Below are 230686 nucleotides of genomic sequence, written 5' to 3' on the forward strand. Positions count from 1 at the left end.
ATGACTACTTGGAATAAATGTTTAAAAAAAATCAAAAAGAGTATATCTACCTTTGAGTATAAAACATGGATTAAACCAATTTTCGTAGATCAAAATGCTAATATATTCACAGTTTACTGTAATAATGAATATTTTAAAAAACATATAAAATCTAAATATGGAGCTCTTTTTTTAGTAACAATTCAGGAGTGTCATGGTGATGATTTAGTTATTGAATATTCAAGTAAAAAATATGTAAATAATGAAACTTCTGGAAAAATATCTACTTCTGTTGGTCCACAAACAAATTTTTTTAGTACTTCTAATGTTGAAATAAAAGATGATAGTGAAGAGCCTAAAGAAGAAGAGTTTAAAGAAAAAGAAGTTAGAAAAAATACTAAAAAAGAGAAAAATTCTTCACAAGAATTATTTGGTTTTGATGAAGCTATGCTTATCACTGCTAAAGAAGGTGAAGAATATTCATTTGGTTTACCTTTAAAAGATAAATATATTTTTGATAGTTTTGTTGTAGGAGATGCTAATAAAATAGCTAGAGCCGCAGCAATGCAAGTATCGATAAATCCAGGAAAATTGCATAATCCTTTATTTATATATGGTGGTAGTGGTTTAGGTAAAACGCATTTAATGCAAGCAATAGGTAATCATGCTCGAGAAGTAAACCCTAGTGCTAGAATCATTTATACAAACTCAGAGCAGTATGTAAAAGAGTATGTTACATCTCTTAGATTACAAGATCAGGATGAATTTCAAAGAGTATACAGGTCTGCTGATATTCTACTTATAGATGATATTCAATTTATAGCAGGTAAAGAGGGTACTTCACAGGAGTTTTTTAACACTTTTAATGCGTTATATGAAAGTGGTAAGCAGATTATTCTTACAAGTGATAAATACCCAAATGAAATAGAAGGTCTAGAAGAAAGGTTAGTTTCTCGATTTGGTTATGGTTTAACAGTTTCTGTTGATATGCCAGATTTAGAGACTCGTATAGCTATATTACTTAAAAAAGCCCATGATCTTGGTCAAAAACTACCAAATGATACAGCTACTTTTATAGCAGAAAATGTTAGAACAAATGTAAGAGAATTAGAAGGCGCTTTAAATAGAGTGCTTACAACATCACGCTTTAATCATAAAGATCCTACTGTAGAAGTGGCTCAGCAATGTTTACGTGATGTAATAAAAATTCAAGAAAAGAAAGTAAAAATAGATAATATTCAAAAAGTTGTAGCTGACTTTTTTAGGATTAGAGTGAAAGATCTTACATCTAGCCAAAGAAGTAGAAATATAGCTAGACCAAGACAAATAGCTATGAGTTTAGCAAGAGAGCTAACATCACATAGTTTACCAGAAATAGGTAATGCTTTTGGTGGCAGGGATCACACAACAGTTATGCATGCTGTGAAGTCTATTACTAAACTAAGACAAAGTAATACATCAATATCTGACGATTATGAGTTGCTTTTAGATAAGATTTCTCGTTAAATAGAATTAGGAAATATAATTAAAATATTATAAAAGGGGTTTTGAAAATGAATTTTGTACTAAATAGAGATGACTTGCTTAAGCCTTTGCAATCAATGTTATCTATAGCAAATAGCAAAAGTACTATGCCATTACTGTCATGTATTTTATTTGACATACAAGATAATAAGTTAAAAATAACAGCATCTGATTTAGACACTGAAATAACATGTAGTATAGCTATTAACTGTGATGCAAATATGAAGCTGGCTCTAAATGCTGACAAAATTTACAATATTGTTAGAAGCTTGAATGATAATTCAATGATTGATTTTAATATCAATGATAATAAGGTTACAATCTCTTCAAATAATAGTAAATTTAACTTGATGTCACTGAATGCTGACAATTTTCCTCTAGCAGATGGTAACATTCAAGAAGAGTCAGGTTTTGATCTATCTCAACAAGATTTTCATCATATTATTTCAAAAATTGATTTTTCAATGGCAAATGATGATACAAGATATTTCCTTAACGGAATGTTTTGGGAAGTGAATGGTAATCTTTTAAGAGCGGTATCTACAGATGGACATAGAATGTCTATTACAGAAGCTATCATTAACAGTAAAGTTATTGATACTACTTGTCAGTCAATAATCCCTAAAAAAGCAATTACAGAGCTTAAAAAAATTGTAGCAAAAACAGAAGACACAATAAAAATATGTCTTGGAAAAACTTATCTTAAAGCTGAATTTGGCGAGTTTATTTTTATATCAAAACTAATAGATGGTCGTTATCCCGATTATCAAAAAGTTATTCCAAAAAATAATACTAAATTATTAGCGGTAGATAAAAAAGTACTTAAAGATTCACTTTTAAGAACATCAATCTTAGCTAATGATAAGTACAAAGGTGTGCGTTTAAACATATCTCCAGGACAAATATTACTTTCAGCAAATAACCCTGAAAATGAAAAAGCCGAGGAAAGTGTTGAAGTTCAGTATAACGAAGATTCAATGGAAATCTGTTTCAACTACAGATATTTATTAGATATTATAAGTGTTTTAAATGAAGACACAATGAGTATATATCTTGATAATCCAAATATGAGTGCATTGGTAAAAGATGAAAAAGATAATAGTTTATTTATCATTATGCCAATGAAAATCTAAGTCTAAAATCAATATTACTTTAGTATCTCAAAATATCTTATCTTATACCTTTCAGTATTAAAAAATATAACTCTTTAAAATAAAGAAATATAGCAACCAATACTATACAATATTTAGACTTTAAATTTCTAAAAAATAAAAATGATTAAAAAATATTCTTTTCTACTCGCTATAGGCATGATTTGGGGCTCTCAATTTGTATTTCAAAAAGAAGCAATAGAACATTTTCCTGCTATATTAATAGCTATTTCTCGATCGTTTATTGGGTGTATTTTACTTTGTGGCGTCTGTTATTTTATGAAGATAAAATCTATTTCTAATCGAAGAAATATATTAATGTATTCGATAATAGCACTATTAGAAGCTACTATTCCATTTATGCTTATACCTTGGGGACAACAATTTACCAGTACATCGATCACAGCTGTTTTGACAGGTACAGTACCATTTTTTGTGGTAATATTTGGCCCTCTAATCATCAGATCAAGGATAACTATACCTAATATACTTAGTATAACTGTTGGCTTTATCGGGTTGCTGATACTTTTTTATCCAGATTTAGTAAACAATGAACAAACTGTAAATTTTTACGGCATAGCTGCTATATTATTAGCAACTATATGTTTTGCTTTGGCAATTTTGTTATTAAGTAAATCATGTTCACATGAAAATCCAATTATAGTTTCAAGAAACATCCTGATAGCATCTAGTATACAATTAAGTGTGGTAGCTTTAGTATTTGCACCTTATGATAATATAACGCCAACGGGGGCATCAATTGCTTCATTAATATACTTAGGGGTAGCTTGTGCAGGTATCGTTTATTATCTATACTCCTCATTAATCAAACTAGCAGGGCCCGTGTTTACATCTTTTACTAATTATTTAGTACCATTATTTGGGGTGATTTTAGGAATACTTATTAATAATGACCCATCAAGCATTACAGTATGGATATCTTTGATAATTATCTTATCAGCAATTAGTTTGAATTATATATCGAGACATTAAATAAACATCTACATTTAAATTGCTCTTAGAAAGAGCTACTATATTATATCAAAATATAATCAATAGTTATAAAAGAGGTTAACTAATGAAAACACTAGAACAAGGACAATTAGCTCCAGAATTTAAGCTAGAAAATCAAAATAATGAAGAAATATCGCTAAGTGACTTTAAAGGTAAGAAGAATGTTTTAATATACTTTTACCCAAAAGCGATGACTCCAGGCTGTACAACTCAATCTATCGGTTTAAGTAGTATTAGTAATAAACTAGCTGAGCTTGATACTGTAGTTCTTGGTATTAGTCCAGATGCACCAAAACGCCTCAAGAAGTTTGAAGAAAGAGATAATTTAACTATACAGCTTTTAAGTGATGAAGATCACAAAGTTGCTGAACTATTTGGTGTATGGGGTGAAAAGAAATTTATGGGTAAAGTATATGATGGTATCCATAGAATTAGCTTTTTTATAGACAAAGAAGGTAAGATTGATCATGTCTTTAATAAGTTTAAAACTAAAGATCATCACGAAGTTATATTAGAATATATTGAGAATCTGTAATAAAAAGAAATTATAAATATAGAGTTAGTTTTTATAGTAAATTACTACCAGCACTTCCTGTTTCGATTGTAGAAGCATTATTAAGGGTAGTTCTTGCAATACCATTAAGGGCTTCTTTCGTTAAAAAAGCTTGATGAGCTGTTACTAGCACATTCGGAAAAGTAAGTAGTCTTTCAAATATATCATCATCAATAATTTCAGCAGACATATCTTTAAAAAATATATCTTTTTCATATTCATAAACATCTATAGCAAGACCTGCAATGGCTTTATGTTTCAAAGCTTTGATAATATATTTAGAATCAATAAGAGCGCCCCTACTAGTATTTATGATAATAGCTGATGATTTGATTTTATCTAAAGCATTCTCATCGATTATATATTTAGTAGCATCGTTTAAAGGACAATGTAGACTAATAATATCTGCTTTTTCAAATAACTCATCTAGCTCCACAAATTTCACATTAGAGCTAGCATTTTTGTCTGCAAAAGGATCATGAACTAAAATTTCACCACCAAAACCAGACATGATTTGTGCAAAAGCTTTACCAATATTACCAAAACCAACAATTCCGATAGTCTTTTGATGAATATCAAATCCTTCTAAACCTTCGATATTAAAATTACTTTCACGAACTCTGTTGTAAGCTTTGTGTATTTTACGGTTTAAGCATAATAAAAGCGCCAATGTATGCTCCGCTACTGAAAAAGGCGAATATGCTGGTACTCTAGCAATTTTGATACCTAATTTCTTAGCATGCTCTACAGCTACATTATTAAAACCAGCACATCTAAGTAGAATGGCTTTGATACCAAAGCTATGGAGTTTATCTATAACATTAGCATCACAAATATCATTTACAAATATACAAACAGCGTCAAAATCTTTAGCAAAATCAGCTGTTTGCTCATTTAGACCATATTCACTAAACTCTAAAGTATGGTCATTATTCTGAGCAGTGAAATATTCTTTATCATATTTTTTTGTTGAGTAGAAAAGTATTTTCATTGTTACCTCATCTCTTTAAGGGGGAGTAAGTTTGTAGAAAATACTGTAGATTTATATTTTAATCTACAGAAATTCTTTTATATTTAATTTTAGTGATAGCATCGTATTTATCACCAAGTCTGCGTTTTTTATCTTCAATATAAGCATCATAATTACCCTCAAACCAGACTACTTCACTGTCACCTTCAAAGGCTAGCATATGAGTGGCTATACGGTTTAAGAACCATCTATCATGCGAGATAACCATTATACAGCCTGGGAATGCTAGAATTGCTTCCTCTAATGCTCTTAGAGTCTCTACATCCAAATCATTTGTAGGTTCATCTAGTAAGATTACATTACCGCCACTTCTAAGAAGTTTTGCTAAATGTACACGGTTTCTTTCACCACCTGAAAGTTGCGAGATATACTTTTGTTGGTCAGCACCTTTAAAGTTAAATCTACCAACATATTGGCGAGATGGGATGGTAAATTTACCAACAGTAATTACATCTAATCCATCAGCAATTTCTTCCCATACTGTTTTGTTATCATCTAATGCATCACGAGATTGATCTACATAAGCAAGGTTTACAGTTTCGCCGATAGAGATGCCACCTTTTTCAGGCTGTTCTGTACCAGTTAGCATTTTAAAGAATGTAGATTTACCAGCACCGTTTGCACCGATTATACCAACGATAGAGCCAGGATATACATCCATATCTAAGCCATCTATAAGTAATTTCTCATCAAATGACTTAACAAGATCTTTAACTTTGATGACATTGTTACCAAGTCTTTCACCAGGTGGGATATATAAGTCTTGAGTTTCATTTCGTTTTTGGAACTCTTGAGAGCTTAACTCATCAAACTTAGCTAATCTTGATTTAGATTTAGCTTGACGACCTTTTGCATTTTGACGAACCCATTCAAGCTCTTCTTTAAGTGCTTTTTGATGAGAAGATTCGCGTTTTTCTTCCATTTCTAAACGCTTTTGTTTTTGCTCAAGCCATTGCGAGTAGTTACCTTCAAATGGTATGCCTTCTCCACGATCTAACTCAAGTATCCATTCGGCTACATTATCTAAGAAATATCTATCATGGGTAATAGCAACTACTGTACCTTTGTACTCTGCTAAGAATTTCTCTAACCATGCTACAGATTCAGCATCTAAGTGGTTAGTAGGCTCATCTAGTAGTAGTATATCAGGAGCAGATAATAGCAATTTACATAATGCAACACGACGAGCTTCACCACCAGAGAGCTTAGTTACATCAGCATCCCAACGGGGTAAACGAAGTGCTTCTGCAGCAACCTCTAGCTTACGATCTATCTCCCAAGCACCAGCAGCATCAATAGCATTTTGCAGCTCACCTTGTTCTTCAAGAAGTTTAGCCATTTCATCATCAGACATTGGTTCACAAAATGCCATACTGATTGCATCAAACCTTGTAATCATTTCTTTTAAATGACCAAGAGCCTCTTCAACATTACCTCGGACATCTTTTGTAGGGTCAAGTTTTGGTTCTTGAGGAAGATAACCAATTTTTACACCATTTCTAGGAGCAGCTTCACCAACTATATCAGTGTCTATACCAGCCATTATTCTAAGAAGTGTAGATTTACCAGAACCATTAAGACCTAGTACACCAATCTTAGCACCATCAAAAAATGATAATGAAATATCCTTAAGTATGTATTTGTTAGGAGGTACGACTTTACCAACCCTATGCATTGAGTATATATATTTTTCAGCCATTGATATTTTATGAAAATTTTAAGTAGGGAAATTATAGCAGATTAGCTAAATAAAGATAAATGTAGCTATGCATTAATTAGTCAGCAATATTTAGTCTTAGATTTGTTTGCTCATAATAGCGCCATAAAAATTCTTGTTTTATCTACGTAATATATAGTTTAATAAACTGTACAGTTCTTAAATATTATTTAGTAAATTATGTCTATTTTTATAAAATCCATCATATTGTTATTTTCTTTATTATTAGTGAATATCTGCGTTGCTAGTGATATTGTCTTATCTAAATTTCTAGATCAATACGGTTATGAACCTCTTAAGCTTATTGATAGTAAGGAAACATCTAATGCTCCTTATATTGTTGCTAAGGTAAATGGAAAAAAAGCCTACATTTTACTAGATTCAGGCTCATCAGGAGTTAATATATTCAAAAACTCTTTAGCAGAACTAGATTTAAAAAGCTCTGATTCTTCGAGTTACTCTGCAAATATGACAGGAAAAGTTTTAAAAGATAAAACAGTGACTTTAAAGAGCATTGATGTAGGAAATATTTCACTAGAAAATATTAAGTCTGAGATAACTAATCAACCAAAAAAGTTATCGCTACCTACTCTTATTTTTGGAACAAAGTTTTTAGAAAAATATAACGCACTTTTTGATTTTTCAACATCAAAAGTATATTTTACAAAACAAAGCGTTTCACCTAAAAATCATTATATAATTGGTAAAAATCTTGAAGCTCAAGGGTATAAGGCTATTAAATTAAATAAACTTTTATCTGGTCATGAGATAATAACGGTTTCTTTTAATGGTAACAATGCAGTTAATTGTTTATTAGATACCGGAACATCAAATCTAACAATAGCAGAAGATTATGCAAAAAGCATAGGTCTTAAAGAAGGTGAAAAAGAAACTATTAAAGCAACTGATGGCACATTAGAGGTTTCTGATACATATATATCAAGTCTACTGTTGAATCCTCTAAATAGTTTTTTTGAACCTAGGATTGAGTTAAAAAAGTTTGATGCAACATTAGCAAATATCCAAGCGATGAAAAATTTTTTAGGGGTATTATGTGTTGTTGGCTATAAAGAGTTAAAAGAAGTAAATGCGGTTTATGATTTTTCTGCTGGAATTCTTTATATAAAGAAGTAGTAAAACTTTAACTATATAAATTATTTTTCATAACCAATATATGTAACTTCTCCAAAACAAACCTCAAACTTAAAAATCACAAGCTTAAACCTAAAGAGGTATACACCATCCGTAATATTTTCATCTTTTATATTTTTGATAATCTCTTGCTCTAAAGCTTCATCATTATAACGACAAAGATCAAAGAAGTTTTTAAAATCATTATACAAGTTTTCAAAGTTTATAGTTTTCATAGCTTACCTATCTGTTACTTAAGTTAATATTTTTTATTAAAAACTTATTGTGATTTTATTTATAGATAACTAATTATAGCACCGTTCATACGTACTTTCCGCAACCGATAACTTAATTGTTTTTATTGTGCTATAATTTGGTAAACAAGTGCTTTAGTAGTCTAAATAGTTAATATTATGCGAATTACTCTCAAACATTTAAGAGTTTTTGTAGAAGTTGCAAAGGTAGAGTCAATAAGTGAAGGAGCAAAAGCATGCTTTATATCCCAATCTGCAGCAAGTATTAGCTTAGGACAGTTAGAAAAGATTCTTGAAGTCAAACTCTTTGACCGTAATAAAAATGGCTTAAACTTAAATAATGATGGTAAAGTTTTATTTAAAAAAGCCATTGAAATCATCGAGAAATCAAATGAATTTGAGCTTTTCAAAACATCAACAGAGAACTTACAGGGTAGTATCTCAGTAGCAGCAAACTCTGTTATAGCGACTTATATTTTGCCAAAACTACTGTATAAGTTTCACAGAGAATATCCTAATATCAAGATAAATATTATTAGCAGCAATCTAGATAAAACTTTTGCAAATATTGAAAATGAAATATGTGAAATTGGTTTTGTCGAGGGAAGAGTTCCATTACATGAAATGAAGTCGGAAGAAATAGTCATCAAAAAATCAGAGTTAAAATTAATCTGTAGTAAAAACCACCCTCTTGCAAAATATGACTCAGTTAGTATTGATGATATTTTTGCATATAAATGGGCATACTATCACGACACTTTTACTACTCGGGATATTTTGCTACACAAAGTTGATAAAAATTCAAAAATTATGAAAAAATGGGCCGGTGACTTTTCTATTAAAGAAAATGTTTTTTTAGGTGATATAGTTTTCACTAAGGATGGTGATATGATAAAAGAAAGTATCAACTCGTTTGTTAATAATGATGATTTTTATTTACCAAATATTGAAGCTGTCAAAAGATATGTAGCAAGCAGTGATTTTCTAGCAACAGTACCAGAGATAAGTCTTTGTGATATAGATAATACTTCTCTCAAAACTCTTAATTTAAAAGATATTGTAATGACAAGAAATCACAGGATTATATTTAAAAAAGATAAACATCATACAAAAATAGTGATTTTTTTCAGAGAATGGTTACAAAAACAAAACTACTAATCACAAAAGGTGTCAGCTAAGCTAAATACCTTATCAAGAGCAATTACTGCAATATCTAACTCTTCTTTGTTAATAGTTAATGGTGGACCAACAAATACATGATTCCACCTAACAAATGAATGTAAACCTAGTTCTTTAAATTTACAAGTAATTTTAGTTGTTATACTTATATCTTTTGCATTATAAGCTACCAGAGGTTCTTTTGTTTTTTTATTTTTAACTAATTCAAAACAACCTAAAAGACCTTTTGCTCTATAGTCACCAATACATTTATGTTTTATTTTTAGTTCAGCTACTTTTGTAGCAAAATAGGCTGACATAGTGTTCACGTTATCTAGGATATTCTGTCTTTCATATTCGTTAATAGTAGCTAAGCCTGCTGCACAAGATACTGGGTGTCCACTATATGTAGCTCCAAGCACGAATGCTGTATCTTGGAATTTAGCCATGATTTTATCAGATAACATACAGCAACCTAGAGGTAAATATGATGATGTAATACCTTTTGCCATTGTTACGATATCAGGCACGATATCATAATTCATAAAACCAAACCATTTGCCAGTACGACAGAAACCACTCATAACCTCATCTATGATTAATAAAATATCATATTTATCACATAAGGCTTTTACGCCATCCATATATCCTTCTGGGTATAAATAACAACCAGATGTACCACTCACACCTTCAAGCATAATTGCCGCAATGTTTTCTGATGCTTCATAGTTTATTATTCTTTCTAACTGTTTCAGAGCTTCTTTTGTTTGTTTTACTGGGTTTTCACTATAAATACCGTCATAAGTTGAAGGTATTTCAAAATGTACAACACCGGGGATGCCATCAGTATCATGAGGTAATTTTCTGGGATCTCCGCCTAAAGTCATAGATGCATAGCTGCCACCATGAAACGATCTATATCTTGTTAAGATTTTATGTTTATTAGTGTATGCTCTAGCGGCTTTTATTGCAGCTTCATTCGCACTAGCTCCACATAATGTAAAATATGCTTTATTCAAATCACCTGGTAAAAGACTAGCTAACTTCTTAGCTAACTCGCCTTTGACTTTAGTAGCATGAACTGGTGCAGGGAATGCTATTTGCTTCATTTGTTCTGTTACAGCATTTATAACGGCTTCATTTCCGTGTCCCAAATTTACGCTGATAAGACCTGCTGTGAAATCTAAGATTTTTTTACCATCATAATCATAGATGAATGAGCCTTCACCTCTTTCTATACATGCAGGGTTCAGACCACCTTGCTTCACCCAAGTGAAAACATTATGGTCAATATTATTTTGTTTTATTTCTTCTCTAATTTGCATGGTTACTCCAAAATATTAAAAAACTAAATTGTGAATTTAAGCTTACTGAATGAAATTATTAGCTCATCCAATCTTTTTTATGCTTAGCATTCCATTTTGTTGTAATCTTCTTCGTTTGGGTCCAGAAGTCTATCGGTTGAGAGCCTGTAATGTCAGATACACCAAATCTAGAGTCTTTCCATCCACCAAAACCAAATGGTTCTCTAGGAACTGGCACACCAATATTAATACCACACATACCAGCTGTAAGTCTATCTGCAACATAAGTAGCTGCCTCGCCATCTTGAGTATAAACAGAAGCACCATTACCGTAGTTAGAGCTATTTTGGATTTTTATAGCTTCTTCTACTGTTTTTACTCTAATGATTGTAACTACAGGGCCAAATATCTCATCACAAGACCATGGCTGTCCAAACTCAGCACCATCAATAATAGTTGGGTTTACATAGTAACCTTTCTCACCACCTTTGACTACAGCATTTCTACCGTCAAGCAAAATTTTACAACCAGCATCTTCAGCTTTAGTTATATAGCTTTCAATTCTATCTTTTGACTCTTTTGTAATAATAGCACCCAAGTTTTGACCTGCTGTTATTTTTTTAGACTCTTCAACAACTTTATCTATAATACCTTGTGTATCACCCACTGCTATAAGTAGAGATGCTGCCATACATCTTTGACCTGCACACCCTGTAAATGAAGCAACAATATCAGCAGCAGCCATTTCTATATCAGCATCCGGTAATAGCAATAAGTTGTTTTTTGCTCCGCCAAGAGCTATACATCTTTTACCAGATTTAGCAGTTCTTTCATACACAACTTTTGCTATAGGAGTAGATCCTACAAAAGATACGGCTTTAATATCTTCGTGATCACAAATAGCTTCTACCACATCACTATCACCCTGAACGACATTAAACACACCGTCAGGTAAACCTGCTTTTTTTAAAAGCTCAGCAACTCTTATACAAGATAAAGGAACTCTTTCAGATGGCTTAACAATCATGGAATTACCAAGAACTAATGCCATAGGTATACTCCAATGAGGAACCATTATAGGGAAGTTTAAAGGTACAATACTTGCCACTACACCAAGAGGTGTTTTTTGCTCTTTACATTCAATACCGTTACTAATAACTTGCCTTCTATCATTTAATGTTTGAGGAATAGAAACCGCTAGCTCACATAGTTCTATTGCTTTTGCAATTTCAGCTGCCCCTTCGGCTAAAAGCTTACCATTCTCTTCAGAACAAAGTGCTGCTAGCTCATCAAAATTCTCTTGAAGTAACTGTCTATATTTAAAGAAAACTTGAGCTCGAGCTTTATATGTATTTGAACCCCAATTTTTTTGAGCTTCTTTAGCTATTTCTACAGCATGATTTACATCAGTTTTAGTAGAGCATGTCATTTTAGCTATAATCTCACCAGTTTGAGGATTATCTATATCTAGTCTCCTAGTCCCAGTAGGTTTGATTTGCTGACCGCTCATAAAATTATTAGCTTGATATTTCATTACACTTTCCTCTCTAATCTTAATTTTTACTCTTCAGCAAACAATATGTTTTTTTCCACTTTTAATTCATTAGTCTTATTTTCAACAAGACGAGTTAATCAAATTTATAACCACATATTCACTTATCGATTGGAGTAAAGCAAATTGATTTTTCTAATAGCTCATATTCAAAAAATTAATTATGTTTTGCACTATAAAATAAACCATAATGCAAAGAACCACAATTTTCACTTTGTAAAAAGTTTATGGTTCTTTTTATCTTTAAACGGTATAACTTTTATTGCCCTTTTTTAATAAACTATATCCAGAAAACTTTGGTCTTATAAGTATACTAACCAGCTTGGTGGTACTTTCATTAATTACATATATTTATGCAAAAAAATCAAACCTTTGCTTCGAAGTAATTAAAGGCAACTACTATTCTCTAAAAAAATGATTTGCTAGATTAACTTAGTAGTCTTTATAATCTTAGTTACAACCTTTTAACAAAAAGAGTAAACCTAAAAAATGAAAGATATTTATCATGTAATTGGTTATCCTGTAAAGCATAGCCTTTCGCCTAAAATCCAGATGCAACTAGCTAAAGAACATAATCAAAAAATGTTATTTACAGCAGTAGAAATCAGACCAGAAGATTTAGAGAACAAAATAGCAGAATTCAAAGCTGACCCACAAATTAAAGGTTTAAGTGTAACAGTACCACATAAAGAAAGAGTGTTTGAGTTAGCTGATAGTGCTGATGATATAGCTCAAGATGTAAAAGCAGCTAGTAATGTTATCTTCACAGAAGATAGACAAATGAAAGCACTTAACTATGATGGTTTAGGTATTGTTAATGATATAAAAAATAACCATAAAAAAGCATTTTTAAATAAAAAAGTGCTCATAGTAGGTGCAGGTGGAGCCGCAAAAGCTGTAGTTGCTGCAATTATTAAAGAAAATCCAAGTTTATTAAGTATAGCAAATAGAACTAAAGCAAAAGCTGATGCTATTAAAAAATTATTTCAAAGTAAATATGATATTACGATAGAGGATTATGAAAACATTAAAGGTTGTTACGACATAGTTATAAACTCAACGTCATCGAGTATATCTAACAAGATGTTGCCATTATCAACGAATAATTTTACTTCTCAAGCTTTTGGTTATGATCTTATGTATGCACAAGATGGTACAGTATTCACTAACTGGTGTGGTCAAAACAATATAACGTCATCTGATGGAAAAGGAATGTTAGAAGAGTTAAGTAAGGCTGTTTTCAAGTGCTGGAGAAATATAGCTTATTAATTTATTCTAGTTTTATTTAAAGTCTATTTCTTATAAGAATACTCTACACATACTTCCCTTAATTTTTAGACCTATATCTCAAGGTCATTACGATGCATCTTATCGTCAAAACATTTAAATAGAGATTATTTTGTCGAATTGTTTGAATTTATTACTAATGAATATTAATGATAGGAATAATTTGTTGACTTATTTTTAATTAACAATATACTTAAATGTAAATATTTGTGGAAAATGTTTAAGATAAAAAAACTTAAATTTATTAAAAAGGAAATATAAAATGAAAAAAACTCAACTTACAATAGCTTTATTAGGTTCATTAGTTGCAACAGCTTCTTTTGCTGGTACGACTGGTGCAGAAGTAAATACTGCGATTACTAATTACTCAAAAACTAGTATTGAGAATGCTAAAACTAGTGATGATTCAATTGTTTATAGAAGTTCTACTTTAGTAGATAACATTATGAATGACAAAAATGTTCAAGGACATTTAGTAAATAGCTTTATTGCAGATAAAACAGCTGGCTTAAAAACAAAAGCAGAAAAGTACAAAGAGTTTGCTATTGAAAAGAAAGAGCGTAAAAAAGACAAATATGCTGAGAAAAAGCAAGCAGCAAGAGATGCTAAAGGTTGGTCTAAAGTAAAAGCATTTAAAGAGGAAATAAGTGCTAAGGTTGAGCTTGAAAAGCAAAGAGGTAGAGTGAAAGCTGCTGAAAAATCTCTTAATGAATTAGATAAATATGATAATGATGGTTTTTATAAAACTCAATTAGAATTAGCTAATGGAATCAAAAATGATACAGTAAAAGGATCTAAAGAATATAATGAAACTTTGCTTAAACCATCTATTGCTGTATTAGGGGATGCTTGGAGCGCTGCTAAATCATTTAACTATGTAGGCTATACGACTAACATACATAAATTCTGGGATTCTAGAATTGCTGTATGGAATGGTACTGCAGATATATCTAAAGAAACAGGTGCATTTAATGAATTAACTAATTATGCAACTATTGAAGCTGTAGCTAAAGTTAATAATACAGATGTAACACAGGCTATTAAAGAATACTCAAATGCAAATGAATTAGCGTATACAGTAACCACTTTAGGTAATAGTGAAAATCAAATATTTAATCTAGTAAATGGAAGTACTAATCTTAATACTTACTGTGCTATAAACGCTACTAAGATAGCTAGCAATGAAGCTGTTCAAAAAGCTGTTGAAACTATAGCTAAGCTACAGGATAAAGAAGAAATAGCAGATGTGTTTGAAGATGTTTTCAATGTTATAGGCATAGATAATGAATATGTAATTGCAAACCTAAAAGATAGCATAGGTCAGATGGGAGCTACAGTTATAGCTACAATTGTTGGTGATACGGGTTCTTTCCGAGTAGATGATAAATTCAATTTTATAGTTGATATTACTGATGTTATAGCTGAACCAGTTGCTGATGCAATTGCTAATAATAGTATCTACAAAGAAGTGAATGAATCTAAAGACTTAATTGTTGGTAACCAAGTGTGTGATTATAATGCTGTAAGTACTAGTAAAACTAAGGTAGCACAAGCTATGATGACTGCGGTAAATTATTACTCTAATACAATTGCTAAAGAAAGTGGTAATCCTGTAGATGAAGCAACTAAGCAAAAAGTATTACTTGCTTTAGAAGGTACAATTTACCAAAATATTAATAATATTAAGTAATTAACTTCTAAATTTAAAATACTGCTTATTATTATAAGCAGGTTCTAAAACCTTTAAAAGCCTATTATTTCATAGGCTTTTTTTATATCTGTAGATAAATTACAAATTTTCACTACCTCAAACGAATATGGTAAAATATAAGTATTCTTAACCACTATGCTTAATTAGCTTTTAGGATTATATTGAACAAGCGGATATTATTTTTAGGTGTAGGAGGTATTGGAGTGTCTGCACTTGCAATAGCTGCTAAAAAGCTAGGAGCTATAGTTGCAGGATATGATAGTAAGCCAAATAAACTTACTGCTAGGCTTGAATCTTTAAATATAGATATTTTCTCTAGTCCTAGTGAAGTTGATGTAGCTAATTATAGTATGATAGTTTATTCAAGTGCGATACCTGATAGTCATCCACTCTTATCAACCGGGCGCCAGTTGCAAGTTCAATGTTTACAAAGAGCATCTTTTTTAGCTATTTTGATGCGAGATTTTAGTCAAAGTATTGCTGTTACAGGTACTCACGGTAAGACTACTACTTCAAGTGTATTAGCAACTTTACTTTCAAAGCTTGATCCATTAAGCAGCTTTGTTGTTGGGGGCTTAGTTAAGCATACTAATTCAAACATCGAGGTAAATGGTACAGGCAGATTAGTTATAGAAGCCGATGAAAGTGATGCGTCATTTTTACAATTAAATCCTTGTACTGCGATAGTTACAAATATAGACCTTGACCACATGGGTACATATAAAGATTGTTATGATAATCTTATTGAGAATTTTTATACTTTTCTAAGTAAGCCAAGTGTGAAAAAAGCTTATATTTGTCTTGATGACGAGGGTTGCCAAGATTTGCTAGCAAGAAATGATTTAAGTAACAAAATAGTGGTTACTTATGGCTTTGATATAGATGCAGATGTAAGGATTACTGATTATAACACAAATGAAAAGCAAACTGAATTTACGATAGTTTATAATGCTGAAGAACTTGCATTTACAACAAAACTACCTGGTAAATACAATGTGTTAAATATAACAGCATGTATAGTAAACTGCCTTGATTTAGGGTTTAACTATCAACCTATAAAGGGTGTGCTTCGTGATGTGGAAGGTGTAGCTAGAAGATTTGATATTTATACAAAAATGCTGCTAAACCATAGGGTGCAAGTGGTTGATGACTATGGACATCATCCTGTAGAGGTTGTTAACTGCCTAAGTGCTGTGAAGGATAAATACCCTAATAAGAAGATAATACATATATTTCAACCACATCGTTATAGTCGTAATAGGGACTTATTCCCTGATTGGGTGCAAGCTTTAGCTATAGCAGATAAACTTATTTTATTGCCGACATATTCAGCAGGAGAAGAGATTATCGAAGGTGCAACAAGTCAAGCCATAGCAAGAAATCTTACCAACTGTAATTTAGTAGAGAGTTTTGATGAGGCTATATATCAGCTAGAGCAAAATATAGATGAAGAGACTGTAGTGCTAATCCAAGGTGCTGGAGATGTAACAAATATAGTAGAGATGCTTAATGACTAAAATAGAAAAGTCTACATTATATGTAGTAGCTACACCAATTGGAAATCTAGAAGATATAACACTTAGAGCTTTAGAGATTCTCAAAGGTGTAGATGTAATATTAGCCGAAGATACTCGAGAAACAGGTAAGCTTTTAGCAAACCTAAATATTCGTACAACACAAAAACTTATATCGTGCCATGATTTTAATGAAAGTGAACGCATAGAGCAGGTTAAAGAGCTTTTGGATAGTGCTCAAAGTGTTGCACTTGTTAGTGATGCAGGTACTCCACTTATCTCAGATCCAGGTTACAAGATTGTAAATGCTTTGCGAAAAGAAGACTTTAATATAGTGCCAATACCTGGGGTAAGTGCAGTTATTACAGCTTTATCAGTAGCGGGACTTCCTTCTGATAATTTTACTTTTAGAGGTTTTTTGGCAGCTAAGAAGACCAAAAGACAAGAGCAAATTTTAGCTTTTAGTAAGCTAAATTCGACTGTGGTTGTGTATGAATCTGTGCATAGAGTTAGTTATTTGTTAGCAGATTTAGTTGAGCTTTTACCTGTGAATAACATAGTGGTAGCAAAAGAAATCACGAAGCAGTTTGAAAAGTTTGTAAGTGGTAAACCAAATGAGGTCTCACAGTTTTTTATAGATAATCCAGATACTGTGCGTGGTGAATTTGTAGTACTTATAGATTGTAATGGTAATAATGATGACAAAACATCAGTGGCTATTGATTTAAAAGATTTGCTAAAAGATTTGCTCGAAGACCTACCACTTAAGAAAGCAGTAAAGCTTGCTACAAAGCTTACTAAAGGCAAAAAGAACGAGATTTATAACTTAGCGTTAGAGATAAGGGATAATAAGTAAAATAATAAAATGGCTGAGCGGAGTCTCTGTTTTCTTAATATTTACGGAGAAATATAAAAATGTTCCAAAGAATTATATACACAACCAAACAAATGCTTAAACACAAAAAGCAAATATCAGCTATTGCAGGTGATCATTGCATGCAAAGTGTTACAGAGCTAAATGTAGAGTTTTTACAAAAAAATAATATCAAGATTGTAGCCTTAGACTTTGATGGTGTGCTAGCCGCTCATGGTAAGCCAGAGCTAGATGCAGGTGTAAAAATATGGTTAGATAATTTTGCAAAAGAGTTTGGTCAAGAGAATGTCTTTATACTTTCAAATAATCCTACACAAATAAGGTTAGAGTATTTCCAAAAGTATTATCCTCAGATTAAATTTATATCAGGAGTAGCTAAAAAGCCGTATCCAGATGGTTTACAAGCTGTTATTGCTGCTGTAGGTTGTAAACCTCAAGATGTTGTACTCGTTGATGATAGGCTACTTACAGGATGTTTAGCCTGCATCATAGCAGGGTGCTACCCTATACTAATTACAAAGCCATTTGTTGATTATGATAATTATACTACTAGTGAAAAGTTCTTTAGCTTTTTGCGTAAATGGGAGCAGAAGTTCTTTCTTTAAACTTCAGAAAAACTTATGTTATCACAGATAAATAAAAAATATGAAATAGTGCAAAATAACCTTTTAGCATCAAACAGCTCGGTAATCTCTTTTATCCATGTTAAATGTTCTGAAATAGTATTATTTTCAAAAGCAGATTTAGCCACCCCTAAGTAGAAGTTCAAAGCTAATTGTTGGGGTAACCGAGCAACTCGAGAATCTATAGAGTAGTTGATGTTTAAGTTTTTTAATATGGATGGGAGCTCTCTACCAACCAAACCATTCTTAATATTATTATCACAATCATGATTTATGATTTTTCTTACTAACTCTCTATTATTTACATTTGTTGTGTTTGTTTCCCAGTCTGGCTCAATAATACAAATATAGCTATTTTTCTTTGTTACGCGAAAAAGTTCTTTTATGGCTATTATAGGGTTGGGCGCATAAAGTAGCACTCTTTCAGCACGAGTGAAGTCAAAAGAATTATCATCAAAAGATAAGTTTTCAATATTCATATCTTTAAAAGTACAGTTTTTGATACCAAACTCTTTTGCTTGTTTTAAGGCTGTAGTTATAAAGTCTTTGCTAAGATCAATGCCTGTACATTCAGTATTTTTAAAGTTTTTAGCAATTGAGATTGTTTCTAAGCCAGGGCCACAACCAGCATCTAATACTTTTTAGAATCTTTAGAGATTTTATTTCTTGCTATTTGTTTTAAATCTTGAATTTCAGCTATATCATTAAACTGCTTTAGCGCTGCTATAAAGGTTTCGTATTGCCTTGATGAGTCGATATTTTAAGCTCTTTTAAATTAAGGTCTATATTACTGCTCATAAAATACCTCTACTTATTTATACAATTTGGTTAAATTCTCCTTTCTAGTATCATTTTTTCATTAAATACAGGAAGAAACAACCTTATTTAACTAGCTTTTTAAAGTGATATTGCTTACCATTAAGATAGTAATTTAACTCAATATTAGATATGAAAAAAATAATATTAATATTTGCTCTTATACTATCTGCTTTTAACATCTATGCAAACTACACACATGCCGAAAGCGTTTTTGATGATTATAATCAATCTACAGATAGTAACTTTGCTTACAAAAATAGCTCATTTCGTAAAGATGCTAAGGTAGAAATGTATGGAGATAAGTTCGATATAAGTAAGGGTAGTGATTATAACTGTGAATATACTGTAGCAGGACAAGTAAGATGTTGGAAATATAAAATTCGCCAAGCTGAAGAGACCAATAGTGGTATAAGTCAAAAAATACTCAAAAACTATAGTGGCTTAAAGCAGATGAAAGATGTGTCTAGTGGGGATGATTTTAACTGTGCTTTGGATAGTGAGAATGAAGCTTATTGTTGGGGTAGTAACAGACGCGGACAATTAGGTAGTGAAACTAAGTCGAAGAATATTAAAAAACCTCTTAAAGTTGCCTCAGATATTAAGTTTAGTAAAATTTATACGAAAGCGCATTATACTTGCGGAATTGATTTAGATGGACATGCTTATTGCTGGGGAGATGGTAGTAATGGCGAAGTCGGTAATGGTAAAAAAGGAAAGTTTGATACTCCTCAGAAAGTTAAAACAGATGTGTTGTTCTCAAGATTAAGTATGGCAAAAACTTATGTTTGTGGTGTATCTAAACCTGAGAGTGATATATATTGTTGGGGTAAAGGTACAAAAGGTAAAACTAGTACTACAAACTTAGACTCCAGTGTCCCAGTTAAAATCTAAAAATGAATCAAAACTATAACAAATTTCTCATTAATTCTAAGAACAAAAAGATAGTCACAGAGATAAATTCTCAACTTGATGGGTGTGATGAATTTATTATAAGTGTAGCGTTTATCACACTTAGTGGTGTAGTTTGTATATTGGAGGCATTGCACCAGCTTAATCTAAGAGGTATAAATGGACGAATCCTTACGGGTTGCTATTTAAATTTTACAGAGCCGAAAGCATTAGATAAACTTCTTGAGTTTGAAAATATCGAGCTAAAAGTTCTTGCAAGTGAAAATTTCCATGCAAAAGGATTCTTTTTCCGTAGAGCAGATAGTTGGCAAATGATGGTAGGTAGCTCAAATCTTACTCAGTCGGCACTTACTGTAAATAGCGAATGGAATATTTTGTTTCATACTAAAGCAGATGAGCTAGTACACCAAGAGATGATCACAGAGTTTAATAGACTTTTTGATGATGCTATTGATTGTAGAGATATTCTTGAGCAATATCGTCTAAACTACCTTAGTATAAGAAACACAACCAACCTTGAGCTGTATCAACAAGCTAAAACTATCACGCCAAACATTATACAACAGCAAGCATTAGATAGCCTTGAAACTTTGCGTAATGAGAGTAAAGATAAAGCTCTTATAATTAGTGCAACGGGCACAGGTAAGACTTTTTTGAGTGCATTTGATGTGGCAAAAGTTGCTCCAAAAAGATGTCTTTTTATTGTTCATAGGACAAATATCGCAATCAAAGCTAGTGAAACATTTGTAAAGGTTATTAAAGACAAATCAATCGGTCTTTATACAGGTAATGATAAATCTAATGCAGACTATCTATTTGCAACTATACAAACTCTTAAAAAACCAGATGTATTAGTAAAGTTTCAACAAGATGAATTTGATTATATAATTATAGATGAAGTTCACCATGCTGAAGCTGACAGCTATAAAAGAGTTTTAGAGTATTTTAAGCCCAAGTTTTTACTAGGTATGACAGCTACACCAGAACGAAGTGATAGTGCTGATATTTTTAAACTTTTTGATTATAATATTGCTTATGAAATTCGTCTACACCAAGCTTTAGAAGAAGATTTACTTTGTCCTTTTCATTATTTTGCGCTAGAGGATTTTTATTTTGAGAGTAAGCAACCTAATAAAGATAATACCAAATCCCTGAGCTTGTTTCAGGGTCTTACTCCACCACCAAGTTCAGAACATCCTATAAAAGGTTTTAGTAGACTAATTAGCGATGAAAGAGTCGATCATATCATAGAGAAAATGAAATTTTATGGTTTCAGTGGTGAAAAACGCTCAAGCCTAATGTTCGTGAGTAATGTAAATGAAGCAAAAGAGCTTGCTAACCTACTAAGTCAAAAAGGTATAAAAGCACAAGCTCTAACTAGCCAAGACCCAGAGCATATAAGGGGGATAGCTATCCAAGAGCTAGAAGCAAAACGCTTAGAAGTTATTGTTACGGTTGATATTTTTAATGAAGGAGTTGATATACCTTGTCTAAATCAAATTATACTTTTACGCCCAACTCAAAGTGCAATTGTTTATATCCAGCAACTTGGTCGAGGGCTTAGAAAATATCGTGATAAAAAGTTTGTCGTGATTTTAGACTTTATAGCCAACTATGAAAACAATTTCCTAATACCTGTAGCTCTAAGTGGTGATAATAGTTATGACAAAGATCAACTAAAGAAATTTGTAGTTACCCCTAATAACTATATTAGTGGTAAAAGCACAATTACATTTACAAATATCGCGAAAGAACTAATCTATAGAAATATTCAAAAGACAAACTTTTCTCAGTTAAAGAATATCAAAAAAGATTATATTCAGCTTAAAAAAGAGCTTGGTAAAGTTCCGCGATTAGTTGATTTTGAGAAATACAATTTTATAGCTCCAGAGGTTATACTCAAAGCAAAAGATACTTATGTGGATATTCTACAAGTATTTAAAGAGCCGATAGCTACATTAATAAATAATGAGTACCAAATATTAAAATTTATCTCTAAAGAATTTACCCCAGCAAAAAGGCTGTATGAGACTCTAATATTAGAAAAACTTCTTTTAAACTCATCTATACCTAGGAGTGATTTACAAAGTTATATTAAAAACGAGATTACAGACTATAAGCGAAAAAGTTTTGTAAATGCGTTGCACCATCTGTCATTGCGGACATTTACAGTTAATGCAGGTAGAGTGGAATATCAGCCATTAATCAAGTTTGATGACACTAGCGTAACACTTACAGTTGCTAAAGCCATCCATGCAAATGAGTTTTTATTAGCTCAAATAAAAGACTTGTTAGAGTACAACAAAATTATTTGTAAGAAGAAATATTCTCAAAACAAAGTAAAGAATATTGCACTATATCAAAAGTATTCAAAAAAGGATATTGCCCATCTTCTTAATCAAGACTATACAAATGGTGGAGTCAATTTAGCAGGTTATCGAACATTTGATAATAAAGTTTTACTTTATATGACATTTGATGAGAGTAAAAAATTCACACAGTTTGATAATAAGTTTATTTCTGCAGACACATTTACATTTTTTTCAAAGAAAAATAAGTCTTTAAATGATAGTATAGAATATGGTTTGAGTAAGGTTGATTTTGTAACCTTTGTGTTTGCAAGAGTTGATAAAAATGATAACTATATGTTCTTAGGTATAGTTGATAAGTGTATCAAGGTCAAAGAGATTAATTCTCCAATAAAAATGGTGGAATTCACTTTTAAGCTTAATAAGTCATTACCAATAGAAATATCTAAATATTTTGATATGGTTAGTCAAAATAAAAGTTAACTAAAAGTTCTTTAAATAACTGTTTTTTTCTTAGTGTTTATATATAATGAAAAGTGTAGGAAAACTAAAAAGGAGTCTTGAGATGGCGTATAAAAAAGTACTATTAGCTATAAATGTATATGAAAAAACTAATGTAGTAGTAAATTCAGCTGTTGCTTTCGCACTAAAAAATAATGCAAAGGTTTTAAAGGTAGTAACAGTAATTGATTGTGTTGCCCCATTTGCACCATCAATTGTAGACTTTCAGCATTCAATTGAGAAAGAAGCCAAAGATGCGCTTGATAAAGTTGTTGATAAGATCAAGGGTATTAAAGTAGAACATGAGGTCCTTGTTGGTAATCCTGCAGCAGAGGTTGTAGCGTATGCAGAAGAAAGCGCATGTGATGTAATTGTGCTAGGTTCTCATGCAACTCATGGTATAAATTTACTTCTAGGTTCAGTAGCAAATGCTGTACTTCATAGGGCAAAATGCGATGTACTTACTGTGCGAGTTAGTGATGATGAAAGTGCTGGTAGTCGAGCTCATAATTATCAGAAACTTTTAGCACCAACAGATCTTGAAAATGACTCTTGTTATGTTGTTTCAAAAGCTGTAGATATTGCAAAGCTTTATGATGCAACACTTGATACAGCATTTGTAATTCCTAATGACAGTATTTCTCTTATGACATACGAGACTGATAAGGTAGAAGAATCACTTAAAAAGTTTGCAGATGCGAATGGTATTAATGGTGATAAGTCCGTACTTATTGGTAGTATAGCAACAAGTGTTTTAGAAAAAGCTGAGGAAAATAAAAACGATTTAGTTGTTGTTGGTAGTCATAGAAGAAGTGCTTTAGGAAGGTTTTTCTTAGGCTCAACAGCAAATAGTTTACTTCATGAAGCAAGCATGGATGTTTTAGTCGTTAGACTAAAATAAGTTACACCACATACTAATAATATCTAAAAATACTCCTTAAACATTCAAAAAAACTATTATTTACACTGCTATATCTAGCACATAAGTACTTGTTAAAAGATGCGTAAAGCTTTAAAATAAAAGTGTATATGAGCTAATAATGTTTACCTAAGTGCGCAGGTTTTGCGATTAGTTAGAGGTTATTTACTTAAAAGGGTGTGCAAATGTCTTTGCATGTAGTTTACACATAGCATTTGAGTGGATAAGATATAATACGACTATGTGATTAATATCTACATTATATTTAAAAAAGCTATATTAATTTTACTTTCATGAATAGGGGTATAATGTATAAAATAATAGATTTTTACACTAAAGAAGAAGTCTTTACGGATAGTTTTGTTTTTGCTGGGGAAGATCGTCCTTGGGAAATTCAAATGAATATGGAAATGGTTCGAAACAAAATCAATAAGGATTACTTTACTCAAGCATCACCTTGTTTGTCTAAATACCTTCCTTTTATGCCAATCAAAAACCCTTCAGATTTCGTGTCTTTGAGAGAAACGGCGACTCCTCTTATTAAAAGTAAGACTTTAAGCAAAGAACTCGGTATTGATCTTTATTTCAAGGTTGAAGGCAAAAATCCAACAGGATCGTTTAAAGATAGAGGTTCTGCGATTGATATAACTATAGCTAGAGAGTTAGGGGCTAAAGGTATCGTCTTAGCCTCAACAGGTAATATGGCAGCTTCTTGTGCTTGTTATGCAGCTGCAGCTAAAATGCCTTGTTTTATAATCGTCCCTGAAGGTGTCTCGATGTCAAAACTAGCTCAAGTTATGTCATATGGAGGTAAGATAGTTCAAGTAAAAGGTACTTATAATGATGCTGCTCAATTAGCTTTTGATATAGCTAAATCTAAAAATTTCTTCCTTGCAGGTGACTATGCTTTTAGAGTTGAGGGTCAAAAAACAGCAGCTTTTGAAGTAATTGATCAACTATTGTTCCAAACACCTGATGAAGTTATAGTTCCGATAGGATGTGGTACAAATATGACAGCTTACTATAAAGGTTTTAGTGAGTATAAAGATTTAGGTTTTATTGATACTATACCTAAATTGACTGGAGTACAATCAACAGGTGCTGATACTTTAGCAAGAGCATATAAGAAAAATCAAAATAGAATAGAAGGGCTAAAATCTGCAAATACTATAGCTACAGCAATTGCTGTACCTTATCCTATAGATGGAGATAAGGCTATTGAAGCGATCTATAATACTGGTGGTGAAGCGAGTGCAATCAGTGATATTAAAATGCTTGAAGCACAATATATGCTATCTACAAAAGAAGGACTTTTTGTTGAGTTAGCTTCAGCATCTACAGTAGCTCATTTACTAAAAAAACATAGTGAAGGTAAGCTTCAGAAAGGGTCAAAAGTAGTATGTGTGCTTTCAGGAGAGGGCCTAAAAGATCCTAGTGTGGTTTTAAAGTCAGCGATTCAACCACCTATTATTTATCCTACAGAGAATGATTTTGATAAGTTATATGACAGTCGTTTCTTTGATAATAAAATGATGTTATTCATTGATCAAAACCAACTCGTTTTTGAAACCTATCCTACTATAGAAGAGGTTAGAAAAGCTTTAGAAACTATGTTTGGAGCAAACTATGATGAAACCTTTACTACTAAGGTAAAGAGTCTTATCGAAAAGTTTTTAGCTAAGGGTAAATCTATTTATGTGGCAGATATTCAAGATATTATCCAAGATGCTACGGAAATGACTGATGCTGTTAGCCAAGATATATTGGATGTCCAGTCTTTCAAGGTTAATGTTGAGCATAACCAGAAATCGAAGGCGGAAGTTACCGTTAATGTGAGAGATCAGTTGTATTTTGCGTCAAGTACTGGTGTAGGTCCTGTAGATGCTGTTTTAAAAGCATTATGTAAAGCTTGCCCTAGTGATATAGTTTATAGTTTAACGGACTATAAGGTGAAAATACGAGGTCAGGGTGCTGATGCTGTAGTTTATGTTGAAATGAGTCTTGAGAAAGGTGGCGTGAAAAGTATTGGTAAATCAGTATCCCCAGATATTATACAAGCATCGGTTGAGGCCTTTATAGATGCATACAATATCGCTTATGTATAAAGCTAAATTATAAGAGGAAATATGGAAGATAAAAGTTTAAACAAATACAGTAAAAGACTTACTAAAGAAAAATCTCAAGGTGCTTCTCAGGCAATGCTTTATGGTACCGGGATGACTGAACGAGATATGGATAAACCTCAAGTAGGTATCGCTAGTGTTTGGTATGAAGGAAACACATGTAACATGCACTTAAATCAAATTGCTCAGTTTGTAAAAAATAGCGTTGAGAAAGCGGACCTAAAAGGCATGAGATTTAATACTATCGGTGTTAGTGATGGTATTTCAATGGGTACTTCAGGCATGAGTTATTCGCTTCAATCTAGAGATCTAATAGCAGATTCAATTGAAACAGTGATGTCTGCCCACTGGTATGATGGTTTAGTTTCAATACCTGGTTGTGATAAAAATATGCCTGGCTGTATGATGGCTTTAGGACGATTAAATAGACCTGGATTTGTTATATATGGTGGTACAATTCAAGCTGGCATAATGCGTGGTAAACCAATAGATATCGTTACTGCTTTCCAAAGTTATGGAGCATGCTTATCTGGTAGTATCACAGAAGAAGAGCGTCAAGAAACTATTAAAAAAGCATGTCCAGGAGCAGGAGCTTGTGGTGGTATGTATACTGCAAACACTATGGCGTGTGCTATTGAAGCGTTAGGAATGAGTTTGCCATATAGTTCATCAACACCAGCTACATCAAAAGAAAAAGTTCAAGAGTGTGATAAAGCTGGTGAGGTTATTAAGAACCTCCTTGAGTTAGATCTTAGACCTAAAGATATCATGACACGTAAAGCGTTTGAAAATGCTATGGTTTTGATAACTGTAATGGGTGGATCAACTAATGCTGTACTACACCTTTTAGCCATAGCAAGTTCTCTAGATGTTGACTTAAAGATAGATGACTTCCAAGAGATTGCTGATAAAACTCCTGTACTAGCTGACTTCAAGCCAAGTGGTAAGTTTGTTATGGCAGATTTACATGCTATAGGCGGTACCCCTGCAGTTATGAAGATGCTTCTTGAAGAAGGTATGTTGCATGGTGAATGCCTAACAGTAACAGGAAAAACACTTGCTGAAAATTTAGCTGAGTTACCAGGATTACCGGAAAATAATGAGATTATACGAAGCTTTGAAAATCCAATTAAAAAAACTGGTCATTTACAGATTCTTAAAGGCAATGTAGCACCGGAAGGTTCTGTAGCTAAGATTACAGGTAAAGAGGGTGAAATATTTCAAGGCAAAGCAAATGTCTTTGATTCTGAAGAAGAGATGATAGCTGCGACTGAAGCTGGAAAAATAGCCAAAGGCGATGTTATTGTTATTCGCTATGAAGGTCCTAAGGGAGGACCTGGAATGCCAGAAATGCTTAAACCAACCTCTCTGATAATGGGAGCTGGACTTGGTCAAGATGTTGCTTTAATTACTGATGGTAGATTCTCTGGTGGTTCACATGGCTTTATCGTAGGTCATATAGCTCCGGAAGCACAGGTTGGTGGAATGATCGCTTTGCTGCAAAATGGTGATGACATAACTATTGATGCTACTAAAAATATTATAAATGTTGATTTGAGTGAAGAAGAAATCTCTAAAAGAAAATCTAAATGGGTTGCTCCAGCACAAAAAGCTTCGCGTGGAACATTAAAAAAGTATATTAAAACTGTTTCATCAGCGTCAACAGGTTGTGTTACAGATTTAGATTGAAGTGAAAAGGTACTATAAAAGTGATAGATAAGATTTGGAAAAATGGAAAAATAGTTTCATATGAAGATGCTAAAGTAGGTATTAATACCCATTCTTTGCATTATGGTTCTTCTGTGTTTGAGGGTATTAGAGCCTATAGTACTCCTAACGGAGTTGGAGTACTTAAATTAAAAGAACATATGCAAAGGTTTATGTATTCAATGAATGCTTTAGGCATGCCGGTAAAGTTTTCTCTCGAAGAGTTGTGCCAAGCTGTTTTAGACATAGTGAAAATAAGTGGTAATCAAGCCTGTTATATAAGACCACTAGCTTATTATGCTGAGGGTCCGGTATCTGTTTTACCAAAAGAAGATCATCCGGTTGATATTGCTATTTATTGTTTGCCTATGGGCAAATATATGGATGCTGATTCTGTAGATATTAAAGTAAGTAAGTATATTCGTATCCACCCAAGATCAACAGTTTGTGATGCTAAAATTGGCGGTCATTATGTAAATAGTATTTTAGCTTCACGAGAGACTATAGATACGCACTATCATGAATCATTATTACTTGATGTAGATGGCAATGTAGCTGAAGGTGCTGCTATGAATGTCTTTTTTGTGAAAAATAAAGAGATTACTACACCACCTTTAGGCACTATACTAAATGGTATAACTAGAAAACTTATAATAACTATAGCTAAAGATTTGGGTTATAAAGTAAATGAGAGTCTTTTCAAAGTTGAGGAATTGATTAATGCTGATGAAGTTTTCTTTTGTGGGACTGCTGCAGAAGTAACTCCTGTGGCTACAATTGATGATAACAGTATTAAAGCACAGAATAATCTTGGAATAACGCAGGAGATAAAGGAAGTGTTCGAAAAAATAAAGCAAGGTGAAGCTTATAAAGATGCTTTAACGTATACATAGTGTCTGATCACATATAAAAGCTTAAACTCTTTTGAGATAAGTGCGGTAATTTGTATTAGAGATAGGTATAACTATTATCGAAATTATTCTCAATAATCGCTTCAATTAGCTCTTTAAAAAAGTTTCATAAATCTGCTTTAAAAAATATAAGTTCAAGTTTTACTTTGATACACTCACTTATTATGATTTAATATAAGATTCGAGAAGTAAAGTGATTTAGTAGGGGGGACATACTATAAGCATGAAAATAACAGGCTCTCAAGCTATTGTAAAAGCTCTTAAAACTGAAGGTGTTGATTGCATTTTTGGTTATCCAGGTGGTGCGATTATGCCCACATACGACGCCTTACATGAAGAGCGTCATAATCTTCATCATATTTTAGTTAGACATGAACAAGCAGCTATTCATGGAGCTGTTGGCTATGCGCGTGCCACACAAAAGGTCGGTGTTGCAATAGCAACTTCTGGTCCTGGAGCGACAAACCTTTTAACAGGGATTGCAGATGCACAAATTGATTCTATCCCAGTTGTATGTATAACAGGACAAGTATTTTCATCTCTTTTAGGGACAGATGCTTTTCAAGAGGCTGATATAATTGGTATGTCTGTTGCTGCGACGAAGTGGAACTATCAAATAACAGATCCAAATGAAATACCTGAGGTTTTTAAAAAGGCCTTTGAAATAGCTAAGAGTGGAAGACCGGGTCCAGTTTTAATTGATATTACTAAAGATGCTCAAACAGCTCTTATGGAGTATAAGCAAGCTCAAGGAAATATTAATGGTAAGTGGCTACACAAACCTATGATTGATATGGATGAGATTCTTAGAGCTTCAGAGCTTATAAATAACGCAAAAAGACCAATTGTTCTTGCAGGGCATGGAGTTATGCTTTCTGGCGCTGAAGATTCATTACTGAAACTTGCTGAAAAAGCTAATCTTCCAGTTGTGTGTACTTTACTAGGCTTATCTTCTTTTCCTTATAAGCATGACTTATATAAAGGTATGTTGGGAATGCACGGAAATTATGCTGCTAATGTACTATGTAATGAAGCAGACGTAGTTTTAGCTGTTGGTATGAGATTTGATGACAGAGTTACTGGTAAGCTTGATGAGTACCTTAATAATGCTAAAATCATTCATATTGAAATAGATCCTTCTGAAATTGATAAAAATGTTAAAGCTGATGTGGGTATAAATTCCGATGCAAAAGAAGCAATAGATGCATTAATTCCATATATAGCTGAGCAAAACCACGAAACATGGCACAAAGAGTTTGCTGATGAACATAGCAAGGAAGTTGCAGCTGTAATTGATGATGAAACAAATCCTATATCTGGTGATATTAAGATGGCTGAAGTTATAAGTTTAGTTTCTGAAAAAACTAACGGCGAAGCTACTATTGTATCGGATGTTGGTCAACACCAAATGATAGCTGCACGTTATTATAAGTTTATGTCAAAGAATGCACATATTAGCTCAGGTGGACTTGGCACGATGGGTTTTGCTTTGCCTGCAGCAATCGGAGCTAAAGTTGGAGTTGGAAATAAGAAAGAAGTTATTGCTGTAATTGGTGATGGTGGCTTTCAAATGAATTTACAAGAATTAGCTGTTTTAAGACAAGAAAACTTGAATTTAAAGATCATCATACTAAATAATAGTTTCTTGGGTATGGTGCGTCAATGGCAACAACTTTTCTTCGAAAGCAGGTATTCTCACACAGAAATTTCATCGCCTGATTTTATAAAACTTGCCGAAGCTTATGATATTAATGCCCAGCAAGTTAGTAAAAGAGAAAATTTAGGCAAGGCAATTGATGAACTTCTTGCTGCGAAAAACTCATATTTACTTGAGGTAAAAGTTGAGCAGCAAGAGAATGTATTTCCGATGGTGCCGGCAGGTGAATCAATCAGTAATACTAAACTTGGAATAGAGGAGTAAAACTATGCAAGAAAATATATATTTCATAACTATTAATACCGAGAATACACTATGTGTTCTACAAAGAATTGCATCAGTTTTATCTCGTAATCGTATTAATATAGAACAATTAACTGTTTTTGAGACAGCTAATAAAGGTATTTCACACTTTAACCTTGTTGTGCATGGTACACAAGAAAAGATTGAGAAAATAGTTAAAAAATTAGCAAATGTGATAGAGGTTATTGATATCAATATCACTAGCACTATCCCAATGACAGGAACTGTAAACAGTAAAACTGCTCATGCGGTAAAAACTAGCTTAAAAAAAGCGGCATAAACGCGAGACAAGTAGAAACCGAATGGGAGAGATGAAATTTGGCAAGTAGATAAAGTCGCATGATCTCTTCGTCCAGATAGGCTTAATAGCTAATCTTAACCATATTAATTGAACAATTAAGTTCAAAATTTTCTAAAAAAATCCCCCTAAAATTAAAAAATAACTATATTTATTTATCACTTTATACTATAAATAGTATAAACAGTATTTGATAAATGAGTTCTTATGAAAAAATTTTTAGTTTTACTAGCAAGCTCAGCTGAGTGGTATGAGTTCACAGTTTACTCGTTTTGTGCGGTATATATTGGAGCTACATTCTTTCCTGAGTTGAGTAGCCCTTTTGCTAGCTTTTTAGCAGCGTTTGGTGCATTTGCAGCAGGATTTTTAGCACGTCCAATTGGTGGGATAATCTTTGGCTATATAGGAGATAAAAAAAGTAGAACAACTGCTCTAGCTTTAGCCGCATTCTTTATGGGGGTTCCTACCGTAGGTATGGCACTTTTACCATCTTATGCAACCATTGGTATATTTGCACCACTGATTTTAGTTGCTTTTAGAATACTGCAAGGTATCGCTATAGGTGGTCAGTATAGTGGTTCAGTTGTGATACTTGTTGAAGGTGAAAATACAATATTTGGTAAAGCTAGGGCTGGCGTAAGTGTTGTTACCAGTGCATTTGGTGGTATATTGCTTGCGATCGTTAGTTTTCAGCTTATAAGGTATTTTATACCTGATGAATCAATGGCTAGTGGTGGATGGAGAATACTTTTTGCAATAGCTATCATTCTTGTAATATTGTCTTTCTTTATCAAGCATGGTAAAGATGAAGAAGAAAAGCCAGTGACAAGTGATATAAAGCTTAGATCTATGGTTTTGAAAAACTATAAGAGCATTGTATATATGTTATTGTTATGTTTCCCTGGAGCAGTTGTAGCATATTTTCAAATTACAATTTTACCAAATATTATCAAGCAGGTTTTAGGTCATACAGATGTAAATGTGGCAATTTTGACAACTATAAGCATAATTGTATTTATCATAACTTGTAATCTAGCTGCTAGATTAACAAAATACTTCAGCATTAAAAGCATCACAGCATTTGGCTTGATGTTAATGTTAGTTCTATCATTACCGATGTATCAACTATATAAAATGAATAGTGAATTGTTGATATTGTTCTTCATAGTTATGGGAGCTATTTTTGGTATATTCTACGGTAATATCATGGTTCTTTTCACAGAATGCTTACCAAAAGAGATTCGCTATACAGCATTTGCTTTAGCTTATAATATTGGTTTCGGAATATTTGGTGGATTATTGCCGTTTGTGTGTTTCTATCTGGCAAATGAGTTTTCTGACTATTTTGCAGTAGGTGTAATATCTGTAAGTGCTTTAGTTGGATTATTCGCCTTATACTTCCTTGACCCTCAAAAAAATAAAACTTTATAATCTAGCATATACAGGTTATTATTTCTTTAAGTTTTTATAAGTGAGAGCTATAAAATGAAGACTTACTTTTTAAGTGAACGATGCTTTATTTACACTATTAGTGATAAGCTTGATTTTGAGGATAATTCCAAGATAATTAAAATATACAGACAATTTCTAGCTGATAAGAGTTTTTGTCGTCAATATAATATCTTAGATATTGTACCAACATATAATAGTATTGCATTTCATACAGACTTCTTAGACCTATCTATATTTGAAAAAGCTATAATTAATAAAATTTCACAAGTTGATTATAGTGCTGGAAGTGTATCTACAACACATGATATCTTGGTGGATTATGACGGTGAAGACTTGGAATCAGTAGCACAGACTTTAAATCTGAGTGTAAATGAGGTTATTGTACGCCATACAAAACCAGTATATACCATAGCAATGCTTGGGTTTAAACCATATTTACCGTACCTTCTTGGACTAGATGAAAGTATTGGTGTACAACGCTTAGCAACACCTCGTAATAGAATAGCAAAAGGTTCTGTAGGAATTGGTGGTTTACAGACTACAATTTTTCCAGAACAAACCCCTAGCGGTTGGAATATTTTAGGTAATACAGGTTTTGATGACTTTACTAGCTTTAATGCTGGAGATAAAATTAGATTTAGGAGAAAGTGATGCTTTTAGTAAATTGTGATCTTGGTGAAAGAGGGGTTGCACATCCTATAGATGATCAGCTTATAAAATATATAGATATCGCTAATATAGCTTGTGGCGGTCATGCTGGTGATCAACAAAGTGTAGATTATTATGTGGAGTTATGTAAGTTAAATAGTGTCAAAGTTACAGCACATATATCATATCCTGATAAAGAAAATTTTGGTAGAAAGGTTATTAGCATAGATGATGATAAACTTTTAAAATCATTTGATGAGCAGTTTGCTTTATTTACAGGTATAAAAGCAATTAAACCACATGGAGCCTTAAATAATGAACTTAATAAAAATTCTAAATTATCAGAACTTTTTGTTGCTTGGTGTGTGAAAAACAATGTAGAAGAACTCCTAGCTAGCCCCTTTGGTATTGTGGCTAAATATGCAAGGTCAAAAGGAATAAAAATAGTAAAAGAAAGTTTTGTTGAAAGAGGCTATATGCTTGATGAAAATTCTAATCCGGTATTAATTCCTCGTGGTATGGCAAATGATGAAATTGAGACTGTGTCAGAATCTGTTGAACAATACAATCAGTTAAAAAATGGATATATAAACATAGATGGGAAAAAAAAAGAATTTGACTCTGAAACCGTTTGCATACATTCAGATAGTGCGATTGCTTTAGAGTTAGCTCAAGCTTTAGATTCTTATAGAGGGTAATTATGTTAGAAAAATTGTTTTCAGTGTCAGGTGGGTTACATTTTGATGTTGCTGAGCGAGATTTTGGAAAGCAAGATAAGGGAATATCTCCAAATGGAGCACAAGATCAGTTAAGTTTTAATATTGCTTTTGATATTTTTGATAGCCCTGAGAGTTTTCAAGCTATTGAAATGATTTACCCAACTAAAATAGTCGCTAATAAACCAATGCTTTTTATAATATGTGGAGCAGGGTATCAACAAATACTTATAGATGAGAATAAACCTATATTAAAGGATAAAGTTTATAGTTTAAATGAAGGACAAACTATATCATTTGGTGGACAGAAAAGTGGTTTTAGAACAATTATATTTGCTGTGGAAAGTAATGCTACAACAAGTAAATATATTGCTAAAAAAAGATCTTCATTGATCACAAGTTTTATAACTGACTTATATTCAGAGAGAAAAATTAGAGTTGTTAAAGGTCCAGAGTATTATGTCTTCAATGATGAGAGTCTTTTTGATCAAAGTTGGAAAATATCTCAAAACTCAAGTCAGATGGGTTTAGTACTTGAAGGAGATAAGCTAGATGTTAAAAAGATTGAAATGATATCTCAGCCAGTAACTGATGGCACGGTACAGCTTTCTCCAAACGGACCTATAGTACTTATGAGACATCGCCAGACTATTGGCGGTTATCCAAGGGTTTTAAATGTAATAGAGACTGATATGAATAAGTTGGCTCAGCTTGCTATGGGTGAGAGTTTTAGGTTTAAGCTTATTGATTTTAATGAAGCTATAGAAATAAATAATAAATACCGAAAATTATTTAGTTCAATAGATTTTTTGGAGCAGTAATGATATACCTTTTTCTGATGAAAACAATACTTTTTTATAGATGATTTTTTTTGTCAAATTTAGGTTGTTTTTAATTATTTTACTTGTTATAAACTCTAGTGAAAAAGAAAACTTAATTTGGAGATATCCTAAATGTTGCGAAAGTTAGTCAAGTCTTTGATTCCTAGTAATGAAAAAATATTTTTTGAACTGATGATTGAAGCTACAGAAAGTGTAGAAGATTCAGCAAGAATATTGGATCAGTTATTAAAAGAAACAGATACATTAACCTCAGCAGAGCTTATAGAAGAGCTAAGGCTAACTAGAGCTGTTACTGTAGAGGCAGCTAATAAAATGGACCATGAGTTAGCTAGATATTTCGTAACTCCTATAGATAGAGTAGAGCTGCACAATATCATCACTCTTCTATTAAAACTTAATAAGAGAATAGTGAAAATTCACAGATATATACAGATTTTGCTAGAAGAAGAGCGTGGTGATGTAAATAAGTATTTATCAAACTGTGTTGAGACTCTTAGAAAAATGACTAAAGTTCTAGATGATATGATGAAAGCATTTTGTGCAGGTAAATATAAGGAACTTAAAACATTAAATATGAAGTTAACAGCTCTTGATGAGAATGTTCTAGAAGATTTAGGGCATGCTTTGAAGAAGTTTTCATACTTTGAAGATGGCGATGTAATGTTTATTATGAAAGTTAAGGATATTTATAAGGCTATAGAAAGTGCTATTTCAACTTGTACTTCAGTAGCTGAGTCAATAATAAGAATACATGTAAAAGAAGTTTAGTAAGGGTATTTACTTATTATGGTAACAACGGTTTTAATTGTAATAATCTGTGTAGCATTATTTTTCGAGTTCACAAATGGTTTTCATGATGCAGCAAATGTTGTTGCAACACCAATAGCGACAAAAGCTCTTACACCTTATCAAGCGATAGGTTTAGCAGCTTTTTTTAACTTTTTAGGAGCTTTTTTTGGCACAGCAGTTGCTGCAACTATTAGTAAAGGTCTTGTTGATACTCAGGTTGTAACGGATATTGTACTTATATCTGCTTTACTTGGGGCTATTAGTTGGAACTTCTTTACTTGGAGTTTTGGTATTCCCTCAAGTTCATCTCATGCGTTAATAGGCTCATTGGTAGGAGCTGTGATTATTGGATCTAGTTATCAAGATGTAAACTATGTAACAGTCGTTGATAAAGTGCTTATACCAATGGTGAGTTCGCCTGTTATGGCATTTTTCTTAGCTTTGGTTATTTGTATTATTCTTATAAATATATTTGTTAGAGTAAACAATATCCGGCCAACAAACAGATATATTAGAGAGTTTCAAATAGTTTCAACAAGCCTACTATCTTTCTCGCACGGCTCAAATGATGCTCAAAAAACCATGTCGATAATTACTTTGGCTCTTTTAAGTGCTGGATTAGTACAGACTACAGATGTTCCGGATTGGGTTATACTATTGTGTGGTACAGCAATGGGCCTTGGTACATTGTCAGGTGGTAAAAAAATAATTAAAACTTTAAGCTCTAAACTATCAAAGTTAGAGCCAGTAAATGCAGTATCTGCTGAGCTAAGTTCGGGTATATTAGTGATGGGTGCTTCTCATATTGGCCTACCTGTAAGTACAACACAGGTTGCTTCAGGATCGATTATGGGTGCAGGTTTTGCTGATTCAGGTGTGAATTGGAAGGTAGTGCGTAAAATGGCAACAGCATGGTTTTTGACAATACCAGCGTGTATGGCTGTTACATCTATTATTTATATAGCATTATATTCAGCATTTGGTGCTTTTTAACGAAAGTAGCTATAAAAAAGTTCATTTCTAATTTTATCAATATATAATAAACTTTTTTTATCCTAATAGGTTTCTATGAAAAGACTAATGATCTTAATTCACTGGCTTACAGCTATACTTATAGTCTGTGCTTTCATTTCTATTGAGTTTAGAAGCTCTTTTGGCAAGCATAATCTTTTTCATGATGTTATGAAATCATCACATTTATATATAGGTTTTATAGTATTGTTTTTAACTATCGTTAGGCTTTTTCTCCGTCAAATTTACGGAGGAATGAGTTATAGCCGACATAAAAAGAGTAAGATAAAAAAGCTCATCTCTCAATTAATACATCTATTTTTGTATGCTTGGCTTATTTTTATGCCGATATTAGGTTGGTGTATTATAAGTGCAAAAGGAACTTATATTATACCTTTTGGGTTACCAAGTATTTTAGATATAATGCCTCATGCAAATGTAGTTGCTATTAAAGATGTACATAACACTTTAGCGTATTTTGGACTATGGGTTATTGCGATCCATGCTTTTGCTGCTCTATTTGATTATTATGTATTAAGAAGAGATATTATTGAAAAACGCTAGCTTTTCAAGAGGAATACGAAAACATCATAGCTTATCTGACCCTTATTTCATAATTTACGATCATACCACATAGCAAATCTCTTATTAGATCACGGCTCTTTTTATAGTTAGTTCTTTGTTACAATATCAGTTATAAGGTTAAAAGCTGGAGATGATATGCGCATAGAAACAGATAGTATGGGCAAAATAAATGTTCCTGATGATAAGTACTGGGGAGCTCAAACACAAAGATCGCTAAAATATTTTGATATTGGTTCTGACATAATGCCTTTAGAGGTAGTAAAAGCTTTAGCTATAGTAAAAAAAGCATCAGCTTTAGCAAACAATGAATTAGGGTATTTGTCTAAATCAAAAAAAGATGTAATAGTTAAAGTAGCGGATGAAATAACTTCAGGTAAATTAGATGAACATTTCCCCCTACATGTGTGGATGACAGGAAGTGGAACACAAACCAATATGAATGTTAATGAAGTTATATCTAACAGAGCTATAGAAATTTTAGGTGGAAAAAAAGGGGGTAAAGACCCAATTCATCCAAACGACGATGTTAATATGTCGCAATCATCTAATGATACTTTTCCTACAGCTATGTATATTGCTACAGTGTGTGGTATCAAACAGAAACTTCTGCCTGCGCTTGAAAGTATGCATGAGGAGTTAGATAAAAAAGCTCAACAATGGAGCAATATCGTTAAAATTGGTAGAACTCACATGCAAGATGCAGTGCCTTTAACTTTAGGACAAGAGTTTTCAGGTTATGCAGCACTATTAAATAAAAATATTACTAGGTTAAAGGACTCGCTTGAAGAAGTTTACCAATTAGCATTAGGTGGAACAGCTGTTGGTACTGGTATTAATACACCTAAAAACTTTTGTGATAAGGCAGCGTCCCATATAGCAGAAATTACGGGTTTTCCTTTTATTTCAGCTGCCAATAAGTTTGAAGTACAAGGCTCACATGATGCTTTAGTTGCTGTTATGGCTAATCTAAAAACCTTAGCAAATTCATTATTCAAAATAGCAAACGATATTAGATTACTCAGCTGTGGGCCACGTGCAGGTTTCCATGAATTATTGTTACCAGAAAATGAGCCGGGTTCATCTATTATGCCAGGTAAAGTAAATCCAACTCAATGCGAAGCTTTAACCATGGTAGCAGTACAAGTCATCGGTTATGATGTAGCTGTTGCTATGGGAGGAGCTTCAGGTTATCTGGAAATGAATGTTTATAAGCCACTTATTATCTATAATATTATTCAAGCTATAAATATGCTGTCAGATGGTTGCGATAGTTTTACAAAATTTCTATTAAAAGGAATGGAGCCTAACAAAGAAAAAATAGATTCTTTTTTGAGAAATTCTTTAATGTTGGTAACAGCTTTAAGTCCAGAAATAGGTTATGACAAGGCTTCTAAATTAGCCCATTATGCTGATAAAAATAATATATCTTTAGCTGAAGCTAATAGGGATTTAAATTATCTATCTAAAGATGAATTTGAAAGGGTAGTTGACCCGTATAAGATGGTAAAATAATATAAGTCAAAACAAAAAAGAATACTCAGGATACATGATGAAATATACAAAATTAGGAAAAACAGATATAGATATAAGCCGTATTTGTTTAGGTACAATGACTTGGGGACAACAAAACACCCAAGATGAGGCTTTTAAGCAAATGGATTGTGCTTTAGAAAAAGGTGTAAATTTCTGGGATACAGCAGAGATGTATCCTGTGCCAAAAATAGCTGAAAAATATGGCAAGACAGAGGAAATAATTGGTAACTGGATTGCCTCAAGAGCTAAAAGAGAGGAAGTTGTGTTGGCAACAAAAATCTCTCCATTAACATGGGCCAGAGGTGAAGAGCAACCAAAGATAAATAAACAAACTATTTTAACAGCCGTAGATAATAGCTTAAAACGTCTCAACACAGACTATATAGACTTATATCAATTGCATTGGCCAACTAATAGGCCATACCATCATCATGCTAATGGTCGAGATTTTATTCCTGCTATTGGTAATCAGAAGAAAGAGCATATTTTATCTAATATACACGAAACGTTAGAGACTTTTGATAGTTTAGTAAAAGCTGGGAAAATAAAGCACATCGGATTATCAAATGATTCTTCTTGGGGTATTAGTCAGTTTTGTCATTTAGCTGAAAAATATAATCTACCACGAATTCAAAGTGTTCAAAATGAATATAATCTAACAAGAAGAAGAGATGAGCTAAATGTTTTAGAGTCATGTGCTTTAGAAGAGTTATCGTATTTAGGTTGGTCTCCTCTTAGTCAAGGTGTTCTTTCAGGACAGTATTTTGATGGTAAGATCCCATCAAAATCAAGATTGGCCATAGCTATTAGAGATGGCATAGAGTATGAACTTTCATGGAGAATAACCCCAACTTGTAATCAAGCAATCGAAGAGTATCATGCTGTTGCAAAAAAATATAACTTAGATTTCTATCAGATGGCAATAGCTTTCACGCTTAGAAGAGAGTATTTAAGTTGCTCAATAGTAGGTGCTTCATCTTTAAGTCAATTAAAAAGTAATATAGCAGCTGTTGATTTAGAGTTATCTGAAGAAGTTTTAAATGATATAGAAAAAATATACAGCAAATACCCGGATCCATTTTAAAGATAAAACCATATAAAGTTTATAGTGATAGTACATTTGTGTTATTATCCTTCTGAAACAGGGGTGCTTTAAAAAGCTGAGATGATTAAAATCGAACCCTTATAACCTGAACTAATTAGAATTAGCGTAGGGAGTTTGGTTTTCATGTATTTGTTATTCTAATAGCTCCCTAAAGTTTACTTTTTTGATACACGCATTTGGGAGTTTGTATGCACTTATTAGATTTTTTCACAATGATTATTAATTTACTTTGTACTTTCTTATTAGCTGGTTTTTTTGTTATAGGTTGGCCAGTAGGTATTTTAGGTTTAATAATGAGTTCTATACTATTTGGATTAGCTGGGCTCTATGCTGATATGGTGCTACAACTATTGTTATTATGTTTTTTTTGTTATGGGTGGTTAACATGGACATCAAGTAAATTAAACAATGAATTAAAACCAAAAATTTTCAACTCTTCACTCTCTTGGGTTTTAATTGTGTTAACTATTGTGAGTCTTTCATTTTTAGTAGCCCAAACTTTAATTGCTTTCACAGATTCAACTACTCCATACTTAGATAGTTTCACAAGTGTCGCATCTTTAGTCTGTGTAATACTAGCAACTAAAAAATATATCGAAAACTGGCTTATATGGATGGTTGTTGATTCTATGTATGTATTCTTATACATATATAAAGAAATCCCATTTGCTGCAATAACTACTTTCATCTATCTTATAATAGCTGTTTATGGTTATAAGCATTGGAAAAAATATTATAAGGAGCAAAAGCTATGCTCTTAGATGCTCATGTACATACAGATAAATATGATGAGAGTTTATACCATGATTTAGTAAATCAATGTCAAATGAACGATATTATGCTTTTATCTGTGTCTATGTGTATTCCTTCATATAAAAAGATACAAGCTCTTGCTAAAAAATATGATTTTATTATACCTTCTTTTGGGGTTCACCCGTGGAAAGCAGATAAGTATGTCAATGAGTTAGATAGTTTAGATGAGTATTTGAATGAAGCAAATTATATTGGTGAGATAGGCTTAGATAAGAAGTTTTTGAAATATGCAGCTCCTTATAAAGATCAGCAAGAAGTATTTGAATATATTGTTTCAAATGGACATGTTAAAGATAAGCTCTTAAACTTACATACAAGTGGGGCAGAAATAGAAGTATTAGGTGCTTTAGAAAAATACAATCACAGTAAGTTTGTTATTCATTGGTATGCTGGAAGCATAGAGCTTATGGAAAGGTATTTAGCTTTAGGAGGATATTTTTCTATAGGTGTGGAGATTATGTTCAGTAAACATATACAGGAAATAGCAAAAAAAGTACCTCTTGATAGAATTTTGGTGGAAACTGATAATCCATCATCATATTCGTGGCTTTTAGGAGAAGAGTCTAATAATGATATGCCAGAGCTATTATTTAAAGTTATAAATAAAATTTGTCAGATAAAGAAAATTACAACAAATGAATTATTTAGTCATTTAGATAAGAATCAGAAATATATTTTATTTTAGTTAAATCAAGCTTTGTGTTTTTCTATTAATCATCGTACTTCTAATCTTTATTTTAACGACGCTATCCTAAATAACTAACTTGTGTTAGAGTGTTTTAGGTGAGAAAGATTGGTTTAGTGCTTATAAGATGAAATAAGGTTATTGAAATTATTTTTACACTTGGGAAGAATATGGATAAATTAACGTGTATGAGAACATTTGTTAGTGTTTTTAAGTCTAAGAGTTTTACAAGAGCAGCTGAGAACCAAGATATATCCATTGGTTTAGTGAGTAAAAGGATTAAGTATCTTGAGAGTATGCTAAATGTTGAATTATTTAATAGAACTACAAGAAGTATTTCACCTACAGCAAATGGAGCAGAGTATTTTGAGCATTGTTGTGAAGTATTAGATAAGTTAGATAATTTTGAGCATATTTTTAGTATGCAAAATAATTCGTTAACAGGAGTTATTACCATTAGTGCTCCTTTAGCTTTTGGATTGGTCTACTTACGCACTTTTGTACCATATTTCCATAATAAATATCCAGAAATCAATCTCCAAATAGATCTAAACGATAACTTCATTGATTTTTCTAGAAATCAAAATGACATTATATTAAGAATTAGTGACGATTTACCAGATACTGGACTTATAGCTAAACAAATTTTTGAGATTAAAAGAGTTGCGGTAGCAAGTCCAAGCTTTTGTAAAGAAAATAAGCTGGCAACCCCTGATGATTTATCTAATATAAACTGTCTATTATATAAAAATAATAAAAGTTATAATTCTTGGACTTTTTTGAAGTCAGATAAAAAGCTAAATGTGACTGTAGAAGGAAATCTTCTTAGTAACAGTGGTGAAATTCTTAAAAGTTCTGCAATTAATAGTCAGGGGATAATGTTAGGTCCAAAATTTATCGTAAAAAAAGAACTTGATAGCCAGCTTTTGACAGAAGTATTGCCTGACTTTCAACTTGAGAGTAAATTTCTTTATGCTTTATACTCAGAAAGATTGAAGAAATCTAATGCGATAAAAACCTTTATTGATGAGTTAAAAGAGTTTTGTAATAAGTTTAACTACTAGTGGTTCTATAACATTCTCTCTAGGATAGGTTCTTTTTTTGCAATATGCTTAATTACACCTGTTATATGAAAACATATACTAATTATTAAAACCCAGACTGTAAATATATGAATGTTGTCAAAGATGGGAGCAATATTTTCCATTAAAGGTAGTGGTAAAGCTACATCAAATATCCAAAAAGGCACAGGTTTATGCAAGAGAGAACTTAGTAGCCAGCCAGAAACTATCATGGTAAATATACTAGCATACAACATAAAATGCACTAATTTGGCTAAAAGCTTTTCATGTATAGGAATATCAAATTTGTATGGAGGTTTTTTCATGCCTGTAAAAAACCATGTTACGCGAATGGACATCACGATCAGAAGAGTTATACCCAGTGACTTGTGATACCATATAATATTATAATAAAACTGGTTTATAGGATTTTCTGTTTTACCTAGATACCAAATAAACCCTAAAGTTAGCATTGATAAGATTAAAAAAACTGTAATCCAATGTAGCATTCTTGAAAATGAATCATACTTCATAAAAGTCTCTCCGAGTGACTAGTAGGTTGACTATTTATTAAGCTATAAAACGAGTTTTAAATAAAGATTCTTTTGTTAAAAAGATTTTTTCTATAGAAGAAAGAGTTATATAGTAAATACTTATTTGGAATGATAATCTTTTTGGTTTACTAATAATGGGTATAGCACTGCTGATACAACAATAAATATTATTATAAATAAATCATAAGATACAATATCTTCATATATAAACCCAAAAATTAACTCAGCGACTAAGTATGCAAAAATAGCCCATGATGATGCAAAGGCTTTTAAGATATTTGAAATACTTCCTTTATTGTCCATGTAAGCATATATCAAGAAAAATAACACATGAAGTATCAAAGCTACTGCTAAATTAAGCGCTCCAGCTATCATTAATAAATATGTCAATATCATATATACAATGAAAGCTACAATCCTAGGAAAAGGCACATAGTTTACAGGCAATGGATCATCTTTATTGCCTTTTATTTTTGCATAAGAAATAGGTAGAGCAATACAAGAAACTAAGATGAATGTAGTTGTCAAAGACGCTATCATCTGCCAGTTTCTAAAGAAGAATATTAGAACTATAGAGCATATAAATGTAAATATAAGAGAAGTTCTTGAAATATTAACCCCTTGCGTAACGCGGGCAAAATATTCAGGCATTTGTTTTGCTTTAGACATTTCATTAAGCATACGAGCACTACCACCTAGGTATACAATGCCTGTGCCTGATGGACTAATTAAAGCATCGGCATATAAAACTATAGCAAGAGCGTTTATGCCTAATATTCCTGCTAGTTGAGCTAAAGGAGAACTAAAATTCAAACCTTCCCAGCCATTTCCTAGCATTTTCTCAGGTACAGCACCTATAAAAGATATTTGTAGTAAGAGATATATGAATAAAACTATCAGTACACTACTAACTAAAGCAATCGGTATATTCTTTTTGGGGTTTTCTAATTCAGCTGAAAAACTAGCAGCCATCTGAAACCCAAAGAAAGAATAAAAAATACCGCAAGTAACAATAGCATTAAAAACACCACTTACACCTTTAGGCATAAAACTAACATTATCACCGCTAAAATTATTAGAATGAAATGCTGCAAACATTATTATTAAAGAGGTAACTATAGGAATTATGATTTTTAAAGAAGTTAATGAGTTATTGATTTTTGATAATGACTTTATTCCCCAGTAGTTTATTAATGTATATAACAACATAAATAAAACAACGACAACCACTCCTAAAAAAGTAAGTTCTCCTGCGCTAAACACGTATGGAGTCATTGGCTTGTATATAGAAGAAATGTATTGTGTCGTGGCCATAGCTTCCGATGGTACGATAATAAGCCCTAACATCCAATTTGATAATCCTGTTACAAAACCAAAGTGTTGATTATGTGATAGAGTTATTAATTGTGTAAATAATCCATTTGTTTGATATTTAACAGCAAGCTCTGCCAGTAAAAACGCCATCACAAGAACTATAAATGCTCCTATAATCCATGAAAGTATCGATGCAGCTCCAGCTGCTTGGGAGGCATAGTATGATGCATATAGCCAACCACTACCTACCATAGTACCTACACTTAACGCTATAGCTGTGAATAAACTAGGTTTTTTTGTATTTCCCATATTTTCTCTAAATATTTATTTGTAGGTATATTATTCTCATCTATAAACAAATAATCAATAGTTATATGTTAATACATTTGTATGTATGAAGCTTTTGAGTTTCATCAATTGTATTATTAAATATATTGTTTTAAACACCAGTGCCAAGGCTCGTATATCATTCCCTGAAGATTATCTCTTGGATAGCTCATATAAAAACCATAGTCATTAGCGTTTTTATGTAACCAAACAAAAGCTGAAGTTTGTTCAAAGGCCTCAGTAACTAAGCCATCCTCATCTGGAGTGGTAAAGTCTATAGCTAAGCCTGTATGATGCTCACTATAACCAGGGATCGCTACTTTTTTCACAATTTGCTCCAGGGTTTTACCTGTATCAAGGTGGCGGCTGATTAAAGCTTCTTGATATTCATAGGATCTATATATAGATAGCACTTCTAATATTACACCTTCAGACTTTGCATCAGCTATCATTTGCTTAAGAGGCTTAAAAGCATTTTTGTGGATGTATTGATCCCTACTAAGAACATCTTTGCCCCAATAAAATAAATCTTTATCAGAAGCTTGCTTAAAATGAGGTCGTTCATGTAGTTTTTTATCAAGAGAGTTGAAGTTTATCGATGGCATAATAAAAAGAGGTTGCTAGGTTATAGTGTTATTTTAACTTACTCTCTTAGACTAAGAATAATAAAATTAAGAAACATTGATAATTTACTCTAATTTTATAAAAGGTTTGGGAGATATTTGTTTCGAATATAAAGTCAATAAAGCTTATGTTAGGATTAAGATTTTGGGCAAAAAGCCTAAACTTTAAAAAACCTTCAAAAAGATGTAAAAAGTAGTTGCGTTTTGTAAATGTGATGTGTATTATATGTCTTCACCGGTTGGGAGTGATGCAACGGGAAGCGAGGCAGCGATTAGGTTTGCGGTCATCGAGATATTTAATAGATATATTATATACAAACACTTTGTTAATGAATTTGAGTGAACAGTAGTTAGAGTCAGAAATAGATTAAACTGAAGAGTTTGATCCTGGCTCAGATTGAACGCTGGTGGTATGCTTAACACATGCAAGTCGAACGGTAACAGAAAGAGCTTGCTCTTTGCTGACGAGTGGCGGACGGGTGAGTAACGCGTAGGAATCTACCTATCTGTGGGGGATACCGTTTGGAAACGAACGTTAATACCGCATAATATCTTCGGATTAAAAGTGGCGCTTGCGCTGCTGCGGATAGATGAGCCTGCGTTAGATTAGCTTGTTGGTGGGGTAAAGGCCTACCAAGGCTGCGATCTATAGCTGATTTGAGAGGATGATCAGCCACATTGGAACTGAGACACGGTCCAAACTCCTACGGGAGGCAGCAGTGGGGAATATTGGACAATGGGCGGAAGCCTGATCCAGCAATACCATGTGTGTGAAGAAGGCTCTAGGGTTGTAAAGCACTTTAGTCAGGGAGGAAGTTTATTTGGTTAATAGCTGAATAAATTGACGTTACCTGAAGAATAAGCACCGGCTAACTCCGTGCCAGCAGCCGCGGTAATACGGGGGGTGCAAGCGTTAATCGGAATTACTGGGCGTAAAGGGTCTGTAGGTGGTATAGTAAGTCAGATGTGAAAGCCCAGGGCTCAACCTTGGAACTGCATTTGATACTGCTAAACTAGAGTATAGTAGAGGAATGGGGAATTTCTGGTGTAGCGGTGAAATGCGTAGAGATCAGAAGGAACACCAATGGCGAAGGCAACATTCTGGACTAATACTGACACTGAGGGACGAAAGCGTGGGGATCAAACAGGATTAGATACCCTGGTAGTCCACGCTGTAAACGATGAGTACTAGCTGTTGGGTTCGGTGTAAAGGATCTAGTGGCGCAGCTAACGCGTTAAGTACTCCGCCTGGGGACTACGGCCGCAAGGCTAAAACTCAAAGGAATTGACGGGGACCCGCACAAGCGGTGGAGCATGTGGTTTAATTCGATGCAACGCGAAGAACCTTACCTGGTCTTGACATCCTGAGAACTTTCTAGAGATAGATTGGTGCCTTCGGGAACTCAGTGACAGGTGCTGCACGGCTGTCGTCAGCTCGTGTTGTGAAATGTTGGGTTAAGTCCCGCAACGAGCGCAACCCCTATTGATAGTTACCATCATTAAGTTGGGTACTCTATTGAGACTGCCGCTGACAAGGCGGAGGAAGGTGGGGACGACGTCAAGTCATCATGGCCCTTACGACCAGGGCTACACACGTGCTACAATGGATATTACAGAGGGCTGCGATACCGCGAGGTGGAGCGAAACTCAGAAAGGTATTCTTAGTCCGGATTGCAGTCTGCAACTCGACTGCATGAAGCAGGAATCGCTAGTAATCGCAGGTCAGAATACTGCGGTGAATACGTTCCCGGGTCTTGTACACACCGCCCGTCACACCATGGGAGTGGGTTGCTCCAGAAGTAGATAGCTTAACGAATGGGCGTTTACCACGGAGTGATTCATGACTGGGGTGAAGTCGTAACAAGGTAGCCGTAGGGGAACCTGCGGCTGGATCACCTCCTTAAAGGAAATACGAAAAATAGAAATAAACTTTAACTGTTGTTTCTCAAGTGATTTAACTTAGTGTTTGTAGATAATATATTTTAGTGTAAATAAATACGGGTCTGTAGCTCAGCTGGTTAGAGCGCACCCCTGATAAGGGTGAGGTCGGTAGTTCAAGTCTACTCAGACCCACCATTTTCTGAACATCGTAAGATGTTGGGAGTATAAAACATATTGGGGCCTTAGCTCAGCTGGGAGAGCACCTGCTTTGCACGCAGGGGGTCAGCGGTTCGATCCCGCTAGGCTCCACCAATATTTATTTGCATGAAGATAGAGATATTTAACAATTTAGTATAGAGATAGACTTAAGAAAATAAGTGCAAGTGGCGGATGCCTTGGCATTCAGAGGCGATGAAGGACGTGTTAATCTGCGATAAGCTTCGGTTAGGTGGTAAATGACCTATGATCCGGAGATTTCCGAATGGGGGAACCCAACCAGAGCAGTCTGGTTACCTACTCGACATAGAGTTAGGAGCGAACGAGGGGAACTGAAACATCTAAGTACCCTTAGGAAGAGAAATCAATTGAGATTCCCGTAGTAGTGGCGAGCGAAGTGGGAAGAGCCTGGTATGATATAGCTAGAATTATAGTAGAACAAGTTGGGAAGCTTGACGATAGAGGGTGATAGTCCCGTATACGAAATAATCTTAGTGGAACTAGACATACGAACAAGTAGGACGGGGCACGAGAAACCTTGTCTGAATATGGGGGGACCATCCTCCAAGGCTAAATACTACTGAATGACCGATAGTGAACTAGTACCGTGAGGGAAAGGTGAAAAGAACCCTTATAAAGGGAGTGAAATAGAATCTGAAACCACTTGCATACAAGCAGTAGGAGCATAATTTAGTTATGTGACTGCGTACCTTTTGTATAATGGGTCAGCGAGTTACTTTTAGTAGCAAGGATAACTGAATAAGGGATCCGTAGCGAAAGCGAGTCTTAATAGGGCGTATAGTTGCTAGGAGTAGACCCGAAACCGGCGCGATCTATCCATGACCAGGTTGAAGGTTAGGTAATACTAACTGGAGGACCGAACCCACTAATGTTGCAAAATTACGGGATGAGTTGTGGATCGGAGTGAAAGGCTAATCAAGCACGGAGATAGCTGGTTCTCCCCGAAAACTATTTAGGTAGTGCCTCGTGTATAACTGATTGGGGTAAAGCACTGTTTCGACTAGGGGGGTTTTACGACCTTACCGACTCGATGCAAACTCAGAATACGATCAAGTTCAATCACGGGAGACACACTGCGGGTGCTAAGGTCCGTAGTGGAGAGGGAAACAGCCCAGACCGCCAACTAAGGTCCCCAAGTCATAGCTAAGTGGGAAACGAAGTGGGAAGGCCCAGACAGCCAGGAGGTTGGCTTAGAAGCAGCCATCCTTTAAAGAAAGCGTAATAGCTCACTGGTCGAGTCGGCCCGCACGGAAGATTTAACGGGGCTAAGCTATGCACCGAAGTTGCGGATATAGATAATATATGGTAGGGGAGCGTTCTGTAAGCCGATGAAGGTGTGTTGAGAAGCATGCTGGAGGTATCAGAAGTGCGAATGCTGACATGAGTAACGTAAAATAAGTGAGATTCTTATTGGCCGAATACCCAAGGATTCCTACGCAATGTTAATCAACGTAGGGTAAGCCGGCACCTAAGGCGTAGCTGAAGAGTGAAGTCGATGGAAAACAGGTTAATATTCCTGTGCTGCTTATATGAATGATGGAGGGACGGAGAAGGCTAGGTAGGCCCGGCGAATGGTTGTCCGGGTGAAAGTAAGTAGGTAGATATGCTAGGTAAATCCGGTGTATTGTTGATCTGAGATACGAGACGAAGTCAAACTTGTTTGACGAAGCTATTGATGCCATGCTTCCAGGAAAATCTTCTAAGTATATTGTATAGGTAACCGTACTGTAAACCGACACTGGTGGGTAGGTAGAGAATACTAAGGCTATGAGACAACTCTGGTGAAGGAACTAGGCAAAATAACACCGTAACTTTGGAAGAAGGTGTGCCCATGTTATGTGAAGGGACTTGCTCCTGGAGCAGAGATGGGTTGCAATTATCAGGTGGCTGCGACTGTTTATCAAAAACACAGCACTCTGCGAAATCGTAAGATGAAGTATAGGGTGTGACGCCTGCCCGGTGCTGGAAGGTTAATTGAAGTGGTTAGCGCAAGCGAAGCTGTGGATCGAAGCCCCAGTAAACGGCGGCCGTAACTATAACGGTCCTAAGGTAGCGAAATTCCTTGTCGGGTAAGTTCCGACCTGCACGAATGGCGTAACGATGGCCACACTGTCTCCACCAGAGACTCAGTGAAATTGAAATCGCAGTGAAGATGCTGTGTACCCGCGGTTAGACGGAAAGACCCCGTGAACCTTTACTACAGCTTTGCACTGGACTTTGAATATTTATGTGTAGGATAGGTGGGAGACTATGAAGACAAGTCGCTAGATTTGTTGGAGTCGACCTTGAAATACCACCCTTGACTATTTGAAGTTCTAACTCAGGAGAAATTCGAGGACAGTGTATGGTGGGTAGTTTGACTGGGGCGGTCTCCTCCCAAAGAGTAACGGAGGAGTACGAAGGTGCACTCGGCATGGTCGGAAATCATGCCAAGAGTATAAAGGCAAAAGTGCGCTTGACTGCGAGAGTGACGGCTCGAGCAGGTACGAAAGTAGGTCTTAGTGATCCGGTGGTCCTGTATGGAAAGGCCATCGCTCAACGGATAAAAGGTACTCCGGGGATAACAGGCTGATTCCTCCCAAGAGTTCATATCGACGGAGGAGTTTGGCACCTCGATGTCGGCTCATCACATCCTGGGGCTGAAGCAGGTCCCAAGGGTATGGCTGTTCGCCATTTAAAGTGGTACGCGAGCTGGGTTCAGAACGTCGTGAGACAGTTCGGTCCCTATCTGCCGTGGGCGTTGGATATTTGAGAAGAGTTGCTCCTAGTACGAGAGGACCGGAGTGAACGAACCACTGGTGTTCCGGTTGTTTCGCCAGAAGCATTGCCGGGTAGCTACGTTCGGAAGGGATAACCGCTGAAAGCATCTAAGCGGGAAGCCTCCTTCAAGATTAGATATCCCAGGTCTTAGACCTGTAAGGAACGTTGGAGACTACGACGTTGATAGGCTGGGTGTGGAAGTACAGCAATGTATGAAGCTTACCAGTACTAATGATCCGAGAGACTTAAGTCTATTTCTATGCTGAATTGTTAAATATCTTTATTGATATGCAATTAAACAGTAAAATACAAAACCAAAACATTAGAGATTAAAGTTTTGGCGATGATAGCTTGTAGGTACCACCTGATCCCATTCCGAACTCAGAAGTGAAACTATAACACGCCGATGATAGTTTAGCATTCGCTAAGTGAAAGTAGGTAGTCGCCATTTTATTCTATAATAAAAGACTCAACAACAATGAGCACATATTAAAAGCCCCATTAGATAACCTCTAGTGGGGCTTTTTTTTGCCTTAAAATATACCGATTAAGATCGTTCGCTTAAATGATGAGCTGTCTTGGTTATTAATGCTTATTAATAAATATATTATCCAGCAATTTTCTATTATAATCTTTTGATGTTTATTATATATGTCTTGTAAGTTGTCTCTATTAAAAATATTTGATCAAAAAAGAATTCCTACTATGAGTTTATCTGTAGAGGAAAGAAAGAAAGTTTGGCTTAATAAATTTATTAAATCATATTTAGTGGTATTTATCGGTTATCTTAGCATGTATATGATTCGAAAGAATTTCAACATTGCTCAGAATGATATGATACATGATTATGGGCTTTCATTTACAGAGCTAGGGCTTATTGGACTTGGTTTTTCTATAACTTATGGTTTAGGTAAAACAGTTACAACATATTATTTTGATGGTAAAAACACTAAGCAAGTTTTACCGTTTATGCTGATTTTATCAGCAATATGTATGGTTAGTTTTGGTCTAAGTCTAGGTAGTGGGACATACAGTTTATTTTTAATGGTTGGGTTTTATGCTCTTAGTGGTTTTTTCCAAAGCTCTGGAGGCTCATGTAGCTATTCAACGATCACTAAATGGACTCCGAGAAAGAAAAGAGGCTTCTTCTTAGGTTTGTGGAATATGTCTCATAATATTGGTGGGGCTTTAGCTGCAGGTGTAGCAATCTTTGGTTCTCAAGTTGTCTTTAATGGCAACGTGGTTGGAATGTTTATTTTTCCATCTATACTTTGTTTGATTATTGGTTTTGTAGGATTAACTATAGGTAATGATTCACCAGAAGCTTATGGTTTAGGAACAGCAGAAGAGCTTTTTGAAGAGCCTGAAAGTGAAGAAGATGCTTTTGTCAAAAAAGAAAATATATCTAAATGGGAAATCTTCAAAAAATACATCATCTTTAATAAGGTGATTTGGATTTTATGTTTTGCGAATGTATTTTTGTATGTGGTGAGAATTGGTGTGGATCAGTGGTCACCTGTATATGCTCATGAAGTTCTAGGGTTTTCTACCGAAACATCAGCGTGGAGCTATGCCTTATTTGAGGCAGGAGCATTAACAGGTACTTTGATGTGGGGTTTGCTGTCGGATTTAGTTAATGGTAGAAGAGGTGCCACAGCTCTTGCATCTCTTGTAGCAACAATTATTCTTTTATATATGTACCAGTCAGCTACTAGTGAGCTTGTATATATGATAGTTCTATTTTTATTGGGATTTTGTGTATTTGGTCCACAATTACTAATAGGTGTGGCTGCTGTCGGGTTTGTTCCAAAGCAAGGGGTAGCAGTTGCAGATGGTGTAAAAGGGACATTTGCATATTTGCTAGGAGATAGTTTTGCTAAGCTTGGACTTGGTATGCTAGCAGATGAAAAGATTAGTATCTTTGGTGCTACTGGATGGAGTGGTACATTTACAGCTCTTTATGTGGCAGCTATTATTTGTTTTGTTTTGATGCTTTTTGTAGCTATTGCAGAGGAGAAAAAAATTAAAATAAATAAAGAATATTATTCTAAAAGTGATAATTAGAACATTTTATAATTATGTAACAAGTATTACAGATATTGAAGAGTAACTTTAGTTATTAGCTGAAGTGCTATTAAATATTAATTCAACAGTTTTATTTATAGTATACAATAACTATATAACTTATTTGTTTTATAAATATTATGTTTAAAGTTGGAAAAAGTTTAGTAATATTTTTATTTGTATTGTTTATTTGTAATATAGCTTTTGCTGTTACAAGCTCTCAAATAAATGAGGCGACCACTACTCTTCACGAAAGAGTAAAACAAATAAATAGTTTTATTGACTATGTGCATCTAGATAAAGCTAAAACTGAAGACTCTCTAAATTATGAGCGAGACAAACTTCTAGGCTATATAGATTATATCAACAATGAAATATACCGCCTAGAACTCGATCTTCATAAACTTGATAGGTTATTAGATTTTGTGGATGAACGCTATCAAGCTAATAAATATTCTAATTTTATTAACGATAGTGTTAAAGCAAATGAGAAGTTTAATACAAGATTAAAAGACTATACGAAGTCAAGAGTCCTTATATTAAATGACCTTATTTTAGCTAAAGATACAGATATTAATATTGAGTATGCTTTAGATGATATTTCAAGATATAGAAATAAGCTAAGAAATGATTTTAAGTTTAATCAAAGTACAGTTTTATGGCAACCTAATAGTTGGACTCATGCTATTAAGACCATTTCTAGTAACTTTGTAAACTTAGTTTTAGATATAATTGTTTTTACTTTTACAGTTTTATTTTTTCTGTTTTTTAGGAGAGTTCTTTCGATTAAGAGTGTTATCCTAAAAAATAAAGAGTTAAGACATAAAAAAAATCTTTATTGGGCAGCTTTTAAGTTTGAAAAACTATATGACCTAATCTTAGGGATAGCTATTTATCCCTTAGTTATTGTGCTTTTAGTAAGTATTTCTATATATTTCGGTCTAATTAATCGAGATGCTTTTTATAGTGTGATGACTTCTCTACAAATCATAGCTTTATATTGTTTTTTCATTTATATACTTTCAGTTTACGCTAGAGTCATCGTTAGTTTTAAAACAGAAACTTACTTGCTAATTTATTGTATGCTTTTTGGTGTTTCAATGCACTTCTTCCTTTCAAGTTTAGTGGATTTCTCTCCGGCCTCAGTAGAGTTAACACAGTTTATCGGTGATGCATTAATCCCTGGCTTTATAATGATGTTATTCATGCTTATTCCAGCTATTATGTTTTTTTATAGTCTTGGTAAAGAGCAGTATTTGGATAATTATGAACCTAAGAGATTCGTTACTTATATTGTTAGATATTTTGTTGTAGTATCTTTAGTTTTTTGTATTATTATGATGATATTAGGGGGGTATCCTAATCTAGGGATGTCTGTATCATTTGATTTATATCAGACTTTTTTCTGGGCAGCTCATATTTATGTGTTTTATAAAGTAGTGATAGTTTTATTGGATCTTGTTTTTTGTAAAAAAACAAAAATGGCTATTTTACGTAGAACAGCTGAAAATGTTATGGGTGATATTAAAAGAACAGGCTTTAGATATTGGGTTAAGAGTTTTGTAATCGTAGTAGCAACTATTTTATTTATAGTGTTTACTCTACTTTCTTTTAATGTTCTACCTCAAAAATTATATGATGTTTGGGAGATATTTTTCTATGAAGGTGAAACTTTGCTTGGTGTGGATATTCTTCCGTTACAATCATTTTTAGAATCATTATCAGTTTTAGTTGTTATGTTTATTTCTGCAAAAATAGTGATGTTATTCGCAGAAAAGAGAATATATCCGTATACAAACTGGGATTTGGGTACTAAAGAAGCCACAACATCTATAATTAAATATATTTTTATAATCACGGCAATTTTCCTATTTATTAAATCATTAGGTATAAGCAATACAACTATAGCGTTTATTGCCTCGGGTTTATCTGTCGGTCTTGGTTTTGCTATGCAAGATTTAGTTAAAAACTTCTTTGCAGGTCTTGTTATGTTGATTGAACGACCTGTTAAGATTGGTGATTGGGTCAATGTTGAAAATGAAATTGGTGTCGTCAAGAGAATTAGTATACGAGCTACAGAGGTTTTAACTTTTAATAATAACTCTTTAATTATTCCGAATAATGTAATGATTACAAATATTGTTTCAAATGAAACACTTGATCGAACTTCAAGGTTGGTTATTGATATAAAAGTAGCATATCGTCATGACCCTGAAGAGGTTATGGATATTTGTAGAAGAGTTGTGACAAGTGAAAAAAGAATATTTTTCACACCACCACCAGAGTTTATACTACTAGAGCTAGGCGATTCAGCAATGACGGTTTCAGTTCGAGCATACTGTTTGAGAATCCATAATTTTGATATATCAAGCGATTTGAGAATGATGTTCTTAAAAGCATTAAAAGAGAATAATATTGAAATTCAACCATCTAAGATGGATGTTAGAATTAAAAATCTTGAAAATGATAATAGTCGAGAAATACCAAAGAACTAGAGTTGCTAAACCTTTCTTTTAAGGTCATATAAATCTTTACGCCTATCACGTAGGTTTTTCACACTACCAAACTGGTTAAGTTCACGTAATAAATGAATATCTACATCAGCAATTAGAATCATTTCAGTATTTGGGGTTGTTTCAGCTTTTATTCCTGTAGCGGGGAAGGCAAAGTCACATGGTGTAAATACCATCGATTGAGCATATTGAATATCCATGTTATGAACATTAGGAAGGTTACCAACACTACCTGCAATGGCTACATAGCATTCATTCTCTATAGCTCTTGCTTGAGCACAATTCCTAACTCTTGAGAATCCATTTTGAGTATCTGTTAAAAATGGTACAAAAAGAATATCCATACCATCTTCAGCAAGTATTCTACTAAGTTCAGGAAATTCTGAATCATAACAAATTAGGATGCCAATCTTACCACAGTCAGTATCAAAGACCTCTAGTTTACTGCCTCCTTGAAGACCCCAGACCATAGCTTCATCAGGAGTTACGTGTAGCTTTTCATATTTTTCGGTTGTGCCATCTCTGCGACATAAGTAACCAACATTATAAAGGCGCTCATCTTTTATTTCTGGCATGCTTCCTGTTATGATGTTTATGTTGTAGGTAATAGCAAGCTCAGAGAATTTATCTGTAATTGTTTGAGTGTGTTTCGCTAGTTCTCTTATCGCATCAGGTTCAGATAGATGATTATTCTCTGCCATTAAGGGAGCGTTAAAAAATTCTGGGAATAATGCAAAATCAGACCTGTAGTTTGATACTGCTTTTACAAAATATTCAGCATGATGCATTAATTCATCTAAACTTTTATAGGGGCGCATTTGCCATTGAATTAAGCCTAAGCGGATGTCTTTCTTGATGATAGTTGGAATTTCAGTATGCTCTTCTTCATAGTAAATGTTTGTCCACTTCAGAAGTACTGCGTAATCATTAGATTCACTATCATCCTCTAAATAAGATTTAATTATCTTAATCGGCTGAAAGTCATTGCTTAGTTGAAAACGCAAAACGGGATCATGTATTTCCTGCCTTTTTAGTCTGCTTATGTATTCTTTTGGGCTCATTTCATCTGCATGATTATGATAGTTTGGTATTCGTCCACCAAATATGATGCTTTTAAGATTAAGCCTCTCACAGAGATCTTTTCTGTAATCGTACAATCTACGTCCTAAACGCATACCTCTAAATTCTGGTTTGATAAATAAGTCGATGCCATATAGGACGTCACCATCCTCTGTGTGAGTTTTAAAAGTGTTGTTACCAGTTATCTTTTTATAAGTATGTTTGTCACCAAACTTTTTATAATCTACTATGATTGAAAAAGCACAACCAGCAATTTGGTCATTAACCTTAATTACAGCTTGTCCTTCAGGAAATTTTTTAATTAATGAACTTATCTCACTTCTCTCCCAATAAGGGTCTTCGATGTTATAGACCTCAATCATTGCGGCTTTTAATTCTTGATAATCATCCATGCTTAAGTAATCTAAACTAATATTTTCTATGTTTTGCATACTTTATTTTAAATAGACATTTTCATTAATATAAATTATAGCACGAGAGAGTTTTTTATTACTAGAGTCTATATTTTGATAAGTAGATAGTGGAATCAAGACCTTACTCTTTACTCTATTTCCTGTTATAATATTGTGATTAAATTTTGTCTATTTACTTTATAAAATATTTAAAGGGTTATTTTAAATGAGAACATATTACAGTTCAGATATTAATGAAAAATTAGAAAATCAAAAAGTAACAGTTTGTGGTTGGGTGCATCGTCGCCGTGATCATGGTGGGGTTATCTTTTTAGATATAAGAGATAGAACTGGTTTGGTTCAGTTAGTTTTTAATCCAGATAATGCAAATTTTGCAATCGCAGATGGCGTAAGATCAGAGTTTGTAATTCAGGCAGAGGGATTAGTAAATTTACGCCCAGCAGGTCAAGAAAACAATAATCTTGCAAGTGGTAAAGTTGAGATAATTGGTGACACTATAAAGGTTATCAATAAATCAAAAACTATCCCATTCCAGTTGGATGATTTCCAAGCTACTGGTGAAGATGTGAAGCTTAAGTATCGTTACATAGACTTGCGTCGTCCTGATATGCAAAAAAAACTTATCACCCGTTCAAAAGCAATTAGATATGTACGTAATTTCCTAGATGATAATGGTTTCTTAGATATCGAGACTCCATTTCTTACAAAAGCTACGCCTGAAGGTGCTAGAGATTACTTAGTACCAAGCCGTAACTTCAATGGTAAGTTCTATGCGTTACCACAGTCGCCACAGCTTTTTAAACAGCTATTAATGGTTTCTGGCTTTGACAGATACTACCAAGTTGTAAAATGCTTCCGTGATGAAGATTTAAGAGCAGATAGACAGCCAGAATTTACACAAATAGATATCGAGGCTTCATTTATTGATGAAGAATACATTATGTCTACGATGGAAACTATGGTTGCTGGACTTTTCAAAGAGACTATAGGTGTTGAGTTTAATACACCTTTCCAAGTAATGAGTTTTGCTGATGCGATGGATAAGTATGGTTCAGATAAACCAGACCTTAGAATACCTCTTGAGTTTGTAAATATCAAAGAAGATATGAAGAATGAAGAGTTTAAAGTATTCTCAGGACCTGCAAATGATGATGATTCTCGTGTGATAGCAATGAGAATACCAAATGGTAATGAAAAGCTTAGCCGTAAAAAAATAGATGAGTATACTAAGTTTGTTGGTATTTATGGTGCTAGAGGGTTAGCTTATATCAAGATAAACTCATTATCTGAAGGTAAAGATGGTTTACAGTCTCCTATTGTGAAAAATATTTCAGAAGAAACTCTTTTCAAAGTGATTGAAAAAACTGGTGCTAAAGAGGGTGATTTACTATTCTTTGGTGCAGCTAAGACTAAGATTGTTAATGATTCGATGGGTGCTTTGCGTGCTAAGATTGGTGAAGACCTAGAAAATTTTGATAAAAAATGGGCACCTTTATGGGTTGTTGATTTCCCTATGTTTGAAAAAGCAGATGGCAGATTACATGCGATGCATCATCCATTTACAGCACCGAAAATAGAAACTGTTGCTGACCTTGATGCTAATCCAGAAAATCTTGGCTCAAGAGCTTATGATATGGTTATAAACGGTTATGAAGTTGGTGGTGGGTCTATTCGTATTCATCAGCAAGATGTTCAAGCTAAGGTATTTAGCCTTTTAGGTATATCTGATGAAGAAGCACAAGAGAAGTTTGGCTTTATGTTAGATGCTTTGTCTTATGGTACGCCAACTCATGGTGGTATAGCATTTGGTGTGGATAGACTTATTATGCTACTTACGGGTACTACAAATATCCGTGATGTAATAGCATTCCCTAAAACTCAAACAGCTAGCTGCCTAATGACAGAAGCACCTTCAAATGTTTCTTTAGAGCAGTTAAATGAGCTTGGTGTAGCTATTAAAAAAGCAGATAAAGAATAAATTCTATTTACTGGGTAACAAATCTAGTTACCCAACCTATATTTTATAAATAATTTCTCAAGAGGTATATTGTTATGATTACAACAAGATTTGCACCTAGCCCTACCGGCTTTTTACATGTTGGTGGTGTGCGTACAGCTTTATTTAGCTTTCTTTATGCAAAGAAGAATAATGGCAAATTTATTTTAAGAATTGAAGATACTGATTTAGAGCGCTCAACTCAAGAAGCTGTTGATGCGATTTTAGACGGTATGGCTTGGCTTGGTTTAAAAAATGATGACCAAATCTACTATCAGACTAAACGCTTTGATAGGTATAAGGAAGTGATTGACCAGCTTATTGAAGAAGGTAAAGCTTACTACTGTGATTGTTCAAAAGAACGCCTTGATGAGTTGCGTGAAAAACAACAGGCGAGCAACCTTAAAACTGGTTATGATGGCAAGTGCAGAAACGCTGACTTTGTACCTAAAGAAGGTGAGAGTTTTGTTGTAAGATTCAAAAATCCTATCGACGGTATGGTAAGCTGGGATGATGCCGTAAAGGGTAGAATTACAATAGCAAACCAAGAGCTTGATGATATGATTATTCAAAGAGCAGACGGTTCGCCAACATATAACTTTTGTGTAGTTGTTGATGATATGGATATGAAAATATCTCATGTTATCCGTGGTGATGATCATGTAAATAATACTCCTAAGCAAATAAATATTTATGAAGCATTAGGGGCAACAGTTCCTGTATTTGCTCATGTACCAATGATACTAGGTCCTGATGGAGCTAAATTATCTAAAAGACATGGAGCAGTAAATATTATGCAATATCGTGAAGATGGTTACTTACCTCAAGCAATGCTTAATTATCTTGTTAGACTAGGGTGGTCACATGGTGATAAGGAAATCTTTTCGCTTGAAGAAATGATAAAAGATTTCAATCTTGAGCATATAAGTGGCTCGCCATCTCGTTTTGATTTTGAAAAACTTAAATGGATTAATAAACATTATTTAGTTGATTCAAAAGTTGAAGATATCGTAGGGGAGTTAGAGTATCATTTTGCTAAGAAAGGTCTAGATATAGCAAACGGTCCAAAGCTTGAAGATTTGATGCCTGTGATGGCAGAAAAAGCAGAAACAGTGGTTGAGCTAGTTGATAAGTCACATTATTTTTATAGTGAAGATGTTGAGTATGATGAAAAAGCGGTGAAGAAGCACATCAAAGCAGCAACAGGGGCAATATTTGTTAAGCTTTTAGAAAATATTCAAGAGTTGCCTACAGTAAGCTGGAATGATGATGAAGTTTTGCATAATATTGTTAGTACTACGGCTGAGCAGTGTGAGGTTGGTATGGGTAAGGTTGGAATGCCTCTTAGAATCGCTGTAACAGGTTCAGGGCAGTCTCCAGATATTGGTGCTACACTTAGACTTTTAGGCAAACAAAAAACAATAGCTAGGATTCATAAAGCTATTAAGCATTTATGTGGTTTATAAAAATAAATGCAAAAAGTTCTTAATCAGATGTGAAAAAGCTCGTAAATAGAGTTTTAGTCCTAGATATTTATATATAAAACCTTTATATTAAATGTTAATACTTAAGCTTGGATTTTGTTTTGACTTATTCAATTATTGCTAAAAAAGGTAAGCAATATGGAGTGGGAACTATTACTGCATCTATCGCTGTAGGAGGTTTTGTTCATCATGCCTTACCAAATCAGATAGTTTCGGCTACACAAGGTTTTTATACCAACCATCTTTATAACTATTGGGCAGAAGAATTATTAAAAGACCAAAAATTAACACAAGTTCTTAATAGAATTATTGAAAAAGATCCTAACTCAAATTATCGCCAGTTTATTCTGATGGATAAACAAGGCAATACAGCTGGATGGACAGGTGGATCTAATGATTCGTTTTGTGGACATATTCTTAAAAAGAATTTAGCTGTGGCAGGGAATCGTCTTGTCGGTAGGCATGTTTTAGAAAGTATGGTTTCTGCTTATGAATGCTCTAAAAATAGTGATTTTGTTGAGCAAATCATAGATTCTCTAGAGGCTGGGGTATTGGCAGGTGGGGATAAACAAGGAGCTATTTCAATTGCTCTAAGAGTCGTTAGTGAAGACTTACCTCCTTGCGATCTAAGAGTTGATTGTTCTGAAATCGGCGTTATAACAGATATTCGGAAGTTATATTCATACTATACGGCAAATAGTTATCAAGAGTTTGTAAAGTCCATACCAACTATCAATAATCCACATAAAGCTGGATAAATAATATTTTTTAATAAAAAAACTTTAAGAGAGATAAATATGAAGATAAATTATGATATTGCAGAGTTAAAAAAGTACTTTGATACAGCTGCGACTTTTAGCTCATCAGAAAGGGGAGTTACTCGCCTGTTTTGTAGCAAAGAGCACAAGCAAATTATTCCTGTTATCGATAGTTGGATGCAAGAAGCAGGTTTAGAAACGCATCTAGATGCTTTAGGGAATGTTGTTGGTAGAAAACAAGGTAAAAAGACTTCTAAAACTTTAATTATAGGTTCACATCAAGATAGTGTTATTGAGGGTGGAAAATATGATGGAATATTGGGCGTACTTTTACCTTTATATGTGCTCAAGAAAATGAATGATGCAGGTGTTGAACTTGATTATAGTGTTGAACTTATAGCTTTTGGTGATGAAGAAGGGATTCGTTTCCCAGAGACACTATTAGGTAGTAAAGCTTTAAATGGAGATGTGTCATTAGATGCTCTAACAAAGGCTACTGATAAAGATGGTATATCAATTTATGATGCTCTTAAATCAATCGGAGCCAATCCGGATGAGATTGAGAAATGCAAGAGAAATAAGGAAGATGTTCTTGGTTTTTTTGAAGCTCATATTGAGCAAGGCCCAGTTCTAGAACAAAAAGAGCTTCCAGTAGGTGTAGTAACTGCTATTACAGGGATACAAAGATGCGCTGTAAATATTCAGGGTAAGGCAAACCATGCTGGGACAACACCTATGGATATGAGACAAGATGCTTTAGTGGCTGGCGCAGAGATTATTCGTTTTGCTGATAAATTATTCAAGTCAACAGAAGATTTAGTTGGTGTTGTTGGAGAATTAAATGTATCTCCTAATGCTGTTAATGTGATTCCTGATCATGTGGATATGACGATTGAAATACGTTCTCCACATAGTCACCTAAGAATGGAAGCAATGGAAAAAATTGCTGAGTTCTTTAAAAGTGTTGAGCAAGAGTATAGTGTGAAAATTTCATATAGCAAAAATTATGAGATGGAAGGACCATTTTGCGATAAGAAGATGCAGAATCAACTCTTTGATGCTATAAAAGAAGAAAATGAAGTTCCTTTCTCATTGTTTAGTGGAGCAGGTCATGATGGTTTAGCCATGATTAATCTTACACCCATTTCAATGCTGTTTTTACGCTGTAAAGATGGTTTAAGCCATCATTTTGAAGAAGAAATTGACTATGATGATGCTATGGTAGCTGCGAGAGTTATGCAAAATTTTTTACAAAAGTTTGATTACTCATAGGAAGCAAGGTTATGAGTGATAAGGTTAGGCTTGAGTCAAGGTGGTATCACAAAATTAGTGATCCGATGGTTATAATATTTATTGTTATAATTTTGGCTTCGGTTTTGACATATATTGTTCCAGCAGGTGAGTTTTCAAAGGACATAACTAGTGGGGCAGCTGCAGTTGGGACTAAATTTTTTCATCACTTACCTAACCACGGCATTAGCTTATTTGGTGTATTTGAGGCAATACCAAAAGGATTAGAATCAGCATCAGAGTATTTATTTATAGTGTTTATTGCTGGAGGTTTATTTCATCTTCTTGATAGTTCTAAGGCATTAGAACATGCTATAGGTACTGCAGTTAAGCATATAGGTTTTAAGAGAAAGACACTATTAATATTTTCAGCTACTTATATTTATGGTATTTTTGGAATAACTGTTGGTTATGAGAATAACATAGCTTTGGTACCTGTTGCTTTGATAATATCGTCAGCCCTTGGTCTTTCAAGGGTTGTTGGTGTGTGCATAGCTATTGGTGGTATAGGCATGGGGTTTGCCTTGTCTCCTATAAACCCATATACTGTTGGGGTTGCTCAGAAAATAGCTGGTTTGCCGCTATTTTCAGGAGCAGGGTTAAGGGCTATTATGGTTATTGTAGCATTGACTATCTTAGGTTTTTATATAGCGAAATTTATAGCTCCTAAAGAGGAGTGTCAAGAAGGAGAGGCACTTTTATCTAAGGATATAGAAGACTACCATATGAGCTTCAGAGATATACTGATTATCTTAGTTTTCACCCTAGGAATACTTGTTATAGCTGTTTGTTCAATTCTTTCTGGAATAACAAAACCTGACGGGCAACCGATGTTAGGTATACCTTGGTATATTAATCAGATTGCTGCGGTATTTTTGATCATATCTATGCTTGTTGCTGTTATTTGCAAGTATAGTCCTAATCAGTATGTGAAGCTTATGATGGAAGGGGCGGCAAAAGTTACTCCAGGTGCTTTAGTTATAGGTCTAGCCGCAGCAATCCAGGTAATTCTTAAAGAGGGTCAAATAATAGATTCAATTGTTTATTATTTGGGTGATTTACTTAGCTATATTCCAGCATCTGTTTCTGCAATTTTAATGACACTAGTCCAAAGCGTTATAAACTTCTTTATACCTGGTGGGTCAGGTCAAGCTTTAGCTACTATGCCTATTTTGATTCCTGTTGCAGATATGGTAGAGATGAAAAGACAGCTTATGATATTAGCATTTCAAGTTGGTGATGGTTTTACATATATGATATCCCCAACAGCAGGAGGAACTTTGGCGATGTTAGCTTTAGCTAAAGTTTCGTATGTGAAATGGCTAAAAGCAATCCTCCCATTTATTATTTTTATGTACATTGTATCTTGGCTTTTTATACTGATTGCTCATTATGTTAATTGGTCGTAAGATAAAATGATAAAAATACTTTAAATTACTTGACTAGAAAATAAAAGGCAGTATAATAGTCAACATATCGTTAGAGATAGCGATTAGTCTTATGTCCCGTTCGTCTAGAGGCCTAGGACACCGCCCTTTCACGGCGGCAACAGGGGTTCAAATCCCCTACGGGATGCCAAATTTAAGCCTCATAGCTGAAAAGTTATGAGGCTTTTTTGTTTATATAGTGTGGTAAAACTTTTTGAGCTGTCGAAATAAATTCTTTAAAGAAAAAGAAAATTAATGTTTCCATATTAGCTTATAAAAATAAATTCACACAATCGTTTAAAAACAAATAACCTTTCTCAGTTGGTTTGATAGAGCCTTTATTTATTTCTAGTAAACCTTTTTGGATACCTTTTTGAACACTAGACTCGATAAGGTTATATTTAGCAAAAGTTTGTTGATTAAAAAGCTCTAAGTTAAAACCTTTTTTAAGTCTTAGTGTATTAAGCATAAACTCATATTTTAGATCATTTTGGCATAGAGTTGATTGACCCTTCGTAGGGTTTTGAGCAGCTAGATATATTTTAGGATGCTTTTGCTTCCACGAACGATGAATTTTTTTTGTTTTAAGGTTTGTTATTTTACTGTGAGCACCAGCACCAATACCAATATAGTCACCAAAACTCCAGTAATTTGAGTTATGTATGGATCGTTTTTTATTTTTTGCATAAGCAGAAACTTCATATTGAGAGAAACTTGCTTCACCAAGAGATTTTTTGCCAAGTGTTTCTATTTCTTCTAGAGTGTTTTCATCAGGTAGGGTTGGGGTTTTAACAGCAAATAAAGTATTTGGTTCAATGGTTAACTGATACCACGATATATGGGTGGGTTTCATTGTTATGGCTTGAGAAATATCAAACATAGCATCTTCAACAGATTGGTTTGGTAAGCCGTGCATAATATCAATATTAAAATTATTAATATCTGATTGGTGGATTTCTTCTATAGTTGTATAAACATTTTGAGAATTGTGAACACGACCTAGAATTTTCAGTTTTTCATCTTGGAAGCTTTGTACTCCGAGAGAAATGCGATTAATACCAATATCACTATAGCTCGTGATAGAGCCTCTTTCAACAGTTCCTGGATTCATCTCTAAAGTGATTTCACAGTCTTTATTAAAGTTGCTATTAGCTTCTATGTGTTTGAGAACTTTGCCGAGATATTCAGGTTTAAATAATGATGGAGTACCGCCACCAATGAAAATACTTATAACCTCTCTATTTTGTAGGTCATCAATATGAGAATCAAAATCTTCAATGAGCTTCTTATAATAATTTTCAGATAAGTACTCTTCACCCTTAATCGCATGGGAGTTAAAATCACAGTAAGGACATTTTTTTACACACCATGGAAAGTGAATGTAAATACCGACACCTTTTGAAACATCAAACATTTTTAGGCCTTAAAGATTAAGAATTTGCTAACAACAAATGTATATACAGCAACTATTCCCATTGTTAAGAATAAAGCTACTAAGTATTGAATATGTAGTAGGTGTAAGAATATATAGTATATTGCTTCATTAAGTGCTAAACCTATCATTACATTTATAAAAAACTGAGTTGCGGCTTTTTTATGTGATTCTTGAGTTGTTGAAAATGTTAGGAATCTATGGCCGAAATAGCTGACATTAAAAGCTATCAAAAAGGCAAAGAAATTAGCTACAAGAGGTTTAAATGAGGCAAATTCTACGAGACACATTACTATTATAAGGTTAGTGACTGACGCTAATATTCCGATTATTAGAAAATAAAAGATCTGTTTTTTAATCATTGATGGTAGAGATTTTATTGAGTTATTTATATTATAGCTAATAGGATAAGTTTTATAAGGATAATTAATGGAAATTACTGAAATAACAAAGCATCAATTGGGAATCACAGAGAAAGTAACTCAATCAGCATTATTTTTATCACTTAATATAAAAGACAAAGAAATGCTACAGTTTGGGTTAAAAATTCTACAAAAATTTGTAGATGGAAAAAATGTGGTTGCTGGGTTTGGTGGTGAACTTTTAAGTATGTTTAATATACCTAAAGGAGACAACTTTGAAAGAACAAAGTTTAATTCTGAAAGAATGTCAGATTCTGATGGCTATGATTTAGTGTTATGGCTTAGAGGGAATGATAAAGGCGAGCTTTTTCACCAGGCATTAAATATTAGAAAAGCACTACAAGATTTTTTCGAGCTTAAAAAATGTGTAACTAGTTTTACTTATCATGATAAATATGATTTATCTGGTTTTGAAGATGGTATTGAAAATCCTAAAGATGATGCTGTAATGCCTGCTGCGATAATTAGTGATGGGAATATGGAAGGTTCAAGCTTTTGGGTGCTTCAGCAATGGCAACATAATTTTGAATGGTTAAATAATGTATCTCAAGTTGAAAAAGAAGAGTGTATAGGTCGATCTCTTGATGATTCACATCAGCTTGAAAACTTAAAAGATTTTGCTCATGTAAGTCGTTCTGCAAAAGAAAACTTCACGCCAGAGGCTGAGATCTTGCGTAAATCTATGCCATGGGCAGATGATAATCTTAATGGTGGGTTTATGTTTTCAGGATTTGCGACGTCATTTAGATCATTCAATTTACAAATGGGTAATATGCTTGGTGGTAGTGACGGTATAGTTGATGGGGTGTTTAAGTTTTCTAAAATTATTGAAACAAGTTATTTGTGGTGTCCACCGTTTAAGAAAGGAAAATTGGATCTTAGCTTATTAAAAATATAGCAATTTTGAATAATTTTATTTTATATACAAATCAAATCTAAAAAGTTAAAATATATAGGTATTTTTCAAACTTTAATATCCGTGGAGGTCATAAAGCATGTCTGATATTAAAAATATCACGAAACTTCAAATCGAAGACAAAGGGAATAAGTATTCACTTTATAGTTTAAAAAAGTTATCGGAGCAACTTGGCAAAGATGTAAGTCGCTTACCATATTCTATAAGAGTGTTATTAGAAAACCAACTTAGAAATATAGATGGCTATAAAGTAAAAGATGAAGATATGCACAAGGTCTTAGACTGGGATGCAAAATCTACTTCTCGCCCTGAAATTCCGCATATGCCTGCGCGTGTTGTGATGCAAGATTTCACAGGTGTACCAGCAGTGGTTGATTTAGCTGCTATGAGAAAAGCTATCAAAGATGCTGGTGGAAATGCTGATAAAATCAATCCGCTAGTAGATACTGCTATGGTTATTGACCACTCAGTCCAAGTTGACTATTATGGTACAAAAACTGCTTTAGCACAAAATGTATCAAAGGAGTTTGAGAGAAATGGTGAAAGATATAGCTTATTAAAATGGGCTCAAACTTCATTTGATGATTTTACAGTTGTACCACCAGGTATGGGTATTATTCACCAAATCAACTTAGAGTACCTTGCTAAAGGTGCTTTAGTTAAAAACATAAATGGTGAAGATGTAATTTATCCTGATACTCTTGTCGGTACAGATTCACATACTACTATGATCAATGGTGTTGGTGTAGTGGGTTGGGGTGTTGGTGGTATTGAAGCTGAAGCTGTAATGCTTGGTCAGCCATACTACATGGTACTTCCTGATGTAGTAGGTGTTAAACTTACTGGTAAATTGCGTACAGGTGTAACTGCTACAGATTTAGTTCTAAAAATTACAGAAACACTTAGAAAACACGGTGTGGTAGGTAAGTTTGTTGAGTACTACGGAGAGGGTATGGATAACCTTACTCTTCCTGATAGAGCAACTATAGCAAACATGGCTCCAGAGTATGGTGCTACAATTGGTTTCTTCCCTGTTGATGAAGTGACTTTAGATTTCTTTAACAATACAAACCGTGGTGAGCTAGTAGATGCTTGCCGTGAAATGTACAAAGAACAATTACTATTTAGAGAAAACCCTGCTGAAGAGCCAGAATACTCAAGCATAGTTGAAATTGATATGTCTGATGTTGAATCTAACTTAGCTGGTCCGAAAAGACCTCAAGATAGAGTAGCTTTTCATAATATGAAGACAGCGTTTGCTGAAGCTCTAGTTCATGAGCAAGGTTTACATGGTTTTGGTTTAACTCAAGAAGAGTTAGCAAAATCTGCAGAAGTAGCAGGTACAGGAGAGCAAATTACTCATGGTTCATTAGCTATTGCTGCAATTACTTCATGTACGAACACTTCAAACCCATCACTTTTATTAGGTGCTGGTTTGTTGGCTAAAAAAGCTAATGAAAAAGGTCTTAAAGTTAAACCATTTGTTAAAACTTCTTTAGCACCTGGTTCACAGGTTGTAACTCAGTATTTAGAAAAAGCTGAATTACTTCCAGAATTAGAAAATTTAGGCTTTAACCTTGTTGGTTATGGTTGTACTACTTGTATTGGTAATTCAGGACCATTAGATCAGCCTGTACTTGATGCTGTAAATGAAGCTGATTTAGTTGTTGCGTCTGTAAGTTCGGGTAACCGTAACTTTGAAGGTCGTATTAACCCTCATGTAAAAGCTAACTATCTTGCATCTCCTATTCATGTGGTTGCTTATGCATTAGCTGGGACAGTTGATTTTGATCCAGTAGAAGATGCTATAGGTGTTGATGCTGAAGGCAATGATGTAATGCTTGCAGATATTTGGCCAAGTAATGAAGAAATTGCTACAATTCAAGCTGAAGTTGTGAATGCTGCAATGTTTAAAAAGGCTTATGCAACTGTACTTGATGGTACGAAAGATTGGCAGGAGCTTCAAGTTCCTACGGGTCAGCTTTATGAGTTTGATAAAAACTCTACTTATATTCAGTGTCCTAGCTTCTTTGAAAAGTTTGCTGATGGAGGTAGTGCTGATTTAGACATTAAAGGTGCTAGAACACTACTTATGCTCGGTGATTCTGTAACAACAGACCATATATCTCCAGCAGGAGCTATTCCAGAAGATTATCCAGCTGGTCAGTACCTAAAATCTCACGGTGTAGAGAAAAAAGACTTTAACTCTTACGGTTCTCGTCGTGGTAACCATGAAGTGATGATGCGTGGTACATTTGCAAATATTCGTATCCGTAACTTACTTCTTGACGGTGTAGAAGGCGGGTATACTAAGTATCATTTTGATGGTTCACAACAGTATGTATTTGATGCTGCTATGAAGTATAAAGAAAAAGGTATTCCTCTTGTTATCTTAGCAGGTAAAGAGTACGGTACTGGTTCATCGCGTGACTGGGCAGCTAAAGGTACATTCCTTTTAGGTGTAAAAGCTGTAATTGCTGAAAGTTATGAAAGAATTCACCGTTCTAACCTTGTTGGTATGGGTGTATTGCCGTTACAGTTTATGGATGGGCAGTCTGCGAAGACTTTAGGCTTTGATGGTTCTGAGATGTTTAACATTAAAAATGTTGCAGATATTAAGCCTCGTCAAACAGTCGTTGTGGAAGCAGTTCATCCAAAGACAGCTCATACAACTACATTTGAAGCTTTAGCTCGTTTAGATGCTGATGTGGATGTAGATTACCTAAAAAATGGTGGTATCTTACAAACAGTTCTTAAAGACATGATGGCTGGAAATGCTTCTGGAGGCTTTTGCCCATTTTCTAAAATGGCTGGCTTTTTTAAGAAAGTTTTTAAGTAAGCATTGATCAATAAAAATATCTAAAAATTACCTTGTTGTAATAATCTCAACGAAATTTCTGTATTTGCTTTAAATTTACAGCTATTTTAACGCTGTATTTTTTTGTGACTTTTTCATTAATTAAAATTTTATATAAATCTACTATCTTTAAGATTTAGAAAAAGATTGCCTTTATTATGTTAGTAATGATAAAGTTTAAGCAGTATTATCAAAGTATTTTATATTATAAATATGATTAGAAAATTCTTAACTATTTGTGTGCAGAAAAAAGCATCAGACTTGCACTTGTCTTCAGGATGTAAAGCAAAGTATAGAGTAGATGGTGATTTAATAGATATTGAGTCATCGCCTGTTTTGAATGATAAGATGATTTCACAAATGCTACTTGATATTATGACAGATGATCAAAAAGAAGAGCTTGTTGAAACTTATGAATGCGACTTTTCTATAGATGACGCGGAAAATGATGCTAGATTTAGGGTGAATGCATTTTTTCATAATCGTGGTTATGGAGCGGTTTTCCGTAGGCTTGAGAATAAAATACCTACGCTAGATCAGTTTGGAGCTCCCGCGATTCTTAAGACGGTTCAAGCTAAAAAAGGTGGCTTAATACTTGTAACAGGGCCAACAGGTTCTGGTAAAAGTAGTACACTAGCAGCACTTGTTAATGAACTTAATCAAAAAGAAGATTCCCATATTCTTACGATTGAAGATCCTGTTGAGTTTGTTCATGTAAGTCAAAGAGCTTTGGTGAATCAGAGAGAAGTTAAAAGAGATACTAAGAGCTTTAACGCTGCATTAAAATCAGCACTTAGGGAAGATCCAGACTGTATCCTTGTTGGTGAGATGCGTGATTTGGAAACTATTAGATTGGCACTTGAGGCAGCTGAGACAGGTCACTTGGTATTAGGAACGCTTCATACTATGTCAGCTATCAAGACAGTTGATAGGGTGATATCGGTGTTTCCACCAGCTGAACAAGAGCTTGTGAGAAATATGTTGGCAGAATCTTTGGAAATAGTCATATCTCAGCGACTACTTAAAAGAGCAGGTGGTGGTCGAGTTGCATCATATGAGGTTTTGATTTCAAATTCTGGTATAAGAAATATGATTAAAGAAAATAAACTTTCTCAAATTTATACCGCTTTGCAAACCGGCACAGCTAAAGGTATGATAACTATGGAGCAAAGCATAGAGAATCTTCTTAAAGCTGGGACAATCACGCCAGAAGAGGCAGCTAAATATATTATTGTTAGATAATTTTTTATATCCTAATAATAACGATTCATAGAAGAGTAAGATAAGAAAATAAGATTTAGATATATTCTTTTTAAGAGTTGGTTTTGTATTATTTATTCTACAACACTTATGTCCACAGAAGGGCGTAAAGTCGAACATACAACTAAAGCTTCATGAACTGGGTGGTCGGCAAACTTTTCAAAAGGAGCATCTGCACCTGCTTTAGTATTGATGTATGGAATAGTTTGTTGCATTAAGTTATAGTCAAACCTAGGCGCCCATTTACGTGAACCAAGTCTAGCAGTTGTTGAGCAGTTATCAACCATATGAGAGACACCTTTAAAGTGCATATACGGGTTTAGTGAATCAACTGCTTCAATAATAGATTCATTAACAATCTCAGAGTAAGAGTGTCCTTTTTGAGCTAGAACATCAGATTGAGCCATAATACAAGCGATATAAACACCTGCTGTAATTGGGTCAATTAAAGTTGTGTGTTGATCACGCTCAGCTCTTACTTTTTCACCGACTTTCCATAGTTCAGTCTTATCGATTTTACCCATTGGTAAACGATCGTGACGTGCACCAGCCATTACGACTGAACGAATTTCATTACCACTTTCAACATCTTCATAGCACTCGATTAAGATATCTAGTAATGGAGTGTAAGCAGCATTGTAAGCATTTTCAAATTTTTGCTTGTCTTCAGCAGTTTCTAGACTTTCGTATACTTTTTTCATTCCTTGTGTTGAGATGATTTTAGATATAGGTCCAGTAATTGCTTCAGCAGTACGGCGGAAAGCTTCTTCTTTGTCCATACCATTATCAGTGAAGTAACGATAAAGCACTTCGATAATTCCATGTACACCACCAAGTAAAACACCTCTTTCACCAAAGATATCAGAGCGATATTCCATTTCCATAGTTGTTGGGAATACAAATGGTGCGCCACAAGCTATAGCCCAGCCTAGAGCTTGTTCAGTTGCTTTACCGTTAATATCTTGATAAACACCAATACTACTATTGATACCAGCACCATTTACTGTTTTGCCTTGCTCGTATAAACGACGAACTGAAGGTCCCATGCCTTTCGGACACATAGCAACAATATTTATATCGTCTCTAACTTTGTGATTAATACTTTCAATAAAACCAATTAAGAAACCATGAGAGAAGCCTAAAGTAGCACCAGGCTTAACTGCTGATATGATTTTGTCGTAAAGCTTCGCTTGAGCAGCGTCAGATATTAAAATAATAGCCATGTCTGATTCTTTTATAACATCAAACATTTCACCTAGAGTACCATTCTCTTTAGTAAACCCAGCAGCATTAGCTTCTTTTTCTGAGCTAGATCCTGCACGCAAGCCAACTTTAACTTTAATGTTAGTACCTTCTAGAGAGTCACGCAAATTTTGTGCTTGTGCTGGACCTTGAGATCCCCAGCCGATTACACCGATTTGCTTGATTCCTTCAAATGCTTGAGGTAGTTTCTCAAATAAATGACGACCACCAGCAACGATAGTTTCATTATTTCCACCTAGGCTGTACTCTTTAACTTCAAAAATATTGCTTTGAATTTTCATAACCATTCTCCAGTATTTTAACTCTATTGTTGTAAATCTAATTATACAATCTACACAAAGTGTTACTTGAAATAAAGTGAAAAATTTGCAATCATTTATTGCATAAAGCGCAATAAAAAATAAAAATGATTGATAAAAAAGAATTGAATGCATTTAAGGTGTTAGCAGAGACTTTACATTTTGGGAAAGCAAGTGAGAAATGTTTCCTAACTCCTTCAGCTTTAACTAGGCTTATACAGAAAACTGAGCAAGAGATTGGACTAATTCTTTTTGAAAGAGATAGTAGAAATATTAGGTTAACAGATGCAGGAAAAGTATATTATCAGTTCACTAAAGAAATGTTACAAAAATATGAAGATCTTAATTGTGTTTTATACCCTAAAAAAGGACAAATAGCAGGGGATATTAGACTATCGTGTACAGTTACAGCATCATATGCAGTTTTACCTGAGGTTGTTAAAAAGTTACATCTTAACTATCCTGGCATTAAAATACAGTTAACTACAGGATCAATAAAAAACTGTACTAGCCAGTTAGAAGAAGATTCTACAGATGTGATAATAGGGATTCTTTCGAAAGATATCCCGAAAGGTTTTTGTGTTAAAGAAGTATTAACTACGAAAATGGTTATGATTGCACCTGCTATAAAGAAAGTCAAAAATTTAAGACAAGTTATTAGAGATATACCTTTTATAAGGCCATCCCACTATATTGGAGGTAGTAATTTAGATGAATGGTTTGCTAAACAAAATCTAAAACCAGAAATATATGGTGATATTGATGGAAATGAGGCCATCTTGTCATTAGTATCTTCGGGTATAGGCAGTTCTATATTACCAGAAGTGATACTGAAACATAGTCATCTATCTAAGTCTGTAAATATAATAAAAACAGTAGATCTACCGGAAATATCTGTAGGTGTCGTGATGAGAAAAGAAGCTTTAATTTCTCCTGTTAAAAATATTTTTTGGGAGCTTGTTGAGAAAGTAGATGTTATAGAAGCCTAAAACATTAAGTCATGATTATATACTAAATAATTTTAATCTATCTTTTTAGTATTTGTATATCTTCACGATTTCTTAATAATGGAAGTTTTGGGAATCACTGCTTTTATGTTAATAAGAGAAGGTATAAGCACTAGCAGCTGAAAGAGTGTTATTTCACTGTTAAAAAAATAGCATTATAAGATGACTTGCTTTAATTTTTATGTGTAACCATATATCTATATTTTTCAACTCAATCTTGCTAAAATTAACCTCATAAAACTTTCTAATAATCTACATATTTACGGTTGTATACATGACTCAAGAAATAAATAAAAATTATAATCCAAAAGAAATCGAACAAACCAATTATCAAAACTGGGAAGAAAGCGGTAAATTTGCTTGTGGCAATGCCGAATCAGCAGAGAAGTTTGCAGTAATGCTTCCACCACCAAATGTAACAGGTACACTACACATGGGTCATGGTTTTCAAATGACTCTTATGGACATTCTTACGCGTTATAACCGTATGAGTGGTAAGGATACTCTTTGGCAACCAGGTACAGACCATGCTGGTATTGCTACTCAAATGGTAGTTGAAAGACAACTTAATGCAGATGGTATCTCTCGCCATGATTTAGGTCGTGAAAGTTTCTTGGATAAAGTCTGGGAATGGAAAGAGCTTTCAGGTGGCACTATTACAAAGCAAATGCGTCGAATTGGAGCATCTCCAGATTGGGAACGAGAAAGATTTACAATGGATGAAGGCTTATCAAAAGCTGTAACTAAAGCATTTGTGAAGTTATATGATGATGGTCTTGCTTATCGTGGTGAGAGACTTGTAAACTGGGACCCTAAGCTTAAAACAGCAGTATCTGATTTAGAAGTTGCTCAGATAGATAAAAAAGGTTCGCTTTGGCATTTTGTATACCCTATAGCAAATAGTGATGAAAAAATGGTAATAGCTACAACTCGCCCAGAAACAATGCTTGGCGATATGGCAGTAGCGGTTCATCCTGAAGATGAGAGATATACTCATTTAGTTGGTAAGATGATAAATCTACCACTTACAGATAGACAAATTCCGATTATTGCTGATGACTATGTAGAAAAAGATTTTGGTACAGGTTGTGTGAAGATTACGCCAGCTCATGATTTTAATGACTATGAGATGGGCAAACGCCACAACTTGCCAATGATGAATATCCTAACAGATGATGCTGATTTAAATGATAAAGTACCAGCAGAATATAAAGGATTAGATAGGTTTGTAGCGCGTAAAAAGATTGTTGCGGATATGGATGCTCTTGGTCTTTTAGATAAGATAGAGCCACATGATCTTAAAGTGCCTACAGGCGATAGAACAGGTGAAGTATTAGAACCGTATCTTACAAAGCAATGGTTTGTAAAGGCTGATGTACTTGCAAAACCTGCATTAGAAGCGGTAGAGTCTGGTAAAGTTAGATTTGTGCCGGATAATTGGAAAAACACTTACTACTCATGGATGCGTGATTTACAAGATTGGTGCGTGTCAAGACAGCTTTGGTGGGGTCATAGAATACCTGCTTGGTTTGATAATGATGGTAATGTATTTGTTGGCGAGTCAGAAGAACAAATCCGTACAAAGCATAATCTAGCTGAGAGCATAGAGCTTAATCAAGACAATGATGTATTTGATACATGGTTCTCATCTGCATTGTGGCCATTTAGTACTCTAGGTTGGCCTGAGCAAACTCCTGAGCTAGCTAAATACTATCCTACAAGCGTGCTTGTAACAGGTTTTGATATTATCTTCTTCTGGGTTGCTAGAATGATGATGTTTGGTATGTACTTTATGGATGATGTGCCATTTAAAGATATTTACATTACAGGGCTTATCCGTGATGGCGAGGGCAATAAAATGTCTAAGTCTAAAGGTAATGTACTTGACCCTGTTGATTTGATTGACGGTATTTCACTAGAAGACCTTGTTGCAAAAAGAACAACAGGCTTAATGCAACCACAAATGAAGGCTAAAATTGAAAAAGCTACTCGTAAAGAGTTTCCAGAAGGTATAAATGCTTATGGTTCAGATGCTGTAAGATTTACATTTGCGGCATTAGCTTCAACTTCTCGAGATATAAGCTTTGACACTCCTAGAGTAGAAGGCTATCGTAATTTCTGTAACAAGCTTTGGAATGCTTCAAGATTTGTAATGATGAACCTTGATGACTATAAGGTTTGTGATAATTATGAACTTAATGTTGCAGACAAGTGGATTTGGAGTACTTTAAACAATGCCGTAGCAGAAGTACATAAACAGCTAGCTAACTATCGTTTTGATATGGTGGCAAATACTATTTATGATTTTGTATGGAATAATTACTGTGATTGGTATCTTGAATTTGCAAAAGTTTCATTGAAAGATGAGGGCCTTTCTGAGAAGCAAAAAAATGGTGTTAAATACACGCTTACTAAAGTTTTAGAGAATATCCTTGCTTTAGCACATCCGCTTATTCCATTTATTACAGAGAGTATTTATCAGCAGTTAAAAGCTCATCTTGATAATGCTCAAACTTCAATTATGGATGTTAGCTACCCTGAAACTACTCAAGATTTAGAAGCTCCAGAGGCTGAGAAAGCTATCAGATGGTTACAGAACATCGTAACAACTCTTAGAAATATGCGTAGTGAAGTAGGTATTAAGCCATCTCTAGGTATTTCATTAATAGTTAAAGATGTTGCTGAGAAAGATAAAGAGTACCTAGCTCAAACACAAGGCTTTATAAAAGCTTTGGCTAAGGTAGAGAATATTGAATTTAATGATAATCCACCAACTTCATTATCTCAAATTGTAGAGGGACTTGAGTTAAATATTCCATTAGAAGGTTTAGTTGATATTGAAGCTGAAAAAGCAAGATTAGACAAAGAGCTGGACAAGCTAAAAGGCGAAGTAGTAAGGTTTGAGAAGAAACTTTCTAATGAAAGATTTGTATCAAATGCTCCAGAAGCAGTTGTAGCTGTTGAAAAAGAGAAACTTGCTAAGTATAAAGATTTATACGCTAAGACGCTTGAGAAGAAAGAGGGTTTAGTAAAGTAACAATTGTAGAAACTTTAAAGGAAGTATTTTATGAAGTTAGAGAATGTGTTGTCAAGTTTGAATCAAGTTGAGAAAAATAAGTTTATCAACGTTGTTGATAATCTCATTCAAGAGAATAATCTTTCAAAGAAATATGATCAGATTAAGCAGGCAACGAATAATGAGATAGTTGCATTATTTAAACAGGCAAAACCCTACTTTGAAGAATATCTTCTGGAGAAATTATCTTATATAAACCCAAGTATAAGTATATTAACTGATATTTTAAGCAGAGATGGAAATTCTGTGGCTCGAGTCTCATGGATAGAATCTTTATATCATAAAGATATTGAAAGACTTGAAGCTAAAGTAAAAGAATTATCTGCAATAAGAAGTACAGAAACTGACCTTTTAACTTATGAAGGTAGAATGAATGTATATTTTTCATGTCTGAAAGAAGCTTATAATAATGATATTAGAAATAATCAAGAGCCCAAAATAAATGACGATGAAAGAAGTATTCTCAACGTATTGTCTGATAAGCTTGATATAAACCATGATGATAAAGTAGTTTTAGAGTATATGGTAAGACCATGTTGTAAACAAAACACTATCTCTGACTATTTAAATGAGTTGAGATGCCTAGGAATTCTTTTTATAAAAAATAAAGAGCAAACAGTTTATGTTGCAGATGAGTTAGTTGAGATTCTGAATAATATTAAAGGAAAAGCTATATCAGATAAATATCTGATTAGAGTTCTAAGAACTTTATCTGATGCTGAGCTGTCAAATATATTAAAAAGTCAAAATCAGAGAATAAGAGGTGTTGAGAGAGTAAATAAAATTAATAATATTGTACATTTGGGATTAGATGTTAAGAAAATTCTTTCTGTATATATATTTAATGATAATGCCTCCCAAAATGAAAGGAAAGAGCGATTAAAGCTACTAATTGATGATTTGAGTATTGAAACTAAAACAATAGGCACGATTGTAGAATCTAGAATAGATATTATAATTGATAGTTTAAAAGATATCTCAAAGATTGAGTCAAATGTTCTTAGTTCAGCAGGATATGATGAATGTCTTGAAAAATTAAATGAATATTTTAATCAAGAAAAGTCAAAAGACTTCTTCTATGATCTAATAAGAGAACAATTTGAAATAGAGTCTGTTGAAAAAATTGATTCAAGTAAACTGAGACAGTTATCAATTACACCATACGATATTCTATATATCGTTGATAATGATGATATTAAAGCAATAGCTAAGTTTTTTGGTCTAAGTAATAGAGGTAACGTTAGAGAAAGTATTGTTGGTAGTTTTAATGATGCCACTGACAAGTTAATAGAAAACTATAATTTACTGGCAAACAGAGATGTTAATTCATTAAATGCAAAAGGGCTAAATATAAGCGAGGCTGAGATAGGTGCTAAGTTTGAAGAAGCAACTAGAAGTATCTTAGAACAGCTAAACCTTAATGTTGATGAAGAATTGAGAGCAGAAATTAATACAGCTAAAGATAAGGCAGATTTAATAATATCAACAAGCGATGACGATGTGATAGTTGGGGAAATGAAAACTCACAAGGGAGGTGGGTATAGTAGTTACTCATCTATAGCAAGACAAACAAAATCGTATGTAAAATTATGTGAACAGCATGAAAAGAATGTAACACAAGTTTTAGTTATTGCTCCCAATTTTACAGATGACTTTATTGAGCATGCTGAATTAGATCCAGATATAAATATATCACTTCTTGAAGCCCAAGGACTATACGGAATATATGAAGCATATAAAAATAAAAAAAATCCAAAGTTTAGTCTGCAATGGCTTCAAAAAGGTGGATTGCTTAAGCATTCTCTTATAATTAAAAGAATTTAGTAATATGCTAGAAAAATTATCAGAAGATATATGGATTTGTGATGGTGAAGCTGTTCCTTTCTATACTCTTCCATATACTACAAGAATGACGGTAATTCGTCTTGCTAATAATGAGCTGTTTATTCATTCGCCAATTAAGGCTGATCCTGAGCTAATCTCACGAGTATCTAAACTTGGAACTGTAAAGTTTCTAATATCTCCAAATAAAATTCACCATCTTTTCTTACAAGATTGGGTAGATATTTTTCCTGATGCAAAAGTATATGCATCACCAGGTCTTAGAGAAAAAAGAAAAGATATTGATTTTACTGCTGATCTAAAAGATTCTCCAGAACATGAGTGGCAGAATGAAATTGATCAACTAATATTTAAAGGTAGTAAAGCAATGCAAGAAGTTGTATTTTTCCATAGAGCTTCTAAAACACTTATCCTTACTGATTTGATTGAGAACTTTGATGAAGACTATTTCTCAGGTTTTAAGGGTTTACTTGCTAAACTTTCAGGTATTGTTGCACCTAATGGAAAAACCCCTATAGATTGGAGAATGTCGTTTTTCTTTGGTAAAAAACAAGCTCGCGAATGTTTTGAAAAAATACTAGTGTGGCAACCTGAGAAAATCATTGTTGCACATGGGAAGAATATTGAAACTAATGCTATAAATTTTCTTAAAAAATCATTTAAGTGGTTAGCTAAATAAAGAGTCAGTTGGCGTATATTAGTATAGATCTATCAACTTCATTAACATCAGTATGACCACAAAAAGCCATAGTCTTGTCCATTTCTTCATAAAATATTTCTAGTACTCTTTGAGCTCCTCTTTCCCCATAAGCTCCAAGGCCATAAATCATAGGTCTGCCAATTAGTCCAGCAGTTGCTCCTAGAGCTTTTGCTTTAAGTAAATCTTGACCTGTACGAATTCCACTATCAATCAGCACTTCAAGCTTAGTATCTACAGTACTAATTATTTCTTCTAGGGCTGAGATACTAGAGGGAGCTCCATCAAGTTGGCGACCACCATGATTAGATACAACAATTGCATCAGCACCTGTATTTTGTGCCATAATAGCATCTTCAGTACACATAATGCCCTTGATAATCATTGGGCCATTCCATTGCTTCTGTACCCATTCTACATCGTGCCAGTTTAAGCTTAAATCAAATTGCTCACTTGTCCACTTGCCTAAAGATGCAAAGCCACCTTTGTTTTCAGCGTGATTTGCAATATTGCCAAAAGTCCTATTTTTAGTTTTAAGCATATTCAAGCACCAAGGTGTTTTAGTACTTAGATTGATTAGGTTTTTAATTGTTGGTTTTGGAGGCACGGTTAAGCCATTTTTGATATCTGCATGACGATTACCGAGCATTTGTAAATCAGCAGTCAGTACTAATGCACTACAACCAGCATGCTTTGCACTTGCTATGAGATTTGCCATAAATTTTCTATCTTTCATCATATACAGCTGGAACCAAAATGGCTTGGTTGTGTGTTTTGCAACTTCTTCAGTAGAGCAGATAGACATTGTTGATAGAGTAAAAGGAATACCAAATTTCTCAGCCGCACGAGCAGCATGAATTTCACCATCAGCGTGTTGCATTCCTAGTAAGCCTATTGGAGCAAATGCTAGGGGCATTTTATACTCTTGCCCTAGGATTTTAGTACTTAATGAGCGGTGTTGTATATCTGTAAGAACCTTTTGCTTAAAAAGGTATTTGTCAAAATCTTGCTGATTGTATTTGAGTGTTTGTTGTTTCCATGAGCCAGACTCGCAGTAGTCAACAAACATTTTAGGAACTTTACGATGGTAAGCTTTACGCATATCTCCAAGAGATGTGATTTTTTGTAGATTGTTTTGCATAGAGAAATCCCGCAGTTATTAAACTTCAGTAAAAACTTTTTCTTCAGGAAGTCTTGATTTAGGTAGCTTTGCATTAAAATCCTTTTCCGAGCTATAGCCAACTGTCACAATGACAGAAGTTTTAAAGCCTTTTTCTTCTATGTTAAACTCTTTATCTATTATATGTGGTTCAATACCTTCCATTGGTGTAGCGTTTACCCCTAATCCTGCTAAACCAAGTAAAAGATTGCCAAGGCTTATATAGACCTGTTTTTCCGCCCAGTTTTGTAATTCTTGTGGTTTGTCAGCATAAGCTAATGCAAATTTTTTACGGACTTCTCTTTGTATGTTTTCAAATTCAGTAGTTGGAAAGCGGCCATCTTTTTTCTCTTGAGTAATAAGCTCTTCTAGATAGTCATTATCAATATCTGTTTTATAGCAAAGTACGATAGCTAAGGCACAATCTTTAATATTTGTTACATTTTTAGGATGAATATTTTCAGCAGATTTAGCAATCTTAGCTTTTGCCTCTTCAGATGTGGCTAATATAAAATGCCATGGTTGAGAGTTTACACTTGATGGTGTAAATCTAAGAATATCTTTAATTTGTTGGGTTTGCCCGGCTGTTAATTTTTTTGATGAGTCATAGGCTTTTGTTGTATAGCGAGTTTTTACGCATTTAGAAAGGTTCATGTTACTTTTGTGAAAGTTTAGATTACTATAATTATACACATCAACCTTGATAGAGAGTAGGTTATTATTTAGTTAGCTCTTATGGTAGGGGTGTATAAGAAATGTTTGTTAAGTTTTTCATTTTAGTAGCTTCAGACTAATTTGTTATTTCTAAACTTGATGTGTTTTATTTTCTGTAGGTAGTATCTCACTAGTATTGATTAATGTAAAATCTATTATAATTATATATCTACAGTAAAAGACTTAAATGGAACTATGATAAAAACAGCAGCATTGGTGTGTATAAAAGACAATAAAATCCTCCTTGTACGAGTTAGAGATAATACTATTTGGTATTTCGCCGGTGGTAAAATTGACTCAGGAGAGTCTGCTGATGAGGCAGTCTTACGAGAGGTTAAAGAAGAGCTAGGCGTTACTTTACAAGTTCAAGACATAAGTTATCTCGGTGAGACAGTTACTGATAATCACGATAGAACAGACACGGTTTCAATTCAGTGTTTTGCATCAGAGATCACTCAGGAAATAAAACCTTGTGCAGAAATTTCAGAAATTAAGTGGTTTGATCTTGATGATAAAGAGTTTATGTCACCAGGAGTTATTGAGGTTATTCGTAGGTGGTATAGTTAGTGAAATAGATTAGCTAAAGTCCATAGTGGGAGCAGCAAGAGAGATGTTTTGATTGTAAGTGCTTACTTGATTTACATTATAGCTAAAAGCACTAGTAGTGAATAGAGTTGCGATTAGTAGTATTGAGATAGAAGTTAATTTTTTCATAATAAATTTCCTTTTTTAATATCTTTTATTATTTCTTATTTTCTGAGACTAGTATCTCACCTTTTTCATATAAATAAAAATATATTATATTTATGATGAATATAAGAAAAACTTATGAGTGGGGGGTTGATTTTTACTCATTTTTTTAATAGGTTATTTGTAATAAATATCTTATTTTGTATTGGGACTGGTATAAAATCCTTCTTGTGAAAGTAAGAGATTGTATTGTTTGGTGTTAGGGTTATCTTTAGGGGTTTGTACAGAAAAAATCAAAATTAAGTGGTTTAATTTCGCTAATAGAAAGTTTATATAGCTAGGAGATAGAAATTTATTCGTAGGTGGTATGTTAAGCTTCCTGGGTTAGCTAAGATCCATAACAGGTGCTGCATATGAAATATTTGAATTATATGTATTTACTTGGTTTACATTGTAGCTAAAAGCACTAGTAGCAGATAGAGTTGTTATCAGAATAATTGAGATAGAGATAAGTTTTTTCATTTTAGAACCTTTATTATGTTTTATTTTCTGAGGCTAGTATCTCATTAAAACTTAGGAAAGTTAAATATATAAGTTTTATTAAACATATAAGTAAAGGTTATGCTGTTGTTTGTTGGTGTTTTTGAATCTATAGAAGTAAGTTTACAGTGTAGAAAAGGTATTTATCTACCAGTATCCTTTTGCTTTAAAACGATCAATAAAGTGCTGTGAGAAGTGAATATGGTTAGGCTTAAGGTTTTCTAGCAACTGCTTATATTGACCTGAAGCAAATATATAGTGTAGCACATAAGAAACATTGCCTTTACCTGCGATTTTTTCAATAGTTGCTTCAAAGTTTGTAAAGTCTGAAGTTTCATCAATGAAATTATCTAAAAGTTCGCATAGTTTATTCATGTTTTTTTCATCAGCTCTATTAAATTGCTTTGCTACTTCTAGATGGAACTCGTAAACACTGTCATGGAAAAAAGGGTAAACATTTCCTTCCCATGCTATTTTATAAGCTTCTTCGACATAGCTACTGCTTAATACATTCAATTTCATTAAATCATAGTAGTATTTGTTATTCATAGAGACCTCTATTCTTTTAAGATTATTTATTTAATTCATCAATAACTATTTGGTTAACTTGTTTAGGGTTTGCTTTGCCTTTACTTGCTTTCATAGCTTGGCCAACAAAGAAACCCATTAGTTTAGTTTTACCTGCTTTAAAATCTGCAGCTTGTCCAGGGTTTGCTGTGATGATACCTTGCACTAGCTCGCGGATAGCACCTTCATCAGAAACTTGCTTAAGCCCCAACCTTTCAATAATAATATTAACACTGTCAGGAGCTTCAATATACCCTGCAATTACTTTTTTACCATTAGCTTGTGATATAACATCTTTTTGAACACTAACAATAATATCTAGAAGTATGTCGCTAGGGACTATTTCAGCAGAAAACTCTCTACCTAGCTTATTAAGTGTTGCAATTAGGTCAATAGTAACCCAGTTATATGCAATTTTATAGTCAAGCTTGGTGATTAGCTTATCATAGTAGTTAGCAATCTCTAAGTTTGATAGTAGAAACTCTACCTCTTGATCAGCCAAATGGTTACGGTACAATGCTTCACGTTCTTCTGGACTTAATGGCATTTCTTTTTTTACTGATTCGATATATTCATCAGTTATGATTAGTGGTAATAAATCAGGGTCAGGGAAATATCTATAATCAAAAGCGTCTTCTTTTGCACGCATAGAACGAGTTTCATTTGCATCAGCATCATAAAGACGCGTCTCTTGCACAACTTCACCACCATTTTCCAGGACTGAAATTTGGCGATTAAACTCATAGCCTATAGCTTTATCAATAAACTTAAATGAGTTAATATTTTTAAGCTCTGCACGAGTACCAAACTCTTCTTGACCAAATGGGCGGATAGATAGGTTTACATCACACCTAAAAGAACCTTCCTGCATATTACCATCGCAAATACCTAGTTGCTTAACTAGTTGATGAAGTTTTTTAAGATAAACTATAACTTCTTCAGCAGATCTGAAATCAGGGTGGGTAACAATCTCTAGAAGTGGAGTACCTGCACGGTTATAGTCAAGACCTGTTTCTCCAGCTACATAGCCGTGTACAGACTTACCCGCATCTTCTTCAAGATGGGCTCTTTCTATACGGATAGATTTATCACCTTTTGAAGTAGTAATATCTAGCTTACCATCTTGCACGATAGGGTTTGTAGACTGACTGATTTGATACCCTTTTGGCAAATCCGGGTAAAAATAATTTTTTCTAGCAAAAAAACTATTTTTTGAAATTGTCGCATCAACAGCTAAACCAAACATTGTTGCCTTACGAATAACTTCCTTGTTTACAACAGGTAAAGTCCCTGGTAAGCCTAAATCTAAAAATGCAGCTTGTGTATTTTGGTGCTGACCGTACTTTGTTGCAGAATTTGAAAAAAGCTTAGAGTTTGTACTAAGCTGAATGTGGACTTCAAGTCCGATAACCATTTCCCAGTTCATACTAAATCCTCGCTTGCTCTAAAATAAACTCTTCTACAGAGTGTTTTCTTTGATATTGTGTAACTAACTGTGTCAATACACTATCGTTAAACGCTTTTGCCATAAATTGACCACCTACAGGTAAGTCATTCACAAAACCAATAGGGAATGAAATAGCTGGTAGTCCAGAGATATTTGCAGGGATAGTATATACATCTGAAAGATACGCGGATACAGGATCTAGCTTTTCACCTTTTTTGAAAGCTTCACTTGGTGCTGCTGGCATAAATATCGCATCAACTGTTTCAAATATTTCATTTATTTGACTTGTCATAACTTGGCGCAGTTGTTGAGCTTTGTTGTAGTATGAATCATATTGACTAGATGCTAAAACATAGTTACCAATCATAATTCTACGCTTAACCTCTTCACCGAAACCATCAGTACGAGAGAACCTATAAAGCTCATCTAAATCTTTTGCTTGCTCATTACGGTAACCATATCTCACACCGTCATATCTTGCTAAGTTAGCTGCAGCTTCTGCTGGAGTAATTATATAGTAAGTTGATAAGGCTTCTTTTAAGTCAGGTACTTTGATAGGCTTGATAACTACACCTTGATTTTTTAAGTTTTCTAAAGTGTTTTGAATAGCCACTTGCATTTGCTCTGGCAAATCTTTCATTAAGTTTTCATCAACACCAACAATTTTTCCTGCAATATCTTTATCTAAATCTTGAGTGAAATGCTTATCTGCCACACCCACACAAGTAGAATCAAACTCACAATCCCCTGAGATAGTATCAAGCATAATAGCCACATCTTCTGCATAGTGCCCAAAGATACCAGCTTGGTCAAATGATGATGCAAACGCTACCATACCAAATCTTGAAGTACTACCATAAGTTGGCTTCATTGCTGTAAGACCACAAAAACTAGCTGGTTGTCTTACTGAACCGCCTGTATCTGAACCAGTACTTACTGGAGATAATCCTGCCGCAACAGCAGCAGCCGAGCCACCAGATGAGCCACCTGGTACGCGTGAATTATCCCAAGGATTACTCACTGCTCCATAATAGCTGTATTCATTAGTAGAGCCCATTGCAAACTCATCCATATTGAGCTTACCTAATGTAATCATACCTTGCTCTTTGCACTTTTTTGTAACAGTAGAGTCATAGGGTGCAATGAAATTATCTAGCATCTTTGAAGCTGCTGTAGTTTTTATACCCTTAGTGCAAAATAAATCTTTATGCAAGATAGGTATACCTGTAAGCGTTGTTTGTTTACCTTCGGCAATGATTTTGTCTGCATTTTGTGCTTCTTTTAAAGCTTCATCTTTTGCTAGTGTGATAACTGAATTTATCTCACCATCATATTTTTGAATCTTTGCAAGATAATCATTCATCAGCTCAACAGCTGTGATTTCCTTATTATCTAACCTTTGTCTTAATTTTTTTATATATGACATACTTTCCTACTTAACCACTTGCGGTACCATAAAATAATCATCTGTGACTTCACAGGCAAATTTATCAAAATCCGCACGATTGTCTTGCTTACTTGCTACATCTTCTCTGAACTTAAATTCTGTAGTGATTGGAGATATCATTGGATCTACACCCTTTGCATCGTAATCTTTTACAGTATCTAAAATTTCACAGATATTTGTAAGGTCGTTTGTGTATTGCTCTAACTGACTTTCTGTAAGCTCAAAGCTTGAAAGCTTAGCAATATGCTCTACTAGTTTTTTATCCATTTGACACCTAAATATTTTAGAAATAAATACGAAGGAAATTATAAAGTAGAAAAGATAATAAAAAAAGCTATATAAGACTATTTTATATTAGATGGTTGACTTTGTATTTGTTCACCAAGTGTAGCAGCCGTTTTTGGTTTCACTACAGATTTATTTTTGTTCATACCAATATGTAGTTGACTACTGTTTAGGTTGATAGGGAAGCCATTATATCTGCGCCACATTTCGAAACCTAAGCTTACATCATTAAGTAGCACCCAACCATGAACTTTAGTTCCTAGACGTAAAACATCGGATGTTGGCCAATCTCTTTTACCGCTTTGCTTGATAAATACCTTAAACTGACCCGTAGCGTTATTTTGGGGAGAAATAAATAGTACCTCACCCCCAAAAGTTCCTATGGCAACTTGTGGCCATCCACTAAACTGTACAGCAGGCCAGCCTTCAAATTGCAGCATAACCTTATCTCCAACATTAACAAGAGGCATATCCATACTATTTATCCAAAGCTCAACTATACGTCCTTTACTTTCTGGGACAATGGTTGCAAGAGTATCACTGTCTTTTACGATTACACCACCGACACCATGGATGCGATCAACAATCACTCCATCAGTAGGAGCTTTAACCATACGGCTGTCTTGTCGGGCAATCTGCACTTTTACTTTGGCTAAGTCAACATTTGCTTTAGCTAATTCTTTTGTATAGTTCACCATTTCCATTTGAGCTTGTTCGTAGACTCTTGCGGTACTAGCTCCTTTTTCTACCAAGTATTTATGTCTTTTAATGTTTCTTTTTGCATTTTCTATTGCAAGCTTAAATGATTTAATACCTAACTCGATTGCGGCTTTTTCCTCCTCGAGCCTTAAGACAACTTCCGGATCTAAATCTAGTACTTCAACTATTGGATCACCTTTTTTGACTTTCTCTCCTTCAAAAACATACCACTTTCCAAGTCTACCACCTATGGGAGCTGAAATACTTTGCTGTCTATCCGATGGTGAAAGCGTGGTGACTTCTCCATAGCCATCAACAGTTTGTTGCCATGGAATCATAGCAAGCACAACACCTATGCCTATTATGCAAATGAGAACTAAAAACATTATTTTCTTAAAGCTAGGATCTTTTTTTAGCATTTGATATGATTTTTTTTGCATAAGCTCCTCCTATTTAATTGAAACAATAAGGGAGGCAATATCTAATTCACTTAAACTTTGAATTATAGACTTGTCACCATTTCTTTTTGTTAAACCGTACGAGTCCACTAAAATCAGTAGTTTAGGGGATTTAAGTATAGCTCGAATAACATTCATTTTTAATACAATAAGAGTATCAAACATCAAGTCATACTTTATTAGCTGAGAATCGATTTTTTTCTGAAAATGTTTTTCAAGGAATTGTATGTCAAAAAGCTCAAGTAATTCGCTCAAAAGTTTCAGTTTGTCATGCGAGTATTCACCTTCACAAAGATTGTCTAAAACAGATCCAGCTATTACCTCTATACCAGAAGCTATATGAATATCTCTGCCTACAGTTTCGGGACAGTAATTGCTAATACAAATATTATTTATTTTGATAACTTCTTCAGCACAGTTCGTAAAAAGTCCATTCAAGAGACTTTGAGCTGTTTTTGTCTCTAATGCAAGGTTGTATTGATTTTGCTTAGTATAATCTAATGAGTATTTTCCACTAGTGTTTAGCTCAATTTCCAAAACCCTAATCCCACCTTCAATATCAGCAATACTGGTATTTGTTTTTTGCGGTTCATTTTTCTTTGCTAAATCTAATAAATCTTTTATCTTCTTAATTCCAACTAAAAACCCGTAGCAATCATTAAGGTATTGGCTGAATTTTAGTAAACCTAAAAGGACTATGTTTACTAATAGTTCGGCAGCTATCAGCTGACCAATTGAAAGTTGTCCCTGAATAATGAGGTAGCTTCCTATTCCAAGTAGTAGGATATTCATGAAAATATAGGTTAAGCCTATATAAATATGTTGCTTTAGCATTACGCTGAAAAAACCATCTCTAGCTTTGATATATTCACATAACTTATTATCAACTTGCTCAACAGAGTTGTTCATTGGACGTTGCCTAAACGATAAGAATTCAGATGTCTTTTCTTCAAACCAGTATACAATGTCGTATATAACATCAGACTCTTTGAGGCTTTGTTTGTAACCGGCGTTTAATGGCAGAAATATAGATAAAAATATACAGGTGATTAGTAGTATGTCAAACACCAAAAACATCGGATGATAGAAGGCTAGAATGATTACGCAGAAAAGTGTTTGTAAGAAAATATCTAGTAAAATCATAAACATAATAGATACTGATTTTTGCAGAACTTTTAGTTCAAACAATCTGTTTAGTTTTTCTCTGACATTTACGTCTTTTAAGTCGTTGAAATCCATTTTATAAACGCAAGATACGACTCTAAACACTATTTCAATAAAGACTTTTCGCTGTATATGCTCCACTAATTTTACTTGGAAGATCCTTACAAAAAATGCTGCCATCAACAGTATTGATAGAATGGTTATTAATGATATAACAGGTCTTATGGATAAACTTACTCCAACAAGATTTACAAGAGTTTGCACTGAAACAGGTATTGTTAAAGATAGAAAACCTAGCAGTAAGCTATATATGATTAATGAATATACTGTATGTCGCGGTATTTTCAGAACAGTTTTTACTTGTTTGTATAACATAGTGATATATAAGAATATAAAAACATTTATACTAGATTAGTATAGTCGAGAAATTTATAAAGTCTACTTTATGCTAATTAAATTTATTTAACGGAAGTTTGTATGTGAAGAGATCGTTAATTCTGTAAAAGCCAGCGCATGTCACGTTTTTGTATAATTATTCTAAAGGGTGTAGAGTTCTGATATAATGACTTTTTAAGTAAGTATTTGATTGAGTAGTAGAATTTAAATGGAACTAACCTCTATTAACCGTGTTTATTCAATTCTTATTGCAACGGCTGTAACGATTGCAGTTCTTAGTGTCTTTTTATTCGCTAGGGCTGGAGTGTCAATAGGAGTGATAGTGGTCATGGCACTATATCTCTTTTCGGGTAAATTTTCTTTTAAAGATCTAAGGCAGAATCGCTCTTTGTTTTATTTGTTTTTAGCTGGAATTATCATAAATATTCAAATGATTTATGTTATGGTAATTAATCAGGAGTTTATGGCGAAGTCGCTCTTTGGTTTTTCAAACCCTATACTCGTAGTCATCTATATTCTTGCCTTGATACATTTTTTGTCTAGAAATATTAAGGTAAGAAATTGGCTTATTAACTTTTTTATTATTGTCGTTTCTGTATTTGTTATAGTTAGTTTAATTGCATATGTCTATAGATACATGCATGATGCTGGCTTTATCATTAGTGATTTTTATAAGGGAGTGAGGGGCGGCTCAGTAATGCAATCTGTGGTTGCAATAAGTTTACCAATAGTCTCTATAATGTTACTCATTAAGGTTGGGTGCTTAAAAAATATTATATCTAAAATACTTCTCGTATCACTCGTAATAACTATTGTTTTTGTTGATCTGTTTGCAAATAGAAGTAAGGCAGGTTACCTAATAGAGTTTGCTGCATTTATTTACTTCGCTCTTTTTCTAGTGAGGCGTTATGCACATCAAAATAATTATAGTTTTAGGCGTCTGCTTTATATGATTATGGTTACTGTTTTAGTCATTCTCACATTATTGGTTGGGACATATAGATATTCAAGTGTTTTCAATGATAGAACTACAGAAACATATAAGGAAATGACTGTATTCTTTGATTCACATAATAATAAGCAGGTAGTAGCTGAAGATTTAGGTTTAGCGTCAACACAGTTGAGATTACTTTATTATTACTCTTCTATCAAAGTTCTTCAAAAATATCCAACTGTATTTGTTTTCGGTTGTGGGTATGGGACTAATAAGCTTGATGTTAAAGAGTGTACTTCACAACTGATAGAGAGAAGTGATGAGTTGAGGGCAAACAACTCAGTATTGAATGGTGGCATAATGCCTCATGATGAATTTCTGAGTTATGTTTTTAGGGGTGGTATTATCGCAGGTGCAATGCTTTTGATGTTTTTTGTTATGCTGTTCTACGAAGCGAAATACCTTAGCCAAGATACTAGGGCGTGTCTTAGAATTTTAGCGATATCTTTTTTTATTGGGTGTGCTTTTGATTATTTTATTACGGTGCAAATGACTGTTTTTATATTTGCGACTCTTCTTGGGATATTTTTATCGGAGCGAAAGTTTGAGGGTTGTGGAGCTAGTAATAAAGCTATGTCAAAGTAGTATATAAGATTGAGCCGACCTTTTTAACTGCAGTCTTTACTCTTTGTACTTGCATCTAAAATATGCTAATATGGGGGCACTAATTGTATTTATAGTTTTCAATTCATGAGTACTAACATTTATGCGCAGTTTGCACCAATATTAATTTTTCTAATAATCGCTTTCGGTTTAGGGGTTGTTTTTGCTGTTATAGGTAAAGTTTTATCTGTAATAGTTGGGGCTAACAATCCCAGTAAGACAAAAGGAGAGACGTTTGAGTGTGGCTTCCCTGCATTTGGTGATGCAAGAGAGAAGCTTGATGTACGATTTTATTTAATAGCAGTGTTATTTTTGATATTTGACTTGGAGCTGGCATTTATTATTCCCTGGGGCATAAACCTTAGAGCTGGTGCAACAGTGCCAGCTATATCTAATCATGCGTTTTTTGCGATGATTATATTTTTGGTGGTGCTGTTTTTAGGTCTAATATATGCTTGGAAAAAAGGAGCTTTAGAGTGGGAATAGGTAACGAGAATAAAGGTTTTATAACAGCAAGTGCTGATGCACTTATCAATTGGGTGCGTACAGGTTCTTTATGGCCTGTAACTACAGGTTTGGCTTGTTGTGCTGTAGAAATGATGCATGCAGGTGCTGCAAGATATGACTTAGATAGGTTTGGTGTGGTGTTTAGACCATCTCCAAGACAGTCGGATGTATTGATAGTTGCGGGTACCTTATGTAATAAGATGGCTCCAGCATTAAGACAGGTTTATGACCAGATGCCAGACCCTAAGTGGGTGATTTCAATGGGTTCATGTGCAAATGGTGGAGGGTACTACCATTATTCATACTCTGTGGTTAGAGGGTGTGATAGGATCGTGCCTGTAGATATTTATGTGCCTGGGTGTCCACCAACAGCAGAGGCTTTGGTTTATGGGATCATTCAGTTACAGAATAAAATTATTAGAACAAACACTATAGCGAGGAAGTAGTTATGAGTGTTTCTTTAGAACAACACCTTGGTAATATTGAAAAAATCCTAGCAGGGTTTGGTGTTGAGTGCTTTGTTGCAAAAAAAGAGCTAAATGTTGTTATAAGAGATCAGCGCGATATACACATGATCTTGAGCAAGTTAAAGAAAGATTATTCTTTTGAGCAACTTACAGATATTACAGCTGTAGATTATTTGACTTATGGACAGTCTGATTGGCAGGTTGGAAAGGTTGTTTCGCAAACAGGTTTTTCACGAGGTCGTGAGCAGGATGCTAAGACAAGTAATTATGATAATAGGTTTGAAGTTATCTATCAGCTTATCAGTATGGCAAATAATATACGCCTTAGAGTTAAGTGTAAGCTTAAGGATGCTCAAATAATTTTGGTTGATTCTGTAAGTGATCTTTGGCCGTCAGCAAATTGGTCAGAGAGAGAAGTTTATGATATGTTTGGGGTTTATTTCAATAACCACCCTGATTTAAGAAGAGTTCTTACAGATTATGGTTTTGTTGGGCATCCATTACGAAAAGATTTTCCTCAGACAGGCTATGTAGAAATGCGTTATGATGAAAATTTAGGTAAAGTGGTTTATGAGCCTGTCGAAATTGATGATAGGGTTAACACTGCTAGAGTGATTCGTGGTGAGTAAACTAATAGGTTTAAAAGATGGCAGAATATAAAAATTACACGCTAAATTTTGGTCCAGTGCATCCCGCAGCACATGGTGTTTTAAGGCTTATTTTAGAGCTTGATGGTGAAAGTGTTGTTCGAGCGGATCCTCATGTTGGATTGTTGCATAGAGGGACAGAAAAATTAGCTGAATTTAAGCCGTATAATCAGAGTATTGGTTATATGGATAGGCTTGATTATGTTTCGATGATGTGTAATGAACACTCATATGTTATGGCAATAGAAAAGCTGCTTGAATTAGAGGTTCCTGAAAGAGCTCAGTATATAAGAGTAATGTTTGCAGAAATGACGCGTATTTTGAATCATCTTCTATGGGCAGCGGCTTGTGGTATTGATTTAGGGGCTATGACTGTGTTTCTATATGCTTTTAGAATTAGAGAAGATCTTTTTGATTGTTATGAGGCTGTTTCTGGCGCTAGAATGCATGCTGCTTACTTCAGACCAGGGGGTGTTGCAAGAGACTTGCCAACACAGATGCCTCAATATAAAGAAAGTAGATTCTCAAGCAAAAGAAAGACTAAAAAATTAAACAAGCAACGCGATGGAAGTATGCTTGATTTCTTAGATAGGTTTGTCGTTGATTTTGAGAAATCTTTAGATGAGATAGATACTCTACTTACAGATAATCGTCTTTGGAAGCAAAGAAATGTTGATATTGGTGTTGTGACTGCTGAGCGTGCAAAAGAGCTTGGTTTTACAGGTCCAATGCTTAGAGCTAGTGGAGTTGAGTGGGATCTTAGAAGAAATCAGCCGTATGAGGTTTATGGTAAGCTAGATTTTGATATTCCTGTGGGTGCCAATGGTGACTGCTACGACAGATACTTGGTTAGAATGGCAGAAATGCGTGAGTCAAACAAAATCATTAAGCAATGTGTTGATTGGTTAAGAGCCAATCCTGGTATTGTATTGTCTGAAAACCATAAAGTGACACCACCAAGAAGAAATTCTATGAAGAATGATATGGAAGAGTTGATTCATCACTTTAAGCATTTCTCAGAAGGATACTGTACTCCTGAAGGTGAAGTTTATCTTGGAACAGAGCATCCAAAGGGTGAGTTTGGGGTATATATAAAATCAGATGGTGCAAATAAGCCTTATAGGTTGAAAATGAGAGCACCAGGTTTTGCACATATTAGTGCGTTAGACGAGATGTTGTCAGGGCATATGCTAGCAGATGCTCCAGCTATGATCTCAACGATAGATGTAGTGTTTGGTGATGTGGATAGGTAGGAAAAGATGTCTTTAGTAAAATTAATATCGCCAGAAGCGAAAGAAAATATAGATAGGGTTTTAGCGAAATTCCCTGAAGATCAAAAAAAATCAGCAATACTAGAGGGTTTGCATATACTGCAGGATGAAAATGGTGGTTTTTTAACTGATGATTTGCAAACTGCATTAGCTGAATATCTTGGTGTAAGTAAAGTTGATGTATATGAAGTTTCTACATTTTATTGTATGTATGATTTAAAGCCTGTTGGTAGGCATAAATTAAATGTATGTACAAATGTATCTTGTATGCTTAATGGTGCGTATGAGCTTTTGACTCATATTGAAAAAAGACTTGGAGTAAAACCAGGTGAGACTACGAAAGATGGCAGAATAACTTTGAAAGAGGTTGAATGTCAGGGAGCTTGTTGTGGTTCACCAATGCTTGAAGTTGATAAAGTTTTTTATGAAAACTTAACTATAGAAAAAGTGAATCAAATAATAGATTCTTTGGAGTAGTTGAAATGGCAAATGAAGTTTGTTTTCGTACGCTGCACTTAGATAAGCCTTATAGTTTAGAGGCTTATTTGTCTGTAGGCGGATATTCTTATTGGAATAAAATTATATCTGAAAAAATTTCACCAGAGATAATAATAGACGAATTAAAAAAGTCTGGTCTTAGAGGTCGTGGTGGTGCTGGTTTCCCAACAGGTTTGAAATGGAGCTTTATGCCCCGTAGTATGCCTGGTCAAAAGTATGTGGTTTGTAACTCAGATGAGGGTGAACCTGGTACTTGTAAAGATAGAGAGATTTTACGCAACAATCCACACCAACTTATAGAAGGTATGGCTATAGCCGGTTATGTAGTTGGCGCAACTAAAGGTTATAATTACACTCGAGGTGAGTTTTATGAGCCGATAGAAAGGTTTGAGGATGCTTTAAGAGAAGCTTATTCTGCAGGTCTTTTAGGTGAAAACATCAAATCTTCAGGAATATCTTTTGATTTGTATTCTGCTATAGGAGCAGGTGCTTATATCTGTGGTGAAGAGACAGCTCTTTTAGAGTCTCTAGAAGGTAAAAAAGGTCGTCCAAGGTTTAAACCTCCATTCCCTGCATTTGTAGGATTGTATGGTAAGCCAACAAATATCAATAATACAGAAACATTTGCGTCAGTGCCGGCTATTTTACAGCATGGTGGTGAATGGTTTAGTAAGCTTGGAACAGAGAAAAGTGGCGGAACGAAGCTTTTTTGTATCTCAGGACATGTGGTAAATCAACGCGTGATGGAAATAAGTCTTGGTACTCCGTTTACAGAAGTTTTAGAGATGTGTGGCGGTGTGCGTAATGGCAATAAAATTAAAGCAGTTATACCAGGTGGTAGCTCATCAAAAATCTTAACAGGTGAAGAAATGCTTGGCGTTAATATGGATTATGAGTCTATAGCCGCTGCAGGTTCTATGCTTGGGTCGGGTGCTGTAGTTGTGCTAGATGAAACTGTTTGTATGGTAAAAACACTTGCTAGATTAGCAGAGTTTTATTATGAAGAGTCGTGTGGGCAGTGTACACCGTGCCGTGAAGGTACTGGTTGGTTAGCTCGTACGCTTCACCGTATAATTGATGGTGATGGCAAGTTAGACGATATTGATACTCTTACACGAGTAGCAACAAATATCGAAGGTAACACTATTTGTGGACTTGGTGATGCTGCAGCATGGCCGGTACAGAGTTATATTCAAAAGTTTAGACATGAGTTTGAGTATATGATTGAGAATAGTGGTAAAAGTATCGTGGATCAATAGTTGATTGGAGTAGGTTTCAGTGTCAGACAATAAAGAATCCAAAAAAATAAATATCGAGATTGATGGTAAAAGCTTTGAAGCTGAACCTAATCAGTCAATAATACAAATAGCAGATGCTAATGGTATCTACATACCTAGATTTTGCTATCATAAAAAACTATCTGTAGCAGCAAACTGCCGCATGTGTTTAGTAGATGTTGAGGGTGCAAGGCGTGCATCACCTGCATGCGCTACTCCAGTAATGGAGGGCATGAAGGTTAAAACTCGCTCAGAAACTGCTTTACAGATGCAAAAAGATGTGATGGAGTTTTTGCTTATAAACCATCCGCTTGATTGTCCAATATGTGATCAAGGTGGTGAGTGTGAGCTGCAAGATATAGCGATGGGTTACGGTAAAACGACATCTGACTATAAAGAGTCCAAAAGAGCAGTTCCAGATCCAGGTCTAGGTTCTCTTATTGCTACAGACATGACAAGATGTATATTATGTACTCGTTGTGTGCGTTTTGGAGAAGAGGTCGCAGGTGTAAAAGAGCTGGGTGTAATGGGTCGCGGAGATAATTCGGAGATTAGTACTTATATTGCTGGGGATATGGTTGACTCTGAAGTGTCTGGAAATGTTATTGATTTGTGTCCAGTCGGAGCACTTACTTCTAAGCCTTTTAGATTCAAAGCAAGACCTTGGGAATTAAAACAATTTCCTGCAACTTCAGGTGGAGATGCTTTAGCTGTTGATTTGGATGCTCATGTGTATCGAGATAAGTTGATCCGTGTAGTTCCAAGAGAAAGTGAAATTACTGGAACTTGGATAGCAGATAGAGACAGATTTGAATACACTGGACTATACAGTGAAGATAGAATCCAAAAACCAATGATTAAGAAATCAGGTGATTGGGTTGATGTGTCTTGGGAAGAGGCTTTGGATTTTGTTAAAGTTGCTATCGAAAAAACTAAAGAGCAAGATGGAGCGGAGGCAATATCAGCTATAGTTTCTGAAACAGGTACTTCAGAAGAAATGTTTTTAATGAAAAAACTTTTAGCAAGTATCGGTTCAACCAATATTGATGCTAGAGTTAGACAAAATGCAGATACCTCAGGTGTAAGCTCTGGTAAGGGGTTAAGCTGTTCATTAGAAGATATCGAAAACAGTGATTATATCTTGGTATTTGGTTCTAATATAAGAAAAGAATATCCACTAGTTAATGTAGCAATTAAAAAGGCTGTAGATAATAATAAAGCTAGGGTGGCAGCATGGAATGTTTGCAACTACGACTTTAACTATGATGTTGATCAGATTGAGTATGCTGCAGATAATGTTATTTATATTGCACTATCTTTGTTAAAAGCTATTTTTGTGCGTTCAAATATAGCTTACGGTGAGTTAGATGAGCTTTTACGTAAAGTTGATCCAGTTGCTCAAGTAAGAGAGGTAGCTGATAGAATCATAGCGGCAGATAATCCAAAGATTTTTATAGGTCAAGACATTATTGGTAACTCTGCTTTCGAAACTGTGTTTGATATATTTTCTATTTTAGAGAAAGTGGCTAACATTAAAGGTGGCTTTTTAGCAACTAATGTAAACTCTATAGCTGCTGATAGGATTTTAAGTTCATCTAAATCAGACTTTAGTACTTATAAGTGCTTAAACTCTCAGACTAAAACGAAGCTTCTTTTGACTGCTCATACAGAGCTGGCGGCAGATAGTGTTTATGGTGAAGAGCAACTTAGAAAAGCAATGGATAGTATAGATGTCGTTGTATCTTTTACATCATTTGCAGATAAGTTCACAAAAGATACTTCGGATATAATAATACCAGTTTCGACTCATTATGAGACACAAGGTAGTTTCATTGATATGTTTGGTAATGTTCGTAAGTTTGATAAAGCTGTTAAGCCGTATGCTGAAAATAAGGAGTTATGGAGAATATTACGTGTATTAGGTAATCTTTTAGGATTAGATGACTTTGATTATAATGCTATATCAGAAGTTACTGAAGATGCTTATCAAACAAGAGCGCGCGTAAGTCATAATCATATTACAAAGATATTAAATGCGAATCTAGATATTCAGAAAGAGATAGCTTTTGTTGTATCTAACCCAATGTATGATTCGACAAGTCTTCTTAGAAGATCTAAACCATTACAGCTTACAAAAGATGCTCAAAGATTTAAAGGTGTTAGAATTTCTCAAGAGTTTGCTGATGAGCTGGGTTTAAAAAAGCAAACTGGTAAAATCAAAGTTTATAACATAGACAATGATATTGAGCTTGATGTAACTGTTGACGAGTCTCTTCAAGCAAAGAACTTTTTAATACCACGTAAGTTGGTTAAAGATATATTGTTTGCCGATAACACGACTTTTAAACCTTTAGAAGGAGGAGAATAATATGCTGACATATATTCTTTGGATAGCTCTTTATTCTTTGCTTATTATAATTCCTTTGATTTTAGTTGTTGCCTATTACACATATGCTGAACGAAAAGTGATTGGTTATATGCAGGACCGCTTAGGCCCAAATAGAGTAGGTGCTTTTGGTTTGTTGCAGCCAATTATGGATGCTTTAAAGCTTTTTTTGAAAGAGATAATCGTACCGACAAATTCAAATAGATATTTGTTTTTTATAGCTCCAATATTAGCATTTGCTCCTGCTTATGCTGCTTGGGCTGTAATACCATTTGCACCAGGAGTTGTACTTTCAGATATGAATTTGGGTCTGCTTTATATATTGGCGATGACATCTTTTTCTATATATGGAATTGTAATCGCTGGTTGGGCATCAAACAGTAAATACTCTCTTTTCGGTGCTTTAAGAGCAGGGGCTCAAGTTATATCTTATGAGTTAGCAATGGGTTTTGCAGTTGTAGGTGTTGTTATAGCTTCAGGATCTATGGGAATTACTGGAATTATTGATTCTCAAAGTGGCGGAATTTGGCATTGGTTCTTTATACCGTTATTCCCTTTATTTATCGTTTACTTCATATCAGGCTTAGCTGAGACAAACCGTGCGCCATTTGATGTGGTGGAAGGTGAGTCTGAGATTGTTGCTGGTCACCATATTGAGTATACAGGTTCGAGATTTGCATTATTCTTTTTAGCAGAGTATGCAAACATGATTTTGATAAGTATTTTGACGGCAATTATGTTTTTGGGAGGTTGGCATTCACCGTTTGAAGCCACTCCTTTACAAAGCCTGTTTGACTGGGTTCCAGCAACAGTGTGGTTGTTTGGCAAAACAGGTATATTTATGTTTATGTTTTTATGGATAAGAGCTACTTACCCAAGATACAGATATGACCAAATTATGCGTTTAGGTTGGAAAATATTTATACCACTTACATTTGTATGGGTTGTTGTCGTTGCCTGCATGGTAAGATTTGGTCTAGGACCTTGGTGGTAAGAGGAAGATATGATGGGAAATATTAAGAATTTTTTTAAAACCTTTCTTTTATGGGAGCTATTAAAAGGCTTAACTGTAACAGGAAAGCATTTTTTTACGAGAAAAGTTACAGTGCAATATCCAGATGAGAAAACACCTATTTCAAATAGATTTAGAGGGCTTCATGCCCTTAGGCGCTATGATAATGGTGAAGAAAGATGTATTGCGTGTAAACTATGCGAGGTAGTATGTCCAGCGTTAGCGATTACTATCGAATCAACAGAGAGAGAAGATGGTTCAAGAAGAACATCTAGCTATGAGATAGATTTGTTTAAATGTATCTTCTGTGGTTTCTGTGAAGAGTCTTGTCCAGTTGATTCAATTGTTGAAACTGATATTTTAGAGTATCACTTTGAAGAGCGTGGTGAAAATATTATGACTAAAGCAAAATTGCTAGCAGTAGGTGATAAGTATGAACCTCAAATAGCAGCAGCAAGATTGCAAGATAAGGATTTTAGGTAGTAGTATGGCAGTTACAGATATTTTATTTTATATTTTTGCATCACTAGCTATTATATCTGCATTAGTGTTAGTGTTAAGTGGTAATCCGGTTAACTCAGTAATTGCAATGATATTCACATTCGTGCTTACTGCAGGTGTTTGGATTATATTTCAGCAAGTGTATTTAGCATTACTACTAATCGTAGTGTATGTTGGTGCTGTACTTGTAATGTTTTTGTTCGTGGTCTTTATGCTTGATTTGCATACTGAAAAACAGGGCAGAATAGGTAGATTTTTTTATGCCTTAGCTGCTGTTATAGTTTGTGCTATTTTTGCGACAATTATAAGCTACGCAGTAACGCATGTGTTTGCAGGTAGTCAAATGCAAGGTGGGGTTGGTGGACTTAGAGTTATTGGTTCAGCTATGTTTAATAATAGCAACCTATATGTATTTGAGTTGGTTGACTTCATTCTTGTAACAGCAATGACAGCAGCAATTACTCTTACGCTAAGGGCTAAGCGAAAAGAAAATAAAACAGTCGATCCTGCTAAGCAAGTTAAAGTGCGAGCTAAAGATCGTCTGAGAATGGTTAAGATACCTAATGGAGGTGTTTCAGATGAATAGTATTTCGGTATCAGTTACTCATGGGCTGATTTTTAGTACGATTTTATTTGTGATAAGTGTTGCTGGGATTATCATTAATAGAAGAAATATCCTGATATTATTGATGTCTATAGAATTAATGCTTCTTGCTGTAAATACTAATTTTTTGATATTTGCAAATATGCATCAGCAACCAATGGGTGGAGTTTTTGTATTTTTCATTATGGCAGTAGCAGCTGCTGAAACAGCAATTGGCTTGGCTATAGTTGTAGCGATATTTAGAAAACGCAAAACTATTGATCTAAGTAAACTTAATACACTGAGGGGCTAGGTAGATGATAATAAACAATCAAATCGCTGCCGGACTAATAGCTACTATAATTTTAGCACCAGCTTTAGGTGCGATTATAGCTGGATTTTTTGGTAAAAAAGTTAAAAATGAAGGGGTTAGCTTTTTTACGATACTGCTTTGTGGCTTGTCATTTGTATTAAGTGTTGTATTGGCTTATGGTGTATTTCATGGTGATGTTTATAGTGTAACTTACTATCAGTGGGCACCTATTTCTAATATGTTCTCATTTGATGTTGGCTTTACTGTAAACCGTATTACTGTCTATATGATGCTAATAGTTACGTTTGTTGCAACCTTAGTGCATGTATATTCTATAGGTTATATGAAAGGTGAAGATGGTTATGGTCGTTTCTTTGCCTATATATCAGGCTTTACTTTTGCAATGCTTTGTTTGGTTATGGGTAATAACTTCTTACTACTTTTCTTTGGTTGGGAAGGTGTAGGTTTGTTTTCTTATTTACTAATTGGTTTTTACTTTACGAGAGAAAAAGCAATAGTAGCTGGTCTAAGAGCATTTTTAGTTAACAGAATAGGTGATTTAGGTTTCTTGTTAGGTATTGGAGCTGTGATTCTATACACAGGTTCAGTTGACTATACAACAGTGTTTGCTTCATTATCGGGTATTGATAATACTCAAACAATACATTTCTTAGGAATGAGCTTCAGCCCTGTAACCCTAATGTGTGTACTACTCTTTGTTGGTGCTATGGGTAAATCTGCTCAGTTTCCACTACATTCATGGCTTGAAGGATCTATGGAAGGTCCTACACCTATATCTGCATTAATACATGCTGCGACAATGGTTACCGCTGGTGTGTTTATGGTGGCGAGATTATCTCCAATGTTTGTGATGTCTCCTGCAGCATTAAGCTTTGTGCTTATAATAGGTGCTATTACTTGTTTGTTTATGGGACTAATAGCTATAGTTCAAACAGACATCAAGCGAGTAATTGCTTATTGTACGCTTTCTCAGCTTGGTTACATGATGGTCGCTCAAGGAGCTGGTGCATTTTCTATTGGGATGTTCCATTTGATGACTCACGCAATGTTTAAAGCATTGTTATTCTTAGCAGCTGGTTCTGTGATTGTAGCTATGCATCATGAGCAAGATATTCGCAGAATGGGTGGTCTTAAAAAATATATGCCAATAACATATTTGTGTATGTTTATTGGTTGTTGGGCTTTAGCAGCATTACCTCCATTCTCAGGTTTCTTCTCGAAAGATTTAATAATAGAAGCTGCACAAAATACGACTGTATATGGTCATCAGTTTGCATACTATATGGTACTTGCATGTGCTTTTGTAACTTCTTTCTATATTTTTAGAATGTTTTTTGTTGTTTTCCATGGCAAAGAAAGAATGTCTGATGAAGAAAAATCTCATATTAAAGAGTCGCCAATCTCAATAATTATACCGTTGATACTTTTAGCTGTTCCATCAGCTTATATTGGACAGTATTTCTTTAGTAGTATACTTTCTCAAAGTAATGGTTTATTTGGTGATACTATTACTTCATATGCTCAAGCAGGATTACATGGCATGTCTGTAACAGCTCATTTAGCTACAGAGCCTGCAATGACGAGCACTCTTTCGTATATAAAACACTCGGTGCATACTTTACCTTTCTGGTTAGCTCTAGGTGCTATGGTATCATCGTATGTGCTTTATGTTTGGTTACCAAGTATACCAAAAGCACTAGCAAAGAAAGGTTCAGGCATTGGTATTATCTACCATATATTGGTTAAGAAATATTTTATAGATACCCTTTATGATGTTGTTTTTGTGAGAGTTTTCTTATTTGTTAGTACATTTTTATGGAAAGCTATAGATATATTTATAATTGACAAAACAGTAGTGCACGGTACTTCTAATTTAATTTACCAGACAGGTGATAACTTTAGAAAAGTACAACGAGGCTATTTATTTGATTACGCATTTGTGATGATAGTAGGTGTGCTACTATTCATGATTTTGCTGATATTGGTTTAGGCGAGAGGATAATTTTATATTATGAATTTAGGTAGTTATTTATTAAGTTTAATAATCTGGATGCCAATAGTCGGTGGTTTTGTTGTTTTAGCAACCAGAACAAAAGAACAGCATGGTGATGCAGCTAGATGGGTAGCATTAGTATTTAGTGTTCTTACTGTAGCATTATGTATTCCGCTAGTCACATCTTTTGATTCATCTAGTTCGGCAATGCAATTTAAAGAATCAATAGAGTGGTTTACAGTATTTGGCAAACATAGTGTTTATTATGGTCTTGGAGTTGATGGTTTCTCTGTATTGTTTATAGTACTTACGTCATTTGCGACACTTGTGATTGTTCTTGCTGCATGGACTTCCATTACTGTTAAAGTTAGACAATATATGGCAATATTTCTAATCACTTGCGGTCTAACAAATGGAGTATTTTGTGCGACTGACTCTATACTTTATTATGTTTTTTGGGAAGCTTTGCTTATCCCAACTTGTTTAGGTATCGGTATTTGGGGTGGCAAAAATAAAGCTTATGCTGCGACAAAGTACTTTATGTATACATTTTTTGGTTCAGTATTTTTATTAGCGGCTATTTTATTTTTACAAACAAAAGTCGCTGCAACATCTCCAGCAGCACTAGTAAATATTGATACTTACTCAATACAAAACTTTATTGCTTGGGCAACACATTCAAGTACATTGGCAGACACAGTTAAATTCACGCTTTCTGCTCAATGGTTAATATTTGGTGCGTTCTTCTTAGCATTTGCAGTTAAGATTCCTATGTGGCCATTTCATTCATGGTTACCAGACGCTCACTCAGAGGCTCCTGCAGGAGGTTCAGTGATTCTAGCAGCACTTATGCTGAAGCTTGGAGCTTACGGTTTCTTGAGGTTTGCAATTCCAATGCTACCAGAGGTTACAGCGTCACTTGAATATGTACTAATTACTATGTCATTAATTGCGATAGTATATGTTGGTGTAGTTGCAGTAGCACAGACTGATGTCAAAAGGCTTATTGCATATTCATCTATTTCGCATATGGGATTAGTGACTTTAGGCTTATTCTCAATCTTTATATTAAAAAATGCTGATCCTCTTTTAGGCACAACTCATGCGCAAATGGCTCTTCAAGGAGCAGTGTTTCAGATGATTGCACATGCGTTTTCATCTGGTGGTATGTTTATAGGTATAGGTTTCTTATATTTAAGAATGAATACTCGTGAAATAGCTGATTTTTCAGGTGTAGCCAAGGCAATGCCAATTTTTGCAGCATTTTTCTTACTATTCTGTATGGCCAATGTTGGGTTACCAGGTACAAGTGGCTTTGTTGGTGAGTTTATGATCTTGTTGGCAGTTTTTCAGTACTCGCCATTAATTGCTTTAATAGCTGGATTAACCTTAGTTATAGCACCAATTTATACGCTGTGGATGTATAAAAGAGTCTTCTTTGGAGAGGTAACTTCTAGTAAAGTCTCTTCACTAACGGATTTAAATAAAATGGAATTATTAGTATTTATGATACTAGCGGTGCCAACACTAGTGTTTGGTCTTTATCCTGAGCCGATTTTGCAGCTTTCATCAGCAGCTTCGGCACATATTGTTGGTTTATCTCTATAGGATGGTGTTTTAGATTATGAGTTTATCAATTCTTTATATTTTACCAGAAATACTACTAGCTATAGGCGTTATAGTTATAATGTTTTCTGGGTTGTTTTTGCAAGGAAAGATTAGAAATATCAACTATATTTTCTTTCAATTATTTGTGGTGCTTGCACTGGTTGCGACCTTTGCTAAGGATTATTTTTTACAAAATAGTGGTTCAGTATTTGAAGGACAAGTGGTATTTAGTGGGTTTGCGTATACACTACAGTTAGTGATACTTGTACTATCATTGTTTGTGGCGCTATATTCAAGAGAATATGTGAAAGATAGAAAAATATCTGATGGCGATTTTTATACATTGCTAATGCTTTGCGTGTTGGGTGCTATGGTTCTTACAGCAGCTCATAGTTTGATAACTATTTATATTGGTTTAGAGCTTTTATCATTACCAATGTATGCCTTGATAGCTATACATAGAGATTCTAGTAAAGGTCTTGAAGCTTCTATTAAGTATTTTGTATTAGGAGCAATTGCTTCAGCATTATTATTATTTGGTATGTCATTTGTTTATGGAATAACTGGCGAGCTTGATATTACAGATATTGCGAAGTATTTATCTACACATAGCTTTGCAACTATAGAGCATAAATTCTTGCTAATATGTTTGGTAATGATGTGTGCTACATTCTTATTTAAGTTAGGTGCAGCACCTTTTAATATGTGGCTACCTGATGTTTATGAAGGAGCTCCAAATGCTGTGGCGAACATTGTCGCAACCATTCCAAAAGTTGCAGCTTTTGCAATGCTTGTTAATATACTTTTTGTAGGTTTTCCTTCACTTAAAGATTCCTGGATTTATTTGTTCAGAGTTATTGGTATCATGTCAATATTCTTTGGTAGTTTAGTTGCATTGTCACAAACAAATATCAAAAGACTTCTAGGTTATTCAACTGTATCACAAGTTGGTTTTGTTCTTTTAGCAACAACGCTACATCCACAAGAGTATGCTCTTACTACAGCTAGTTTTTACCTGATTGTTTATGTATTTACAGCGTTAGCAGCTTTTGGTGTACTTACAGCAATAAGTGTTGGCGGCTATGAAGTACAAGATTTAAAAGACTTAAAAGGGTTTAATAGTAAAAACCCATGGTTAGCATTTATACTGCTTATAGTACTGTTCTCAATGGCTGGCATACCTCCATTTGGTGGCTTTATTGCAAAGCTATTTGTAGTGATGGGTCTAATCAATGATACTAACTACACTCTAGCTTGTTTTGTATTGTTTATGGCAGTTATAGCATCTTTCTACTATGTAAGAGTTATAAGAACAATGTATTTTGATGAGCCTGAAAATGATGAAACTGTAAATCCTCCTCTTACATCACTAATTGCTTTAAGTGTAAACGGTTTAGTACTTTTGTTTTTAGGTATAATGCCAATGATTCTAATCGGAGTCCTTTCTCAAGTTACTAATGTAATCTAAATCTTTTAGACTGATTGCCCCTCTAAATTAATACTCTTTGTTATAACTCAATACTGTTTAATAGATTGATAAAAAACTTACTATAAGATAAGATTTAAAGCAGTTCTTATAGATTATGGATTATTATTTTGGTTAGTAATTTAAATGAAGGAATTGATCTCTTCATTCACTCTTCAAATTACATATTGTTAGCTGCTGGATTAATTCTTTTCTCTGCGATAGTCTCGCAGTACTTATCCTGGAGGCTTAAGCTTCCATCGATATTGTTTCTTATCTTATCAGGTATTATACTTGGGCCATTATCAGAGGTTGTTTTACCTGATGGCTTAAAATTAGTTGATGGTGGGATAATATTTGGGCAAGCGTTATCACCTTTTGTTTCTATATGTGTCGCAATAATTTTATTTGAAGGTAGCTTGTCACTAAATTTTAAGAAAATAAAAAATGTTGGTATAGTTGTTATTTTATTAACGACTTTAGGGCTTGCTCTAACTATAACTCTTACAGCATGGTTCTGTAGTTCAGTTATTGGTTTAGATGGCCAGCTTTCTTTACTAATAGGTGGAATAACCTGTGTTAGTGGTCCAACAGTTGTGCCACCTCTAATGAGAACAATTAGGCCTAAAAGACATGTTGCAAATATTCTTAAGTGGGAAGCTATTATCGTTGACCCCGTAGGAGCATTGGTTGTAGTTTTTATGCTTACATGGTTCGTTATTGGCGATAATTTCGAAAGTGTAAATAACGGAGCTAGTCTTTTCTCTGTATATATAATATTTGTATGTGTTTTAGGTACAATGGCTGGTGTTATTTTTGGGTATCTTATAGGCCTTTGTTTCAGAAGGAACTACATTCCAGAGTACCTCAAAAGTTTCTTTGCTTTAGCAGTAATTGTTGTAGGTTTTATTATAGCTGATTCTGCTACTCATGGAGCAGGCCTTCTTATGGTAACAGTCGCAGGTCTTGTAATGGCCAATATGAAAGATATACAAATGTCTGATATTGTTTCATTCAAAGAAAACCTGAGTATAGTTATTATTTCTGTATTGTTTATTGTCCTTAGTGCTGAAATAGACTTTAGTTTGTTTAAAGATTACTGGTTTTCATTAATAGAAGTTTTTTTATTTTTACAATTTATATTGAGACCATTAGTAGTATTTTTGTGTGCTTCATTTTCAAAAACATCTTTTGCTGAAAGATTTATTATGGGGATGGTATATCCTCGAGGAATAGTTGCAGCATCGGTAGCTGCGTTAGTTGCAGTGAAAATCACAAAAGCACATCCGGAACTTCATAACGAAGCTAATACTCTAGTATTTTTTGTCTTTATGATAATTGTATTTACAGTCGTATTTCAAAGTATATTTGCTCCTGCAATATCTAAGATGCTAGGTGTTACTGAACCAGAAGGTAAGGGTTTTCTTATCGTTGGAGGTAATAAGTTTGCACGAGAACTTGCTGCAGTTTTTGTTAAAAATGATATCGAGGTAGTTATCACAGATTCATCTTGGAAAAATGTTCAACAGTGTCGTCAATTGGGTCTAAATACTTATTATGGTAGCCCTGTATCTGCACATGCCGATTGGAGCATTAATTTAATTGGATTAGGAGCTATGCTTGGATTATCTACTAGTGAATATATTAATGCTGTTTCAGCTATGAAATATAAGCATGAGTTTGGTTCAAGAAGTGTATATGTGCTTAGAAATATCCAGCAAGAAAGTTATAAGGGTATAGGTTCTATGGAATCAAACTTGGCAACCCCTCTATTTGAAGAGGGTGTTGATTTTAATATGTTGATTGAAAAAATGAATGATGGTGCAAAAATTAGAAGCACTAATATTACGCCAAATTATACTTTGGAAAATTTCTTTGCGGATAATGATGGTGCTATCCCTCTTTTCACTATTGATAATGATGGTTTTGCCGAACCGTTCGTTGCTGGAAAGAGAATTAAGTTAGAGACATACGCTTTGGTGTCACTAAGAGAAGGGTCTAAAGATACAAATAAAGAGCAATTATGTCTAGATGTATAAGAGAATTTAACGGTAGAAAACCAAATATTAACATCACTGCATATATAGACGAGTCAGCTGTAGTTATAGGAGATGTAACTTTAGCAGAGGATTCTTCTATATGGCCACAGGTTAGTGTGAGAGGTGATTTATTACCAATAATCATTGGCAAAGCTACTAATGTTCAAGACTGTAGCACTTTGCATACCACTGAGCACCCTAAGGGCTCTGGCAAGGGTTTTGCTCTAACAATAGGTGATAATGTAACTATAGGTCATGGAGTGATACTACATGGCTGTGACATTAAAGATAATACTATGATAGGTATGGGTTCTATAGTTCTAGATGGAGCCATAGTTGAGCCTTGGGCCTTTGTAGGAGCTGGTAGTTTAGTTCCTCCTGGTAAAGTACTTGAATCGGGTTTTATGTATATAGGTTCACCAGTAAAAAAGATTCGCCCAATCAAAGAAGAAGAAAAAACATTTATCATTGAGAATGCTAAAAATTATGTCAAAAATAAGAATAAATATAAAGCGGGTAGCTAGTTACGTAATTTTAGTGACGATACTGATTTTCCTAAACGGATGTCAGACTTTAAGCTCAAGTAGTACGACTGAGATAAGGAAGTCGAAGAGATTTGATATAGCTACTTTAGAGGTTGAATTACGAAAATTAGATAAATGGACTGCTAGTGGCGTAATTGGTATTAGATATAATGGTAAAGCAGATTCTGCAAGTTATGTATACAGTCAAGATGGTAATGATTTTAGTATTAAGCTATATGGGCCTTTAGGTATTGGTAGTATTGAGATTAAAGGTAATAGTGACAAGGTATTATTTATTGATAATAAAGGTGAAGAAACGCAAGCAGATGATGTTAAAAGTCTTATGGTCCAACAGCTAGGCTGGTATGTACCTGTTGAGGGGCTTAGAAGTTGGATAAAAGCAATACCTGTATCAGATAAAGATACTAACAGACAGATTGATGATAATAATCTTACACAGATATTATTAGAGCGAGGCTGGGAAATAGACTATAGTGGTTATAAGCTATTTGATGGAGAATACCCTCTACCAACCAAAATAAAGGTGACTAGAGATGGCTTGTATCTGAAAATCATAGTTAAATCTTGGATTATAGCTAAATAAATGAATAGAAAAAATATGCAAGAACAGGCTATCTATAACAGTTATGCAAAGATTAATCTTTTTTTGCATATTTTAAATAAACGTAATGATGGTTATCATAACCTGCAAACCTGGTTTACGTTTGTAGACTTAAAAGACCAGCTAACATTTGATTTTACTAGTTCTGATAAAATTTCAATCACTAGCAATGTAGCAATATCCTCAAAGGAGGATAATCTTGTCTATAAAGCGATAAGGCTCTTTCAAGCAGAATACAATTTAGCTAGTGTGGGTGTGGATGTATTTGTAGAGAAAAATATCCCTATGGGAGCAGGTCTTGGTGGAGGTAGCTCAAATGCAGCGACTACACTCATCGCAATGAGGGACTATTATAGGCCAAATCTTGCAAATGCAGACATGCTTCATCTAGGAGCTAAGCTTGGTGCTGATGTACCAATATTCTTGTACGGCAGATCTGCATGGGCAGAGGGTATTGGAGATATATTACATGATAAAGATTTTAAAGAAGCTTATGCGCTATTGCTAAAACCTGATATTCATATAAGCACAAAAGAGTTCTTTACATCAAAAGAACTTGTAAAGCATACAACACTTTTATCAAGAGAAGCGTCACTTGATCGCACAACTATGAGTAATAGTTTTGAGCAAGTGTTTTATTCACTATATCCTGAATTTAAGGAGTATATAACTTCGCTTGATAAAAACATTATAATGACGGGGACAGGATCGTGCTTTTATTTACTGTCTGATGATAAGACTTACCTTGAAGAAGTTGCTACAAAAATTGATAAATCTCTTGACAAATGGATAGTCAAGACATTAAACTATGTCTACTAACTTTTCAGTTAGATTAAGTTGGGCTATCGCCAAGCGGTAAGGCAACGGGTTTTGATCCCGTCATGCGCAGGTTCGAATCCTGCTAGCCCAGCCATAAAATCTCCTCCTGCTTATTCGCAAACAATCTCTAGAGTAGATGTTTATTCTTAATATTCTAATGTGTTAAAATATCTCTAATTTACTAAATAACTAAGGTTATTAAAATGGGTGATTATCACATTGGAACTTCAGGTCAAAAGTGGACAGATGTAGAAAAGCAACAATGGTTAGCGGAGCAATCAAAAAAAAGATCTTATAAAGAAGAAGCTCTAAATAAAATATTAGCATTGAAAGATAAATTTGATATTGAGATGTATGGTTCACTTGATTATTCAGTAGGCGAATATGATTTATATGCAATAAAAACAAAAAATTGGGATAACTCAAAACCTAGTATATTAGTAACAGGTGGCGTGCATGGCTACGAGACTAGTGGTGTGCAAGGGGCAATAAGATTCGCTAAAACTAAAGCACTAGATTATGCAAAAGATTTTAATATAATTATTTTACCATGTCTAAGCCCGTGGGGGTATGAGACTATTAACCGTTGGAACCCTGATGCTATTGACCCAAACAGATCATTCTTTTTAGAAAGTTATTGTAATGAAGCTACTTTAGCTATGCAGTATGTATTTTCTTTGGATATTGATTTTAAAATGCACATAGACCTGCATGAAACTACAGACACTGATGATAGTGAGTTTAGACCAGCTTTAGCAGCAAGAGAAGGTATTACAATAGGTGAGTGGACAGTACCAGACGGTTTTTATCTTGTTGCAAACCAAGATAAAGAATACCCAGAGTTCCAAAAACATATCGTAGATGCTGTATCAAAAATCACACATATAGCACCTAATGATCCTGATTCAAAAGTGTTAGGCGATGATACTATTGCTGATGGTTTTATGAAATGTGACTCAGCTAAAGAAAAATTGTGTATGTCATTTACTGATGCTGAATACACTACTACAACAGAAGTATACCCTGATAGTCCTAAAACAAACTCAGAAGAATGTACAATTGCTCAAGTTGAAGCCATCACATCTGGGCTAGATTATATTAAATCTAATACATAGGAGATAAATATGTTAAGTGGTTTAGTAAATGTCGGTGATTTCCTAGTAAACCTAGTGTTTGGGTTATATGCTTTTATTTTGTTGATAAGGTTTTTCTTACAATGGGTTAAAGCAGATTTTTATAATCCAGTCTGTCAACTTGTAATGAAAGCTACAAATCCTATAGTGCTACTTTTTAGAAAAGTTGTGCCTGGTTTCTTAGGTTTAGATTGGGCATGTATAGTTACAGCTTATTTTGTGTTTGTGATTCAAAATTTGATTTTATGTTTAATCAATGGGATAGGTTTCAATGAAATAGTTGTATTTGTGAAACCATTTTTAGATATAGTTTTTGCAATTATAAATATGTATGTGTATCTGATTTTAATTAGAGCTATAGCTAGTTGGTTCTCACAAGGAGGGTATAATCCAGTTCTTATGGTTATACATCAGCTTACAGAGCCATTACTAGCAAGAGCAAGAAATATCATAAAGCCTCGTTCAGGATTTGATTTTTCACCAATTCTAGTGATGATCGCTCTATTTTGTATTCAGATTTTCTTACAAAGCGTAATGGCTCAAATATTTGCCTAACAAGTGAGTATTACTATACTTGTTTATATTCATTCAAATTCTTCAAAAAATGAGATTATTAGTAATCATAATAATATGCTTAAAGCTAGAATAAAAGCCACAGCAGAGATATTAAAGAGTTTGTGAAGTTTATACTTAATATTTAAATCCTAAAATAAATAAACATAGTTAAAGAAATGAAAGTTAGGTAAAAAACACTCTTAATAGATATAGAAGAGGTTTCAATTTGTTTGAGTGATTTTTTTAATTAGAAAATGAAAGAATAATTTTAACAAACCTTGTAAATTTATTTAATAAACAGTATAACCTCTTTATCATGAAAAATTTTCTTTCAATCTAAAATGTTCTTTAAAGGTATCAAAACAAAAAATATAATCTGTGCTGGTTTAGCAACTAGTACTGAGTATTTTGACTTCACTCTTTTTTCATTGTGTATTATTTATATTTCACAAGCTTTTTTTCCAGATACTATGAGCTCAACTGAGCAGATAGTTTCGACATTTGGGTTATTTGCAACAGGGTATGTTATGCGCCCTTTGGGAGGAATGTTTTTTGGAAACCTTGGTGATAAGATAGGCAGAAGAAAAATCCTTATAATAACAGTAGCTATGATGAGTATATCAATGCTTATTGTAACTCTTACCCCAAACTATACTAGTGGAGGAGTTTTATCTGTATTAATGATACTGTTTGCAAGGCTAATACAAGGTTTTTCTATCGGTGGTGAATACAATGGTGTTATAGCGACTCTAAGTGAACAGGCTGACCATACAAATAGGGCAAGTGTAACTTCTATGGGAACTTTCCTTGAAGGTAATGGTTGTTTATTTGCTGTTGTGATAATGGTTGTTTTAACTTCAGTATATACCGATAAACAAATGCATGATTTTGGTTGGAGAATTGCTTATGGAATAGGAGTTTGTTTTTCACTAGTAGCTTTAGTTGCTCAGTTTATTCAGGATGAGTCAAAGCATTTTGAAGAAGTAAAGGAAGCGGGACAAATTCTTGAAACACCAATATTTGTAGCTATAAAACAATATACATATCAGATATTTATAGTTTTTTGTTTGGCAGGCTACTTAGGCGTAGCGTACTATATGATTATGGGCTTTATGCCAACATATATGGAGAAAGATTTATCATTAAACTACAACACAGTTATGTGGTTAATCGCTATAGCATCATTTTGCTATGCGTGGGCAGCCCCTTTTTGGGGACGTCTTGCTGATAAAATTGGACGTAAGCCCGTACTACTTACAAATGCAGGATTGATTGCAATATTGGTGTACCCAACATTTATGACATTGACTACGGGTAATATCGTATTGATGGGGGTAGCATTATCACTACTAATGGTTTTAATATCCGGAGCTACGGCAACTTTTGTTACGCTTATCAATGAACTGTTTCCAACTAATGTACGTTTTAGTGGTGTAGCAACAGGCTATAATATTAGTAATGCAATATTCGGAGGTACAACGCCTCTAGTGGCTAGCTTGTTTATTTTTATGTTTGGCGCATTCGGTGCTAGTTACTATCTGATAGTACTTACCATATTTTTATTTGTTCTGTTATGGAAAATGCCAGAGACTAAAGGTGTTGATTTTGCTAAGCAACATCAAGCCAATTAGTTATTAGGCTTTTAATATACTTACTAAAATACAATATTTAAAATGATTTCTTTACTTCGAGCAGTTTTATTCTTCAGTTTAATTTTAAGCATTACATCATGTGATTCTCATCAAGACATTGAGTCCTTTAAATATGGGCAAAATATGATTTTAAATGGAACTGTTGCTTCATCACCAGTTAAAGAGGGTGCTCAATTAGAGTTTGATTTTTACACTTCAAGATATGGTAAAGTTTTACTAAGGGCAGATAAGAGTTATTCAAAATATATCATTCCAGCAAATAAGTTACAACTTATAGCTAAAATTATTAAGCCTCATGAATTTGACAATGCGAATGCTTTCAATTATACAGAATTTTTGGAGCATAAGAGTATTGTCGCTGTAGGAAGAGTTGTTGCAGATTCAAAGATAGATTATTTCGGGACAGCTCTTAGCTATCTACCTAAAAGGCTTCATTATAATCTAGCAAATTATCTTGATAATATTTTAGCGAACTATAAAGTAAAACCGATGATGTTAGCTTTACTTATAGGTGAAAAAAGTTTTAGTGAGCAAGAGAAACAGCTTTTTATAGATTCAGGGACTTCACATTTGATGGTAATTTCAGGTTTACATATTGGATTGCTTGTATTGATAGCTTTTGTAATAGCTAGAATTTTATGGTCTTTATTTCCTCGTTTATGTCGTAAGATACCAGCACAATATATAGCTGTTATATTTTCGATATTTACAGCATTCTTATATAGTTTAATAGCAGGTTTTAGCTTACCAACTCAACGAGCTGTAATTATGGTTCTGGTTGTGGGGATATTTTGGCTAGCTAAGAAGAGAGTGCCAATTACTCGCTCATTAGTTATAGCATTTATGATAATTATTTTCATGGATTGGCGAAGCGTCTATAGTAGTAGTTTATGGTTGAGTTTCTCAGCAGTATTCTTCTTGGCGATGATTGCGATAGCACTTCAGCAATATAAATCAAAACTAGTATTAAATCTCTCAGCACAACTTTATTTAACAGTACTTCTTATACCAATTTCAGTGTATTTCTTTGAAGGTTTTTCAATGGTATCATTTATCGCGAACTTAGTGGCAATACCTTTGGTGAGCTTACTTATAGTACCCTTATTGCTATTGAGCTTAGTATGTTCTTTTGTTGGTATAAGCATTTGGTTTTTGCCAGGTTTTTTATTAAATGCTTTAATGGGTTATTTAAACTTTTTGGTAAGCAATGTTGGTTTGGTTGAATATTGGACTTATTTTTCATTCGCTAGCTTGATTATAGTATTGATAGGTATTTCGTTAGTAATATTACCATTAGGAAGGCCATTGAAATTATTAGGCTTGGCGTTGTGTCTGGTGTTTTTTCAACAAGGTGAGAATGCTATAGATGAATATGATAGTTTTGATCTACATGTTTTTGATAGTCGCTATAATATTGTACTTATCCAAGATGATGATCAGAATCTACTTTATTTGCCTACAGAAGCTTTAACAGATAGTTATACCTTAGAAAATATCATACAAGGCTATCTTACATATCATAATATTAAACAAATAGATAATTTAGTAATATCTGGTAAAGCAAAAGAAAAGGTAAGTTTAGAGCTTTTGAAAAATATTATCCCAATTGAAAGTGTTATCTCAAATATAGATTTTGCTAATCGAGATAAATCTTGTAGCTATGGTGAAAATTTCAGTTTAGGGAAATCAGAGCTTAGGTTTCTTGGACTAGAGAATAGTTGTAATATTTCAATTATTTCACATAATAATGAAACTTTGGTTCTTAGTGATATGAAGAAATCTCAGCAATTGAAGTTTAAAGCGTTATATATGAGAATGTTACAGCCAAAGATATTCGTTTCAAGTTTAGACATGTCTAAAGCTTTCTTAGTTGGTTTAAAGCCTGATTACTATATTTATAATGGTAATAAAGCTATGGACAATAGATATTTTAAGATTTTAAAAGGCGAGAGTGTTAAGGTTTTTGATACATATAATAATGGAGCAATATCTTTAAGATATAATGATACGGGACATATGTCATTAGAAAGTGAATTAAAAGAATATTAGCTTTTCAAAAAACATTAAAGCTACAAAATACTATTTTTTCTTTTGTAGTTTTACTCCTGGATTTTCCTCTTTATTGTTTAGGTTTGTCATACCTTCATCATCACAGACCATTTGATTGGTTATATCTGTTTCTGTTTCTTCTTTCTCTGTTAAGTTATTGCCTGTTGTATCAAAGTTGTCTTTTTTGAGTTTTTTCCAATCACGATCATTCTCAAAAATATATTTACATGTTTCTTCAAAGAACTGGTCTAAATCTTTGATATCTGCCCAACTCAGATATTCTTGAAGTTCGTTATTAACACTTTCACTTATTTCTGAATGAAGAGAGACTTTGTTTTCTTTCTTTTTTTCATGCTTTGTGGTGCTTATGAGTGGCATACTAACTCCTTTTTTATAAATATTGTAATAATATTTTAACAAACTGAAAATAACTATTCAAAATTAAAGGGTTTAGTTTTACAGGAAAAGTGTAGATGTTTCTGAGCAATAATTCTTATGTTTTATTAATATAAAACTTCCTCCATATGATGTAACCATAAATAGCGTTTATCAAGGCAACAATTTTAGTAATAGCTACAGGAATTATAGCTATAGTGATAGCATCATCTATTACGCCATCTAACCATATAGTGATAGTTAGAACATCTACAATCAGCCACAAAATCCATAGCTCACGATATAGCAGTACAGTTAGTATAAATGCAACAATAGTTACTACTTCAGCTATTGAGTCAGCAAATAGCCCTATATCTTGACCAAAGTATAGATGTAAAACAAAGTATCCATAAACTGCTGCTATTAATGACATTGCAATTATCAGGTAGGCAAATTGGACTATAGACAATTTTTTGACTCTTATCTCTTGTTTTTCAGTATTGTTCTCTGGTTTTCTCCAGTTGTACCAACCATATATTTGTACAGGTGCTAAAAATAATACCGCTAAAATTAGTTGGCCAAATACATTGTATTTGTACGATATAAACGCGTACATTACAGCACTTATAAAGCCAAAGACATAAGTTAATACTTTACCTTTTGCTGCAAGAATTAAGCTTATAATATTGAGTAAAGAAAATATCAAAATTAGAGCATTGCTTTGAGTCGCTAATCCAGCAAGTGTAGTAAAGGTGAGGCAAAAACATAACCATAAGATTTCTTTTTTGCTCCAACCGCTGATAGTGCTTTTTAATAAGTTCATTCTTTAGAAACTAAGTGATTTAGATTGTTAGTTTATGGTTGTTGTCTTGTTGCTGCAAGAACTATTTCTCTAATGCAGACATTTTGAGGTTGGCTATATGCATATACTATGGCATTAGCAATATCATCAGGGCTTAGCACTTCGCCCATATTTTTCTTCCAATCATTGTAACCATCTTTAATTTTTTTTGAAGTTGTGTGTCCTAGTAGCTCAGTTTCAGCAGCACCTGGTGCGATAGTTATGACACGTACATTCTTATCAGCAACTTCTTCACGTACATTTTCACTAATAGCATGCACAGCAAATTTAGTACCGCAGTATGCTGCGTGATTTGGAAAAGTTTTACGACCTGCGACTGAGCTTATGTTGATGATAGTACCACAATTGTGCTTAATCATGTCATCTAAGACAATGTGCATAAGCCTTGTACATTTACATCAAGCATTTGCTTAAACTCTTTAGGGTCTTGTGTCCTTATATCGCCAAGAAGCATTATACCTGCGTTATTTATGAGGCAATCAACTACACCAAACTTATCTTCGGCTTTATGAATTGCTTTTTTAAATGAATCAAAGTCTGTGACATCTACCTTCTCACATAGTGTGTTTGGTAAGTTCAGTTCACGAAGCTTCTCGACTCTGCGAGCTATAAGTAGAAGAGGGTGACCTAAAGCGCTTAGTTTAATTGCTGTTGCTTCACCAAACCCTGAGCTTGCTCCAGTTATTACGATAAGTTTTTTTTTCATAATTGCTCTTTATATGTGGAAGTATATCTATCTTCAATAATACACATATATTTCATAAAACAAAGTAACCTTATATTTTTGACCTTAAATAGAATTTAATTTATTGAAATAATTATATGCTAACCCCTGTCGAGATATCTTTAACAGAAGATGGTATTTGAGTGTGAAACTATTTAGTAAAAATACTAGTAGATATTTTTTTATTAAGTGCTGTAGAAAGTGTGGAAAATAGTTGAAATTATGCTATGTTGAATATATCACCTTGATTTGCTATGACAAATATATGGAAACTTTGGAATTGTTATCTTGGCAAGATGTTAAGAATGATGTCATGGCATATAATGCAGCTTTTGCAGATGTAATAAATAAACTAGATCCTCCTAAGGATTTTAAGTTAGTTCGTGCTAGATATAAGTATGGTGATGAAATTTTTAAAAAGGGAATTTTACACCTTCGTTATAAAGGTAAACTTATACCGTTTTCATCACGAGAAATACCATCAGAATACACTAAAGAGCTATCATATGCTCTGACACCTCTAGGAATGTCATTAAACAAAAACTTAGAAATGTTTATTACACATGATGATAGTGTTGTACCTATTTCTGTTTTTAAAGCTGGTCAGTTATTTGGAGTGTGGAATATCTTGTCTAATAACGATAGTTTGCATTATCAATACCGTAATTCAAGAACAATAACAGCAGGTAATAAATCTAATTATATTCTACCAAAAATTTCTGATACAAGAAGTTTCAACCGTCTTAAAAAAGAATTTAAATTAAATCTTGCAAAGCCTAGTGAGTCACACTGTCAATTAGAGCTTTTTAAGGCAATGGATAGGACACAACCTAAAAATGAATGGTATGCAGAGGTTATATTTTTCTCGAAAGATTGGTTCGATGAATGTAATGAATTAAAAACTCAAGAATTAAAATTACATATTTATGAATTGGGTTGGCAAGAAATGAGTTTTCTAAGAGAAAAAGTCGCTTTTAATTTTAATTTATCGAATATCTTAACAACTAGTAATCTTAAGCCTAATCCATATGTTACAGATATAGTGCATCATTTATATGCAATTAGACGAGGGTTTTATCCAGGATTTGCTGTTGCTACAGAAGATTCAGCACCAATTAATTTTTTGGAGCAAGCTTTTGTGGATGTTTATAAAATCACCTCAACACCAGTTTTTTTAAGTGCTAGGCACTTAGCTAAAGAAACTGAGCATGATCATTTATACTATCTATTTAATTTCCCAACTTTAATGGAGTTTTCACCTAAGTCGAGGTTGGCTAGTAAGGTTACAGATATTCTTGAGCTTCAATATATTTTGGAAAAAACGATATCTTATGTATTATCTTTAGAGCCTGGTAATAGCTTTGAATCTATTGAAGAGTGGTTTCTTTCGACAGAACACAAGTTTTATCATACTCATCAGATTGAAAATAATGAAAGTCTAAGCTATACAGACCAGCTTATGAAAGATGATTCTGAAATGCTAAAATATTATAAAAAATACCCAAGATTACCATTTTGCTCAAATGCTACTTTGTTAAGAGGTTGTGCTAAGATTACAGCAATCTGAATTTAGACAAATGCTATAAAGAAATCGTAGTTTTTATTTCCTTCATGAGCTGAAAAGACAGCACTTTTATCAACTAATATAAAATCCCATTCAGCATTTTTATTAATTTCAAAGACAGAATCATAGTCGTTTAGCGATATCGCTAAGTTACTGTGTAATCCAGAATTAATTTCTTCAAGTTTCAGCCCTGATAAAGAAAGAGTAACTATATTCGTGTATCTGCTTAGACTTGTGATTCTAAGTTTTTTCTTATTGGTGAAGCGACTCTTGATTTCAACATCGGGTCTTTGTTTGACAACAATATAGTGTTTATTTGCCACAAAGAATTCTTCAGGCAAATTATCACACACATATTTTTGTCCCTGAAGCTTGAACTGGACGAAATTCTTAATGTTTTTATTTTCGCACAAGTTAAATAATCTAGTTACTAAAGTGTCAAGGGTGCTAAATGCTTTATAAGTGTCATATGTGATGATTGATTCAGGAGTATATTGCTCATCATCCGATGTATTGTTAATAATTAAACTATAGATATCATGGATAGTAGAGTAAAGATCATATGGTTTAACCATGCTTTTATTTGCTTCAGCAAACAACACTTCTCTTTTTAATTTAAGTATTAGGAAGCTTAAGTAGGTTGATGCGTATGGTCTTGATGTTGAGAATATAAATTTATTAAAGATTTTTAGGGTTGAAATAGCTCTATTAAGTTTAACAAAAATATCATCCATAAGGTAATGATCCATGCTAAGAATAGGAAAGCTGTAATCTAAAGGCTCTAAGGTGGTATTGTTTTGTCGAAACCTAGCGATTGGAATGCTATATTGAGCTGTATAATCATATTCATTTGATAGAGATAATATTTCTGATACTATTTTGGTATTATCTTTTTCAATTATTTTTTCATGTACATTTATATAAAGATCAGTTAAGGCAGCCAGCTCATCAGTAGTAACTTGATATGATAGAGGGTAAGAGTTATCGAAGTTAATGAATTTTTTATTATCAATATAAATACAAAGTTTCTTTATCTGTATTAGACCAGAATTTAAAGCTATAGTATCTATAGTGAAGTTGAAAATTCCCTTAGGAAGGTTGAGAGGAAGATAGTTTGCTAGATTGGCATTATCTATTAACAATCTGTCAGATTTAGATAAAATATCACAGTCCAACTTTAAACCATTTTCCCAACTTATTTTTTGAGTTGTCATATATTAAGGTCCTGCTATACTGCTATATAACCTATTTTTGCAGTACCTTTATCAGTACTTGCTGCACTACATACATTTAAGTCACCCTTTTCAGTAGTAAGGCCTTGGAATTCTATAAGGTGATATTTCATGCCATTTTTTGCAACACCCATAAGTTCAGTAGCCATAATCTTATACTCAAAGACATTAGGATTTATAGGGAAAAACTTAAAATCTGATAAGTCTGCTATAATTCCCCACTTTTCATCACTTTTAAATTCTTGTTTTTTATTAGCACTACCAAACTCAATTTCTATATCAGTAGTACCAGAGTTTTTAACTTGGGATAATTTTTCTTCAAGTTCAGATTTAGTAGCTGAATCCATTAAAACCCCTAAAAGTAAACTTACAGTAGGGTTTATAGATCCTGGAACTATATTTGCTTCTATGACACAAGCTGCCCCTGTTGCTTTATCGCTAGCTGTTACACTCTCACCACCGTCAATAGCTACAAGATTTTTATCTAAACTTTTTCCTGCTATCTTAAGCGAGTCAATAAAAACTCTAGGATCAGAGTGTGAATTGATGCAGCTAGTAGCATCTGTTCTAATATGTAAGCTTTTACCTGAGGTTATATTTTGTCTACTTAACATTGGTTCTGACATGGTTATTTCTCCTTTTTAGTGATTATTCTGCTTTACCAAACAATGCCGGCTCTAGTCTGGTATCAATAGTCATTGATGTATCCATACCTTCGAACTGAATATGTGGTATAACATTGATCTTACATGAAAACCAGCCTGGTTTTCCTGCAAGAGGTTTGACCTTGATATCAACATTTCTAAATGGATATCTTGCCATTTCTAGAGGTGTTGGTTGGTGGACAGTTGTAACATATTCTGAAATCCAGTCAGAGAGTATGCCATGAATCTGTTCTGTACCTATAACACTACCAATTTTATCTCTAATTACACATTTGATGAAATGAGAAATTCTTGATATACACATAGTATAAGAAAGGTTTGCAATTAAGCGTGAATTAGCTGAGTCAAAATCATCTACGAAGTCATCTACTCTTTTAGCAGAATTAACGCTAAAGAAACACGCATTACTAGTACCTTTTTCTCCTACGAAAGGGATCAAGCCTATATTTGCTAAAGATAGTTCCATATAGTCAGCAAATAGTACGTTTAAAGGAGGTTTTGTTTCTAGCACCCCTTTACTATCGTATACACAAGAAACTAGATTGCTAACATGACCACCACTCTCTACACCACGAATATATTGAAACCATCTAGTTTTATCATATGAACGCATCATGTTTTTCACTAGTTGAATGGAGGCAGGTCCCCATAAATAGCTATCATTACTTTGATAATCAACCATTTCATTGAAACCTTTCATCAGCTTGTGTTGAATAGGATTGTTATCAGAATTATACGGTTGGCGCAGCATGAAGTCGCCAACTGTCAGACCTATATAAGCGGCTTCATCTAGCTGTCTGAAATCATTCCAGTTTTTATATTTTGGATGCTCCAAAAGAGTTTCAAAACTCTTAATTTGATTTATTTCAGAGAAATCCTCTATTCCAAAGAAGCTTTTATCCATTGAAGCTATAAATGGAGCGTGAGAATTTTTAGCCACCATCCCCATCCCAGTAAGCCATGAAATATCATCTTCATTATTTTCAAAGTCGTATAACCCTAAGATTGCACCATAAGGTTCACCACCAAATTGATCAAATTCTGAAATATATACTTTTTTGAAGAATTCACTGTTTGAAATATCATAAAGATTACGCTCAAAGTCATAGTGTAATTCATCTTTTTTAACATCTAGTAAACAGACTTCAACATCATCGTGTTCAGTTTTACACAGTTCTTGAACTTTTAACCATTCTTGTTCAAGATCTCTAAATTCTTTATTACTGATAATTGTATTTACCTGAAGTTCTATAAGTTTATCGATCATTGATATAACTTTTTGAACATATTTCTGACTATAGCTGCTGACTTCATTGTTGTTAGCTAGTATCAAAGATAAAGCCATTAAATTTCTAGCATTATAATCTTCTGTTATATCTAAAACTTTAGTTGAATCACTAGACACATTAAAGTCTATATTTTTTATAACTTCTGCAATATTGCCTGCTGAATCAAAGTTATTTAATAACTGATCTGAAAGTGTTTGTACTTCTGACATTAGTTTTTCTCCTCTGTAGCTGAATCATCATTTTCAATAGAATAATTTGCTAGATTAGGAATTTTCTTTTTAAGAACGTCTAATTCATCCTTATCGGAAAATACACTATCAATAGTCTTTTTTAAATTGCGATTATTATCTATGTCTTTAGCAAATGAAGATAAAATTTCTTTAAGTTGCAGAAGAGCTTTAATTTCTGGAACTTTTTGTGCAACAGCATCTGGCTTGAAATCTTTTACAGCTTCAAGTTTATAATTGACATTAATATTGTTCGATTGTTTAGATACAAAATTAGGAACTTCAAAGTTTAAGGAAATATCCATATCTCTCATGGCTCTATCTACACCGTTATCAACTTTTCTGATTTCTCTATCAGCAAGCTCTTGCTCAGCATCTTTAGATTTACCTTTTGAAAAATCGCCAGCCACTAATACTTTGTATGGCAATTCTTTTTTCTTAAGTATTCCGTCAACTGTAGTTTCGTAGTTAATCATCAACCTTGATTTTGGAATGGTTTTTCTAGCCATTTAAGTGCTCCTTAGAGTAAGTTAGTTAATTTCGAACTTATTTTCAAGTAGTTAATCTACAGTAGATTTTTGGTAAAATAAAACGTTATAAATAGATGTAAATTCACATCGTAAAATCATAGATTGAATTACGCATTATCTTGGTTGACTATCTATAAAAAGCTAATCTAGTTGATATACTAATAATATTCTAAACTTCTTCGCGGGCTTGAAGATTTATGCCAAAGATAGAAATGTCTTCGAATAAAGCTTTCTTAGCAAACATGCAGAAAATAAAAAGTTACAAGGCTTCAAAGAACCTTGCTGCATATGGCTTAGAGTGGTTGTTTTTGGAGCAGAATGATTATCTTGTCCAGTGTGGCAAAGATCTGCAGGTAAGCGACCTGTATGAGTATAAAGCGCTTGCTAAAGACTGTTTTGAAAGAGGTGAATTGACATACTTTATTTTTAAAGAGGTGAAGAGACATTTTAGGGTGGCACTCCTTAAAAACTCAATAGGGACACTAGATATAGAGCTAAGCAATAAAGATTTAAGTTTAGGTGTGGTAGAGGTTGCGATTAAGCTACTTAAGAAGGCGGCTAAAAAAGGAGATTTCCTATACTTTAACGAGGAAGAGCTAGCAAGGGTATCAAGCATCGTAAATAGATTATATAATGCTGTGAGCAGAAGTGATGCTTTGAGTCAGGTTAAACTTCCTATTGCCATAAAAGAACTAGTCTCAAAACACCTTGCTAAATGTATCGCGCATAATGATTTTTTGGTATCTCAAGATATTGAGATAAGTATTAAGCCTTTGAAAGAAACATTCTCAAAGAGAGATTTAGATTTTAGTGCTAAATATAATAAAGAGGTTTTTGATGGTAAGGCATTGAAACTTACTAACAATCATATTAAAGAGCTTTTCATCGATGAGAAAATGTATGGCCTAGATGGTAGAGTGGTTTTCGAATTAGCTTATCCTGAAGGGCATAAAGATTTTGAATACTTATATGATAGAAAGCAACCGTTACTTTTAGAAATAAAGGTCAGTGACAAGTTTAATTTTCTTAAAAAAGGTTCGAAAAGTGAAAATCATAGTAGAGAAGCTTGTTTTATAGCTATAGCAAATATAGAGGCCGGAAGTTATATTAAAAGCAAGGTGGCAACAAATATTTTTTCTACAGAAGTGAAGTGTGAGGATGTTAGATCCATCGAACTTAAGTTTAGTGATCCATTGAAAGCTTTATGGTCTCTCCACTCACCAACTTATGTCGACTTTAAAAAAAGCATCGATGATTTATTAACAGACAATTTCTATTTTGATTCACTTTTTAAGCTTGATACATCAAATTGCCAAAGTATTACAGAACGATTGCCGCAGGTTTTTGTGTCATGCGTGGGTAGAAATTTCTACGATTTTTTTATTGAGCAAATGGTTGATAATCAGTGTGTTATTAAGTATTCCTCAATGGGAGATACTCCTACCTACTATGTTGCAGATAGTATAGACAGTGCTTTTAAAAAACCTTTTGAGAATTCGCAAGATGGTGTTGAGAAGGAGTTTAAACGATATGATATCAGCTCTATTCTAACTCATGAGCTTGTTCAAAATAGTTGTGATAGCTACGTCAAACGAACACAGCTTATTCCAGATATCAGTTTCAAGAGTAGTAAAAAAATAGATATAAAGGATTCTTCTGGGACTACAGAATTCGAAAAATTAGCCCAAACGATAGTTTACCCTGTCAATTATCTGGAGATTAATCCAGTTAAGCAGAATCAGGCTTTTACTAAACAATTTTGTCTGAACTTTGAAACTATGGTGGGTGTGCCGTTTGTTAATGCTGAGATTGATTTTACTGAATTAAAAGCTGATGATTATCTTGCGGATAGTGCTGTTAAGTCAATCTACCTAACAAAATAGGAGTACGTACTGCAGTATGTATACTCGCTACGGTATATCACACTTATACTATAAAAGTGACTCTGACCAAGATCGGTATGAAAAAATTGCTTACACCAAAAAACTTGCTCTTACGCATGCTAATAAGTGGTCATATACTTACGGTGACTATAGTGTGCTGAGCCCTGATTATCCACAATATACTCCTGTAAAAGAGTTCGATATGATAGGAAAAGTTATTATAGCTAAAAGTGTAGATGAGGATTCTAAGAAGGCATACAAATTCTTTAAGAGCTATAAGATGGAGGAGAGTGAGTTTTCTAGCGTTCAAAAAGATGAAGAGGCTGGCACATATGATGTCCTTAACAGTAAAGAGGCTATATTTTATGCTGTTGAGCTAGTTCCGGAAATGTTAGCTGAAGACAGCTCTGAAGATCCTATTGTTTATATTCCTGTTAGGATAAATATTAATTCTAACATAAATGAGTTCATGCCTCTCAGGAATGATGATCTAATTCGATTAAGAGTTACGGGATTGGTTAAATGTTTTGGTGATGAGCTGATTTCTAATAGTGCAATTTCAACAGAAAAAGCTCAGAAGAAGTTATTACAGAGACACTTGTTGGGAGCTAAGGAAAACTGTGAAGTTGCTTATACTCAAGAAGAGAAAGATGAAATCTATTCAATAGTTCAGCAGAATAAAGCTAATGATAATTCCATATTTATACATAACAACAAAGGTATTTTTTTAACCTACAAGGCAAAGGAAAACTAAAAAAATGAAAAATTATTTATTAGAGATAATTCTTATTAGTATAGGTTGTATTTTTCTCCTATCATTTTTTATTTATATGATTGTCAAAAGGCTTAGGCTAACAGCAGATAAGAAGCTAATGATTGCAAAATATAAGCAGGTTAAAAAAGTAGTACGTAAATACAAGTTAAAATCACAAGCATGCACCTTGCATGTGGTTGACAATCTATTGTCTGGTAATGCTCAACTTGATCGTCTCAAGAAAGATCGCGAAATGGTAGAGCTTACAAACAACATTATTATTGCTGCATCTAGCAGAGGATTGTTGCTTATAGTTGATAGGGTTGAAATAAAAAACATACAGATGCTTAAATCAACATTGGGATTGAAGTTTGAATTTTTGAATGTCCATTTTGATATATCTGAGCATTCACAGGCAGACTCTAGTTTCATTGAAGATATCTATACATCACTACCATCAAAAGATACTAAGGATTTAGTTGTGAATTTTTATGTAAATGAGGGTGTTGCTATAGAAGACTTTAATGAAATTGTGGGGGGCCAAAATATTTTCAAGCTGTCTAAAGAAGTTAATTTAGATGCTATTTATGATAATGTGATGACATTAAAAATTATCAACAGTGATCTATCAGCACAGCAAAGCTACAGATGCATTAGAAACTTGAATAAGATTAGTTTATTAATACAGCAAATAATAGTAAACAATAGTGATAAAACAGGCGATATTTATGTGTATTCATTATTAAATGATGAGCATAGTTTTTATTCTCGAGATGCTGGTTCAAAATATTATGGACTTATGTCTCCAAGAAACATTATTGTAAATTTGTTAGCTTTTTCATTATCTACTTTGTTTATTGTAAATATTGTCTCAGAATTCAAATTAAAGAGAGATATTACTTTAGCTCATTATAAGAAGGTTTTAGATTTAGATAGTCTAAATCAAGCAATGAAACAGCAGAAAAATAGAGTTAATGAGAATATTTTATTAAGCAGTATTTATCCTGAAACAATAAAGTATCACATCATATACACGGAGTATGCTGATTTAATTGCTAAAAACATATTGTTACCTTCGTTTACTGCGGCTCATAAAATGCATGAGTTATTTAGTACTACTGTGTATCTTATTTACTTTGTATATATGAATAACAATGAAATAAATAGCGATACCCAAAAGGTTATGAGCGTATTAGCGGGAATGACAGGACTATCTAGCCAACAGTTAACCTATATAATTGATTACGCAAGCCCTGAAGTAAAGCAAGGTATTATGGAGGTTGCTAACAATGTTGCTAAGAGATTGTACGAGGCAAAAGATAGCAAGTTAAATTATGAGCAAGAATTCGGTCATATTTTATCATTGGAAGGCTTTAACAAAAGGTATTTTGAGATTTCAGATGATAAAAGAGCTGGTGTAGTAAACAGTATTTACAGAGTATATTTAAATAAATGTTTAATAGATTCTGTTTTGCCTAAGGTTTTAAATCACTATGTTGTCTCAGGCTCTATTGATAATGTACTTAACTTGTACAGAGAAGAGTTTGAAAAAAGCTCTAAAAATATCTGTGGATCCCCAGCAATGAAAGCTATTACAGATGATATAGCTGTTGCGATTAACTATACTGAAAAAAATAGAGATCGAGCAACTAACTTCAAGCAAGTGCTTACAAGAATTACTGAGGGTCTGGATAAACTAAAGTCTAATGATGAGCCATTTAAAAGTCACACGGAGCAAGAGGTTTCAGATAATGTAACTAAAATACTTATCCAGCATATAGTCAATAATATAATTAACAACTCATATAAGAGTAAAGAGCTGCCGTTGGTTTCGCCAGTAAATGATGGCTTAATGATGACATTCCAGCCTAATTTCTATGATAAGAAGTTGGTTATATCGCCACAATACTCAGAAGAATATATTAGAGATAATATAGATCCGCTTGAGCAAAAGTATCAAGGGTTATCTAGAAAATTGAATACCGAATATGGCGTTAATTTGAGCTTTTTAGATGTTTTGTATGATAATGCAATATCAAACTATACTGATAAGTATATTGCTAGCTATCAAAATTTAATTAAGCAGTTAAATGTGCAGCCAAACTTTTTAAGAAAAATATCAAATGAGGACACGTTTACATTCTATTTGATATCAATGAGCGCTGATAATTCACAATTTAATAGTTTGATCAATTTCTATAAGGACAACATTACATTTAAAGATAGTGATGATTTTGCAAAAATTAAAAACCATTTTGCTATAGAGTCAAAGTTTTTGAATTCTAAAGGCTATTCTCAATATCATCAGATATTTGCAAAATTAAATGATTTAATTAAAGAGGAAGGTTATGTTGACACATATCAAGAAATTAAATCTGGCTATAAGCCTTTAAAGGATGTCTATAAAAAGATCGCTGTGTTAAATACTAATACTGATAATGATTTATATGTACTTCTTAAAAAGCATCTGGATAATGCCCAACTTGCAATTCAGACAATAGCTATAAATAGAGTGATGGGTGATTTGGATAGTGGAGTTGAGTCAGAGTACTCCTATATCAATAACTACTTACCAATGAACCTAAATTACTCAAAAGTATTACCTAACGATAGGCTAATTAGTGATATTGGTAATACTGGCAAGATATTTACTGTTTTCAATAGTAGACTAAAGCCATTGCTTGAGTACGATACTGTTGATGATAAGTGGGATAATAGTAGCTTCACATCTTCACAAGAAAAAAGCTATATTGCACAGTTTAATAAAGTTTATAGTCTCAATAAATTATTGTGGGATAAAGATAATAAGCCTAAGCCTATAACTTTTAATATAACACCGCTTAAGAGTGGGGGAGAGGATTATAAATTTGCAAGTATTTTCTTCGATACTAAGAGTTATGTTAATTCTTTGAATATTGATTATATAAACCCTGTCAAGATTTCTTACAACTGGTCTGCTAAGGGCCCAGTGTCTATAATCGTTGCACTTAAAAATGGAGATACAGCGGAAAGAAGTTATTCAGGAGCTTGGTCAATTCTAAAGGCTCTAAGAGATGCTGAATGTGTAAATGATGTTTGTACTTGGACTTTATCTTATAAGGATAAAAAGTATAAGGTTAAATTTAAAGTTGAGTCTACACTTTTAGATGCGATTAAAAAATAAGAAGAGGAAATTAGTTGATGATGAAGATATATAAGCGTTTTATTTTAATATTTGTAGTAATGTGTTTGGCATCATGTTCAACAAACACTTTGAGTGTTGAGAATTCTCTTCCCAATTCAAAGCTGGTATTAGAGAAAAACCCTAGCCAAAAAGAATTTTATTCTTCTACATATGAAAGTGTCAGTCAGAATATATATGACGATAATCTTAAGATATATGTATTAAATGATGGTAAAAATAAATTCACTCTTGATAAAAGCTCTGATAAATATGCTGTTTACTTTATTTTGCCAGAATTAGCTAGTGAAGGTAAAGCTCAGACATGGAAGTATTTATTAAACTCAAGTTCTGGTGGAGAGTTTTCTATATCAGATAATGGATTAATTCAAAGAGATTAGAGCGAGGTTATTGAGTATGTCAAAAGCAGATCATTTTGTAAATCTTGAGGATAAAGGTTTATATATAGATGTAAAAAATGACAAAGATGGCTGTGATACTAAGATGGAATCTACAGGTGTAATAACAACCACAGCTACAGACACGATTCAATCAGAAGCAGATAAGCAGATACTTGCAAATGTTAAGGAGTCTAAAACCTCAATAAAGGAAGATGAGATATTGTTAGCAACTAAAGAAGCTAGCATCATGCTTAATAATAACAAAATTGTATTTAAAATAGGTAATTCTAGTATTGTTATGGATAGCGGTAGTATCTCTATTGAGTCTGGTACTATAAATGTCAAAAGCAGTGCTAATACAAATATTCAGGCAACTCAAAATGTAGGAGTGGAAGGTCTTAATGCAAATATAAAAGCCAAAGTGGCGATGAATGCAGAGGGTGTTAATGTAAATATTAAAGGTAGTGCTATAGCAAGTATTAAAGGTAGCGCTACAACTATGGTGGGATGATAGTTAGATGAATAGTAGCTCAGATAATCTTGAAATTTTGTATCAAAATATAGACAAGTATTTTGCTCAGGAATATCAGAATTATGTGTCTGAGATAAACTATGTTGTAAGCAGTCTAGAAAGAATGACTCTCTTTGCTACTCGTTTTGATGTTTATAGTACGATTATTCTAATTGAGAAAGTTAGAGTAGCAACATCATTAGTTTCGTGCCCCAAGTTGGTGAGTTGTTCGACAAACATAAAAAACCATATTATCAACATATATGTGGCTGACTGTACTCTGACTTTGCAACTATTAAAGCGATTGAAAGTCGAGTTGAAGTATTATCAAGAGCTTTTGAAGGATTATTTTGAGGAATTAATTATTACTGCTAGAAATAAAAATTGTCATGATTTTGCTAAATATATTCTTAGTAGAAAAAAAAGTTTTAATAGTTATGATGTCGCTCAAGTGAGAATTGTTAAATTAGCATCAAAGTTCCACTCGGAACAGAATTTAAATCATTTTTTAGAAGCTTTTAGTTGCTTGATGACTAGGGTTAAAACGTTTGCTAAAAACTCTTGTTCAGTAAAGCAGTATTTTCCTCTTAAAGATAATCCTATAGCTGAACTTGTTCAGCTAGTGGTTTCAAAGAAAACAGAATCATATCAAATAGACTATAAAACTATTTCTGATAGTGAAGCTCTTTATTTGAAGGCTTACCAACAAGTGCATTCAGAGGATGAAAAATTATTTTTTTCAACGGTTTCAAAAAGCAGTTTAGTCATAAATAAATTAAGTTTGGAGTATCAGGATAATGGAGCAGTCAAGCAAAAACTAGATTACTCAATGTTTGTTGCAACTCAATATTTCTTGGATTTTGATATTAAGTCAAATATTTTGAGTTTGGATGATCAGCTACAAGAGATAGATAGAAGTAGTTTTAATGCATTTATAAATAGGCTTGCGATGACCTCTAAGGCTTTGCCAGATATTAAGCATATTCATCAGCAACTGGGCAAGCAAGCTACTCCGTTTACAGATGTTTTTGGGAAAAATGAGGAAACAGTTTATTTCGCAGAAGAATTATCAGCCTTAATAAATTTTTATTTTCATAAGAATGTAGCTTCAGCAAGTTATATTAATTACTTGCTTTATTCTAAAAAAACAAGCCAACTAAATAGTGTTTTTGAATTTGAGCAGGTGCTTATAGATACTGTAAAAAGTTTAAAAATAGCTAACCAATCATCGTATGCCGCGAATATAGAAAAGCTTATGCAATGTATGAAAAAACTTGATGAAATTTATATCGACCTGCAGGCCGAAGAAGATGTATTTTCAAAGAAGAGAGATTTTATATATAGACTACAGACGATAGCTTCTAATTTTCAGCTGAAAAACTATAAAGATTTAATGGTAGAGCATGCAAAAGAAAGCAAGGCTATAGACAGCAAGCAAGTGTTAAAAAAAATAAATAAGTATATTGATGCAGGTTCTTATGATAATGCTACATCGAGTGCTAGAGAATTGACACACTCTTTATTAATCGCGAAATATTATACGCAAGCTAAGCTTTATAACCTTTATGAAATCCCACCATTATCAGCAAAAATTCATCAAGAGCTAAGCGGCATTGACTTCAGTGATCAGCAAACTATATTTGGGCGAATTAATGGTATTTATGAAGAATATTGGAGGGTATAGATATGCTTGATGATTTAAAAAATGCTATAGAGAATACAAAGAAACTACAGTCTCAAAGTTCAGATTTGGCTAATAAAATCAATGATTTAGCAACTGAGCTTAATAATATAAAGACTATAGTTTCTCCAGTCAGCGTTAGTGCAGGAGGAGCAGCCTCTCAAGTAACATCTGTAATGGGGGGAATGCTTATGTGTAGCTTCGGTATTGCTCCCTCTAGTTATTTGAGTATAAGGGCAACGACACTGACAAGCAGCTTACCAAGCTCAAATATTAGTGACTCTAAGATAGGAGTGAATATATTACCTTTTGGAGCATGTACTAACCCAGCAAACCCTGCAAAAATTCCATTTGTTTTTCCATGGCCATGTATACCGACATTAACACCATTTATACCCACAAGTCCAACGACCATGTTAGAGAAAATGCCGATAACAACAATGAATAGTAAAGCTATGTGTACATTTGCTGCTGGAGGAATGGTTAATTTCATCTCTCCTGGACAGTTCAACGCAAAAGCAACATAGGAGTGTGTTTATGACTGATGATAAAAATCAAGATATTACTTCATCTGAGACTGCTATGTTGACAGAAACTTTTAGTAATATAGCTCAAAATATAAAAACTGAGTTAGATGATAGAATTAATAACTATAGTAATAGTTTATTATATAAATATTATAATAATTTATTTTATTTCATACCAAAGCATTGTTTGCTTCAGATTGAGGATTCAAATTACTCAAGCTATAGGATTGTCCCAGATGAGCAGTTTTTTATTTATGATAAAAAAAGTGAACGCTCTCTCACTTATACTCCAAGGATGGAAACAAATATTCTTCCCGCTGAGAAAGTACAATGTTATAAGGTAAATGATAATAACTTGGCTGTTAAGATTAGGCTCAAAAATAGCTTTGAGCATGATAGTTTTAATCTTTGGATAAATCCAAACCTATCTAATCGAGAAAACTACTCAATAGATGGTTTTCTTGAGGAGATTTTAAACTCGAAAACAACAGATATCTTTGCAAAGGTTATTTATAGTGATGGAAGTGAAGCTATTAAAAAGATCTTTTTATCTAAGTTGAGATATCAACTTAAACCTATTGAAAATATTGCTATAGAAATTCATTCAAGATCTATTTGTCATGGTTTTAATATTAAAATTGAAAATTTATTTAGTTATAAGTCTGATGAAGTCAAGCGAATTACTCTTTACTTTAAAGTAAATGTGTCAGCTTATGGTTTACACGAAATAGATGACTTATTTAAGATTAACCTCGTACCTGTGTTTAATCTTTTTGATGATTACTCGTATAGTTTTTATGCAAATAAGTTACTTTCTCAAGCAGTTATAAAGCATGATCAAGATGTAAGTGCTATACCTGTTTCCATCAATTCAGTTTATGAAAACAATAAGATCGCAGAGTTTAATAATTTTTATTTTGAAGGAGCTAATGAATATTATTTCAATGTTTCCAAGCATAATCTTGACTATAATGTTGTTTTCCCAGACCTGGCAAATAGAAACAATAATACTAAAATTCATGTTTATGCAACATGGACACAAAATTTAGACTTATCTAATCTTATTGAAGTTAATTCTAGTTTGATAGCCTCAACGCAGTGTAAGATTAAGCCAATTAGTATCTTACCATCCAAAAGTAATTTTAATCAGTCTTCAGCAACTATATTTAACTTAGTAGGTAAGTTGGTTTCAAATAATATATACATGAAATCTACATTTCTAAGTATCTTGAGTCTGTTGGATCTTCCAAAAGAGAAGATGGATCTTTTTGCAGAGCTTATACAAGATATTGATGTCGATGTAATAACCAATCATTTAATGATAATTACAAGTAATAAATACTCTAAAGAATCTAAGTTTTTTCTTAGATCAATTCTTAGAATGGTGTGTCAATTTATAAATATTAACTCTTTTACTTATATAAAAGAGTTTTCAATTAATGAGGGAAGGTAGGCGAGATATGTCCAAACTTAAAGAATTAGAAATAGTATTAAAAGTGATTAAAAAAACAAATGAGATCGTTCAGGAAACAGAGCTTGATAATGAGCGAATAGCTTTTTTTAGAGATGAAGTGCGTAAGAATGTATTTTTTCTGCAAGAAGAGCTTCAAGAACAATATAGTGAGACAGTTTCAAAATTTGTGGTATTTCCATTACTATCGTATGTTGATGAGAAAATCATGTTTAAGTATGAGAATGATAGCGCAAGTTTTAACTGGACATTATTGCAGTTGGAATATTATCACAGAAAAGATGGAGGAGAATATGTCTTTGAGATTATAGATAGCTTATTGTCTGATGAGATATACCCTTCAATCTGTTATAAAACAATGTACTTTATACTTAATGAAGGTTTTCTTGGTCAGTATTATGATAATAAGTTTGATAGAGTTTTCCTTTCATATATGAAAAAGATTTCATTGGTTGTAAATAAAAACGACTATGATACCTCTAAGTTCTATGATGCAAATAATACTCAAAGACCCAAAAAGGGGCCTAATTTTTTTAAGAAAAGTGCTCTCAAGCTATGTATTCCATTAGTATTGTTCGGTGTGAGTCTTTTATATTTTGTTTATTAAAGGAGTTTTTAGATGAGTAAGGTTATCGATGAGTTAAAAGGAAAGACATTAGAGCTTAAGGAGAGTATTAGTCCAATAAGTAACATTAAACTTTATGGATTATATGAAAATGCAGAGTATGAGCTGTACTTAAGTAAAGTTGTAGAGCTAATAGATAGCCAAGGGTTTATAGACATCTATACTTTATTTTTAGCTCTTAATAGTGAGCTAAGTTTGCATCTTGGCGATTATGAAAAAACATCTCAGCTATTATCTGATTACAATGATTATTTGAAGTTGTCATTTAATGAACTAAGTCCAGCAAACGTAAATCAAAGAAAAACGCTTTCTGAAAAAGCAGGTCATAGCTTCTTAATGTTTATGGAATCAAACCTTCAAGAAGTCTATAAAGCTGAAGATGATGATGCAAGATTAATAGATTTGGTTTTTTTAACAAAGCTGGAAGATTTTGTAAGTGTTTTTGAAGAGCTGGGGTTAATTTGTGATGATAGCTTTAAAAAAAATCTTCTTAATACGATCAATAAGTTTAAATATCTACATGATAGAAAGGAAAAGGAGAGTTTAGCTCTTCAGTCACAAGATGAAGAAGCTACAGATACCGAAAAAGCTGACAAAGATAAGCACTCTGATACTTCTATGCCTCTTTCTAATTATAAGTCATATAAGTGGCAGACTTTATTAGGGAAGATAGAAGTTTTAAAGAGTTTGGTTGATAAGGATAGGCTTTTTGAAACAGCAATAGTTTACGAGGATATTCAACAATTGCTGGAGGATTTTGACCCTAAAGAATATTTTCCAGAGGTGTTTTTCTCATTATATAAAAAAGTTGCGCCTGAGGTTAAAAAAATTCAACAAAGCATTGATTTTTATTCAACAAGTGCTCAATGGAACATCGCTAAAAAAATGTATCAAATTGATTACGAAAGCTTTTTAAGTGATTATGAGAAAATGCCCGAAAATAATGTCATAGGAATGCCTAGTGCAAATGAGCATTTCTACGAGAGCCAACAAGAGCCTGTTAAAAGAGATAGCTCTAGCAACAGTTTATTCGATGTTAATTTTGCGAACATGGATAATGTTTCTAAAGACAAAGGTAGAGCAGCACAAGCTTCAGCTGATAATAAAGTAGGCGATGAAACAGATGATGTTTTCGATTTTTAAGGTTTAGAGTATGAAAAAAATTATTGCAGATTTAAAGCCCTATGTTAGACAGTTATCTGTTAATAATTTGTTATATATATTAATAAGCAACCATATTAAAATTAAAAATATTAGGCTAGAGCCTGTTTATGGTGATACAGTCAAAGATGCGACTATTGTCGATATTTGGAGTAGGGGTAAAACAACTTATGTTGCTATAAATGTTTTTAAAATAAAGGTCTTTGCACCTCTTCATGAAAAATATCTTATATATGAAAAAAACGACTTAACAAATGCTCTTAGCTCTCTTAAAATCGGTGTGAAAAATTTACTTTACAGATATGTTTTTGGCAGCAGCTATTTCCAACAATTGACCAAAGACAATATATATTTAAAGGCTTTTAAGCATAGGTTAACAATCGCAAATATTATGACAACGGCTTATAAGCAGCTCGCTGAAGATTATACAACAATAGTTGATTATGAGAGAAAGATTGAGGTTGTGGCAAATAAACCTAGTATGGTAGGTAAATCATACATTGACAGCATTTATCTAGGTACATATCGACGACAGTATATGCATATTGTGAGTATAAAGGTGTTTTTTTCATCTTGGTCGAGTCAAAAAAACAATTTAGATGAGGTAATAGAAAAACTCCAAAAACTGCAGGCTCAGGTAGAGTGTCTAGGAGTTAAATTAAAAATTGAGGCTAGCAACCTTTCTAAGACAGCTAAAAATTCTTCATTTTATTTAGGAGATTATAGTTTGTGAAATAAAATTTAGGAATTTACCTAAAATTTGAAGTTTAAAGTAAAAAAGGAGAGTTTATGGCAAAGTATGAAAGACTCAACGCGGACCCAAGTGAAATTGAAAGTGTTGATGATATAGTGAAAAGATATAGTTTTGAGGATAGCACACAGCATGCATATGGGGATGATGGTTTTTTTAAGGGTAAAAAAGACTTTTTGAAAGCCTACTTCTTAAATAGTCGTGCTAGACAAGCATATTTCGAGGATGAAATTGTTATTAGACAAAAACATTCATTGAATGATGCTATGGATAAGGGTTATGATGCTATTGCTAAAGAGATATATGAAAAGAACTTAAACGATATTCAAAAGTTAAGTATTTTTAGTACTTGGAGACTTCCTAAGAGTGAAAAAAGAATAGGTGCCTGGAAAGATATTACTTTAGATGAAAAGTATCAATTTTTTATAAAGCAGTCTAATGACCAAGACTTAGGGGCTAGTAATATAGCATATATAAATACAGTCAACCCTCTGATCCTTAAAATAAACACTAGCCTAAAAGCAAGTGCTTCTAAGCTAGTAAAAACTATCAAAAATGTAATAAAAAATCCTATAAGCGCCGCGTTAGATGAAGATAAAAGCTCGCCAGAACCATTTAGTATTAATGCTGGAGTATCTGGAGGGTTAGATTTTGCAGGATCAATACGAGGTTATGGTAATGTCTGCTTATGGACATCTTTGCCCGAGTATGGAGAAAACTTTAAGCCAACAGGGAAAATTATGCCTGTGTATCTAGCAATGAGTGGAATATGCTACTATATAGATGTCAAAGGAGATTTAACCATTGGAGGGGGTGTTAGCTATAAGCCTGTAGCCCAAAAACGACAAGCTAAAGATAGTGAAGGAAAACTTAGATATGACGAAAAAGGACAAAAAATTGATGAAGATGGCTATAGAATAGCTGAAATAATGGCTTCTAACTGGTCAGCAATGGCTACTTTGAACCTTATTAATTTTAAGGGCAAGGTTAGGTACTATAGCACTTGTTATAGGCTGATCAGCACTACAGATAAAATGGTAATACCTAATGTTTTATCTGAGGGAAATACAACTATAAAAAATACAGCTCTAGAAGATATTAATCGTCTGTTTTTTACTAATGACATATATAGAGGGTATTCTTCACAAAAGGCAGGGTATTCAACTGAAAAATTTCAGCATGCTTATACGGGAAATATTATTAAAGGTGGTAAAACACAAAGGCATAATATTATAACAGGATCTCTACAAAAAGAAGGTCCGTCTGACCCTGTTTTAAATATCAGAACCACTGAGTCTGGAGCGTATATTAAGCTAGGAGAAGCTAGTGCTAAGGGTGAGTATTCTACAAACTCATTACAGATTAAAGATTCAGAAGACTTAAAAAAATATAGGGAAGCTATAAAAAAGTATGATGAGGATATCCAGCTAGATTTTACTAGCAGAAAAGGAACATTGTCTGAGCAATTAAACCCTGTTTATGACACTATAGATACATTTAAAACTGAGGTTGAAGCAAGATTTTGTATTTTTGATAGAAAGTCATATTCAAAAACTAGAAATATAAGCTTAGCAATTCCTTTCGATAAAAGACACTTGATGCCATCGAGCAAACTTGATGGGCATCAAGACTTGATTAAGGAATATGATAAGAAAACAGCTAACACACAACTAAAAGATCACTATAAGATTGCAGGGTTAAATAAGTCTGCAAACCTTAACTCCTTTAGTGTTGACGGCATAGATATCGATGATGTGGCAGGTAGAAACCTAGATAGAGAAACATTCCTTAAAACACTATCTGGTGAAGCTAAAAGTGCTCCATCAGGCAGCTCTGTTAGTGCACCATCCCTTGCACAAAGTGAAAGTAATGTGGCCGATATTTTTGGATTTGATGATGCTACAGATACGAGAAATACGGATACTATATTGCTTCAAAATACAGTTATTAATTATACTCAGGATTTTGATGCGGGTATAACTATGTCTGGAAATTCTCAAAACTCATTTTTTTGTTCAAAAAAAGCTTCAATACTTACAGGTCTTGTATCTTCAGGTCGTATCATACCACTTACAGATATTGTACCTTCAGATAGTGTCGGGAAAGAGATACCATCTTCAAATAAGGAAAGTAAAAGCTATACTAAAACAAAGACATTAGATCATGCAAATACACGAAGTAAAGCTAATATCAGAGAAGAGATAGAGGCATACTTTAAAGAGAACAAGATTGATGCTAAAAAAGATTTTAAAAATCAAGATGCAGTAGATGCATTTTTTGCTTCAGAAGCATCATTAGGGATTAAATCTACAAATAATGTTGGCTATATATCACTGTCAAGATTATTAGATAAAAATCAAGATGAAAAATATGAGTGTAGCTCTAACTCGGCTATCTTTTTTGGCTCATCTTTTGATATCTCAGTATATAAAAATTTTATTGCTTATATCGAACATTTGAGAAAATATACATATACGGATAATAATATTGCAGAAATCCTTAAAATAATTAAAGATAATGATTTAAATAGCAATTTGAATATAGGTATTTTTTATTCGTTAGTAAAAAGGTGCACAAAGTATATCAATAGTGGACTAGATAGTAATTTGCGCTTAAGACAGAAGTTAGATGCTACTTTAGATAAGATTGTTAATGATGCTTTAAAAGGCGTTGTTAATCTTAGAAAAATACAATGGAAGAGTTCAGGATGGCGTGGCACGGAAGGAGACTTTAGCTATTGGGTAAAAAATAAGCTTACAGAATTAGATTATCCTCTATCGCAAGAGTTTTCTGCATACATTGGTATAATTGCAGATTATCATAACTCGAGTAATAAAAATGAGTTTACACGCTATAAAGCTGCCTTAAGGTTTATGAGATTAAGAAGTACTTTTTTAATTAGATTCTTAGAGCTTAAAAAGCTTTTTATAAAAGAGGAAAAATTAAATGGCGTTAAAGTTTCAGATGAGCATTTAAAGATGATTAATAGCATTATCTCTTTCTTATGTCTGTTTGACCATGAAAGACTGACTCAAAATATCAAGTTTGATGGTCAAGATGAAAAGAATGCATTTAAACATTTTTTTGAGGGGTGTGTTAATTTTAATGGCTTTATTGAGAGCTTGCAGAATATGCAGACAGCATGTGCTAATAGTGGGGTTCCACTTGTAGCATGGTTAGAATACCTCAATAACGAGCGAGATTTTGAACTTTTTAATGATCTTGTAGGCAATGTGGAAAAGCTAGGAATGACTACATCACTGGTTATAGAGTCTTGCTGGAAGGCTGACAAAGATTCTATAGGCGATATAATAGATGTCGATAATAGTAATAAAGATGATGCAGCTATCAAAAAAAATGTGAGTAGGCTTTATAATCATTTACAGAATAAATGTAAAAATACTCCCGGGTTCACCAAAGAAAAGTTTGTTGGGTTCAGAGTGTTAAAACAAGAAAACTCTACTAATACAAATATTGCTAAGTTTACTATAGGGTTAAGAGCCGATTTATCTACTGGAACAGCTTCTTTGAAGGCAGGAGATAGTAGTTTGGTGAGTGTAAATGTATTAAAAATAATTGAAAAAGCTACTACATCCACACCAATAGTAGGCATAGGAGTCAAACTCTTTAGAAAAGTGTTAGACTGCTTTACAGAGGCAACGTTAGATTTTGAGGTAGGGATGACAAACAATGAGGAAAGATCCTCTCAAGCATTGGTTACTATAATCTCTCATCGTGATAAGCTAAGAGACTACTATAGACCTACTGTAGTTTTATAGTCTTTTTTTGGCATACAAATAAATAAGTTCCACCTTTGTTTTTTTGATAAAAGTGGATGTTTCCTTCATGATAATTCTTTACTTATAGTAGGTTAATTATTGATATATAAAGATTATGGCTTGAAAAGAAATTATTTGCCCTTAAATCTATAGTATAAAGTTAATAAAAAAGGGAAGTTAAGATGGATATAAACAAATTTACAACAAAGTTGCAAGAAGCTTTAGCAGAAGCACAGTCTTATGCGTTTCAGCAAAAGGCTACAGAATTTAATTCTGCACACTTACTTAAAGCATTACTTGAGCAAAATGATAGTGTAGTTAGTGCTATATTAAATGTATGCAGTATAGATACGCAAGCTTTTATAAAAGCTATAAATAAACAGGTGGATTCTGTAGCTACACTAGGTAGTGATGGCAACCCTCAGATTGGAGCATCACGTGATCTGATAAATACATTACATAAAATGCAACAAATTGCAGATAAAAATGGTGATGAATTTATTGCTAGTGAAGTATTTTTGCTAGCGTCATTGGATGATAATAGCTTAAAAAGTCTGTATGGTAACTTTGGGCTTACAAAAGATAAAATCACAAAAGCGGTAGCGGATTACCGAGGGGGAGAAAAAGTGAGTAGTCAAAATCAAGAAGAAATGCAAGGAGCATTGGCTAAGTATACTATTGACTTAACTGAACTAGCTAAGAAGGGAAAAATTGACCCTATTATAGGTAGAGACAGTGAGATCCGTAGAACTATACAAGTATTACAGCGACGTACTAAGAATAATCCTGTACTAATCGGTGAGCCAGGGGTAGGTAAAACAGCTATAGTAGAGGGCTTAGCTCAAAGGATAATCAATGATGAAGTTCCTGAAGGGATAAAGGGAAAAAAAGTACTATCCTTAGATATGGGTGCACTGCTAGCAGGTGCAAAATTTAGAGGTGACTTTGAAGAACGATTAAAAGCTGTATTGAAAGAACTGTCTAAGCAAGATGGTAATGTTATTTTATTTATAGATGAAATACATACTATGGTCGGTGCTGGTAAGTCAGAAGGTTCTATGGATGCTGGGAATATGCTTAAGCCTGCTTTGGCGCGTGGAGAGTTAAAGTGTGTGGGTGCAACGACTTTAGATGAGTATCGTGAAAATGTAGAGAAAGATCCTGCACTAGAACGAAGATTCCAAAAAGTGTTAGTAGAAGAGCCTACGGTTGAAGATACTATTGCTATATTACGTGGTCTGAAAGAAAGGTATGAGCTACATCACAAAGTAAATATTACAGATTCTGCGATAGTTGCTGCAGCTACATTATCACACAGGTATGTAACAGATAGACAGCTACCAGATAAGGCTATTGATTTGATGGATGAGGCAGCAAGTCAAATTCGTATGGAGATAGACTCAAAGCCAGAAGCGATGGAAACACTTTATAGAAGAATTATCCAGCTAAAAATGCAGCGCGAGCAACTTAAAAAAGAAAAAGATGATGCTACGAAGAAGCGTTTGAAGATACTTGAGATTGAAATAAAAGGTCTGGATTCTGAGTACAAGGGCTTAGAGGAGATTTGGAAAGCAGAGAAGCTAAAAATGCAAGGTACAAGCAAGCTGAAAGAAAAACTTGAGAAAGCTAAGTTTGAGCTTGAAAAGTATCAAAGAGCAGGCGACTTAAATAAGATGTCAGAACTGCAATACGGTAAAATTCCAGAGCTTGAAGCTCAGATTAAGCAGATAGAAGAGACAGCTTCTGATTTAAGTGAAAATAAGCTAGTTAGAACGTCAGTTACAGAAAATGAGATTGCAGATGTAGTTTCAAAAGCTACAGGTATTCCAGTTTCTAAGATGATGGAAGGCGAGAAAGATAAGCTCTTACAGATGGAAGACTTCTTGCATAAAAGAGTGATAGGGCAAAACCAAGCGATAACAGCTGTATCAAATGCGGTTAGAAGATCTCGTTCTGGATTGTCAGACCCAAATAGACCAATTGGCTCATTTATGTTTTTAGGCCCAACAGGTGTAGGTAAGACAGAGCTTACAAAAGCACTAGCAGAATTTCTATTTGATGACCAAGATGCAATGCTTAGAGTAGATATGTCTGAGTTTATGGAGAAGCATTCTGTAGCAAGACTTATCGGGGCTCCTCCAGGGTATGTAGGCTATGAGCAAGGTGGTTATCTAACTGAGCATGTGCGTAGAAAGCCATATTCTGTAATTTTGCTAGACGAAGTTGAGAAAGCTCACGCAGATGTATTTAACATACTTCTACAAGTATTAGATGATGGTCGTCTTACAGATGGACAGGGACGTACAGTTGATTTTAAAAACACTGTAATAGTTATGACTTCAAACCTTGGTTCGCATAAGATTCAAGAAATGCAGGGTGATGACTATGAAACTGTAAAATCTGCTGTGATGGAGATGGTACTAAGTCACTTTAGACCAGAATTTATTAACAGAATTGATGACACTGTAGTGTTTGAGCCATTAGATAAGGCGATGATTGCATCTATTGCTAAGATTCAAATCAAGCGATTAGAGAAGCGTTTAGCTGACTTACACATTGGGCTTGAAGTTACACTAGAAGCTATGGATAAACTTGCTGATGCTGGTTTTGATCCTGTATTTGGGGCAAGACCACTTAAACGAGCGATTCAAAATAGTTTAGAGAATCCTCTAGCTATGAAATTGCTTGATGGTGAGTTTAAAGCTGAGGAAACAATAATCGTTGATGTAGATACTGATGGAGATATCTCTTTTTCTAAATAAATTTCTTTATAAATGATAGTTTGTACACTATTATCTTTCTAAGATGTAATTCTAATCCTTAAATTGAATGTGTGTTGAGCGAAATATATCGAAAAGTTTGATTTTTTTGTTAGCTGTTTCATGTGGCGTAATTGTTGCAAATATTTATTACTCCCAGACTATTATTTCAGTAATTAGCGACACATTAAATATGTCGCTTAAATCTTCTGGTTTTATAGTTTCTATAACGCAACTAGGCTATGGGGTAGGGCTAGTATTCTTAGTCCCCCTTGCTGATAAATACGAAAATAAGAAATTGATTCTTTCATTGATAATTCTCTCAATAGTTATAACTATAGCTATTACATTAACGACCTCACCATCTCTTTTTTTAATTATTTCACTATTACTGGGAGTTAGTGCTGTTGCTGTACAAGTAATCGTTCCATATGTCTCTCACTTAGCCGCAGCAACTGAAAGAGGGCGTGTTGTAGGAAATGTGATGAGTGGTTTGATGCTTGGTATTATGATGTCACGACCTGCTTCTAGTTTTATAAGCGAATTTCTTCCTTGGCAGTTTGTTTACATTCTTTCAGCTATATTAATGTTTATATTGTTGATGGTTTTATGGTTGAAACTGCCTGAGAGACACCCTAAAAACTCCCTTAAATATTTAGAAATTTTGAAATCTATGAAAATGATTGTAGTAAGCGAGCCTGTACTTAGAAGAAGGTCTATATATCAAGCTGCAATGTTTGGTTGCTTTAGCTTATTTTGGACAGCCTCGCCATTATTGTTGCTAAGTCCAGTATTTAATTTTAGCCATCAAGGTGTTGCATTATTTGCACTGGCTGGTGTAGCTGGCGCTATTGCGGCCCCCTTAGCAGGTAAAATGGCAGACCAAGACAAAGTTAGAAAGGGTACCAAGTATGCAATGATAATAGCAATGATATCCTTTGGGTTAACATTGTTTTGTCAGTCAGGATCTGTCGTAGCTGTTTTTATACTAACTGTTGCGGCGATATTAATTGATTTTGCTACGGCTCTAAACCTTGTTTTAGGGCAGAGAGAGATTTTTCTACTTAACTCCGCACTTAGAAGTCGTATTAATGGTATCTATATGGCTACCTTTTTCTTGGGAGGATCTGTAGCATCAGCTTTGGGAGCATGGGTGTTTGTAGTGTTTGGATGGATTGGTGTAGTAACGGTAAGTGTTACAATCATGTTGCTAGCTTTTATTTACTTCTTAACAGAAAAAACACCTTTAGATTTGAACGCTACGTTAGTGTAAGAGCTATTTAAAATAAGCTAGAGAATCCTTTCATTATAAAAATTACTTGATGCTAATCTTGTTTATTTTCTAAGTAAATATCTTTATCGGTTTGAGTTTATATATTATCATCGTGGTATATAAGCTTTACTCAAAACTTCCATGAAACAAAAACTTATCACATTAATTTTATTAACTATTTCAGTTGTTGCTTATGCAGTACCTGCTTATCAAGATGTTCCGGGAATATCAGCTCAAGATAACCAGCGAATAAAGCAGACTTTGGAAAAATATGAAAACTACGAAGGCAGAAAGGTTGCTACATTTGATGCTGATGGGACTGTTATAGGGCAAGTCCCATACTACCTTGCAGATGTTGCCATTTTTGATTATGCACTTAATCATACGGGTAAAAAACTAGAGCTAATAAAAAATATGACTTCTGGTTCAAATACATCAAATGATTACCTTACTCAAAGGGTGGATTATCTTTCTGGGTTGACACCTCAAGAAATTACAGATTTAGGTAATAAGACTTTTAACAAATATTTTAAAGGCAAAATTTACCCAAATATCAAAATGCTTATTCAAAACCTAAAAAGTTATGGCTTTGAAGTTTGGGTTGTAAGTGCTTCACCTGAGCTTTTATATCAAGGTGTTTTATCAAGAGAGCTAGACATACCTGTCACTCATATTATTGGGACTAAATTCGTAGCAAGTAATGGGATAACTACAAATAAAATAGTTTTACCAGTTCCACAAGATGAGGGTAAGGCTGATGCTATCGAAACTATTATAAAAGCTAAGCCTATTTTAGCTGCAGGTAATAGCCAAAGTGATGTAGAAATGCTTAATTATAGTAGTGCTCTGAAAGTTATTGTAAACCCTAATGATAGTGAAAAAGTTGATTATCTTGGTGGTAAAACGCTAAAAGAATATGCTGAAAGCCAGAATTGGATAATAGCAAAAGCTAATGATACAGTAGATGTTGCTAACTATAAATATATGGCAAGTTATAAGTTCCATATTAAGCAAAATGATATAAATATTGTAACAACAGATAGCTAAGTGGTTGTTGAAACTTATGTTGTTGGGAATTTTATTTTCTAAATAAAAAAACTCTTCTAAAATATTTATTTTTCTTTTATATTAGAACCTATGCTATTTCAAACTTGTATATCATGAACAAAACGATTATTTTTAGTATTGGTGTTTTTTTATCATTTATTAGTTATGCTGAAAAAATACCACTGTATATTTCAGCCGACCTAACTCCTCAATCTAGGGAGTTGCTTGAAAAAGAAGTAGGGCAGTTACAATTTTCTAATCCGGGGTTGAAAGAAAATGATTATTTAGATCATACAACCATAACATACGCCCCAAATAAAACTATCTTTGCTAAATATGAAAAGTTAGCACCAGACCGAGATAAAATGACTATCAAACCATACAAGATATGTTGGTCGAAAAGTTTCGGTGTCGAGGCTGCTTTAGTTCACTTATATAATTCAAAAGGTGAAAAAATTCCTTCCACAAATAAGTATCAGCACATAACGATTGCAACAAATGGCAAGCCTCCTGTTGCAAGTAACTATCTTTTTGAAAAAGCAGAAGAAAATAATAATGATAGTGATAAAGTTACAGATCTTGAATGCAAAAAATTATCAAGCATATCTCTAGAAGCTATAAGCACTTATCACTATGCTTAAAATATTGCTATAATGTTTATTATAATTATATTTGTTAGAGATTGAACAGTGTGAATAGTAAACTTTCTAGTACTAAAATAATGCTACTCGGTTCAGGAGAGCTTGGCAAAGAGTTTGTCATAGCTGCTCAAAGGCTAGGAATTTCAACTGTTGCAGTTGATAGATACGAAGATGCTCCTGCAATGCAAGTAGCCCATCAAAGTTTCACTATAGATATGCAAGATGCAATACAGCTTGAAAACCTAATAAAGCAACAGCAACCCACACACATAGTCCCAGAGATAGAAGCCATAAATACAGATGTATTAGTTAATCTAGAAAAAGAGGGCTTTAATGTAATACCTTGTGCAATGGCTACAAAGCTAACCATGGACAGACAAGGCATAAGACAACTTGCATCAAAAAAGCTAGGTTTAGCTACATCAAAGTTTAGATTTGCATCGACAAAAGATGAGTATTTCAAAGCTGTAGAAGAAGTGAAGCTACCATTTGTGGTAAAACCAGTGATGAGTTCATCAGGTAAAGGGCAGTCTATAGTAAAAGATTCTGCAAGTGTAGAAAATGCTTGGGAATATGCTCATAGTGCAGCACGGGGCAATACTAAAAGCGTAATAGTTGAGCAGTTTATTGATTTTGATTATGAGATTACTCTTCTTACAGTCAGACATAAGGCAGGTACAAGCTTTTGTGAACCTATAGGTCACACTCAGGAAGATGGAGACTATAGAGTGTCATGGCAGCCTCAAGCTATGTCACAAGGAGCTATTGAAGAGGCTCAGCATATAGCTACTAAAGTAACAAAAGCCTTGGGCGGTTTTGGAGTTTTTGGTGTTGAGCTTTTTATAAGAGGGGAAGAGGTGTTTTTTAATGAAGTATCTCCACGACCACATGATACCGGCATGGTAACGCTGACTTCACAAAATATTAATGAGTTTGAATTACATCTAAGAGCGATACTTGGACTACCTATTCCTAAAATTGAGCTTTTAGCACCATCAGCATCCACAGCTATTCTTTTAGAAGGAGATACTTCGAATCCTCAGATAGAAGGTGTCGAAGAAGCATTAAAAGTAGACAATACGGAAGTTAGGCTTTTTGGTAAAAAAGAGATTCATGGTAAACGCAGGATGGGAGTAATTTTATCAAGGGCTAGTAGTATTGATGCTGCTATTTTACAATCTAAAGAAGCTTTATCTAAAATTGGTCTGGTATAAGTTCTATGTCTTAATTGCTTTAAATTTATTTATTTCTCTTTTTCTTTTCTTTTATTTGTTTTTTTGATAGTATTATCGTCTAATGCTATTTTTGCACATGGCCTATGCTATGCGTAGCGTTATAAATTTAATTAAAAACTGATAATAAAAACGGAGAATAATAACTAATGGCAACTATAAATCAGTTGGTGAACAACCCTCGTAAGAGATCGGTTGTTAAATCTAAGGTTCCTGCGTTGAAGGCGTGTCCTCAAAGAAGAGGTGTTTGTACGAGAGTTTATACAACTACTCCAAAAAAGCCCAACTCAGCTCTTAGAAAAGTGGCTCGTGTAAGATTAACGAGTGGCTTTGAAGTAACAAGTTATATTGGTGGTGAAGGCCATAACCTACAAGAGCACAGTGTTGTGCTTATTCGTGGTGGAAGGGTTAAAGATTTGCCAGGTGTGCGTTACCACATCGTTAGGGGTGCTTTAGATACTTCTGGTGTTAATGATCGTAAGCACGGCCGTTCTAAGTACGGAACTAAGCGTCCTAAGTCGTAGTTTGTGTTTAAAATTTTTTAATATAAGAAGGTGTATTAATGTCAAGAAGAAATAGAGCTCCTAAAAGAGATATCCTACCTGATCCTAAGTATAAAAGTCAGGTTGTTGCCAAGTTCGTTAACCATATTATGCTAGATGGTAAAAAATCAGTAGCTGAAAAAATTGTTTATGGTGCGTTTGATAGAATTAAAGCTAAAGATGCTTCATTAAATGAAGTTGAAGTTTTTGAAACTGCTTTAGAAAGCATAAGTCCGCATGTTGAGGTTAAATCTCGTCGTGTTGGTGGTGCTACTTATCAAGTACCTGTAGAGGTTAGACCTGAGCGTCGTCAAACTTTGGGTATGAGATGGATCATAGATGCTGCGCGTAAGCGTAAAGAAAACACTATGGGTGATAGACTAGCTGCTGAACTTATGGAAGCTGTTGAAGGTAGAGGATCTGCTGTTAAGAAGAGAGAAGATACTCATAAAATGGCAGAGGCTAACAAAGCTTTTGCTCACTTTAGATGGTAATTAGGGAGAAATTATAGTGTCTCGTACAACGGTTTTAGAAAAATATAGAAACATTGGTATTTGTGCCCATGTAGATGCAGGTAAAACTACTACTACAGAGCGTATCTTGTTTTACACGGGTCTTTCTCATAAGATTGGTGAGGTTCATGATGGTGCTGCTACTATGGACTGGATGGAGCAAGAGCAAGAAAGAGGTATTACAATTACTTCAGCTGCTACTACTACATTCTGGTCTGGTATGGATCAGCAGTTTCCTGAGCATCGTATCAACATTATTGATACTCCAGGTCACGTTGACTTTACTATTGAAGTAGAGCGTTCACTTCGTGTGCTTGACGGTGCAGTAGTAGTGTTTTGTGGTTCATCTGGTGTTGAGCCTCAGTCAGAGACTGTATGGCGCCAAGCTAATCGTTATGGTGTGCCAAGAATCGTATTTGTAAACAAAATGGATAGATCTGGTGCGGATTTTGAAAGAGTTGTTGGTCAGATCAAAACTCGTTTAAAAGCAACGGTTGTTCCTGTTCAGTTAAACATTGGCGCCGAAGAAGATTTCAAGGGTGTTGTTGATCTTATTAAGATGAAAGCTATCATGTGGAATGAGGAAGACAAGGGTCTTACTTATGATCTTGTTGAAATCCCTGCTGAACTTCAAGATAGGGCTGAAGAGCTTCGCATGGAAATGATTGAAGCTGCCGCTGAAGCAAATGAAGAAATGATGGAAAAGTATCTTGAAGGCGAAGAGCTTACAGAAGATGAAATTCATGAAGGTCTGCGTCAGCGTGTGATCAATAACGAAATCGTTCTTGCTTTCTGTGGTTCTGCGTTTAAGAATAAAGGTGTTCAGGCTGTACTTGATGGTGTTATCCGTTATTTACCTGCTCCAAACCAAGTTCCTGCAATTAACTGTGAAACTGAAGATGGTGAGCCAGCTTCAAGAAAGTCATCTGATGATGAGCCGTTCTCAGCTTTAGCATTTAAGCTGGCAACAGACCCGTTTGTTGGTAATCTTACTTTTGTGAGGGTGTACTCGGGTGTGATTAAGTCTGGTGATGCTGTTTATAACTCTGTTAAGGGTAAGAAAGAGCGTATTGGTCGTATTGTTCAGATGCATGCTAACAAGCGTGAAGAGATCAAAGAAATTCGTGCTGGCGATATAGCTGCGTGTATCGGTCTTAAGTCAGTAACTACGGGTGATACTTTATGTGATCCTGATAAGACTGTAATTCTTGAGAGAATGGAGTTCCCTGAGCCGGTAATATCTGTTGCGGTTGAGCCCAAAACAAAGGCTGACCAAGAGAAAATGGGTATTGCTTTAGGTAAACTTGCTGCGGAAGATCCATCTTTCAGAGTTAAAACTGATGAAGAGTCTGGTCAAACAATTATTTCAGGAATGGGTGAGTTACACTTAGATATTCTTGTTGATCGTATGAAGCGTGAGTTTAAGGTGGAGGCTAATGTTGGTAATCCACAGGTAGCATACAGAGAAACTATTCGTGCAAATGTTGATCAAGAGTCTAAGTTTGTTCGTCAGTCTGGTGGTCGTGGTCAGTACGGACATGTATATGTTAAGTTCGAGCCATTATCAGCTAAAAATGAAGATGGTACTGACAAGGTATTTGAATTCGTCGATGAAATTGTTGGTGGTGTGATCCCTAAAGAATACATTGGCTCAGTTTCAAAAGGTATTGAAGAGCAAATGACTAATGGTGTTTTAGCTGGATACCCAATGATTGGTGTAAAAGCCACTCTATATGATGGTTCATTCCATGATGTGGATTCATCTGAGATGGCGTTTAAAATTGCTGGATCAATGGCGATCAAAGAGGGTGCTAAAAAAGCAAATGCTTGCATTCTTGAGCCTGTGATGAAAGTTGAAGTTGTAACACCAGAGGACTATCTTGGTGATGTTATGGGTGACCTTAACAGAAGAAGAGGTATTATCGAGGGTATGGATGAAAATCCAAGTGGTAGAGTGATTAATGCTTTAGTACCATTGGCTGAAATGTTTGGTTACGCAACTAATGTGCGTTCAATGAGCCAAGGTAGAGCATCATTCTCTATGGAGTTTAGCAAGTATGCTGAAGTTCCAAACAATATCGCTGAAGATATCATCAAATCTCGTAACTCATAATTAGAAGGATAAAAATAAAATGGCTATAAATAATCAAAGAATCAGAATAAGATTAAAAGCCTTTGATCATAAGCTTATTGATGTTTCTACTCAAGAAATTGTTGATACTGCTAAGAAAACAGGCGCACAAGTTAAGGGTCCAATCCCTTTACCAGTTCGCAAAGAGAGATTTACAATACTTATTTCTCCTCATGTGAACAAGAAGGCAAGAGATCAATATGAGATCAGAACTCACAAGAGATTGATCGATATAGTTGAACCTACAGATAAAACTGTAGATGCTCTTATGAAGCTAGATTTAGCATCAGGTGTTGATGTTCAGATCAGTTTAAGCTAATATATACGCTACGCTTTTGAATTTCGGTTCAAAAATGTAACTATTAGGTCTCTATGGTCAATCGTAATCATAGGGTTAATATAATAATAATAGAGGATTAAATAATGTCTTTAGGATTAGTTGGTCGCAAATGTGGTATGACTCGTGTATTTACCAAAGAAGGCGTATCTATTCCTGTAACAGTTGTTCAAGTTGAGGCTAATAAGGTTACTCAAGTTAAAACTTCTGAGACAGATGGGTATAGCGCTATTCAGGTAACTACTGGTTTTAAAAAGCGTTCTAATGTAAGTAAGCCTACAGCTGGTCATTTCGCGAAAGCAAATGTTGAGCCAGGTAGAGGTTTATGGGAGTTTACTATCGAAGCAGGTCATGAGTACGAAGTAGGTTCATCTATAGATGCAACTATGTTCGAAGCTGGCCAGAAGGTCGATGTAAGAGGTGTGTCAAAAGGTAAAGGTTTCCAAGGTGGCGTTAAGCGTCATAACTTTGCTATGCAAGATGCAACTCATGGTAACTCTGTTTCTCATAGAGCACACGGTTCAACGGGTCAAAACCAGACTCCGGGTCGTGTATTCAAAGGCAAGAAGATGGCTGGACATATGGGTAGCGAAAACGTTACTATTCAGTCTCTTGAAGTTGTGAGAGTAGACGCAGAAAATGGTTTATTGCTTTTGAGAGGTGGTATTCCAGGTTCAGTTGGTGGTGATATAATCGTTTCACCAGCAGTAAAGAGCTAGTAGATTAAATATTAATATACCGGAGAGTTATTGTGGACTTAAATATTAAATCATTAACTGGTAATGAAGCTGGTTCAGTAGCTGTTGCAGATGCTATTTTTGCAACTGACTACAATGAATCGCTTATTCACCAGGTTGTAGTTGCCTATATGGCAGGTGCTCGTCAAGGAACTAAAGCGCAAAAAACTAGATCAGAAGTGTCTGGTGGTGGTGCAAAACCTTGGAGACAGAAAGGTACAGGTAGAGCAAGAGCTGGTACAATCCGTTCGCCTATCTTTAGAAAGGGTGGTGTTACTTTCGCTGCTAAGCCAAAGAGCTATAAGCAAAAAGTAAATCGCAAAATGTATTCAACAGCTGTGAAATCTATTTTATCTGAGCTAATAAGATCGGGTAGAATGAGCATAGTTGAAGAGTTGAAATTAGAAACTCCTAAAACAAAAGAATTCAAAGCAATTGTAGATTCTATGAATGTTAAAGATGTTATGTTTGTTACTGGTGTTGAAGAGTTTACTGAAAATTTATATCTTTCATCTAGAAACCTTAAAAATGTAGCAGTATGTGATTCTGTGGAAATAAATCCTGTTTCTCTAATTTGCTTCGAAAATGTAGTTGTTACTAAGAAGGCTATAAAAGAAATAGAGGAGAAATTAGTATGAGTTCTCAAGAAAGATTGCTGAAAACTGTAATTAGGCCTCATGTATCTGATAAAACTTATGGCTTGTCTGATGCTAATTCTACTATAGTGTTTCAAGTTGCAAGAGATGCGACTAAGCTTGAAATAAAAGATTCAGTTGAACAGCTATTTGAAGTTAAAGTTGAGTCAGTGAATGTTCTTAATGTTAAGGGTAAGGCTCGTAAGTTCGGTCGTACTCAAGGTAGAACAAAGGCTTGGAAAAAAGCTTATGTTAGACTAGCAGAAGGTCACGATATCAACTTTGTTGGTGCAGAGTAATTTAAGGAAGGTTTAAATAGTCATGATTGAAATTAAAAAAGCCAAACCTACTTCACCTGGCCGCCGTCATGTAGTAAGTGTGAAAAACACTGAATTACACACTGGTAAGCCTTTCAAAGGTCTAGTAGATACAAAAAATAAGAAAGCTGGTAGAAATAATACTGGTAGAATTACTGTCCGTCACCACGGTGGTGGACATAAGCAGCATTATCGTATTGTCGATTTCAAAAGAAACAAAGATGATATCGTAGCTAAGGTTGAGAGAATCGAGTACGATCCTAACCGTAGTGCAAATATCGCTTTAGTTCTTTATGCTGATGGTGAAAGAAGATATATAATTGCACCAAAAGGTTTAACTAAGGATATGTCTATAGTTTCTGGTGAGAAAGTAGATGTAGCTGCTGGTAACTGTATGCCACTTAGAAATATTCCTCTAGGTACTGTGATTCATAATATCGAAATGAAGCCTAAAAAAGGTGCTCAAATGATCAGAAGTGCTGGAACTTTCGCTCAATTGGTTGGAAAAGATAATGCTTATGCAATTATCCGTTTAAGATCAGGTGAGATGAGAAGAATTCTTCTTGATTGTAGAGCTGTTATCGGTGTTGTTTCAAACTCTGAGCATAACTTAAAATCTTTAGGTAAAGCTGGTGCTAATCGTTGGAGAGGCATTAGACCTACTGTTAGAGGTGTTGCGATGAACCCGGTAGATCACCCTCATGGTGGTGGTGAAGGTCGTACTTCTGGTGGTAGACACCCTGTGAGCCCATGGGGTATGCCTACTAAAGGTTATAAGACGCGTAGTAATAAGCGCTCTAATAAGTTAATTGTTCAAAAACGTAAGTAATTAGGGAGAAGGTTGTGCCTCGTTCATTAAAAAAAGGACCTTTTGTAGATCATCATCTTTTAAAGAAGGTTTTTGAAGCGCAAGAAAATAATTCTAAAAAGCCGATTAAAACATGGTCTAGAAGATCATTAATCGTGCCAGATATGTTAGGTTTAACTATAGCTGTACACAACGGTCAGCAACATGTACCTGTACTTATGACTGAAGAAATGGTAGGTCATAAGTTGGGTGAGTTTGCTGTTACGCGTAATTATCGTGGCCATGCAGCTGATAAAAAAGCTAAGAAGAAATAGTTGAGGTAATTATGGAAGTACAAGCTAAATTAAAATTTGCAAGAATCTCACCTCAAAAGTGTAGGTTAGTTGCTGATCAAATCAGAGGACTACCTGTAGAGAAAGCTATCAATCTTTTGACATTCAGTAACAAAAAAGCTGCTGTGCTAATTAAGGAAGTTCTTAATTCAGCTATAGCTAATGCTGAGCATAATGACGGAATGGATGTTGATGCGTTATTCGTGTCTACTACATTTGTTGATGCTGGGCCTACAATGAAGCGTTTTGAAGCTAGAGCAAAAGGTCGTGGTAATCGTATTTTAAAAAGAACTTCACATATTACTGTGAAAGTTGCTGAGAAAAACTAAGAGGTATAGTAAAAATGGGTCAAAAAGTAAATCCTAATGGTATTCGCTTAGGCATTATAAGAGACTGGCGTTCAACTTGGTATGCTGACTCTTCTAGCTATGCTACTAACCTTAATGAAGATATTAAGGTAAGAGAGTTTTTGCACAAAAAACTTACAGCTGCATCAGTTAGTAAAGTTCAGATAGAAAGACCAGCTCAAAATGCTAAAATCACAATTCACACTGCTAGACCAGGTATTGTTATTGGTAAGAAGGGTGAGGACGTTGAGAAGCTTCGTAATGAAGTTTCAAAAATGATGGGAATTCCTGTTCAAATAAATATTGAAGAAATTCGTAAGCCTGAAATAGATGCTAGATTAGTAGCTGATAGTGTTGCACAACAATTAGAAAAGCGTGTAATGTTCAGAAGAGCTATGAAGAAAGCTATGCAAGGTGCTATGAAGTCTGGGGCTAAAGGTATTAAGATCATGGTTAGTGGTCGTTTAGGTGGAGCTGAGATTGCTCGTTCTGAATGGGCTAGAGATGGTCGTGTACCACTTCAAACTTTTAGAGCGGATGTTGATTATTCTACAGCTTCAGCTTTAACAACTTACGGTATTATTGGTGTTAAAGTTTGGATCTATAAGGGTGAGATTCTTCCTGGTCAATTAGATCAGAAGAAAAATAACAATAGAAAAGGAGCGAGATAATGTTACAGCCTAAGCGTACAAAGTTTCGTAAACAGCATAAGATGCGTAACAGAGGCTTGGCTCACAGAGGAAATAAAGTAGACTTCGGTGAGTTCGGTCTTCAGTCAACATCTAGAGGTAGAATTACTGCTCGTCAAATCGAAGCAGGAAGAAGAGCTATTAACCGTCATGTTAAGCGTGGTGGTAAGGTTTGGATCAGAATTTTTCCAGACAAGCCTATTACTAAGAAACCTCTTGAAGTTCGTATGGGTAAAGGTAAAGGTTCGGTTGAGTATTGGGTTGCTCAAATTCAACCAGGTCGTGTACTATATGAAATAACTGGTGTTAAAGAAGAGCTAGCACGTGAAGCTTTCCAGAGAGCTGCTGCTAAGCTACCAGTATCAACAACTTTTGTTGAAAAGCAGGTGATGTAAATGAAAAGAAAAGATACTTTAAAAGATTTTAGAGAAAAAAGTATTGACCAATTGCAGGAAGCGAAAATTGAGTTATTGCAACAATTATTTTCTCTTCGTATGCAAAAGGGTACTGGGCAATTAAAAAAGAACCACTTATTTAAAAGTGCGAAAAGAGACATTGCTCGTATAAATACAATAATAGCAGAAAGTAAAGGTGCCTAGAAATGAGCGATAAAATTAGACTAATTGAAGGTAAAGTTTCTAGCGACGCTATGGATAAAACTGTAGTTGTAAAAGCAGAAAGACAGGTAAAGCATCCTTTATACGGAAAGTTTATCAAAAAAACTACTAAGTATTATGTTCATGATGAGAAGAATGAATGTAAGTCTGGCGATGTGATTAAGTTCAAAGAAACTAAGCCTTACTCAAAAACTAAAAAGTGGTGTTTAGTAGATATCGTTAATAGAGAAAAATAATAAATTTGATTTTATTTTTGTTTATTGGTATATTTATCAGACTGTAAATTTAGTGTTTACAGTCTTATATGAAATAAATAAGGGTTATTTGTATGATTCAGATGCAAACTGAACTTTCTGTTGCTGATAATAGTGGCGCTAAGAGAGTTGAATGTATTAAAGTTTTAGGTGGTTCACATCGCAGATATGCATCTATTGGTGATGTAATTAAAGTAACTGTGAAAGAAGCTGCACCTAGAGGTAAAGCTAAGAAGGGATCTGTTTACGATGCTGTAGTTGTAAGAACTGCTAAAGGTGTTCGTAGAGGAGATGGTTCTAAGGTTCGTTTTGACGGCAATGCTGCTGTGCTTTTAAATGCTAACGGCCAACCAATGGGAACTCGTATCTTCGGTCCAGTAACAAGAGAGCTTCGTACTGAGAAGTTCATGAAAATTGTTTCTTTAGCTCCAGAAGTATTATAGTTATTTATTGAGGTTTAGATAAATGAATAGATTAAAAAAAGGCGATGATGTAATTATAGTCGCTGGAAAAGACAAAGGTCGCAGAGGCGTAGTTAAATCTTTCGCTAAAGGCGGTTCTTTAGTTCTTGTTGAAGGTATTAATATTGTTAAAAAACATGTTAAGCCTAATCCAAACGCTGGTGTTGAAGGTGGAGTTGTTGAGAAAGAGCTTCCATTAAATGCATCTAATGTAGCTATTTTTAATCCTTCTACAGAGAAAGCTGATAGATTGGGTTATAAATTTGTTGATGAGAAAAAAGTTCGCTACTTTAAATCTAATGGCGAGCTTGTAGACTTATAGGACTTGATTTTAATATGGCAAGATTAAAAGATCATTATCAATCTGAGCTTATTTCTAAGTTAAAGGAAGAGCTTAAATTAGATAATATAATGGAAGTGCCGCGTATTGAGAAGATTACTCTTAATATGGGTGTTGGTGATGCTGCAAAAGACAAAAAAGTTATGACTTTTGCTGTAAATGATTTGACTGCAATTGCTGGTCAAAAGCCAGTTGTTACTAAGTCTAAAAAATCTATTGCGGGTTTCAAAATCCGTGATGGTTGGCCTATAGGCGCTAAAGTCACTTTGCGTGGCGAGCGTATGTATGAGTTTTTAGATAGACTAGTAACAATTGCTATTCCTAGAATTAGAGATTTTAGGGGTCTAAGCCCTAAATCTTTTGATGGTAGAGGTAATTATAGTTTAGGTATGAAAGAGCAAATTTCTTTCCCTGAAGTTGATTACGATAAGATCGATACTATCAGAGGTTTAGATATTACGATAACTACTACTGCTAAAAATGATGATCAGGGAAGAGCTTTGCTTAAAGCTTTTGGTTTCCCTTTGAAATCTTAATTTGTTGAGGTTCTAAATGGCAAAGAAAGGAATGATTCAGCGCGAATTGAAAAGAGAAAAACTAGTAGCTAAATACGCTCAAAAAAGAGCTGAGCTAAAAGCTATTATTCTTGATGTAAATTCTACTGAAGAACAAGTATGGGAAGCTAATATCAAGCTGCAAAAACTACCAGTAAACTCTTCAGCATCTCGTGTGCAAAGAAGATGTAAAGTTACAGGTAGACCACACGCTGTATACAGAAAGTTTGGCTTATGCCGTAATAAACTTAGAGAGTATGCAATGGCAGGTGATGTTCCTGGTTTGAAAAAAGCTAGTTGGTAATAAGGAATTTAAGTTATGAGTATGCAAGATCCTATAGCGGATATGTTTACAAGAGTGAGAAACGGTCTTTCTGCACAGAAGGAAGTGGTTTCTATTCCTTTTTCAAAAATGAAAATGGAAATTGCAAACTTTTTGGTAAATGAAGGTTATGTTGCTGGTTGTGCTAAAGGCACACAAGCTTCAGGTCATCCTTCAATTGAAGTTCAGCTGAAATATCACGCAGGTGCTCCAGTAATCGAAATGATTAAAAGAGTATCAAGACCAAGTTTGAGAATTTATAAGTCTCACGAAGATCTACCTAAAGTATATGGTGGTTTTGGTGTTGCTATGATTTCTACATCAAAAGGTCTAGTTAGTGATAGAAAGGCTAGAGAGCTTGGTGTTGGTGGCGAAATTATTGGCTATGTAGCTTAAGTTTGGAGGATATAATATGTCAAGAATAGGTAAAAAACCTGTTGCTATTCCAAGCGGTGTTACAATTAGTATAGCTGCTGGTAATGCTGTTGAGGTTAAAGGAGCTAAAGCTACTTTAAATAAAACTTTCTCAAGAGATGTAACATTTAATGTTGCTGAGAATGAAGCTACTATCACACCTAATAACAACAGTAAAAACGCTGTTGCTCAATCAGGTACTGCAAGAGCTATATTAAATAATATGGTTGAAGGTGTTAGTAAAGGTTTTGAGAAAAAGCTTAAAATTATTGGTGTTGGTTATCGTGCGAAAGCTCAAGGTACTGACTTAAACCTAACTTTAGGTTTTTCACATCCTGTAGTTTATAGTCTTCCTCAAGGTATAACTGCTGAAACTCCAACTCCTACAGAAATCGTACTGAAAGGTGCTGATAAGGAAGTTTTAGGTAAAGTAGCTGCTGAGATAAGAGATTATAGAAAACCTGAGCCTTATAAAGGTAAAGGTGTGCGTTACGAAGACGAATACGTAGCTAAAAAAGAAGCTAAGAAGAAGTAAAGGATAGTATTATTATGAATAAGAAAACTTCTCGTTTAAGTCGTAGCAAGCGTACTAGAATTAAACTTAGAGAGCTAGGTCATGAAAGACTTTGCGTATATAGAACACCTAAGCATATTTATGCTCAAGTGATCTCTGGTGATGGTTCTACTGTATTAGCTGCTGCATCTACTGTAGAAAAAGATATCAAAGAAAAATGCAAATATACTGGTAATGTTCAATCAGCAATTGTTGTTGGTGAAGCTATTGCTAAAATTTGTAAAGACAAAGGTATCGAGAAAGTTGCTTTTGATAGATCTGGGTTTAAATATCATGGTCGTGTAAAAGCATTGGCTGACTCTGCTAGAGAGCACGGCTTACAGTTTTAATAAATAAATATGGTGATTATTCATTATGTCTAATGAAGTAAAAAAGAACGATGAGCTAATTGAAAAATTAGTTAGTGTCAAAAGACACTCTAAAACAGTTAAAGGCGGCAGAATCATGAGCTTTGCAGCACTAACTGTTGTGGGTGACGGTAAAGGCAAAGTAGGAATAGGTAGAGGTAAGTCGAGAGAAGTGCCTGTTGCTATCCAAAAAGCTATGGAAGACGCTAAAAGAAACATGGTATCAGTAAACTTAAATAATGATACGTTATGGTACTCTACTATGTCTAACCACGGAGCTTCTAAGGTTTATATGCAACCTGCTTCTGCTGGTACAGGTATTATTGCTGGTGGTGCTATGCGTTCAGTTTTTGAAGTTGTTGGTGTACACAACGTATTAGCAAAAACATATGGATCAACAAATCCAGTGAATGTTGTAAGAGCTACTATTGCTGGCTTAGCTAAAATTAATTCACCAGAACAGATGGCTGATAAAAGAGGCCTATCTGTTGAAGATATTCAGGGGTAATTGATTATGAGTGAAGCTAAAACATTTAAAGTTACTTTAGTAAAAAGCTTAATTGGCCGTAAGCAAAACCATATAGCATCTGCTAGAGGTCTTGGCTTAAGAAAAATAAACCACACAGTAGAAGTAGTTGATACTCCTGAAAATCGTGGAATGGCTAATAAAATATATTACATGGTTAAAATAGAGGGGTAGTATAATGAAATTAAATACAATCGCTCCTGCTGCTGGCTCAAAAAGCGCGCCTAAAAGACTTGGTCGTGGTATCGGAAGTGGCTTCGGCAAAACTTCTGGTAAAGGACACAAAGGTCAAAAAGCTCGTTCAGGTGGCTATCATAAGGTAGGTTTTGAAGGTGGTCAAATGCCTTTGCAAAGAAGATTACCAAAATTTGGTTTTACTTCACCAACTAAAAGATTTGCAGCTGAAGTTAGGCTACATGAATTAAATAATGTAGATGCTGATGTTGTAACAATTGATGTGCTTAAAGATCTTGGTCTTATAAGAAAAGATATCAAATCAGTTAAAGTAATAGCTTCTGGTGAAATCACTAAAGCTGTTAGCCTTCAGGGTATAGCTTGCACAAAAGGTGCGAAAGAAGCTATCGAAAAAGCTGGTGGTAAAATAGAAGAGTAAGATCAACGATATGTCTAAGTTTAATGGTGCTCAAGGTACAGGAGAATTAAGGTCTCGATTAATTTTTGTAGTTATCGCGATACTTGTGTTTAGGTTGGGAGTATATATTCCTATACCAAATATAGATCCTACAAAGCTAGTTGAAATTATATCAAAACAAAGTTCATCAGGCACAGGTGGTTTGATGAGCATGTTTAATATGTTCTCTGGTGGTGCTCTTACTCAAATGAGTATATTTGCCCTTGGTGTGATGCCATATATTTCTGCCTCAATTATATTTCAAATGCTGTCAGCAGTTTATCCGAAATTTATTGAGTTAAAGAAAGAGGGTGAATCTGGTCAAAAGAAAATCACTCAATATACTAGATATTTGACACTTGCTCTATCATTGGTTCAGTCATTAGGTATAGTGGCGTTCGTATTGCATCAAGATGGTTTGGTTACTACAAATAATATGGGTTTATTTTACCTTACTACTGTAGTATCTGTAACAACAGGAAGTATGTTTTTGATGTGGCTAGGTGAGCAAATCAGTGAAAGAGGTGTAGGAAACGGTATTTCACTACTAATCTTCTCTGGTATTGTTGCAAACCTTCCATTTGAAATTTCAAATACTTTATCTCAAGCTAACCAACATGTGATTTCGTATCTGTCTGTTTGGGTTCTTTTAATATTATTATTGTTGGTTATAGCATTTGTAGTATTTATGGAAAGTGCTCAAAGAAAGATTACTGTTAATTATGCGAAAAGACAGCAGGGCAGAAAAATGTATGCTGCGCAGACTAGTCATCTTCCATTGAAGCTTAACATGGCCGGTGTAATTCCAGCGATTTTTGCTTCTTCGATTTTGATGGTTCCTGGTGTGTTATTCGGCTGGTTATCAAGCTACGGTTCATTAAACTGGATGGCAGATGTATCAGAAATGTTACAGCCAGGTAGTATTCTTTATACAGTTGTATTTGCTGCTACGATTATATTCTTTTGTTTCTTCTACACTTCTTTAGTATTTAATCCTAAAGAAACGGCGGATAATCTTAAGAAATCTGGTGCTTATATTTCTGGTGTAAGACCTGGCGAGCAAACTGCCAAATATATTGATGCAGTAATGACTAGATTAACTTTAGTTGGATCTTTATACATCACAGCTATATGTTTGTTACCAATATTTGTAGTGAAATTCTTCGCAAGTGGGCTTTCATTCACTTTTGGTGGAACATCTTTACTAATCGTAGTTGTGGTTATGATGGACTTTATGGCTCAAGTAAGATCACATATGATGTCTACTCAATATGATTCGCTTCTTAAAAAAGCAAATCTTAATGGCAAGAGACAATAAATAATTTTTGGAGAAATATAATGAAAGTTAGAGCTTCAGTTAAAAAAATGTGTAGAAACTGTAAAGTTATTAAGCGTAACAGAGTTGTTCGCGTAATATGTACAGACCCTAGACATAAGCAAAGACAAGGTTAATAAGTCTGGCTTTATAAATAAAGCTTGATTATTTGTTATTAAAAAGTTATTCTAGCAAGTTACAAATTGCTAAATAGCACTAAAAATAAGAATAATAATTATTAGGAGTGAATAAATGGCTCGTATAGCTGGTGTTAATATACCTGTTCATAAACATGCGGTAATTGGATTAACTTCAATTTATGGTATAGGTAAAACTAGAGCAATTCAAATTTGCGAAAACTGCAAAGTTGATCAATCTGTTAAAATTAAAGATTTAACAGAAGCACAAGTTGAAAGCTTAAGAACAGAGGTTGCTAAGTATACTGTTGAAGGTGACTTGCGTCGTAATGTCTCTATGGACATTAAAAGACTTATGGACTTAGGTTGTGTTAGAGGAAGAAGACATCGTCGTAGTCTTCCTGTAAGAGGACAGAGAACGAAGACAAATGCTCGTACTCGTAAGGGTCCAAGAAAGCCTATAAAGGCATAATATAATTATAACTATAACGAATTAAAGGTAGATTATATGGCTAAGTCTGTTAGATCATCAAAAAAGAAAGTAAAAAGAGTAGTTACTGATGCAGTAGCTCATATTTACTCTTCTTTTAATAACACTATAGTAACTATTACAGATAGACAAGGTAATGCGTTATCTTGGGCTACTTCTGGTGGTAGTGGCTTTAGAGGTTCAAGAAAAAGTACACCATTTGCAGCACAGATAGCTGCAGAAAGAGCGGTTGATGCTGCTTTAGAGTATGGTGTTAAGAATGTAGATGTTTTAGTGAAAGGACCAGGTTCAGGTAGAGATTCAGCAGTTAGAGCTTTAAATGCTAAAAATTTAAAAGTTACTAGCATCACTGATGTAACTCCATTACCACACAATGGTTGTCGTCCTCCTAAAAAGCGTCGTGTATAATATTTAAAGGGAATTAATAATGGCTAGATATCTAGGACCTAAATGTAAGCTTGCTAGAAGAGAAGGTACAGACTTATTTTTAAAAAGTGGCGTAAAAGCTAACGATGAAAAGTGCAAAATGAATACTGCACCGGGTCAACATGGTGCAAGAAGAGCGCGCCTTTCTGACTATGGTTTACAGTTAAGAGAAAAGCAAAAAGTTCGTCGTATGTACGGTGTTTTAGAAAAGCAGTTTAAAAAGTACTACTTAGAAGCTAACAGAAGAAAAGGTAATACTGGTGCTACATTACTTGAGATTTTAGAATCAAGATTAGACAATGTTGTATACAGAATGGGTTTTGCTTCTACAAGAGCAGAAGCTAGACAGTTAGTTGTACATAAAGGCATAGTCGTAAATGGACATACTTGCAATGTACCTTCAGCTCAAATTAAAGCTGGTGATGTTGTGTCTGTTCGTGAGAAAGCTAAAAAGCAACTTAGAATACAAAATGCTGTTGAACTTGCTAAGCAAAGACAGGAACTTTCTTGGATTGATGTTAACACTGATTCATTAGAAGGTAACATGAAAGCTTCTCCAGATAGATCTGAATTATCTTCAGATATCAATGAACAATTAATTATTGAGCTTTACTCTAAGTAATAATTATTAAATTATTTCTTTTAGTTGCTTATTTATAGCCTTATCTCAAGGGGATTTTTTTAGTGAGTAATAATAATTCAAAAAAGGATTTTATACCTAATATTCAACTTACAGAAGAGTTGGGCGCTTTTGGTTATAAAGTACAACTTTCTCCAGTTGAAAAAGGTATGGCTCATATCCTTGGTAATTCAATTAGAAGAGTACTTCTTTCATCATTGCCTGGTGCATCTATTATCAAAGTAAACATTAAAGATGTTTTGCATGAATATTCTGCATTAGAAGATGTTAAAGAAGATGTGGTTGAAATAGCTACAAATTTAAAAAAAGTAGCGATTAAACTAGATGACAATATTGAAAACGCTGAGTTAGAGTTGTCTGTTGATAAGTTGGGTGTTGTTACTGCTGGAGATTTTAAAACATCTACCGGTATAGAAATAGTAAACATTAACCAACCAATAGCTACACTAACAAGTAAAAGAGAATTTGCTCTAGTTGCAACTGTAGAAAAAGGAAGAAACATAGGTATTCTTTCTACTTTACCTACAAAGCTTGAGCAAATAGGCGACATTGCTGTAGATTCAGACTTTAATCCAATCAAAAGGGTTGCGTTTGAAGTTTTAGAAAACGGTGAAAGCGAAACCCTTGAACTTTTTGTTAAAACTAATGGAACTGTTGAACCTTTAGCAGCTGTGACTACAGCTCTAGAGTATTTTTGTGAGCAAGTATCTGTATTTGTATCACTTAAAGTTCCTAGTCAAGGTAGATCGGGGGATCCTTTGGCGGATTCTAATATTGACCCAATGTTACTAAAACCAATTGATGATTTAGAGCTTACTGTTAGATCTTCTAACTGTTTAAGAGCTGAAAATATCAAGTATCTTGGTGATTTGGTACAGTATTCTGAGTCACAGTTGATGAAAATACCTAATTTAGGTAAGAAATCTCTAACAGAGATTAAACAAATTTTAATAGACAACAGTTTAACTCTAGGTGTTCAAATAGAGAACTTTAGAGAACTTGTTGAAGGTAAATAATATATAGTAATCAAATAATATTAACTATAAAGGAGTTATTACTATGAGACATCGCATGAAAGGAAGAAAATTTGGTAGAACTAGTAGTCACAGAAAAGCTATGTTTAAAAACATGTCTGCTTCTTTGATTAACCATGAGCTAATCAAAACTACACTTCCAAAAGCAAAAGAACTTAGAACTATTGTTGAGCCATTAATCACATTAGCTAAGAGAGAATTCAAATTAAGAAATGAACTTGATGTAAACTCTAATGAGTTCAAAGCTCAATCAGTTGCATTAAGAAGACAAGCTTTCAATTTCTTAAGAAATAAAGCAGCAGTAACTAAGCTTTTTGAAGAGTTTGGTACTCGTTATGCTGAAAGAGCTGGTGGTTATACAAGAATCCTTAAGTGTGGTTTTAGATTTGGTGATAAAGCTCCTATGGCTTTCATCGAATTAATTGATCGTCCAGAAGTTGACGAAGCTGTTGAAGCTGAGTAATTCATAATAATATTCTAATACTGTTTTTCTTATATTTTCTCTCTTAAATCTTTGCTAAAATTAAGACTATTATTTAACTAAATCTTAAATTATGAAGCAAAAAATCTATCAGTTTGTTATTATTATTCTAGTCATAATAAATTCAATGACATTAATTGCGCAAGTTGATTATGGGGATGTTGATTATTTAGATTATGTAAATACAACATTTTCAGTTGTTTTTTCAATTGAGTATCTTATTAGGTTGTTGTGCTCAAGAAAAAGATTGAGATTTATTTTTCAATTTTATAATATTGTTGATTTTATAGCTATATTTTTGCCACTTATTTTAGGATTATTTGGAGTTAGCTCACAAGAGCTTATAGTGCTTCGACTTCTGAGAGTCTTTAAAATTTTTCAAAATAGTTCCATTATGGATAGATTGATTAAAGTATTTAAAAAGATCTATCTTGAGTTATTAGTTTCTTACTGTTTGATTTTTGTTATTTTAATCATCTCATGTGTGATGATGTACTATGCTGAACATGAAGCCCAACCACAGGTCTTTTCGACTATATCTAATACGCTTTGGTGGGGAGTTACTACTCTTACAACAGTGGGTTATGGAGATATGTATCCAGTAACATTACTTGGGAGAATTATTGCAACACTGCTTTCAATGTTGGGTATAGGAGTCTTTGCGATTCCTAGTGGCTTAATTGGAGCATCATTTATCGATGAGATGAGAGAGGAACGAGAGCTAAAACTTAACGAAAAAAAAGTTAATTCTATTGGCGATTAGTCTTATAGATGTTTTCATTAGAGAAATATTTCAACATTTTGTCATTGACGATATTTTTAGTGTATCTGATTGGGTTGATGTCAATACCACCTCTGCGCGTGTATAAACACTGTACAAGTAGCTCCTGTGGCTCAAACTTTGTGTATATGTTGTGATATATGCTTTCAGAGATTTCTTCATGGAAATGCTGTTCTTTGCGCATACTAGTAATGTGACGAAGTAGACTTTCTTCTGTTGGCAATTTTTTTCCTTTTATATGAATATATACATCACCCCAATCAGGCTGATTAGTTACCCTACAGTTAGATCTTAATAGAGCTGAGTGAATTCTCAATGTTTGAACTTCTTCATAGTGTTGAATCACTAGAGAGTGATTTGAGCTTTGATCAATTTCAATATCTAAGTCATCAATGTTTTTAAAATCACAATGTGATATCGGAATTTCTATAAGATTTGGTATGTTCACATCATAAATTTTCACTTTGATATTTTTTTCATCAATTTTTAATTGTAGGTCCTTGGTGATGATATTTTCAAGCTCATAAATAAGGTCTTCCTTTGTTACTCCCTTTAGTTTGCAAAGGTTAAAAGAATTTAGGTATAACTTTAAACTTTTTGACTCTACAATATTTATAGAGTCTGCAGGGAAAAATATCTTCATGATACCAACAAATGGTTTACCCTTGGCATTTATTGTAGAAAGCTCATAGCAGTTCCATACATCGAAGCCTTTGAATAAATTTTGATCTATACCATGAGACTCTCTATTAAGACTTCTTGGTATTGCTACTAATAAAGAATTATCTATATTCTCAGGAGCAATATAGCTTGCCATTTTGTTGTTTAAACTATCTTTGCCTAAGAATTTAGCAGCGATTTCGTTAGTATTTTTCATATCTTTAAGTTTTAGAAATAATTTGATTATGTGAAATTATACATTGAGGTTTGTAGAGAGAAAATATAATAATGAAATTTTATTGTAAGAAGAATTTGCAGAACTGATAGGTTTTATTAATGTACGCTCCAAGCAATTTCTACAAATAAGAATAATGTAGTGTAAATACCCATAAAAATGAAAGGCATATATATTTCTAAGATTCTAATCGGTTTAAATGAACCTTTTTCTTCAGCAATATGTTCTTCTGTTAACCAAACTCTTGATGGCAGGCGTCTTTCCAGAGATGGTACAATACTGCTTTTTATTTGAATATGGTGTCTGAAAAATCTTATAATTTTCCACCAAGAGTAACAAAAGACCAATCCAGCAAAATAAGGAATACTTACTAGTACTCCTGAAGGAGGATTTTCTACATTTATGTTATTACTAACCGCAAGAGCAACTATACCGACTAACATTAGGTTAACAACTAAGAAGAAAAGGTTAATTACTATTCTTCGGAAATTTGTTTTATCTGTTAGTTCAACATAAATTCTATACTGCTCTATTAAAAGAGAGTTATATTGCTCATTAGATAAGTTACTTTCATCTTCATTACTCCACAACTTATCTTGAATTTCTTTATGGCTTATCTTTTCCATTTTTTTCCTTTGAGGTGAAATATTCATACACCTATAATCCTATTATATTTTAGGTTATTTATCAAACTTTTCTACTTGTTTAATTTTATGCGACTCACTATGCGTGTTAATGTTTTATATATGCTTGTAATAATTATATATCTAGCTAGCATTAGAGTAACTATCGAATTTTTTCACCAGTAATTAGGTTTATAATATTTGATGGCTTAGTTTGGGAAACAGGAGTTTTCAATACAAGAATATCTTTAAATATTTTATTTATGAATACTGAATTATTAATAAATTCTTCCCCAGAGAGATTTGCACTAGTTGAAATAATGGCACAGTTAAGACTCGAGCATATTTTTTCAACAGTTTTTGTTTTAACTATTCTTATAGCAACGGTAGGTCTTCCTCCTGTAAGCCAAAAAAATTCACTCTTAGCTGGCACAATCCATGTGGTCGGGGTTGATATGGGGATCTGAATTAACTTTAATTGTTCGTTTGTTAGTTTTTCTATATCTATATATTTATTAATATGATTAAAATCATGAGATATAATTATAAACCCTTTACTTGAATCACGGTTTTTAAGGTTTATGATTTTTTCGACGCTAGACTGTTTTATTAGGCAGCTTAGACCATAAACTGTGTCTGTAGGTATAGAGACCACATTGTTATTTTTTAGCTCGTTAATAATGGTGGTTATATTTCTCGTTAGCATTATTGTTGATATTAGAGTAAGTCGGTGCAATAGCTTATATTTTATACTTTTAACAGACATAAAAAAACCTGTAAACTAAGTTATAGCTTACAGGCCTATATAAAATTAGAAGTTTTAGAATTTAAGTGAATTACTTCTTGCTTAATTGCTCTTTAATTAAGTCACCTAAAGTTGTAGGAGTCATTTGCTCTACTTTGTAGTTAGATTTACCGCCAGTTGAAGCAGATATGCTTTCATCGTCAACAGCTTTGATAGATAGAGCAATACTTCTCTTCTTCATGTCAATATTGATGATTCTAGTTTCAACTTCTTGACCTTCAGATAATTCATCACGAACATCTTTAGTGTGCTCAGTAGAAACTTCAGCAATTCTAATGAAGCCATCGATACCGTTTTCTTCATCAAGCATTACTACAGCACCATTTTCTTGTACTTTAGTGATGTTACCTTTGATTAAAGAACCTTTAGGGTGAACATTTACAAAGTTCTTGAATGGGTCTTCAGATAACTGCTTCATGCTAAGAGCGATTCTTTCAAGGTCAGTGTTTACAGAAACTAATACAGCTTCTACATCATCACCTTTTTTAAGTTCTTTGATAGCTTTTGAAGGGTTGTCCCAAGATACATCAGAGATGTGAACAAGACCATCAATACCACCTTCTAGGCCGATAAATACACCAAACTCAGTGATAGATCTGATTTTACCATGAACTTTATCACCAACTTTGAAATTATCTTCAAAAGAATCCCAAGGGTTAGCTTTACATTGCTTAATACCTAGAGAAATTCTGTGTTTCTGAGCATCTAACTCAAGTACGATAACTTCAACTTCTTGGCCAATTGATACAGCTTTGTGAGGGTTAACATTCTTGTTAGTCCAATCCATTTCAGATGTGTGAACAAGACCTTCTATACCTTCTTTAAGCTTAACAAAACAACCATAGTCTGTAATGTTTGTAACAGAACCCATAAGCTTAGCGCCTACAGGAAGCTCATTAGCAATATTTAACCAAGGATCTTCACCTAACTGCTTGATACCTAGAGAAATTCTTTGCTTTTCTTTATCGAATTTAATTACTTTAACATTAATCTCATCACCGATAGTTAATACATCTGTAGGATGGCTGATTCTGCTCCATGAAATATCTGTGATATGTAATAGACCATCAACACCACCAAGATCGATGAACGCACCGAAATCTGTGATATTTTTAACGATACCGCTAAGTACTGAACCTTCAGAGATTTTCTCTAAGATAGCATCTCTATCGCCAGAGTTGTTCTCTTCGATAACAGCTTTTCTTGATACAACAATGTTGTTTCTCTTAGTGTCGATTTTAACTACTTTTAATTCGATATCTTTATCTTCTAAATGAGCTACATCTTTTACTGGTCTAGTATCAACTAGAGAACCTGGTAAAAATGCTCTTAAGCCTTCAACATCCATAGTGTAACCACCACGAACGTGGTTAGTGATTTTACCAAGAATAGTTTCGTTATTTTCAAAAGCATTTTCAACTCTATCCCATAATTCTATTTTCTTAGCTTTATCTCTTGAAAGTCTAGTCTCACCCCAGCTGTTATCTAATGCTTCTAGCACTACATTTAGCTTATCACCAGCAGCTATCTCTAGCTCACCATCACTGTTTTTAAGTGATGAAACAGGAATGAAAGACTCTGATTTTAAACCAGCGTCGATCATAGCATAGTCTTTGTCTATACTAACAACTGTTGCTTCGATGATTTTACCTACTCTCATCTCTGTTTGTTTTAGAGATTGCTCAAATAGTTCTTTGAAATTTTCTGACATTTTTTGATTTCCATTTCCAGTGTGGTTGGTTTTACAAAGTTTACTGATACCCACCGGTAATTATAAAAATACCAGTAAACATTTTTTGCATTGTACAAGTTTATAGAAATACTGATTATACTTCAAGAGTAAAATTTTTAGGTTAAGACTTGGCTTTATAGCTTTAATCCGACACAATTAACTAACACAAGAGTGATAAGAAAATTATCAAGCTAATGAGTAATGAGTTTTTAGACCACGAATTTTTTATGAAAAAGGCATATTACCAAGCCTTATTGGCTTATAAGATAGGAGAGGTCCCTGTTGGAGCTGTGCTCGTTGACGGAGATAACAATATAATCGCTGAAGGTTTTAACCAGACGATAACTTTGAAAGACCCTACAGCTCATGCTGAAACATTAGTTTTAAGAAAAGCAGCTCAACAATTAGATAATTATCGCTTACTAGATACAAAATTGTATGTCACATTGGAGCCATGTATAATGTGTATAGGTGCTCTAATTCAGGCTAGAGTCGGTAATCTTTTTTTTGGCTGTGACGATTCTCGAGTTGGGATTTTATCAAAAGAGAAGCTTCACAAGAATAAAGATATTAACCATAATCTTAATGTTGTAGGTGGTATAATGTCACAACAATGTGGTGAACTTTTAAAAAACTTTTTTAGGGAACGAAGAAAGTAAGTTATGGCAAATGAAAAAATAGTAGTTTTATATGGTGGAGATTCGCCAGAAAGAGAGGTTTCGCTTAAGTCAGGTGAGGCTGTTATAAAATCTTTACAGAAACAACAGTATGACTGTGTAGGTTTAGATGCTAGTCATAAACAGCTAGTAGAAAAACTTTTAGAAATCCAACCAGATAAATGCTTTATTGCTCTTCATGGGGAAGACGGTGAAAATGGTAGGGTTGCAGCTCTTTTAGAAATGCTTAATATCCCACATACTACTTGTAGCATGAAGGCAGGTGTTGTAACAATGGATAAAATGATTTCAAAAGAAATATTGATACATAATAAAATGCCAACACCATTCGCTAAAATTTTAACAAAAAATCTCGTTGGTGAAGATGAGATAAGTTTTCCTGTCGCAGTAAAACCTGCTAACGGAGGCTCAAGCATAGCTACATTTAAAGTCAAAAAAATATCTGATTTGAAAGCAGCTTATAATGAGGCTTCAAAGTATGGTAAAGTCATGGTTGAGCAGTGGATCACTGGTAAAGAGATAACGGTTACAGTTATAAATGATGAAGTCTACTCCTCTGTATGGATAGAGCCCTTGAATGAATTTTATGATTATGAATCAAAATACAGTGGTAAGTCGATTTATCATAGTCCAAGTGGACTTGGTAAAGATAAAGAATTAGAAGTTCGAAGGCTTGCAAAAAAAACGTATGATATCTTAGGTTGTAGTGGTCATGCTAGAGTTGACTTTATATACAGTAATGGCTTGTTCTATATTATGGAAGTTAATTCATCTCCAGGAATGACAGAAAATAGTTTATCCCCAAAATCAGCAGCAGCTGAAGGGGTAACTTTCGATGAACTAGTTAGAACAATTATAGAACAAGCAAAATGATTAGAATAGTTAGAAAGCTTTTAATATTAATTGTAATATTAGCTACAATATTGGTAGCTACTTTATATGTGGTTGGCAAGACAGATAAAACTATTTCTAGAGTTGATATTGTTTCTAATGATGGTTTGTCCTATATATCTAAGCAATCATTAATTGATAACCTTGCTAAAGACGGAAGTAAAGAGTGGTTTGATGTAAATGTAAATGAAATTGAACACTCACTTTATAATATTAAAGGTGTTGATTATGCTCTGGTTAAAAAAATATGGCCATCTACAATAGTTATATACCTCTTTGATCATAAACCTGTAGCTTATTGGAATAATAGTGAAATACTGTTAGATAACATGGAACTAATTAAACCAGAAGTATTTAGTTATAATGGAGATTTACCCCATATTCAAAGTGATAATCCAGAGAGTAGAGACTATATTTTTGACACCTATCAAAACCTTGAAAAAATAGCCACTAGTAAGGATGAATCAATATTAGAGATTATCTATAAGGGTAACCAATTCCAGCTTGTACTTTCAGGTGGTATGAATGTTATGCTTGGGTCTAGTAAACTTGGTGCGAAATTGAAAGAATTTTTTGCTAATTTTAAGAAAGTTAGAAATTATGAATCAGTTAAATATTTCGACATGAGATATACAGATGGGTTTACTGTTAAATACAGTTAAAATTTTATGATAGAAGGTTATATCATTAATGAGTAATATAAAGTACCGCAAAGATATAGATGGATTAAGAGCCTTTGCTGTTATTTCTGTAGTTTTATTTCACTTAGAATTTAGTTGGGTTAAATCAGGTTTTCTTGGCGTTGATGTTTTCTTTGTAATATCGGGGTACTTAATAACTACAATTATCATTAGAGATTTACAACAAGGTATATTCTCTATAAAAAACTTCTATTTACGCAGAATTAGAAGAATACTTCCTGCTTTAATTGTCGTTACACTATTTTCCTCTTTTTTCGCTTGGCTAATCCTTACTCCAGGCGACTTAATGAGTTACTCAAAGTCGTTAATAACTGCTTTAGGTTCTTTTTCAAACTTGTTTTTCTTTAAAACTCTTAACTTTGGATATTTCAATACTGATTCAAGCATAATACCTTTGCTTCATACATGGTCTTTAGGTATCGAAGAGCAGTTTTATATTGTTTGGCCAATTATTTTAATACTACTTTTTAAACTGAAACTATCTTCAAAGAAAAATCTTGTCATTATAACTGTTATCTTAACATTAGCTTCCATATCATTCTTCTTTTGGAAACACTTTCCTAAATTTTACTATATCCCTATAGCTAGAGGGTTTGAGCTATTATTTGGTTGTATTCTAGCTATATTACTTAACAATAGAAAAGCTGTATCACATAATAAGTTTACTCTAAATGCTTTATCTATAGCTTCATTTATTATGATGGTAGTTCCATGCTATTTTGTGGTAGTACCTTACCCAAGTATATGGACTCTTGTCGCATGTTTAGGTGCTGCTATGTATATATTCAGCGGTAGCTATCAAAATACTACGCCAATATTTAATAGAGTACTTTCTTTTAAACCTTTTGTAGCCATTGGAGTTATATCATACTCTTTATATCTTTGGCACTGGCCTATAATTGCTTATGCTAATTATATGAGTTTAACTAAAACACCTGTTGTTTGTTTGGTTATATTTATTGTAAGTATTGTGTTAGCAACGCTATCATATTTCTTTGTTGAAAAACCATTTAGGCATAAAATTAAATTTAATCTAACAAAAAGTGTTTTACTATTATGGATAACACCAATAATAATTGCTTGCTTGTTTGCTTTAGGTACAAGACATATTGCTGGATTTGGGTTTAATAGCATAAGTAAAGAAACACAAGACAAGACATCTTTTTATGGAGTTTTAAAGAAAGATTCACTATGTTATAACGAAGAAGGTGAAAACCCTAATTTCCTTAAAGATTCAGCGATACTTCCAGATTTTAAAAAGTGTGAAATAGGTAGAAATAAAAACGATATATCTCCAGATGTGCTTGTGGTAGGTGATTCTCATGCATTTTCAGATACGGGAATGCTGAATGTAATGCTTAAAAATGCAAAATTATCTGGATATGTTGTAACACAAAGTAGTACGCCGCTTCTGATAAGAAAAGCTAATGAGTATGAAAATGGCTCGAGCGTTAAAAATCGAGATACTGTTGTCGTTGAAATGTTAAAAAAACATAAGTTTAAATATGTGGTTATTGCTGGAAATTGGGTTAATCATAAGCCTATAAATATCCTTAAGCAACGACTCTTAAATGATATTGAGTTTATAGAGTCTCAAGGTGCAGTTCCTGTTTTAATGGTAGACTCACCATCTAGTACTATTCAGCCAACCTGCGGATTAACGCGACTTGGAAAGATTTTAGGGTCAAGATGTTATTTTGCAAAAGAAAATCCTAAATTTGATGATGAAGAAGTGAATCAATTAATATATAAAATTCAAGCAAATAACAAAAAAGTAAAGGTTATTGACCCTACAAAAATTATTTGTGATAATGAAAAGTGTTATACATCAATAGGTGAAACACCTTTGTATTTTAATCAGTCAACGGATTATAATAGTCATTTAAGTTATGCTGGATCGACTTTAATTGGAGAGCTTTATCTGAAGAAATATGATAATCCATTTCTTAAGACTGTAACTACATCGACAGAAACTAAAACTTGACCTAAAGTGTTTACAAATATACTATTTGCTAAAATATTTAAACTATTTATGTTCAAAATTGAAAGATATAACTTATTCTGAAATTTTTTATTCCCCTCAGGGTGAAGGTCATTATACTGGTGTGGTGAGTGCTTGGATTAGACTTTTCTCGTGTAATTTGCAGTGCGATGGTTTTGGTCAAAAAGATCCAACAGATGTAAATATTTATCAGTTACCATATAAAACTTGTGATGTTTCTAATATTAAGAGAATGAAAGATTTACCTGTTTTTGAAACAGGCTGTGATAGTAGCTATTCATGGTCAAAGAAATTCAAACACTTAGCCAAAACTCAAAGTATCGAGAAAACTGTCGATGAATTAGAAAATATACTCCCAACAAAAAAGTTTTTGCATAAAGATTCAAAGCAAGAAACACATTTATGCATTACTGGTGGAGAACCATTGATTAATCAAGATCAAATAGTTGCTATGCTGCAAGAATTTGAAAGAAGAGAGAACTTGCCTAAGTTTATTACTATTGAAACTAATGGTACACAAAAACTAAATAATGAGTTTAAAAAATATTTTAAAAAATATATCGCAAAAGGAAATGAGTTATTTTTATCGGTATCACCCAAACTTTTTAGCATAACAGGTGAGAAAAGAGCTAAAGCCATTAAGCCTGAAACTATCAAGGAATATTATGAGTTATCATCAAAAGGGCAATTAAAGTTTGTTATTGATAATAAGCAACCTTCACAAATCGAGTTAGAAGAGTTAGTTAGTATATTTAGAACATATGGTATTTGGTATAATGTATGGTGTATGCCTTTAGGGGCTTTAAAAGAGCAGCAGTATAAGATAGCTCGAGAGGTAGCAGAGTATGCAAGCTCTAAGGGGTATTATACTTGTGCTAGAGTACATACATATTTATTTGGTAATGAGATAGGGACATAAAGTCAATGTGGCAAATTAGTAAATCTTTTGATTTTTGTTATGGACATCGAGTTTGGGCTCAAGAGTTAAATTCTGAGTTCAGTGAAAATAAAAAATGTTCGTGTCGACATTTACACGGTCATAATGGTACAGCTACAATAAATCTTGTTTCTGAAAGTTTAGATAAACAAGGTATGGTTACTGATTTTGGTAATTTAAGCTGGTTTAAAACATGGTTAAAAAATCATATCGACCATAAATTTATTCTAGATATTAATGACCCATTATTTATGAGTCTTACTCATTCAAAAGAGTTGCAGAATCAAAGTTTTGAAGGGCTACAGATTGCTCAAGCAATCGTGCAAGATGGAAGTCTTGACAAGCATTTACAAGAGTATTTAAATAGCTTTGTTGTGGTTAATTTTATACCTACATCAGAAAATTTAGCTAAATGGTTATGTCAGATAATTTCTCATAAAATGAAGCAATTAAATATAAAGGTTCATAGTGTCGAACTTTATGAAACGCCTAAATCAAAAAGTATATATTATAACAATCAATAACATCAGTTATAAAAACCTACCTTACGTATAATGTTTTCTATTTTTAGTCAAATTTATGTTTAGTGCGTAATATCAGTTATAATAGTTCAAAATATTAATTAATAAAAGTTTACCACTATGGATTCAGATAAAGAATTAGGTCTTAGAGTTAGAGAGCTTTTGATAAGCAAAAAGCTTGAAACACCATTAAGAGAAGGGTTTGAATTAAATAATTCTAACAAGATTGAAATAGAAAAAAATTTCGAAAGTATTTTATATAATCTTGGTTTGGATTTGGAAAATGATTCTCTAAAAAAATCACCTAAAAGAATAGCTGATATGTATATCAATGAGTTATTTAAAGGACTTGATTATAATAATTTCCCAAAATGCTCGGCTATAGAAAATAATGTAGAGTATAATGATATTGTAATAGAAAAAGATATTACAACTTCTTCAACTTGCGAACATCACTTTGTAATGATTGATGGTTTTACACATATTGGATATATTCCGAATAAAAAAATCATAGGATTATCAAAGTTTAATAGAATAACAGATTTTTTTGCAACACGACCACAAGTACAAGAACGATTAACTAGGCAAATCTTTGAAACTTTAAAGTATATTTTAGAGACAGAAGATGTAGCGGTAGTAATGGAAGCAAAACATAATTGTGTCAGAGCTCGTGGGATTAAAGATTATAATTCAACAACAATAACCTCAGCTATGGGAGGTGCATTTATGGATGATAGTGCATGTCGTAAAGAGTTTATGGATTTGGTTAGGAAATAGATATGAATGCAGTATTATCATTATCAGGAGGTTTAGATTCATCTACAGTATTGCTTGACCTTATAGATAAAGGTTACAATATAACATGTTTCACATTCAACTATGGTCAGAAACATTATCAAGAGATTCAAAAAGCTTGTAATCTTATTGAGTTTTTAAACTCAAAAGGGCATGAAATTTCTCATAAGGTTTTGGATATGTCTTTTATGCAGGATATTCTGTATTCTTCGCTTATAACAGGTAATTCAGAAGTGCCAGAAGGACGTTATGATGAAGCTAATATGCGTGATACAGTAGTGCCTAATCGTAACAAAGTCTTTGCCTCAATAATTCAAGCCGCTGCATTATCAATTTATGAAAAGACTAGAGTTAAAACAGTTATTGCTTTAGGTATTCATGCAGGAGACCATGCGGTATATCGAGATTGTACACCAGAGTTTAGGCAAAAGGATTATGATGCTTTTATTGAGGGTAATTATGATGCTGAAAATGTATCTTACTATACGCCATTTATAAATACCCCTAAAGATGAACTACTAGCTAAAGGTTTAGACATTTTAAATAAAATGGGTGTTGATTATAAAGATTATTATTATCATACGCTAACATCATATAAACCAATGGAAATAGATAGCGTAGTTTATAGTGATTATAAGTCAGCATCTTCTATCGAAAGGATAGAGTCTTTTGTGAAAAATAATGCTGTTGACCCAATTAAATATGCTGATGGACAAAAAGAAGTAAGCTGGGATTTCGTGAAAAAAGAAGTTTGTAAATAAATACTAATAGTTTTTAGTTACTCAATTCTTGGTCAATATACTTATCATTTTTAAGCCATAGATTGTTTAACCAGTTTTGAAATGTTTTTTTATCATTAGCATTATTAAAATAATCACCAAGAGGAACCTCTGCTATAGGGATAAAATCAACTTTGACTTTTATTTTCTTTGTTTTTCTTATCATGAAATCCCAAAGGGTTTGGTTAGGGTTCTCGTAGACAATAGTTGTATTTAGGATACCCGTCATTTTTCCTGATAAACTTTTGAGTATTACAGCTATTCCACCAGCTTTAGGTCTAAGTAGGTGAGAGTAATTACTCTTCTTAGCTTTTTGGTCTGTATAGCGTGTGCCTTCAACAAAATTTACAATTGTAGTAGGTCTATCAGACAGGCTTTGACAATATTCTTTTGTCATTTCAATATCTTTACCCTCTTTATCCGGATGTTTGGCGATATATTCCTTAGAGTATCTTTTCATTGCAGGAAATTCTAATGCCCAACATACAATGCCTATTAGTGGTACAAAAAACATCTGAAATTTCATGAAGAATTTTGGAAAAGCGATTTTTTTATGAAAAGCTAACATTAATATAAGAGTATCTAGCCAACTCTTATGATTACTAATAATTAAATATGAGTTTTTTCTTCTTAGTTCAGCATTTTGCTCAAACTCGATTTCAGTAGGTGAAAATAACTCTGTAACAAGTATTGCGAAGCTTACCCAAAAACTTGCTAACGCTTGTACAGCTGTTGTACAGTGGTACTTTACGCTCTTTATTGGAATGATGAGTTTTAAGACAGAAAAAAATATGACTGGTAGAAATACTATTGCTGAATTAATCAGCAAACATATAATTGAAAATAACCCATAATATGCGTATTTTAGAGCTTTTAGCATCTTTGTATAAGAAGTTTAATAAGATTCTACTACTATCTTAGCATATTGATAAGAGCACTAACAACACCATTAGTCCATCCAAAGCCATCTTGGACAATATATTCGCCTCCAGAAGCCTTAACTTCTAAATTGCAAATATCATATTTTTCGCGAATTTTACCTGTTTCACAATATTTTTTGTTGACAGTTTCTACAAAGTAAGAGGCAATTTTTTTAGCTAATTCATTATAGCCATAATTTTGAAGCCCAATGATTGTTTGCCATTGTAGTGGAGCCCAACCATTTGGAGAGTCCCATTGCTGAGATGTTTTATTAAGAGTAGTTATTAAACCGTGTTCAGTTAAAAAATCTCTTTCTACTATTTGAGCCACACCTTTAGCTTGCTCAGTTGTTGCAATGTTTAGAAATAGTGGTGTTACACCTGCTAAACTAACAATATTTGTTTGAGCATTAGTTTTCTTACTTACATCATAAAAGAAGTTTTTTTCTTGATTCCAAAATTTTGTTTGAATTATCTCTTTACGCAATAGGGCTAATTTGGAATATTTATCAGCTTTTGAGTTATTAGATATTTCTTTAAACCAAGTACTAAGAGAGTTTTCTAAGCCATATAAGTAACAGTTTAAATCAATTGGCAGTATATCGGTTGTTTGAATCGTATTAAAATTGTCAGTATCAGTAAACCATCTGCTACTAAAATCCCAACCTGATTCACAAGCTGCTCGAATGTTTCGGTAAAAGTCTTGCTTGTTAGCAATAGTTTGAGCATGTTCAATATCTTCTCGAAAAGATTCTGGCCTAGGAGTATCAAGTTCATCCCAATACCTATTTAGTCCATCAATATTTCTTTTTGTATTCATCCAGAAATTATATTCTTTTTCTAACGGTTCTAAATACTTTGAGATTGCAGATATTCCTAATTCTTTATAAAGTATTTCAACTATTAGATAAAAAAGAGGAGGCTGTGAGCGAGTTAGATAATACTTTCTATTAGCATTTGGAATAAAACCAATTTTATTTATTAAAAATGCAAAGTTATCAGCAATATTTTCAATAAGTTTTATTTGCCCATCGACCCTTAAACCTTCACATGTAAAGTAGCAATCCCAGTAATAAACTTCTCTAAACCTGCCTCCAGGTATTATATACGGTTTTGGCAATGGAATAAGAGAGCTAAGCTCATCATCTTTGTCAGAAGACAGAGATAAAAAGCTCCACATCTGTTTTATATAGTCTTCTAAAGACAGTTTTTCATTTTGGTTAAATGTTTTTTCTGCTACAGGAGGGTAGAAGTTTTCTTCGATAAAGTTTTTTAAATCAAAATCACTATTTTCTTTTAGCATTTTATAGTCTGCTAAAATTTCTTGAGGGTTTTTGTTGGGAGTCATATCCACAAAATATTTTGAATCATCAAAGCAAGGTTTTAGTTGAACAGCTTCAAATAACTCACCAGATAGTTGAATTAGGTTGTTTTCAATTTTCATATACTAGTCTTTTCCTCGTAATTTAGCATAAGGTGGTATTAATAATACCAGTAAAGCAATAGGTATTAATATGCAATAAAAAGCAGTTATCCCACCAAAATGAGCAAATATTTGACTAACGATTCTTGAGCCAATTGTTCCGCCTAGTGCTGAAGAAATTATAATTAATCCAGCCATAGCACTTTGCATATTTGTAGGTTGGCTACTTAAGATGCTTGAGCATAGCGTCGGATATATTGGGCCCATAAAAAACCCAACAAGAGGAAATAACAAGGCGATAAATATTCCTATTGATGAATCTTGAGTATTTGTTGGTACAAGTTTAGAAAGTTCAAGTGTGCAAACTATAAGGGTAGCACAGCTAACAAGACCTATAATTAAAACTTTTTTCCAGCTTGTTTTTTTCATTTGAATACCAAAAAACATTCTTCCAGCAGCAATACTTAATGCAAATAAGCTTGCCATCATCACACTAGTTGTTTCTGAAAGATGTAAAATATAGTTATTAAAAGTTGGTAGCCATGATTGTACGCCTTGTTCTATAAACACATAAAAGAAGGCACTAACTATAAATAAAAGTACAACAGGTAGCTTAATTAGATTAAGCATAGATAGTGTGTCGGCTATCGCACTTTGAGTTTTGTTTTTTTCTACAGATGATTCATCAAGCTTTGTGAATAACAGTAGTAAAAAAGCAATACCTGCTAGACTTGCTATTATCCAATAGGTGTTTAGCCAGTTGCCGAGATATATAAAAGCACTAAAAAATAAAAAGCTAAGTACAACACCCATCTGAAAGCTTCCTTCCAAGAAACTAACCAAACTAGCATGTTCTTGTGAGTTTTTTGTGATGATACCAACAGTTGAATATACCGAGACTTTTATAAGAGCAAATGCAACCCCAATCATTACAAACAAAAGTTTAGCAGCAATGAAAGTATTAAGTATAGGCATTGAAATACAGCCAAGTATTATAATAGCTAATCCAATAAGCATAGCTTTTTTATAACCAATTCTAGGAATAAATGAACATATTGCAAATGAGGTTGCTGCAATAGTAAGGTCTTTACAAGCTTCTAAAATACTAGCGTCGACTTCAGTTACACCATAGTGTTTCACAGATTGAAATATCACAATACCAACACTGTTTAACAAAATAGCACAAACAAAAAAGTTTAAAAAGAGAGATAGTTTTAATTGAAAAAAATTCATAAAGAACAAGGAAAAACATCGTATAGTTAGTTTAGGCTAACATAAAATCTTTGTCAAACTGGATGAATGTAAAACAGTTTTAACTTAGATTGAGTAAATTAGATAATCTTTTGTTTTGTAAGATTTTATATGAGAAAAATGATAGAAATTAAAGAAAGGACTTTTTGAATCCTTTGAGATGCTTTTTAGCAAGGCTCACCATTAAATACTTTTGAAATCATACCAGCAAATTCATAGTTATTGCTAGCATCATTTGTAATATCCCAAGTCATTGCACCGCCGTATTGAGCTTGACCATCTAGTGTTTTATAACTTTCACACATTGCTTTGTATGGCTGTGCCTCATCAGCTCCGTGGAATATTGTTGCTGCACCAGCTGCTGCTGCTGTAGCTGGTTGACCTGCTACAATCATAGTATTTGCTGGAGTTATTTTCTTTAAAGAGTAGAAGCTGTTTTCTATAAAACCAGCGCCAGTTTCATCATAACAACCTTCTGAACCTACTGCACACATATTTCCTTCTTTGTCTACGAAGTTACCGCCTGTGTTATATTCTTGGACAAACATGTAGTCAAACATACCAGCAGCTAAAGCTTTGTTATAAACTTGTTGTGTGCCTGTATTTACATATTCAAGATTACCGTTTACATTGTTGACTTGAGGTGCCGCTGTAATTATGATATTCGGCATTCTATCTCTAAGTTTTTCTATAAATGTAGCTATTGAGTCTTCGTTAACACCTTGAGGAACTTGCTCTAAATCGAAGTCAATACCATCAAAACCATAAGTTTTTAGAAATTCTACAGTTTTATCAGCAAGGACATCATAGTCTGCATTAGTACCTGGGTTAAATGTGTTGTTTTCACCACCTACAGAAGCTATAGCATATTTTAAATTGTTTTTAGCTTTAGCAACTGCAACATCACTTTTGATATCTTCAATAATACTTGGGTCGCTAGCAGGAGTATTCCAACCACCGTAAGCTAAGAAATGATCGTCTGTAAATTGAACTGGTCCGCTATCTATCTTAATAAATGCAGCTATTGCAACATTATAGCCTTGATCTGCTGCTTGAGATATAGTTGGGTTTACTGAACCCCAGCTTACAGGCATATATCCAGCAAAAACTAAGTCATTTTGTTTATATGTCATAGTAGATGTGCTAGCTTTACCATCTTTGACAGTAATAGGGTTTGCAGAATATTTTATATCATTAACTTCATAACCATCAGCTAATAAGGTATATTCTCCAACAGAAGGGACAGTAATAGCGTTAGATCCTTCCTTAACTGCTTGAGTATCTTCAAAGCCATTATCGTTTCTAATAGTTATATAAAGTTGAGTTCTTGGCTTTGCATCTGCAGGGACTTTCAAATCAAGATTTATAGTTGTAGCAGGAATTTCTTCTTTAGTGAAAGAAATATTTAGCTGAACATCTTTAGTTTCCTCAGTAACTTCAATAGGGTTTGGAGTTATCTTACTAGCAATATATTGGCTTTGACCATCTTTACTAGCGATACTTGCGACTTTAACTTCATGAGAACCCGCTGAAAGAGGAATAGCTTCTGGTGAATTTGGGTTAACAGTGTATTCTTTACCATCTATAGTGATTGGGAATGAGTCAATATCAGTTGGTAAGCCAGATACTGTAACATTTGCGCTAGCAGTACTTTGTTCGCTACATAAGGTCCAGAAATCACTTGTGCCAGGAGTGTCAGAAGTCCACCATTTTTGGTTTTCCCAGATTTGATCATTGTATTTTACAAAATCACCATTAACATACCCAGAAGATTTATCTGCTGTCCACTCAGAAACATTGTCAGGAATAGCATCACACTTTCCTGGTTCAGGAGTAGGCCCAGGTTTTGCTCCTTGAGAGTATTCTAAAGAGATATTTGCGCTGTTTTCATCAATAGTAACAGTATTTGGAGATACACTTCCTTCAGCACCATTTACTTTAATTGAGTAAGTAGTACCACCATCAGCATACTCTAAATCTACTTTACCATCTACTATTTTATGTGAGTTACCTCTAGGATCCACAAGCTCTATAGTAGCACCTGTAGGTAAATCATCACCAGTTATAGATACTGAAGATGTGATTTTGTGATCAGTTGGAGTAGGTGTAGGACCGTCACCAACTTTTTCCCATGCAGTAGTCCAAGCCCACTCATTTGCAGCTACACCTGGCTCATAAGCAGTATTGCCACCAGAGCACCATCCAGCAACAAGACATTTAAATTTATCACCATGATTAGTTACGACATCACCTTGGCTATATGAGCCATCTACTTTCCATTGACCTTTATCGGCACTAATACCCATACTAATACTAGTAAGCATAATTCCAGTAATTAAAGTTTTTTTGTAGTTCATGATTAGATCCTTTTTTCAGATTATTTGTTTCTTGTTTTCTTAACAGGGCTAAGATTAACATCGTATATGAAAATCTAAAATATCGAAAAATTGACAAGTCTATGCAAATTTTAACAAGGGAGTTATGTTAAAAAAATAAATATCTAATAATGCTAGACTGAGTCCTTCTTGGTAATCTATGTATCTATAGCTATAATGCTAGATAGATAAAGGTTTTTTAGGAGATTTTACTTATGTCTAAACTTATAAAAGCATTTAAGAGTGTTGAAAAAGAATTCTCAGGTCATAAATTAAAACCAGAAATATCAAACTTGCCAAAGTGGTTTAATTCACAAATTGTTAGAGTAGGTCCTGCTAAATTTGAATATGGTAATATAAATCTTAATCACTGGTTTGATGGTTTAGCTATGCTGTATGGCTTTGATAAAATTGGCTCAGACATTTATTTTACTAATAAATTTTTAAGATCAGAGCAATATAAATCATCATTACGAGGCAAAATGTCTCATGATGAATTTGGTACAAGAGTATCGTCAAAACTAAGTAGATTATCTTCTATGATTAAATCAATAACTGGGGTAAAAGTTGAGAAGCCTAGTTGTAATGTTAATATTTTATCTATAAAGAATAAACTTTTGGCAACAACGGAAGTAACTAGTATGATTGAGTTTGATCGCACTAGTTTAGATACTGTGGGTGAATTTGTTTTTAATGACGATTTGAAAGGACAGTTTTCTTGTGCTCACCCACAAGTTGATCCAAAGACCGGAGAGCAGTTTAATTTTGTAGTAAATATTTCAAAAGAGTGTAAATATACTATTTATAAAACTTCTGAAGGAAGTGATAGAAGGGAGGAGCTATATTCATTCTCTAACGCTGAGTTTATATATAACCATAGTTTATTTTTAACAACTAACTATCTAATTATCCATTTGGGTCCGTTAAGAGCTAAGCCGATGGATTTTTTAACAAAACCTATTTCAGAAGTAATAAAATTAGATAAGGAAGCAGACTCTAAAATCTTAGTTCTTAATAGAAATACTTTAAAAGTAAATATCATTGAGTCACCAAGTTTTTTATATTTACATAGTATCAATGCTTTTGAAAAGAATAATAAAATACATCTTGATTTTGTTGAGTATACTAATTGTGATGTTGCACCTTATCAAAAGCTTTATTTTGACAATATTAGAAATGAAGATTGTTTGTTATCAACACAAATCTCAAGAATTACTATAGATCTTGAGGGGTATACACTAACTAGAGATATTTTAATTAACAAAAATGTAGAGTTTCCTAGAATAAATGAAAGCTTTAGTGGTAAAGAGTACCGGTATGTTTACCTTTCTAATAAAAATGATTCCATGCTTTACAATAGCATTATTAAAGTTGATGTTGAATCTAAAAAGGTTATTGAGCAAAAGTTTGGAGAGAATTTTGTTTCTGAACCTATTTTAATTGCTAATCCAACTGCCACTACTGAAGATGATGGTTTAGTTTTTGTGAATATTATAGATGTTGATAAAAAGTTGAGTTTTATTGTTTACTTAGATGCTAAGGACTTAGAGATAGTTTACAAAGCATACTTGCCAATACAAATTCCATTAGCATTACATGGTGTGAGTCTTCAAAATAACTAAATATAAACAGATAGGTCTAGAGTTAAGGTATTCATATGCTCATCATTATAAAGCCTTTGGTATGAATATTCTGGACCAAATAAAACATTGTCATCAAAATAAGCTCTTTGGGCTGATGCAATAAACTGTCTTTTAATTCCTGAAATTGTCTGACCAAATGTTGGCGAGGCATTAGATAGTGGCATAGGAACCTGGGCTGCATTATATGATTCACCATAAGTGATGTTAAAGTTTGTGTTTCTACCACCAAGGTTTAAAGCATAGGCAAGACCAGTATACCAAGCTCCGGTGTTTACATTATTACCATCACCATTAAAATCCTCTTTATGAGTTGTTGCTGACCAACCTCCTTGAAGTTGCCATATTCCACCAAGCATTGCGTAGGATATGTTTCCATCAAAATTTAATACACCAACATTGTCATTTTCACGATCAATATTTTGTAAGAAATTTTGAATTCCTCCATTACCAGCTCCCGCGATATTGTATACATAACCAATATTGAAACCGGCAGATAAATTTTCTGAGAAGGTATCAGCATAAAAAAGAGCTGTTGAGAAATTTGCTCGTTTATCATCCGACCCAAATACTGAAATATTTGCGTTAAATGTTTCGTCTTTATAGTTAAAAGAAACATTTGTGACTTTATCTGGAGATAAAAATTCATCAATAATACCACTAGTCCATGGACCACCACCACCATAAACACCTACAGAAAGCTTGCTACGACCAGCAGTTACAAAAAATGGAGAGGTATCAAGATTACCAAACATTACAAAAGCATTACCTAGTCCAAATGATCCTGTCTCATCAGTATCAAAGTCAAATTGAGCGGTTACATAGTGCCCTAAGTTTGATAGGAAATATAGTTTTGAATTTGTAAGGTAAATATTTTGTCCATTCGATGGAAAGTTAGACATACCATTAGCTCGACTTATTTCAGATCCAAACCAAGCTTGAGCATCTGCTTCTATATAACCGCCAAAAAAGATGGAATAATCATCAAATCTTTCACGTTGTCCAAGTAGAGTCGATGCAAATAAGTTACTTGAGATCATTCCTATTGGGATTGTGTTATTTCCTGAATAAGAACCTAAATATGTAACTTCACCTTTGGTTGTGATTGCTGCAGTACCATTAACATCAATACCTGGACCACCATTTGCACTTAGAGCATTCTTATTGTTATTAAAATCATCTTCAATACTACTGTTCTCAGTTATATTTGATGCAATATCTTGAGAGGTGGCATTGCGGATCTGATTGGTTTCTAGATCAAGATAGTTTTTACCTTCAGGAATGTAATTGTTTACTTTACTGTTATAGGTTGCAAATTGCTGATTATTTTTTGGCTTATTTTGGGTGTTGGTCTCTTTATTTACTTCTTCTTTTAGTTCATTTACTTGTTTTAATAAATCTCTGATTTTTTGCGTGTCAGCAGCTGTTAGTTTTGAGCTTGATGAATCAGTTTTATCATTTATTTTTTTTGTACCAGCAATAGATATTTCCGTATTTAATAAGATAAATATTAGAGAAAATACTTTTACTAGTCTCATTTTTAGAACCAAACCTTATAAATATAAACTTTATTTAATTAATTTAATATTGTTATAAACAAGCTACGAGTAGAAAATAACTTGCTAATACTAGCATAAGCGAGCATATCATTACAATATTAAAAAAATGATAAGAGTTGTTAAAATTCGACAGTTGGTTCTATTTACATTTTACGAATGTATTCAGCAGCATTATCGTCTAAAGAGATCATACCAGTGTTTGCATCAAAGTAGATAAGCTCAGCATATCTTGCCCAGTCTACGAATGTATCAAATATTCTTTCTGCTTCATCCGATGAGAAATAATCATCTAATTCTGCTAAAAATCTTGCTTTTGGAGCTTCATGAGATGCTCTTTCATTAAGGACTTTAACTACATGGCTTGCTAGTGGAATATATTTTAAAAACAATCTACCAAAGATAAATTTACGGTCATCAATATTTGAATCAATAAATTTACGACCCATAGCAGTCATTTTAATGTCACCTTCGGAAACCTCGGCAAAGCGAAGTACAGATAGTATCTCAATGATTGGGAATAGATGATCAATGTTTAGGTGTAACTCATCTGCAAGTTGAGGTAAATCAATAGCGTCAACATCTTTAATATCTGACATTTCATCGAGTAAACCATTCATTTCTGAAATATCAACATCTGGTAGGCGATAGCCAATCGTCATTGCTGATTTTTTGTTCATTCTTTCAGTAAGTTCTTTTGTCTGAGCCGTTGTCATCAAACGATAAACTTCATCAACTAAATCTGCAACTACGGGGTCTTGAGACGTTCTAGGGTGTGGAATGTCTATTTTTAACTCACCACGAATAAACCCAGGGTTGCTACCAAAAATAATAATTCTATCAGCAGTTAAAACAGCCTCTTCAATACTATGAGTCACATAAAGAATACCTTTCATTGCATCGTTGTTTTCCCAAAGCTCAAGTAAGTCTTCACGTAGGTTTTCAGCTGTTAGAATGTCTAAAGCTGAAAATGGTTCATCCATTAATAAAACATCTGGTTCTAAAACTAAAGCTCTAGCAAAACCAACTCTTTGTTTCATGCCACCAGAAAGCTCTTTAGGGTAAGCATTTTCGAAACCATCAAGTCCAACCATGTCGATAGCTTTTAATGCTCGTTCACGGCGTTCAGTTGTATTTATATTTCTTGCTTCTAATCCTAGTTCAACATTTTGCATAACAGTTAACCATGGCATCAAAGCAAAGCTTTGAAATACCATCGAAATATCAGGAACTGGAGCTGATACTTTTTTACCTCGATATAGTACTTCGCCTGTGGTTGGATTCATAAGGCCTGCAATTATTCGTAACAGTGTTGATTTTCCTGATCCTGATTTACCAAGTAGTGCAACAATCTCACCTTCATGAAGAGTAAAGTCAATATTGTCTAAAACTTTTAATGGTTGATCACCCTTTATTGAAAAGCTTTTGCTAACTTTTTCTACAGTAAATATTTTATTATCCATTTTTAAAAATTCTCCTATGCTTACATATTCATACTGAAGCGGTTTTCAGCATAGTTATATAGTCGACGCCAAAAAAGTTTATTTGAAGCTACTACTAAAACGCACATAACGATAACGCCAAGTAAGACGTTTGCAGTATGATCTCCTTGGATGTTAGTGTTATCTGTTATGTATGCACCTAATCCTGACGCTTGAATTATAGAGTTTTTACCCCAATTAATATATTCACAAACGATACTAGCATTCCAAGCACCACCAGCAGCAGTAATTGCACCAGTTACATAGTATGGCATTACAGCTGGGAATAAGAATTTTTTCCATTTTGTGAAACCTTTTAGCTGCATATTACTCGCCGCAAGCTTTAGCTCATCTGGAATTGCTGAAGCACCGGCAATCACATTGAATAATATATACCACTGAGTACCTAGAGCCATTAGCACAATACACCATATGTTAAAGTTTAGGTCAAAGGTAATTACCAAAGTACCAAAGACACCATATAAAACATTGACTGGGAAAGCTGCAGCCATCTGAGCATAGGGTTGTACTTTTTGGGCAATCCTCGGACGCATACCAATCCAGACGCCAATTGGAACCCATATTATAGATGTTATAACTATCAGTACTACTACGCGTAATCCAGTTGCTAAGCCATAACCGAAAACTTCGATTGTTTGAGTAATGCCAATATCGCTATTGCCACCAAAAACTGTTTGGTATGCAAAATAACACAAGGCAAATAATACAAGGCTTGTTATTGTGTACCATAAAATTTGATTCAATATAGTTTCTTTTTTTTCAGCTTTATGGTGCTTTTTCTGATTGAAAGCTCTAGATAAATCTTTTTTTAGAAATTTAATGTTGACGATATTACTCGTGGTTTTAGAAAAAAATGTTGTGAAAAACTTAACTGCAGCTGATTTTTGTAAAACTTTTAAGAACCAAGATTCTGTATAAACTTCAGATTGATTTTCTCCAAGAGTGAACTTTTCAGACCACGCAACCAACGGTCTAAATAAAAGCTGGTCATATAGTACAATGGTTACAAGCATCATTACGATTGCAGCTCCAACAGCACCAAAATCACGAGCGTTATTGGCAGCATCTATAAATGAACCAATACCTGGTAGATTGATTGGTATAGATTGCGATGCACTGAAGTTTACAACAATAGTTTCTGATGCAACTACCATGAACCAACAAGCAGACATAGACATCATTGTATTCCATACCAAGCCAGGCATTGAAAAAGGTACTTCTAATTTCCAGAATCTTTGCCATGCAGAAAGCTGATACATATCGGCAGCTTCGCGAAGTTCTTTAGGTACTGTTTTAAGGGACTGATAAAAACTTAAGATCATATTCCAAACTTGTGCTGTAATAATTCCAAAGATAACAGCAGATTGAGCACCCCATAATGATGTAGGGAACAACACTAAAAAACCTGTAATTGTAATAGCAAAAAAGCCTAAAATCGGAATTGATTGTAAAATATCTACAGCTGGGATAATTATATTTTCAGCTCGTTTGCTTTTAGCTGCTAATGCACCAAATATAAAAGTTATGAGTAAAGAAAACCCTAAGCCTATAAACATTCGTATCGTTGTTTCTGCAGTGTAATATGGCAGGAGCCATATATCTAAAGCAATAGCTGAATGTTTTTGAACACTCACTTGGTTTGTATAATCAACAGTACCACCTAAACCAGATGTCGACCATACAAATAAACAGAGTATAAGAAGTATTACTGATAATGCCAATATATCCCACTTTGTACGTGAGATTCTTGATGACATATTTGCGTTATATAGCCTTTTCATATGTCAAATCACCTTTATTTAATTCTATGACGCACTAAGTATATGTTATTTGTAATGTTTTTTGTATTATTAATTTATATCCTTTTTTATGGTAAAATTCTCTATTATCTTATTGTAGCAAAATCTTAAGCATATGAAAAAAGAGCAAAAAATCATCCGTGTTAAGCCAAATGAAAGAGTTTCTTGTCCAACAAAGTTTCACGAAAATTGGAACCTACACCCAAGAGTATTTATAGATTTAAAAGATAAAAAAATAAATACATGTCCTTATTGTGGTACAACATTTAAAGTTGAAAATTAATATTTATTATATTTGTTTTTTAGGGTATATGATGGGGTTTGGTTATGTTAGAATATAGTGGAAATTGTTTTTAGAAGGAAGTTGATAGCGTGATAGCGATTTAATGACTAACTATTTATTTAAACCTAAAACTTGGGGTGTATGGTTGGTCATTGGTATTATGTACTTTGGCTCAAAACTCCCCATTTTTTTTCAAAAAGGTATCGTTTTGACCTTGGGTTTTATTATTAAGCCTTTTTTACGCAGTCGAAACAATATAGCTAAAGAAAATCTTAAGATAGCGTACCCTGAAAAATCTGATGATGAAATCGACCTTCTTGTAAGTAAAAGTTATCGCTCTATGGTTTTGTCTGGTCTTGAAACTACAGCTGCGTGGTTTATGACTAAAAAGAGATTTAAAAAAATAGATTTTGAGTGGGAAGAGGGTTCTTTAAAGCTTTTTAAAAAATACCATGATAACCCTGAAACAAATTTTATTGCCTTAGGTTTTCATTTTCATTGTATTGAAATTATCGGTAGGTACATTGGAGAAGAGTTTCCCCCTTTTACAGTTATGTACCAGAAAAATAGTAATGAATTAATAGAAGAACTAATAAAAAAATATCGTGAAAAAAATTTATATAAGTGTCTGGATAGCAAAAACTTCATATCTGTAATAAAAAGCCTTAAAAAAGGTTATTCGATGTGGTACGCTCCAGATCAGGATTTTGGACTTGAAAGCTCTGGCTATGAAAACTCTGTTTTTGCTCCATTTTTTGGGGAAATGTGCTCAACTTTAACAGTTACCCCATGGCTAGCAGAAAAAACTAAAGCCTCAGTTTTGCCTGTTTATTATGTGCGTGAAAAATGCTTGAAGAAATATAAGATAGTTTTTGGTGAGCCTTTAGAATTTACTGGGGATGTTTATCATGATGCTAAAATTACAAATGATTTTTTAGAATCAGCAGTGAGAAAATATCCAGAGCAGTATTTATGGCAACATCGTCGTTTTAGGACTAGACCAAATGGTGAGCCACAAATTTACTAAAAAGGTTATATATGCAAAATAAGAAAGGTTTTTCATTAGTTGAACTTATGGTTGTTATAGCTATTATTGCGATTTTAGCTAGTGTAGGTATACCTATGTATAATAACTACACTTTAAGAAGCCATCGTAGTGAAGCACAGGCTGAGCTGTTATCGGCAGCAAATGCGGCGGATAGTTTTGAGATTCGTAATGGCGAGTTTCCATCAGGTAGTGATATAACTAGTTTCTGGAGATCTGCGACTACTCAAAATGGGTTTTACACACTTTCGTATTGTGGTGGAGGTGATGCAGCATGTCCAAATATTGATTATGAAATTACAGCAACAGCAATAGGCAGTCAAGCAGCAGACACCGTGTGCAGTGAAATGAGGCTAGAAGTCCATGGAGCTGTTACGAATAAAACTCCAAATAGTGGAAGCTCAATGTGTTGGTCTCGAGGATAATTAAGAGGAAAATAATATGGCTAATTATAGTACAAATGAATTTAAAGGTGGTTTGAAAATACTTATTGATGGTAACCCTTGTGTTATTGTTGAAAATGAGTTTGTAAAACCAGGTAAAGGTCAAGCATTTAATCGTGTTAAGATTAAAAACTTGATAAATGGAAGGGTTGTTGAGAAGACATTTAAGTCAGGTGAGTCTGTTGAAGCTGCTGATGTGGAAGAGCTTTCTGCTACTTATTCGTATTTTGATGGAGATAGCCATGTATTTATGCACCCAGAGACTTTTGAGCAGTACATGGTTTCTGAAGAAGCTTTAGGCGATACTAAGAAGTGGCTTAAAGACCAAGACGAGTATGAGATAACTCTTTTTAATAGTTTACCTATTTCGGTGACAGCTCCAAATTTTGTTAACCTTGAGATTGTAGAGACAGACCCAGGTTTAAAAGGTGATACTGCTGGTACAGGTGGTAAGCCTGCTACCTTATCTACAGGTGCTGTTGTAAGAGTTCCATTGTTTATTCAAATCGGTGAAATAATCAAAGTAGATACTCGTAACTCTACTTATACTTCAAGAGTTAAGGGTTGATCATGCAATCTAAAGATAATTTAGTTTGGCTTGATCTTGAGATGACAGGACTTGATGTTGAAAAATGTAAAATCATTGAAATTGCCGCTATCATTACAGATAAAAATTTGAATGTAATTGCAGAAGCAGAGCCAATAGCTATTCATCAGTCTGATGAAATTATGGGAAGTATGGATGAATGGTGTACTACAACTCATGCTCAAACAGGCCTTACTCAAAGGGTTAAAGAGAGTAGCTTTACTGCAGAGCAAGCAGAAGAAGAAATAGTTTCTTTTATTAGAAAACATGTTCCTTATAAGGTATCGCCATTATGCGGTAATTCTATCTGGCAAGATAGAAGGTTCTTAAGTAAATATATGTCAAAAATTGATGACTATTGCCACTATCGAGTTCTAGATGTAACTAGCATTAAGCTACTCAATGATTATTGGGGAGGTAAAGAAAGCTATCATAAGCAAAATACTCATAAAGCTTTGGATGATATCCGTGAATCAATCGGAGAGTTGAAGTTTTATAGGAATAAAATGTTTAAAATATAAGTGAACCTTAGTTTGAAACATTTATTCTCTTACTATTCGTGTTTTTCTGTTTTGGAGCTGAAAGTGTTGGATTGTATGACAATTATGGGCATAAGAATCCGGTGATGAAAGTATATTTTTTAGGCGCTTAATGAGCTTACCTCTTGTTATCTTTAGTAGATTTCTTTAAGATTTAGCTATATTAATTACATTCTCTAGTTCATTGTGTCAATTTTGCTAAATAGGAAATCCATTGAGCAAAGTGCTGAAATGGTGACAGAAAGCTTTCAAGAAGAAAATCAAGCGATATTTACAAAAGGATCAGTTACTAGGCATGTCATAATTATGTCATTAACATCGTCTATAGGACTTATAGCCATTTTCATTGTCGATTTACTAGATATGTTTTTTTTGAGTATACTAGGCGAAGTTGAATTGGCATCTGCTGTAGGCTATGCTGGAACTATATCATTTTTCACGACATCTATAGGGATTGGGATTAGTATAGCTATGGGAGCTTTAATATCTCGTTCAGTAGGAGAAGGTAAAAAAAATCAAGCTAATTGTTACTTAATTAATATTTATCTTATAGCATTGATAATAACAGTGCCCATCGCCATTATAGTCTGGTTATATATCCCAGATCTGTTGATGCTTATCGGTGCTAAAGAAAGAACGTTAGAATTAGCTACACAATACTTAAAGATACTCATACCATCTTTTCCGATTTTGGTTCTTGGAATAGCATCAGGGGCAGCATTAAGAGCATTTGGAGATGCAAAGTTTTCAATGTATTCAACTCTTGCAGGAGGGTTGGTTAATGCTATATTGGATCCTATTTTTATATTTTTACTCGCAATGAATGTAGAAGGTGCTGCAGTAGCATCTGTTTTTGCTAGAGTTACGATACTACTAGTAGCCTTTTTTGCATTAGTAATTAAGTATAAGGTTTCTTTAGTTTTTTACTGGAAAGGTTTTAAAGACTCATTATACCCTATACTTAAAGTAGCTTTCCCAGCAATATTAACTAATATGACCACACCCATAGGTACAGCATACACTATTGCTGAAATGTCAAAATTTGGGGATTCTGCAGTTGCAGGTATGTCTGTTATAGGAAGGTTATCACCAGTTGCTTTTGCTATAGTATTTGCAGTTTCAGGAGCAATAGGATCTATTATAGGTCAAAATTTAGGGGCAAAAAACATTAATAGAGTAAAAAAAACTTTAACTAGCTCTCTTTGGTTTGTTTGTATCGTTGTGCTAATTGTATCTATTGTATTGATGAGTATTAATGGCTATCTTGTATATATGTTTCAGCTTGATAGTGAAGCTGCCCAACTTATGTATGTATTTAGTCATTTTATTGCTATTAGCTATATTTTTGTTGGTGCGGGATTTATTGCAAATGCTGCATTTAATAACTTGGGGAAACCCTTGTATTCATTTGTAGTTAATATGTTGAAGGCTACTGTTTTTACTATGCCTTTTGTTTATTTTGGAGGGCAAAATTATGGAGCTGAAGGTATATTGGTAGGGCAGGGTATTGGGTCGTTAATTATCGGGTTGGTTGCTTATATTTTTGCGCATAGATATGTATATACATTAAAGAAGTAATTAATTTGGCCTTTAATTAAACTGTCTTGCTAATGTTTCTTTATGTTTTTTATAGAGTTATTTTTGTTTGTAGATTCGTTTTGCATAAGTTTAGTAAGAAAATCGTTGTTAGCAGTAACTTGACTTACATAGTTTTTATCCTCACCGTTTTTCAACCATGCTTCTTTCATTGTTTTTAGGGAGCTTTCATCATGTTTCTTAAAAGCAGTAATCTTTAGCTCTGCTACCTGCCTATTTTCTCCCAATGCTATCAAGGCTTCTATTGCAGCAATATTTGCTGATTCAAAAGTTTCTCTAATAGTATAGTTTGCTCCTGCATTCTCAAGTTCATAAACATGGTGTCTATCTTTTGCTCTGGCTATAATTATTAGATCCTTACGATGTCTACGTAGCATGGATACAAGCTCTATCTGACTACTACGATCATCAATGGTTGCAATAAAAACATCAGTTGTTAAGATGCCTGCAGACATTAAAAGCTCAGGGTTTAATGCATTTCCATAGTAAGCAACAGCCCCATATTTGCGGAATGTTTCTACGGTGTTGGCATCTGAATCAAGAATAACAGGGTTGTATTTGTTTGATACTAATACTCGGGCAATTATTTGCCCAAATCTACCTGCACCAGCAATGATTATTCTGCTTGAGTGGTTAATACTATCTGTTTCATTATTATTTTTATTTTGATAAATGGGCATTATAATTTTTTCATATGCTAAGAATAGTAAAGGAGTTAAGAGCATGGAAATAATTACGATTAGAATTATTATTTTTATAGTATAGGGAGCAATTAGCGAGAGAGTTAGTGTAAACCCTAGTAGTACAAAAGCAAATTCACTTCCTTGAGCTAGAGATAGACTAAATAACCAGAAGTCAGATTTTTTTAGCTTATATATTTTTGCTAGAATCATTAATGTAATTATTTTAATGGAAACAAGTAGAATAGTTCCTAAGAGGATATATTCCCAATTATTTAGTAGTAAAACAAAGTTAATACTTGCTCCAATTGAAATAAAAAATATGCCCATTAAAAGGCCTTTAAAGGGTAATATTTGGCTTTCGATCTCGTGGCGATATTCATTTTCTGATAAAATCACACCAGCAACGAAGGCGCCTAAAGCAGCAGATAGCCCTAAACTTTCCATTAGAAGAGAAACACTGATAACTAAAAGTAAAACTAAAGCTGTAAAAATCTCAGCTAACCTAGTTTTAGCTATATAGCTAAATATATATCTTAGAATAAATTTGCCAATAATAATCATTAATAAAATAGTGCTAAGAATTATTATTGCTTGAGCAACTCCTGGAAGGTTAGTTATAAAGTTTTGGTGTTGATTGGCGCTTATCGAATCAGTAGTACGTTGAATAACAAGTAAAGGTAGTATCGCAAATATTGGGATAACAGCGATGTCTTGACTAATAAGTACAGATAGTATTGATTGACCAGCTTTAGTACTCATTTGGTTTGCTTCTTGTGTACTTTGTAGGACTATAGCTGTTGAAGAAAGAGATAGAATCAATCCTATAGCAATAGAGACATTCCATGTGAAGTTAAATATTAGTGCAGCAGTTAAACTTAAGAGTGTTGTAGTTAAAAATACTTGTAATCCTCCCAATCCAATTAATTGGTAGCGCATGTGCCAAATATCTTTAGGTTTTAGTTCTAAGCCAATAAGGAACATCATCATGACAACACCAAATTCAGAGAAATGCTGAATTGGTTCAATTTCAGCATCAATTAATCCAAATAATGGACCTAATAATATTCCAGCAATTAGATATCCTAAAACTGAACCTAGTTTAAGCTGTTTAGCTATTGGTACTATGATGACAGCAAACAGTAAGAAAAGTGCTGCTTGGGTTAATGTTGACATAAGCTTACTCATTGTTTTTGCTTTTTATATTTAAAAGCAAGTAATTAAAGTGTTCTTATACTATACTAAATATTGCATGCGAAAAAAAATAATTTGAATTCTATGATGATAACTTTAAGTGTAATAGTTGATGTGAAGTTATGAAAAAAACATCTGATCAACTGTACTTATATCGTATAGTTCTGATATAATTGTGATAATCAATATCATTTCCTGAATATATACGAGAGTTACTTATGAAATATGCTCTAGTTGGTAATCCTAACTGTGGAAAAACAACAATTTTTAATGCACTTACTGGCTTAAACCAGAAGGTTGGCAATTGGTCTGGTGTAACTGTAGATAAAAAAGTTGGTTCTTTTGAATCTAACAAGCAGAAAGTTGAAATAGTTGATATTCCAGGAATTTATTCATTAGCTGTATCTGATGAAAGCTCTATAGATGAGCAAATAGCTTATTCATACATAATCAACGATAAACCTAATGCAATTATAAATGTACTTGATGCTTCAAACTTAAATAGAAGTTTATACCTTACAATGCAGTTAATTGAGCTAGGACTACCGGTTATTCTAGTAGTGAATATGATTGATGTTGCAAATAAAAAGGGTGCAATTATTCATTATGATAAGCTTGAAAAAATGCTTGGTTGTAAAGTTTTACCTGTTATCGGATCAAAGGGTGTTGGTATAAAAGAGTTAAAGACTCTACTAGCAGAGCCTCAACAAGAATCGTTATTTGATTTAGCTAAGTATTATCCCGAGCAGGTTTTTGATATTCAGAAACTAATTTCAGATTTCAGAGGCCGTGATTTAGGAAGTCTTTGGTTAGCAATGGAGTTTAGTGATAATCATAAAGTTCAATTATCAAGAGAAATATCAAAAGAAGAATTTGATAGGCTTGAGTCTTTATCACAAGAACTATCAGTTACTGAAGTTGGTAAGGTTCGCCACAAAACAGTAAAAGATATTTTAAATGAAGTAGTTGAGTATAAAAAAGTATCTAAATTTAATTTTACTGAAATACTGGATGCTATATGTATGAATAAGTATCTAGGTGTACCAATATTTTTATTTATCATGTACTTGATGTTTTTGTTTTCGATTACACTTGGTGGTGCAGTACAGCCTTTGTTTGATGATTTATCTCACTCAATATTTGTAGATGGTTTCGCTTACTATGCTAACATGGCAGGGTTGCCCGTAGAGGTGTCTGGGATTTTAGCAAATGGTTTAGGTACCGGTTTAAATACTGTTTTGGCATTTATTCCACAGATAGGCTTCTTATTTATATTTCTATCAGTTCTTGAAGATTCGGGATATATGTCTCGAGCTGCTTTTGTAATGGATAGGTTTATGCAATCAATCGGACTTTCAGGAAAAGCTTTCGTACCTCTTATTGTAGGTTTTGGGTGTAATGTTGCATCTATAATGGCAGCTAGAACTTTAGAGACTCGTAAAGATAGATTGATGACACTAATGATGTCGCCGTTTATGTCTTGCGGGGCTAGGCTCGCTATATTTTCTGTATTTGCTAGTGCATTCTTTCCACAAAATGGTGCGACTGTAATATTTTTGCTGTATCTGGCTGGAATAGTAGGTGCTATAGTTACAGGTTATGTTATTAAGTTTACTTTTTTAAAAGGCGATACGGCCCCATTCATATTAGATATTCCAAACTATCATATGCCTTCATTTAAAACAGTGATGATATATAGCTGGAATAGGCTTAAATCGTTTTTAATCCGCGCAGGAAAGGTGATTGTGCCAGTAGCTATAATTGTGGGCAGTTTAAATAGTATAACAGTTGGTAATAAAACCACCGCTTTAGAGTATGCAGGTAAGACTATTACTCCTGTTTTGAATCCTATGGGTATTAACAATGATAACTGGCCTGCGACTGTAGGTCTTATAACCGGGACCTTAGCTAAAGAGGTTGTCGTTGGAACACTTAATACTATTTATACGCAAGATGATAGTGATGGTATACCTACAAGTTTTAGTTTGATAAATAGTGTGAAAGAAGCCTGGGATACTACGATTGATAATGTTAAAGGAATAGATGTTGCTGTTCTTTTAAACCCTGTAAAAGCTAGTGAAGCTGATGCTAGTATGGATAAAGGTGCCATGGGTAATATGGTAACTAAATTTGGTTCTGTGTCTGCTGCCTTTGCATATTTGCTTTTTGTACTGCTTTATATTCCATGTATATCTGTAGTTGGTGCAATGGTTAGGGAGTCAACGCGTGGCTGGGCAATATTATCCGTACTTTGGAGTGTTTCCATAGCTTATGTATGTGCTGTGATAGCCTATCAGTTAGCGAATATATTTACTAACCCTGTTACAGCTATTGTAACCATAGCTTTTGCTATGGCTTATATGCTAGGTATTGTTTTTATAATGAAATATTTATCTACAAAAATAAATTTTGTTGCTAATCTTACTGGCTGTTCTAGCTGTAGTGCAAAAGGTTAATAAAAATATAAAAAATATTTATTTCCTCTCTAAAAATATGTTACTATCAAAATTAGGTGCACTCGAGAGTGTATCGTAATCAATTGAATTTAAAATAAAAAACTTGAGAGGAGTTTTTATGTCAAAGTTTGTCTATGCCTTTAGTGAAGGCAATAAGTCTATGCGTGATTTGTTAGGTGGTAAAGGAGCTAATCTTAGTGAGATGCTAAATAGTGGACTACCTGTACCAGATGGTTTTACAGTAACTACAGAAGCTTGCTTGAAATACTATGATGATCGTCAAAAATTAGGTAAAGATGTTAGAAAGCAAATATTTGATCATGTTTCAACGCTAGAGCAAAAGACAGGCAAAACATTTGGTAGTGGTAAAAATCCATTATTAGTATCTGTGCGATCTGGGGCTAGAGTTTCTATGCCTGGTATGATGGACACAGTACTAAACCTTGGTTTAAATGATAATGTTGCTAAATCAATGGTTGATAAGACAAATAACCCTCAGTTTGTTTATGATAGTTATAGAAGATTTATTATGATGTTCGCTGATGTTGTTAAGGACTGTGAGAAAAAACCATTTGATAAAATTCTTGATGATAAAAAAGCTCAAAGAAAAGTCCAAAATGATTGTGATTTAAGTGCACAAGACTATAGAGATATAGTCGCAGAATATAAAAATATTTATAAGAATTTAGTGGGTAAAGAATTTCCTGTAGATCCTATTGAGCAGTTGCTAGAGGCTGTAGAAGCAGTATTTAGGTCTTGGAATGCTGATAGAGCCATAATTTATAGAGAGATCAATAATATCTCAAATAACTGGGGTACGGCTGTAAATGTTCAAGAAATGGTTTATGGTAACTCAGGAAATAATTCTGGTACAGGTGTGGCATTTACGCGTAATCCTTCTACAGGTGAAAACAAACTTTTTGGTGAATACCTTATAAATGCTCAAGGTGAGGATGTAGTCGCTGGTACTAGAACTCCACAACCAATCTCTAGTTTAAAAGATGCTATGCCAGAGGTTTTTTCAGATTTTGTTAAAATTGCGAATAATCTTGAGAAAGTATATAAAAATATGCAAGATATGGAATTTACCATCGAAGATGGTAAGCTTTTCATGTTACAAACTCGTAATGGTAAAAGAACAGCAAGAGCAGCTATTAAAATAGCTGTCGATATGGCAAAAGAAAAGCTTATAACTGATGAAGAAGCTGTGATGATGGTAGAACCTCAACTTCTTGAGCAGTTACTTCACCCTAAGTTTGACGAAAAAGCTTTAGCTTCAAAAAGACCTCTTGGTACAGCTCTTGGTGCTTCTCCTGGTGCTGCTAGTGGTAGGATTTATTTTGACGTTGAATCGCTACTTGCTGCAAAAGAGCGTGGTGAAGAAAAAACAATACTAGTTAGAATCGAAACATCACCTGAAGATATCGCTGGTATGAATGCATGTAATGGTATCTTAACTCTTCGAGGTGGAATGACCTCTCATGCAGCAGTTGTAGCTCGTGGTATGGGTAAATGTTGTGTATCAGGTTTGGAAACGGCAAGAATTAATGAAGAGAAGAAAACTATCACATTTGAGCGAGGCCAAGTATTTAGTGAAGGTGATTACCTTTCTTTAGATGGTACGAAGGGAGATGTTTACAGGGGTATTATAAAAACTGTAGATCCTGAGGTTACAGAAGATTTTGCAGAGTTTATGGAATTTGTTGATAGCGTGCGTAAGCTTCGTGTTAGATGTAATGCTGATACTTTCCATGATGCTCAAATTGCTCGCCAATTTGGAGCAGAAGGAATAGGGCTTTGCAGAACTGAGCATATGTTCTTTGAAGAAGATAGAATTTCTTATGTAAGACAAATGATACTAGCTAAAGATCAAGCTGAAAGACAAAAAGCATTAGATAAACTGTTGCCTGTACAACAGCAAGACTTTGAAGAGCTTTTTGAGGCTATGGATGGTTTAGCTGTTACTATTAGATTTATTGACCCACCTTTACATGAATTTTTGCCACGTGAAGCTGATGAAATAGAAGCATTAGCGAGAGAATTTAAGATCAGTTATAGCGAGCTTGAGAATCGTATAGAATCTTTAAATGAATCAAACCCTATGATGGGCCATCGTGGCTGCAGACTTGCTGTTACTTATCCTGAGATAATCGAAATGCAAACAAAGGCTATAATTTATGCTGCTATTTCATCTCAGCGTATGGGTGTTAAAGTGATTCCTGAGTTAATGATACCTTTGGTTAGTACTCTTGGCGAATTTAAGCTGTTAGGTGGGATTATCCGAGAAACTGCAGAAATGATTATCAAGCGTGAAAAAGTAAGCCTTGAATATAAGGTTGGTGTGATGCTTGAAACGCCAAGGGGTGCAATAGGTGCAGGTATGCTAGCAGAGGCTGGGTGTGAGTTCTTCTCATTTGGTACAAATGATCTTACTCAGATGACTTTTGGCTTTAGTCGAGATGATGCTAATAAGTTTATTAAAGACTATCTTGAGAAAGGTATTTTGAGTTTTGACCCATTTGCAAGACTAGATCCTAAGGGTGTTGGTAAGCTAATGGAAATAGCTAAAGAAAGTGTAAAAGCAGTAAACCCAACGGCTAAGATGGGTATTTGTGGTGAGCATGGTGGTGAACCTTACTCAGTAGCATTCTGTCATGACTTAGGTTTAGATTATGTATCTTGTTCTCCATTTAGAGTACCAGTTGCCAGGCTTTCCGCTGCTCAGGCTAAAATTTATGCAGATAATGATTAATTTGTTATTCAAGTAACGTTCTTATATAAACTTTCATTTTTTTAAAAAACTTTTAATCGACTAGACATAGTTTTTGATTCTGTTACGATACTTTTATCTTTTAATAATTGAAGTTACGTTGTGACTTCAGTTAACAATGTTTGTTGTAATTGGTGTTAAAACTATGTTGAGTATTATTCAAAGGGTTGAGTCTGCAAGTGTATCTATAGACAATAATAAAGTTGCAGATATTCGTCAGGGGATTTTGGCATTAGTATGTGTTGAAAAAGATGATGGTGAAATAAACTTTGAAAAAATGGTCGATAAACTTATTAAATATCGTATATTTGAAGATGATAGCGGTAGAATGAATTTATCATTGCAAGATATTCAGGGTGAGATTATTATCGTACCACAATTTACATTAGCGGCAGATACAAAAAAAGGTAATCGCCCAAGCTTTAGTAGTGGGTGTAGTCCAGATATTGCTGAGGTTAAATTTATTGAATTCAAAAGGTTATTTGAAAGTAAGTATTCAAAAGTTCAAGCTGGTATATTTGGAGCAGATATGAAGGTTTCTTTAGTCAATGATGGACCAGTAACTTTTAGTTTTAAGGTGTGATAATGAAGAAAAAGATTTGTATAGTTGGTGGTAGTGGTGAAATGGGTCAAATGACACAAACTATATTTTCAAAATATTTGTCTGAATATGAGTTGACTGTATTTGATGAAAGTGACTGGGGAAACCCTCGAGACAAACTTGCTAATCAAGATATTGTCTTACTTTCAGTTCCTATATTTCTAACAAATGAAATTATAAAAAAAGTAGTACCATTTCTTTCGCCGAATACAATTCTAGCAGACTATACAAGTATTAAAGCAGAGCCTCTTCAATCAATGCTTAAAAACTATAGTGGACCTGTGGTTGGTCTTCACCCTATATTTGGACCAACTATTTCTAATCCAGATAACCAAGTAATAGTGGTTTGTGATGGGCGGAGTAAAGGTAGGTATCAATACTTCATAAATGATTTAGCTAGAATTGGGTTTGAAATTGAAAATATGAAGGCAGAAGATCACGATGAGGCTATGACCTTTATACAAGGTGTTGAACATTTTAGTGTGTATTGTATGGGGCTTTTTTTAAAACAAAAAAATATTAACATTCAACAGATGTTAAAACTTGCTAGTCCAGTTTATAAGATGGAGCTAAATATTATTGGTAGACTATTTAGTCAAGGCCCTGGATTATATGCAGATATAATAATGTCTGATAAAAAGCGTGAGCAAACTATAGGTGAGTTCGCGGAAGTTGTAAGCTCTAGTGCTAAAAAGGTTCAGCAACAAGATAAAGGTGATTTTATTAAAAATTTTAACACTGTAAAAGAGTGGATGGGAGACTTTGCTAATAGAGCTTATGAGGAAAGTGATAGACTTTTGATTGATAGAAAGTAATATGAAAATGTAAACTATAGTTTTTCTAAGATGGGTTGTAAAATCTATAGTCTTATAAAACTAATCAAACCTTCTACTAGGATAAACGAAAAATATATTTATTTTATTGGTTTTCTATGCTAGAAAGCATATAATGTACTCTAAAGGTAAGTATAATTTATAAATATTTCTTATAAATTTTAAAGGTTGATAATAAATGGGTTTAGCAAGTAATAATTTTTGTGCAGTAGATCTTGGATCACATAAAGTCACAGTAGCAATTGGTCAAGTTGCTGAAGGAGATGGGATTAAGATTTTAGGCGTTAGTCAAAAGCGTTCGAAAGGCATTAGAAAGGGTTCTATAATTAATCTTGAAATGGCTATTGAAACTTTAAATGCAGCTTTAGATGAAGCAAAAAATATAGCTGGAGTCGAAATAAAAGAAATTACATTAGGAGTTGGTGGACCAACTATTTCTAGTTTTAATTCATACGGGTTAGCAGCTGTTGAAAATAGTGAGGTTACTATTGATGACCTTGCTATGGCAATAAAAACTGCAAAGGCTGTGCCAATGTCAGCAGATACAGAAACCTTACATGTATTGCAAAGAGATTATGTTGTAGACGGGCAAACAGGTGTTACGGAGCCCATCGGGATGTTTGCTGTAAGACTTGAGTCAAATGTACATATTGTTGTAGCTTCCTCAAGGTTATTGCAGAATGTGAGAAAATGTGTGTCAAGTTGTGGCTACAAAATTAGTAACACAGTTGTTGAACAATTAGCATCAAGCTCAGCTACACTTACAGAAAACGAGCGTGAGATGGGTGTTTGTTTAGTTAATATGGGCGCAGATACAACTAGTTTTTCGGTGTTTATAGAAGGCGGTATCTGTTTTACATCTACTTTAGCAATAGGTGGTAGTGATATTTCTTCAGATATATCTAAGGTATTCAGACTTCCTATTGAGGCGGCTGAAAGTTTAAAGTTACAGTATGGTTATGCTGCAAGTAAATACTTAAAAAATCCTGATGAAAAAATTGATATACCAAATTCTTTGGGAAATGCTAAAAAAAGAATTTCTTTACAGGATTTATCGCTTGTTATAGAAGCTAGAATTGAAGAGATGTTTGAATCTTTGTATTCTGAGTTAAACAGAAATGGTTTGTTAGAGATTATGTCTTCAGGAATAGTTTTTACAGGTGGTGGAGCTAAGATGAAGGGAGTTCCTAGGCTTGCAGAAGATATGTTTAAACTCCCTGTTAGAGTTGGCGGGCCTATAGAGGTTTCTGGTGCAAGTGAGGTTGTTCACAACCCTGCCTATTCAACTGTTGTTGGATTATTGAAATATGCTGTTGAGCATGATGATAGTGAGAAAACGATAGAAAAGGTAGAAGAAGATGTTGCTGAATTGGGTAAACCTAAGAAGAAAAAAGTCGTTTCTTCTGTGAAGGGTTGGTTCTCTAATAATTTTTAAAAGTTTATAATTAAAAAGGTTAAAAACAAAGGAGTAAAAGTATGTTTGATTTTAATGACTCTATGGTATCAAGTGCCGTGATTAAAGTTATTGGTGTAGGTGGCGGTGGCGGTAATGCTGTGCAACACATGTGTGAAGAAGTCACTGATGTTGAGTTTTTTGCATTAAATACGGATGGCCAAGCATTATCTAAATCAAAGGTTCAAAATGTTTTGCAAATTGGTACTAACCTTACAAAAGGTCTTGGTGCTGGAGCAAACCCTGAAATTGGTAAAAGAGCTGCTACAGAAGATAGAGCTAAGATTGAGCAACTTTTAGAAGGTGCTGATATGGTATTTATTACTGCTGGTATGGGTGGTGGTACAGGTACAGGTGGTGCTCCGGTTGTTGCTGAAGTTGCAAAAGAGATGGGTATACTGACAGTTGCTGTAGTCACTAAGCCATTCCCTTTTGAAGGTCCAAGAAGAATGAAAGCTGCTGAGTATGGTGTAGATGAACTTACACAGTTTGTTGATTCTATAATCACGGTTCCTAATGAAAAACTATTAAGCGTACTTGGCAAAGGAGCATCTCTTTTAGATGCATTTAATGCTACAAATGATGTATTAGGTAATGCTGTAAAAGGTGTTTCTGAGCTTATAACTAAGCCTGGTCTTATTAACGTCGATTTCGCTGATGTTAGAGCTGTAATGACTGATATGGGTCTTGCTATGATGGGTATGGGCGAAGCTGCTGGTGAAAACAGAGCTCGTGAAGCCGCAGAAGCTGCTATATCAAGTCCATTACTTGAAGATATTAATTTAGATGGTGCTAAAGGCGTAATAGTGAATATTACAGCTGGTATGGACATGACTATTGGTGAATTTGAAGAAGTTGGTGAGGTTATTAGATCATTTATTTCTGATGATGCTATTGTTATTGCCGGTACTGTGATTGATATGGATATGTCTGATACTATGAAAGTCACGGTTGTTGTTACAGGTATTGAAAAAGTAGCTATGAAAAAAGGTTTTGGTATTGAAAAAAATGCTCAACAACCATCTAGAGATAATAATACAAATAAGCCAGCGGCATCATTCTTAAGAAAAGAGACAGAAGTTGCTGGTAATAATCCAAGTCAAAATTCTAACCCTCAAGATACTCATAAGTCTGACATTCCTAGCTTCTTGAGAAGAAAATAATCTTTTTAAGCTCTTAACTCTGTGACGAAAGATTATAGAGTTTAACAAATAAATTCTCTTGTATACTAAACTAACAAAAGGGTAGACAATGAATCAAAAAACTATTTCTAAAGAATTCTCTGTAACAGGTATTGGTTTACATTCGGGAGTTGATGTTTCGATGACTGTTAAGCCAGCAGATATTAATTCAGGTATAGTGTTTAGAAGAGCAGATCTAAATCCTGTAGTTGATATCAAGGTTATACCATCGAGTATTAAAGAGGCAGTAATGTGTACTCTTTTAACGAAAGATGGAGATCAAAGCTTATCAGTGTCAACAATTGAGCATCTGATGTCTGCTTTTGCAATGTTTGAGATTGATAATGTACTTATAGAAGTCAATGCTCCTGAACTTCCTGTAATGGATGGTAGCTCATATGAGTTTACACAAATTTTGACTGAAACGGGTATACAGAAGCAATCAGCTCCAAGACAAGGTATCAAAATATTAAAGCCTGTGCGTGTTGAGCATGAAGATAAGTTTGCAGAAGTTTTGCCTAGTGATACTTTAACTTATGAGTTTAAGATAGAGTGGGATCATCCTGTTATAGCTGCTACAAACGACCATATAGTGTTTAAATACGATCTTGATGAATATATTGAGATGGTATCCAAAGCACGAACATTTGGCTTTTATGAGCAATTAGAGTATTTACATCAAAATAATCTTGCAAAAGGTGCTTCATTAGATAATGCTGTTGGCATATCGAATGAAGGAGTTTTAAATGATGGTGGACTTCGTTATGATGATGAGTTTGTTCGACATAAACTTTTGGATGCTATAGGTGACTTTTATGTTGGTGGCTATATAGAAGGGCATTTTAACTGCTATAAATCTGGTCATACGCTTAATAACAAACTCCTTCACGCAATCTTTGCAGATGAAAGTGCATGGACATATATCTAAAAATCCATTATATATCTGATGTCAAGGTATATCAAAAATATATCAAAACTTCCTAAATATTTAATCTATTTGAATAATATATCTTTATAAAACATAAAAGTGTTGTATTTTGAGATTGATGAAATATTCTCAAAGCCTTACAAGAAGAGTTTAGCTTGATTTGGTGATTTGATTTTCTTAAAATGGGATATCATCATCAAAGTTGTTAGAGTTGATTTCTGCAAAATCAGGCATTTTATTTTGTTGTTGAGGCTGCTTATTAAAATTGTTGTTATTTGATTGCTGATTATTATTTGAATAATTAGAGTTGTTGTTTTGGTAGTTTGAATCACCACCTTGACTTCCACCGCCAATAAACTCAAAGCTACTAGCAATAATATCTGTAGAGTACTGAGTATTACCATTTTTATCTTGATATTTACTTGTGCGAAGTCTACCTTCTATAAAAAGCTGAGAACCTTTTCTAGTATATTTTTGGATAGCTTCAGCACCTTTGCCAAATACTACAACTCTATGCCATTCTGTTGTTAGATTATCACCATAACCATCATTAGTAGCAATACTTAGTGTTGCTACAGTAGTACCATTTTGAGTAGTCCTTACTTCAGGATCATTTCCTAATCTACCTAATATTGTTACTTTGTTTACAGTTCCTTTAGCCATTTATTTTCTCCTTTTCATAGCACAAATATAGTGCTGTTATTTGATAACTACATACTGAATATTACAGTAAAAGTTTCTAAAATTCACCCTTGACTGCAAAACTTATTTCTTCATAACAAAAACCATTGTACGCTAAATAGTTCATTGCTTTTTGTTTTAGCTTTAAATCTGTTTGAAATAATGAAGTGTTTTTATACTTTTTGGTAAGACATTTCAAGCATTGTTCAAACCAGTCAATCTCTAACTCATCAAAAGCATTGTTAACTAGTTCGTCACTTAGACCTTTTTGGTAAATTGCACTATTTGTGATGCGTTTTTTGCCACGAAGCTTATTTACTTCACTACGAATAAAAGTCTCGGCAAATCTTTTATCACAAAGCCATTTGTTCTTTTCAAATTCATCTAATAAAGAATCTATTTCAGTTAGAGAAATATTCTCTCTTAGATGTAGTTTGTCAGAAAGTTGCTTGCGTGAATATTCTTGTTTAGCGAGAAGATATAAAAGATAGTTTCTTTCTTTAGATAAGCTCATCTTGAGTAGTAGCTTTTACTTTTGATTTTTTTGTTTCTGATTTGACTGGTGCTTTTGTCTCTTGAGTTTCTTTAGCGTATTTATGAGGCATAAGTAACTCTAAAAGTTTGCGCTCAATCTCATCACGAATCTCAGTATTTTCTTTAAGATAATCTTTTGATTTTTCTTTACCTTGACCAATTTTACTACCATTATAGCTATACCAAGCACCTGATTTTTCAACGATACCATGCTTAGCACCTAGATCAACAAGTTCTGCTTCAAGAGATATTCCCTCACCATATATAAGTTCAAACTCACATTGTCTAAAAGGAGGAGCTACTTTGTTTTTAACTATCTTAACTTTGATAGCGTTACCATTTACAACATCACCATCCTTAATGGCAGCACCTTTACGAACTTCTAACCTTACAGAAGAGTAAAATTTAAGAGCATTACCACCAGTGGTAGTTTCAGGGTTACCAAACATTACACCAATTTTCATACGAATTTGGTTGATAAACATTACTAGAGTATTTGAGCGCTTGATGTTTGCTGTAAGTTTGCGTAATGCTTGAGACATAAGCCTAGCTTGTAACCCCATGTGAGAGTCACCCATATCACCTTCAATTTCTGCTTTAGGAGTAAGTGCTGCCACTGAATCTACTACAACTATATCTACACCACCAGAACGCACTAGCATATCTGCTATCTCTAAAGCTTGCTCACCTGTATCAGGTTGTGAAACAATTAGATTATCTACATCTACTCCTAAAAGTTTTGCATATTTAGGGTCTAATGCATGTTCAGCATCAATAAAAGCAGCTGTACCGCCTTGCTTTTGGCATTGAGCTATAGCAAGTAAGGTTAATGTGGTTTTGCCAGAAGATTCGTGACCGTATATTTCTATGATACGACCTTTAGGATAACCGCCAATACCAAGAGCGACATCAAGTGCAATCACACCTGCAGGAATCACTTCAATATCATGGTTTGCTTGTTGCTCACCTAATTTCATTACAGAACCTTTACCGAACTGCTTTTCAATTTGTGATAGTGCTGACTCTAAAGCTTTTTCTTTACTCATGTTGACCTCTATGAAGTTAGTGTTTTTTACCATCTTCAGCATTAGCTAAAGAGTCTTGATACATTGCATCAAAGTTTACTGCGGATAAGCATAATTGTGGGAAGCCACCAGAGTTCACTAAGTCTGAAATAGCCTCACGAGCATAGTGGTAAAGGATATTTGGACAAAAAGCTTGCTTAGCATGTTCAATCTGGCCTTCTTCCATATTTGCTACAGTAAATATACCAGCTTGCTTAACCTCTATTTCAAAAGCTACAACCCCGTCATTTTCAACTTTAACCTCTACTGTTAGCTCACTTTCATAAGTATTTTCTTCTGGCAAGTTTTGAGCATTTACTTTTAAGTCAGTATGAAGTTGTGGTTTCCATTCTGTGGTCCAAATTTTATCTGAATTTGGCACTGAAAAAGATAAATCTTTTACATAAACTTTTTGTATCTGGAATTGTGGTTGTTGTTGATCCATTATTACAATCCTTGTTTGTTTATTGAATTATTTAGAAAGTGATTTTACTGGGTAGCTTGCTTGTAGCCATGCGCTTAAGCCACCTTTTAATGTATATACTTGCTCAAAACCTTCTTTACGTAATACAAGCATTGATTTTTCAGGTTGGTTTCCATATATTACTATAGGTTTAGCCTTGTATTTTGCTAGTTTTTTATGTTTTTCACTTAGTTCATTCGCAGTAATATTATGCGCACCAATAATATGAGCATTTATAAAAGACTCTTGATCTCTAGTATCTAGATATATACCTTTATTTCTGTTTACAACTAATACAGCATCAGCAACAGAAAGGTTGTATTGAGATTTTTTTGTTTGAGTCAATTCAAAGATTATATAAATAGCTAATATTAATATAAATGAAAGGCAAAACAATAAGTTTTGTGATACGAAAGTTCCTATATTTTCCATGATTATTTTCTTATTTCTATGATTTTAGTTATGATATCTAAATATAGATTATACATAGCTTTCGATATAAAAAAAAGAAGCTTTTTGATATTAGGATAAAAGGATTTTTTAAAGAAGGGAGATTTGAGTAGAAACTACTTCATTTTAGCAACTATTTCTTTAGTTACATCAATGCTATCTACATTATATAGGCTCATTTCAGCTGGCAATATAGCATCAAGTTGCTTTTCTTTTGCAACATCAGCAGAAGCTTTAGTTAAAGAAGCTTTAAATGCATCAGCATCATCAGAAGCCATTTTTTGAACTTGGTTCATAAGGTCTTGGTATTGCTTCATAGCTTTTTCAAGATCAGCCTGAGCTTGAGCTTTATCAGTGTTTTCAGCTTTATCTGCAGTAGCAGCATCTTTTTGATCACCTTTTGCATCGTCATTAGCAACATCATCTTTCTCTTCAGTATAAGAGTTTACTTTTTGCTGTAATGTAGTGATGTTCTTTTTAAGCTCATCCATTTGAGGTTTTAGTTTTTTCTCATCAGCAGTTACTTTAGCTTTACCAAGTGGAGAAGTTTCAAATACGTCTTGAACATTTGCAAAACCGACACCGCCAGCAAAAGCTGAAGTTGCAGATATAAGTAAACCGCCGGCGATAGCTGCACCTAAGATAGTTTTTTTCATATTTATTTCCTTGTTGTTTTTGTTTTTAAACACTTGTTAATTATCGATTATAGTCATGGTTTTTAGATGTTTCAATACTAATTGTTAATTATTTCATACTAAAGCCAGTTTCTGAAAGAGCTTTATAATAAATAGATGAACCTAGTTTTTGAGATAAATCTGTGAAGAAGTCTTGAGGTTCGGTGTAGTCAATAATATCAAGGTCATTATACTTATCTCGTTTAAGTTTGTTGACAGAAGAAAAGCCATCTATTAACCCAATTTTTTTTGCCTCTATACCGCTGAAAGGTTCTCCTGAGAAGGTGGTGTTCATTGATTTGTTTTTTAGTCTATTACCTCGAGATTTTTCAACAGCTTCAATGAATACTTGGTGAGTTTCATTTAGTAGTTTTTCAAAATCTTTGGTTTGTTCATCGTTTTTAGGAGCAAAGGGGTCTAGGAAGTTTTTGTTTTTACCCGCAGCATATGTTCTTCTTTCTACACCTAGCTTTTTCATCAGTTCTGTGAAACCAAAACTACTGCCAATTACACCTATAGATCCAGTGAGAGACATTTTGTTTGCATAGATTTCTTTTGCTCCAGCTGCGATATAGTAACCACCACTTGCACATATATCTGTACAGATTGCGTACATAGGTATTTTAGGGTGCTTTTGTTGTAAGTATTTCATATGTTCGTAGATATCATCAGATTGGACAGGTGATCCACCAGGGCTATTTATTTCAATGAAGACAGCCTTAGTTTTTTTATTGTTATAAGCATTGTCAAGGCTTTCGTTGATGCGTTCAGCATTAGCTGCTGAGTCACTTGCGATTATCCCATCTATTTTTACTAAGGCAATATGTTGTTTTAGATCTTTAGAAGAACTAAATAAGCTAGGAATAAATGCAACAATAATCACGAGCAAAATAAATACTCTTATGATGAATCGCCACCGTCTACGACTCCTCATATCGTTTATATGTACTTTTGCAAGTTCTTCTAATGTTTCATTTGATATATTTCTTTCCATTTCCAGCCTATATTTGTTAATATTCTCAATCATAATTGTAAGCTATAGTAACTGATAATAGTACTGTTTTGATTGGAGAAAATAAAATGCCTCTTTCATTAGATGAAAAAGCAAAAAAACTAGGTCTGAAAAATATTAGTAAGCATATATTTTTATGTTGTGATCAGGAAAGACAAAAGTGCTGTAATGGCGAAGAGTCTTTAAGATCTTGGGAGTATCTCAAGGCTAGACTTAATGAATTAAATTTAGCTCAGAATGGCCATATATATAGATCGAAAACTTACTGTCTAAGAATTTGTCAAAAAGGACCTGTGGCAGTTGTTCATCCTGATAATGTTTGGTATCACTCATGTACTCCTGATGTCTTAGAAGAAATCATACAAAAGCATTTGATTGGTGGTGAGGTGGTTGAGGAGTATGTTTTTGCTGCGAGTGAAGATTTGTAGTATTTAGTATGTTTTTACTGAGGAAGGGTATTATTTAATAATTTCAGAAACCATACATCTTGCAGTGCCGCCCCCAACATCTTCGATAGTTTTAACACTACATGCTAGTCTTTCACAATATTGATCTATCATTTGTGTTTGGTTTTCTGTTAAACCCATATTTGCTGTCGCTGAGAGTATTAAAAAGCTCCTACCTTGAGCATTTTTTACTTCTAGGTTGTTGCAACATCTTAGGGATATTTGTTTCTTTGAAAGGTCTATGATAATTTTCCCAGAATCTTGTAGCGCTTTAGCCACAATATCTCTTTCTTTTTCGCATTTAATAGACTCAAGGCATACAAAAATTAGTTTTTCACCGATACTTAATATTTGTGTTGTTTGGTATATGGGTTTGTTTTTATGGTCTAAAGCTGTAAATGTTATTAAATCAAAGCCTAATTCATCAGCAACCTTTTGAGCTAATTCTTTATCGCCACGTCTAGATAATGATAAAAATATCTTCTTATGAGTCTTATCAAAAACCATTGCAGCATTACCTTCTAAATGTCTTGAGAAATCACCGCGGAAATCTTTAACTTTATAGTCTAGTCCTAACTTTTCCTTAAGAAGATTTTTGAGTTTTTGGGGTTCAACTTCTGCTCGACGTATTGCAGATAAAAGAGGGTAAACAAATAGGTAATGTTTGCCATCTATCTTATGAGTTGACAACCAGTCATTTACAAACACAGCATCTGGTGAGTCTGAATCTGACTTCATTATAATGATATTTATGTTCCTTGACCGAAGGTAGTTTATCATTTCATAAAACTCATCTTTTGCCATGGCTTGTAGAGTTTGTGAGTTTAAACTTGATTCTTGCTGAAAAGAGTTATCTTCATAACATTCTTGATTAAAACCAAAATTATTTGGTTCGACCATTAGTACTGTATCTGATACTTGTTCGTGCATATTACAGAAAACCTTACGGTAATGAATATTAACTATACGATATATAAATTGAAAAATCTATTAAATAGCTTTTAAGTTGTAAGAAAAATCAAGCTTTTTCAAAAACACTGAAGTCAAATTCAAATTCATTTTTGCTGTCTTGAGCAAAGTTTTTATGAGCTATTCGTTTGTATTTTTGTTCGTTCCATTTAGGGAAAAAAGCATCTAAGTTTGTTAGTTCGGCGTTTACTTTTGTTATATATAATCTATCGGCATGCGGTAAAAACTCACTATAAATTTGAGCACCACCAATTATAAATATTTCGTAGTGAGGTTTTGATTTTGCAAAGTTTAGTATTTCTTGCACACTATTTATAATTAAGCACTTTTCTTGCGTGTATTCTTTGTCCCTAGTTAGGATTATGTTTTTGCGATTAGGTAAGGGGCGGCCGATTGATTCAAAAGTTTTTCTGCCCATTACTATATAATTATGTTCTGTTATTTTTTTGAAATTTTTTAAATCTTCTGATAGCTTCCAAGCAAGAGTGTTTTCTCTGCCTATGCCAAAATTTTTATCGTAAGCGACTATTAAAGAGATCATGATTTTATGGGTAAGGATTTTTTTATTATTGTAACATTTTATATATTAATTTCGTCCAATAATTAAGAGATATTGTTAATATTTGTTTTTTGTACGAGTTTAAGTGTGATAGAATATGCGGGCTTAAGTTTTAAAACTGAGTAATTGTTTAATTAAAAAATCATGTATCTTAAAATTTAAAAATATGATTTCAAAGGGTGTCTATAGTGGATATTTGAAGTCATAAAGGTACTAGATATAACCCAAATAAGGAAAATAAAATGTCTTTAATGAAAGAAATGTTAGAAGCTGGTGTTCACTTTGGTCACAAAAAAGCTTTCTGGAATCCTCAAATGAATGAATTCATCTTTGGTATTAACCATGGTGTTCATATTATCAATCTTGAGAAATCAGTTCCATTATTCCAAGATGCAGTAAACTTTGTTGGTAAAACTGTAGCTAATGGCGGTAAAGTTATGTTTGTTGGCACAAAGCGTCAAGCTCAAAACATTATCGAAGAGCAAGCTACTAGATGTGGTATGCCGTTTGTAAGCCACAGATGGTTAGGTGGAATGCTTACTAACTACAAAACAGTTAAGCAATCTATCAAAAGATTAGCGCAGTTAGAGAAAATGAGAGACGATGGTACTTTTGAATCTTTAACTAAAAAAGAAATGCTACAAAACATGAGAACTATCGAGAAGCTTGAAAAAGTTCTTGGTGGTATTAAAGAAATGGGTGGTATTCCTGATGCAATCGTTGTTATTGATAGTAATAAAGAGCACATCGCTATTCAAGAAGCTCAAAAATTAGGTATTAAAGTAGTGTCTGTTGTAGATACTAACTCAAACCCTGAAGGTATTGACTATATTATTCCTGGTAATGATGATGCTGTTAAAGCAATCACATTCTATATGAATAAGTTTGCTGACGCTATTATTGATGCTCAAGGTTTAGATAGAGCAGTAGTAGCTAAAGGTGAAGAAGTACAAGAACAACAAGCTAACTAAATAGGATTTATAAAACAATGTCTAATATTTCTGCTAAATTAGTAAAAGAACTTAGAGAAAGAACTGGTGCTGGCATGATGGAGTGTAAAAAAGCTCTAGTTGCTACTGAAGGTGATATTGAAAAAGCTGCTGAAGAGATGAGAATTTCTGGACAAGCAAAAGCTGATAAGAAAGCGTCTCGTGTTGCTGCTGAAGGTGTAGTTGAAGCTTATGCTGCTGATGGCAGAGCTGTTTTGATTGAGATCAACTCAGAGACTGACTTTGTAGCTCGTGATGATAGCTTTAAAGCATTTGCTACTGCTGCTGTAAAAGCTGCACATGCTGCTAATGCTAAAACTATAGAAGCGGTTCTAGAAGCTGATATGGGTGGCGAAACTGTTGAGCAAGCTAGAAAAAATCTAGTTGCTAAAATAGGTGAAAACATTCAGGTTCGTAGAATGAAAGCTGTAGAAGCTGAAACTTTAGGAGCTTATGTTCATGGTGGTAAAATCGGTGTTGTTGCTGCATTAGAAGGCGGTAGTGAAGATCTTGCTAAAGATATCGCTATGCATGTTGCTGCAGTAAACCCTATGGTTGTATCTGGTGAAGATGTTCCTGCAGATGTAGTGGCTAAAGAAAAAGAAATTTTCACAGCTCAAGCAAAAGAAAGTGGTAAGCCTGCTGAAATCATCGAAAAAATGATTGGTGGTAGAATCCGTAAGTTCTTGGATGAAGTTGCACTTTTAGGTCAAGCTTTCGTTAAAGATCCAAATGTAAAGGTTGAACAACTTGTTAAGCAAAATAATGCTAAAGTTGTAAGCTTTATCCGTCTGGATGTTGGTGAAGGTATTGAGAAAAAAGAAGAAGACTTTGCTGCTGAGGTAATGAACCAAATTAAAGGTTAATATATGTCTAGCGATACGCAAGATCTATCTAAAAATGCTCCCAAGCTTAAAAGAATTCTTATTAAGCTTAGTGGAGAATCACTTTCTGCAGATCAAAGCTTTGGAATAAGCGTTGATTCTGCAAAACCTATCCTTAAACAAATCAAAACTCTTGTGGGTTCAGGAATTGAGGTTGCTATAGTTATTGGTGGTGGAAATATTCTGCGAGGAGGTAGGGCTGATTTTGGTGACAAAATACGCCGAGCTACAGCTGACTCAATGGGTATGATTGCTACTATGATAAATGCTCTTGCTTTACGCGATATGTTGATAAGCGAGGGTGTTGATACCGAGATTTTTTCAGCAAAAGGAGTTGATGGTTTGATAAAATCAGCCTCAGCTCATGAGTTTAATCAAGTTATGGCTTGTGGTAAGGTTGTAGTTTTTGCTGGTGGCACAGGTAACCCCTACGTTACTACAGATACTACAGCAAGCTTGCGTGCTATAGAGATTGGTGCAGATGCATTGCTAAAAGCAACTACAGTTGATGGTGTGTATGATAGGGATCCTAATAAGCACTCTGATGCTAAGCGCTACGAGTCAATAAGTTTTGATGAGATTGTTGCAAAAGAGTTAAGCGTGATGGATTTGGGAGCATTTACACAATGTAGAGATTTTAATCTACCAATATATGTGTTTGATATGTCTCAACCTGATGCTTTACTTGATGCGGTAACTACCTCTAAGTATGGTACCTGGGTTGGTTTAGGTTAAATTTTAAAAGGAAATTTTTAATATGATTAACGAAATTCTTCAAGATGCTGAAGTTCGTATGAATAAGTCTTTGGATGTTTTGGCTGATGATTTGGCTAAAATTAGAACAGGTCGAGCACATCCGGATATTTTAGCTCATGTGACTATAGATTATTATGGCACTCCAACTTCGATTACTCAGGTTGCTAATGTTAATGTTTTAGATGCTAGAACTTTAGGTATTACCCCGTGGGAAAAAGGGTTGTCTGGTCAAATAGAGAAGGCTATTATTACTTCTGATTTGGGTTTAAACCCTACAAACTTAGGAGATAGTTTGCGAGTACCTATGCCTGCGTTAAATGAAGAGCGTAGAAAAGAGCTTGTGAAACTTGTTAAGTCTGAGACTGAAAGTGGTAGAATTTCTATTCGTAATATTCGTCGTGATGCTAACGGGGATATCAAAGATCTTCTTAAAGAAAAAGAAATCAATGAAGATGAAGCAAAAAGAGCAGAAGCTGGTATTCAAAAAATTACAGATAAAATGATTGCTCAAGCAGATTCTCTGGCTGCTAAAAAAGAGCAGGATTTAATGGCTGTTTAGTCTTTATCTATAATAACTCTTGTATTTCTTATTATCTTTTTTTATCATTTATATAGTCTAATTTTACTGTAGTTATAAATGTCCAAAGCTGAGGAAAACTCACTCAAGCATATTGCTATCATTATGGATGGTAATGGTCGTTGGGCAAAATCACGGTTTAAACCTCGAATATTTGGTCATAGAAAGGCTGTCAAAAGTGTTGATGCTGTTATTGAATATTGTGCGGAAAACGCCATAGAGGTGCTTACACTTTTTGCTTTTGGGAGAGATAATTGGTCACGACCTCAGGATGAGGTTGATGATCTAATGAAGCTTTTTTGTAAAACTCTTGAAGAAAAGAGCCCTAAACTTCATCAAAATAATATAAAGTTAAATGTGATTGGAGATAAGAGTCGCTTATCGCAAGAGCTATTGAAAGAAATTGATGAGTCAGAAGAGCTTACAAGAAATAATAGTGGTTTAAATCTGCGACTAGCTGTTGACTATGCTGGTAGATGGGATATTTTGCAAGCTATACAAAAAATGGTCGAAGATGGAGTTGTGTGTAAGGAAAATGCTAGTTTATTAACAAATTCAAAGCTTGAAAGCTATTTGCTAGCTGGAGAAGTACCGGTTGATTTGCTTATTAGGACAAGTGGAGAAGTTAGGTTGAGTGACTTTATGCTTTGGCAAGTTGCTTATGCTGAAATGTATTTTACAGATGTGATGTGGCCTGATTTTGATAAAGAAGAAATGAAAAAAGCTACAGATTGTTTTTATGGTAGACAACGCCGTTTTGGTCGTAGTGGTGAACAAATTTAAAAAATAAGAGGATTTTATGGGACAAAGAATATTAACTGGGGTAGTTCTTGCGGCTATTATCTTTGCTTTTTTATTGTATGCTACAGATTATTTATTTGGGGTTGGTGTTTTTTTACTGGCTATATTGGCAGCAATAGAATGGTTAAAGTTTGCAAATACTTCTGAGGATAAAATAACAAGAAATCTGGTTATTTTTGGGGTTGCGACATTTGTTGTTTCAGGATTTTTTGAGTATGTTGTGTATGTGTTTCCAGTTTTTTGGTTATATGCAATCTTTAAGCTATCTCAATATGAAAGGAATAAAATAAGTACATTAGATCGTTCACAAATTCTTGTTATGGGTCTTTTTGCTATAGCACCCTTTTGTGCATCATTATATGTTTTGCATAGTAATGGAGTTGCTTGGATATTTATGTTTATCCTTGTTGTTGCAGCAGCAGATAGCGGTGCTTATTTTACAGGCAAGGCTATTGGCAAGAGAAAGATGTTGCCACGCTTAAGTCCAAATAAAACTATTGAAGGTTTGTTGGGCGGGTTGATTTGCTCTGTGCTTGTGTCAGTAGTTTTCTTGTTTTATATGGAGTTAACAGTTACGCAATATATAGCGATGATGATGATAAGTGCTTTAGTGGCAGTACTGTCTGTTATTGGTGATGTCTTTGAAAGTATGATGAAGAGAATTGCTGGTGTCAAAGATAGTGGTAATTTATTGCCTGGGCATGGCGGTGTACTTGATAGGCTTGATGGTTATATGCCGGCATTACCAATTTTTGTATTGCTTGGTTATTTATGTGGCGTGTTTGTGATATAGTGTACACAGTTATTTTGTAGGATTTGATTATGAAAATTCAAATGAAGATACTTGATGAAAAAATCAAGGGCATACCTCAATATGGTACAACGGGTTCAGCAGCTATTGATTTAAATGCTTGTGTTGAAGGTGATGTAGTCTTAAAGCCAGGTGAGTGTAAGCTTGTTGGAACAGGTGTGGCGATTCATGTGGCTGATCCAAACTATGCAGCTTTAATTCTTCCTCGTTCTGGATTGGGGCATAAAAAAGGTTTAGTGCTTGGGAATGGTACAGGGTTGATAGATTCTGATTATCAAGGAGAGCTAAAAGTTTCGTGTTTTAATAGATCTCAGCAAGATATAGTGATAGAGCCTCTAATGAGATTTGCTCAACTGGTTATTGTTCCAGTTGTTCAAGCTGATTTTGAGCTTGTTGATGATTTTACATCAGACTCAAGTCGTGGAGCTGGTGGATTTGGCCATACAGGAGCCTAAAGATGTTTTTGAATTTACCTAATATTCTAACTTTTGGTAGGTTGTTGCTTATACCATTTATTCTGATTTGTTTTTATTACCCGTTTCCGCATCATCATGGTGTAACAGCGACTTTGTTTTTGCTTGGTGCAGCTACAGATTGGTTGGATGGTTATTTAGCTCGTAAGTGGGAGCAAACAAGCAAGCTTGGTGCATTTTTAGATCCAGTTGCTGACAAGCTTATAGTTGCAACTGCTTTATGTTTATTTATAGAAATGTACCCTTATTGGTGGGCTACTATACCTGCAATTGCAATGATTTGTCGTGAGATATTGGTCTCAGCTTTAAGAGAGTGGATGGCAGAGCTTGGTCAGCGTAGTGTTGTTAAGGTTGGGATTTGGGGCAAAGTAAAAACCAGTGCTCAAATGGCAGCGTTATTTATATTTCTTATTAAGCCAGCAATTAATTTTGAGAAGGGGGTTGATTACTCAAGCTTCAATACTTGGTTTATTTTTCTGGGCTTTTTGATGCTATATATAGCTGTTATTTTAACAGTATATTCTATGTGTAATTATCTGTACGTGGCATTTAAAGCTGTTTTTGGAAAAAACAAGTCACAAGAGCTATAAGGCTTTTGAGCCTATACTTTATGTTGTCATATTTTTATTATCTGTTACCATTTAGGCAATCAGAAGTTTATAAAACATAAATCAGATGTTAGCAAATATTAAGTTAGATTATAAGAGGTTCGTATCTCTTCAGCTTATACTAATAATTATTGGGTTTTTGATAGTTTCATCTATGTATGGTCTAGTCTATGCAAAATCTTTTTTAATGGGCTCTCTGCTAATGTTTCTGGCAAATTTTTTATTCTTTTTTCGTCTTTTTATAAGTAAGCAGTTTTCCCCGGGAGTGGAAATACTGATATTTTATATGAGTGAGTTTTTAAAGCTCTGTATAGTCGCTATTGTTACAATTATGTTAGCTATTTATATAAAACCAAAATTATTTGCTTACATTTTTGGATTAGTTTTGCTACAATTAGTAGTGTGTTTTGTGCCTATCTTAACTAAAAAAGTTAGATAGGCGCTTTTATGTTATAGTTTAAAAGTTTTTAATAATTGGTGGAATACTAATGGCAAATACAGAAGCTGGGGCTCAAGTTGCAACTAATTATGTTCAACATCACTTGCATCATTGGCAAGTTTCTTTAGGTGAAGGTGCTTTTTGGCAGCTAAACGTTGATTCTCTTCTTGTAAGCTCTATTTTAGGTGCATTATTTGTGCTTGTTATGTTTGTGGCGGCAAGAAAAGCAAATTCAGGAGTTCCTGGAAAGTTTCAAAATATGATTGAAGCTGTTTGGGAATGGATGGATGGATTGGTTGCAGAAAACTATCAGTTTAATCGTAATTTCGTTACACCTCTTGCTCTTACAATATTTGTTTGGGTTGTGCTTATGAATCTCATGGATTTATTACCAGTAGATTTGTTTGGATGGATTATTAGCTTCTTTACAAATAGTCATGAAGTTTACTTTAGAGTTGTTCCAACAGCAGATCCAAATGTCACGTTTGCTATGTCATTTGCTGTATTTTTCTTGGTCATATTTTACAATATCAGAGCAAAAGGTTTTGGTTTATTTAAAGAGATCTTAAGTGCACCATTTGGTATATGGTTATTCCCACTAAATATTTTCTTTAGACTTATTGATGAAGTGGTTAAGCCAGTTTCACTTTCACTACGTTTATTCGGTAATATATTTGCTGGTGAATTAATATTTATTTTGATAGCATTGTTGCCATGGTGGTTTCAATGGTCGCTTGGTGGAATATGGGCAATATTCCATATACTAATAGTATTAATCCAAGCATTTGTATTTATGATGTTGACTGTGGTGTACTTGAATATGGCACAAGAAGCGCATTAAAGAAGTTAAATTAACCGTAAAATCTATAAATTAAAAACAGGAGAAATAAAAATGGATATGTCTTTACAAGTTTTAGGAAACTTAAATGGTTTAACAGCGATAGCAGTAGCGTTATTGATATCTTTACCAGCATTAGGTACAGCGATTGGTTTTGGTGTGCTAGGTGGTAAATATCTTGAAGGTGTTGCAAGGCAGCCTGAGCTAGGTGGTATGCTACTTGGCCGTATGTTTATTGTTGCAGCATTCGTTGATGCGTTCGCAGCGATTTCAATTGCTATTGGTTTCTTAGTTCTTTATGCAAACCCACTAGCTATACCAGGTTTAGCTGAAGCAGCTACTAAAGTTGTTGGCGCGTAGTTAAAATTATAAGTTTCATTATCTAAAGGATAAGTAGATGGATATCAATATTACCCTAGTCGGTCAAATGATAACATTTGCAATCTTCGTTGTGTTTACAATGAAGTTTGTATGGCCGCCACTGCGTAAAGCTTTAGACGAGCGTAGAGAAAAGATAGCGGATGGATTAGCTTCTGCAGACAGAGCTTCACGAGAGCTTGAAGTTGCAAAGCGTCAGTCAGCTGAAGTTCTAAACGAAGCAAAAGCAAAGGCGACAGAAATACTTGAAAGTGCTTACTCAAGAGCTCATAAAGTTGATGAGCAAGCTAAAGAAGAAGCTATCGTAGCTGCAGACAAAATCAAGAGTATGGCAATGTCAGAAATTGAACAAGAAAAAGTTAAAGCTAGAGAAGAGCTTAAAGATGAGCTTGTTACATTGGCAATGGCTGGAGCAAGTAAAATTATATCAGCGCAAGTTGATGAAGAATCAAGCAATAAAATCTTAAAAGATTTTGTGGCAAATGTTTAATTAGTAGGTGATAGTATATGGCTAGTATGACTATAATTGCGAAACCTTATGCAAAAGCAGCATATGAATTCGCTAGTGAGCAGAATGCTGTAGATCAGTGGGCTAAAGAGTTAACTAGTTTTTCTCAAGTTGTTGAAAGTAAAGCAATTGCTCAAATTATTATGAGTCCAATGATATCTCAATCTGAGATTGTTAAGGCTACAAAAAAAGATCTTGATTCAAACTTTGCTAATTTTCTTGCATTATTGGCAGAAAACAATAGGCTTGAAGTTTTGCCTAGTATAGCAATAGAATTCCAGGCTCTAAAAAATGCTCAATCTAATAATAAAGCGGCGTTGGTAACTTTGGCTTATAAGGCTGATAAAACTATGCTGAAAAATCTTAAAGCTAGTTTAGAGAAGAGATTTAACTGTTCAGTAGAACTAGATGTCAAAATTGATGAGTCATTGATAGGTGGAGCAATAGTAAGAGTTGGTGATACGGTTATAGATGATTCTGTATCTGGTCGTTTAGAAAAAATGAAAAGTATTTTATTATCATAAAATTTATAGGAAATAAGTATGCAACTAAGTCCTTCAGAGATTAGTGGTCTAATCAAACAAAGAATCGAAAAGTTCGATGATACTATCGAACTAAAATCAGAGGGTACAATAGTAAGTGTATCTGATGGTATTGTTACAATTTATGGTTTAAATGATGTTACAGCTGGCGAGATGATAAAGCTTCCAGGTGATATCTATGGTCTAGCATTAAACTTAAATACTGACTCTGTTGGAGCTGTTGTTTTAGGTGAGTATGACAACATCAGTGAAGGCGATAAAGCTTACTGCACAGGTAGAATCCTTGAAGTGCCAGTAGGTAACGAGCTTTTAGGAAGAGTTGTTGACGCTCTTGGTAACCCAATTGATGGTAAAGGTGAAGTTGCAACAGATCTTACATCTCCTATTGAAAAAATTGCACCTGGTGTGATTTGGAGAAAATCAGTTGATCAAGCTTTACAAACAGGTATTAAGTCAATCGATTCAATGGTTCCAATTGGTCGTGGACAGCGTGAACTTATTATTGGTGATAGACAGATTGGTAAAACAGCAATCGCTGTAGACACAATCATTAACCAAAAAGATTCTGGTGTGAAATGTGTTTATGTTGCTATAGGTCAAAAAGCTTCAACAATTGCAAACATTGTAAGACAGTTAGAAGAGCATGATGCTCTTAAGCATACAATTATTGTGGCGGCAACAGCTTCAGATTCAGCAGCACTACAATATATAGCTCCTTATGCGGGTTGTTCTATGGGTGAATACTTCCGTGATCGTGGTGAAGATGCTCTTATAATATATGATGATTTGACTAAACAGGCTTGGGCTTATAGACAAATTTCATTGCTACTAAGAAGACCACCTGGTCGTGAAGCATACCCTGGTGATGTATTTTATCTTCACTCAAGACTTCTTGAAAGAGCAGCTAGAGTAAATGAAGAGTGGGTTGAAAAACATACTAATGGTGAAGTGAAAGGTAAAACTGGTTCACTTACTGCATTACCTATAATTGAAACACAAGCTGGTGATATTTCAGCATTTGTACCTACAAATGTAATTTCAATTACAGATGGACAGATTTTCTTAGAAACTGACCTGTTTAACTCAGGTTTAAGACCAGCTATTAACCCAGGAAACTCTGTTTCTCGTGTTGGTGGTGCAGCTCAAACTAAGATTATTAAAAAGCTTGGTGGTGGTATTCGTTTAGCACTTGCACAATTTAGAGAGCTAGAAGCATTCTCACAGTTTGCATCTGACTTAGATGAAGCTACAAGAGCACAGCTAAACAGAGGTGAAAGAGTAACAGAGCTTCTTAAACAGAAGCAATTTTCAACTCTTTCAGTAGCGCTAATGGGCTTATCATTATATGCTGCTGATAATGGTTATTTAGATAGTTTAGCAGTATCTGAGATTATACCTTTTGAATCTGCATTACATGCTTTAGCAGAAGATAAATATGCTGAATTAGTATCGCAAATCAATGCTACGGGTAAATACGATGCAGAAATTGCTGATAAATTAAAAGCAATTGTAGAAGACTGCAAAGCAAATCAAGCTTGGTAGGAGTAGACTATGTCTAATGCTAGAGAAATACGCTCAAAAGTTGCCAGTGTAAAAAATACACAGAAAATCACTGGTGCAATGGAGCTTGTAGCAGCAAGTAAGATGAGAGGAGCTATTGTTAAAATGAACAATGTGCGCCCTTATGTTAACTGTGCTAATACAATTATTAAAAATGTCGTAGCAGCTAGTATTGATTATCCAAACCCTTATCTTTTAGATCGTGAGATCAAAAGAGTTGGCTATATAGTCACTTCAACAGATAGAGGTCTTTGTGGTGGTTTAAATATCAACTTATTTAAGCATATGCTTAAAGACATCAAGAAAAATCTTGATAATAAGGTTGGTGTTGATATTTGTGTGGTGGGAGCGAAAGCTGAGGCATTCTTTAGAAAACTTAAAGGTGTTAATGTTGTAGCTACAGCTCATTATTCTGATAAAGATAAAGAGGGTAGTATCAAAGCAATTAGTGGTGCTGTTAGTGTAATGCTTGAAGAATATATAAGTGGTAAAATTGACCGTATATATTTAAATAGCAATCATTTCGAAAGTACTATTAAGCAAAAGCCAATACAGCAAACACTACTTCCAATACAAGATGTATTCACTGATGAAGAGAAAGAGGCTAATAAAGCAGAAGCTTCTAAAGGTCATTGGGATTATATCTATGAAAGAGATATTGAAGAAGTTCTTAATGCTTTATGTGTAAGATATATCGAAGCGCAAGTTCGTGGAGCTATACTTGAAAATGCAGCATGTGAGCAAGCAGCTCGTATGTTAGCTATGAAAAATGCTACAGACAACGCTGGTGATATTATTGATCAGCTTAATTTAGATTATAACAAAGTAAGACAAGCTATGATTACTCAAGAGCTTGCTGAAATTTGTTCAGGTGCAGCAGCAGTTTAGGAGAGATAAATGAGTACTGGTAAAATTATTCAAGTAATTGGTCCTGTTATCGATGTGGAGTTTTCACGCGATAATACACCAAAAGTATATGAAGCATTAAAAGTAGAAGAGGCATCTCTTGTACTAGAAGTGCAACAACAAATCGGTGATGGTGTAGTTAGAACTATCGCTATGGGTTCAAGTGATGGCTTACGCCGTGGTATGGAAGTTACTAATACTAACGCTCCTATATCAGTACCAATTGGTAAAGGAACACTTGGTAGAATTATGAATGTATTGGGTGAGCCGATTGATGAAGCTGGTCCAGTAGAGCATTCTGAAACTAGATCTATACATCAGGCTCCTCCTGCGTATGATGAACTAGCTTTAAGTACAGAGATTCTAGAAACAGGTATCAAAGTAGTTGATCTTATTTGTCCATTTGCTAAAGGTGGTAAAGTAGGTCTATTCGGTGGTGCTGGTGTTGGTAAGACAGTTACAATGATGGAGCTTATCAACAACATTGCTAAAGAGCATAGTGGATACTCCGTATTTGCGGGTGTAGGCGAAAGAACTCGTGAAGGTAATGATTTCTATTACGAAATGAAAGATTCTAATGTATTAGACAAAGTATCACTTGTTTATGGTCAGATGAATGAGCCACCAGGTAACAGATTAAGAGTAGCTCTTACGGGTCTTACTATTGCAGAAGGATTCCGTGATGAGAAGCGTGATGTATTAATGTTTGTAGATAACATTTATCGTTATACTTTAGCAGGTACTGAAGTATCAGCACTTTTAGGTCGTATGCCTTCAGCTGTGGGTTATCAACCGACACTAGCTGCTGAGATGGGTGCTTTACAAGAGCGTATTACATCTACTAAGACTGGTTCTATTACATCAGTTCAAGCAGTATATGTACCTGCTGATGATTTAACAGATCCATCTCCAGCGACTACATTCTCGCATCTTGATGCTACAATTGTACTTTCAAGACAGATTGCTGAACTTGGTATTTATCCTGCAGTTGATCCACTTGATTCTACTTCAAGACAGTTAGATCCATTGGTAGTAGGTCAAGAGCATTATGAAACTGCTCGTGCTGTACAAAAAACTCTTCAAAGATATAAAGAGCTTAAAGATATTATCGCAATTTTAGGTATGGATGAGCTTTCTGATGAAGATAAAAAGACTGTAGATAGAGCTCGTAAGATTCAAAGATTCTTATCTCAGCCTTTCCATGTTGCAGAAGTATTTACTGGCAATCCTGGTAAGTTTGTACCATTGAAAGATACTATCGCAAGCTTTAAAGCTATCGCAAGTGGTGAATATGATCATTTACCAGAGCAAGCTTTCTATATGGTAGGTTCTATCCAAGAAGCTATTGAAAAAGCAAAAAATCTATAGGTATTAGCGTATGTCTAAAAACTATCTAAAAGTCGATGTAGTTAGCCCACTTGGTTCAGTATTTACAGGCGAGGCTGACATGGTTAGCCTGCGTGGATCTGCTGGAGAGATGGGTATAGCTTATGGGCATACAGAATTACTTTCTACAATGCCCGCGGGTGTTGTAAATATAAGAAAAGATGAGTCTACAGAGGTACTTTATGTATCTGGTGGAATTATTGAAGTAACTCCAAAGCGTGTAACTATAATGGTTGATGATATGGAGAAAGCTGAAAATCTAAATCAAGCTGAAGCTGAAAAAGCTAAAATAAGAGCACAAGAAGCATTAGCTAAGAAAGATGCTTCACAGTTAGATATAGATGCTGCTCATACTAGACTTAAAGAAGCAGACGCTAGACTTAAAGCTCTTAATTCATCTAAGGGTATTTACTATTCTAAAGACTAGTTCTTAGAATTCTTACAGATTCTTTATTTTATCGAGAAATAAAGAATTTCCATTCTTTGATTTTTGAACTATAATATACTTTATAAGTATTAAACTAATAATTTGTGGTTGATGTTTGAAATGGTAGCAAAATTATTTTGGCAGATTTTCTTTGGTGTGGCGATCATCTTGATTGTTATTCTTTCTATTTTGAATACTGACAAAGTTAGTTTCGATTATATATTTGGTACAACAACTCTACCAATTATAGTCCTTATGTCTGTGGCTTTTGTAGTTGGTTTAGTTTTAGGTTCATTTCTTACAAAATTCATACAAATTACTAAAACGTCTGGTGGCGCTAAAAAGTAATGCTGGTTTTAGGCATTGAAAGTTCTTGTGATGAAACGGGTATTGCACTATATGATTATGATAGTAAACAGCTGGTTGCTGATACATTATATAGCCAAATAGAACTACATCAAAACTATGGTGGAGTTGTTCCTGAACTTGCTTCACGAGAGCATATTGCTAAATTAAATGTTCTTACAAAAAAAGTTCTTCAAGATGCTAATGTTAGCTTTGACCAAATTGATTGTATAGCATATACAGCAATGCCTGGTCTAGTTGGAGCTCTAATGGTAGGTGCTACTTTTGCAAAAACTTTAGGTATGATTAATAACATATCTACTCTTGCTATACATCATCTTGAAGGGCACTTATTATCTCCTCTGCTTGATAGTGAAAATCAAATTGAATACCCATTTGTCGCACTTTTAGTATCAGGTGGCCATACTCAACTTTTTGAAGTTAGAAATTTTGGAGAGTACTCTTTGCTTGGAGAGTCAATAGATGATGCTGTTGGAGAAGCTTTTGATAAAACGGCCAAAATGCTTGGAATGTCTTATCCTGGTGGTGTTGAGGTAGCTAATTTAGCTGAGAAAGCAACGAATAAGAGTAAGTATATTCTTCCTAGACCAATGAAAAATAAACCTAATTTAGATTTTAGCTTTAGTGGTTTGAAAACAGCTGTATTAAATGCTTGGTATAGTGAAAATCAGCAAACTGCAGAAAATAAAGCTAATCTTTGTTATAGTTTTCAAGAGGCTGTAGTTGATGTGTTAGTGACAAAATGTGATAAAGCATTACAGCAAACATCTATCAAGCAACTTGTAGTTTCAGGAGGTGTAAGTGCCAATAAAAAATTGCGCGAAAAGCTAGATAAGTTAGCAACAAATAAATCATATAAAATACAATTTCCGCCTTTAAAATATTGTACAGATAATGGTGCAATGATTGCTCTAGCAGGAGCGCATAGATATGCAAAAGGTTTTAGTGATGATAGCCTTGAGATAAATGTAAAACCTAGAGCTAAGATTTAAGTAGCTAAATCATTATGAATAAAACTCAAATTGGTAGTAAGGCCGAATCTCAAGCTTGCGATTTTTTAAAATATCATGGGATAGAAATACTCGAGCAAAATTTTAAAGCGTTACCATATGGTGAAATAGATATTATTGCATTAGATCAAAATGTTTTAATCTTCGTTGAAGTTAAGTTTCGTAAATCAAATGTCTTTGGTTTTGCTCAAGAAATGGTTACATTGGCCAAACAATCAAAAATCATTAATACAGCAAATATCTTTCTGCAACAGAATGATTTATATCAAGATATAGAGTGTAGATTTGATGTAGTTGCAATTAATAGTAATGATATAAACTGGGTAAAGAATGCCTTTCAAGTGAATTAGTCAATATTGCAAAGGTTTCAAATTATGAAAATCAATTTCTTCAACTTTTAAAGAGGATAGATTATACTTTATAGTGTACGGAGGTATGATTCATGCATAATGTAGTAGCTATAGAGAGATCAAAAATCAAGGGGCTAACCATAATGGAGCTTATGATTGCTGTTGCTATATTTAGTATACTTGCTTCTGTTGCAATTCCAATGTATTCAAACTATGTCACTAGAACTAAAATCGCTAATGAACTCCCTGTATTACATGCTAAAGCACGAGAGATTTATGATTTAAAAAAAAATGGTCGAGATTTTTATATAGGAGGTGAATACCTCACGATAAATGAGTATGGCGCTATAGTAAAAGATATAGGAAATACAGGCAGTAATATAATAGATGGTAATGCTGAAATCATGCTACGCCCAGAACCTGTGCCTGTAGATTCTGTAAGGTGGAGATGTATAGTTTCTGGTACAGATATATCAGAATCAGATGTCCCTAGTCATTGTTTGTATGGTGCAGAATCGTTTTTCACAATACTTAAAGATAATAATATGATAGCTTCGACATCGAATTTTGAATTAGATAATAATCCTGTCTCAGACAATGATTGGGATAGAATCGGTAATGATAGTGAGTTTTTAGGTGATTGGGAAATAGTTGGTGGTGACGAAGAACTTGAGCTTTGGAATGATTTTGACCTAATTTCAGATCGTCGCGACAATGTTGCCGAGCTTGATGGAGATAGTAATGAGCTTGTTGAGCTCACACATGATTTAGCATCACAAAATTTTAAAGATATGCAATTATCGTTTGATTACTTTGCTCGTACAGGTGATGATTCTAGTAATTTTGAGGTCTATCTTGGTGATCAGCTTGTTTATACTCATGATAATTTCACACAATCTTGGCAGTCAATCAATATTGATTTGAGTAATGTGGATAATGCTAGTTCAAGTAAATTAAGGATAAAAGAGGCCGGCATGGATGAAAGTTTGGGAGCATTGATTGATTTAGACTCATTAAAAGTTACTCCTGGACAAATTGTTTAAAATTTACGTTATAGTGATTAAGAGACTTAGTAATCTAATAATCATCTAAACTATTATAGTTATTTTTTATGTGCTATGATTATTTTACAGTCACTTAGGAGTATTGATAAAATGAAAAAGAAATTACTATTAACGACAGCAGGTTTGTTGAGTGCGACTTTAGCACTTAACTCATGTACAACAGCAGCAGTTGCAACTACAGGTTTAGTTTTAGCTGGTACAGCGTTAGCTATTGGTGCTTATAAATGGATGCAGAACCCTGACGCTTACAATGCATATGAAAAAAGTGCTGATACTGTTTATACAGCAGCACAAGATGTTTTAAAAGAAAGTAAATACACTATTACTAGTCAGTCTACTGATGAGAAAAAATCAGAAGTTAAAGCCACATCTCCTAGTGGATCAGCAATAACAATCGTTGTTAAAAAAGATAATGCTGATCAGTCTGAGATTTTTATCAAGGATGATAGTAAAGCTACTGCTACAATAATTCTAAATAAGATTAACTCTGCTTTAGATGCTGAGCAAGCTTCATATGATAAAAATAGTGAAGCTAAATAAGAGATCACACTAGTCTATTCTTACAACTTTTCTATTGTTCAAATGTATAACATGCTACTATATTGATAATAATATGGTGGCTTTTTTCAGGTGTAAAAAGTTAATAGATGTATTATAATTATAGTAATAAATATTTTTCAATACTTTTGAAACTCCTCAAAAGATTTAAGTAAATTAACAAAAGTGAATTATTAAATGGCAGAACAACAACCGCGTAAAAAACTTTCTTTAGGAAGAAAAACTCTTTCTACTAATAGAACAACAACTATAAGTAATAATCTAAAAACGAAGTTACAAGAGAAGAAAGAAAGTAATATTTCTAGCTTTTTTAAAAAAGCTAATAAAGAAATATCAGGATTATATGCTGAAAGACAAAAAGTTTGTGAGCAAATCACACAGATAGAGCAACGTTTACTTTTTGCTAAAAGTGAGCCACTTCAAGAGTTTTTGTTTGAATTAAAGACTAAAGATTTTGAGCTGCTTTCTCAGATTAATGCTTTAATACAAGCAGCGTAATTATGTATGGTTTTTGTAACTATTTAAAATACAGTTTCAAAAATCTCTTTGATGCCTTTTTTAGCAAGACCTAGCATTTTAGCAAACTCTTCTTCTGAAAAGTCTTTACCTTCTGCTGTACCTTGAATCTCAATCATACCACCTTCAGAATTCATTACTACATTCATATCTGTCTCAGCATTTGAGTCTTCATCATAGTCAAGATCTAGTACTGGCTCGCCATTATAAACACCAACAGAAATAGCAGCAACTTGAGCAACTAATGGTTTTGCATCTTCTGCTATTTTGCCATTTGCTTTCATATATTCTATAGCATCTTTGATAGCTAATGATGCACCTGTGATAGAAGCTGTACGTGTACCACCATCTGCTTGAAGTACATCGCAATCAACACGGATAGTATTTTCACCAACTTGTGTTAAATCTAAGCTTGCACGCAAAGCTCTACCGATTAAGCGTTGAATCTCTTGAGTACGACCTGATTGCTTACCACGAGCAGCTTCACGATCCATACGAGTATGAGTTGAGCGAGGTAGCATACCGTATTCAGCGGTTAGCCAACCTTCACCAGAATCTTTTTTAAACCTTGGAACACCTGGTGTTACAGATGCTGTACAAAGTACCTTAGTATCACCAAACTCTACAAGTACAGAGCCTTCAGCATGCTTTGTAAATTGATGTGTGATTTTTACATTTCTTAATTGATCATTATCTCTACCGCTTGGACGCATTTTTTAAATCCTTTTTGATTAGTTTTATAGCCTTATATAGAATATAATTATACAAATCGAAAATGAAATAAGATACCTTAAACCTCGAGGTATTTGATAATAAATGAAAATAATAGATAAAACTGTATTAGATAAGCCTCAAAGATTCTGGCTCAATGACGCTAAGAATTTAGTTACAAGTTTGACTAAATTTTATGGTGCTATAAGTTTGGAGAAAATATCGCAAAAATTTGATGATATAACAGCATTTGAAAAAGATTTACTAAAAATTGAAAGCTCAGATGAATTAGCACTTGTCAGAGAAATATCACTTTCAAATTCTAACGACAAGTTTGTCTATGCTCGAACTATTGTTCCAAATAATACTTATAAGCATTTTATGAATGAATTAGAATCATTAGGCACTAAACCAATAGGAGATAACTTATTATTTGATAAAGCAAAGTTTGATAGGAATGAGTTCATTATTCGTAAGCTCTCAGGTCTAGAGTTTCAAGGTGAAACAAATCAACAAGCTTCATCAGATATATTCTCTCGTAGCTCTGTATTTGAGTATAAAAACAACCCAAAGCTTAAACTTTTAATCACAGAATATTTTTTAATATTACCACAGCAGTATGGCAATGAATAAAGAAAAACTCCAAGCATATATAATGCTAATGCGACTTCATCGTCCGGTACCGATTCTACTAATCTTATGGCCAACTTTGACAGCTTTAGTACTAGCAAGTCATGGCTTCCCAAGTTTTAAGTTGCTGATTATATTTACAGCCGGTGTGGTTCTGATGCGTACAGTTGGTTGTATTGTCAACGATATTGCAGATAGAGATTTTGATAAGCATGTTGCTCGCACAAATACACGCCCATTAACAAGTGGAAAACTTACCGTTAAAAATGCGATTACACTCTGTTTAGTATTAACTATTGTAGCTTTTATATGCGTGTTATTTTTAAATGTTTTCACTATATCATTATCATTTGTAGCTTTATTTTTGGCGATACTTTACCCATTTTGTAAAAGGTTTTTTGCTTTACCTCAACTAGTACTTGGATTAGCATTTAATTTTGGGATATTCATGGCTTTTTCAGCTATACAAAATTCCGTGCAGTTAGAAGCTTGGATTTTTTATTTTGCGACTATATGTTGGACTATTGCGTATGATACCGTATATGCTTTAGCTGATAGAGAGTTTGATTTAGAAATAGGAGTGAAATCTTCAGCTGTAACTTTTGGTGGGAATGTTTTTAAGTATATTTTTGCTTTTAATCTTTTAGCCTTATTATTTTTAGTAATTCTTGGAATATATTGTGATTTTAATCTCATTTATTATCTAGGGATTGTTATTTCGGGAGTATTCTTTGTAAGAAATTATCGTATATATAAAAAGCTAGGAATTGCAAATTGTATAAAAGCTTTTTCAGATAATCACTGGGTAGGTTTAGTGCTATTTGTAGTTATCTTACTGCAATACTGTTAGACTAGTTTAAACTTCAAAACATAATATAAACAATAGGGTTTCAATATGGAATATATAGATATACTTGGCTGGATAGCATGTATTATAACGATAATTTACACAGCATTAGGATTGCCAGTTCAAGTTAAGAAGAATTATGAACTTGGCTCTACAGAAGGTTTATCACTATTTTTATTTTGTTTTTTATTTTTAACATTTACATCATGGGTAGTTTATGGTTTTTGTAAGCCGGATTGGTTTATAGTTGTACCTAATGGTCTAGGTGCTATATTCGCATTAGTTATTGTAATTCAAATAATCTACTATGGAAATAAAAATAAATAAGGGTCTACGATGAATATTAATCAAGAAAATGTTTCTGAAATATTAGAAAAAAACTCAACAATAAATACATTCTCAAAACCACAGCTATGTTCTAAAATCCTCCATTTTGGTGTGGGAGGCTTTCACCGTGCTCATCAAGCTGTTTATACTGCTGAGGCAATGGATCATAGTAAAGATTATAGTTGGGGGATTACAGGAGTTGGGATATTAGCTAGTGATAAAACTATGGCAGATATTCTGAAAGCTCAAGATTATAATTATTCATTGATGATAAAACCATATAAAGAGAAAAGCTCTCTAAGTATAGTTAATACTATCTCGAACTATATCCATGCTTATAATAACTATGAAGATTTAAGAAAGGCATCAAAAAATAATGATTTAGCAATCATATCTATGACGGTAACAGAGGGTGGATATAATATTGATCCAAATACAGGTAAGTTTGATTGGAATAATGATAATATCAAGTTTGATATAGAAAACTTTAATACTCCAAAAACTATTTTTGGGTTCTTAGCATTGTGTTTAAGAGAAAGAAAATTAAATAATCAGGCTGGAGTAACTTTACTTAGTTGTGACAATGTTCAGCATAATGGTAGGGTTTTAGAGTATACATTATTAGAGTTTCTGTCAAAGCAAGATCAGAATCTTAAAAATTGGGTTAAAGAAAAATGTAGTTTTCCAAACTCAATGGTTGATCGTATAACTCCTAAAACAGCTGATGAAGATAAAAAAACTATATCACAAGATTTTGGTATAGAAGACCAGTGGCCAGTAGTTTGTGAACCATTTACACAGTGGGTAGTAGAAGATAAGTTTGTTACTGGAAGACCTCGTTGGGAAGATGTTGGAGCTCAATTTGTGAAAGATGTATCACCTTACGAAAAGATGAAACTGCGTTTGTTAAATTCATCTCATCAGGCTTTAGCATATATAGGATATTTACATGGCTACCGCTATGTTCATGAATCAGCTCAGGATGAAACTATTCAAAAATTTTTACTAAATTATATGAAAAATGAAGTGGAAGTTACTCTTGATAGTGTTCCTGGAATAGATCTTGATGAGTACCAAAAATCTGTTATTGATAGGTTTGCAAACCCAAATATTGCAGATACACTACAAAGAATATGTGAATTTACTAGTGATAGAATTCCAGTGTTTAATCTCCCTATTATTCATGAGCAATTAAATCAAAGTAAAACCCTAAAATTATCAGCATTGATAGTTGCTTCGTGGAGAGTATACCTTGAAGGATTCGATGAGAGGGGTGAAAAAATTGATGTTGTGGATAATAAAAAAGATTTCTTATTAGACTTTATTGCTAAAAATGATAATCCTTTAGATTTTATAAAGATTAAAGAAATATTCCATGATATAGCAAGTGATGAAAAGTTTGTAGGAGATTATCTAAAAGCTTTTGAAGCAATAAAGCAAGAAGGTGCTTTAGGTGCTATAGCAAAAATACTATAAATACAAAGTTCTTAATTTTTTCTGATCTTGTGACAATTATGTATACCGCATAATAGTTATATTAGTATTAGATATTCAACTAAGAGAATTTAGATAATTAGATAGAAAGTTTATTTGATATATTTATTTACAAGCTTAACAAAAGACATAGGATCTTCAATCTTAGCACCTTCTACAAACATTGCTTGCATAAGTAGTAGCTCAGATAAATCACCAAATACTTCAGTATCTGCTTCATCTTTTAACTTCTGTACTAAGTGATGTTCAGCATTTAGTTCAAGAATTGGCTTCATACCCATGCCAGGCATAAAGTTTTGACCAGCTTCTTCCATCATTTTTTGCATGTTTAAGCTCATACCATAGTCATTTACAACTACGCAACTTGGTGAGTCAGTAAGACGCTTAGAAAGTCTTACATCTTCAACTTTGTCTTTTAGAGACTCTTTAATATCTGCTAAGATTTTTTCAAAATCTTTAGTTTCTTTTTCAAACTTCTCTTTAGTTTCTTCAGTTTCAAATTTATCAAGATCAATATCGCCTTTGATGATAGATTTCATGTGTTTGCCATCAAACTCTGATAATGAAGACATCATCCACTCATCCACTCTATCTGTCATCAAGATTACTTCGATACCTTTTTTCTTGAAGACTTCAAGCTGAGGGTTGTTTAAAGCTGCTTTATAGCTATCTGCTGTGATGTAGTAGATAGTATCCTGCTCTTCTTTCATACGAGAGATATAGTCTGCTAAAGAAACTGTTTGCTTAGCATCAGTACTCTCTGTAGTTGTAAATCTTAATAATCCAGCGATTTTTTCTTTATTACCAGAATCTTCAGATACACCTTCTTTAAGTACTTGACC

The 230686-nt window shown here is 33.9% G+C and carries 220 protein-coding genes, 4 tRNA genes, 3 rRNA genes, 3 pseudogenes and 1 riboswitch (1 of these 231 cut by a window edge); of the genes and pseudogenes, 177 read left to right on the plus strand and 53 right to left on the minus strand.

The window, feature by feature from the left end:
- The 4 genes from dnaA to bcp all read left to right on the plus strand — a co-directional run bounded on the left by dnaA (nucleotide 1) and on the right by bcp (nucleotide 4203).
- Nucleotides 1-1485, plus strand: a complete 1485-nt coding sequence (gene dnaA, locus CDH04_RS00005) for a chromosomal replication initiator protein DnaA (protein ID WP_112869075.1) — start codon at nucleotides 1-3, stop codon at nucleotides 1483-1485.
- A gap of 47 nt (nucleotides 1486-1532) precedes the next feature.
- Nucleotides 1533-2636 (plus strand): DNA polymerase III subunit beta, encoded by a 1104-nt coding sequence (gene dnaN, locus CDH04_RS00010; protein ID WP_112869076.1) that lies wholly within the window; start codon nucleotides 1533-1535, stop codon nucleotides 2634-2636.
- Between the two features lie 141 nt (nucleotides 2637-2777).
- Complete coding sequence (locus tag CDH04_RS00015; RefSeq protein WP_112869077.1) at nucleotides 2778-3647, plus strand: DMT family transporter; 870 nt, start codon at nucleotides 2778-2780, stop codon at nucleotides 3645-3647.
- An 85-nt stretch (nucleotides 3648-3732) separates the two neighbouring features.
- Nucleotides 3733-4203: a thioredoxin-dependent thiol peroxidase gene (gene bcp, locus CDH04_RS00020; protein WP_112869078.1), complete on the plus strand. Its 471-nt coding sequence runs from the start codon at nucleotides 3733-3735 to the stop codon at nucleotides 4201-4203.
- Nucleotides 4204-4234: 31 nt separating this feature from the next.
- Here the strand turns inward: bcp and CDH04_RS00025 are convergent, their stop codons facing one another.
- Both CDH04_RS00025 and ettA read right to left on the minus strand, forming a co-directional pair.
- Nucleotides 4235-5212 (minus strand): 2-hydroxyacid dehydrogenase, encoded by a 978-nt coding sequence (locus CDH04_RS00025; RefSeq protein WP_112869079.1) that lies wholly within the window; start codon nucleotides 5210-5212, stop codon nucleotides 4235-4237.
- Between the two features lie 58 nt (nucleotides 5213-5270).
- Nucleotides 5271-6950, minus strand: a complete 1680-nt coding sequence (ettA, locus tag CDH04_RS00030; protein WP_112869080.1) for an energy-dependent translational throttle protein EttA — start codon at nucleotides 6948-6950, stop codon at nucleotides 5271-5273.
- A gap of 198 nt (nucleotides 6951-7148) precedes the next feature.
- On the opposite strand from ettA, the gene CDH04_RS00035 reads away from it, so the two are divergent.
- Nucleotides 7149-8102: a retroviral-like aspartic protease family protein gene (locus CDH04_RS00035; protein ID WP_112869081.1), complete on the plus strand. Its 954-nt coding sequence runs from the start codon at nucleotides 7149-7151 to the stop codon at nucleotides 8100-8102.
- Between the two features lie 20 nt (nucleotides 8103-8122).
- On the opposite strand, the gene CDH04_RS00040 is transcribed toward CDH04_RS00035, so the two are convergent.
- Nucleotides 8123-8335, minus strand: coding sequence for a hypothetical protein (locus CDH04_RS00040; protein ID WP_112869082.1), 213 nt, complete (start codon nucleotides 8333-8335; stop codon nucleotides 8123-8125).
- 177 nt (nucleotides 8336-8512) lie between these two features.
- Here CDH04_RS00040 and CDH04_RS00045 point away from each other — a divergent pair, with 177 nt between their 5' ends.
- Nucleotides 8513-9511, plus strand: a complete 999-nt coding sequence (locus tag CDH04_RS00045) for a LysR family transcriptional regulator (protein ID WP_112869083.1) — start codon at nucleotides 8513-8515, stop codon at nucleotides 9509-9511.
- Here CDH04_RS00045 and CDH04_RS00050 read toward each other — a convergent pair.
- Nucleotides 9508-10836: an aminotransferase class III-fold pyridoxal phosphate-dependent enzyme gene (locus tag CDH04_RS00050; protein WP_112869084.1), complete on the minus strand. Its 1329-nt coding sequence runs from the start codon at nucleotides 10834-10836 to the stop codon at nucleotides 9508-9510. The genes CDH04_RS00045 and CDH04_RS00050 overlap by 4 nt on opposite strands.
- 58 nt (nucleotides 10837-10894) lie before the next feature.
- Complete coding sequence (locus CDH04_RS00055) at nucleotides 10895-12349, minus strand: CoA-acylating methylmalonate-semialdehyde dehydrogenase (protein ID WP_112869085.1); 1455 nt, start codon at nucleotides 12347-12349, stop codon at nucleotides 10895-10897.
- 507 nt (nucleotides 12350-12856) lie between these two features.
- Here CDH04_RS00055 and CDH04_RS00060 point away from each other — a divergent pair.
- From CDH04_RS00060 to CDH04_RS00080, 5 genes are all read left to right on the plus strand, one after another.
- The gene (locus tag CDH04_RS00060) at nucleotides 12857-13636 is read left to right on the plus strand and encodes a shikimate dehydrogenase (RefSeq protein ID WP_112869086.1); all 780 of its coding nucleotides are present in this window, start codon (nucleotides 12857-12859) and stop codon (nucleotides 13634-13636) included.
- A gap of 280 nt (nucleotides 13637-13916) precedes the next feature.
- Complete coding sequence (locus CDH04_RS00065) at nucleotides 13917-15344, plus strand: hypothetical protein (protein ID WP_112869087.1); 1428 nt, start codon at nucleotides 13917-13919, stop codon at nucleotides 15342-15344.
- A gap of 182 nt (nucleotides 15345-15526) precedes the next feature.
- The gene (gene murC / locus CDH04_RS00070) at nucleotides 15527-16882 is read left to right on the plus strand and encodes a UDP-N-acetylmuramate--L-alanine ligase (RefSeq protein WP_112869088.1); all 1356 of its coding nucleotides are present in this window, start codon (nucleotides 15527-15529) and stop codon (nucleotides 16880-16882) included.
- Nucleotides 16875-17735, plus strand: coding sequence for a 16S rRNA (cytidine(1402)-2'-O)-methyltransferase (gene rsmI / locus CDH04_RS00075; protein WP_112869089.1), 861 nt, complete (start codon nucleotides 16875-16877; stop codon nucleotides 17733-17735). Before murC ends, rsmI begins: the two co-directional genes overlap by 8 nt.
- Nucleotides 17736-17794: 59 nt before the next feature.
- A complete protein-coding gene (locus CDH04_RS00080; RefSeq protein ID WP_112869090.1) occupies nucleotides 17795-18358 on the plus strand; it encodes a YqeG family HAD IIIA-type phosphatase in 564 nt (187 codons plus the stop codon).
- Here the strand turns inward: CDH04_RS00080 and CDH04_RS00085 are convergent.
- Nucleotides 18355-19005: pseudogene (locus CDH04_RS00085) on the minus strand (methyltransferase domain-containing protein); the annotation flags it as partial. The gene CDH04_RS00080 and the pseudogene CDH04_RS00085 overlap by 4 nt on opposite strands.
- Nucleotides 19006-19324: 319 nt before the next feature.
- Between CDH04_RS00085 and CDH04_RS00090 the strand changes: the two are divergent.
- The 21 genes and pseudogenes from CDH04_RS00090 to CDH04_RS00185 all read left to right on the plus strand — a co-directional run bounded on the left by CDH04_RS00090 (nucleotide 19325) and on the right by CDH04_RS00185 (nucleotide 42075).
- On the plus strand, nucleotides 19325-20086 hold the full coding sequence (locus CDH04_RS00090) for an RCC1 domain-containing protein (protein ID WP_112869092.1): 762 nt from the start codon (nucleotides 19325-19327) through the stop codon (nucleotides 20084-20086).
- A 2-nt stretch (nucleotides 20087-20088) separates the two neighbouring features.
- A complete protein-coding gene (locus CDH04_RS00095) occupies nucleotides 20089-22896 on the plus strand; it encodes a DUF3427 domain-containing protein (RefSeq protein WP_112869093.1) in 2808 nt (935 codons plus the stop codon).
- An 82-nt stretch (nucleotides 22897-22978) separates the two neighbouring features.
- Entirely contained in the window at nucleotides 22979-23815 is an 837-nt protein-coding gene (locus CDH04_RS00100; protein ID WP_112869094.1) for a universal stress protein, read from the plus strand.
- A 500-nt stretch (nucleotides 23816-24315) separates the two neighbouring features.
- Nucleotides 24316-25206: pseudogene (thrC, locus tag CDH04_RS10095) on the plus strand (threonine synthase); the annotation flags it as partial.
- Between the two features lie 237 nt (nucleotides 25207-25443).
- Nucleotides 25444-25938: an alpha-isopropylmalate synthase regulatory domain-containing protein gene (locus CDH04_RS10100; RefSeq protein ID WP_322619259.1), complete on the plus strand. Its 495-nt coding sequence runs from the start codon at nucleotides 25444-25446 to the stop codon at nucleotides 25936-25938.
- Between the two features lie 21 nt (nucleotides 25939-25959).
- Nucleotides 25960-27645 (plus strand): dihydroxy-acid dehydratase, encoded by a 1686-nt coding sequence (ilvD, locus tag CDH04_RS00110; protein ID WP_112869096.1) that lies wholly within the window; start codon nucleotides 25960-25962, stop codon nucleotides 27643-27645.
- Nucleotides 27646-27665: 20 nt separating this feature from the next.
- A complete protein-coding gene (locus CDH04_RS00115; RefSeq protein WP_112869097.1) occupies nucleotides 27666-28556 on the plus strand; it encodes a branched-chain amino acid transaminase in 891 nt (296 codons plus the stop codon).
- A gap of 241 nt (nucleotides 28557-28797) precedes the next feature.
- Nucleotides 28798-30495, plus strand: coding sequence for a biosynthetic-type acetolactate synthase large subunit (ilvB, locus tag CDH04_RS00120; RefSeq protein WP_112869098.1), 1698 nt, complete (start codon nucleotides 28798-28800; stop codon nucleotides 30493-30495).
- Nucleotides 30496-30499: 4 nt separating this feature from the next.
- Nucleotides 30500-30814, plus strand: coding sequence for an acetolactate synthase small subunit (locus CDH04_RS00125; RefSeq protein ID WP_112869099.1), 315 nt, complete (start codon nucleotides 30500-30502; stop codon nucleotides 30812-30814).
- Nucleotides 30815-31039: 225 nt separating this feature from the next.
- Nucleotides 31040-32263: an MFS transporter gene (locus tag CDH04_RS00130; protein WP_112869100.1), complete on the plus strand. Its 1224-nt coding sequence runs from the start codon at nucleotides 31040-31042 to the stop codon at nucleotides 32261-32263.
- Between the two features lie 54 nt (nucleotides 32264-32317).
- Nucleotides 32318-32935, plus strand: a complete 618-nt coding sequence (locus CDH04_RS00135; RefSeq protein ID WP_112869101.1) for a 5-oxoprolinase subunit B family protein — start codon at nucleotides 32318-32320, stop codon at nucleotides 32933-32935.
- Nucleotides 32935-33630 (plus strand): 5-oxoprolinase subunit PxpA, encoded by a 696-nt coding sequence (locus CDH04_RS00140; RefSeq protein WP_112869102.1) that lies wholly within the window; start codon nucleotides 32935-32937, stop codon nucleotides 33628-33630. The genes CDH04_RS00135 and CDH04_RS00140 overlap by 1 nt, the downstream gene beginning before the upstream one ends.
- Nucleotides 33631-33632: 2 nt before the next feature.
- Complete coding sequence (locus CDH04_RS00145; protein ID WP_112869103.1) at nucleotides 33633-34469, plus strand: 5-oxoprolinase subunit C family protein; 837 nt, start codon at nucleotides 33633-33635, stop codon at nucleotides 34467-34469.
- 132 nt (nucleotides 34470-34601) lie between these two features.
- A complete protein-coding gene (locus CDH04_RS00150; protein WP_112869104.1) occupies nucleotides 34602-35258 on the plus strand; it encodes a PhoU family transcriptional regulator in 657 nt (218 codons plus the stop codon).
- Nucleotides 35259-35276: 18 nt separating this feature from the next.
- On the plus strand, nucleotides 35277-36272 hold the full coding sequence (locus tag CDH04_RS00155) for an inorganic phosphate transporter (RefSeq protein ID WP_112869105.1): 996 nt from the start codon (nucleotides 35277-35279) through the stop codon (nucleotides 36270-36272).
- Nucleotides 36273-36347: 75 nt separating this feature from the next.
- Complete coding sequence (locus tag CDH04_RS00160) at nucleotides 36348-36854, plus strand: cytochrome b (protein WP_234393459.1); 507 nt, start codon at nucleotides 36348-36350, stop codon at nucleotides 36852-36854.
- Between the two features lie 156 nt (nucleotides 36855-37010).
- Entirely contained in the window at nucleotides 37011-38387 is a 1377-nt protein-coding gene (gene fumC / locus CDH04_RS00165) for a class II fumarate hydratase (protein WP_112869106.1), read from the plus strand.
- Between the two features lie 37 nt (nucleotides 38388-38424).
- Complete coding sequence (locus CDH04_RS00170; protein ID WP_112869107.1) at nucleotides 38425-39492, plus strand: aldo/keto reductase; 1068 nt, start codon at nucleotides 38425-38427, stop codon at nucleotides 39490-39492.
- A gap of 49 nt (nucleotides 39493-39541) precedes the next feature.
- A riboswitch (TPP riboswitch) is annotated at nucleotides 39542-39642 on the plus strand.
- A gap of 59 nt (nucleotides 39643-39701) precedes the next feature.
- A complete protein-coding gene (gene pnuC / locus CDH04_RS00175; protein ID WP_112869108.1) occupies nucleotides 39702-40274 on the plus strand; it encodes a nicotinamide riboside transporter PnuC in 573 nt (190 codons plus the stop codon).
- Nucleotides 40265-41011 (plus strand): TatD family hydrolase, encoded by a 747-nt coding sequence (locus CDH04_RS00180; protein WP_112869109.1) that lies wholly within the window; start codon nucleotides 40265-40267, stop codon nucleotides 41009-41011. Before pnuC (CDH04_RS00175) ends, CDH04_RS00180 begins: the two co-directional genes overlap by 10 nt.
- 170 nt (nucleotides 41012-41181) lie before the next feature.
- On the plus strand, nucleotides 41182-42075 hold the full coding sequence (locus CDH04_RS00185; protein WP_112869110.1) for a LysR family transcriptional regulator: 894 nt from the start codon (nucleotides 41182-41184) through the stop codon (nucleotides 42073-42075).
- A gap of 5 nt (nucleotides 42076-42080) precedes the next feature.
- Here CDH04_RS00185 and CDH04_RS00190 read toward each other — a convergent pair whose 3' ends face one another.
- The 3 genes from CDH04_RS00190 to CDH04_RS00200 form a co-directional block, all read right to left on the minus strand.
- Entirely contained in the window at nucleotides 42081-42605 is a 525-nt protein-coding gene (locus tag CDH04_RS00190; protein ID WP_112869111.1) for a cytochrome b, read from the minus strand.
- Between the two features lie 120 nt (nucleotides 42606-42725).
- The gene (locus CDH04_RS00195; RefSeq protein ID WP_112869112.1) at nucleotides 42726-44249 is read right to left on the minus strand and encodes an APC family permease; all 1524 of its coding nucleotides are present in this window, start codon (nucleotides 44247-44249) and stop codon (nucleotides 42726-42728) included.
- Between the two features lie 116 nt (nucleotides 44250-44365).
- Nucleotides 44366-44872 (minus strand): M15 family metallopeptidase, encoded by a 507-nt coding sequence (locus CDH04_RS00200; protein WP_112869113.1) that lies wholly within the window; start codon nucleotides 44870-44872, stop codon nucleotides 44366-44368.
- 387 nt (nucleotides 44873-45259) lie between these two features.
- Here CDH04_RS00200 and CDH04_RS00205 point away from each other — a divergent pair.
- From CDH04_RS00205 to CDH04_RS00235, 7 genes are all read left to right on the plus strand, one after another.
- Nucleotides 45260-46793: ribosomal RNA gene (locus tag CDH04_RS00205) — 16S ribosomal RNA — on the plus strand.
- A 96-nt stretch (nucleotides 46794-46889) separates the two neighbouring features.
- Nucleotides 46890-46966 (plus strand) — tRNA-Ile (locus CDH04_RS00210).
- Between the two features lie 41 nt (nucleotides 46967-47007).
- Nucleotides 47008-47083, plus strand: a tRNA-Ala gene (locus CDH04_RS00215).
- 51 nt (nucleotides 47084-47134) lie between these two features.
- Nucleotides 47135-50021 (plus strand): 23S ribosomal RNA (locus CDH04_RS00220).
- A gap of 83 nt (nucleotides 50022-50104) precedes the next feature.
- Nucleotides 50105-50219 (plus strand): 5S ribosomal RNA (gene rrf, locus CDH04_RS00225).
- Together the 16S, 23S and 5S rRNA genes with 2 tRNA genes alongside form the textbook arrangement of a ribosomal RNA operon.
- Nucleotides 50220-50419: 200 nt before the next feature.
- The gene (gene uhpT / locus CDH04_RS00230; RefSeq protein WP_174208877.1) at nucleotides 50420-51832 is read left to right on the plus strand and encodes a hexose-6-phosphate:phosphate antiporter; all 1413 of its coding nucleotides are present in this window, start codon (nucleotides 50420-50422) and stop codon (nucleotides 51830-51832) included.
- A 140-nt stretch (nucleotides 51833-51972) separates the two neighbouring features.
- Complete coding sequence (locus CDH04_RS00235; RefSeq protein ID WP_112869114.1) at nucleotides 51973-54327, plus strand: mechanosensitive ion channel family protein; 2355 nt, start codon at nucleotides 51973-51975, stop codon at nucleotides 54325-54327.
- Nucleotides 54328-54332: 5 nt separating this feature from the next.
- On the opposite strand, the gene CDH04_RS00240 is transcribed toward CDH04_RS00235, so the two are convergent.
- Nucleotides 54333-55856, minus strand: coding sequence for a bifunctional GNAT family N-acetyltransferase/carbon-nitrogen hydrolase family protein (locus CDH04_RS00240; RefSeq protein ID WP_112869115.1), 1524 nt, complete (start codon nucleotides 55854-55856; stop codon nucleotides 54333-54335).
- Nucleotides 55857-56043: 187 nt separating this feature from the next.
- Here CDH04_RS00240 and aspS point away from each other — a divergent pair, with 187 nt between their 5' ends.
- The 6 genes from aspS to CDH04_RS00270 all read left to right on the plus strand — a co-directional run bounded on the left by aspS (nucleotide 56044) and on the right by CDH04_RS00270 (nucleotide 62944).
- On the plus strand, nucleotides 56044-57816 hold the full coding sequence (gene aspS / locus CDH04_RS00245; protein ID WP_112869116.1) for an aspartate--tRNA ligase: 1773 nt from the start codon (nucleotides 56044-56046) through the stop codon (nucleotides 57814-57816).
- Nucleotides 57817-57890: 74 nt separating this feature from the next.
- Entirely contained in the window at nucleotides 57891-59300 is a 1410-nt protein-coding gene (gltX, locus tag CDH04_RS00250; RefSeq protein ID WP_112869117.1) for a glutamate--tRNA ligase, read from the plus strand.
- 119 nt (nucleotides 59301-59419) lie between these two features.
- Nucleotides 59420-60076, plus strand: a complete 657-nt coding sequence (locus CDH04_RS00255; protein ID WP_162699166.1) for a DUF1028 domain-containing protein — start codon at nucleotides 59420-59422, stop codon at nucleotides 60074-60076.
- Nucleotides 60077-60115: 39 nt separating this feature from the next.
- Nucleotides 60116-61348, plus strand: a complete 1233-nt coding sequence (locus CDH04_RS00260) for a M20 family metallo-hydrolase (RefSeq protein ID WP_112869119.1) — start codon at nucleotides 60116-60118, stop codon at nucleotides 61346-61348.
- Between the two features lie 11 nt (nucleotides 61349-61359).
- Complete coding sequence (locus tag CDH04_RS00265) at nucleotides 61360-62775, plus strand: YfcC family protein (protein ID WP_112869120.1); 1416 nt, start codon at nucleotides 61360-61362, stop codon at nucleotides 62773-62775.
- A gap of 93 nt (nucleotides 62776-62868) precedes the next feature.
- Nucleotides 62869-62944 (plus strand) — tRNA-Glu (locus tag CDH04_RS00270).
- Nucleotides 62945-63064: 120 nt separating this feature from the next.
- Here CDH04_RS00270 and hemW read toward each other — a convergent pair.
- On the minus strand, nucleotides 63065-64207 hold the full coding sequence (hemW, locus tag CDH04_RS00275; RefSeq protein ID WP_112869121.1) for a radical SAM family heme chaperone HemW: 1143 nt from the start codon (nucleotides 64205-64207) through the stop codon (nucleotides 63065-63067).
- Nucleotides 64208-64209: 2 nt separating this feature from the next.
- Nucleotides 64210-64587, minus strand: coding sequence for a GtrA family protein (locus tag CDH04_RS00280; protein WP_112869122.1), 378 nt, complete (start codon nucleotides 64585-64587; stop codon nucleotides 64210-64212).
- Nucleotides 64588-64654: 67 nt separating this feature from the next.
- Here CDH04_RS00280 and CDH04_RS00285 point away from each other — a divergent pair, with 67 nt between their 5' ends.
- The 3 genes from CDH04_RS00285 (at nucleotide 64655) to CDH04_RS00295 (ending at nucleotide 69662) form a co-directional block, all read left to right on the plus strand.
- On the plus strand, nucleotides 64655-65545 hold the full coding sequence (locus CDH04_RS00285) for a Dyp-type peroxidase (protein ID WP_112869123.1): 891 nt from the start codon (nucleotides 64655-64657) through the stop codon (nucleotides 65543-65545).
- 97 nt (nucleotides 65546-65642) lie between these two features.
- Nucleotides 65643-68402, plus strand: coding sequence for an aconitate hydratase AcnA (gene acnA, locus CDH04_RS00290; protein ID WP_112869124.1), 2760 nt, complete (start codon nucleotides 65643-65645; stop codon nucleotides 68400-68402).
- A gap of 231 nt (nucleotides 68403-68633) precedes the next feature.
- Nucleotides 68634-69662, plus strand: a complete 1029-nt coding sequence (locus tag CDH04_RS00295; RefSeq protein ID WP_112869125.1) for a type IV pilus twitching motility protein PilT — start codon at nucleotides 68634-68636, stop codon at nucleotides 69660-69662.
- Nucleotides 69663-69754: 92 nt separating this feature from the next.
- On the opposite strand, the gene CDH04_RS00300 is transcribed toward CDH04_RS00295, so the two are convergent.
- The gene (locus CDH04_RS00300) at nucleotides 69755-71224 is read right to left on the minus strand and encodes a ketol-acid reductoisomerase (RefSeq protein ID WP_112870845.1); all 1470 of its coding nucleotides are present in this window, start codon (nucleotides 71222-71224) and stop codon (nucleotides 69755-69757) included.
- A 125-nt stretch (nucleotides 71225-71349) separates the two neighbouring features.
- Between CDH04_RS00300 and CDH04_RS00305 the strand changes: the two genes are divergently transcribed.
- The 4 genes from CDH04_RS00305 to CDH04_RS00320 all read left to right on the plus strand — a co-directional run bounded on the left by CDH04_RS00305 (nucleotide 71350) and on the right by CDH04_RS00320 (nucleotide 77846).
- Nucleotides 71350-72231: a LysR substrate-binding domain-containing protein gene (locus tag CDH04_RS00305; protein WP_112869126.1), complete on the plus strand. Its 882-nt coding sequence runs from the start codon at nucleotides 71350-71352 to the stop codon at nucleotides 72229-72231.
- A 292-nt stretch (nucleotides 72232-72523) separates the two neighbouring features.
- The gene (locus CDH04_RS00310; protein WP_112869127.1) at nucleotides 72524-75286 is read left to right on the plus strand and encodes a valine--tRNA ligase; all 2763 of its coding nucleotides are present in this window, start codon (nucleotides 72524-72526) and stop codon (nucleotides 75284-75286) included.
- A 30-nt stretch (nucleotides 75287-75316) separates the two neighbouring features.
- On the plus strand, nucleotides 75317-77149 hold the full coding sequence (locus tag CDH04_RS09870; protein ID WP_200164521.1) for a hypothetical protein: 1833 nt from the start codon (nucleotides 75317-75319) through the stop codon (nucleotides 77147-77149).
- A 4-nt stretch (nucleotides 77150-77153) separates the two neighbouring features.
- Complete coding sequence (locus CDH04_RS00320; RefSeq protein ID WP_112869128.1) at nucleotides 77154-77846, plus strand: DUF4336 domain-containing protein; 693 nt, start codon at nucleotides 77154-77156, stop codon at nucleotides 77844-77846.
- A gap of 4 nt (nucleotides 77847-77850) precedes the next feature.
- Here the strand turns inward: CDH04_RS00320 and CDH04_RS00325 are convergent, their stop codons facing one another.
- Nucleotides 77851-79005, minus strand: a complete 1155-nt coding sequence (locus CDH04_RS00325) for an alpha-hydroxy acid oxidase (protein WP_112869129.1) — start codon at nucleotides 79003-79005, stop codon at nucleotides 77851-77853.
- An 18-nt stretch (nucleotides 79006-79023) separates the two neighbouring features.
- A complete protein-coding gene (gene nfsB / locus CDH04_RS00330) occupies nucleotides 79024-79677 on the minus strand; it encodes an oxygen-insensitive NAD(P)H nitroreductase (protein WP_112869130.1) in 654 nt (217 codons plus the stop codon).
- A gap of 255 nt (nucleotides 79678-79932) precedes the next feature.
- On the opposite strand from nfsB, the gene CDH04_RS00335 reads away from it, so the two are divergent.
- A complete protein-coding gene (locus CDH04_RS00335; protein ID WP_112869131.1) occupies nucleotides 79933-80304 on the plus strand; it encodes an NUDIX hydrolase in 372 nt (123 codons plus the stop codon).
- Between the two features lie 9 nt (nucleotides 80305-80313).
- Here the strand turns inward: CDH04_RS00335 and CDH04_RS09805 are convergent, their stop codons facing one another.
- The 8 genes from CDH04_RS09805 to CDH04_RS00365 form a co-directional block, all read right to left on the minus strand.
- Nucleotides 80314-80451, minus strand: a complete 138-nt coding sequence (locus CDH04_RS09805) for a hypothetical protein (protein ID WP_162699167.1) — start codon at nucleotides 80449-80451, stop codon at nucleotides 80314-80316.
- Nucleotides 80452-80811: 360 nt separating this feature from the next.
- On the minus strand, nucleotides 80812-80949 hold the full coding sequence (locus tag CDH04_RS09810; RefSeq protein WP_162699168.1) for a hypothetical protein: 138 nt from the start codon (nucleotides 80947-80949) through the stop codon (nucleotides 80812-80814).
- Between the two features lie 165 nt (nucleotides 80950-81114).
- Nucleotides 81115-81516, minus strand: coding sequence for a hypothetical protein (locus CDH04_RS00340; protein WP_112869132.1), 402 nt, complete (start codon nucleotides 81514-81516; stop codon nucleotides 81115-81117).
- 22 nt (nucleotides 81517-81538) lie between these two features.
- Nucleotides 81539-82960 carry an Asp-tRNA(Asn)/Glu-tRNA(Gln) amidotransferase subunit GatB gene (gene gatB / locus CDH04_RS00345; protein ID WP_112869133.1) on the minus strand — a complete coding sequence of 474 codons (1422 nt, stop codon included), beginning with the start codon at nucleotides 82958-82960 and terminating at the stop codon, nucleotides 81539-81541.
- 1 nt (nucleotide 82961) lies between these two features.
- Nucleotides 82962-84407 (minus strand): Asp-tRNA(Asn)/Glu-tRNA(Gln) amidotransferase subunit GatA, encoded by a 1446-nt coding sequence (gene gatA, locus CDH04_RS00350; protein ID WP_112869134.1) that lies wholly within the window; start codon nucleotides 84405-84407, stop codon nucleotides 82962-82964.
- Between the two features lie 6 nt (nucleotides 84408-84413).
- Entirely contained in the window at nucleotides 84414-84695 is a 282-nt protein-coding gene (gene gatC, locus CDH04_RS00355; protein ID WP_112869135.1) for an Asp-tRNA(Asn)/Glu-tRNA(Gln) amidotransferase subunit GatC, read from the minus strand.
- Between the two features lie 77 nt (nucleotides 84696-84772).
- The gene (locus CDH04_RS00360; RefSeq protein WP_112869136.1) at nucleotides 84773-85852 is read right to left on the minus strand and encodes an HlyD family secretion protein; all 1080 of its coding nucleotides are present in this window, start codon (nucleotides 85850-85852) and stop codon (nucleotides 84773-84775) included.
- Nucleotides 85853-85861: 9 nt separating this feature from the next.
- Nucleotides 85862-87409, minus strand: coding sequence for an ATP-binding cassette domain-containing protein (locus CDH04_RS00365; RefSeq protein ID WP_112869137.1), 1548 nt, complete (start codon nucleotides 87407-87409; stop codon nucleotides 85862-85864).
- Nucleotides 87410-87638: 229 nt separating this feature from the next.
- Between CDH04_RS00365 and CDH04_RS00370 the strand changes: the two genes are divergently transcribed.
- From CDH04_RS00370 to CDH04_RS00485, 24 genes are all read left to right on the plus strand, one after another.
- The gene (locus CDH04_RS00370; protein ID WP_112869138.1) at nucleotides 87639-89009 is read left to right on the plus strand and encodes an O-antigen ligase family protein; all 1371 of its coding nucleotides are present in this window, start codon (nucleotides 87639-87641) and stop codon (nucleotides 89007-89009) included.
- Between the two features lie 105 nt (nucleotides 89010-89114).
- Nucleotides 89115-89513, plus strand: a complete 399-nt coding sequence (ndhC, locus tag CDH04_RS00375; RefSeq protein WP_112869139.1) for an NADH-quinone oxidoreductase subunit A — start codon at nucleotides 89115-89117, stop codon at nucleotides 89511-89513.
- Entirely contained in the window at nucleotides 89504-89980 is a 477-nt protein-coding gene (locus CDH04_RS00380; RefSeq protein ID WP_112869140.1) for a NuoB/complex I 20 kDa subunit family protein, read from the plus strand. Before ndhC ends, CDH04_RS00380 begins: the two co-directional genes overlap by 10 nt.
- Before the next feature lie 2 nt (nucleotides 89981-89982).
- Nucleotides 89983-90630 carry an NADH-quinone oxidoreductase subunit C gene (locus CDH04_RS00385; protein WP_112869141.1) on the plus strand — a complete coding sequence of 216 codons (648 nt, stop codon included), beginning with the start codon at nucleotides 89983-89985 and terminating at the stop codon, nucleotides 90628-90630.
- A 17-nt stretch (nucleotides 90631-90647) separates the two neighbouring features.
- Nucleotides 90648-91901 carry an NADH-quinone oxidoreductase subunit D gene (locus CDH04_RS00390; protein ID WP_112869142.1) on the plus strand — a complete coding sequence of 418 codons (1254 nt, stop codon included), beginning with the start codon at nucleotides 90648-90650 and terminating at the stop codon, nucleotides 91899-91901.
- A 6-nt stretch (nucleotides 91902-91907) separates the two neighbouring features.
- A complete protein-coding gene (locus CDH04_RS00395) occupies nucleotides 91908-92396 on the plus strand; it encodes an NADH-quinone oxidoreductase subunit NuoE family protein (protein ID WP_112869143.1) in 489 nt (162 codons plus the stop codon).
- A gap of 5 nt (nucleotides 92397-92401) precedes the next feature.
- Nucleotides 92402-93676, plus strand: coding sequence for an NADH-quinone oxidoreductase subunit NuoF (gene nuoF, locus CDH04_RS00400; protein WP_112869144.1), 1275 nt, complete (start codon nucleotides 92402-92404; stop codon nucleotides 93674-93676).
- A gap of 19 nt (nucleotides 93677-93695) precedes the next feature.
- Nucleotides 93696-96062, plus strand: a complete 2367-nt coding sequence (gene nuoG / locus CDH04_RS00405; protein ID WP_112869145.1) for an NADH-quinone oxidoreductase subunit NuoG — start codon at nucleotides 93696-93698, stop codon at nucleotides 96060-96062.
- 1 nt (nucleotide 96063) lies between these two features.
- Nucleotides 96064-97074 carry an NADH-quinone oxidoreductase subunit NuoH gene (nuoH, locus tag CDH04_RS00410; RefSeq protein ID WP_112869146.1) on the plus strand — a complete coding sequence of 337 codons (1011 nt, stop codon included), beginning with the start codon at nucleotides 96064-96066 and terminating at the stop codon, nucleotides 97072-97074.
- 12 nt (nucleotides 97075-97086) lie between these two features.
- Complete coding sequence (gene nuoI / locus CDH04_RS00415) at nucleotides 97087-97575, plus strand: NADH-quinone oxidoreductase subunit NuoI (RefSeq protein WP_112869147.1); 489 nt, start codon at nucleotides 97087-97089, stop codon at nucleotides 97573-97575.
- Nucleotides 97576-97579: 4 nt separating this feature from the next.
- A complete protein-coding gene (locus CDH04_RS00420; protein ID WP_112869148.1) occupies nucleotides 97580-98179 on the plus strand; it encodes an NADH-quinone oxidoreductase subunit J in 600 nt (199 codons plus the stop codon).
- Nucleotides 98157-98489 (plus strand): NADH-quinone oxidoreductase subunit NuoK, encoded by a 333-nt coding sequence (gene nuoK / locus CDH04_RS00425; protein ID WP_112869149.1) that lies wholly within the window; start codon nucleotides 98157-98159, stop codon nucleotides 98487-98489. Before CDH04_RS00420 ends, nuoK begins: the two co-directional genes overlap by 23 nt.
- Before the next feature lie 4 nt (nucleotides 98490-98493).
- Entirely contained in the window at nucleotides 98494-100500 is a 2007-nt protein-coding gene (gene nuoL, locus CDH04_RS00430) for an NADH-quinone oxidoreductase subunit L (protein ID WP_112869150.1), read from the plus strand.
- Between the two features lie 21 nt (nucleotides 100501-100521).
- Nucleotides 100522-102111, plus strand: coding sequence for a complex I subunit 4 family protein (locus tag CDH04_RS00435; RefSeq protein ID WP_112869151.1), 1590 nt, complete (start codon nucleotides 100522-100524; stop codon nucleotides 102109-102111).
- Nucleotides 102112-102127: 16 nt separating this feature from the next.
- A complete protein-coding gene (locus CDH04_RS00440; protein ID WP_112869152.1) occupies nucleotides 102128-103579 on the plus strand; it encodes an NADH-quinone oxidoreductase subunit N in 1452 nt (483 codons plus the stop codon).
- A 152-nt stretch (nucleotides 103580-103731) separates the two neighbouring features.
- Nucleotides 103732-105615, plus strand: a complete 1884-nt coding sequence (locus CDH04_RS00445) for a cation:proton antiporter (protein WP_112870847.1) — start codon at nucleotides 103732-103734, stop codon at nucleotides 105613-105615.
- On the plus strand, nucleotides 105600-106139 hold the full coding sequence (locus tag CDH04_RS00450; RefSeq protein ID WP_112869153.1) for a gamma carbonic anhydrase family protein: 540 nt from the start codon (nucleotides 105600-105602) through the stop codon (nucleotides 106137-106139). The genes CDH04_RS00445 and CDH04_RS00450 overlap by 16 nt, the downstream gene beginning before the upstream one ends.
- On the plus strand, nucleotides 106102-106743 hold the full coding sequence (lolB, locus tag CDH04_RS00455) for a lipoprotein insertase outer membrane protein LolB (protein ID WP_234393446.1): 642 nt from the start codon (nucleotides 106102-106104) through the stop codon (nucleotides 106741-106743). The genes CDH04_RS00450 and lolB overlap by 38 nt, the downstream gene beginning before the upstream one ends.
- 15 nt (nucleotides 106744-106758) lie before the next feature.
- On the plus strand, nucleotides 106759-107580 hold the full coding sequence (gene ispE, locus CDH04_RS00460; protein ID WP_409254757.1) for a 4-(cytidine 5'-diphospho)-2-C-methyl-D-erythritol kinase: 822 nt from the start codon (nucleotides 106759-106761) through the stop codon (nucleotides 107578-107580).
- 19 nt (nucleotides 107581-107599) lie between these two features.
- Nucleotides 107600-107674, plus strand: a tRNA-Gln gene (locus CDH04_RS00465).
- A 109-nt stretch (nucleotides 107675-107783) separates the two neighbouring features.
- Nucleotides 107784-108695 carry a M14 family metallopeptidase gene (locus tag CDH04_RS00470; RefSeq protein ID WP_112869156.1) on the plus strand — a complete coding sequence of 304 codons (912 nt, stop codon included), beginning with the start codon at nucleotides 107784-107786 and terminating at the stop codon, nucleotides 108693-108695.
- Between the two features lie 9 nt (nucleotides 108696-108704).
- On the plus strand, nucleotides 108705-109268 hold the full coding sequence (locus CDH04_RS00475; RefSeq protein ID WP_112869157.1) for a YggT family protein: 564 nt from the start codon (nucleotides 108705-108707) through the stop codon (nucleotides 109266-109268).
- A 341-nt stretch (nucleotides 109269-109609) separates the two neighbouring features.
- A complete protein-coding gene (locus CDH04_RS00480; protein WP_112869158.1) occupies nucleotides 109610-110899 on the plus strand; it encodes an MFS transporter in 1290 nt (429 codons plus the stop codon).
- A 42-nt stretch (nucleotides 110900-110941) separates the two neighbouring features.
- A complete protein-coding gene (locus CDH04_RS00485; protein WP_112869159.1) occupies nucleotides 110942-112969 on the plus strand; it encodes a ComEC/Rec2 family competence protein in 2028 nt (675 codons plus the stop codon).
- A 30-nt stretch (nucleotides 112970-112999) separates the two neighbouring features.
- Here the strand turns inward: CDH04_RS00485 and CDH04_RS00490 are convergent, their stop codons facing one another.
- The 3 genes and pseudogenes from CDH04_RS00490 to CDH04_RS10105 form a co-directional block, all read right to left on the minus strand.
- Nucleotides 113000-113347 (minus strand): hypothetical protein, encoded by a 348-nt coding sequence (locus CDH04_RS00490; protein WP_112869160.1) that lies wholly within the window; start codon nucleotides 113345-113347, stop codon nucleotides 113000-113002.
- A gap of 115 nt (nucleotides 113348-113462) precedes the next feature.
- Nucleotides 113463-114167, minus strand: coding sequence for a nicotinamide riboside transporter PnuC (gene pnuC / locus CDH04_RS00495; RefSeq protein ID WP_112869161.1), 705 nt, complete (start codon nucleotides 114165-114167; stop codon nucleotides 113463-113465).
- 32 nt (nucleotides 114168-114199) lie between these two features.
- A pseudogene (locus CDH04_RS10105) lies at nucleotides 114200-114912 on the minus strand (SDR family oxidoreductase).
- A gap of 283 nt (nucleotides 114913-115195) precedes the next feature.
- Between CDH04_RS10105 and CDH04_RS00505 the strand changes: the two are divergent.
- On the plus strand, nucleotides 115196-116497 hold the full coding sequence (locus tag CDH04_RS00505; RefSeq protein ID WP_112869162.1) for a hypothetical protein: 1302 nt from the start codon (nucleotides 115196-115198) through the stop codon (nucleotides 116495-116497).
- Between the two features lie 2 nt (nucleotides 116498-116499).
- Here CDH04_RS00505 and tssK read toward each other — a convergent pair whose 3' ends face one another.
- The 4 genes from tssK to tssB are packed head-to-tail and all read right to left on the minus strand — an operon-like array spanning nucleotide 116500 to nucleotide 120416.
- Nucleotides 116500-117708 (minus strand): type VI secretion system baseplate subunit TssK, encoded by a 1209-nt coding sequence (gene tssK, locus CDH04_RS00510; protein ID WP_112869163.1) that lies wholly within the window; start codon nucleotides 117706-117708, stop codon nucleotides 116500-116502.
- 14 nt (nucleotides 117709-117722) lie between these two features.
- Nucleotides 117723-118352: a type VI secretion system tube protein IglC gene (gene iglC, locus CDH04_RS00515; protein ID WP_112869164.1), complete on the minus strand. Its 630-nt coding sequence runs from the start codon at nucleotides 118350-118352 to the stop codon at nucleotides 117723-117725.
- A gap of 22 nt (nucleotides 118353-118374) precedes the next feature.
- On the minus strand, nucleotides 118375-119889 hold the full coding sequence (tssC, locus tag CDH04_RS00520) for a type VI secretion system contractile sheath large subunit (protein WP_112869165.1): 1515 nt from the start codon (nucleotides 119887-119889) through the stop codon (nucleotides 118375-118377).
- Nucleotides 119889-120416, minus strand: coding sequence for a type VI secretion system contractile sheath small subunit (gene tssB, locus CDH04_RS00525; protein ID WP_112869166.1), 528 nt, complete (start codon nucleotides 120414-120416; stop codon nucleotides 119889-119891). Before tssB ends, tssC begins: the two co-directional genes overlap by 1 nt.
- A 233-nt stretch (nucleotides 120417-120649) precedes the next feature.
- Here tssB and CDH04_RS00530 point away from each other — a divergent pair, with 233 nt between their 5' ends.
- The 49 genes from CDH04_RS00530 to CDH04_RS00770 all read left to right on the plus strand — a co-directional run bounded on the left by CDH04_RS00530 (nucleotide 120650) and on the right by CDH04_RS00770 (nucleotide 161806).
- On the plus strand, nucleotides 120650-122320 hold the full coding sequence (locus tag CDH04_RS00530) for a hypothetical protein (protein WP_200164522.1): 1671 nt from the start codon (nucleotides 120650-120652) through the stop codon (nucleotides 122318-122320).
- A gap of 16 nt (nucleotides 122321-122336) precedes the next feature.
- The gene (locus CDH04_RS00535) at nucleotides 122337-123074 is read left to right on the plus strand and encodes a hypothetical protein (protein ID WP_112869168.1); all 738 of its coding nucleotides are present in this window, start codon (nucleotides 122337-122339) and stop codon (nucleotides 123072-123074) included.
- Nucleotides 123075-123078: 4 nt separating this feature from the next.
- Complete coding sequence (locus CDH04_RS00540; RefSeq protein WP_112869169.1) at nucleotides 123079-126237, plus strand: hypothetical protein; 3159 nt, start codon at nucleotides 123079-123081, stop codon at nucleotides 126235-126237.
- 17 nt (nucleotides 126238-126254) lie between these two features.
- The gene (iglE, locus tag CDH04_RS00545; RefSeq protein WP_112869170.1) at nucleotides 126255-126635 is read left to right on the plus strand and encodes a type VI secretion system lipoprotein IglE; all 381 of its coding nucleotides are present in this window, start codon (nucleotides 126255-126257) and stop codon (nucleotides 126633-126635) included.
- Nucleotides 126636-126651: 16 nt separating this feature from the next.
- Entirely contained in the window at nucleotides 126652-127146 is a 495-nt protein-coding gene (tssI, locus tag CDH04_RS00550; RefSeq protein ID WP_112869171.1) for a type VI secretion system tip protein TssI/VgrG, read from the plus strand.
- A 7-nt stretch (nucleotides 127147-127153) separates the two neighbouring features.
- Nucleotides 127154-128830 carry a hypothetical protein gene (locus tag CDH04_RS00555; RefSeq protein ID WP_112869172.1) on the plus strand — a complete coding sequence of 559 codons (1677 nt, stop codon included), beginning with the start codon at nucleotides 127154-127156 and terminating at the stop codon, nucleotides 128828-128830.
- A gap of 2 nt (nucleotides 128831-128832) precedes the next feature.
- The gene (gene iglG, locus CDH04_RS00560) at nucleotides 128833-129354 is read left to right on the plus strand and encodes a type VI secretion system PAAR-like protein IglG (protein ID WP_112869173.1); all 522 of its coding nucleotides are present in this window, start codon (nucleotides 128833-128835) and stop codon (nucleotides 129352-129354) included.
- A gap of 10 nt (nucleotides 129355-129364) precedes the next feature.
- Entirely contained in the window at nucleotides 129365-130807 is a 1443-nt protein-coding gene (gene iglH / locus CDH04_RS00565) for a type VI secretion system baseplate subunit TssF/IglH (protein WP_112869174.1), read from the plus strand.
- A gap of 7 nt (nucleotides 130808-130814) precedes the next feature.
- Nucleotides 130815-131432, plus strand: coding sequence for a DotU family type IV/VI secretion system protein (locus tag CDH04_RS00570; RefSeq protein WP_112870848.1), 618 nt, complete (start codon nucleotides 130815-130817; stop codon nucleotides 131430-131432).
- Between the two features lie 12 nt (nucleotides 131433-131444).
- On the plus strand, nucleotides 131445-132593 hold the full coding sequence (locus CDH04_RS00575) for a type VI secretion system protein IglI family protein (RefSeq protein ID WP_112869175.1): 1149 nt from the start codon (nucleotides 131445-131447) through the stop codon (nucleotides 132591-132593).
- Between the two features lie 10 nt (nucleotides 132594-132603).
- The gene (gene iglJ, locus CDH04_RS00580) at nucleotides 132604-133344 is read left to right on the plus strand and encodes a type VI secretion system baseplate protein IglJ (protein WP_112869176.1); all 741 of its coding nucleotides are present in this window, start codon (nucleotides 132604-132606) and stop codon (nucleotides 133342-133344) included.
- A 56-nt stretch (nucleotides 133345-133400) separates the two neighbouring features.
- Nucleotides 133401-137141 carry a hypothetical protein gene (locus tag CDH04_RS00585; protein WP_112869177.1) on the plus strand — a complete coding sequence of 1247 codons (3741 nt, stop codon included), beginning with the start codon at nucleotides 133401-133403 and terminating at the stop codon, nucleotides 137139-137141.
- 182 nt (nucleotides 137142-137323) lie between these two features.
- Nucleotides 137324-139903: an ATP-dependent chaperone ClpB gene (gene clpB / locus CDH04_RS00590; RefSeq protein WP_112869178.1), complete on the plus strand. Its 2580-nt coding sequence runs from the start codon at nucleotides 137324-137326 to the stop codon at nucleotides 139901-139903.
- A 97-nt stretch (nucleotides 139904-140000) separates the two neighbouring features.
- A complete protein-coding gene (locus tag CDH04_RS00595) occupies nucleotides 140001-141173 on the plus strand; it encodes an MFS transporter (protein WP_234393445.1) in 1173 nt (390 codons plus the stop codon).
- 141 nt (nucleotides 141174-141314) lie between these two features.
- A complete protein-coding gene (locus tag CDH04_RS00600; protein WP_112869180.1) occupies nucleotides 141315-142220 on the plus strand; it encodes an HAD family hydrolase in 906 nt (301 codons plus the stop codon).
- A gap of 113 nt (nucleotides 142221-142333) precedes the next feature.
- Nucleotides 142334-142861, plus strand: coding sequence for a hypothetical protein (locus CDH04_RS00605; protein WP_112869181.1), 528 nt, complete (start codon nucleotides 142334-142336; stop codon nucleotides 142859-142861).
- A gap of 50 nt (nucleotides 142862-142911) precedes the next feature.
- Nucleotides 142912-144075 (plus strand): formate-dependent phosphoribosylglycinamide formyltransferase, encoded by a 1164-nt coding sequence (purT, locus tag CDH04_RS00610; RefSeq protein WP_265575277.1) that lies wholly within the window; start codon nucleotides 142912-142914, stop codon nucleotides 144073-144075.
- A 167-nt stretch (nucleotides 144076-144242) separates the two neighbouring features.
- On the plus strand, nucleotides 144243-144617 hold the full coding sequence (gene rpsL / locus CDH04_RS00615) for a 30S ribosomal protein S12 (protein ID WP_112869183.1): 375 nt from the start codon (nucleotides 144243-144245) through the stop codon (nucleotides 144615-144617).
- Between the two features lie 38 nt (nucleotides 144618-144655).
- The gene (gene rpsG, locus CDH04_RS00620) at nucleotides 144656-145129 is read left to right on the plus strand and encodes a 30S ribosomal protein S7 (protein ID WP_112869184.1); all 474 of its coding nucleotides are present in this window, start codon (nucleotides 144656-144658) and stop codon (nucleotides 145127-145129) included.
- 16 nt (nucleotides 145130-145145) lie between these two features.
- A complete protein-coding gene (gene fusA / locus CDH04_RS00625) occupies nucleotides 145146-147260 on the plus strand; it encodes an elongation factor G (protein WP_112869185.1) in 2115 nt (704 codons plus the stop codon).
- A gap of 19 nt (nucleotides 147261-147279) precedes the next feature.
- Nucleotides 147280-147597, plus strand: a complete 318-nt coding sequence (gene rpsJ, locus CDH04_RS00630; RefSeq protein WP_096334699.1) for a 30S ribosomal protein S10 — start codon at nucleotides 147280-147282, stop codon at nucleotides 147595-147597.
- A 104-nt stretch (nucleotides 147598-147701) separates the two neighbouring features.
- A complete protein-coding gene (rplC, locus tag CDH04_RS00635; protein WP_112869186.1) occupies nucleotides 147702-148334 on the plus strand; it encodes a 50S ribosomal protein L3 in 633 nt (210 codons plus the stop codon).
- Between the two features lie 32 nt (nucleotides 148335-148366).
- Nucleotides 148367-148990 (plus strand): 50S ribosomal protein L4, encoded by a 624-nt coding sequence (gene rplD, locus CDH04_RS00640; RefSeq protein WP_112869187.1) that lies wholly within the window; start codon nucleotides 148367-148369, stop codon nucleotides 148988-148990.
- The gene (gene rplW, locus CDH04_RS00645) at nucleotides 148987-149286 is read left to right on the plus strand and encodes a 50S ribosomal protein L23 (protein ID WP_112869188.1); all 300 of its coding nucleotides are present in this window, start codon (nucleotides 148987-148989) and stop codon (nucleotides 149284-149286) included. The genes rplD and rplW overlap by 4 nt, the downstream gene beginning before the upstream one ends.
- A 22-nt stretch (nucleotides 149287-149308) precedes the next feature.
- A complete protein-coding gene (rplB, locus tag CDH04_RS00650; RefSeq protein WP_112869189.1) occupies nucleotides 149309-150133 on the plus strand; it encodes a 50S ribosomal protein L2 in 825 nt (274 codons plus the stop codon).
- Nucleotides 150134-150147: 14 nt separating this feature from the next.
- Entirely contained in the window at nucleotides 150148-150426 is a 279-nt protein-coding gene (rpsS, locus tag CDH04_RS00655; RefSeq protein WP_112869190.1) for a 30S ribosomal protein S19, read from the plus strand.
- Between the two features lie 11 nt (nucleotides 150427-150437).
- On the plus strand, nucleotides 150438-150773 hold the full coding sequence (gene rplV / locus CDH04_RS00660) for a 50S ribosomal protein L22 (protein ID WP_112869191.1): 336 nt from the start codon (nucleotides 150438-150440) through the stop codon (nucleotides 150771-150773).
- Between the two features lie 14 nt (nucleotides 150774-150787).
- On the plus strand, nucleotides 150788-151462 hold the full coding sequence (rpsC, locus tag CDH04_RS00665) for a 30S ribosomal protein S3 (protein WP_112869192.1): 675 nt from the start codon (nucleotides 150788-150790) through the stop codon (nucleotides 151460-151462).
- Nucleotides 151462-151875: a 50S ribosomal protein L16 gene (gene rplP / locus CDH04_RS00670; protein WP_112869193.1), complete on the plus strand. Its 414-nt coding sequence runs from the start codon at nucleotides 151462-151464 to the stop codon at nucleotides 151873-151875. The genes rpsC and rplP overlap by 1 nt, the downstream gene beginning before the upstream one ends.
- Nucleotides 151876-152079: a 50S ribosomal protein L29 gene (gene rpmC / locus CDH04_RS00675; protein WP_112869194.1), complete on the plus strand. Its 204-nt coding sequence runs from the start codon at nucleotides 151876-151878 to the stop codon at nucleotides 152077-152079.
- Nucleotides 152080-152081: 2 nt separating this feature from the next.
- Nucleotides 152082-152333, plus strand: coding sequence for a 30S ribosomal protein S17 (gene rpsQ / locus CDH04_RS00680; protein ID WP_112869195.1), 252 nt, complete (start codon nucleotides 152082-152084; stop codon nucleotides 152331-152333).
- 92 nt (nucleotides 152334-152425) lie between these two features.
- Entirely contained in the window at nucleotides 152426-152794 is a 369-nt protein-coding gene (gene rplN / locus CDH04_RS00685) for a 50S ribosomal protein L14 (RefSeq protein WP_112869196.1), read from the plus strand.
- A gap of 22 nt (nucleotides 152795-152816) precedes the next feature.
- Nucleotides 152817-153134 carry a 50S ribosomal protein L24 gene (rplX, locus tag CDH04_RS00690; protein WP_112869197.1) on the plus strand — a complete coding sequence of 106 codons (318 nt, stop codon included), beginning with the start codon at nucleotides 152817-152819 and terminating at the stop codon, nucleotides 153132-153134.
- Nucleotides 153135-153148: 14 nt separating this feature from the next.
- Nucleotides 153149-153688, plus strand: a complete 540-nt coding sequence (rplE, locus tag CDH04_RS00695) for a 50S ribosomal protein L5 (protein WP_112869198.1) — start codon at nucleotides 153149-153151, stop codon at nucleotides 153686-153688.
- A gap of 16 nt (nucleotides 153689-153704) precedes the next feature.
- The gene (rpsN, locus tag CDH04_RS00700) at nucleotides 153705-154010 is read left to right on the plus strand and encodes a 30S ribosomal protein S14 (RefSeq protein ID WP_112869199.1); all 306 of its coding nucleotides are present in this window, start codon (nucleotides 153705-153707) and stop codon (nucleotides 154008-154010) included.
- 15 nt (nucleotides 154011-154025) lie between these two features.
- Entirely contained in the window at nucleotides 154026-154424 is a 399-nt protein-coding gene (gene rpsH, locus CDH04_RS00705) for a 30S ribosomal protein S8 (protein ID WP_112869200.1), read from the plus strand.
- A 16-nt stretch (nucleotides 154425-154440) separates the two neighbouring features.
- Entirely contained in the window at nucleotides 154441-154977 is a 537-nt protein-coding gene (rplF, locus tag CDH04_RS00710) for a 50S ribosomal protein L6 (protein ID WP_112869201.1), read from the plus strand.
- 14 nt (nucleotides 154978-154991) lie between these two features.
- Nucleotides 154992-155345, plus strand: coding sequence for a 50S ribosomal protein L18 (rplR, locus tag CDH04_RS00715; RefSeq protein WP_112869202.1), 354 nt, complete (start codon nucleotides 154992-154994; stop codon nucleotides 155343-155345).
- A 25-nt stretch (nucleotides 155346-155370) separates the two neighbouring features.
- Complete coding sequence (gene rpsE, locus CDH04_RS00720; protein ID WP_112869203.1) at nucleotides 155371-155871, plus strand: 30S ribosomal protein S5; 501 nt, start codon at nucleotides 155371-155373, stop codon at nucleotides 155869-155871.
- Nucleotides 155872-155877: 6 nt separating this feature from the next.
- A complete protein-coding gene (gene rpmD / locus CDH04_RS00725) occupies nucleotides 155878-156063 on the plus strand; it encodes a 50S ribosomal protein L30 (protein WP_112869204.1) in 186 nt (61 codons plus the stop codon).
- A gap of 4 nt (nucleotides 156064-156067) precedes the next feature.
- Entirely contained in the window at nucleotides 156068-156502 is a 435-nt protein-coding gene (rplO, locus tag CDH04_RS00730; protein ID WP_112869205.1) for a 50S ribosomal protein L15, read from the plus strand.
- A gap of 10 nt (nucleotides 156503-156512) precedes the next feature.
- Complete coding sequence (secY, locus tag CDH04_RS00735) at nucleotides 156513-157838, plus strand: preprotein translocase subunit SecY (RefSeq protein WP_112869206.1); 1326 nt, start codon at nucleotides 156513-156515, stop codon at nucleotides 157836-157838.
- Nucleotides 157839-157858: 20 nt separating this feature from the next.
- Entirely contained in the window at nucleotides 157859-157972 is a 114-nt protein-coding gene (gene rpmJ, locus CDH04_RS00740) for a 50S ribosomal protein L36 (protein ID WP_003017816.1), read from the plus strand.
- A 115-nt stretch (nucleotides 157973-158087) separates the two neighbouring features.
- Entirely contained in the window at nucleotides 158088-158444 is a 357-nt protein-coding gene (gene rpsM, locus CDH04_RS00745; RefSeq protein WP_112869207.1) for a 30S ribosomal protein S13, read from the plus strand.
- A 36-nt stretch (nucleotides 158445-158480) separates the two neighbouring features.
- On the plus strand, nucleotides 158481-158870 hold the full coding sequence (gene rpsK, locus CDH04_RS00750; RefSeq protein ID WP_112869208.1) for a 30S ribosomal protein S11: 390 nt from the start codon (nucleotides 158481-158483) through the stop codon (nucleotides 158868-158870).
- A gap of 19 nt (nucleotides 158871-158889) precedes the next feature.
- Nucleotides 158890-159510 (plus strand): 30S ribosomal protein S4, encoded by a 621-nt coding sequence (gene rpsD, locus CDH04_RS00755; protein WP_112869209.1) that lies wholly within the window; start codon nucleotides 158890-158892, stop codon nucleotides 159508-159510.
- Between the two features lie 62 nt (nucleotides 159511-159572).
- Nucleotides 159573-160544, plus strand: a complete 972-nt coding sequence (locus CDH04_RS00760; protein WP_112869210.1) for a DNA-directed RNA polymerase subunit alpha — start codon at nucleotides 159573-159575, stop codon at nucleotides 160542-160544.
- A 43-nt stretch (nucleotides 160545-160587) separates the two neighbouring features.
- Nucleotides 160588-161025, plus strand: coding sequence for a 50S ribosomal protein L17 (gene rplQ, locus CDH04_RS00765; protein WP_112869211.1), 438 nt, complete (start codon nucleotides 160588-160590; stop codon nucleotides 161023-161025).
- A 91-nt stretch (nucleotides 161026-161116) separates the two neighbouring features.
- A complete protein-coding gene (locus tag CDH04_RS00770) occupies nucleotides 161117-161806 on the plus strand; it encodes an ion transporter (protein ID WP_112869212.1) in 690 nt (229 codons plus the stop codon).
- Here CDH04_RS00770 and CDH04_RS00775 read toward each other — a convergent pair.
- The 4 genes from CDH04_RS00775 to rpsA all read right to left on the minus strand — a co-directional run bounded on the left by CDH04_RS00775 (nucleotide 161793) and on the right by rpsA (nucleotide 165906).
- A complete protein-coding gene (locus CDH04_RS00775) occupies nucleotides 161793-162701 on the minus strand; it encodes an NADPH-dependent 7-cyano-7-deazaguanine reductase QueF (protein ID WP_112869213.1) in 909 nt (302 codons plus the stop codon). The two genes, CDH04_RS00770 and CDH04_RS00775, sit on opposite strands and share 14 nt — an antisense overlap.
- 116 nt (nucleotides 162702-162817) lie before the next feature.
- Nucleotides 162818-163345 carry an intracellular proliferation membrane protein RipA gene (locus tag CDH04_RS00780; protein ID WP_112870849.1) on the minus strand — a complete coding sequence of 176 codons (528 nt, stop codon included), beginning with the start codon at nucleotides 163343-163345 and terminating at the stop codon, nucleotides 162818-162820.
- 160 nt (nucleotides 163346-163505) lie between these two features.
- A complete protein-coding gene (locus CDH04_RS00785) occupies nucleotides 163506-164048 on the minus strand; it encodes an L-threonylcarbamoyladenylate synthase (RefSeq protein WP_112870850.1) in 543 nt (180 codons plus the stop codon).
- 130 nt (nucleotides 164049-164178) lie between these two features.
- Nucleotides 164179-165906 (minus strand): 30S ribosomal protein S1, encoded by a 1728-nt coding sequence (gene rpsA, locus CDH04_RS00790; RefSeq protein WP_409254759.1) that lies wholly within the window; start codon nucleotides 165904-165906, stop codon nucleotides 164179-164181.
- A 167-nt stretch (nucleotides 165907-166073) separates the two neighbouring features.
- Here rpsA and tadA point away from each other — a divergent pair, with 167 nt between their 5' ends.
- The 8 genes from tadA to CDH04_RS00830 all read left to right on the plus strand — a co-directional run bounded on the left by tadA (nucleotide 166074) and on the right by CDH04_RS00830 (nucleotide 173164).
- Entirely contained in the window at nucleotides 166074-166538 is a 465-nt protein-coding gene (gene tadA, locus CDH04_RS00795; protein ID WP_112869215.1) for a tRNA adenosine(34) deaminase TadA, read from the plus strand.
- Between the two features lie 3 nt (nucleotides 166539-166541).
- On the plus strand, nucleotides 166542-167429 hold the full coding sequence (locus CDH04_RS00800) for a D-alanine--D-alanine ligase (protein WP_112869216.1): 888 nt from the start codon (nucleotides 166542-166544) through the stop codon (nucleotides 167427-167429).
- The gene (locus CDH04_RS00805; protein ID WP_112869217.1) at nucleotides 167426-168109 is read left to right on the plus strand and encodes a cell division protein FtsQ/DivIB; all 684 of its coding nucleotides are present in this window, start codon (nucleotides 167426-167428) and stop codon (nucleotides 168107-168109) included. The genes CDH04_RS00800 and CDH04_RS00805 overlap by 4 nt, the downstream gene beginning before the upstream one ends.
- Before the next feature lie 28 nt (nucleotides 168110-168137).
- Complete coding sequence (locus CDH04_RS00810; protein ID WP_112869218.1) at nucleotides 168138-170132, plus strand: acyltransferase family protein; 1995 nt, start codon at nucleotides 168138-168140, stop codon at nucleotides 170130-170132.
- Between the two features lie 58 nt (nucleotides 170133-170190).
- On the plus strand, nucleotides 170191-171069 hold the full coding sequence (locus CDH04_RS00815) for a 7-carboxy-7-deazaguanine synthase QueE (protein ID WP_162699170.1): 879 nt from the start codon (nucleotides 170191-170193) through the stop codon (nucleotides 171067-171069).
- Between the two features lie 5 nt (nucleotides 171070-171074).
- On the plus strand, nucleotides 171075-171611 hold the full coding sequence (locus CDH04_RS00820; RefSeq protein WP_112869220.1) for a 6-carboxytetrahydropterin synthase: 537 nt from the start codon (nucleotides 171075-171077) through the stop codon (nucleotides 171609-171611).
- A 117-nt stretch (nucleotides 171612-171728) separates the two neighbouring features.
- The gene (gene folE / locus CDH04_RS00825) at nucleotides 171729-172385 is read left to right on the plus strand and encodes a GTP cyclohydrolase I FolE (RefSeq protein WP_112869221.1); all 657 of its coding nucleotides are present in this window, start codon (nucleotides 171729-171731) and stop codon (nucleotides 172383-172385) included.
- Nucleotides 172386-172387: 2 nt separating this feature from the next.
- Nucleotides 172388-173164 carry a 7-cyano-7-deazaguanine synthase gene (locus CDH04_RS00830; protein ID WP_112869222.1) on the plus strand — a complete coding sequence of 259 codons (777 nt, stop codon included), beginning with the start codon at nucleotides 172388-172390 and terminating at the stop codon, nucleotides 173162-173164.
- 13 nt (nucleotides 173165-173177) lie between these two features.
- Here CDH04_RS00830 and CDH04_RS00835 read toward each other — a convergent pair whose 3' ends face one another.
- The 4 genes from CDH04_RS00835 to CDH04_RS00850 form a co-directional block, all read right to left on the minus strand.
- Nucleotides 173178-174062 carry an acetyltransferase gene (locus tag CDH04_RS00835; protein WP_112869223.1) on the minus strand — a complete coding sequence of 295 codons (885 nt, stop codon included), beginning with the start codon at nucleotides 174060-174062 and terminating at the stop codon, nucleotides 173178-173180.
- Nucleotides 174063-174094: 32 nt separating this feature from the next.
- Entirely contained in the window at nucleotides 174095-175546 is a 1452-nt protein-coding gene (locus CDH04_RS00840; protein ID WP_112869224.1) for a trehalase family glycosidase, read from the minus strand.
- A 3-nt stretch (nucleotides 175547-175549) separates the two neighbouring features.
- Nucleotides 175550-176758 (minus strand): MFS transporter, encoded by a 1209-nt coding sequence (locus CDH04_RS00845; protein WP_112869225.1) that lies wholly within the window; start codon nucleotides 176756-176758, stop codon nucleotides 175550-175552.
- A 185-nt stretch (nucleotides 176759-176943) separates the two neighbouring features.
- Nucleotides 176944-179133 (minus strand): glycosyl hydrolase family 18 protein, encoded by a 2190-nt coding sequence (locus CDH04_RS00850; RefSeq protein ID WP_112869226.1) that lies wholly within the window; start codon nucleotides 179131-179133, stop codon nucleotides 176944-176946.
- A 233-nt stretch (nucleotides 179134-179366) separates the two neighbouring features.
- On the opposite strand from CDH04_RS00850, the gene CDH04_RS00855 reads away from it, so the two are divergent.
- Nucleotides 179367-180773, plus strand: coding sequence for a carotenoid oxygenase family protein (locus CDH04_RS00855; RefSeq protein ID WP_112869227.1), 1407 nt, complete (start codon nucleotides 179367-179369; stop codon nucleotides 180771-180773).
- On the opposite strand, the gene CDH04_RS00860 is transcribed toward CDH04_RS00855, so the two are convergent.
- The 3 genes from CDH04_RS00860 to CDH04_RS00870 all read right to left on the minus strand — a co-directional run bounded on the left by CDH04_RS00860 (nucleotide 180770) and on the right by CDH04_RS00870 (nucleotide 185630).
- Nucleotides 180770-182329, minus strand: a complete 1560-nt coding sequence (locus CDH04_RS00860) for a DUF3573 domain-containing protein (RefSeq protein ID WP_112869228.1) — start codon at nucleotides 182327-182329, stop codon at nucleotides 180770-180772. The two genes, CDH04_RS00855 and CDH04_RS00860, sit on opposite strands and share 4 nt — an antisense overlap.
- Before the next feature lie 164 nt (nucleotides 182330-182493).
- The gene (locus CDH04_RS00865) at nucleotides 182494-183810 is read right to left on the minus strand and encodes an ABC transporter ATP-binding protein (protein ID WP_112869229.1); all 1317 of its coding nucleotides are present in this window, start codon (nucleotides 183808-183810) and stop codon (nucleotides 182494-182496) included.
- Nucleotides 183811-183830: 20 nt separating this feature from the next.
- On the minus strand, nucleotides 183831-185630 hold the full coding sequence (locus CDH04_RS00870) for an ABC transporter permease (RefSeq protein ID WP_112869230.1): 1800 nt from the start codon (nucleotides 185628-185630) through the stop codon (nucleotides 183831-183833).
- 133 nt (nucleotides 185631-185763) lie between these two features.
- On the opposite strand from CDH04_RS00870, the gene CDH04_RS00875 reads away from it, so the two are divergent.
- The 6 genes from CDH04_RS00875 to CDH04_RS00900 all read left to right on the plus strand — a co-directional run bounded on the left by CDH04_RS00875 (nucleotide 185764) and on the right by CDH04_RS00900 (nucleotide 190122).
- Complete coding sequence (locus CDH04_RS00875; RefSeq protein WP_112869231.1) at nucleotides 185764-185931, plus strand: zinc-finger domain-containing protein; 168 nt, start codon at nucleotides 185764-185766, stop codon at nucleotides 185929-185931.
- A gap of 103 nt (nucleotides 185932-186034) precedes the next feature.
- Nucleotides 186035-186958, plus strand: coding sequence for a lysophospholipid acyltransferase family protein (locus tag CDH04_RS00880; protein ID WP_112869232.1), 924 nt, complete (start codon nucleotides 186035-186037; stop codon nucleotides 186956-186958).
- Between the two features lie 11 nt (nucleotides 186959-186969).
- Nucleotides 186970-187401, plus strand: a complete 432-nt coding sequence (locus tag CDH04_RS00885) for a type IV pilin protein (RefSeq protein WP_112869233.1) — start codon at nucleotides 186970-186972, stop codon at nucleotides 187399-187401.
- Nucleotides 187402-187417: 16 nt separating this feature from the next.
- Nucleotides 187418-187987 (plus strand): elongation factor P, encoded by a 570-nt coding sequence (efp, locus tag CDH04_RS00890; protein ID WP_112869234.1) that lies wholly within the window; start codon nucleotides 187418-187420, stop codon nucleotides 187985-187987.
- A 2-nt stretch (nucleotides 187988-187989) separates the two neighbouring features.
- Entirely contained in the window at nucleotides 187990-188526 is a 537-nt protein-coding gene (gene orn, locus CDH04_RS00895) for an oligoribonuclease (protein WP_112869235.1), read from the plus strand.
- Nucleotides 188527-188730: 204 nt separating this feature from the next.
- Complete coding sequence (locus CDH04_RS00900) at nucleotides 188731-190122, plus strand: MATE family efflux transporter (RefSeq protein ID WP_112869236.1); 1392 nt, start codon at nucleotides 188731-188733, stop codon at nucleotides 190120-190122.
- A 29-nt stretch (nucleotides 190123-190151) separates the two neighbouring features.
- Here the strand turns inward: CDH04_RS00900 and CDH04_RS00905 are convergent, their stop codons facing one another.
- Nucleotides 190152-192008 (minus strand): monovalent cation:proton antiporter-2 (CPA2) family protein, encoded by a 1857-nt coding sequence (locus tag CDH04_RS00905; RefSeq protein ID WP_244909962.1) that lies wholly within the window; start codon nucleotides 192006-192008, stop codon nucleotides 190152-190154.
- 224 nt (nucleotides 192009-192232) lie between these two features.
- Between CDH04_RS00905 and feoB the strand changes: the two genes are divergently transcribed.
- The 7 genes from feoB to lpxC all read left to right on the plus strand — a co-directional run bounded on the left by feoB (nucleotide 192233) and on the right by lpxC (nucleotide 202236).
- Nucleotides 192233-194470 carry a Fe(2+) transporter permease subunit FeoB gene (gene feoB / locus CDH04_RS00910; protein WP_112869237.1) on the plus strand — a complete coding sequence of 746 codons (2238 nt, stop codon included), beginning with the start codon at nucleotides 192233-192235 and terminating at the stop codon, nucleotides 194468-194470.
- 118 nt (nucleotides 194471-194588) lie between these two features.
- Nucleotides 194589-197222, plus strand: coding sequence for a pyruvate, phosphate dikinase (gene ppdK / locus CDH04_RS00915; RefSeq protein WP_112869238.1), 2634 nt, complete (start codon nucleotides 194589-194591; stop codon nucleotides 197220-197222).
- A 163-nt stretch (nucleotides 197223-197385) separates the two neighbouring features.
- Entirely contained in the window at nucleotides 197386-197823 is a 438-nt protein-coding gene (gene dtd / locus CDH04_RS00920; protein WP_112870852.1) for a D-aminoacyl-tRNA deacylase, read from the plus strand.
- Nucleotides 197824-197825: 2 nt separating this feature from the next.
- Entirely contained in the window at nucleotides 197826-198656 is an 831-nt protein-coding gene (tyrA, locus tag CDH04_RS00925) for a bifunctional chorismate mutase/prephenate dehydrogenase (RefSeq protein ID WP_112869239.1), read from the plus strand.
- Nucleotides 198657-198852: 196 nt separating this feature from the next.
- The gene (ftsA, locus tag CDH04_RS00930; RefSeq protein ID WP_112869240.1) at nucleotides 198853-200109 is read left to right on the plus strand and encodes a cell division protein FtsA; all 1257 of its coding nucleotides are present in this window, start codon (nucleotides 198853-198855) and stop codon (nucleotides 200107-200109) included.
- 41 nt (nucleotides 200110-200150) lie between these two features.
- Entirely contained in the window at nucleotides 200151-201290 is a 1140-nt protein-coding gene (gene ftsZ, locus CDH04_RS00935; RefSeq protein WP_112869241.1) for a cell division protein FtsZ, read from the plus strand.
- Nucleotides 201291-201378: 88 nt separating this feature from the next.
- Nucleotides 201379-202236 carry a UDP-3-O-acyl-N-acetylglucosamine deacetylase gene (gene lpxC / locus CDH04_RS00940; protein WP_112869242.1) on the plus strand — a complete coding sequence of 286 codons (858 nt, stop codon included), beginning with the start codon at nucleotides 201379-201381 and terminating at the stop codon, nucleotides 202234-202236.
- Nucleotides 202237-202413: 177 nt separating this feature from the next.
- Here the strand turns inward: lpxC and CDH04_RS00945 are convergent, their stop codons facing one another.
- The 7 genes from CDH04_RS00945 to CDH04_RS00975 form a co-directional block, all read right to left on the minus strand.
- Nucleotides 202414-202899, minus strand: coding sequence for a single-stranded DNA-binding protein (locus CDH04_RS00945; RefSeq protein WP_112869243.1), 486 nt, complete (start codon nucleotides 202897-202899; stop codon nucleotides 202414-202416).
- Nucleotides 202900-202975: 76 nt separating this feature from the next.
- The gene (locus CDH04_RS00950; RefSeq protein WP_112869244.1) at nucleotides 202976-203431 is read right to left on the minus strand and encodes a regulatory protein RecX; all 456 of its coding nucleotides are present in this window, start codon (nucleotides 203429-203431) and stop codon (nucleotides 202976-202978) included.
- Nucleotides 203418-204497, minus strand: a complete 1080-nt coding sequence (gene recA, locus CDH04_RS00955) for a recombinase RecA (RefSeq protein ID WP_112870853.1) — start codon at nucleotides 204495-204497, stop codon at nucleotides 203418-203420. The genes CDH04_RS00950 and recA overlap by 14 nt, the downstream gene beginning before the upstream one ends.
- 16 nt (nucleotides 204498-204513) lie before the next feature.
- A complete protein-coding gene (gene secB, locus CDH04_RS00960; RefSeq protein ID WP_112869245.1) occupies nucleotides 204514-204960 on the minus strand; it encodes a protein-export chaperone SecB in 447 nt (148 codons plus the stop codon).
- Between the two features lie 27 nt (nucleotides 204961-204987).
- The gene (locus tag CDH04_RS00965; protein WP_112869246.1) at nucleotides 204988-205410 is read right to left on the minus strand and encodes a rhodanese-like domain-containing protein; all 423 of its coding nucleotides are present in this window, start codon (nucleotides 205408-205410) and stop codon (nucleotides 204988-204990) included.
- A 134-nt stretch (nucleotides 205411-205544) separates the two neighbouring features.
- Nucleotides 205545-206084, minus strand: a complete 540-nt coding sequence (locus CDH04_RS00970; RefSeq protein WP_112869247.1) for an OmpH/Skp family outer membrane protein — start codon at nucleotides 206082-206084, stop codon at nucleotides 205545-205547.
- Nucleotides 206085-206172: 88 nt separating this feature from the next.
- Nucleotides 206173-207096, minus strand: coding sequence for a S49 family peptidase (locus CDH04_RS00975; RefSeq protein ID WP_112870854.1), 924 nt, complete (start codon nucleotides 207094-207096; stop codon nucleotides 206173-206175).
- Nucleotides 207097-207182: 86 nt separating this feature from the next.
- Here CDH04_RS00975 and CDH04_RS00980 point away from each other — a divergent pair, with 86 nt between their 5' ends.
- A complete protein-coding gene (locus tag CDH04_RS00980; protein ID WP_112869248.1) occupies nucleotides 207183-207542 on the plus strand; it encodes a (2Fe-2S) ferredoxin domain-containing protein in 360 nt (119 codons plus the stop codon).
- Between the two features lie 30 nt (nucleotides 207543-207572).
- Here CDH04_RS00980 and CDH04_RS00985 read toward each other — a convergent pair whose 3' ends face one another.
- Nucleotides 207573-208490, minus strand: a complete 918-nt coding sequence (locus CDH04_RS00985; protein ID WP_112869249.1) for an arginine deiminase-related protein — start codon at nucleotides 208488-208490, stop codon at nucleotides 207573-207575.
- 88 nt (nucleotides 208491-208578) lie between these two features.
- The gene (locus CDH04_RS00990; protein WP_112869250.1) at nucleotides 208579-209070 is read right to left on the minus strand and encodes a dihydrofolate reductase; all 492 of its coding nucleotides are present in this window, start codon (nucleotides 209068-209070) and stop codon (nucleotides 208579-208581) included.
- 260 nt (nucleotides 209071-209330) lie between these two features.
- Between CDH04_RS00990 and rpsB the strand changes: the two genes are divergently transcribed.
- The 23 genes from rpsB to CDH04_RS01105 all read left to right on the plus strand — a co-directional run bounded on the left by rpsB (nucleotide 209331) and on the right by CDH04_RS01105 (nucleotide 225817).
- Nucleotides 209331-210059, plus strand: coding sequence for a 30S ribosomal protein S2 (rpsB, locus tag CDH04_RS00995; RefSeq protein ID WP_112869251.1), 729 nt, complete (start codon nucleotides 209331-209333; stop codon nucleotides 210057-210059).
- A 17-nt stretch (nucleotides 210060-210076) separates the two neighbouring features.
- Nucleotides 210077-210943 carry a translation elongation factor Ts gene (tsf, locus tag CDH04_RS01000; RefSeq protein ID WP_112869252.1) on the plus strand — a complete coding sequence of 289 codons (867 nt, stop codon included), beginning with the start codon at nucleotides 210077-210079 and terminating at the stop codon, nucleotides 210941-210943.
- Between the two features lie 3 nt (nucleotides 210944-210946).
- Nucleotides 210947-211696 carry a UMP kinase gene (gene pyrH, locus CDH04_RS01005; protein WP_112869253.1) on the plus strand — a complete coding sequence of 250 codons (750 nt, stop codon included), beginning with the start codon at nucleotides 210947-210949 and terminating at the stop codon, nucleotides 211694-211696.
- A gap of 22 nt (nucleotides 211697-211718) precedes the next feature.
- The gene (frr, locus tag CDH04_RS01010; RefSeq protein WP_112869254.1) at nucleotides 211719-212276 is read left to right on the plus strand and encodes a ribosome recycling factor; all 558 of its coding nucleotides are present in this window, start codon (nucleotides 211719-211721) and stop codon (nucleotides 212274-212276) included.
- Between the two features lie 78 nt (nucleotides 212277-212354).
- The gene (gene uppS, locus CDH04_RS01015) at nucleotides 212355-213077 is read left to right on the plus strand and encodes a polyprenyl diphosphate synthase (protein WP_112869255.1); all 723 of its coding nucleotides are present in this window, start codon (nucleotides 212355-212357) and stop codon (nucleotides 213075-213077) included.
- Between the two features lie 16 nt (nucleotides 213078-213093).
- Nucleotides 213094-213888, plus strand: coding sequence for a phosphatidate cytidylyltransferase (locus CDH04_RS01020; protein WP_112869256.1), 795 nt, complete (start codon nucleotides 213094-213096; stop codon nucleotides 213886-213888).
- A gap of 29 nt (nucleotides 213889-213917) precedes the next feature.
- Nucleotides 213918-214361: a dUTP diphosphatase gene (gene dut / locus CDH04_RS01025; protein WP_112869257.1), complete on the plus strand. Its 444-nt coding sequence runs from the start codon at nucleotides 213918-213920 to the stop codon at nucleotides 214359-214361.
- 2 nt (nucleotides 214362-214363) lie between these two features.
- A complete protein-coding gene (gene pgsA, locus CDH04_RS01030; protein ID WP_112869258.1) occupies nucleotides 214364-214969 on the plus strand; it encodes a CDP-diacylglycerol--glycerol-3-phosphate 3-phosphatidyltransferase in 606 nt (201 codons plus the stop codon).
- Between the two features lie 85 nt (nucleotides 214970-215054).
- A complete protein-coding gene (locus CDH04_RS01035) occupies nucleotides 215055-215426 on the plus strand; it encodes an ATP synthase subunit I (RefSeq protein WP_112869259.1) in 372 nt (123 codons plus the stop codon).
- Nucleotides 215427-215475: 49 nt separating this feature from the next.
- Nucleotides 215476-216267 (plus strand): F0F1 ATP synthase subunit A, encoded by a 792-nt coding sequence (atpB, locus tag CDH04_RS01040; RefSeq protein ID WP_112869260.1) that lies wholly within the window; start codon nucleotides 215476-215478, stop codon nucleotides 216265-216267.
- A gap of 51 nt (nucleotides 216268-216318) precedes the next feature.
- Nucleotides 216319-216624, plus strand: a complete 306-nt coding sequence (locus CDH04_RS01045; protein ID WP_071663574.1) for a F0F1 ATP synthase subunit B — start codon at nucleotides 216319-216321, stop codon at nucleotides 216622-216624.
- Nucleotides 216625-216661: 37 nt separating this feature from the next.
- Complete coding sequence (locus tag CDH04_RS01050) at nucleotides 216662-217132, plus strand: F0F1 ATP synthase subunit B (RefSeq protein WP_112869261.1); 471 nt, start codon at nucleotides 216662-216664, stop codon at nucleotides 217130-217132.
- Between the two features lie 17 nt (nucleotides 217133-217149).
- A complete protein-coding gene (locus CDH04_RS01055; protein WP_112869262.1) occupies nucleotides 217150-217674 on the plus strand; it encodes a F0F1 ATP synthase subunit delta in 525 nt (174 codons plus the stop codon).
- A gap of 18 nt (nucleotides 217675-217692) precedes the next feature.
- Nucleotides 217693-219234 (plus strand): F0F1 ATP synthase subunit alpha, encoded by a 1542-nt coding sequence (gene atpA / locus CDH04_RS01060; RefSeq protein WP_112869263.1) that lies wholly within the window; start codon nucleotides 217693-217695, stop codon nucleotides 219232-219234.
- 9 nt (nucleotides 219235-219243) lie between these two features.
- A complete protein-coding gene (locus CDH04_RS01065) occupies nucleotides 219244-220140 on the plus strand; it encodes a F0F1 ATP synthase subunit gamma (protein WP_112869264.1) in 897 nt (298 codons plus the stop codon).
- A 9-nt stretch (nucleotides 220141-220149) separates the two neighbouring features.
- Nucleotides 220150-221526: a F0F1 ATP synthase subunit beta gene (gene atpD / locus CDH04_RS01070; RefSeq protein WP_112869265.1), complete on the plus strand. Its 1377-nt coding sequence runs from the start codon at nucleotides 220150-220152 to the stop codon at nucleotides 221524-221526.
- A 10-nt stretch (nucleotides 221527-221536) separates the two neighbouring features.
- The gene (locus tag CDH04_RS01075; protein ID WP_112869266.1) at nucleotides 221537-221971 is read left to right on the plus strand and encodes a F0F1 ATP synthase subunit epsilon; all 435 of its coding nucleotides are present in this window, start codon (nucleotides 221537-221539) and stop codon (nucleotides 221969-221971) included.
- A 111-nt stretch (nucleotides 221972-222082) separates the two neighbouring features.
- On the plus strand, nucleotides 222083-222319 hold the full coding sequence (locus CDH04_RS01080; protein ID WP_112869267.1) for a lipopolysaccharide assembly protein LapA domain-containing protein: 237 nt from the start codon (nucleotides 222083-222085) through the stop codon (nucleotides 222317-222319).
- Nucleotides 222319-223329, plus strand: coding sequence for a tRNA (adenosine(37)-N6)-threonylcarbamoyltransferase complex transferase subunit TsaD (gene tsaD, locus CDH04_RS01085; RefSeq protein ID WP_112869268.1), 1011 nt, complete (start codon nucleotides 222319-222321; stop codon nucleotides 223327-223329). Before CDH04_RS01080 ends, tsaD begins: the two co-directional genes overlap by 1 nt.
- Nucleotides 223330-223343: 14 nt before the next feature.
- A complete protein-coding gene (locus CDH04_RS01090; protein WP_112869269.1) occupies nucleotides 223344-223697 on the plus strand; it encodes a YraN family protein in 354 nt (117 codons plus the stop codon).
- A 92-nt stretch (nucleotides 223698-223789) separates the two neighbouring features.
- On the plus strand, nucleotides 223790-224740 hold the full coding sequence (locus tag CDH04_RS01095) for a prepilin-type N-terminal cleavage/methylation domain-containing protein (RefSeq protein WP_112869270.1): 951 nt from the start codon (nucleotides 223790-223792) through the stop codon (nucleotides 224738-224740).
- A 111-nt stretch (nucleotides 224741-224851) separates the two neighbouring features.
- Nucleotides 224852-225301 carry a DUF3568 family protein gene (locus CDH04_RS01100; RefSeq protein WP_162699171.1) on the plus strand — a complete coding sequence of 150 codons (450 nt, stop codon included), beginning with the start codon at nucleotides 224852-224854 and terminating at the stop codon, nucleotides 225299-225301.
- A 195-nt stretch (nucleotides 225302-225496) separates the two neighbouring features.
- Nucleotides 225497-225817 carry a hypothetical protein gene (locus tag CDH04_RS01105; RefSeq protein ID WP_112869272.1) on the plus strand — a complete coding sequence of 107 codons (321 nt, stop codon included), beginning with the start codon at nucleotides 225497-225499 and terminating at the stop codon, nucleotides 225815-225817.
- 23 nt (nucleotides 225818-225840) lie between these two features.
- Here the strand turns inward: CDH04_RS01105 and rph are convergent, their stop codons facing one another.
- A complete protein-coding gene (gene rph, locus CDH04_RS01110; protein ID WP_112869273.1) occupies nucleotides 225841-226548 on the minus strand; it encodes a ribonuclease PH in 708 nt (235 codons plus the stop codon).
- Between the two features lie 103 nt (nucleotides 226549-226651).
- On the opposite strand from rph, the gene CDH04_RS01115 reads away from it, so the two are divergent.
- Genes CDH04_RS01115 through CDH04_RS01130 form a run of 4 tightly spaced genes read left to right on the plus strand, consistent with a single transcriptional unit; the run spans nucleotide 226652 to nucleotide 229826 of the window.
- Nucleotides 226652-227179 (plus strand): chorismate--pyruvate lyase family protein, encoded by a 528-nt coding sequence (locus CDH04_RS01115; RefSeq protein WP_112869274.1) that lies wholly within the window; start codon nucleotides 226652-226654, stop codon nucleotides 227177-227179.
- Complete coding sequence (ubiA, locus tag CDH04_RS01120) at nucleotides 227172-228026, plus strand: 4-hydroxybenzoate octaprenyltransferase (RefSeq protein ID WP_112869275.1); 855 nt, start codon at nucleotides 227172-227174, stop codon at nucleotides 228024-228026. Before CDH04_RS01115 ends, ubiA begins: the two co-directional genes overlap by 8 nt.
- Nucleotides 228027-228071: 45 nt before the next feature.
- The gene (locus CDH04_RS01125) at nucleotides 228072-228350 is read left to right on the plus strand and encodes a SemiSWEET family transporter (RefSeq protein WP_112869276.1); all 279 of its coding nucleotides are present in this window, start codon (nucleotides 228072-228074) and stop codon (nucleotides 228348-228350) included.
- A 9-nt stretch (nucleotides 228351-228359) separates the two neighbouring features.
- The gene (locus tag CDH04_RS01130) at nucleotides 228360-229826 is read left to right on the plus strand and encodes a mannitol dehydrogenase family protein (RefSeq protein WP_112869277.1); all 1467 of its coding nucleotides are present in this window, start codon (nucleotides 228360-228362) and stop codon (nucleotides 229824-229826) included.
- 110 nt (nucleotides 229827-229936) lie between these two features.
- On the opposite strand, the gene htpG is transcribed toward CDH04_RS01130, so the two are convergent.
- Nucleotides 229937-230686: the final stretch of a molecular chaperone HtpG gene (htpG, locus tag CDH04_RS01135; RefSeq protein WP_112869278.1), read on the minus strand. It continues 1137 nt past the right edge of the window; only the last 750 of its 1887 coding nucleotides appear in the window; its start codon lies off the right edge, out of view — the gene reads right to left on this strand; the stop codon is at nucleotides 229937-229939.

The sequence above is a fragment of the Francisella adeliensis genome, assembly GCF_003290445.1.
GTDB lineage: Bacteria > Pseudomonadota > Gammaproteobacteria > Francisellales > Francisellaceae > Francisella > Francisella adeliensis.

Excerpts from the sequence above, each read along its gene's own strand:
- CDH04_RS00570 (WP_112870848.1), top strand. The coding sequence starts at position 130,815 with ATGTCCAAACTTAAAGAATTAGAAATAGTATTAAAAGTGATTAAAAAA.
- nuoH (WP_112869146.1), top strand. The coding sequence starts at position 96,064 with ATGCTGACATATATTCTTTGGATAGCTCTTTATTCTTTGCTTATTATA.
- nuoL (WP_112869150.1), top strand. The coding sequence starts at position 98,494 with ATGATAATAAACAATCAAATCGCTGCCGGACTAATAGCTACTATAATT.
- CDH04_RS00310 (WP_112869127.1), top strand. The coding sequence starts at position 72,524 with ATGACTCAAGAAATAAATAAAAATTATAATCCAAAAGAAATCGAACAA.
- CDH04_RS00280 (WP_112869122.1), bottom strand. The coding sequence starts at position 64,587 with ATGATTAAAAAACAGATCTTTTATTTTCTAATAATCGGAATATTAGCG.
- dtd (WP_112870852.1), top strand. The coding sequence starts at position 197,386 with ATGTTGAGTATTATTCAAAGGGTTGAGTCTGCAAGTGTATCTATAGAC.
- CDH04_RS00100 (WP_112869094.1), top strand. The coding sequence starts at position 22,979 with ATGGCGTATAAAAAAGTACTATTAGCTATAAATGTATATGAAAAAACT.
- CDH04_RS00240 (WP_112869115.1), bottom strand. The coding sequence starts at position 55,856 with ATGCAAAACATAGAAAATATTAGTTTAGATTACTTAAGCATGGATGAT.
- CDH04_RS00575 (WP_112869175.1), top strand. The coding sequence starts at position 131,445 with ATGAGTAAGGTTATCGATGAGTTAAAAGGAAAGACATTAGAGCTTAAG.
- CDH04_RS00985 (WP_112869249.1), bottom strand. The coding sequence starts at position 208,490 with ATGCACGAACAAGTATCAGATACAGTACTAATGGTCGAACCAAATAAT.
- lpxC (WP_112869242.1), top strand. The coding sequence starts at position 201,379 with ATGAATCAAAAAACTATTTCTAAAGAATTCTCTGTAACAGGTATTGGT.
- CDH04_RS00555 (WP_112869172.1), top strand. The coding sequence starts at position 127,154 with ATGAATAGTAGCTCAGATAATCTTGAAATTTTGTATCAAAATATAGAC.
- iglE (WP_112869170.1), top strand. The coding sequence starts at position 126,255 with ATGATGAAGATATATAAGCGTTTTATTTTAATATTTGTAGTAATGTGT.
- CDH04_RS00365 (WP_112869137.1), bottom strand. The coding sequence starts at position 87,409 with ATGTTATACAAACAAGTAAAAACTGTTCTGAAAATACCGCGACATACA.
- CDH04_RS00185 (WP_112869110.1), top strand. The coding sequence starts at position 41,182 with ATGGATAAATTAACGTGTATGAGAACATTTGTTAGTGTTTTTAAGTCT.
- CDH04_RS00080 (WP_112869090.1), top strand. The coding sequence starts at position 17,795 with ATGTTCCAAAGAATTATATACACAACCAAACAAATGCTTAAACACAAA.
- secB (WP_112869245.1), bottom strand. The coding sequence starts at position 204,960 with ATGGATCAACAACAACCACAATTCCAGATACAAAAAGTTTATGTAAAA.
- ubiA (WP_112869275.1), top strand. The coding sequence starts at position 227,172 with ATGAATAAAGAAAAACTCCAAGCATATATAATGCTAATGCGACTTCAT.
- CDH04_RS01100 (WP_162699171.1), top strand. The coding sequence starts at position 224,852 with ATGAAAAAGAAATTACTATTAACGACAGCAGGTTTGTTGAGTGCGACT.
- CDH04_RS00040 (WP_112869082.1), bottom strand. The coding sequence starts at position 8,335 with ATGAAAACTATAAACTTTGAAAACTTGTATAATGATTTTAAAAACTTC.
- CDH04_RS00090 (WP_112869092.1), top strand. The coding sequence starts at position 19,325 with ATGAAAAAAATAATATTAATATTTGCTCTTATACTATCTGCTTTTAAC.
- CDH04_RS00480 (WP_112869158.1), top strand. The coding sequence starts at position 109,610 with ATGTTCTTTAAAGGTATCAAAACAAAAAATATAATCTGTGCTGGTTTA.
- CDH04_RS00805 (WP_112869217.1), top strand. The coding sequence starts at position 167,426 with ATGATTAGAATAGTTAGAAAGCTTTTAATATTAATTGTAATATTAGCT.
- rpsK (WP_112869208.1), top strand. The coding sequence starts at position 158,481 with ATGGCTAAGTCTGTTAGATCATCAAAAAAGAAAGTAAAAAGAGTAGTT.
- rpsD (WP_112869209.1), top strand. The coding sequence starts at position 158,890 with ATGGCTAGATATCTAGGACCTAAATGTAAGCTTGCTAGAAGAGAAGGT.
- CDH04_RS00990 (WP_112869250.1), bottom strand. The coding sequence starts at position 209,070 with ATGATCTCTTTAATAGTCGCTTACGATAAAAATTTTGGCATAGGCAGA.
- CDH04_RS00970 (WP_112869247.1), bottom strand. The coding sequence starts at position 206,084 with ATGAAAAAAACTATCTTAGGTGCAGCTATCGCCGGCGGTTTACTTATA.
- CDH04_RS01020 (WP_112869256.1), top strand. The coding sequence starts at position 213,094 with ATGGGACAAAGAATATTAACTGGGGTAGTTCTTGCGGCTATTATCTTT.
- acnA (WP_112869124.1), top strand. The coding sequence starts at position 65,643 with ATGTCTGATATTAAAAATATCACGAAACTTCAAATCGAAGACAAAGGG.
- tadA (WP_112869215.1), top strand. The coding sequence starts at position 166,074 with ATGAGTAATGAGTTTTTAGACCACGAATTTTTTATGAAAAAGGCATAT.
- CDH04_RS00420 (WP_112869148.1), top strand. The coding sequence starts at position 97,580 with ATGGCAGTTACAGATATTTTATTTTATATTTTTGCATCACTAGCTATT.
- nuoK (WP_112869149.1), top strand. The coding sequence starts at position 98,157 with ATGGAGGTGTTTCAGATGAATAGTATTTCGGTATCAGTTACTCATGGG.
- CDH04_RS01090 (WP_112869269.1), top strand. The coding sequence starts at position 223,344 with ATGAATAAAACTCAAATTGGTAGTAAGGCCGAATCTCAAGCTTGCGAT.
- rpsN (WP_112869199.1), top strand. The coding sequence starts at position 153,705 with ATGGCAAAGAAAGGAATGATTCAGCGCGAATTGAAAAGAGAAAAACTA.
- rplX (WP_112869197.1), top strand. The coding sequence starts at position 152,817 with ATGAATAGATTAAAAAAAGGCGATGATGTAATTATAGTCGCTGGAAAA.
- tsaD (WP_112869268.1), top strand. The coding sequence starts at position 222,319 with ATGCTGGTTTTAGGCATTGAAAGTTCTTGTGATGAAACGGGTATTGCA.
- rpsC (WP_112869192.1), top strand. The coding sequence starts at position 150,788 with ATGGGTCAAAAAGTAAATCCTAATGGTATTCGCTTAGGCATTATAAGA.
- rpsM (WP_112869207.1), top strand. The coding sequence starts at position 158,088 with ATGGCTCGTATAGCTGGTGTTAATATACCTGTTCATAAACATGCGGTA.
- rpsG (WP_112869184.1), top strand. The coding sequence starts at position 144,656 with ATGTCAAGAAGAAATAGAGCTCCTAAAAGAGATATCCTACCTGATCCT.
- rpmC (WP_112869194.1), top strand. The coding sequence starts at position 151,876 with ATGAAAAGAAAAGATACTTTAAAAGATTTTAGAGAAAAAAGTATTGAC.
- CDH04_RS00170 (WP_112869107.1), top strand. The coding sequence starts at position 38,425 with ATGAAATATACAAAATTAGGAAAAACAGATATAGATATAAGCCGTATT.
- CDH04_RS09805 (WP_162699167.1), bottom strand. The coding sequence starts at position 80,451 with ATGAAAAAATTAACTTCTATCTCAATACTACTAATCGCAACTCTATTC.
- CDH04_RS01130 (WP_112869277.1), top strand. The coding sequence starts at position 228,360 with ATGAATATTAATCAAGAAAATGTTTCTGAAATATTAGAAAAAAACTCA.
- ppdK (WP_112869238.1), top strand. The coding sequence starts at position 194,589 with ATGTCAAAGTTTGTCTATGCCTTTAGTGAAGGCAATAAGTCTATGCGT.
- rplC (WP_112869186.1), top strand. The coding sequence starts at position 147,702 with ATGTCTTTAGGATTAGTTGGTCGCAAATGTGGTATGACTCGTGTATTT.
- CDH04_RS00880 (WP_112869232.1), top strand. The coding sequence starts at position 186,035 with ATGACTAACTATTTATTTAAACCTAAAACTTGGGGTGTATGGTTGGTC.
- rplN (WP_112869196.1), top strand. The coding sequence starts at position 152,426 with ATGATTCAGATGCAAACTGAACTTTCTGTTGCTGATAATAGTGGCGCT.
- CDH04_RS01065 (WP_112869264.1), top strand. The coding sequence starts at position 219,244 with ATGTCTAATGCTAGAGAAATACGCTCAAAAGTTGCCAGTGTAAAAAAT.
- CDH04_RS00395 (WP_112869143.1), top strand. The coding sequence starts at position 91,908 with ATGTCTTTAGTAAAATTAATATCGCCAGAAGCGAAAGAAAATATAGAT.
- tssK (WP_112869163.1), bottom strand. The coding sequence starts at position 117,708 with ATGACAACTCAAAAAATAAGTTGGGAAAATGGTTTAAAGTTGGACTGT.
- CDH04_RS00065 (WP_112869087.1), top strand. The coding sequence starts at position 13,917 with ATGAAAAAAACTCAACTTACAATAGCTTTATTAGGTTCATTAGTTGCA.
- uhpT (WP_174208877.1), top strand. The coding sequence starts at position 50,420 with ATGTCTTGTAAGTTGTCTCTATTAAAAATATTTGATCAAAAAAGAATT.
- CDH04_RS00980 (WP_112869248.1), top strand. The coding sequence starts at position 207,183 with ATGCCTCTTTCATTAGATGAAAAAGCAAAAAAACTAGGTCTGAAAAAT.
- rplO (WP_112869205.1), top strand. The coding sequence starts at position 156,068 with ATGAAATTAAATACAATCGCTCCTGCTGCTGGCTCAAAAAGCGCGCCT.
- CDH04_RS00055 (WP_112869085.1), bottom strand. The coding sequence starts at position 12,349 with ATGAAATATCAAGCTAATAATTTTATGAGCGGTCAGCAAATCAAACCT.
- CDH04_RS00435 (WP_112869151.1), top strand. The coding sequence starts at position 100,522 with ATGAATTTAGGTAGTTATTTATTAAGTTTAATAATCTGGATGCCAATA.
- CDH04_RS00325 (WP_112869129.1), bottom strand. The coding sequence starts at position 79,005 with ATGCAAAACAATCTACAAAAAATCACATCTCTTGGAGATATGCGTAAA.
- CDH04_RS01045 (WP_071663574.1), top strand. The coding sequence starts at position 216,319 with ATGGATATGTCTTTACAAGTTTTAGGAAACTTAAATGGTTTAACAGCG.
- CDH04_RS00285 (WP_112869123.1), top strand. The coding sequence starts at position 64,655 with ATGGAAATTACTGAAATAACAAAGCATCAATTGGGAATCACAGAGAAA.
- CDH04_RS00200 (WP_112869113.1), bottom strand. The coding sequence starts at position 44,872 with ATGCCATCGATAAACTTCAACTCTCTTGATAAAAAACTACATGAACGA.
- CDH04_RS00535 (WP_112869168.1), top strand. The coding sequence starts at position 122,337 with ATGTATACTCGCTACGGTATATCACACTTATACTATAAAAGTGACTCT.
- CDH04_RS00045 (WP_112869083.1), top strand. The coding sequence starts at position 8,513 with ATGCGAATTACTCTCAAACATTTAAGAGTTTTTGTAGAAGTTGCAAAG.
- CDH04_RS00870 (WP_112869230.1), bottom strand. The coding sequence starts at position 185,630 with ATGAAAAGGCTATATAACGCAAATATGTCATCAAGAATCTCACGTACA.
- rplP (WP_112869193.1), top strand. The coding sequence starts at position 151,462 with ATGTTACAGCCTAAGCGTACAAAGTTTCGTAAACAGCATAAGATGCGT.
- CDH04_RS00180 (WP_112869109.1), top strand. The coding sequence starts at position 40,265 with ATGCTCTTAGATGCTCATGTACATACAGATAAATATGATGAGAGTTTA.
- tsf (WP_112869252.1), top strand. The coding sequence starts at position 210,077 with ATGTCTAATATTTCTGCTAAATTAGTAAAAGAACTTAGAGAAAGAACT.
- CDH04_RS01075 (WP_112869266.1), top strand. The coding sequence starts at position 221,537 with ATGTCTAAAAACTATCTAAAAGTCGATGTAGTTAGCCCACTTGGTTCA.
- hemW (WP_112869121.1), bottom strand. The coding sequence starts at position 64,207 with ATGTTTGATGTTTCAAAAGGTGTCGGTATTTACATTCACTTTCCATGG.
- CDH04_RS00035 (WP_112869081.1), top strand. The coding sequence starts at position 7,149 with ATGTCTATTTTTATAAAATCCATCATATTGTTATTTTCTTTATTATTA.
- CDH04_RS00585 (WP_112869177.1), top strand. The coding sequence starts at position 133,401 with ATGGCAAAGTATGAAAGACTCAACGCGGACCCAAGTGAAATTGAAAGT.
- CDH04_RS00540 (WP_112869169.1), top strand. The coding sequence starts at position 123,079 with ATGAAAAATTATTTATTAGAGATAATTCTTATTAGTATAGGTTGTATT.
- CDH04_RS00945 (WP_112869243.1), bottom strand. The coding sequence starts at position 202,899 with ATGGCTAAAGGAACTGTAAACAAAGTAACAATATTAGGTAGATTAGGA.
- rpsH (WP_112869200.1), top strand. The coding sequence starts at position 154,026 with ATGAGTATGCAAGATCCTATAGCGGATATGTTTACAAGAGTGAGAAAC.
- tssI (WP_112869171.1), top strand. The coding sequence starts at position 126,652 with ATGTCAAAAGCAGATCATTTTGTAAATCTTGAGGATAAAGGTTTATAT.
- atpD (WP_112869265.1), top strand. The coding sequence starts at position 220,150 with ATGAGTACTGGTAAAATTATTCAAGTAATTGGTCCTGTTATCGATGTG.
- iglC (WP_112869164.1), bottom strand. The coding sequence starts at position 118,352 with ATGTCAGAACCAATGTTAAGTAGACAAAATATAACCTCAGGTAAAAGC.
- rpsB (WP_112869251.1), top strand. The coding sequence starts at position 209,331 with ATGTCTTTAATGAAAGAAATGTTAGAAGCTGGTGTTCACTTTGGTCAC.
- tyrA (WP_112869239.1), top strand. The coding sequence starts at position 197,826 with ATGAAGAAAAAGATTTGTATAGTTGGTGGTAGTGGTGAAATGGGTCAA.
- CDH04_RS00060 (WP_112869086.1), top strand. The coding sequence starts at position 12,857 with ATGAAAGATATTTATCATGTAATTGGTTATCCTGTAAAGCATAGCCTT.
- CDH04_RS01115 (WP_112869274.1), top strand. The coding sequence starts at position 226,652 with ATGAAAATAATAGATAAAACTGTATTAGATAAGCCTCAAAGATTCTGG.
- CDH04_RS00360 (WP_112869136.1), bottom strand. The coding sequence starts at position 85,852 with ATGCAAAAAAAATCATATCAAATGCTAAAAAAAGATCCTAGCTTTAAG.
- feoB (WP_112869237.1), top strand. The coding sequence starts at position 192,233 with ATGAAATATGCTCTAGTTGGTAATCCTAACTGTGGAAAAACAACAATT.
- CDH04_RS00770 (WP_112869212.1), top strand. The coding sequence starts at position 161,117 with ATGAAGCAAAAAATCTATCAGTTTGTTATTATTATTCTAGTCATAATA.
- CDH04_RS00150 (WP_112869104.1), top strand. The coding sequence starts at position 34,602 with ATGTTGCGAAAGTTAGTCAAGTCTTTGATTCCTAGTAATGAAAAAATA.
- CDH04_RS00830 (WP_112869222.1), top strand. The coding sequence starts at position 172,388 with ATGAATGCAGTATTATCATTATCAGGAGGTTTAGATTCATCTACAGTA.
- rpsE (WP_112869203.1), top strand. The coding sequence starts at position 155,371 with ATGTCTAATGAAGTAAAAAAGAACGATGAGCTAATTGAAAAATTAGTT.
- rplV (WP_112869191.1), top strand. The coding sequence starts at position 150,438 with ATGGAAGTACAAGCTAAATTAAAATTTGCAAGAATCTCACCTCAAAAG.
- CDH04_RS00385 (WP_112869141.1), top strand. The coding sequence starts at position 89,983 with ATGAGTGTTTCTTTAGAACAACACCTTGGTAATATTGAAAAAATCCTA.
- nfsB (WP_112869130.1), bottom strand. The coding sequence starts at position 79,677 with ATGAACCTTTCTAAATGCGTAAAAACTCGCTATACAACAAAAGCCTAT.
- CDH04_RS00470 (WP_112869156.1), top strand. The coding sequence starts at position 107,784 with ATGGGTGATTATCACATTGGAACTTCAGGTCAAAAGTGGACAGATGTA.
- CDH04_RS00440 (WP_112869152.1), top strand. The coding sequence starts at position 102,128 with ATGAGTTTATCAATTCTTTATATTTTACCAGAAATACTACTAGCTATA.
- rplR (WP_112869202.1), top strand. The coding sequence starts at position 154,992 with ATGAATAAGAAAACTTCTCGTTTAAGTCGTAGCAAGCGTACTAGAATT.
- ilvD (WP_112869096.1), top strand. The coding sequence starts at position 25,960 with ATGGAAGATAAAAGTTTAAACAAATACAGTAAAAGACTTACTAAAGAA.
- recA (WP_112870853.1), bottom strand. The coding sequence starts at position 204,497 with ATGAGTAAAGAAAAAGCTTTAGAGTCAGCACTATCACAAATTGAAAAG.
- dnaA (WP_112869075.1), top strand. The coding sequence starts at position 1 with ATGACTACTTGGAATAAATGTTTAAAAAAAATCAAAAAGAGTATATCT.
- CDH04_RS00155 (WP_112869105.1), top strand. The coding sequence starts at position 35,277 with ATGGTAACAACGGTTTTAATTGTAATAATCTGTGTAGCATTATTTTTC.
- CDH04_RS00260 (WP_112869119.1), top strand. The coding sequence starts at position 60,116 with ATGAAGATAAATTATGATATTGCAGAGTTAAAAAAGTACTTTGATACA.
- CDH04_RS00845 (WP_112869225.1), bottom strand. The coding sequence starts at position 176,758 with ATGAATTTTTTTCAATTAAAACTATCTCTCTTTTTAAACTTTTTTGTT.
- CDH04_RS00975 (WP_112870854.1), bottom strand. The coding sequence starts at position 207,096 with ATGGAAAGAAATATATCAAATGAAACATTAGAAGAACTTGCAAAAGTA.
- gatC (WP_112869135.1), bottom strand. The coding sequence starts at position 84,695 with ATGGATAAAAAACTAGTAGAGCATATTGCTAAGCTTTCAAGCTTTGAG.
- CDH04_RS00785 (WP_112870850.1), bottom strand. The coding sequence starts at position 164,048 with ATGCTAACGAGAAATATAACCACCATTATTAACGAGCTAAAAAATAAC.
- CDH04_RS00875 (WP_112869231.1), top strand. The coding sequence starts at position 185,764 with ATGAAAAAAGAGCAAAAAATCATCCGTGTTAAGCCAAATGAAAGAGTT.
- CDH04_RS00530 (WP_200164522.1), top strand. The coding sequence starts at position 120,650 with ATGTCTTCGAATAAAGCTTTCTTAGCAAACATGCAGAAAATAAAAAGT.
- CDH04_RS00015 (WP_112869077.1), top strand. The coding sequence starts at position 2,778 with ATGATTAAAAAATATTCTTTTCTACTCGCTATAGGCATGATTTGGGGC.
- CDH04_RS00800 (WP_112869216.1), top strand. The coding sequence starts at position 166,542 with ATGGCAAATGAAAAAATAGTAGTTTTATATGGTGGAGATTCGCCAGAA.
- fumC (WP_112869106.1), top strand. The coding sequence starts at position 37,011 with ATGCGCATAGAAACAGATAGTATGGGCAAAATAAATGTTCCTGATGAT.
- CDH04_RS00885 (WP_112869233.1), top strand. The coding sequence starts at position 186,970 with ATGCAAAATAAGAAAGGTTTTTCATTAGTTGAACTTATGGTTGTTATA.
- CDH04_RS00190 (WP_112869111.1), bottom strand. The coding sequence starts at position 42,605 with ATGAAGTATGATTCATTTTCAAGAATGCTACATTGGATTACAGTTTTT.
- CDH04_RS00950 (WP_112869244.1), bottom strand. The coding sequence starts at position 203,431 with ATGAGCTTATCTAAAGAAAGAAACTATCTTTTATATCTTCTCGCTAAA.
- CDH04_RS00305 (WP_112869126.1), top strand. The coding sequence starts at position 71,350 with ATGATTGATAAAAAAGAATTGAATGCATTTAAGGTGTTAGCAGAGACT.
- CDH04_RS00125 (WP_112869099.1), top strand. The coding sequence starts at position 30,500 with ATGCAAGAAAATATATATTTCATAACTATTAATACCGAGAATACACTA.
- CDH04_RS00860 (WP_112869228.1), bottom strand. The coding sequence starts at position 182,329 with ATGAGACTAGTAAAAGTATTTTCTCTAATATTTATCTTATTAAATACG.
- CDH04_RS00475 (WP_112869157.1), top strand. The coding sequence starts at position 108,705 with ATGTTAAGTGGTTTAGTAAATGTCGGTGATTTCCTAGTAAACCTAGTG.
- CDH04_RS00050 (WP_112869084.1), bottom strand. The coding sequence starts at position 10,836 with ATGCAAATTAGAGAAGAAATAAAACAAAATAATATTGACCATAATGTT.
- rpsJ (WP_096334699.1), top strand. The coding sequence starts at position 147,280 with ATGGCTATAAATAATCAAAGAATCAGAATAAGATTAAAAGCCTTTGAT.
- CDH04_RS00390 (WP_112869142.1), top strand. The coding sequence starts at position 90,648 with ATGGCAGAATATAAAAATTACACGCTAAATTTTGGTCCAGTGCATCCC.
- CDH04_RS00840 (WP_112869224.1), bottom strand. The coding sequence starts at position 175,546 with ATGAAAATTGAAAACAACCTAATTCAACTATCTGGTGAGTTATTTGAA.
- ispE (WP_409254757.1), top strand. The coding sequence starts at position 106,759 with ATGCAAGAACAGGCTATCTATAACAGTTATGCAAAGATTAATCTTTTT.
- CDH04_RS10100 (WP_322619259.1), top strand. The coding sequence starts at position 25,444 with ATGTTTGGAGCAAACTATGATGAAACCTTTACTACTAAGGTAAAGAGT.
- rpsQ (WP_112869195.1), top strand. The coding sequence starts at position 152,082 with ATGAGCGATAAAATTAGACTAATTGAAGGTAAAGTTTCTAGCGACGCT.
- efp (WP_112869234.1), top strand. The coding sequence starts at position 187,418 with ATGGCTAATTATAGTACAAATGAATTTAAAGGTGGTTTGAAAATACTT.
- CDH04_RS00505 (WP_112869162.1), top strand. The coding sequence starts at position 115,196 with ATGGAAACTTTGGAATTGTTATCTTGGCAAGATGTTAAGAATGATGTC.
- CDH04_RS00340 (WP_112869132.1), bottom strand. The coding sequence starts at position 81,516 with ATGAATAACAAATACTACTATGATTTAATGAAATTGAATGTATTAAGC.
- CDH04_RS01125 (WP_112869276.1), top strand. The coding sequence starts at position 228,072 with ATGGAATATATAGATATACTTGGCTGGATAGCATGTATTATAACGATA.
- rpmD (WP_112869204.1), top strand. The coding sequence starts at position 155,878 with ATGAGTGAAGCTAAAACATTTAAAGTTACTTTAGTAAAAAGCTTAATT.
- tssB (WP_112869166.1), bottom strand. The coding sequence starts at position 120,416 with ATGGCTAGAAAAACCATTCCAAAATCAAGGTTGATGATTAACTACGAA.
- CDH04_RS01035 (WP_112869259.1), top strand. The coding sequence starts at position 215,055 with ATGTTAGCAAATATTAAGTTAGATTATAAGAGGTTCGTATCTCTTCAG.
- CDH04_RS00780 (WP_112870849.1), bottom strand. The coding sequence starts at position 163,345 with ATGGAAAAGATAAGCCATAAAGAAATTCAAGATAAGTTGTGGAGTAAT.
- CDH04_RS00295 (WP_112869125.1), top strand. The coding sequence starts at position 68,634 with ATGATTAGAAAATTCTTAACTATTTGTGTGCAGAAAAAAGCATCAGAC.
- lolB (WP_234393446.1), top strand. The coding sequence starts at position 106,102 with ATGTCAAAAATAAGAATAAATATAAAGCGGGTAGCTAGTTACGTAATT.
- atpA (WP_112869263.1), top strand. The coding sequence starts at position 217,693 with ATGCAACTAAGTCCTTCAGAGATTAGTGGTCTAATCAAACAAAGAATC.
- CDH04_RS00855 (WP_112869227.1), top strand. The coding sequence starts at position 179,367 with ATGTCTAAACTTATAAAAGCATTTAAGAGTGTTGAAAAAGAATTCTCA.
- gltX (WP_112869117.1), top strand. The coding sequence starts at position 57,891 with ATGATTACAACAAGATTTGCACCTAGCCCTACCGGCTTTTTACATGTT.
- CDH04_RS00320 (WP_112869128.1), top strand. The coding sequence starts at position 77,154 with ATGCTAGAAAAATTATCAGAAGATATATGGATTTGTGATGGTGAAGCT.
- CDH04_RS00965 (WP_112869246.1), bottom strand. The coding sequence starts at position 205,410 with ATGGAAAATATAGGAACTTTCGTATCACAAAACTTATTGTTTTGCCTT.
- CDH04_RS00865 (WP_112869229.1), bottom strand. The coding sequence starts at position 183,810 with ATGGATAATAAAATATTTACTGTAGAAAAAGTTAGCAAAAGCTTTTCA.
- CDH04_RS00130 (WP_112869100.1), top strand. The coding sequence starts at position 31,040 with ATGAAAAAATTTTTAGTTTTACTAGCAAGCTCAGCTGAGTGGTATGAG.
- CDH04_RS00485 (WP_112869159.1), top strand. The coding sequence starts at position 110,942 with ATGATTTCTTTACTTCGAGCAGTTTTATTCTTCAGTTTAATTTTAAGC.
- CDH04_RS09870 (WP_200164521.1), top strand. The coding sequence starts at position 75,317 with ATGAAGTTAGAGAATGTGTTGTCAAGTTTGAATCAAGTTGAGAAAAAT.
- CDH04_RS00775 (WP_112869213.1), bottom strand. The coding sequence starts at position 162,701 with ATGAAAAATACTAACGAAATCGCTGCTAAATTCTTAGGCAAAGATAGT.
- rplB (WP_112869189.1), top strand. The coding sequence starts at position 149,309 with ATGATTGAAATTAAAAAAGCCAAACCTACTTCACCTGGCCGCCGTCAT.
- ftsA (WP_112869240.1), top strand. The coding sequence starts at position 198,853 with ATGGGTTTAGCAAGTAATAATTTTTGTGCAGTAGATCTTGGATCACAT.
- rplE (WP_112869198.1), top strand. The coding sequence starts at position 153,149 with ATGGCAAGATTAAAAGATCATTATCAATCTGAGCTTATTTCTAAGTTA.
- CDH04_RS00850 (WP_112869226.1), bottom strand. The coding sequence starts at position 179,133 with ATGAACTACAAAAAAACTTTAATTACTGGAATTATGCTTACTAGTATT.
- iglH (WP_112869174.1), top strand. The coding sequence starts at position 129,365 with ATGACTGATGATAAAAATCAAGATATTACTTCATCTGAGACTGCTATG.
- CDH04_RS00905 (WP_244909962.1), bottom strand. The coding sequence starts at position 192,008 with ATGAGTAAGCTTATGTCAACATTAACCCAAGCAGCACTTTTCTTACTG.
- CDH04_RS00025 (WP_112869079.1), bottom strand. The coding sequence starts at position 5,212 with ATGAAAATACTTTTCTACTCAACAAAAAAATATGATAAAGAATATTTC.
- pnuC (WP_112869161.1), bottom strand. The coding sequence starts at position 114,167 with ATGAACTTATTAAAAAGCACTATCAGCGGTTGGAGCAAAAAAGAAATC.
- dnaN (WP_112869076.1), top strand. The coding sequence starts at position 1,533 with ATGAATTTTGTACTAAATAGAGATGACTTGCTTAAGCCTTTGCAATCA.
- CDH04_RS00810 (WP_112869218.1), top strand. The coding sequence starts at position 168,138 with ATGAGTAATATAAAGTACCGCAAAGATATAGATGGATTAAGAGCCTTT.
- CDH04_RS00095 (WP_112869093.1), top strand. The coding sequence starts at position 20,089 with ATGAATCAAAACTATAACAAATTTCTCATTAATTCTAAGAACAAAAAG.
- tssC (WP_112869165.1), bottom strand. The coding sequence starts at position 119,889 with ATGTCAGAAGTACAAACACTTTCAGATCAGTTATTAAATAACTTTGAT.
- iglJ (WP_112869176.1), top strand. The coding sequence starts at position 132,604 with ATGAAAAAAATTATTGCAGATTTAAAGCCCTATGTTAGACAGTTATCT.
- gatB (WP_112869133.1), bottom strand. The coding sequence starts at position 82,960 with ATGAACTGGGAAATGGTTATCGGACTTGAAGTCCACATTCAGCTTAGT.
- CDH04_RS00235 (WP_112869114.1), top strand. The coding sequence starts at position 51,973 with ATGTTTAAAGTTGGAAAAAGTTTAGTAATATTTTTATTTGTATTGTTT.
- atpB (WP_112869260.1), top strand. The coding sequence starts at position 215,476 with ATGGCAAATACAGAAGCTGGGGCTCAAGTTGCAACTAATTATGTTCAA.
- CDH04_RS00160 (WP_234393459.1), top strand. The coding sequence starts at position 36,348 with ATGAAAAGACTAATGATCTTAATTCACTGGCTTACAGCTATACTTATA.
- dut (WP_112869257.1), top strand. The coding sequence starts at position 213,918 with ATGAAAATTCAAATGAAGATACTTGATGAAAAAATCAAGGGCATACCT.
- rsmI (WP_112869089.1), top strand. The coding sequence starts at position 16,875 with ATGACTAAAATAGAAAAGTCTACATTATATGTAGTAGCTACACCAATT.
- CDH04_RS00605 (WP_112869181.1), top strand. The coding sequence starts at position 142,334 with ATGAACAAAACGATTATTTTTAGTATTGGTGTTTTTTTATCATTTATT.
- folE (WP_112869221.1), top strand. The coding sequence starts at position 171,729 with ATGGATTCAGATAAAGAATTAGGTCTTAGAGTTAGAGAGCTTTTGATA.
- pyrH (WP_112869253.1), top strand. The coding sequence starts at position 210,947 with ATGTCTAGCGATACGCAAGATCTATCTAAAAATGCTCCCAAGCTTAAA.
- rplF (WP_112869201.1), top strand. The coding sequence starts at position 154,441 with ATGTCAAGAATAGGTAAAAAACCTGTTGCTATTCCAAGCGGTGTTACA.
- CDH04_RS00335 (WP_112869131.1), top strand. The coding sequence starts at position 79,933 with ATGATAAAAACAGCAGCATTGGTGTGTATAAAAGACAATAAAATCCTC.
- ilvB (WP_112869098.1), top strand. The coding sequence starts at position 28,798 with ATGAAAATAACAGGCTCTCAAGCTATTGTAAAAGCTCTTAAAACTGAA.
- CDH04_RS09810 (WP_162699168.1), bottom strand. The coding sequence starts at position 80,949 with ATGAAAAAACTTATCTCTATCTCAATTATTCTGATAACAACTCTATCT.
- aspS (WP_112869116.1), top strand. The coding sequence starts at position 56,044 with ATGAGAACATATTACAGTTCAGATATTAATGAAAAATTAGAAAATCAA.
- rplW (WP_112869188.1), top strand. The coding sequence starts at position 148,987 with ATGAGTTCTCAAGAAAGATTGCTGAAAACTGTAATTAGGCCTCATGTA.
- clpB (WP_112869178.1), top strand. The coding sequence starts at position 137,324 with ATGGATATAAACAAATTTACAACAAAGTTGCAAGAAGCTTTAGCAGAA.
- nuoI (WP_112869147.1), top strand. The coding sequence starts at position 97,087 with ATGGGAAATATTAAGAATTTTTTTAAAACCTTTCTTTTATGGGAGCTA.
- CDH04_RS01095 (WP_112869270.1), top strand. The coding sequence starts at position 223,790 with ATGCATAATGTAGTAGCTATAGAGAGATCAAAAATCAAGGGGCTAACC.
- CDH04_RS00835 (WP_112869223.1), bottom strand. The coding sequence starts at position 174,062 with ATGCTAAAAGCTCTAAAATACGCATATTATGGGTTATTTTCAATTATA.
- secY (WP_112869206.1), top strand. The coding sequence starts at position 156,513 with ATGTCTAAGTTTAATGGTGCTCAAGGTACAGGAGAATTAAGGTCTCGA.
- CDH04_RS00145 (WP_112869103.1), top strand. The coding sequence starts at position 33,633 with ATGTTAGAAAAATTGTTTTCAGTGTCAGGTGGGTTACATTTTGATGTT.
- gatA (WP_112869134.1), bottom strand. The coding sequence starts at position 84,407 with ATGTCATATATAAAAAAATTAAGACAAAGGTTAGATAATAAGGAAATC.
- CDH04_RS00300 (WP_112870845.1), bottom strand. The coding sequence starts at position 71,224 with ATGAAAATTCAAAGCAATATTTTTGAAGTTAAAGAGTACAGCCTAGGT.
- CDH04_RS00140 (WP_112869102.1), top strand. The coding sequence starts at position 32,935 with ATGCTTTTAGTAAATTGTGATCTTGGTGAAAGAGGGGTTGCACATCCT.
- CDH04_RS00265 (WP_112869120.1), top strand. The coding sequence starts at position 61,360 with ATGAGTGATAAGGTTAGGCTTGAGTCAAGGTGGTATCACAAAATTAGT.
- ndhC (WP_112869139.1), top strand. The coding sequence starts at position 89,115 with ATGAGTACTAACATTTATGCGCAGTTTGCACCAATATTAATTTTTCTA.
- CDH04_RS01050 (WP_112869261.1), top strand. The coding sequence starts at position 216,662 with ATGGATATCAATATTACCCTAGTCGGTCAAATGATAACATTTGCAATC.
- pgsA (WP_112869258.1), top strand. The coding sequence starts at position 214,364 with ATGTTTTTGAATTTACCTAATATTCTAACTTTTGGTAGGTTGTTGCTT.
- CDH04_RS00370 (WP_112869138.1), top strand. The coding sequence starts at position 87,639 with ATGGAACTAACCTCTATTAACCGTGTTTATTCAATTCTTATTGCAACG.
- CDH04_RS00135 (WP_112869101.1), top strand. The coding sequence starts at position 32,318 with ATGAAGACTTACTTTTTAAGTGAACGATGCTTTATTTACACTATTAGT.
- ettA (WP_112869080.1), bottom strand. The coding sequence starts at position 6,950 with ATGGCTGAAAAATATATATACTCAATGCATAGGGTTGGTAAAGTCGTA.
- bcp (WP_112869078.1), top strand. The coding sequence starts at position 3,733 with ATGAAAACACTAGAACAAGGACAATTAGCTCCAGAATTTAAGCTAGAA.
- nuoF (WP_112869144.1), top strand. The coding sequence starts at position 92,402 with ATGGCAAATGAAGTTTGTTTTCGTACGCTGCACTTAGATAAGCCTTAT.
- CDH04_RS00450 (WP_112869153.1), top strand. The coding sequence starts at position 105,600 with ATGTCTAGATGTATAAGAGAATTTAACGGTAGAAAACCAAATATTAAC.
- CDH04_RS01080 (WP_112869267.1), top strand. The coding sequence starts at position 222,083 with ATGTTTGAAATGGTAGCAAAATTATTTTGGCAGATTTTCTTTGGTGTG.
- CDH04_RS00490 (WP_112869160.1), bottom strand. The coding sequence starts at position 113,347 with ATGCCACTCATAAGCACCACAAAGCATGAAAAAAAGAAAGAAAACAAA.
- rph (WP_112869273.1), bottom strand. The coding sequence starts at position 226,548 with ATGCGTCCAAGCGGTAGAGATAATGATCAATTAAGAAATGTAAAAATC.
- pnuC (WP_112869108.1), top strand. The coding sequence starts at position 39,702 with ATGCACTTATTAGATTTTTTCACAATGATTATTAATTTACTTTGTACT.
- ftsZ (WP_112869241.1), top strand. The coding sequence starts at position 200,151 with ATGTTTGATTTTAATGACTCTATGGTATCAAGTGCCGTGATTAAAGTT.
- iglG (WP_112869173.1), top strand. The coding sequence starts at position 128,833 with ATGCTTGATGATTTAAAAAATGCTATAGAGAATACAAAGAAACTACAG.
- frr (WP_112869254.1), top strand. The coding sequence starts at position 211,719 with ATGATTAACGAAATTCTTCAAGATGCTGAAGTTCGTATGAATAAGTCT.
- CDH04_RS00820 (WP_112869220.1), top strand. The coding sequence starts at position 171,075 with ATGTGGCAAATTAGTAAATCTTTTGATTTTTGTTATGGACATCGAGTT.
- rplQ (WP_112869211.1), top strand. The coding sequence starts at position 160,588 with ATGAGACATCGCATGAAAGGAAGAAAATTTGGTAGAACTAGTAGTCAC.
- CDH04_RS00195 (WP_112869112.1), bottom strand. The coding sequence starts at position 44,249 with ATGGGAAATACAAAAAAACCTAGTTTATTCACAGCTATAGCGTTAAGT.
- CDH04_RS01055 (WP_112869262.1), top strand. The coding sequence starts at position 217,150 with ATGGCTAGTATGACTATAATTGCGAAACCTTATGCAAAAGCAGCATAT.
- orn (WP_112869235.1), top strand. The coding sequence starts at position 187,990 with ATGCAATCTAAAGATAATTTAGTTTGGCTTGATCTTGAGATGACAGGA.
- rpsL (WP_112869183.1), top strand. The coding sequence starts at position 144,243 with ATGGCAACTATAAATCAGTTGGTGAACAACCCTCGTAAGAGATCGGTT.
- CDH04_RS00600 (WP_112869180.1), top strand. The coding sequence starts at position 141,315 with ATGAAACAAAAACTTATCACATTAATTTTATTAACTATTTCAGTTGTT.
- uppS (WP_112869255.1), top strand. The coding sequence starts at position 212,355 with ATGTCCAAAGCTGAGGAAAACTCACTCAAGCATATTGCTATCATTATG.
- rpmJ (WP_003017816.1), top strand. The coding sequence starts at position 157,859 with ATGAAAGTTAGAGCTTCAGTTAAAAAAATGTGTAGAAACTGTAAAGTT.
- CDH04_RS01105 (WP_112869272.1), top strand. The coding sequence starts at position 225,497 with ATGGCAGAACAACAACCGCGTAAAAAACTTTCTTTAGGAAGAAAAACT.